Annotated in this window: 238 protein-coding genes, 1 other RNA gene, 2 pseudogenes, 3 riboswitches and 2 other annotated features (2 of these 246 running past the window's edge); of the genes and pseudogenes, 182 read left to right on the top strand and 59 right to left on the bottom strand. The window is 50.3% G+C overall.

The window, feature by feature from the left end:
* The 5 genes from NDK47_RS16580 to NDK47_RS16560 form a co-directional block, all read left to right on the top strand.
* On the top strand, window positions 1-263 hold the 3' portion of the coding sequence (locus NDK47_RS16580) for a carboxymuconolactone decarboxylase family protein (RefSeq protein WP_251870862.1). 82 nt of this gene lie to the left of the window's left edge; the window shows 263 of its 345 coding nt (coding positions 83-345); the start codon falls outside the window, past its left edge; it ends in the stop codon at window positions 261-263.
* A 263-nt stretch (window positions 264-526) separates the two neighbouring features.
* Window positions 527-1,414, top strand: a complete 888-nt coding sequence (locus NDK47_RS16575; protein ID WP_251870861.1) for a diguanylate cyclase domain-containing protein — start codon at window positions 527-529, stop codon at window positions 1,412-1,414.
* A gap of 45 nt (window positions 1,415-1,459) precedes the next feature.
* A complete protein-coding gene (locus NDK47_RS16570; protein WP_251870860.1) occupies window positions 1,460-4,012 on the top strand; it encodes a bifunctional diguanylate cyclase/phosphodiesterase in 2,553 nt (850 codons plus the stop codon).
* A gap of 113 nt (window positions 4,013-4,125) precedes the next feature.
* Entirely contained in the window at window positions 4,126-4,929 is an 804-nt protein-coding gene (locus NDK47_RS16565) for an ABC transporter ATP-binding protein (RefSeq protein ID WP_251870859.1), read from the top strand.
* A gap of 84 nt (window positions 4,930-5,013) precedes the next feature.
* Window positions 5,014-5,706, top strand: a complete 693-nt coding sequence (locus tag NDK47_RS16560; protein ID WP_251870858.1) for an MBL fold metallo-hydrolase — start codon at window positions 5,014-5,016, stop codon at window positions 5,704-5,706.
* 8 nt (window positions 5,707-5,714) lie between these two features.
* Here the strand turns inward: NDK47_RS16560 and NDK47_RS16555 are convergent, their stop codons facing one another.
* Both NDK47_RS16555 and NDK47_RS16550 read right to left on the bottom strand, forming a co-directional pair.
* A complete protein-coding gene (locus NDK47_RS16555; RefSeq protein WP_251870857.1) occupies window positions 5,715-6,401 on the bottom strand; it encodes a hypothetical protein in 687 nt (228 codons plus the stop codon).
* A 76-nt stretch (window positions 6,402-6,477) separates the two neighbouring features.
* Window positions 6,478-8,499 carry a beta-propeller domain-containing protein gene (locus tag NDK47_RS16550; RefSeq protein ID WP_251870856.1) on the bottom strand — a complete coding sequence of 674 codons (2,022 nt, stop codon included), beginning with the start codon at window positions 8,497-8,499 and terminating at the stop codon, window positions 6,478-6,480.
* A 158-nt stretch (window positions 8,500-8,657) separates the two neighbouring features.
* Here NDK47_RS16550 and NDK47_RS16545 point away from each other — a divergent pair, with 158 nt between their 5' ends.
* The 6 genes from NDK47_RS16545 to NDK47_RS16520 all read left to right on the top strand — a co-directional run bounded on the left by NDK47_RS16545 (window position 8,658) and on the right by NDK47_RS16520 (window position 14,027).
* A complete protein-coding gene (locus NDK47_RS16545; protein WP_251870855.1) occupies window positions 8,658-10,187 on the top strand; it encodes a fumarate hydratase in 1,530 nt (509 codons plus the stop codon).
* A 113-nt stretch (window positions 10,188-10,300) separates the two neighbouring features.
* Entirely contained in the window at window positions 10,301-10,840 is a 540-nt protein-coding gene (locus tag NDK47_RS16540) for an RNA polymerase sigma factor (protein ID WP_251870854.1), read from the top strand.
* 100 nt (window positions 10,841-10,940) lie between these two features.
* Window positions 10,941-12,290 (top strand): DUF4179 domain-containing protein, encoded by a 1,350-nt coding sequence (locus tag NDK47_RS16535; protein WP_251870853.1) that lies wholly within the window; start codon window positions 10,941-10,943, stop codon window positions 12,288-12,290.
* Between the two features lie 214 nt (window positions 12,291-12,504).
* Window positions 12,505-12,816: a LysM peptidoglycan-binding domain-containing protein gene (locus NDK47_RS16530; RefSeq protein WP_251870852.1), complete on the top strand. Its 312-nt coding sequence runs from the start codon at window positions 12,505-12,507 to the stop codon at window positions 12,814-12,816.
* Between the two features lie 121 nt (window positions 12,817-12,937).
* A complete protein-coding gene (locus NDK47_RS16525; RefSeq protein WP_251870851.1) occupies window positions 12,938-13,732 on the top strand; it encodes a carbon-nitrogen family hydrolase in 795 nt (264 codons plus the stop codon).
* Between the two features lie 106 nt (window positions 13,733-13,838).
* The gene (locus NDK47_RS16520) at window positions 13,839-14,027 is read left to right on the top strand and encodes a hypothetical protein (protein WP_251870850.1); all 189 of its coding nucleotides are present in this window, start codon (window positions 13,839-13,841) and stop codon (window positions 14,025-14,027) included.
* Window positions 14,028-14,121: 94 nt separating this feature from the next.
* On the opposite strand, the gene NDK47_RS16515 is transcribed toward NDK47_RS16520, so the two are convergent.
* A complete protein-coding gene (locus NDK47_RS16515; RefSeq protein WP_251870849.1) occupies window positions 14,122-14,373 on the bottom strand; it encodes an alpha/beta-type small acid-soluble spore protein in 252 nt (83 codons plus the stop codon).
* 28 nt (window positions 14,374-14,401) lie between these two features.
* On the bottom strand, window positions 14,402-15,517 hold the full coding sequence (yfkAB, locus tag NDK47_RS16510; RefSeq protein WP_251870848.1) for a radical SAM/CxCxxxxC motif protein YfkAB: 1,116 nt from the start codon (window positions 15,515-15,517) through the stop codon (window positions 14,402-14,404).
* A 71-nt stretch (window positions 15,518-15,588) separates the two neighbouring features.
* On the opposite strand from yfkAB, the gene NDK47_RS16505 reads away from it, so the two are divergent.
* Entirely contained in the window at window positions 15,589-16,275 is a 687-nt protein-coding gene (locus NDK47_RS16505; RefSeq protein WP_251870847.1) for a DUF1385 domain-containing protein, read from the top strand.
* Between the two features lie 32 nt (window positions 16,276-16,307).
* On the opposite strand, the gene NDK47_RS16500 is transcribed toward NDK47_RS16505, so the two are convergent.
* Complete coding sequence (locus NDK47_RS16500; protein ID WP_251870846.1) at window positions 16,308-16,841, bottom strand: gamma carbonic anhydrase; 534 nt, start codon at window positions 16,839-16,841, stop codon at window positions 16,308-16,310.
* A gap of 163 nt (window positions 16,842-17,004) precedes the next feature.
* Between NDK47_RS16500 and rnpB the strand changes: the two genes are divergently transcribed.
* An RNA gene (rnpB, locus tag NDK47_RS16495) (RNase P RNA component class B) lies at window positions 17,005-17,392 on the top strand.
* 74 nt (window positions 17,393-17,466) lie between these two features.
* Here the strand turns inward: rnpB and asnB are convergent.
* A complete protein-coding gene (gene asnB, locus NDK47_RS16490; RefSeq protein ID WP_251870845.1) occupies window positions 17,467-19,320 on the bottom strand; it encodes an asparagine synthase (glutamine-hydrolyzing) in 1,854 nt (617 codons plus the stop codon).
* Window positions 19,321-19,505: 185 nt separating this feature from the next.
* On the opposite strand from asnB, the gene NDK47_RS16485 reads away from it, so the two are divergent.
* On the top strand, window positions 19,506-20,570 hold the full coding sequence (locus NDK47_RS16485) for an HD-GYP domain-containing protein (protein WP_251870844.1): 1,065 nt from the start codon (window positions 19,506-19,508) through the stop codon (window positions 20,568-20,570).
* A gap of 136 nt (window positions 20,571-20,706) precedes the next feature.
* Window positions 20,707-21,564, top strand: a complete 858-nt coding sequence (locus NDK47_RS16480; protein WP_251870843.1) for a universal stress protein — start codon at window positions 20,707-20,709, stop codon at window positions 21,562-21,564.
* A 69-nt stretch (window positions 21,565-21,633) separates the two neighbouring features.
* Here NDK47_RS16480 and NDK47_RS16475 read toward each other — a convergent pair whose 3' ends face one another.
* Both NDK47_RS16475 and NDK47_RS16470 read right to left on the bottom strand, forming a co-directional pair.
* Window positions 21,634-22,878: an MFS transporter gene (locus tag NDK47_RS16475; RefSeq protein WP_251870842.1), complete on the bottom strand. Its 1,245-nt coding sequence runs from the start codon at window positions 22,876-22,878 to the stop codon at window positions 21,634-21,636.
* Window positions 22,879-22,953: 75 nt separating this feature from the next.
* A complete protein-coding gene (locus tag NDK47_RS16470; RefSeq protein WP_251870841.1) occupies window positions 22,954-23,547 on the bottom strand; it encodes a TetR/AcrR family transcriptional regulator in 594 nt (197 codons plus the stop codon).
* A gap of 146 nt (window positions 23,548-23,693) precedes the next feature.
* On the opposite strand from NDK47_RS16470, the gene NDK47_RS16465 reads away from it, so the two are divergent.
* Entirely contained in the window at window positions 23,694-24,551 is an 858-nt protein-coding gene (locus NDK47_RS16465) for a deoxyribonuclease IV (RefSeq protein WP_251870840.1), read from the top strand.
* Between the two features lie 66 nt (window positions 24,552-24,617).
* Complete coding sequence (locus NDK47_RS16460) at window positions 24,618-25,013, top strand: hypothetical protein (RefSeq protein WP_251870839.1); 396 nt, start codon at window positions 24,618-24,620, stop codon at window positions 25,011-25,013.
* 147 nt (window positions 25,014-25,160) lie between these two features.
* On the opposite strand, the gene argS is transcribed toward NDK47_RS16460, so the two are convergent.
* Window positions 25,161-26,876, bottom strand: a complete 1,716-nt coding sequence (gene argS, locus NDK47_RS16455) for an arginine--tRNA ligase (protein ID WP_251870838.1) — start codon at window positions 26,874-26,876, stop codon at window positions 25,161-25,163.
* Between the two features lie 55 nt (window positions 26,877-26,931).
* Window positions 26,932-27,174, bottom strand: a binding site (T-box leader).
* A 41-nt stretch (window positions 27,175-27,215) separates the two neighbouring features.
* On the bottom strand, window positions 27,216-27,698 hold the full coding sequence (locus NDK47_RS16450; protein ID WP_251870837.1) for a hypothetical protein: 483 nt from the start codon (window positions 27,696-27,698) through the stop codon (window positions 27,216-27,218).
* Window positions 27,699-27,879: 181 nt separating this feature from the next.
* Between NDK47_RS16450 and NDK47_RS16445 the strand changes: the two genes are divergently transcribed.
* The 3 genes from NDK47_RS16445 to NDK47_RS16440 all read left to right on the top strand — a co-directional run bounded on the left by NDK47_RS16445 (window position 27,880) and on the right by NDK47_RS16440 (window position 29,838).
* The gene (locus NDK47_RS16445) at window positions 27,880-29,253 is read left to right on the top strand and encodes a helix-turn-helix domain-containing protein (protein WP_407653310.1); all 1,374 of its coding nucleotides are present in this window, start codon (window positions 27,880-27,882) and stop codon (window positions 29,251-29,253) included.
* Entirely contained in the window at window positions 29,246-29,371 is a 126-nt protein-coding gene (locus tag NDK47_RS27660) for a hypothetical protein (protein WP_256481309.1), read from the top strand. Before NDK47_RS16445 ends, NDK47_RS27660 begins: the two co-directional genes overlap by 8 nt.
* Before the next feature lie 296 nt (window positions 29,372-29,667).
* Window positions 29,668-29,838 carry an aspartyl-phosphate phosphatase Spo0E family protein gene (locus tag NDK47_RS16440; protein WP_322112063.1) on the top strand — a complete coding sequence of 57 codons (171 nt, stop codon included), beginning with the start codon at window positions 29,668-29,670 and terminating at the stop codon, window positions 29,836-29,838.
* A 46-nt stretch (window positions 29,839-29,884) separates the two neighbouring features.
* Here the strand turns inward: NDK47_RS16440 and NDK47_RS16435 are convergent, their stop codons facing one another.
* Window positions 29,885-29,989 (bottom strand): YjcZ family sporulation protein, encoded by a 105-nt coding sequence (locus NDK47_RS16435; RefSeq protein ID WP_251870835.1) that lies wholly within the window; start codon window positions 29,987-29,989, stop codon window positions 29,885-29,887.
* A gap of 201 nt (window positions 29,990-30,190) precedes the next feature.
* A riboswitch (SAM riboswitch) is annotated at window positions 30,191-30,291 on the top strand.
* Between the two features lie 101 nt (window positions 30,292-30,392).
* On the opposite strand from NDK47_RS16435, the gene metH reads away from it, so the two are divergent.
* The 5 genes from metH to NDK47_RS16410 all read left to right on the top strand — a co-directional run bounded on the left by metH (window position 30,393) and on the right by NDK47_RS16410 (window position 37,786).
* A complete protein-coding gene (gene metH, locus NDK47_RS16430; RefSeq protein WP_251870834.1) occupies window positions 30,393-33,839 on the top strand; it encodes a methionine synthase in 3,447 nt (1,148 codons plus the stop codon).
* Between the two features lie 24 nt (window positions 33,840-33,863).
* Window positions 33,864-35,738: a bifunctional homocysteine S-methyltransferase/methylenetetrahydrofolate reductase gene (locus NDK47_RS16425; RefSeq protein ID WP_251870833.1), complete on the top strand. Its 1,875-nt coding sequence runs from the start codon at window positions 33,864-33,866 to the stop codon at window positions 35,736-35,738.
* A 187-nt stretch (window positions 35,739-35,925) separates the two neighbouring features.
* Window positions 35,926-36,366 (top strand): Rrf2 family transcriptional regulator, encoded by a 441-nt coding sequence (locus NDK47_RS16420; protein WP_251870832.1) that lies wholly within the window; start codon window positions 35,926-35,928, stop codon window positions 36,364-36,366.
* A 164-nt stretch (window positions 36,367-36,530) separates the two neighbouring features.
* Window positions 36,531-37,172: an NAD(P)-dependent oxidoreductase gene (locus tag NDK47_RS16415; protein ID WP_251870831.1), complete on the top strand. Its 642-nt coding sequence runs from the start codon at window positions 36,531-36,533 to the stop codon at window positions 37,170-37,172.
* A 65-nt stretch (window positions 37,173-37,237) separates the two neighbouring features.
* Window positions 37,238-37,786, top strand: coding sequence for an NADPH-dependent FMN reductase (locus tag NDK47_RS16410; protein WP_251870830.1), 549 nt, complete (start codon window positions 37,238-37,240; stop codon window positions 37,784-37,786).
* Between the two features lie 164 nt (window positions 37,787-37,950).
* Here the strand turns inward: NDK47_RS16410 and NDK47_RS16405 are convergent, their stop codons facing one another.
* The 3 genes from NDK47_RS16405 to NDK47_RS16395 all read right to left on the bottom strand — a co-directional run bounded on the left by NDK47_RS16405 (window position 37,951) and on the right by NDK47_RS16395 (window position 40,534).
* The gene (locus NDK47_RS16405; RefSeq protein ID WP_251870829.1) at window positions 37,951-38,661 is read right to left on the bottom strand and encodes a mismatch-specific DNA-glycosylase; all 711 of its coding nucleotides are present in this window, start codon (window positions 38,659-38,661) and stop codon (window positions 37,951-37,953) included.
* 54 nt (window positions 38,662-38,715) lie between these two features.
* Entirely contained in the window at window positions 38,716-38,862 is a 147-nt protein-coding gene (locus NDK47_RS16400; RefSeq protein ID WP_251870828.1) for a hypothetical protein, read from the bottom strand.
* Between the two features lie 154 nt (window positions 38,863-39,016).
* Complete coding sequence (locus tag NDK47_RS16395) at window positions 39,017-40,534, bottom strand: carboxypeptidase M32 (protein WP_251870827.1); 1,518 nt, start codon at window positions 40,532-40,534, stop codon at window positions 39,017-39,019.
* 161 nt (window positions 40,535-40,695) lie between these two features.
* Between NDK47_RS16395 and NDK47_RS16390 the strand changes: the two genes are divergently transcribed.
* The 3 genes from NDK47_RS16390 (at window position 40,696) to NDK47_RS16380 (ending at window position 44,535) form a co-directional block, all read left to right on the top strand.
* Window positions 40,696-42,291: a peptide chain release factor 3 gene (locus NDK47_RS16390; RefSeq protein ID WP_251870826.1), complete on the top strand. Its 1,596-nt coding sequence runs from the start codon at window positions 40,696-40,698 to the stop codon at window positions 42,289-42,291.
* Window positions 42,292-42,481: 190 nt separating this feature from the next.
* The gene (locus NDK47_RS16385; protein ID WP_251870825.1) at window positions 42,482-43,123 is read left to right on the top strand and encodes a hypothetical protein; all 642 of its coding nucleotides are present in this window, start codon (window positions 42,482-42,484) and stop codon (window positions 43,121-43,123) included.
* A 140-nt stretch (window positions 43,124-43,263) separates the two neighbouring features.
* A complete protein-coding gene (locus NDK47_RS16380) occupies window positions 43,264-44,535 on the top strand; it encodes an MFS transporter (RefSeq protein WP_251870824.1) in 1,272 nt (423 codons plus the stop codon).
* Here NDK47_RS16380 and NDK47_RS16375 read toward each other — a convergent pair.
* The gene (locus NDK47_RS16375; protein WP_251870823.1) at window positions 44,485-45,294 is read right to left on the bottom strand and encodes a DUF817 domain-containing protein; all 810 of its coding nucleotides are present in this window, start codon (window positions 45,292-45,294) and stop codon (window positions 44,485-44,487) included. The two genes, NDK47_RS16380 and NDK47_RS16375, sit on opposite strands and share 51 nt — an antisense overlap.
* Window positions 45,295-45,518: 224 nt before the next feature.
* Between NDK47_RS16375 and NDK47_RS16370 the strand changes: the two genes are divergently transcribed.
* The 3 genes and pseudogenes from NDK47_RS16370 to tnpA form a co-directional block, all read left to right on the top strand.
* Window positions 45,519-46,307, top strand: coding sequence for an exodeoxyribonuclease III (locus NDK47_RS16370; protein WP_251870822.1), 789 nt, complete (start codon window positions 45,519-45,521; stop codon window positions 46,305-46,307).
* 445 nt (window positions 46,308-46,752) lie between these two features.
* Window positions 46,753-47,691 carry an alpha/beta fold hydrolase gene (locus NDK47_RS16365; protein WP_251870821.1) on the top strand — a complete coding sequence of 313 codons (939 nt, stop codon included), beginning with the start codon at window positions 46,753-46,755 and terminating at the stop codon, window positions 47,689-47,691.
* 199 nt (window positions 47,692-47,890) lie between these two features.
* Window positions 47,891-48,201: pseudogene (gene tnpA / locus NDK47_RS16360) on the top strand (IS200/IS605 family transposase); the annotation flags it as partial.
* Here the strand turns inward: tnpA and NDK47_RS27930 are convergent.
* From NDK47_RS27930 to NDK47_RS16345, 3 genes are all read right to left on the bottom strand, one after another.
* Window positions 48,116-48,361 carry a cysteine-rich KTR domain-containing protein gene (locus tag NDK47_RS27930; RefSeq protein WP_456151382.1) on the bottom strand — a complete coding sequence of 82 codons (246 nt, stop codon included), beginning with the start codon at window positions 48,359-48,361 and terminating at the stop codon, window positions 48,116-48,118. The pseudogene tnpA and the gene NDK47_RS27930 overlap by 86 nt on opposite strands.
* Window positions 48,362-48,676: 315 nt before the next feature.
* The gene (locus NDK47_RS16350; RefSeq protein ID WP_251870820.1) at window positions 48,677-49,858 is read right to left on the bottom strand and encodes a YhgE/Pip domain-containing protein; all 1,182 of its coding nucleotides are present in this window, start codon (window positions 49,856-49,858) and stop codon (window positions 48,677-48,679) included.
* Window positions 49,859-50,037: 179 nt separating this feature from the next.
* Entirely contained in the window at window positions 50,038-50,817 is a 780-nt protein-coding gene (locus tag NDK47_RS16345; RefSeq protein ID WP_251870819.1) for a nuclear transport factor 2 family protein, read from the bottom strand.
* 193 nt (window positions 50,818-51,010) lie between these two features.
* Between NDK47_RS16345 and NDK47_RS16340 the strand changes: the two genes are divergently transcribed.
* The 4 genes from NDK47_RS16340 to NDK47_RS16325 all read left to right on the top strand — a co-directional run bounded on the left by NDK47_RS16340 (window position 51,011) and on the right by NDK47_RS16325 (window position 53,515).
* Complete coding sequence (locus tag NDK47_RS16340; RefSeq protein ID WP_251870818.1) at window positions 51,011-51,622, top strand: TetR/AcrR family transcriptional regulator; 612 nt, start codon at window positions 51,011-51,013, stop codon at window positions 51,620-51,622.
* A gap of 127 nt (window positions 51,623-51,749) precedes the next feature.
* Window positions 51,750-52,277, top strand: a complete 528-nt coding sequence (locus NDK47_RS16335) for an ATP-binding cassette domain-containing protein (protein ID WP_407653309.1) — start codon at window positions 51,750-51,752, stop codon at window positions 52,275-52,277.
* Between the two features lie 20 nt (window positions 52,278-52,297).
* Window positions 52,298-52,648, top strand: a complete 351-nt coding sequence (locus NDK47_RS16330) for an acyl-CoA dehydrogenase family protein (protein ID WP_251870817.1) — start codon at window positions 52,298-52,300, stop codon at window positions 52,646-52,648.
* 150 nt (window positions 52,649-52,798) lie between these two features.
* The gene (locus tag NDK47_RS16325) at window positions 52,799-53,515 is read left to right on the top strand and encodes an acyl-CoA dehydrogenase family protein (RefSeq protein ID WP_407653308.1); all 717 of its coding nucleotides are present in this window, start codon (window positions 52,799-52,801) and stop codon (window positions 53,513-53,515) included.
* Window positions 53,516-53,533: 18 nt separating this feature from the next.
* Here the strand turns inward: NDK47_RS16325 and NDK47_RS16320 are convergent, their stop codons facing one another.
* A complete protein-coding gene (locus NDK47_RS16320) occupies window positions 53,534-53,962 on the bottom strand; it encodes a DUF6157 family protein (protein ID WP_251870816.1) in 429 nt (142 codons plus the stop codon).
* 172 nt (window positions 53,963-54,134) lie between these two features.
* Window positions 54,135-55,358 (bottom strand): DUF418 domain-containing protein, encoded by a 1,224-nt coding sequence (locus tag NDK47_RS16315; RefSeq protein WP_251870815.1) that lies wholly within the window; start codon window positions 55,356-55,358, stop codon window positions 54,135-54,137.
* Window positions 55,359-55,498: 140 nt separating this feature from the next.
* Here NDK47_RS16315 and NDK47_RS16310 point away from each other — a divergent pair, with 140 nt between their 5' ends.
* Both NDK47_RS16310 and NDK47_RS16305 read left to right on the top strand, forming a co-directional pair.
* Entirely contained in the window at window positions 55,499-56,215 is a 717-nt protein-coding gene (locus NDK47_RS16310; protein WP_251870814.1) for a response regulator transcription factor, read from the top strand.
* A complete protein-coding gene (locus NDK47_RS16305) occupies window positions 56,212-58,002 on the top strand; it encodes a sensor histidine kinase (RefSeq protein ID WP_251870813.1) in 1,791 nt (596 codons plus the stop codon). Before NDK47_RS16310 ends, NDK47_RS16305 begins: the two co-directional genes overlap by 4 nt.
* Window positions 58,003-58,417: 415 nt before the next feature.
* On the opposite strand, the gene NDK47_RS16300 is transcribed toward NDK47_RS16305, so the two are convergent.
* Window positions 58,418-59,458, bottom strand: coding sequence for a hypothetical protein (locus tag NDK47_RS16300; RefSeq protein WP_251870812.1), 1,041 nt, complete (start codon window positions 59,456-59,458; stop codon window positions 58,418-58,420).
* Between the two features lie 122 nt (window positions 59,459-59,580).
* On the opposite strand from NDK47_RS16300, the gene NDK47_RS16295 reads away from it, so the two are divergent.
* Window positions 59,581-59,994 (top strand): Lrp/AsnC family transcriptional regulator, encoded by a 414-nt coding sequence (locus tag NDK47_RS16295; RefSeq protein ID WP_251870811.1) that lies wholly within the window; start codon window positions 59,581-59,583, stop codon window positions 59,992-59,994.
* 165 nt (window positions 59,995-60,159) lie between these two features.
* Here the strand turns inward: NDK47_RS16295 and NDK47_RS16290 are convergent, their stop codons facing one another.
* Window positions 60,160-60,987, bottom strand: a complete 828-nt coding sequence (locus tag NDK47_RS16290; protein ID WP_251870810.1) for a sulfurtransferase — start codon at window positions 60,985-60,987, stop codon at window positions 60,160-60,162.
* Between the two features lie 109 nt (window positions 60,988-61,096).
* Between NDK47_RS16290 and NDK47_RS16285 the strand changes: the two genes are divergently transcribed.
* Complete coding sequence (locus NDK47_RS16285; RefSeq protein WP_251870809.1) at window positions 61,097-61,708, top strand: DUF502 domain-containing protein; 612 nt, start codon at window positions 61,097-61,099, stop codon at window positions 61,706-61,708.
* 41 nt (window positions 61,709-61,749) lie between these two features.
* Window positions 61,750-62,040 carry a hypothetical protein gene (locus tag NDK47_RS16280; RefSeq protein ID WP_251870808.1) on the top strand — a complete coding sequence of 97 codons (291 nt, stop codon included), beginning with the start codon at window positions 61,750-61,752 and terminating at the stop codon, window positions 62,038-62,040.
* Between the two features lie 64 nt (window positions 62,041-62,104).
* Here the strand turns inward: NDK47_RS16280 and NDK47_RS16275 are convergent, their stop codons facing one another.
* Complete coding sequence (locus NDK47_RS16275) at window positions 62,105-62,560, bottom strand: S-ribosylhomocysteine lyase (protein ID WP_251870807.1); 456 nt, start codon at window positions 62,558-62,560, stop codon at window positions 62,105-62,107.
* Between the two features lie 214 nt (window positions 62,561-62,774).
* Between NDK47_RS16275 and NDK47_RS16270 the strand changes: the two genes are divergently transcribed.
* The gene (locus NDK47_RS16270) at window positions 62,775-63,509 is read left to right on the top strand and encodes a gamma-glutamyl-gamma-aminobutyrate hydrolase family protein (RefSeq protein WP_251870806.1); all 735 of its coding nucleotides are present in this window, start codon (window positions 62,775-62,777) and stop codon (window positions 63,507-63,509) included.
* 152 nt (window positions 63,510-63,661) lie between these two features.
* On the opposite strand, the gene NDK47_RS16265 is transcribed toward NDK47_RS16270, so the two are convergent.
* A complete protein-coding gene (locus tag NDK47_RS16265) occupies window positions 63,662-64,105 on the bottom strand; it encodes a DUF2621 family protein (protein WP_251870805.1) in 444 nt (147 codons plus the stop codon).
* Between the two features lie 189 nt (window positions 64,106-64,294).
* Here NDK47_RS16265 and NDK47_RS16260 point away from each other — a divergent pair, with 189 nt between their 5' ends.
* Together NDK47_RS16260 and NDK47_RS16255 are read left to right on the top strand one after the other, a co-directional pair.
* Window positions 64,295-64,669 carry an ATPase gene (locus tag NDK47_RS16260; protein ID WP_251870804.1) on the top strand — a complete coding sequence of 125 codons (375 nt, stop codon included), beginning with the start codon at window positions 64,295-64,297 and terminating at the stop codon, window positions 64,667-64,669.
* A gap of 114 nt (window positions 64,670-64,783) precedes the next feature.
* Window positions 64,784-65,740 carry a tetratricopeptide repeat protein gene (locus NDK47_RS16255; RefSeq protein ID WP_251870803.1) on the top strand — a complete coding sequence of 319 codons (957 nt, stop codon included), beginning with the start codon at window positions 64,784-64,786 and terminating at the stop codon, window positions 65,738-65,740.
* 71 nt (window positions 65,741-65,811) lie between these two features.
* Here the strand turns inward: NDK47_RS16255 and NDK47_RS16250 are convergent, their stop codons facing one another.
* The 4 genes from NDK47_RS16250 to NDK47_RS16235 all read right to left on the bottom strand — a co-directional run bounded on the left by NDK47_RS16250 (window position 65,812) and on the right by NDK47_RS16235 (window position 69,500).
* The gene (locus tag NDK47_RS16250) at window positions 65,812-66,735 is read right to left on the bottom strand and encodes an AEC family transporter (protein ID WP_251870802.1); all 924 of its coding nucleotides are present in this window, start codon (window positions 66,733-66,735) and stop codon (window positions 65,812-65,814) included.
* Window positions 66,736-66,910: 175 nt separating this feature from the next.
* The gene (locus tag NDK47_RS16245) at window positions 66,911-67,717 is read right to left on the bottom strand and encodes an ABC transporter permease (RefSeq protein WP_251870801.1); all 807 of its coding nucleotides are present in this window, start codon (window positions 67,715-67,717) and stop codon (window positions 66,911-66,913) included.
* Entirely contained in the window at window positions 67,698-68,501 is an 804-nt protein-coding gene (locus tag NDK47_RS16240) for an ABC transporter ATP-binding protein (protein ID WP_251870800.1), read from the bottom strand. The genes NDK47_RS16245 and NDK47_RS16240 overlap by 20 nt, the downstream gene beginning before the upstream one ends.
* Before the next feature lie 6 nt (window positions 68,502-68,507).
* Window positions 68,508-69,500, bottom strand: a complete 993-nt coding sequence (locus NDK47_RS16235; protein ID WP_251870799.1) for an ABC transporter substrate-binding protein — start codon at window positions 69,498-69,500, stop codon at window positions 68,508-68,510.
* Between the two features lie 133 nt (window positions 69,501-69,633).
* On the opposite strand from NDK47_RS16235, the gene rnz reads away from it, so the two are divergent.
* The 3 genes from rnz to NDK47_RS16220 all read left to right on the top strand — a co-directional run bounded on the left by rnz (window position 69,634) and on the right by NDK47_RS16220 (window position 71,462).
* Window positions 69,634-70,593: a ribonuclease Z gene (gene rnz, locus NDK47_RS16230; protein ID WP_251876201.1), complete on the top strand. Its 960-nt coding sequence runs from the start codon at window positions 69,634-69,636 to the stop codon at window positions 70,591-70,593.
* 21 nt (window positions 70,594-70,614) lie between these two features.
* Entirely contained in the window at window positions 70,615-71,256 is a 642-nt protein-coding gene (locus NDK47_RS16225) for a YczE/YyaS/YitT family protein (RefSeq protein WP_251876199.1), read from the top strand.
* 113 nt (window positions 71,257-71,369) lie between these two features.
* Entirely contained in the window at window positions 71,370-71,462 is a 93-nt protein-coding gene (locus NDK47_RS16220) for a sporulation protein YjcZ (RefSeq protein ID WP_251870798.1), read from the top strand.
* Window positions 71,463-71,567: 105 nt separating this feature from the next.
* Here the strand turns inward: NDK47_RS16220 and NDK47_RS16215 are convergent, their stop codons facing one another.
* A complete protein-coding gene (locus NDK47_RS16215; RefSeq protein WP_251870797.1) occupies window positions 71,568-71,792 on the bottom strand; it encodes a stage VI sporulation protein F in 225 nt (74 codons plus the stop codon).
* A gap of 200 nt (window positions 71,793-71,992) precedes the next feature.
* On the opposite strand from NDK47_RS16215, the gene NDK47_RS16210 reads away from it, so the two are divergent.
* A complete protein-coding gene (locus NDK47_RS16210; RefSeq protein ID WP_251870796.1) occupies window positions 71,993-72,925 on the top strand; it encodes a S8 family peptidase in 933 nt (310 codons plus the stop codon).
* A 68-nt stretch (window positions 72,926-72,993) separates the two neighbouring features.
* Here NDK47_RS16210 and NDK47_RS16205 read toward each other — a convergent pair whose 3' ends face one another.
* The gene (locus NDK47_RS16205) at window positions 72,994-73,335 is read right to left on the bottom strand and encodes a hypothetical protein (RefSeq protein WP_251870795.1); all 342 of its coding nucleotides are present in this window, start codon (window positions 73,333-73,335) and stop codon (window positions 72,994-72,996) included.
* A 47-nt stretch (window positions 73,336-73,382) separates the two neighbouring features.
* On the opposite strand from NDK47_RS16205, the gene NDK47_RS16200 reads away from it, so the two are divergent.
* Complete coding sequence (locus tag NDK47_RS16200) at window positions 73,383-73,832, top strand: DUF188 domain-containing protein (RefSeq protein WP_251870794.1); 450 nt, start codon at window positions 73,383-73,385, stop codon at window positions 73,830-73,832.
* Between the two features lies 1 nt (window position 73,833).
* Complete coding sequence (locus NDK47_RS16195) at window positions 73,834-74,514, top strand: phosphatase PAP2 family protein (RefSeq protein WP_251870793.1); 681 nt, start codon at window positions 73,834-73,836, stop codon at window positions 74,512-74,514.
* 13 nt (window positions 74,515-74,527) lie between these two features.
* Here the strand turns inward: NDK47_RS16195 and NDK47_RS16190 are convergent, their stop codons facing one another.
* Window positions 74,528-75,409, bottom strand: coding sequence for a LysR family transcriptional regulator (locus NDK47_RS16190; protein WP_251870792.1), 882 nt, complete (start codon window positions 75,407-75,409; stop codon window positions 74,528-74,530).
* 131 nt (window positions 75,410-75,540) lie between these two features.
* On the opposite strand from NDK47_RS16190, the gene NDK47_RS16185 reads away from it, so the two are divergent.
* Window positions 75,541-76,764, top strand: a complete 1,224-nt coding sequence (locus NDK47_RS16185; RefSeq protein ID WP_251870791.1) for an MDR family MFS transporter — start codon at window positions 75,541-75,543, stop codon at window positions 76,762-76,764.
* A gap of 269 nt (window positions 76,765-77,033) precedes the next feature.
* Here the strand turns inward: NDK47_RS16185 and NDK47_RS16180 are convergent, their stop codons facing one another.
* On the bottom strand, window positions 77,034-78,443 hold the full coding sequence (locus tag NDK47_RS16180) for an amino acid permease (RefSeq protein WP_251870790.1): 1,410 nt from the start codon (window positions 78,441-78,443) through the stop codon (window positions 77,034-77,036).
* Between the two features lie 192 nt (window positions 78,444-78,635).
* Window positions 78,636-80,033 (bottom strand): sigma-54 interaction domain-containing protein, encoded by a 1,398-nt coding sequence (locus NDK47_RS16175; protein WP_305883339.1) that lies wholly within the window; start codon window positions 80,031-80,033, stop codon window positions 78,636-78,638.
* Window positions 80,034-80,262: 229 nt separating this feature from the next.
* On the opposite strand from NDK47_RS16175, the gene NDK47_RS16170 reads away from it, so the two are divergent.
* Together NDK47_RS16170 and sda are read left to right on the top strand one after the other, a co-directional pair.
* A complete protein-coding gene (locus NDK47_RS16170) occupies window positions 80,263-81,474 on the top strand; it encodes an ornithine--oxo-acid transaminase (RefSeq protein WP_251870789.1) in 1,212 nt (403 codons plus the stop codon).
* A 292-nt stretch (window positions 81,475-81,766) separates the two neighbouring features.
* Window positions 81,767-81,907, top strand: coding sequence for a sporulation histidine kinase inhibitor Sda (gene sda, locus NDK47_RS16165; protein WP_251870788.1), 141 nt, complete (start codon window positions 81,767-81,769; stop codon window positions 81,905-81,907).
* 176 nt (window positions 81,908-82,083) lie between these two features.
* Here sda and NDK47_RS16160 read toward each other — a convergent pair whose 3' ends face one another.
* Window positions 82,084-82,590 carry a molybdopterin-binding protein gene (locus tag NDK47_RS16160; protein WP_251870787.1) on the bottom strand — a complete coding sequence of 169 codons (507 nt, stop codon included), beginning with the start codon at window positions 82,588-82,590 and terminating at the stop codon, window positions 82,084-82,086.
* 230 nt (window positions 82,591-82,820) lie between these two features.
* Here NDK47_RS16160 and glsA point away from each other — a divergent pair, with 230 nt between their 5' ends.
* The 3 genes from glsA to NDK47_RS16145 all read left to right on the top strand — a co-directional run bounded on the left by glsA (window position 82,821) and on the right by NDK47_RS16145 (window position 85,938).
* Window positions 82,821-83,717 (top strand): glutaminase A, encoded by an 897-nt coding sequence (glsA, locus tag NDK47_RS16155; protein WP_407653449.1) that lies wholly within the window; start codon window positions 82,821-82,823, stop codon window positions 83,715-83,717.
* 107 nt (window positions 83,718-83,824) lie between these two features.
* Window positions 83,825-84,109 carry an Fpa/YlaN family protein gene (locus NDK47_RS16150; RefSeq protein WP_251870785.1) on the top strand — a complete coding sequence of 95 codons (285 nt, stop codon included), beginning with the start codon at window positions 83,825-83,827 and terminating at the stop codon, window positions 84,107-84,109.
* Window positions 84,110-84,206: 97 nt separating this feature from the next.
* Window positions 84,207-84,444: a binding site (T-box leader), on the top strand.
* A gap of 159 nt (window positions 84,445-84,603) precedes the next feature.
* The gene (locus tag NDK47_RS16145; protein ID WP_251870784.1) at window positions 84,604-85,938 is read left to right on the top strand and encodes a sodium-dependent transporter; all 1,335 of its coding nucleotides are present in this window, start codon (window positions 84,604-84,606) and stop codon (window positions 85,936-85,938) included.
* Window positions 85,939-86,013: 75 nt separating this feature from the next.
* Here NDK47_RS16145 and cax read toward each other — a convergent pair whose 3' ends face one another.
* Window positions 86,014-87,057, bottom strand: a complete 1,044-nt coding sequence (gene cax, locus NDK47_RS16140; protein ID WP_251870783.1) for a calcium/proton exchanger — start codon at window positions 87,055-87,057, stop codon at window positions 86,014-86,016.
* Window positions 87,058-87,156: 99 nt separating this feature from the next.
* On the opposite strand from cax, the gene NDK47_RS16135 reads away from it, so the two are divergent.
* On the top strand, window positions 87,157-87,414 hold the full coding sequence (locus NDK47_RS16135; protein ID WP_251870782.1) for a hypothetical protein: 258 nt from the start codon (window positions 87,157-87,159) through the stop codon (window positions 87,412-87,414).
* A 79-nt stretch (window positions 87,415-87,493) separates the two neighbouring features.
* Here NDK47_RS16135 and sleB read toward each other — a convergent pair.
* Window positions 87,494-88,150, bottom strand: a pseudogene (sleB, locus tag NDK47_RS16130) (spore cortex-lytic enzyme); the annotation flags it as partial.
* Between the two features lie 231 nt (window positions 88,151-88,381).
* On the opposite strand from sleB, the gene NDK47_RS16125 reads away from it, so the two are divergent.
* Both NDK47_RS16125 and NDK47_RS16120 read left to right on the top strand, forming a co-directional pair.
* On the top strand, window positions 88,382-90,037 hold the full coding sequence (locus tag NDK47_RS16125; RefSeq protein WP_251870780.1) for a thiamine pyrophosphate-binding protein: 1,656 nt from the start codon (window positions 88,382-88,384) through the stop codon (window positions 90,035-90,037).
* A gap of 76 nt (window positions 90,038-90,113) precedes the next feature.
* The gene (locus tag NDK47_RS16120; RefSeq protein ID WP_251870779.1) at window positions 90,114-90,443 is read left to right on the top strand and encodes an Asp23/Gls24 family envelope stress response protein; all 330 of its coding nucleotides are present in this window, start codon (window positions 90,114-90,116) and stop codon (window positions 90,441-90,443) included.
* A 38-nt stretch (window positions 90,444-90,481) separates the two neighbouring features.
* Here the strand turns inward: NDK47_RS16120 and ftsW (NDK47_RS16115) are convergent, their stop codons facing one another.
* The 3 genes from ftsW (NDK47_RS16115) to NDK47_RS16105 all read right to left on the bottom strand — a co-directional run bounded on the left by ftsW (NDK47_RS16115) (window position 90,482) and on the right by NDK47_RS16105 (window position 93,636).
* The gene (ftsW, locus tag NDK47_RS16115; protein WP_251870778.1) at window positions 90,482-91,657 is read right to left on the bottom strand and encodes a putative lipid II flippase FtsW; all 1,176 of its coding nucleotides are present in this window, start codon (window positions 91,655-91,657) and stop codon (window positions 90,482-90,484) included.
* A gap of 374 nt (window positions 91,658-92,031) precedes the next feature.
* Window positions 92,032-93,207: a putative lipid II flippase FtsW gene (gene ftsW, locus NDK47_RS16110; protein WP_251870777.1), complete on the bottom strand. Its 1,176-nt coding sequence runs from the start codon at window positions 93,205-93,207 to the stop codon at window positions 92,032-92,034.
* Between the two features lie 84 nt (window positions 93,208-93,291).
* The gene (locus NDK47_RS16105) at window positions 93,292-93,636 is read right to left on the bottom strand and encodes a YugN family protein (protein WP_251870776.1); all 345 of its coding nucleotides are present in this window, start codon (window positions 93,634-93,636) and stop codon (window positions 93,292-93,294) included.
* A gap of 190 nt (window positions 93,637-93,826) precedes the next feature.
* On the opposite strand from NDK47_RS16105, the gene NDK47_RS27845 reads away from it, so the two are divergent.
* From NDK47_RS27845 to NDK47_RS16085, 5 genes are all read left to right on the top strand, one after another.
* Entirely contained in the window at window positions 93,827-93,907 is an 81-nt protein-coding gene (locus NDK47_RS27845) for a putative holin-like toxin (RefSeq protein ID WP_407653448.1), read from the top strand.
* A 300-nt stretch (window positions 93,908-94,207) separates the two neighbouring features.
* Window positions 94,208-94,651, top strand: coding sequence for a CBS domain-containing protein (locus NDK47_RS16100; RefSeq protein WP_251870775.1), 444 nt, complete (start codon window positions 94,208-94,210; stop codon window positions 94,649-94,651).
* 142 nt (window positions 94,652-94,793) lie between these two features.
* Window positions 94,794-95,843 (top strand): MerR family transcriptional regulator, encoded by a 1,050-nt coding sequence (locus NDK47_RS16095; RefSeq protein WP_251870774.1) that lies wholly within the window; start codon window positions 94,794-94,796, stop codon window positions 95,841-95,843.
* 354 nt (window positions 95,844-96,197) lie between these two features.
* Window positions 96,198-96,914, top strand: coding sequence for a thermonuclease family protein (locus NDK47_RS16090; RefSeq protein WP_251870773.1), 717 nt, complete (start codon window positions 96,198-96,200; stop codon window positions 96,912-96,914).
* Window positions 96,915-96,980: 66 nt separating this feature from the next.
* On the top strand, window positions 96,981-97,409 hold the full coding sequence (locus NDK47_RS16085; RefSeq protein WP_251870772.1) for a hypothetical protein: 429 nt from the start codon (window positions 96,981-96,983) through the stop codon (window positions 97,407-97,409).
* Between the two features lie 71 nt (window positions 97,410-97,480).
* Here the strand turns inward: NDK47_RS16085 and NDK47_RS16080 are convergent, their stop codons facing one another.
* A complete protein-coding gene (locus NDK47_RS16080) occupies window positions 97,481-97,906 on the bottom strand; it encodes a protease complex subunit PrcB family protein (RefSeq protein WP_251870771.1) in 426 nt (141 codons plus the stop codon).
* A 56-nt stretch (window positions 97,907-97,962) separates the two neighbouring features.
* On the opposite strand from NDK47_RS16080, the gene NDK47_RS16075 reads away from it, so the two are divergent.
* Window positions 97,963-99,858: a helicase-associated domain-containing protein gene (locus tag NDK47_RS16075; RefSeq protein WP_251870770.1), complete on the top strand. Its 1,896-nt coding sequence runs from the start codon at window positions 97,963-97,965 to the stop codon at window positions 99,856-99,858.
* A gap of 59 nt (window positions 99,859-99,917) precedes the next feature.
* Entirely contained in the window at window positions 99,918-100,373 is a 456-nt protein-coding gene (locus NDK47_RS16070) for a YlbF/YmcA family competence regulator (RefSeq protein ID WP_251870769.1), read from the top strand.
* Here NDK47_RS16070 and NDK47_RS16065 read toward each other — a convergent pair.
* Entirely contained in the window at window positions 100,368-100,694 is a 327-nt protein-coding gene (locus tag NDK47_RS16065) for a hypothetical protein (protein ID WP_251870768.1), read from the bottom strand. The two genes, NDK47_RS16070 and NDK47_RS16065, sit on opposite strands and share 6 nt — an antisense overlap.
* Window positions 100,695-100,772: 78 nt before the next feature.
* Between NDK47_RS16065 and NDK47_RS16060 the strand changes: the two genes are divergently transcribed.
* Together NDK47_RS16060 and NDK47_RS16055 are read left to right on the top strand one after the other, a co-directional pair.
* The gene (locus NDK47_RS16060) at window positions 100,773-101,117 is read left to right on the top strand and encodes a YlbG family protein (RefSeq protein ID WP_251870767.1); all 345 of its coding nucleotides are present in this window, start codon (window positions 100,773-100,775) and stop codon (window positions 101,115-101,117) included.
* A gap of 158 nt (window positions 101,118-101,275) precedes the next feature.
* Window positions 101,276-102,040, top strand: a complete 765-nt coding sequence (locus NDK47_RS16055; protein ID WP_251870766.1) for a 5-oxoprolinase subunit PxpA — start codon at window positions 101,276-101,278, stop codon at window positions 102,038-102,040.
* A 76-nt stretch (window positions 102,041-102,116) separates the two neighbouring features.
* Here the strand turns inward: NDK47_RS16055 and NDK47_RS16050 are convergent, their stop codons facing one another.
* Genes NDK47_RS16050 through modA form a run of 3 tightly spaced genes read right to left on the bottom strand, consistent with a single transcriptional unit; the run spans window position 102,117 to window position 104,338 of the window.
* Window positions 102,117-102,776, bottom strand: coding sequence for an ATP-binding cassette domain-containing protein (locus tag NDK47_RS16050; protein WP_251870765.1), 660 nt, complete (start codon window positions 102,774-102,776; stop codon window positions 102,117-102,119).
* 15 nt (window positions 102,777-102,791) lie between these two features.
* On the bottom strand, window positions 102,792-103,475 hold the full coding sequence (gene modB, locus NDK47_RS16045) for a molybdate ABC transporter permease subunit (RefSeq protein WP_251870764.1): 684 nt from the start codon (window positions 103,473-103,475) through the stop codon (window positions 102,792-102,794).
* 32 nt (window positions 103,476-103,507) lie between these two features.
* A complete protein-coding gene (modA, locus tag NDK47_RS16040; protein ID WP_251870763.1) occupies window positions 103,508-104,338 on the bottom strand; it encodes a molybdate ABC transporter substrate-binding protein in 831 nt (276 codons plus the stop codon).
* 176 nt (window positions 104,339-104,514) lie between these two features.
* On the opposite strand from modA, the gene NDK47_RS16035 reads away from it, so the two are divergent.
* The 6 genes from NDK47_RS16035 (at window position 104,515) to NDK47_RS16010 (ending at window position 109,981) form a co-directional block, all read left to right on the top strand.
* A complete protein-coding gene (locus NDK47_RS16035) occupies window positions 104,515-105,474 on the top strand; it encodes a substrate-binding domain-containing protein (RefSeq protein ID WP_251870762.1) in 960 nt (319 codons plus the stop codon).
* A gap of 127 nt (window positions 105,475-105,601) precedes the next feature.
* Window positions 105,602-107,449 (top strand): stalk domain-containing protein, encoded by a 1,848-nt coding sequence (locus NDK47_RS16030; RefSeq protein WP_251870761.1) that lies wholly within the window; start codon window positions 105,602-105,604, stop codon window positions 107,447-107,449.
* A gap of 28 nt (window positions 107,450-107,477) precedes the next feature.
* Entirely contained in the window at window positions 107,478-108,002 is a 525-nt protein-coding gene (locus NDK47_RS16025; protein WP_251870760.1) for a shikimate kinase, read from the top strand.
* Window positions 108,003-108,067: 65 nt separating this feature from the next.
* A complete protein-coding gene (locus tag NDK47_RS16020; RefSeq protein WP_251870759.1) occupies window positions 108,068-108,229 on the top strand; it encodes a YqzE family protein in 162 nt (53 codons plus the stop codon).
* A 25-nt stretch (window positions 108,230-108,254) separates the two neighbouring features.
* Window positions 108,255-108,512 carry a YkuS family protein gene (locus tag NDK47_RS16015; protein ID WP_251870758.1) on the top strand — a complete coding sequence of 86 codons (258 nt, stop codon included), beginning with the start codon at window positions 108,255-108,257 and terminating at the stop codon, window positions 108,510-108,512.
* 120 nt (window positions 108,513-108,632) lie between these two features.
* Window positions 108,633-109,981, top strand: a protein-coding gene (locus NDK47_RS16010; RefSeq protein ID WP_251870757.1) for an IS3 family transposase whose coding sequence is annotated in 2 segments (ribosomal slippage) — window positions 108,633-109,077 and window positions 109,077-109,981 — 1,350 coding nt in all. Because the reading frame shifts where the segments join, the coding sequence is not laid out codon by codon here.
* 56 nt (window positions 109,982-110,037) lie between these two features.
* Here the strand turns inward: NDK47_RS16010 and NDK47_RS16005 are convergent.
* From NDK47_RS16005 to NDK47_RS15995, 3 genes are all read right to left on the bottom strand, one after another.
* Complete coding sequence (locus NDK47_RS16005) at window positions 110,038-110,901, bottom strand: hypothetical protein (protein WP_251870756.1); 864 nt, start codon at window positions 110,899-110,901, stop codon at window positions 110,038-110,040.
* A gap of 114 nt (window positions 110,902-111,015) precedes the next feature.
* The gene (locus NDK47_RS16000; RefSeq protein ID WP_251870755.1) at window positions 111,016-112,161 is read right to left on the bottom strand and encodes a YqhG family protein; all 1,146 of its coding nucleotides are present in this window, start codon (window positions 112,159-112,161) and stop codon (window positions 111,016-111,018) included.
* Window positions 112,162-112,191: 30 nt separating this feature from the next.
* Window positions 112,192-113,895, bottom strand: a complete 1,704-nt coding sequence (locus NDK47_RS15995) for a DEAD/DEAH box helicase (protein ID WP_251870754.1) — start codon at window positions 113,893-113,895, stop codon at window positions 112,192-112,194.
* A gap of 223 nt (window positions 113,896-114,118) precedes the next feature.
* A riboswitch (glycine riboswitch) is annotated at window positions 114,119-114,212 on the top strand.
* Window positions 114,213-114,323: riboswitch (glycine riboswitch) on the top strand.
* Window positions 114,324-114,404: 81 nt separating this feature from the next.
* Between NDK47_RS15995 and gcvT the strand changes: the two genes are divergently transcribed.
* From gcvT to NDK47_RS15970, 5 genes are all read left to right on the top strand, one after another.
* Window positions 114,405-115,511, top strand: coding sequence for a glycine cleavage system aminomethyltransferase GcvT (gcvT, locus tag NDK47_RS15990; RefSeq protein ID WP_251870753.1), 1,107 nt, complete (start codon window positions 114,405-114,407; stop codon window positions 115,509-115,511).
* A gap of 42 nt (window positions 115,512-115,553) precedes the next feature.
* Complete coding sequence (gcvPA, locus tag NDK47_RS15985) at window positions 115,554-116,903, top strand: aminomethyl-transferring glycine dehydrogenase subunit GcvPA (RefSeq protein WP_251870752.1); 1,350 nt, start codon at window positions 115,554-115,556, stop codon at window positions 116,901-116,903.
* Complete coding sequence (gene gcvPB, locus NDK47_RS15980) at window positions 116,896-118,362, top strand: aminomethyl-transferring glycine dehydrogenase subunit GcvPB (protein ID WP_251870751.1); 1,467 nt, start codon at window positions 116,896-116,898, stop codon at window positions 118,360-118,362. The genes gcvPA and gcvPB overlap by 8 nt, the downstream gene beginning before the upstream one ends.
* Window positions 118,363-119,020: 658 nt before the next feature.
* Window positions 119,021-119,203: a hypothetical protein gene (locus tag NDK47_RS15975; protein ID WP_251870750.1), complete on the top strand. Its 183-nt coding sequence runs from the start codon at window positions 119,021-119,023 to the stop codon at window positions 119,201-119,203.
* 233 nt (window positions 119,204-119,436) lie between these two features.
* A complete protein-coding gene (locus tag NDK47_RS15970) occupies window positions 119,437-120,234 on the top strand; it encodes a lipoate--protein ligase family protein (RefSeq protein ID WP_251876195.1) in 798 nt (265 codons plus the stop codon).
* 133 nt (window positions 120,235-120,367) lie between these two features.
* Here the strand turns inward: NDK47_RS15970 and dat are convergent, their stop codons facing one another.
* A complete protein-coding gene (gene dat, locus NDK47_RS15965; protein WP_251870749.1) occupies window positions 120,368-121,219 on the bottom strand; it encodes a D-amino-acid transaminase in 852 nt (283 codons plus the stop codon).
* Between the two features lie 294 nt (window positions 121,220-121,513).
* Here dat and NDK47_RS15960 point away from each other — a divergent pair, with 294 nt between their 5' ends.
* On the top strand, window positions 121,514-122,761 hold the full coding sequence (locus NDK47_RS15960) for a M28 family peptidase (protein ID WP_251870748.1): 1,248 nt from the start codon (window positions 121,514-121,516) through the stop codon (window positions 122,759-122,761).
* 70 nt (window positions 122,762-122,831) lie between these two features.
* On the opposite strand, the gene NDK47_RS15955 is transcribed toward NDK47_RS15960, so the two are convergent.
* Window positions 122,832-123,860 (bottom strand): hypothetical protein, encoded by a 1,029-nt coding sequence (locus NDK47_RS15955; RefSeq protein ID WP_251870747.1) that lies wholly within the window; start codon window positions 123,858-123,860, stop codon window positions 122,832-122,834.
* A gap of 157 nt (window positions 123,861-124,017) precedes the next feature.
* Between NDK47_RS15955 and NDK47_RS15950 the strand changes: the two genes are divergently transcribed.
* The 3 genes from NDK47_RS15950 to NDK47_RS15940 all read left to right on the top strand — a co-directional run bounded on the left by NDK47_RS15950 (window position 124,018) and on the right by NDK47_RS15940 (window position 126,162).
* Entirely contained in the window at window positions 124,018-124,575 is a 558-nt protein-coding gene (locus NDK47_RS15950) for an NADPH-dependent FMN reductase (protein ID WP_251870746.1), read from the top strand.
* Between the two features lie 99 nt (window positions 124,576-124,674).
* Window positions 124,675-125,106, top strand: coding sequence for a transcriptional regulator MntR (mntR, locus tag NDK47_RS15945; RefSeq protein ID WP_251870745.1), 432 nt, complete (start codon window positions 124,675-124,677; stop codon window positions 125,104-125,106).
* Window positions 125,107-125,217: 111 nt separating this feature from the next.
* Window positions 125,218-126,162: a patatin-like phospholipase family protein gene (locus NDK47_RS15940; protein WP_251870744.1), complete on the top strand. Its 945-nt coding sequence runs from the start codon at window positions 125,218-125,220 to the stop codon at window positions 126,160-126,162.
* Window positions 126,163-126,186: 24 nt separating this feature from the next.
* On the opposite strand, the gene NDK47_RS15935 is transcribed toward NDK47_RS15940, so the two are convergent.
* Window positions 126,187-126,528: a hypothetical protein gene (locus NDK47_RS15935; protein WP_251870743.1), complete on the bottom strand. Its 342-nt coding sequence runs from the start codon at window positions 126,526-126,528 to the stop codon at window positions 126,187-126,189.
* Between the two features lie 30 nt (window positions 126,529-126,558).
* Window positions 126,559-127,506, bottom strand: a complete 948-nt coding sequence (locus NDK47_RS15930; protein ID WP_407653307.1) for a DUF1385 domain-containing protein — start codon at window positions 127,504-127,506, stop codon at window positions 126,559-126,561.
* A 123-nt stretch (window positions 127,507-127,629) separates the two neighbouring features.
* Between NDK47_RS15930 and NDK47_RS15925 the strand changes: the two genes are divergently transcribed.
* From NDK47_RS15925 to efp, 4 genes are all read left to right on the top strand, one after another.
* Window positions 127,630-128,133 (top strand): YqhR family membrane protein, encoded by a 504-nt coding sequence (locus NDK47_RS15925; RefSeq protein WP_251870741.1) that lies wholly within the window; start codon window positions 127,630-127,632, stop codon window positions 128,131-128,133.
* Window positions 128,134-128,231: 98 nt separating this feature from the next.
* Window positions 128,232-128,669 carry a type II 3-dehydroquinate dehydratase gene (gene aroQ / locus NDK47_RS15920; protein ID WP_251870740.1) on the top strand — a complete coding sequence of 146 codons (438 nt, stop codon included), beginning with the start codon at window positions 128,232-128,234 and terminating at the stop codon, window positions 128,667-128,669.
* Window positions 128,670-128,717: 48 nt separating this feature from the next.
* Window positions 128,718-129,785 (top strand): M24 family metallopeptidase, encoded by a 1,068-nt coding sequence (locus tag NDK47_RS15915; RefSeq protein WP_251870739.1) that lies wholly within the window; start codon window positions 128,718-128,720, stop codon window positions 129,783-129,785.
* 41 nt (window positions 129,786-129,826) lie between these two features.
* Complete coding sequence (gene efp, locus NDK47_RS15910; protein ID WP_251870738.1) at window positions 129,827-130,384, top strand: elongation factor P; 558 nt, start codon at window positions 129,827-129,829, stop codon at window positions 130,382-130,384.
* 87 nt (window positions 130,385-130,471) lie between these two features.
* On the opposite strand, the gene NDK47_RS15905 is transcribed toward efp, so the two are convergent.
* The 3 genes from NDK47_RS15905 to comA are packed head-to-tail and all read right to left on the bottom strand — an operon-like array spanning window position 130,472 to window position 132,502.
* A complete protein-coding gene (locus NDK47_RS15905) occupies window positions 130,472-130,933 on the bottom strand; it encodes a DUF441 domain-containing protein (RefSeq protein WP_003387283.1) in 462 nt (153 codons plus the stop codon).
* A gap of 40 nt (window positions 130,934-130,973) precedes the next feature.
* Window positions 130,974-131,690, bottom strand: a complete 717-nt coding sequence (locus NDK47_RS15900) for a 2-phosphosulfolactate phosphatase (RefSeq protein ID WP_251870737.1) — start codon at window positions 131,688-131,690, stop codon at window positions 130,974-130,976.
* The gene (comA, locus tag NDK47_RS15895) at window positions 131,681-132,502 is read right to left on the bottom strand and encodes a phosphosulfolactate synthase (RefSeq protein ID WP_251870736.1); all 822 of its coding nucleotides are present in this window, start codon (window positions 132,500-132,502) and stop codon (window positions 131,681-131,683) included. Before comA ends, NDK47_RS15900 begins: the two co-directional genes overlap by 10 nt.
* Window positions 132,503-132,653: 151 nt before the next feature.
* Here comA and NDK47_RS15890 point away from each other — a divergent pair, with 151 nt between their 5' ends.
* From NDK47_RS15890 to NDK47_RS15745, 30 genes are all read left to right on the top strand, one after another.
* The gene (locus NDK47_RS15890) at window positions 132,654-132,917 is read left to right on the top strand and encodes a YqhV family protein (RefSeq protein ID WP_251870735.1); all 264 of its coding nucleotides are present in this window, start codon (window positions 132,654-132,656) and stop codon (window positions 132,915-132,917) included.
* Between the two features lie 78 nt (window positions 132,918-132,995).
* The gene (locus NDK47_RS15885) at window positions 132,996-133,463 is read left to right on the top strand and encodes a CD1247 N-terminal domain-containing protein (protein WP_251870734.1); all 468 of its coding nucleotides are present in this window, start codon (window positions 132,996-132,998) and stop codon (window positions 133,461-133,463) included.
* 270 nt (window positions 133,464-133,733) lie between these two features.
* Window positions 133,734-134,696 carry a stage III sporulation protein AA gene (gene spoIIIAA, locus NDK47_RS15880; RefSeq protein ID WP_251870733.1) on the top strand — a complete coding sequence of 321 codons (963 nt, stop codon included), beginning with the start codon at window positions 133,734-133,736 and terminating at the stop codon, window positions 134,694-134,696.
* Window positions 134,684-135,202, top strand: a complete 519-nt coding sequence (gene spoIIIAB, locus NDK47_RS15875) for a stage III sporulation protein SpoIIIAB (protein WP_251870732.1) — start codon at window positions 134,684-134,686, stop codon at window positions 135,200-135,202. Before spoIIIAA ends, spoIIIAB begins: the two co-directional genes overlap by 13 nt.
* A gap of 16 nt (window positions 135,203-135,218) precedes the next feature.
* On the top strand, window positions 135,219-135,422 hold the full coding sequence (gene spoIIIAC, locus NDK47_RS15870) for a stage III sporulation protein AC (protein ID WP_198826534.1): 204 nt from the start codon (window positions 135,219-135,221) through the stop codon (window positions 135,420-135,422).
* Window positions 135,423-135,435: 13 nt separating this feature from the next.
* On the top strand, window positions 135,436-135,825 hold the full coding sequence (gene spoIIIAD / locus NDK47_RS15865; RefSeq protein WP_251870731.1) for a stage III sporulation protein AD: 390 nt from the start codon (window positions 135,436-135,438) through the stop codon (window positions 135,823-135,825).
* A 17-nt stretch (window positions 135,826-135,842) separates the two neighbouring features.
* Window positions 135,843-137,027, top strand: a complete 1,185-nt coding sequence (gene spoIIIAE, locus NDK47_RS15860; protein WP_251870730.1) for a stage III sporulation protein AE — start codon at window positions 135,843-135,845, stop codon at window positions 137,025-137,027.
* Window positions 137,028-137,035: 8 nt separating this feature from the next.
* The gene (spoIIIAF, locus tag NDK47_RS15855; protein ID WP_251870729.1) at window positions 137,036-137,692 is read left to right on the top strand and encodes a stage III sporulation protein AF; all 657 of its coding nucleotides are present in this window, start codon (window positions 137,036-137,038) and stop codon (window positions 137,690-137,692) included.
* Window positions 137,693-137,727: 35 nt separating this feature from the next.
* Window positions 137,728-138,366, top strand: coding sequence for a stage III sporulation protein AG (gene spoIIIAG, locus NDK47_RS15850; protein ID WP_251870728.1), 639 nt, complete (start codon window positions 137,728-137,730; stop codon window positions 138,364-138,366).
* A gap of 13 nt (window positions 138,367-138,379) precedes the next feature.
* Window positions 138,380-139,012 (top strand): SpoIIIAH-like family protein, encoded by a 633-nt coding sequence (locus tag NDK47_RS15845; protein WP_251870727.1) that lies wholly within the window; start codon window positions 138,380-138,382, stop codon window positions 139,010-139,012.
* 181 nt (window positions 139,013-139,193) lie between these two features.
* A complete protein-coding gene (gene accB / locus NDK47_RS15840) occupies window positions 139,194-139,706 on the top strand; it encodes an acetyl-CoA carboxylase biotin carboxyl carrier protein (RefSeq protein ID WP_251870726.1) in 513 nt (170 codons plus the stop codon).
* Window positions 139,707-139,722: 16 nt separating this feature from the next.
* Complete coding sequence (gene accC, locus NDK47_RS15835; RefSeq protein WP_251870725.1) at window positions 139,723-141,084, top strand: acetyl-CoA carboxylase biotin carboxylase subunit; 1,362 nt, start codon at window positions 139,723-139,725, stop codon at window positions 141,082-141,084.
* A gap of 66 nt (window positions 141,085-141,150) precedes the next feature.
* Complete coding sequence (locus NDK47_RS15830) at window positions 141,151-141,561, top strand: Asp23/Gls24 family envelope stress response protein (RefSeq protein WP_251870724.1); 411 nt, start codon at window positions 141,151-141,153, stop codon at window positions 141,559-141,561.
* Window positions 141,562-141,715: 154 nt separating this feature from the next.
* Complete coding sequence (amaP, locus tag NDK47_RS15825) at window positions 141,716-142,276, top strand: alkaline shock response membrane anchor protein AmaP (RefSeq protein WP_251870723.1); 561 nt, start codon at window positions 141,716-141,718, stop codon at window positions 142,274-142,276.
* A 12-nt stretch (window positions 142,277-142,288) separates the two neighbouring features.
* The gene (locus NDK47_RS15820) at window positions 142,289-142,501 is read left to right on the top strand and encodes a DUF2273 domain-containing protein (RefSeq protein ID WP_251870722.1); all 213 of its coding nucleotides are present in this window, start codon (window positions 142,289-142,291) and stop codon (window positions 142,499-142,501) included.
* A 37-nt stretch (window positions 142,502-142,538) separates the two neighbouring features.
* Window positions 142,539-142,943: a transcription antitermination factor NusB gene (nusB, locus tag NDK47_RS15815; protein WP_251870721.1), complete on the top strand. Its 405-nt coding sequence runs from the start codon at window positions 142,539-142,541 to the stop codon at window positions 142,941-142,943.
* 16 nt (window positions 142,944-142,959) lie between these two features.
* Window positions 142,960-143,922, top strand: coding sequence for a Kae1-like domain-containing protein (locus NDK47_RS15810; protein WP_251870720.1), 963 nt, complete (start codon window positions 142,960-142,962; stop codon window positions 143,920-143,922).
* Window positions 143,923-144,009: 87 nt separating this feature from the next.
* A complete protein-coding gene (folD, locus tag NDK47_RS15805) occupies window positions 144,010-144,864 on the top strand; it encodes a bifunctional methylenetetrahydrofolate dehydrogenase/methenyltetrahydrofolate cyclohydrolase FolD (protein ID WP_251870719.1) in 855 nt (284 codons plus the stop codon).
* A 61-nt stretch (window positions 144,865-144,925) separates the two neighbouring features.
* Window positions 144,926-146,311 carry an exodeoxyribonuclease VII large subunit gene (gene xseA / locus NDK47_RS15800; protein ID WP_251870718.1) on the top strand — a complete coding sequence of 462 codons (1,386 nt, stop codon included), beginning with the start codon at window positions 144,926-144,928 and terminating at the stop codon, window positions 146,309-146,311.
* Window positions 146,277-146,537 (top strand): exodeoxyribonuclease VII small subunit, encoded by a 261-nt coding sequence (locus NDK47_RS15795; RefSeq protein WP_251870717.1) that lies wholly within the window; start codon window positions 146,277-146,279, stop codon window positions 146,535-146,537. The genes xseA and NDK47_RS15795 overlap by 35 nt, the downstream gene beginning before the upstream one ends.
* Window positions 146,534-147,430 carry a polyprenyl synthetase family protein gene (locus NDK47_RS15790; RefSeq protein ID WP_251870716.1) on the top strand — a complete coding sequence of 299 codons (897 nt, stop codon included), beginning with the start codon at window positions 146,534-146,536 and terminating at the stop codon, window positions 147,428-147,430. The genes NDK47_RS15795 and NDK47_RS15790 overlap by 4 nt, the downstream gene beginning before the upstream one ends.
* Before the next feature lie 306 nt (window positions 147,431-147,736).
* Complete coding sequence (dxs, locus tag NDK47_RS15785; protein ID WP_251870715.1) at window positions 147,737-149,620, top strand: 1-deoxy-D-xylulose-5-phosphate synthase; 1,884 nt, start codon at window positions 147,737-147,739, stop codon at window positions 149,618-149,620.
* Window positions 149,617-150,429, top strand: coding sequence for a TlyA family RNA methyltransferase (locus tag NDK47_RS15780; protein WP_251870714.1), 813 nt, complete (start codon window positions 149,617-149,619; stop codon window positions 150,427-150,429). The genes dxs and NDK47_RS15780 overlap by 4 nt, the downstream gene beginning before the upstream one ends.
* 124 nt (window positions 150,430-150,553) lie before the next feature.
* Complete coding sequence (locus tag NDK47_RS15775; RefSeq protein ID WP_251876193.1) at window positions 150,554-151,411, top strand: NAD(+)/NADH kinase; 858 nt, start codon at window positions 150,554-150,556, stop codon at window positions 151,409-151,411.
* A 4-nt stretch (window positions 151,412-151,415) separates the two neighbouring features.
* Window positions 151,416-151,865, top strand: coding sequence for a transcriptional regulator AhrC/ArgR (gene ahrC, locus NDK47_RS15770; protein ID WP_251870713.1), 450 nt, complete (start codon window positions 151,416-151,418; stop codon window positions 151,863-151,865).
* A gap of 17 nt (window positions 151,866-151,882) precedes the next feature.
* Window positions 151,883-153,607 (top strand): DNA repair protein RecN, encoded by a 1,725-nt coding sequence (gene recN / locus NDK47_RS15765; protein ID WP_251870712.1) that lies wholly within the window; start codon window positions 151,883-151,885, stop codon window positions 153,605-153,607.
* 149 nt (window positions 153,608-153,756) lie between these two features.
* A complete protein-coding gene (gene spoIVB / locus NDK47_RS15760; protein WP_251870711.1) occupies window positions 153,757-155,091 on the top strand; it encodes a SpoIVB peptidase in 1,335 nt (444 codons plus the stop codon).
* Window positions 155,092-155,337: 246 nt separating this feature from the next.
* The gene (gene spo0A / locus NDK47_RS15755) at window positions 155,338-156,126 is read left to right on the top strand and encodes a sporulation transcription factor Spo0A (RefSeq protein WP_251870710.1); all 789 of its coding nucleotides are present in this window, start codon (window positions 155,338-155,340) and stop codon (window positions 156,124-156,126) included.
* Window positions 156,127-156,302: 176 nt separating this feature from the next.
* On the top strand, window positions 156,303-156,881 hold the full coding sequence (locus NDK47_RS15750) for a beta-class carbonic anhydrase (RefSeq protein ID WP_251870709.1): 579 nt from the start codon (window positions 156,303-156,305) through the stop codon (window positions 156,879-156,881).
* A 58-nt stretch (window positions 156,882-156,939) separates the two neighbouring features.
* Window positions 156,940-157,737, top strand: coding sequence for a metallophosphoesterase (locus tag NDK47_RS15745; protein WP_322112062.1), 798 nt, complete (start codon window positions 156,940-156,942; stop codon window positions 157,735-157,737).
* Window positions 157,738-157,753: 16 nt separating this feature from the next.
* Here NDK47_RS15745 and NDK47_RS15740 read toward each other — a convergent pair whose 3' ends face one another.
* Window positions 157,754-158,620, bottom strand: a complete 867-nt coding sequence (locus NDK47_RS15740; RefSeq protein ID WP_251870708.1) for a LysR family transcriptional regulator — start codon at window positions 158,618-158,620, stop codon at window positions 157,754-157,756.
* A 121-nt stretch (window positions 158,621-158,741) separates the two neighbouring features.
* Here NDK47_RS15740 and NDK47_RS15735 point away from each other — a divergent pair, with 121 nt between their 5' ends.
* From NDK47_RS15735 to NDK47_RS15700, 8 genes are all read left to right on the top strand, one after another.
* Window positions 158,742-159,536: a class I SAM-dependent methyltransferase gene (locus tag NDK47_RS15735; RefSeq protein ID WP_251870707.1), complete on the top strand. Its 795-nt coding sequence runs from the start codon at window positions 158,742-158,744 to the stop codon at window positions 159,534-159,536.
* Window positions 159,537-159,567: 31 nt separating this feature from the next.
* A complete protein-coding gene (locus NDK47_RS15730) occupies window positions 159,568-159,945 on the top strand; it encodes a VOC family protein (RefSeq protein ID WP_251870706.1) in 378 nt (125 codons plus the stop codon).
* The gene (locus tag NDK47_RS15725; RefSeq protein WP_251870705.1) at window positions 159,935-160,711 is read left to right on the top strand and encodes a methyltransferase domain-containing protein; all 777 of its coding nucleotides are present in this window, start codon (window positions 159,935-159,937) and stop codon (window positions 160,709-160,711) included. The genes NDK47_RS15730 and NDK47_RS15725 overlap by 11 nt, the downstream gene beginning before the upstream one ends.
* Window positions 160,712-160,836: 125 nt before the next feature.
* Window positions 160,837-161,013 (top strand): DUF2759 family protein, encoded by a 177-nt coding sequence (locus tag NDK47_RS15720; protein ID WP_251870704.1) that lies wholly within the window; start codon window positions 160,837-160,839, stop codon window positions 161,011-161,013.
* Between the two features lie 119 nt (window positions 161,014-161,132).
* Window positions 161,133-162,293, top strand: coding sequence for a putative cytokinetic ring protein SteA (gene steA / locus NDK47_RS15715; RefSeq protein ID WP_251870703.1), 1,161 nt, complete (start codon window positions 161,133-161,135; stop codon window positions 162,291-162,293).
* Between the two features lie 10 nt (window positions 162,294-162,303).
* Window positions 162,304-162,861 carry a copper transporter gene (locus NDK47_RS15710; protein ID WP_251870702.1) on the top strand — a complete coding sequence of 186 codons (558 nt, stop codon included), beginning with the start codon at window positions 162,304-162,306 and terminating at the stop codon, window positions 162,859-162,861.
* Window positions 162,848-163,537, top strand: a complete 690-nt coding sequence (locus NDK47_RS15705) for a glycosyltransferase family 2 protein (RefSeq protein WP_251870701.1) — start codon at window positions 162,848-162,850, stop codon at window positions 163,535-163,537. The genes NDK47_RS15710 and NDK47_RS15705 overlap by 14 nt, the downstream gene beginning before the upstream one ends.
* Complete coding sequence (locus tag NDK47_RS15700) at window positions 163,522-164,397, top strand: UDP-N-acetylmuramyl pentapeptide phosphotransferase (RefSeq protein WP_251870700.1); 876 nt, start codon at window positions 163,522-163,524, stop codon at window positions 164,395-164,397. Before NDK47_RS15705 ends, NDK47_RS15700 begins: the two co-directional genes overlap by 16 nt.
* Before the next feature lie 58 nt (window positions 164,398-164,455).
* On the opposite strand, the gene NDK47_RS15695 is transcribed toward NDK47_RS15700, so the two are convergent.
* Complete coding sequence (locus NDK47_RS15695) at window positions 164,456-164,734, bottom strand: DUF2627 domain-containing protein (RefSeq protein ID WP_407653447.1); 279 nt, start codon at window positions 164,732-164,734, stop codon at window positions 164,456-164,458.
* A gap of 122 nt (window positions 164,735-164,856) precedes the next feature.
* Between NDK47_RS15695 and NDK47_RS15690 the strand changes: the two genes are divergently transcribed.
* The 12 genes from NDK47_RS15690 (at window position 164,857) to NDK47_RS15635 (ending at window position 183,172) form a co-directional block, all read left to right on the top strand.
* Window positions 164,857-166,920: a sigma 54-interacting transcriptional regulator gene (locus tag NDK47_RS15690; protein WP_251870698.1), complete on the top strand. Its 2,064-nt coding sequence runs from the start codon at window positions 164,857-164,859 to the stop codon at window positions 166,918-166,920.
* A 256-nt stretch (window positions 166,921-167,176) separates the two neighbouring features.
* Complete coding sequence (locus NDK47_RS15685; protein WP_251870697.1) at window positions 167,177-168,268, top strand: Glu/Leu/Phe/Val dehydrogenase dimerization domain-containing protein; 1,092 nt, start codon at window positions 167,177-167,179, stop codon at window positions 168,266-168,268.
* A gap of 222 nt (window positions 168,269-168,490) precedes the next feature.
* Window positions 168,491-169,912 carry a dihydrolipoyl dehydrogenase gene (lpdA, locus tag NDK47_RS15680; RefSeq protein WP_251870696.1) on the top strand — a complete coding sequence of 474 codons (1,422 nt, stop codon included), beginning with the start codon at window positions 168,491-168,493 and terminating at the stop codon, window positions 169,910-169,912.
* A gap of 26 nt (window positions 169,913-169,938) precedes the next feature.
* On the top strand, window positions 169,939-170,931 hold the full coding sequence (locus NDK47_RS15675) for a thiamine pyrophosphate-dependent dehydrogenase E1 component subunit alpha (protein ID WP_251870695.1): 993 nt from the start codon (window positions 169,939-169,941) through the stop codon (window positions 170,929-170,931).
* A gap of 12 nt (window positions 170,932-170,943) precedes the next feature.
* The gene (locus tag NDK47_RS15670; protein WP_251870694.1) at window positions 170,944-171,927 is read left to right on the top strand and encodes an alpha-ketoacid dehydrogenase subunit beta; all 984 of its coding nucleotides are present in this window, start codon (window positions 170,944-170,946) and stop codon (window positions 171,925-171,927) included.
* Between the two features lie 21 nt (window positions 171,928-171,948).
* Complete coding sequence (locus NDK47_RS15665; protein ID WP_251870693.1) at window positions 171,949-173,328, top strand: dihydrolipoamide acetyltransferase family protein; 1,380 nt, start codon at window positions 171,949-171,951, stop codon at window positions 173,326-173,328.
* Between the two features lie 293 nt (window positions 173,329-173,621).
* Window positions 173,622-175,781, top strand: coding sequence for a copper amine oxidase N-terminal domain-containing protein (locus tag NDK47_RS15660; RefSeq protein WP_251870692.1), 2,160 nt, complete (start codon window positions 173,622-173,624; stop codon window positions 175,779-175,781).
* Window positions 175,782-176,163: 382 nt separating this feature from the next.
* Window positions 176,164-177,816 (top strand): acyl-CoA mutase large subunit family protein, encoded by a 1,653-nt coding sequence (locus NDK47_RS15655; protein ID WP_251870691.1) that lies wholly within the window; start codon window positions 176,164-176,166, stop codon window positions 177,814-177,816.
* Between the two features lie 41 nt (window positions 177,817-177,857).
* Entirely contained in the window at window positions 177,858-178,709 is an 852-nt protein-coding gene (gene mce, locus NDK47_RS15650; RefSeq protein WP_251870690.1) for a methylmalonyl-CoA epimerase, read from the top strand.
* Window positions 178,702-180,258 carry an acyl-CoA carboxylase subunit beta gene (locus NDK47_RS15645; protein ID WP_251870689.1) on the top strand — a complete coding sequence of 519 codons (1,557 nt, stop codon included), beginning with the start codon at window positions 178,702-178,704 and terminating at the stop codon, window positions 180,256-180,258. The genes mce and NDK47_RS15645 overlap by 8 nt, the downstream gene beginning before the upstream one ends.
* Before the next feature lie 237 nt (window positions 180,259-180,495).
* Window positions 180,496-181,611 carry a M20/M25/M40 family metallo-hydrolase gene (locus NDK47_RS15640; protein ID WP_251870688.1) on the top strand — a complete coding sequence of 372 codons (1,116 nt, stop codon included), beginning with the start codon at window positions 180,496-180,498 and terminating at the stop codon, window positions 181,609-181,611.
* A 373-nt stretch (window positions 181,612-181,984) separates the two neighbouring features.
* Complete coding sequence (locus tag NDK47_RS15635) at window positions 181,985-183,172, top strand: DUF3866 family protein (protein ID WP_251870687.1); 1,188 nt, start codon at window positions 181,985-181,987, stop codon at window positions 183,170-183,172.
* Here the strand turns inward: NDK47_RS15635 and mciZ are convergent.
* Window positions 183,093-183,317 (bottom strand): Z-ring formation inhibitor MciZ, encoded by a 225-nt coding sequence (gene mciZ / locus NDK47_RS27720; protein ID WP_322112061.1) that lies wholly within the window; start codon window positions 183,315-183,317, stop codon window positions 183,093-183,095. The two genes, NDK47_RS15635 and mciZ, sit on opposite strands and share 80 nt — an antisense overlap.
* Window positions 183,318-183,340: 23 nt before the next feature.
* Between mciZ and NDK47_RS15630 the strand changes: the two genes are divergently transcribed.
* The 40 genes from NDK47_RS15630 (at window position 183,341) to NDK47_RS15435 (ending at window position 220,290) form a co-directional block, all read left to right on the top strand.
* Window positions 183,341-183,898, top strand: a complete 558-nt coding sequence (locus tag NDK47_RS15630; RefSeq protein WP_251870686.1) for an NUDIX domain-containing protein — start codon at window positions 183,341-183,343, stop codon at window positions 183,896-183,898.
* Entirely contained in the window at window positions 183,885-185,087 is a 1,203-nt protein-coding gene (locus NDK47_RS15625) for an endonuclease Q family protein (protein ID WP_251870685.1), read from the top strand. Before NDK47_RS15630 ends, NDK47_RS15625 begins: the two co-directional genes overlap by 14 nt.
* 57 nt (window positions 185,088-185,144) lie before the next feature.
* Window positions 185,145-185,774, top strand: coding sequence for a stage II sporulation protein M (gene spoIIM / locus NDK47_RS15620; RefSeq protein WP_251870684.1), 630 nt, complete (start codon window positions 185,145-185,147; stop codon window positions 185,772-185,774).
* Window positions 185,775-185,864: 90 nt separating this feature from the next.
* Window positions 185,865-186,329, top strand: coding sequence for a ferric iron uptake transcriptional regulator (gene fur, locus NDK47_RS15615; RefSeq protein ID WP_305883338.1), 465 nt, complete (start codon window positions 185,865-185,867; stop codon window positions 186,327-186,329).
* 182 nt (window positions 186,330-186,511) lie between these two features.
* Complete coding sequence (locus NDK47_RS15610; protein WP_251870683.1) at window positions 186,512-186,751, top strand: DUF4227 family protein; 240 nt, start codon at window positions 186,512-186,514, stop codon at window positions 186,749-186,751.
* Window positions 186,752-186,839: 88 nt separating this feature from the next.
* The gene (gene xerD, locus NDK47_RS15605) at window positions 186,840-187,727 is read left to right on the top strand and encodes a site-specific tyrosine recombinase XerD (protein WP_251870682.1); all 888 of its coding nucleotides are present in this window, start codon (window positions 186,840-186,842) and stop codon (window positions 187,725-187,727) included.
* A gap of 80 nt (window positions 187,728-187,807) precedes the next feature.
* Complete coding sequence (gene deoB, locus NDK47_RS15600; RefSeq protein ID WP_251870681.1) at window positions 187,808-188,983, top strand: phosphopentomutase; 1,176 nt, start codon at window positions 187,808-187,810, stop codon at window positions 188,981-188,983.
* A 57-nt stretch (window positions 188,984-189,040) separates the two neighbouring features.
* Window positions 189,041-189,850, top strand: coding sequence for a purine-nucleoside phosphorylase (locus tag NDK47_RS15595; RefSeq protein ID WP_251870680.1), 810 nt, complete (start codon window positions 189,041-189,043; stop codon window positions 189,848-189,850).
* An 86-nt stretch (window positions 189,851-189,936) separates the two neighbouring features.
* Window positions 189,937-191,244: a pyrimidine-nucleoside phosphorylase gene (locus tag NDK47_RS15590; RefSeq protein WP_251870679.1), complete on the top strand. Its 1,308-nt coding sequence runs from the start codon at window positions 189,937-189,939 to the stop codon at window positions 191,242-191,244.
* A 430-nt stretch (window positions 191,245-191,674) separates the two neighbouring features.
* Window positions 191,675-192,142 (top strand): Lrp/AsnC family transcriptional regulator, encoded by a 468-nt coding sequence (locus NDK47_RS15585; protein ID WP_251870678.1) that lies wholly within the window; start codon window positions 191,675-191,677, stop codon window positions 192,140-192,142.
* Window positions 192,143-192,257: 115 nt separating this feature from the next.
* Window positions 192,258-193,913, top strand: a complete 1,656-nt coding sequence (locus NDK47_RS15580) for a peptide ABC transporter substrate-binding protein (protein WP_251870677.1) — start codon at window positions 192,258-192,260, stop codon at window positions 193,911-193,913.
* Window positions 193,914-194,176: 263 nt separating this feature from the next.
* Window positions 194,177-195,109, top strand: coding sequence for an ABC transporter permease (locus NDK47_RS15575; protein ID WP_251870676.1), 933 nt, complete (start codon window positions 194,177-194,179; stop codon window positions 195,107-195,109).
* 6 nt (window positions 195,110-195,115) lie between these two features.
* Window positions 195,116-196,030, top strand: coding sequence for an ABC transporter permease (locus NDK47_RS15570; protein WP_251870675.1), 915 nt, complete (start codon window positions 195,116-195,118; stop codon window positions 196,028-196,030).
* Window positions 196,031-196,044: 14 nt separating this feature from the next.
* Window positions 196,045-197,043, top strand: a complete 999-nt coding sequence (locus NDK47_RS15565; protein WP_251870674.1) for an ABC transporter ATP-binding protein — start codon at window positions 196,045-196,047, stop codon at window positions 197,041-197,043.
* Between the two features lie 15 nt (window positions 197,044-197,058).
* Window positions 197,059-198,018, top strand: coding sequence for an ABC transporter ATP-binding protein (locus NDK47_RS15560; RefSeq protein WP_251870673.1), 960 nt, complete (start codon window positions 197,059-197,061; stop codon window positions 198,016-198,018).
* A gap of 162 nt (window positions 198,019-198,180) precedes the next feature.
* A complete protein-coding gene (locus NDK47_RS15555) occupies window positions 198,181-200,247 on the top strand; it encodes a methyl-accepting chemotaxis protein (RefSeq protein WP_251870672.1) in 2,067 nt (688 codons plus the stop codon).
* Window positions 200,248-200,369: 122 nt separating this feature from the next.
* Window positions 200,370-201,557, top strand: a complete 1,188-nt coding sequence (locus NDK47_RS15550; RefSeq protein WP_251870671.1) for a D-alanyl-D-alanine carboxypeptidase family protein — start codon at window positions 200,370-200,372, stop codon at window positions 201,555-201,557.
* A 147-nt stretch (window positions 201,558-201,704) separates the two neighbouring features.
* Window positions 201,705-202,055 (top strand): anti-sigma F factor antagonist, encoded by a 351-nt coding sequence (spoIIAA, locus tag NDK47_RS15545; protein WP_251870670.1) that lies wholly within the window; start codon window positions 201,705-201,707, stop codon window positions 202,053-202,055.
* A gap of 2 nt (window positions 202,056-202,057) precedes the next feature.
* On the top strand, window positions 202,058-202,504 hold the full coding sequence (spoIIAB, locus tag NDK47_RS15540) for an anti-sigma F factor (protein WP_251870669.1): 447 nt from the start codon (window positions 202,058-202,060) through the stop codon (window positions 202,502-202,504).
* An 11-nt stretch (window positions 202,505-202,515) separates the two neighbouring features.
* A complete protein-coding gene (gene sigF, locus NDK47_RS15535; RefSeq protein WP_251870668.1) occupies window positions 202,516-203,271 on the top strand; it encodes an RNA polymerase sporulation sigma factor SigF in 756 nt (251 codons plus the stop codon).
* A gap of 88 nt (window positions 203,272-203,359) precedes the next feature.
* Window positions 203,360-203,974 carry a stage V sporulation protein AA gene (locus NDK47_RS15530; RefSeq protein WP_251870667.1) on the top strand — a complete coding sequence of 205 codons (615 nt, stop codon included), beginning with the start codon at window positions 203,360-203,362 and terminating at the stop codon, window positions 203,972-203,974.
* The gene (locus tag NDK47_RS15525; RefSeq protein ID WP_251870666.1) at window positions 203,971-204,390 is read left to right on the top strand and encodes a stage V sporulation protein AB; all 420 of its coding nucleotides are present in this window, start codon (window positions 203,971-203,973) and stop codon (window positions 204,388-204,390) included. The genes NDK47_RS15530 and NDK47_RS15525 overlap by 4 nt, the downstream gene beginning before the upstream one ends.
* A gap of 99 nt (window positions 204,391-204,489) precedes the next feature.
* Entirely contained in the window at window positions 204,490-204,969 is a 480-nt protein-coding gene (gene spoVAC, locus NDK47_RS15520) for a stage V sporulation protein AC (RefSeq protein WP_251870665.1), read from the top strand.
* A gap of 13 nt (window positions 204,970-204,982) precedes the next feature.
* A complete protein-coding gene (gene spoVAD, locus NDK47_RS15515; RefSeq protein ID WP_251870664.1) occupies window positions 204,983-206,011 on the top strand; it encodes a stage V sporulation protein AD in 1,029 nt (342 codons plus the stop codon).
* Window positions 206,011-206,361 (top strand): stage V sporulation protein AE, encoded by a 351-nt coding sequence (gene spoVAE / locus NDK47_RS15510; protein ID WP_251870663.1) that lies wholly within the window; start codon window positions 206,011-206,013, stop codon window positions 206,359-206,361. The genes spoVAD and spoVAE overlap by 1 nt, the downstream gene beginning before the upstream one ends.
* Before the next feature lie 27 nt (window positions 206,362-206,388).
* A complete protein-coding gene (locus NDK47_RS15505) occupies window positions 206,389-207,009 on the top strand; it encodes a stage V sporulation protein SpoVABEA (protein ID WP_251870662.1) in 621 nt (206 codons plus the stop codon).
* On the top strand, window positions 206,957-208,429 hold the full coding sequence (locus NDK47_RS15500) for a spore germination protein (protein WP_251870661.1): 1,473 nt from the start codon (window positions 206,957-206,959) through the stop codon (window positions 208,427-208,429). Before NDK47_RS15505 ends, NDK47_RS15500 begins: the two co-directional genes overlap by 53 nt.
* Before the next feature lie 177 nt (window positions 208,430-208,606).
* Window positions 208,607-209,929 (top strand): diaminopimelate decarboxylase, encoded by a 1,323-nt coding sequence (lysA, locus tag NDK47_RS15495; protein ID WP_251870660.1) that lies wholly within the window; start codon window positions 208,607-208,609, stop codon window positions 209,927-209,929.
* A gap of 125 nt (window positions 209,930-210,054) precedes the next feature.
* Window positions 210,055-212,322 (top strand): GGDEF domain-containing protein, encoded by a 2,268-nt coding sequence (locus tag NDK47_RS15490; RefSeq protein WP_251870659.1) that lies wholly within the window; start codon window positions 210,055-210,057, stop codon window positions 212,320-212,322.
* Between the two features lie 134 nt (window positions 212,323-212,456).
* Window positions 212,457-212,891: a peptidylprolyl isomerase gene (locus NDK47_RS15485; protein ID WP_251870658.1), complete on the top strand. Its 435-nt coding sequence runs from the start codon at window positions 212,457-212,459 to the stop codon at window positions 212,889-212,891.
* A 235-nt stretch (window positions 212,892-213,126) separates the two neighbouring features.
* Window positions 213,127-213,939, top strand: a complete 813-nt coding sequence (locus NDK47_RS15480) for a TrmB family transcriptional regulator (RefSeq protein ID WP_251870657.1) — start codon at window positions 213,127-213,129, stop codon at window positions 213,937-213,939.
* A 62-nt stretch (window positions 213,940-214,001) separates the two neighbouring features.
* Complete coding sequence (locus NDK47_RS15475; protein ID WP_251870656.1) at window positions 214,002-214,736, top strand: alanyl-tRNA editing protein; 735 nt, start codon at window positions 214,002-214,004, stop codon at window positions 214,734-214,736.
* On the top strand, window positions 214,733-215,458 hold the full coding sequence (locus tag NDK47_RS15470) for an AzlC family ABC transporter permease (protein WP_251870655.1): 726 nt from the start codon (window positions 214,733-214,735) through the stop codon (window positions 215,456-215,458). Before NDK47_RS15475 ends, NDK47_RS15470 begins: the two co-directional genes overlap by 4 nt.
* Window positions 215,455-215,778 carry an AzlD domain-containing protein gene (locus NDK47_RS15465; RefSeq protein WP_251870654.1) on the top strand — a complete coding sequence of 108 codons (324 nt, stop codon included), beginning with the start codon at window positions 215,455-215,457 and terminating at the stop codon, window positions 215,776-215,778. The genes NDK47_RS15470 and NDK47_RS15465 overlap by 4 nt, the downstream gene beginning before the upstream one ends.
* A gap of 90 nt (window positions 215,779-215,868) precedes the next feature.
* The gene (locus NDK47_RS15460) at window positions 215,869-216,543 is read left to right on the top strand and encodes a site-2 protease family protein (protein WP_251870653.1); all 675 of its coding nucleotides are present in this window, start codon (window positions 215,869-215,871) and stop codon (window positions 216,541-216,543) included.
* 21 nt (window positions 216,544-216,564) lie between these two features.
* On the top strand, window positions 216,565-217,332 hold the full coding sequence (locus NDK47_RS15455) for a segregation/condensation protein A (protein ID WP_251870652.1): 768 nt from the start codon (window positions 216,565-216,567) through the stop codon (window positions 217,330-217,332).
* On the top strand, window positions 217,322-217,906 hold the full coding sequence (gene scpB / locus NDK47_RS15450; RefSeq protein ID WP_251870651.1) for an SMC-Scp complex subunit ScpB: 585 nt from the start codon (window positions 217,322-217,324) through the stop codon (window positions 217,904-217,906). Before NDK47_RS15455 ends, scpB begins: the two co-directional genes overlap by 11 nt.
* A gap of 87 nt (window positions 217,907-217,993) precedes the next feature.
* On the top strand, window positions 217,994-219,160 hold the full coding sequence (locus tag NDK47_RS15445; RefSeq protein ID WP_251870650.1) for a D-alanyl-D-alanine carboxypeptidase family protein: 1,167 nt from the start codon (window positions 217,994-217,996) through the stop codon (window positions 219,158-219,160).
* The gene (locus tag NDK47_RS15440) at window positions 219,153-219,743 is read left to right on the top strand and encodes a nucleoside recognition domain-containing protein (protein ID WP_251870649.1); all 591 of its coding nucleotides are present in this window, start codon (window positions 219,153-219,155) and stop codon (window positions 219,741-219,743) included. Before NDK47_RS15445 ends, NDK47_RS15440 begins: the two co-directional genes overlap by 8 nt.
* A gap of 13 nt (window positions 219,744-219,756) precedes the next feature.
* Window positions 219,757-220,290, top strand: coding sequence for a spore maturation protein (locus tag NDK47_RS15435; protein WP_251870648.1), 534 nt, complete (start codon window positions 219,757-219,759; stop codon window positions 220,288-220,290).
* Window positions 220,291-220,369: 79 nt separating this feature from the next.
* Here NDK47_RS15435 and NDK47_RS15430 read toward each other — a convergent pair whose 3' ends face one another.
* Both NDK47_RS15430 and NDK47_RS15425 read right to left on the bottom strand, forming a co-directional pair.
* Window positions 220,370-220,819: a MarR family winged helix-turn-helix transcriptional regulator gene (locus NDK47_RS15430; protein ID WP_251870647.1), complete on the bottom strand. Its 450-nt coding sequence runs from the start codon at window positions 220,817-220,819 to the stop codon at window positions 220,370-220,372.
* Between the two features lie 133 nt (window positions 220,820-220,952).
* On the bottom strand, window positions 220,953-222,314 hold the full coding sequence (locus NDK47_RS15425) for an MATE family efflux transporter (protein ID WP_251876187.1): 1,362 nt from the start codon (window positions 222,312-222,314) through the stop codon (window positions 220,953-220,955).
* A 170-nt stretch (window positions 222,315-222,484) separates the two neighbouring features.
* Here NDK47_RS15425 and NDK47_RS15420 point away from each other — a divergent pair, with 170 nt between their 5' ends.
* The 6 genes from NDK47_RS15420 to NDK47_RS15395 all read left to right on the top strand — a co-directional run.
* A complete protein-coding gene (locus NDK47_RS15420) occupies window positions 222,485-223,219 on the top strand; it encodes a pseudouridine synthase (RefSeq protein ID WP_251870646.1) in 735 nt (244 codons plus the stop codon).
* A 138-nt stretch (window positions 223,220-223,357) separates the two neighbouring features.
* A complete protein-coding gene (gene resA / locus NDK47_RS15415) occupies window positions 223,358-223,885 on the top strand; it encodes a thiol-disulfide oxidoreductase ResA (protein WP_251876185.1) in 528 nt (175 codons plus the stop codon).
* Between the two features lie 8 nt (window positions 223,886-223,893).
* Window positions 223,894-225,522, top strand: a complete 1,629-nt coding sequence (gene resB / locus NDK47_RS15410) for a cytochrome c biogenesis protein ResB (protein WP_251870645.1) — start codon at window positions 223,894-223,896, stop codon at window positions 225,520-225,522.
* Between the two features lie 23 nt (window positions 225,523-225,545).
* Window positions 225,546-226,775 carry a cytochrome c biogenesis protein CcsA gene (ccsA, locus tag NDK47_RS15405; RefSeq protein ID WP_251870644.1) on the top strand — a complete coding sequence of 410 codons (1,230 nt, stop codon included), beginning with the start codon at window positions 225,546-225,548 and terminating at the stop codon, window positions 226,773-226,775.
* A gap of 105 nt (window positions 226,776-226,880) precedes the next feature.
* A complete protein-coding gene (locus NDK47_RS15400) occupies window positions 226,881-227,597 on the top strand; it encodes a response regulator transcription factor (protein WP_251870643.1) in 717 nt (238 codons plus the stop codon).
* Window positions 227,598-227,634: 37 nt separating this feature from the next.
* A protein-coding gene (locus tag NDK47_RS15395; protein ID WP_407653446.1) for an ATP-binding protein crosses the window boundary here: on the top strand, window positions 227,635-228,116 show its 5' portion. 1,267 nt of this gene lie beyond the right edge of the window; the window shows 482 of its 1,749 coding nt (coding positions 1-482); the start codon lies at window positions 227,635-227,637; its stop codon lies beyond the right edge, outside the window.

Genomic DNA, 228,116 nt, shown 5'->3' with positions numbered 1-228,116 from the left:
ATGATTTTACGAGCAAATGTTTTTCGGCTGGAACCTTGTCCGCCAAGCAAAAGCATTTGTCTGCATTGGCGATCGCCTTGTATGCCGGAAATGAGCACTGCATCGTGTTTCATTTGGAGGCATTATTGGCAGAAGGAGTCAGTGAGCAGGAGATCGCGGAGACGGTCGCCGTTGCGGGAGCCTTTGGCGGAGGTACGACACTCTCTCATGGTGTAATCCTGATTCAGGAAGTTATGGAGGATCAGAAACAAGAGGTTCAATAGGTCATGCCGTGACAAGATAAATGTATTTCCAAAAAGAGTGTCGTAAAGGACGGGTCTTAGGGCCTGTTTTTTTGTGGAGTCCAGAGAGAATATTCATAAAAAAGTACGAAATATTCACATATCCGTGGACAAAATCATGTCATTCCCTGTCGATATTTGGTATTTTTGTGAGGATAGGTTTTTCTCTCAGAAAAAAGGGAATAGAACAGAAAAGAGATCTAGGTCATTTGGCATTCTCTGATAAAAGAGATCAGAATGGGAGGGTGAATGAGACGGATTACCAACAGTTGGCAGCCATTGCCTTTGAGACGACACCGAATGCGCTCCTATTGACAGATGCAAAAGGAAATATCCTGCTCGTCAATCAAGCCTTCTGCGAATTGACAGGTTACGCGAAAGAAGAAATTGTTGGGAAAAATCCGCGTATCCTGAGTTCTGGTCGACATGACCCCAAGTTCTACAAGAAAATGTGGGCGGAATTGACCCAAAAAGGCAATTGGCAAGGTGAAATCTGGAATCGACGGAAAACAGGAGAGTTGTTTCTTGAGTACATTACGATTCGCAGTGTGATCGATGAAAACGGTGAGGTGCTTTTTTATTCCGCGGCTTTTATTGACTATACGGAACAGAAAAAATATCAAGAGAAGATCACCTATCACGCCTATCATGACTATCTCACAGGGTTGCCAAACCGTCTGCTGTTCCAGAAAAGAGTAGAAGAACAAATTGAACGAGCGAAAGCGGAAAATACACGGCTGGCCATCCTCTTTCTAGATCTCGACGGGTTTAAATATGTAAACGATACGTATGGACATGAAATGGGTGACCGGTTAATTCAGGCAGTTGCCAAACGACTCCATCGGCATTTTTTTGAGCATGTCACTGTTTCCCGCATGTCTGGTGATGAATTTAACATCCTGTTGCCCAATCTTATTTCCAGCGCAGAGGCAGAAGAAGCGGCTGCTGATATCGTTCGCTTGCTTCAGAAGCCCTTTTCCATAGAAGGAGTGAAGATCCAGGTATCAACCAGCATCGGTATCAGCGTTTTCCCCGAAGACGGTGAAGAATTGAAGGATTTGCTTGCCCGAGCTGATTACTCGATGTATCAAGCAAAAGGAAGAGGGCTGGAGCGGTATGGAAAATCATTATGAAAATAAGGACGCGAAGTGAGTATAGGTGGTTATCGGGGTGAAGAGATGCTGCAATTAATAAAGAAAGCGGGAGAGGTTTGGCTGGTTAATATTCAAAAAAAGACAATCTTTACCGCTTTTTTGGCGATCGCTTTGTTTCTTCTTGTGTCATTTGTTCAGATTCCCATACTTCAACGGCTGATGCCGCAAGAATTTTTTGCTTTGCATCTACTGTTGGAGTTTTTCAGCATCATGGTAGCCATATCAATTGCTTTTCAGGGGTGGCTGCTGTATTCCCTAACCATGTCCCGTCATCGCCTCCTGATCGGTGCTCTGTTTTTTGTCGTAGGTGTCCTCGATTTTTTTCATACCATGTGCTACAAGGGAATGCCTGACTTTCTCGGGGAAAGCTCGATTGAAAAGGCTACCTGGTTTTGGATTGTGTCTCGCCTGATCGGTTCCGTTTTCATTCTTTTCATTCTTTCGACCAAAGATAAGGAGATGAGTGTAAACAGAAGAAGGCAGGTTTACGGCATTTCGTTACTGTTCATCGTACTCATTTCAGTTCTGATCGGATCGAAAGCGGAGCAACTCCCGCTGCTTGTGCAGGAAGGCTCAGGACCTACCGCTCTGAAGAATGGGCTGGAATATACTGCATCGTTGTTCAACATGGCTGGAATCATTCTCTTCGGGCTGCAATACCACAGAGGCAGGAATCCGGCCATGCTCAGGCTGGCTATCGCATCCTTATACCTCATGCTGGGCGGATTCATTTTTACCATGTATCAAAGTATTTATGATGGTTACAATGCGCTGGGCCATATCTACAAATTTTTAGGATACTACAGTCTCATGAAAGGAATCTTTTTTGCCACGATTGAAGAACCCTTCCGGCGTCACCAGGAGGCTAGGCTTGCTTTGAGCAAGAGCGAAAAGCAGTTAAAAACCATCACAAATACACTGGGAGAAGGCGTTATCGTCATTGATCGAAGTGGGCGAATAACCTTTGTCAACCCGGAAGCGGAGCGACTTCTCATTTGGAAGAAGAAGGAGATTATCGGAAAGCAGATGGATGGGGTCGTCCTGTGCAAACCTCCTGATCCTTCCCACGATGACGAAGAATGCCCGATAGCCCGAGTACTTCGCACCGGCGAAAAATGTCAGGTAGAGGATGCTCTCTTTTTCCAGAAGGATGGTTCCACAATCCCGGTTGCCTATATCACCTCTCCAATCGTGGAAGAAGACAGGGTGATTGGAGCTGTCACTGCTTTTCGGGATATTACGGAAGGGAAGAGAAACAAGGAAACCATCGAAAAATTGGCATTCTACGATTATGTGACTGATTTGCCGAATCGGCTTTTGCTGCAGAAGCAGCTGGCAATCGCGATTCAGGAAGCGACCTTCCAACAGCAGTTGGGGGCTGTTCTGTTTGTAGACCTGGACCGCTTTAAAATCATCAACGATTCACTGGGTCACACGATTGGGGATAAGCTGCTAAAAAATGCGGCAGAACGGATTCGTAAATGTCTAGGCAAAGAGCACTCCGTCGCGAGATTCGGCGGGGATGAATTTGTGGTGATTCTCAAGGATTTGGATAATGTTGATACGGCCGCGAGCATCGCTTCTTCGATCATCAAGGAGCTGTATCAACCGTTTTACATCAAGGGCCACGAGTTGTTTACAACGGCCAGTGTGGGCGTTAGTTTTTTCCCCGCAGATGGAATGGACCCGTCCATGCTGATCAAAAATGCCGATGTAGCCATGTACAGTGCGAAAAAGCTGGGAGGAAACCGGTATCAATTGTACGAAGAAGAAATGAATCGGTTGACCCCGGAACGACTGGCTCTGGAAAATGCCCTGCATCACGCATTGGAGCGAAACGAACTGGAGCTGTACTACCAGCCTCAGATCGAGACCGCATCGGGCAAAATTGTCGGTATGGAGGCATTGATTCGTTGGAATCACCCAGAAAAAGGAATTGTTTCTCCGGGCGTTTTCATTCCATTGGCGGAGGAGACAGGCTTGATTATCCCCATTGGGGAGTGGGTTTTGAAAACGGCCTGCATGCAGAACAAAAAGTGGCAGGAGAATGGCGCTCCTGCCGTCCGTGTAGCGGTCAATTTGTCAGCGGCCCAGTTTTTCCAAAATGAGATCGTAGTCAAAGTAAAGGAAGTCTTAGGCAGCTCCGGCCTGTCAGCAGAATGGCTGGAGCTGGAGATTACAGAGACGATTGCCATGTACAGCGTAGAGCGGGTGACCGAGATTTTTAGGCAGTTTCATGATTTAGGGGTCCAAGTATCGATGGATGATTTCGGAACGGGCTACTCGTCACTCAGTTATCTCAAGCATTTTCCAATCAAGCGCTTAAAAATCGATCAATCCTTTATCCGGGGAATTCCTCATCGCGCAGATGACGCAGCCATTGCGACCTCTATCATTGTCATGGCACACAGCCTTGGGCTAAAGGTCCTGGGAGAAGGCGTCGAGACAGAGGAGCAGCGTCGGTTCCTCGCAGAACGCGGTTGTGATGAAATTCAGGGATATTTGTTCAGCAAGCCTTTGCCAGCGTTTGAGGCGGAAAAACTTTTGAAGGCTCAGACTATATCAGAGGGTTCGTAACACGATGCTACTGGGAGCGGGAAAAGCGTATCTTTGCTCGTGCCTTTTCATTGGTCAACGTGTATACTCGTACTAATATCATTTTTAGACCAGAGATGAGGAGTGAGGAGAGAATGGGAGAGACGTTCATCATCGACATCCGCGGTGTCTCCTGGCAGAGAGAAGAAAAGGAGATTCTTCAGCAAGTTGATTGGCAGGTAAAGCCTGGTGAGCATTGGTGCCTGGTAGGCCAAAACGGATCAGGAAAGACGAGTCTTCTCAATATGATTTGCGGGTATACCTGGCCGACCAAAGGGAGTGTTTCCGTGCTGGGTCATCGCTATGGTGAAGTCGACCTGCGTGATATGCGCAAGTCAATCGGCTGGGTAAGCTCCTCCCTGATGTCGCAGCTTCATGATAATGATACGGCCGAACAAGTTGTTCTCAGCGGCACCGAAGCGACCATCGGCCTGTATACCAGACCGACAGCCGAGCATCGGGAGAGAGCCGCCGAGCTGCTGGAGCAATTTGGCTGTGGATCACTGCGTCACTCCGCCTATCGGACACTCTCCCAGGGAGAGCGCCAAAAGGTATTGATCGCCAGAGCCTTGATGGCATCTCCTAAACTGCTGATTCTGGATGAACCTTGCACCGGGCTGGATATTTTGGCTCGCGAGCAGCTTCTGTCCATGATTACCCGGATCGCTGAACAACCGGACGGACCTACGCTGATTTACGTGACCCATCATATCGAAGAAATTCTTCCTTGTTTTTCTCACACCTTGCTCTTGAAGCGGGGACGAGTAGAGCGCGCTGGATGGACAAAGGACGTTTTGACGAAAGAAGAGCTCAGCCGCTTTTTTGAAGTACCCCTGGACATCCGGGAGGGGAGCGGGAGGTTCTGGATCAGCTTGCCGGAGAGGCAACCTGCAACGTAACACTCTTTTCTGCCACACGCTCCGCCACATTTGTGTATAATAAAGAAAGGAATATACTTTTGGAAGGAGAGGAGAGATGGGCGCTTGACGAACGTGACCGAACTCATCGCCGATTCCACGTGGGCGATCCTCACCTATGAAGAAGCGTGGCAAACCTATATCAACAGCTATGTCATTGCAAAAAACGGTGCGTATATATTGATTGACTCCCATCTTCGCAAGCACCGCCCCTACTTCCAGCAGGCGCTTGTGGAGATAGGAGTCAAATCAGAAGAAATTGCGTATGTGTATTTTACGCATCGTCATGCTGACCATATCGGCAACTCTGATTTGTTTCCTTCCAGGCATAACTGGATTCACCTCGAAGATTTCTACGAATTAGATGATTTTTCTCAAACCTTCTTCGGCCACACCTTTACCGGCTCGGGTGGAGTTCTGCCCATGCTGCAGTTCCGCCACCTTCCATTCCATACCGAGGGGTCCGTCGCTTTTTTTGATCCGGATACCAAGGTATGCTTTGTCGGTGATCACCTCCATTTTGCCAAGACACCCTGGGAAAAGCTGGTGGATTATGGAAGTCTTCAGCGGGAGGCTTGCCGGCAATTCGTAAAGCGCTGTGTCAAGGAAGAACCAAAAGTGGCTGAGGGTCTGGCCGAAGGATTGGAAATTCTCTTGGGATGGCCGATTGAGTATCTGGCGACCGGGCATGGTCCCATTCTCCAAGGGGAGATTGCTCCTTTTTTTGAGGAACTCATTTCTCTCGTTCGTAAAGCATAAAAAAAGCCTCACCCAGCTTGGGTTGAGGCTTTTGTCCATTCTTCGAGGCGCTTTTCCAGCTCTGTTCGGTTCAGACAGAGGGAAAGGCCTGATTTGGTCATCAGTTGTTGCAGATGTCCAACGGCGTGTTCATAGTTGCCCTTGGCGGCTTCAATTTCTGCGAGGCAGAAGATTTTCCACTCTCGGGTAGATCGCTTTCCGGGGATGAGGCGAAAGGCTTCAAGAGCGCTATCTATTTCCCCCAGCCTTGCGTGGGAACAGGCGATCAAACCCAGCGAGTCCGTCATTCCGTGATCGCGCTGATAGACGCGAAATGCGATATCCAGAGCTTCGGTATATTTGCCACAGGTAAAGTAGACGAATGCTAAATTGTAAAAAAGATAGTGAGCCATTGCCTGATTAAACAGGGAAGGGCGCTCTTTGCAGACGTGCAATCCCTGAACAATATACTTTTCTGCAAGCTCGTAATTGCCTGAAAGGATTTCCGATGATGATTTATCCAGCATCGCGACAATTCGTGAACGATTGCGACGATACGAAGCTTCCAGCCAACGCTTTCTTTTTTCCGGGGATTGTTTAAACAGGTTTCCCATGTACTGAAAGCGAAACGGCCAGTGCAGCCGGGAAAAAGCGACCAACAGCACAACGGCCACGCCGGAAAGCGTCGAGGTCAGATTTAGGTCAAAATAATCCAAACGGATGACACCCTCTCTTTGCTGTGTCTCCCTTTCATAGTAGCACAGAATACAGGTGGATGACAGATAGTTGCATTTATTTGGATAACCGCAGTGTTCCGCGTTCTGCCAATGTTCCCAGATCATTTGCCTTAACTTTTTCTCGTGAGAGCGTGTAAAGGGTATCTCCGATATAGACGATTCTCTCCACGTTTTTCCGGCTGTCATACCAATCATGTCCCGCTTTTTTCAGGTCATCGGGATCGAGATGGGTAATGCTGCCGCGCAAGACAAAGCCCTCCTGCTGATTCAGTTTGTATACATAGGCTCCCTGAAAAGCAAATTCGCCGTATGCATGGATGTCACGCGCTGCTTTTTGTTTAGGGGTGAGCTCATGAACGCGTACGGGAAATGCCAGCAGCTCTTTTTCTTTAGAAAAGAGAAGAGCCTTGTGGTTGCCAAGCAGCTCCGAATCCGTTCCGCGATCCCCAATGATGGTTTGAAATTTCTCTACTGGATTGCTCACATCGGATACGTCGAACAAAGCCAGCTTCATGCCTTGGTAGAAAGCCATATCCTTATCAGCGACTGCGTCTTTTCCGAAGCCGATGACATGGTTTTCATCGTAGGGGTGCAAGTAATCGCTGTAGCCTGGTATTTTGAGGGCACCCAGTATTTTAGGCGATGACGGGTCCTTGACGTCGATGACGAACAGAGGATCGACCTGCTTGAAGGTAACCATGTAGGCCCGATCACCCATAAAGCGCACAGAGTAGATCTTCTCTCCGGGGGCGATCCCTTCCAGCTTGCCGCTCAGCTTCAACTCGGAGTCAAGCACATAGAGATTGTTTTTCGAAGTGCCTTCGTCCGTGCGCCACATCTCTCCCGTGGTTGTGGCGATACGCAAGAACTTGTTGTGTTCATCGATGGAAAACTGGTTCAGCATCCGGCCTGGAACCGCTCCTTTGCCAGCATAGGCAAGCGTCCCGTTTTTCAACGCAAAGCGGAAAAGCTGTGTCTCGTATTCAGCCACTGGCAGTGATTCAGGCTTGCGGGGCAAGTGTGACGAGCTGGCTGGCTTCGCCTCTATAGCGGTATCCTGGGTAACGGCGACGTACAGGTGATCCTGGGAGGCGTAGATATTTTCGCCTGCCCCCAGATAGGTATGGACGGAAATCGCCTGTTTGGGATCATCGAGGTTGGCTCCGGCGACGATCAGATACTGGGGCTGAATCGCTTCGGGAAAATAACGGATCGTGGAATAAGGGACAGACCGATAGTCCGCGCTTTGTGCCGTGTCACGGTAGAGCGGCCCCGGAACCTCTTCTGCCTGGTTGTTGATGGCATACCAGTCCAGCCCTTTGTTGGTCACCAGATAGAGACTGGACCCGATCTTCCGGGAGGACACGTAGTAGCCGGCCGCCTCCAGTGTTCTTGTCAGGCGTGGCGTGCTTTTCTCCGAGATGTCGTAAATCAGTGCCTGAACCATCATGGGGGAGGGGATTGGTGCGAATCGTTTGCTCTTAACAGCGCTGTCGCGAACCATTTCAGGCTGGGAGTGCCCAATCACGACCAAACGCTTTTCATCTACGTAAATTTCTTGGGGAGAGAATCGCTGCTCGTCATACGTGATGCGGCTGACCAATTCCATCCGGTCGGCGGGATAAGCCCGAATAATTCGAATCTCTTCTTGCGTGGCTTGGTAGAGATAAGTGCCATCTGTCTTGACGACATCGGCCTCATCGACGCCTTGCACCTGTACATTGGTCGAAGAAAAGGAAGCTTGATCTGCGACTGTTTTCGCAGTGGTTCCGGCCTCCATCTGAGGACTGCTTGCAGCCGGGGCCATTACGGGTGCGCTCGCTTTTTCTGCGACGGCATAGCCATCCCGGATGACCTGCTTCTTTTCATACTCTTTCATCAGTTTTTTCAATTGTTGATAGGAACCGAGAACCGGTATGGGCTCCTCGCTGCTCGAAGCATCCGCCTGCTTCAGATAGACAGATGGCATCTCTTCGGCTACGACGACCGACTCTTTTTTGCCGAAAATACCTTCCGCGGCCAGGGCAGCAGCCAGAATAAGGACTCCTGACAAGAGAAAGCCGATTGCTTTTTTCATCTGTTTCCCCCTCCTTTTTCTTCCTATAAGACGGTGAGCGCATGGAAATGTTTCATGCGGGAGGGGCACATTCTGCGGACATAAATGAAGCGGGTATGATATAATGAGAGGCGGTTTAGGATCAAAGAATATACCTGGGTAAAAGGAGCGGACTTACGATGGATACATGGAAGCAAAGTATTCTGGAGCTGATTACGGAAACCTCGACAAACCTGCCTCCAGATGTGCGCCGCGCCATCAATGACGCGAAAGCAAAAGAAGATAGTGGCACGCGTGCAGCCTTGTCACTCTCTACCATTGCTCAAAATATTACAATGGCGGAAGATAAGGTTTCGCCAATCTGCCAGGATACCGGGATGCCGACCTTTGAGATCAAAACGCCAGTTGGTGTCAACCAGCTCGTGATCAAAAAAGCGATCCATGAGGCGATCGTGGAGGCAACTAAGACAGGCAAACTGCGCCCCAACTCTGTCGATTCACTGACAGGCGCCAACAGCGGTGATAATCTGGGACCAGGTACGCCGGTCATCCACTTCGAACAGTGGGAAGAAGATGAAGTTGAAATCAAGCTGATCCTCAAAGGGGGCGGCTGCGAGAATAAAAATATTCAGTACTCTCTCCCCTGTGAGCTGGAAGGCCTGGGGAAAGCGGGTCGTGACCTGGATGGAATCCGCAAGTGCATCTTGCACTCTGTGTACCAGGCTCAAGGTCAAGGCTGCTCAGCCGGATTTATCGGTGTGGGCATCGGCGGAGACCGCACTTCCGGCTATTCATTGGCCAAGCATCAACTGTTCCGTCGTGTAGATGATACTAATCCGATTTCAGAGTTGGCTGAGCTGGAAGCGTACATCATGGAGAAAGCAAACGATCTGGGGATTGGAACAATGGGCTTCGGCGGTGCTTCTACACTGCTCGGCTGCAAAATCGGTGTCGAAAACAGACTGCCAGCAAGCTTCTTCGTCTCTGTAGCGTACAACTGCTGGGCATTCCGCCGTCAAGGTGTTCGACTCAATCCAGAGACAGGCGAGATTACCCGCTACCTTTACAAAGATGAGCCGGTCGCAATGAACCTGGATGCGGCCTCCGAACAGCCTGCAGCAGAACGCCGCGAAGTCGTTTTGCAAGCTCCGATCACCGAGGAGCAAATCCGCAGCCTCAAAGTAGGCGATGTGGTGATCATTAACGGCATGATGCACACCGGACGCGATGCGTTGCACAAATACCTGATGGATCACGATTGCCCGGTTGACCTTCAGGGTGGGGTTATCTACCACTGCGGACCGGTCATGCTGAAAGACGAGCAGGGCGAGTGGCATGTGAAAGCGGCTGGACCAACCACCTCCATTCGCGAGGAGCCATACCAAGGCGATATTATCAAGAAATTTGGCATTCGCGCGGTGATTGGCAAGGGCGGAATGGGTGCGAAAACCCTCAAAGCGCTGGGTGAGCATGGTGCAGTCTACCTCAATGCCATCGGCGGTGCAGCGCAGTACTATGCAGATTGTATCGAAAAGGTGGAAGGTGTCGACTTTATGGAATTCGGTATTCCGGAAGCCATGTGGCATCTTCGCGTCAACGGCTTTGCTGCAATCGTAACCATGGATGCTCACGGCAACAGCTTGCACGCTGATGTGGAAAAGAGCTCGATGGAAAAACTGGCGCAATTTGCTGAGCCTGTTTTTAAATAAATTCCGAACGTTTCAGAGAAAAAAAGTCATCAGTGATTTTTAGCTGATGGCTTTTTTGGTGTTCTCGGGAACCGATTGGCAGTCAATGGCATCATACAGACAAATGCAAGGAGGTGGGGGTTCTGTATGGTCAACAATTAGACGAGTGGGTAGAACAATACACAAACCGACTCGTACGACTTGCCTATACGTATGAGCGATGCTGGCAAACAGCAGAGGATCGCGTACAGGATGCATTTGTAAAAGCGTATAAACAGCAGCATCAGCTTCGAAACCAGGTTGACGCCTTCCCCTGGTTGGCCAGAATCGTGATCAATGAATGCAAAATGTCTTGGAGGAGATCGTGGCGGGAGGTCGTGATGGAATGGCTTCCGGATAACCGGCAGCTAGTCAGTGCGGAGGATGAACTCATGGGCAAGCTGGAATCAGCAGAGATTTATCAGCACGTCCTTGAGCTGCCTGAACCTTTTCGCACCGCGATCATCCTCTTCTACTTTGAAGATCTGTCAGTCGATGAGATCAGTAGCATCCTGGATGTCAGCCAAGGCACGGTAAAATCAAGGCTGGCCCGAGGGCGGGACCGCCTGTACCGGGTGATGAGAGAGGAGGGTGTCCATGGAAGACAAGTTGAAAAATGCAAAACGACAGTATGAGATGCACCAGGTAGACATGGAGGCCTTCAAGAAAAATTTGTTCCAGAAAATAGATGAGAGTGAAAGGGAGGGACTGTCCCGCAAGAGGGATGGGTGGTCTTTGAAAAAAATAGCACTCGTAACAGCGGCTGTTTTGGGTATTGGTTTTTCGGTAAGCGTCGCCGTTTCACCAACTTTGGCCAATTACGTATCGTCGTTCTTTAACAAAGATTTAGACAAGGGTGTCCAAGATGCGGTAGACATGGGGTATGCCAAAGAGGCCGAAGCAAGTGCGACTGATCAGGGTATTATCATCAAAGTGGCGGATGTAATGGCTGATCCGGCTCGCATAATCGTGTCCTTTCAGCTTGAAGATACAAATGGTAAAAAATGGTCACAGCATATACTCAATCACAAGGAAAATAAAATATATGTCACCGATGAAGATGGGAATGTCGTTGCTGATCGCATCAGCTACTTTTTGCGCAATGATGACTACGGGTACTACCAGCTTATGCTCGCCGAAGATACACCGAAGCAGCTGAAACTTCACTTGGAAGTAAAGAAGCTGGAAACGAGAGTAGAAGAGGCAGCAAACGAGTTTATGGACGGTAACTGGAATATAACTGTACCAATCGATATGGAAAAAAGCATGGCCGCTTCCAAAACAGTCCCGCTCAGCAAAACAATCACAACCACTCCAGGCTTGACAATAATAGCCAAATCAATTGCGTACACACCAAGTGCGGCTCGATTGACTTTGGAAACAACATGGTCAGAGGAAGCCCAAAAACGCATTGACGGTTTTGCCAAACAGCTTAACGCGACCGAACAGGACTTGAAAACGCTGAAAGCATATGAATTGAATTACCGGATCATGGATAACGCAGGAAATGAAATCGTCTCTACCTCACGCAGATCAACACAGGAACAGAGCCCTCTCTATGAATCTATCAGAAAAGTAACGGAAAATGGCATAGAGAAGGACGTATATGACATCGTATTTATTCCATCCAAGCAGCAGGGAGAAATGACGTTCGAGCTTGATGGTATTACTTTGCAGGAGCCATCTCAATTAGCCATTCCAATCGAGGCAAATGCACTGGCAAAGGCTCCAGTCGTAGAGGAGCGGGAAGGGCTGCGTGTAACGATTAAGAGTATGTCTATGGAGCAGGAGCCGGAATCTGAAAAAATGATGCCTGCTTTACGCGTGCAGGAGGAATATAAAGATTATCCCCTTCGTGAATGGTATCTGACGGATGATCAGAATCGGTCGTACCCACTGAAAAGTGTTCCTGTGCCATGCAAGGTCACATCAGATTCAACTGGTGATACGCTGACCGTCTGCGAAAGAACTTTGTTTGCCAAAGGCATGGATCAGCTACCGAAAAAGGCTAAACTTCAGTTGAGGTTGGAAGCGAAAAGCTACGAAACTTTAGATTGGCAACTGGCATTGCCCCTTGAAAAGTAGAACGAGTAACATCGCTTGTAAGCCCATCTTCACCCGAGCCTCTATCGCTCGGGTGTTTTTGCTTGGGGAGGGCTTACTTATACCCAGTGAGCTGGTCACGGCAAATGACATGGGTGATTGACTATTCTTTTCAAAATAGGTATTGGTTTATTTCGCGTCAAGGCGGGCGGGCATAGGTTAATAACGAATCCAAAACAATAAAGGAGTGGTTTACGTGAATTACGTAGTCCAACCCGGGGATACATTAAACGCGATTGCCGCCCGTTTTGGCGTGCCAGTACAGGAACTGATCCGTGTCAACAATATTCCGGCCCCTTACTACATCTACATTGGCCAAACGATCTTTGTCCCTACAAGACCTCCAGGTCAGCCGCTGCCCCCAAGCACCGATGTAGACCGACGGCTTCGCCGGCTTGAGGATCGGATGAATCGGGCTGAACAAAGCATTCGCGACCTGGACCGCCGTGCAGATCGTTTGGAACAGCGGGTGACCAGACTGGAGTCCCGTCCGCGTCCACGCACGTAATAAGGACGGCGTATGCCCGGGGAGTCCTCGGGCTTTTCTTTTCAATTTCTGTGGACAATAATGCTTGAACTCCCAAAGGGAGGAAGCTACGATAAAGAGAATGATGACAGGGGGGAAACAAATGAAGTGGAATGTTGCCTTGCTGCAGATGGACGTCGCATTTGGACAACCGGGGAAAAATGTAGAAACCGTGCAAAGAATGGTCCGTCAATTGTCGGAATCGGGTGAAAAAACCGACGTCATTCTCTTGCCGGAACTATGGGATACAGGGTATGATTTGGACCGCCTCAGCGAAATTGCCGATCAAAACGGGGAGCGAGCAACAGCCTTGTTTAAAGAGATGGCAAGTCAACTGAATGCTCACGTGATCGGAGGCTCTGTGGCAGACCAGAGGGAGGGGTGTTCATTTAATACGACGTATGTGGTTGATCGCCAGGGAACGGTGGCAGGTACATATTCAAAAGCTCATTTGTTTCGCCTGATGCAGGAAGAAAAACACTTTGCAGCGGGCGACAGCCCGGGCTTGTACTTACTGGAAAATCAGATAGTTGCAAGCGTGATCTGCTATGATATCCGGTTCCCGGAGTGGGTCAGGCTGCATGCACTGGAGGGAGCCCGTGTCTTGTTTGTCAGTGCCCAGTGGCCCCATCCCCGCCTTAACCATTGGCGACAGCTTTTGATTTCCCGTGCGATTGAAAATCAGATGTATGTCGTCGCTTGCAACTGTGTAGGAGAGGGAGGAGGCAGTACGTTTTGCGGGCATTCCATGGTGGTCAATCCGTGGGGCGAAATCCTGGCGGAAGGAATGCAGCAGGAAGAGATCATTCGTGCAGAAATCGACCTTTCCCTGGTAGATGAAGTACGCAAACGCATACCTGTTACGGTTGACCGTCGTCCTGACCTATACCGGCTGTAAGTGTGAGCGGCTACCTCAAAATTGGGCGTAAAGACTGGAATTTCTGATGTCCCTCTGCCGCCCGCGGCGCATACCGTGGTAGGAGAGAAACAGAGGAGGTGCGCTCATGCCACGGCTGAATGGAAAAAACATTCGCCATCACTTTGACGGCGTCTACGGCAAGGTCGTACAAGTGCGGGAACTGGTCGAGGTCCTGGATACGATGTTTGATTCGTTTCATAAAGTGAACAACATCAGCCGCTCGATGGTTGCGCCATTCAAGGCGACCATCAAGAAACTGGAGAGACTCCGGTAAGCAGGGAAAATCTGCTAAAGAAGAGGGGAAAAGTGAAGGAACCGCAACTGGCTGCAGAAGCGGTTCTTCTTTGCGTACATAAATACGACTCTATTTACGTTTTCGGCAGCTTCTCCATGGCCATGCGAACAAGCTCCTTTACCATATGACCCCCCAGCTTGCCGCCAATACGGCCTGCATCATGGGAAGTGAGCTGTCCATTATACCCTTTTTGCAGGGGCACCAATAACTCGCTGGCTACTTCGTATTTTGCCTGCTCAGGCTGCTGCACGCCGGCCACCTTTGCTTTTAACTGATCGAGGCCTGCTTGTGCCTGCGGCACGAGAGGCCGCCTGCGTCTGCTCATGCGCATCACCTCACAGCTAGTGTGCCCATTAGACCAGCGCTTTTCTCTTCGTAAAATCCTCAGCAGGGTAGTAGGTGTTGGCAACAAGCAGATTGGGCCCTGCACATGATGCAGCCGGACAATAGCAATTGATTCTTTGATTAATCGGATGTTCCTGCCACCGTGCAAACATCTGGTCCAGTCGAGCTGTCCGAATATTGCCCAGGGGTTCGACATCACCGAAGTCGGTCACGATCACGTCACCTGTAAAGATATTGACATTGAGTCGGTTTCTTCCGTCCGGGTCATTGCGAACCGTGACATTTTTGGCTGAACGCAATCGCCCAATCAGCTCACGGTCTGCTGAAAGCGGACTGCATGCAAAAAACGGCAGGGTGCCAAAGAGCATCCACAGCTCTTCGTTTCGCACCTGCAACAAGCGATCTACAGACTGACGTAATTCTTCTAAAGAAAGCACCTCAAGGTCGCGTGCAAAATCGCTGGCATACATCGGATGGACTTCATGACGGCGACAACCCATTTGCTGAATTTGCTCATGAAGAACTTCCAATTTTTGTGACGTGCGTTTGTTTAGCATCGTTTCCGCAGACACAAAAACACCCGCTTGTGCAAGCTGACGAGCATTGTCCCACATGGTTTGGAATTGCTGCTCAGCCTGTTTTAAAGAAACCGTTTGCCTGCTATTTGCGTATACAATGGTACGGAACTCATCGGGCGATGACCAGTTCCAAGACATGTGCATCACATCCATGTAAGGAAGAACGTGTTCGTACCTGGAAAAGGGCATGGTCAGGTTGGAGTTGATCTGGGTTCGCAGTCCTCTTTCGGCAGCGTAGCGGAGCAGCGGCAGGATCATTTCCTTTACAGTTCGTTCACTGTACATTGGTTCGCCGCCTGTTATACTGATGGTAGCCAGCTCGGGAGCTTCGTCCAGTCGACGCAAAATCATCTCGACGGGCAGCGCCGGGTCATCTTTAAACCGAAGGGTGTCACCAACCGCACAGTGCTCACAGCGGAGGTTGCACAGGTTGGTAACGGTAAATTCGACACTAGTCAGCTTGTATGCAGGCGGAGTCGCATGAAACAGCGGCTCCCACGGGTCGTGGTTTGGTGTCAGTGGCGTAGTTGGTACCATACGGATCATGAATGACCCCTCCTTCATTCTGCGTACATCCTATTCATTATACTGATGATGCACCGGAAGGAGAATAGAGAATGATCATGGGCATGTCTTTTTCGCGCGGGGTCTTGTTTCACGACCGCAATGTTTTGGCTTGCGCCGAAGTAAAGAACGGCGTCATCGAAGTCTGGTCGGAGAAGATTACCCTTCGGACCATCGGAAAGCTCTGGGTGCGGGTATTTTTTTCATTTCCCTGGTATTATCAATTGCTGCATCTGCTCATGCTGCTCTATGTGATCGCATCCGCCATATTCCCGGAGATCGAGGTGCTTGACCCTTGGTGGATTGCGGTATATGCAGCCGGGTTTCACTTTGTTTTTCCCCGGGAATTGAAAAAGTTTCACGGAGCCGAGCATAAGGTGTTTAGCCATATGGGAGAAAAGAAGCTGGAAGCGTGGGAGGAGATCGCACGAGCCGATATCGTAAATGAGGGCTGCTCAACCAATCTGGTCGTCTGGTTTTTCACTGGATTTCTGCTTGTCCTTCCCTTTGCGCCCCTGGTATACAGCGTTGGTGCCGGTTTTGCAGGGATTTTGATCGCGATGGCGGGGGATAAGTGGCTCAGAAAATACTGTCGGTTGCTTTATCGGGTTTCCCGATTTTTACAGCGCTATTCGACGACACGAGAGCCCAATCGCATCCATTTGGAAACGGCGATCCGCTCGTACCGTCAATTTGAATACCTGCGAAAAAAGGAAGCGGCGGCAAGTCATGCTGCTTAAATGTGTGAAAAATAAAGACCGCTCTCCGGCAGTCAAGATCTGGAGAGCGGTTCTTCTTCCAATTTACGGTAAATCTTGCCCTTGTCTACATAAGACTGGCGAATACGGCGAAACTCTTTGAAATCGTCTTCGGTCAGCTCCCGTTTTACTTTGGCGGGAGAACCTATGACCAGCGTACGAGGCGGAACCTTCATTCCGGGCGGGACCAGTGCTCCGGCGCCAACCATAGCTTCTTCGCCAATCTCAGCTCCGTCCAGGATAATCGATCCCATCCCGATCAAAGCACCACGTCTGATCACGCAACTGTGCAAAACGACATTGTGCCCGATGGTGACTTCGTCTTCCAGAATCAGCGGTTTCCCCGGGCTTTGATGCAGGGTGCTGTTGTCCTGGACACTTACGCGGCGGCCAATCACGGTAGGGGCGATATCTCCACGAATCACGGTATTGTACCAGATAGATGTATCCTCTCCAATCGTCACATCGCCGGAAATGACAGACCCTTTGGCCAGAAAAACCGATTCATGTATGCGGGGGACATGATTTTCAAATGGCAATAGCAGCATATAGATCCCTCCAAGCAGTAGATGTACAATGTAAAAGAACACCTCATATTGTACTACAGCTTAGGTATATAAACAATTTACCAGCGTTGCCAGTGACTTCAGGTTGACGGTAGATGCCTGGGTATGATAAATTATTCTTTGCTGATTCATTCAGATAGGCAAGGAATGCGGGTAGTCGCTGCCGCGGCCTTTACGGTCGGCGGTAGAGGAAAGTCCAGGCTCGCCCAGACTGAGATGTCTGGAGTGTTCGTACCTGGTGCAAACCAGGGCAGTGAGGCTTCGGCTTTGCTGACGGCGTGGAAAGGGTTCTCCTTTGGAGACCCGAGTACGCTGAAAGTGCCACAGAAACGTAGCTTTCCTGGTGACAGGGAAGATGGAACGAGGTAAACCCTGCGAGCGAGAAACCCAAATTTGGTAGGGGAACCGATCCCGAAGGAATTCAACGGAGGGATGGATGGCATCTGCTGATGCCATAGATAGATGACTACCGCTCTTGGTGCGAGGAGAAGATCCGTTCGCAGCACGGGAGAGACAGAACCTGGCTTACAGCATTCCTTGCTTATACGAGATAACAAAACCGTCTGGGATTTCTCAGACGGTTTTTTTCATATGCCAACATTTAGAGTCAGGAGGTAAGAGTGACCTGGTAGGTTCTCATCCATAAATCGATGGACGCCAGATAAGCGAACATCTGCGGTCTGCCCATCAATTGCCCGAAATAGGGTGTGCCGGAAGCCTCAGCGGATTCATGGGCGAAGCTTCGCACCTTTTGGGTGTCAATCATCTGATGCAGCGGCGAAGAGGGATCGTCCAGCACTTGCAATAGCCAGGAGCGGGTTGCTTTTGCGTATGCAGGGTTATGTGTTTTTGGGTAGGGGCTTTTCTTGCGGTACAGGACTTGCTCCGGCAGGATTCCTTCCAAAGCAAGTCTGAGAATTCCCTTTTCGCGATTGCCCCAATTTTTCATCTCCCACGGAATGTTCCACACGTATTGGATCAAGCGGTGATCGCAGTACGGAACTCTTGCCTCTAAACCAGCGGCCATGCTCATTCTGTCTTTTCTGTCCAGCAACGTGCTCATAAACCAGGTCAGGTTCAGATAAAACATTTCCCGCCGTTTGGCTGACATCGGGTTGTCTGCCGGCATTCGAGGAACCTCGTCCAAGGCTTCTTCATAGCGCCTCGTCATATACTCTTTCGGTTTCACCCAGTCCTGCAGCTCGGGAGAAAGCCAGGAAGCACGCTCGTCAGTTGCCTGAGCCCAGGGAAAGGAGCGGGTGTGAAGCAGTTCATCGCGATGAAACCATGGGTATCCTCCAAACATTTCGTCCGCGCATTCGCCAGACAGCACGACGGTCGTCTGTTTTTTGATTTCCCTGCAAAACAGAAACAGCGAAGCGTCGACATCGGCCATTCCCGGCAAATCGCGAGCATAAAGGGCAGTCTCCAGAGCCTCTGTCAAAGCAGAGGTATCCAGTTCGATGATCTGATGGGAGGTTCTGCAGCGATCTGCCATTAAATGAACGAAGGGGGCATCATCGTTGGGCTGGTACGCATTTGTCCGGAAGTGTAGGGCATTGTTTACATAATCGACAGAGTAGGTATACAGCGTGCCGCGTCCTTCCTCCTGAAAAACCTGGGCCGCTATGGCTGTGATGGCGCTTGAATCAAGACCTCCCGACAACAGCGTGGCGATGGGGACATCCGAAATCAGTTGCCGTTTGATCGAGTCCGCGAGCAGGTGGCGAATGTGCTGGGCCGTCTGTTGCACATCCTCTTCATGTGGATAACTCTCCAATCCCCAGTACTTCCGCTGAACGAGGCCGCTGTGATTAAAGGTGAGATAGTGGCCGGGCTTCAATTCATGTACATCCGCAAAAACGCCATGTCCGGGGGTGCGAGAGGGACCCAGGACAAACAGCTCTGCCAGACCCTCTCTGCCAATGACCGGTTTTACCAAGGGGTGTGCCAGCAAGGCTTTCAGCTCAGAACCAAACAGAAGCGCATTTTCACGCTGGGCGAAAAAAAGCGGCTTGACGCCCAGGCGGTCACGGGCTAAAAAAAGCTGTTGCGTATGCTCTTCCCACACCGCAAAGGCGTAAATACCGTTTAGCTTGTGCAAGCAATCTGCTCCCCATTCCATGTAGGAGGCAAGCAGGACCTCCGTATCGGAATGGGAGCGAAAGGCATAGCCGCGTCCGAGAAGCTCTCGGCGAACGTCCTCCGTATTGTACAACTCGCCGTTGTACACGAGAGTAAACTCTTGCCCGTCGCGCTGTCTTGTCATGGGCTGACGGCCTCCAGCAGGGTCGACGACAATCAGTCGGCGATGACCAAAAGCAGCTTGGCTGGACCTTGCGTACCAATAGCCTTCTTCATCGGGCCCCCGATTCGTTAATGCCCTCGTCATGGCTTCGACGATATCATGCCTGACGCTGACGTCTCTTTCCCAGTCAATCCAGCCGGTTATCCCGCACATGGCCCTCACCCTTTCACTGCATACAATTTTTGCAAAAGCTATCATATGCAAAGCGCCCAGACTATTTGTTTGTCCGGTCGAAAAAACGATGGGGACAGTCCCGTTTTTCATTCTATTGTTTTTGGTTTTTCATGGTAAGATAGGGGAAAGTACAACAGGGGAGTAGAATTCAGGAGGAAGACCCCATGAAATATGTCAGCTTGGAACAGGTTGAGCCGGGTGATATCCTGGGCCGCAGCATTTATACCAGTGATGGACTTACGCTGTTGCAGACAGATGTCCAGCTCACCGTCGGAATGATTAATAAATTGCGCCGGTTTGGCGTGACCATGGTTAGCATCAAGGACCCGAATTTGCAGGATGTAAAAACGGAAGATGTATTGACGGAAACGACGAGAAAGGATGCCATCCGCAATTTATCCGCTGCCATCCAGTGTGCCCAGACCGGGAAAGAAATGGATGTCCGGGGACTGCAAAAGTCCGTGAATACTATTGTCGATGAAACACTGCGAAATCGCCGTGTGCTTTTAAATCTCGGGGAAATTCGGACGAATGACAACGCCCTCTACATTCACTCTCTAAATGTGTGCATGATGGCGACGGTCATGGGTGTGGGACTCGGGTATTCCCAAAACCAATTAAAGGAACTGGCGATCGGCGCATTGCTTCACGATATTGGAAAAGTGGCGACAGAAGAGGGCGAAATCTCCGTTTACAAACAGAATAGTCTGGAGAATCACCATACATGGACAGGCTTTAATCTGCTCCGAAAAAAGCATGAGATGAGCATCGTATCCGCCCATATCGCCTTGCAGCACCATGAGTGGGTGGATGGAACAGGGGTTCCCCGCGGATTATCCGGGGGAGAAATTCATGATTTTGGCAAAATCGTGGCCATTTGCAATGCTTATGACAACCTGATTTCTCCGTTTTCCGAAGAGGAAGAGACACTGCAGCCATTTGAGGCCTGTGAGCGAATCATGGGTCTGGCTGAGAAGCGCTTTGACCATGCCATGGTCGTCCATTTTTTGCGGACGATTGCTATGTATCCTACGGGAACATCGTTGAAGCTCAGCACAGGTGAAGTGGGGATCGTGATCGATCAAAACAGGGGACTCCCTTCCCGTCCGGTCGTACGGATTATCCGCAGAGACAGAGCGGGGGGACAAGTGACGAGTGAGGATCACGACATTCGGGACATCGATTTGGGAGAGGAAGCCACGATCTTCATTAGCGGAATGTTGGAATAAACCGGATACAAATCAGGGAATTGGCAGCTCGATATCAGGGAGTTTCCCTACTTACATCATCGGGTGCATCACCTACAATGAAGATATCAGGGGGCAGTCAGCCGCTGACCCCATTACGAAAAAAGGATGATGCCCGATGTCTAGCATTTTGGTACCGGTAGATAAATCACCTCACTCTATACAAGCAGTCAAATTCGCCATCGCCTTTGCACAAGGGAAGCATTCGCTCACGTTGCTGCATGTGATCCAACCGTTTTCAGCCCGTTTTGTCGTCCATCAGTTGGGCGATCAAACCGTCGAAGAGTTTCAACGGGAAGAGGCCAGGGAGGACTTGAAGCCGCTTGAGGAGCTGCTGCAAGAGGCGGAGGTTTCCTATGAATTGGATATTCGTTTTGGGGAGCCGCAAGAGGTTATTGCCAATCTTGCAAAAAATGGGTATGCCGCTGTCGTCATGGGGACGCATGGATATGGCCGGATGACCGGTTTTCTGATGCAAAGCGTCAGCTACCCGACGATACATGATGTGCAAATTCCCGTGTTTCTCGTACCTGAAGAAGCCAAGATCGAGAACAAGTGGAAAACCGTATTGATTGCAGTGGATGGCTCTGAACATGCCAAACTGGCTGCGGAGCAAGCAATACAGATGGGGAAAGACGAGGGGGCTCGGTTCATCCTGCTGACCGCCGTGATTCCTCCTGTCAACTATGCCGGCATGTATGGCATAGGCTGGGAGGATGCGGCTACGTTGGAGTCCTGGGGGGAACAGACGATACGCCCTTACCAGGAGATCCTGGAGGCTGCGGAGGTGCCATTTGAAAGCAAGATCCTGATTGGCGACCCCGCAACCCTGATCAAGGATGTCGCGCAGGAAAATGAGGCAGACCTGATCGTACTTGGTCATCATGGCTTGGGCGGTATCGCCGGCACCCTGATGGGAAGTGTCACGTTCAAGGTGATTCACCGCACGAAAACGCCGCTCTTGATCGTAAAATAGGCTCGTACAATTTATCAGGCTGTTCGCTGACCGCGGACAGCTTCGTTGTTTATGGGTTTCATATTCGTTTCATTGTTTTGCCAGCAGGTTCTCCTCTCGTTCTGCTTCTTTGGTAGAGGGGACTGTCACGGCATCCATGATCGACCCCACCCAAAGACTGCCGAGTAAGATCAGAAGTCCCGCCACGGAGAAGACAGCAATCAGTGACGTGGCCTGCATCAGCGGACCGGCTGCGAAGGAACTGATCATCATCGTTCCTACAAAAAACGGGGCGATGGTACCATTCACACGTCCGATGTACTCTTCTGTGACCAGGTTAATCATTTTCATCCCCAGCAGAATTTCCAGAAAAGCCAGCCCGACCCCAGTGAATAGGCGCATAGCCGCAGTCAGCAGGACAGACGTCGAGAGGGCTTCGATGACGACAGAGGCTGCAAAAAAGAAGAAGGCGCTATGGATGACACGCTTTCCGTTGAGCTGACCGTGCAAGGCTGAGGCCAAAATTCCACCCAGTAACATGCCTACACCCTCCAGTGCAGTAAACCACTGGATGGCTTCCTTTGACAACTGGAGACGATCCGTAACGATAAACACCTCCAGCGGATTGATCAGTCCGGAGCCCAAACCGAGCATGACGAACATCCATAAAATGCCACGGAGATGGTCGTATTTTCGGATATAGGAAAAACCGTCCTTGATCTGTGCCATGAGGGTGCCGCGCGCTTGTGTGAGGGCTTCCGCGATCTGGCGGGAAGGCAGACCCAGCAGCATCAGTGCTGAGATCAGAAAGAGAGCAGCCATAGCAAATAAGGAGAGATACACGCCAAAGGACTGATAGAAAACGGTTCCGACGATGGGACCAAAGAGGATAAAGAGTGAATTGACGCTTTGCGAAAGAGAGATGGCAGCTCCTACCTGATCCGGCGGGACGTGCTGTTTGAACATCTTCGCAGAAGCAGGCTGGGAAAACTGCGAGACAATTGCAGATATGAAGGTGGCAAAAAACACAGCCTTCCAGCTGCCGCCCCATATAATGGTGGCGATGACAATAACCGAAACGGCGCTCAGCAGGTTTGCCGATATCATTGTCCGCTTGGGATTCCAGCGGTCAGCCAGAGCACCGCCGATGATGGAAAAAAAGAGAATCGGGACAAGCTCGATGGCGGTCAGCAAGGAAACAGCGATAGGGTTGTTTCCACTTACCTCCATGACAAAAAAGAGCAGGGCCATGTTCCGTATCCAGATTCCGATATTCTCAAGGACATCAGAAGAAAATACAATCAAAAACACGCGATTACGCCAAAGCTCCTTCACTAGGATTCCTCCTCAAAATTACTTCACTTTTTAAACCGGACGGTCGGTCTAGTAATGCCCGAAAAAAAGATAGGGTCATTTTTTCCCTATCCCTTTGATAAATACATCGACGGACTTGCGCATGACGCTGTGCAACTGATCTGGTTTATCGTAGTAAGCAGTGCTGCAAACCCCGCTGAGAAAGCCTTCCAAAAGATAGGACAATACGTCCGGATCATCGGCTTCCAGTTCGCCGTTGCGTATCCCCAGCTCAAAAATCGGGATGTATACCCGGTGAAAGTCCTGCGCGAGTGTGATCACCTGCTGCAAGATTTCCGGATCAGCCAGCTTGCTGCCGCTAAATTCCTCCACCGCTTTTTTCAGGGGATGGCTTAAAAAGTCATCCACGAAGAAATCGGCCAAGGCGTACAGCTTCTCTACGGCTGTAGGATGAGGAGCGGAATACCGTTCCCACTTTTCTATCCAATCCTGATGGTTTTTCTCCAGCAGGTAAAGAAACAGTTGTTCTTTATTGGTAAAGTGATAATAGAGGCTACCTTTGCTTGCATCAGCTGCTTTGCAGATATCCTCGATCGAGGTGGCCGCATACCCTTTCAGGGCAAAGAGCTCGGTTGCCTTTTCCGCGATATGCTGCTTCGTCTTTTCGCCTTCAAGGCGGCGGCGTGTCATCGGGTTATCGATCCTTTCTAGACTGAACGTTCGGTTTACTAATAAGGTATGACAAATCTGCAGGAAATGCAAGGGCAACTTTCCGGAGTGAAAACAAAAGAGAAGGGGGAGACTGGGTGTAATGAATGCTTCAGGGGGACATAAACGTGTATATGGGCTGTCATGTGAGCATCAAGCACGGGTATTTGGGAGCGGCAAAGACGGCAGTAATGATTGGTGCGAATGCTTTCCAGTACTTTCCCAAAAATCCGCGAAGCATGGGCGTCAAAGATTTTGACAAGAAGGATGCGGCCGCATGCCGTCAATTTTCTCGGGAGCACGAGCTGATCTCGATCGCACATACAGCGTATCCCATCAATCTGGCTGTCGAGGAAAGTATGTACCTGCTGACGCTCGATCATTTGCGCAATGACCTGGAGATCGCGGAGGCATGCGGATCGCGAGGGGTTGTTGTCCATTTTGGACAGAGTAAGGGAGGGGACCCCTTGGAAGGCTATAAGCGTATGATCTTTCTGTTGAATGAGCTGCTTTCAGAATGGCAGGGCGAGGCCAAGATCCTGATCGAAAATAATGCGGGACAGGGCAATCGGATGGGTACCACGATCGAAGAGTTGATCCAGGTACGTTCGCTTTTGACGTCCCCTGAGCGTGTCGGATTTTGCCTGGATACCTGCCATGCCTTTGCCAGCGGGCTGTGGCGGGGAGGCGATTGGGAAGAGGTTGCAGACAAAATGAGAACTGGTGGATTTTTTTCAGCGCTCGCCGCTGTCCACCTCAATGATTCGGTCTATCCCTGTTGCTCCTTTCGGGATCGCCATGCATCGATCGGGAGGGGGGAAATCGGTCTGGAGCCCATTCGTCAGCTTCTTCAGACACCGGAGCTGTCTGAACTTCCGATTATTTTGGAAACACCGGCCCCTGCTGATGGCGGCCATCGGCAGGAAATCGCGCTGATCCGTCAGTTAGCCGAGAAGGAGACGGCTGTCATGGGTGTAGAAAAATGATTCACAGATATGGTAGAGTGGGGTTTGAGTATTGTTTTTTCGTGTTGAACCGAGGAGGAACCGAACGTGAAGCGACGTGTCAAAGTAACCATCGAAGATTTTGCTCTTTTGCAAGAGAATCTGAATGATCCCGCAGAGCTTGCGCTTTATCAGGAAGCGAACGGCCGTACATACGATGCAGAAATTGAGCATGATAGGTATGCCATCATTGATGTCACAGAGGAGGATTATATCGAGCTTGCTCCTAGCGAATACCAGGTCATGATCGAAGAGTGGGCCTCTGCCGGAGCGTACGGAGAGTACCAGGTAGAGACCAAGTCAGATCCGGCAGACGACAAAGCCATGTTGTATCGCCTGGTGGATGCGTCCGGTCAGGTGCAAAAAGAGCTGTCCCTGCCGAAGCAAGTGGTCGAGCTTTTGGGCAAAGTATGGTTTTCCAAACAGGCGAAAAAAACGGAGTAACCTTCCCATTCTCCCCAATCGGGTACCTGGGAAAAAACGATGGAAAGCCGTACAAAAGGCATGCGAATGACATGCGACAATAAACCAAAAACCGCCGAAGCGTGAATCAGAGAGCTTCGACGGTTTTTCTATTTGTGTGAGGCTCGCTTACATCTCTTCCGGTGCGGACAGTCCAAGGATGCGAAGTCCTTCTTTCAGGACCACGACAACCGCTGCCACTAACTGCAAGCGTGCTTTTTTCACGTCTTGTTCTTCCGCCAGGATACGCACATTGGCGTAGAATTTGTTGAAAGCCTGCGCCAGGTCGATCACGTATTTTCCAATTTGCGACGGGTCAAAGTTGTGCGCAGCACGGTCGATTACTTCCGGGAAGGCATTCAGCAGAGTGATAACCGCCCACGCTTCCTTGCTGTCCAAGGCGTCCTGGGTCAGGGCTACTTCCGCTGTCGCTTCATAGCCGCCCTTTCTCAGAAGAGAGCATGCCCGGGCATGGGTGTATTGGACATAAGGACCGGTCTCTCCTTCAAAGGTGAGCATCTCTTCCCAGGAGAAATTGATGTCGTTCAGACGGAAGTTCTTCAGGTCGTGGAAGATCACAGCCCCTACACCCACCTGACGAGCAACCGCTTCTTTGTTTGCGAGCGAAGGATTCTTTTCTTCGATGACTTTTTTGACATCCTCGATCGCTTGGTTCAGCACTTCCTCCAGGAGGACGACCTTTCCTTTACGCGTGGACATTTTCTTGCCGTCCTTGAGCATCATGCCGAAGGGAACGTGGTACATTTCCTTCGCCCACTCATAGCCCATTTTTTCGAGCACCTTGTAAAGCTGTTGGAAATGGAGGCGCTGTTCGTTGCCCACTACGTAAAGAGCCTTGGCAAAATCGTAGCTGTCGTGGCGATAGAGTGCGGCAGCCAGATCCCGTGTCGCATAGAGGGTAGCGCCGTCCGATTTTTTAATCAGGCAAGGCGGCATGTCGTACTCATCCAAAGTGACCACCAAAGCGCCGTCTGATTCTGTCAGCAGCCCTTTTTCTTCCAGAAGCGTAACTACTCGCTCCATCTTGTCGTTATAAAAAGCTTCGCCATGCGTGGAGTCAAAGGTGACGTTCATCAGCTCGTAGATTTTCATGAATTCCTTCATCGATTCATCGCGGAACCATTGCCACAGATGAAGCGCTTCGGCGTCTCCATCCTCCAGCTTTTTAAACCATTCACGTCCCTGATCTTCGAGCGACGGGTTGTTTTCGGCTTCTTCGTGGAAGCGGACGTAGAGGCTGAGCAGTTCCTTGATCGGCTCGGCTTTTACCTTTGCTTCGTCTCCCCACATACGGTAGGCGACGATCAGCTTGCCGAATTGCGTTCCCCAGTCGCCCAGGTGGTTGATGCGGACTGGACGGTATCCGTGCTTTTCCATGATGTTGGCAATGGCATTGCCGATTACTGTGGAACGCAGATGTCCCATGGAAAAGGGCTTGGCGATGTTAGGAGAAGAAAGGTCGATCGGAACATGGCGTCCTTGCCCGCGTTCACGACTGCCGTACGTTCCGCCTTGGGACAGGATGGTGCCGATGACTTGCCCGGCGACACTTTGCTGATCGAGAAAAATATTGACGTACGGTCCCGCTGCTTGCACCTCGCGTACTGGAGTACCGGTGATCTGGGCAGCCAGCTCGCTGGCGATCATTGGCGGAGCCTTGCGCAGTGCTTTGGCCAGTTGGAAACAAGGGAAGGCGATATCGCCCATAGCCGGATTTGGCGGAGTTTCCAGCATGTGAAGAACTTGCTCTTGGTTCAGGGTGTCTACGCCCATCTGGGTAAGGGCTGCCGAAATCATCTCGGCTACTTGCTGCTTGTAACTCATAAAGTACATGAACTCCTTTCAAGATAAAAAATAAAAAAACCCCTCGTCTCTAAATCGAAGAGACGAGAGGATTGCTCCCGCGGTGCCACTCTTTTTGCCGCGCTCCCAAAGCCTCGGGAGAACAGCCGCTTTCTTCTGCGATAACGGGCAGGCCCGGCTTGCCTTACTCATCCGGAAAACCGGACAATCAGGCTGCATCTCAGAGGTGCGATTCCTGCCGCCGTCCTGCACCGGGCTCTCACCATCCCCGGCTCGCTATGGCACTTCAGCGGAGTACTTTCCTCATCATCGATTCTTTATGATTCCCTTAGTATAGCGAATCAAACACAGTCTGTGCAACTAGTCATCTGCTTTTTTAATAATCTGATCCAGCTCGCGAAACAAGTCCCGCGTCAAAGATTCTTTATCCTTCGCGTGATCCCATTGCTGTTTGAACTGCTGCAGCTTGGCAAAGAGCGCCAGCTCCGCTTCGGCGTCCTTTTCCAGATGATGATTCTCACTGGGATCAAAGGGCATCAGCCGCTCATCTGTCCCCGTGCGCAGATACGCAGAGTGCCAATGCTCCGGGAAATGGTAGGGCTGCTCGCCGAACATGAAGGCAAGCACGTCATCGGATTCAAGCGGAAGGAAGTGGTCAAAATCGTCGCGTCTGCCGCCCTCGGATAGATTGATATGGGAAAAGGAATACCGTAGATAATGCTGCCCCGTTTCACGATTCTTGACGATTGAATACGTCTCGAAATCGGTTTGTTCCAATTCTTTTACCGTCTCCAAATCGGAGAGGAATTGACGCTTGTCCAGAGGATGTAAAGAATGATCCAAAGCGTTTCGCTCCTTTGTTTGACTTCGCCCCCATCATAGCAAAAGGGGCTCAGGTTGACAATGCGGGCTCCTTGCAGAATAATAGCAAAATTTTTAGTCATTTCGCTAAAAAAATACAAAATCCACTACCTAAAAAATGTAAAGTTAGGTAAAATGATGGTAAATTAAGAGAGAAAGGAGAATGCGAGTGGGGATACAAGATACGATACATCGAACGCTGCGATCGGAAATCGAACAGCAAATCAAGGCGCGCGGCTATACGCTGAGCAAGCTCGGTGAATTGACTGGTATCAATCCTGGAAATCTCAGCGATATGCTGAACCGTTATCCACACCGTGCAATCACGATCGGTCAGCTTGATGCCATGGCCGCCGTATTTAATAAAAGTCCGGGATGGCTCTATGAATTGTACGAGGAAGAGTGTTTTACACAGGGAAAAGTGTCACGGCCACGTGTGGTGCCATACCTGGTCAGATGTGCCGAGGTCGGACGTCAGGACTGTATCGAGTCGGTTGTCCCAAAAATACTGGAAAATCACAAAAATGTGACCATTCTTCTCGCTGTGGCGGAGCATTTGTTTGAGAACGGAATGCGAAAGGAATCTGCTCCCTTCTTTCAATATGTGATTGATACGGAAAAGGACAGTCATTCTGAGCGTTACGTGATGGCTCTGTATCGTCTGTTCCTGGCCTTAATCGGAACCAATTCGGAGGAAAACTGGAAGGCAGTGATCCGGTTTGACCCATATCGCAAGCGATTGCCCGAACAACATCAATTGGATGCATTGCTCCAGTTAGCCAATATATGCTTTACCCTCCATAAATGGGAGGAGGTTGAGAAATATTCAGATGAATTGAGGGAGTTATCGACCGCCATCTATCAGGATTTGCTGCGAAAAAAGAGAAGTAACAAAGGAGGTGATGGATTACAGACAGAAAGGCATCTCGTCGTGTATTTCGGTCAAGGGTTTCTTTTGAAAGCAAGTGCACTGCAGAAACAGGGGCACTACGAACAGGCGAAGACATACGTAAATGGTTACGCGGATCTTGGGTGGTTTGAAGGTTTGGATGAAATCGGACAAGCTGAGGTTCAAAAGTTTAAAGAATACGCAGTGGCGAACTCTTTTGCCTTAGACATCCTGATGGGACGTGTCGAGGTTTTGGCTGAATATGTCACCTTCCTTCAGGAACATCCGGACGAACTATTGTCGGGGTTGGTCACCATCCTGACTTCGGCCAACAAGCACGGCTTTTCCGTAGAGACGCTATTGGAACAGTTTGCTTCCGAGATCCACCAGTTTGACGAGTACCGGAATCCGCTTGACATGGACCGTCATCTGCGGTTTCGGTATGAACTGGCCATCTACCTCATCCACAAAGGAGAGTATCCGAGCGGGGTCGACAATATCCTCAGAAGCTTGGGTTTGGCCAGAGTTACAAACAATCACCAGGAGATTATCTCATGTGTCACTCTCTTTGAAACGCACAGACATTACGCCTCAGATAAGCAGAAAAAACAATATAAAAACATGATGGAGGTTTTGAGAAATGTTTAAAAAATTTGCCATGTCCATGTTTCTCCTTCTTGTATTGTTTAGCGGCGTTTCGAACGGTCAGGTAGGAACAGATAAAAACACCGGAATCGTGCCTTTTGAACACGGGGTCGGAAAATAGGAGCGCGCTTAAAAAAGCACCTGATCAGGTGCTTTTTTTATTTTGGTTTACAAAACTTTATTATTCTGAAATCCGCAAAGTTTAAAATTCAGAATAGAGAGTTATAGTTAAATATGTAAAGTTATGTAAAAACAAAAAGGGGGGGAAGGTCGATTACACCATACAAGTCTCTTCAAGGTGTTCCTTCGTCCCATTCAAGAAAAGGAATACCCCGACACACGAAAGAAAAAATCTCTGAGGCCAGTCATCCGACGAGAAAGGGAAAGACGGAGCAGAGAATCAGAAAGGGTACGGGCATGGATGAGTTGGTAGAGATTACAGAGAAAATGAGAAGGGAATTGGCAAACAGGGTTCGGGAAACAGGAAGCCTGACCAATGAGGCTGTGGTAGATTTAAGCCAAACCCTGGACGAGTACATACTCACCCTCCAGAATATGCTAAATGAACACAAGAATAAATGCAATTGAAAAAAGAAGCCCGGCGTAAGCCAGGCTTCTTTCGTAGGTAGGCTCCTTAATTATCGCAGCTGCACCCGACGATGACCAGCAGGATAAACAGGACGAGCACCAAGGCAAAGCTCTCGCCGAAAAAGCCGCTTCCGCAAAAAGATGTACTCATGTTTGTTTTCCTCCTTTCCGATATGCTTTAGTCTATACACAAGAGCGGAGAAGAGTGTGGGCGAATGACTAGATGAAACAAATATGGGCGCTGCTGTCAAGAGTTTCAGACAAATTTCAGCATTGACGAAAGGGAAGGGGGGTGTTAAGATAACTTTCAAACCTTGCAATAACTGGAATGAATCGAATAGCAAAGCGACATCTCTTATCCAGAGAGGCAGAGGGACTGGCCCTATGAAGCCTCGGCAACCGAATTTTTCAGGTGCCAATTCCAGCAAAGCCGTGTGCTTTGAAAGATAAGAGGATGCGTCATGGTGTCATTTTTCGCCGACAAATCCTCTTCTGCACACAGGAGAGGTTTTTTGTTGTTCTGAGATCCGTTGCTTGCAGAAAAGGAGTTTGCCATGAAACCCAATTTTCGTGAACAACTTTACCGGAAAATTCTGATACTGGACGGCGCCATGGGGACCATGCTGCAGCAAGCTGAGCTGACCCCGGAGGATTTTGGAGGCGACGAGTACGATGGCTGTAATGAACTGTTGAACCTGACGCGTCCCGATGTCATCCGCTCCATCCATGAAAAGTATCTTGAGGCGGGAGCCGATATCGTCGAGACAAATACATTTGGCGCCACATCCGTAGTCTTGGCCGAGTACGATGTAGCGGACAAAGATCTGGAAATCAACATAGCTGCAGCCAGGCTTGCGCGCGAGGCAGTGGATGCTTTTTCCACGCCGGAGTGGCCACGTTTTGTAGCAGGTGCGATGGGGCCAACGACCAAGACACTTTCCTTGACAGGCGGCGTCACCTTCGATGAGCTGGTGGAATCGTACTATCGTCAGGCAAAGGGACTGCTGCTCGGGGAAGTAGATGTGCTGCTTCTGGAAACCTCCCAGGATACCTTGAATGTAAAAGCAGGCGGGATCGGGATTCGCAAAGCGTTTGACGAGCTCGGCACGGAGGTGCCTGTGATGCTCTCCGGTACCATTGAGCCGATGGGAACGACGCTGGCTGGCCAAAACATCGAGGCGTTTTACGTCTCTCTGGAGCATCTGAAGCCGGTCACAATCGGTCTTAACTGCGCGACTGGCCCGGAGTTCATGCGCGATCATATCCGAACGCTTTCTGGCATGGCTGAGTGCGGCGTGAGCTGTTACCCAAATGCAGGGCTTCCGGATGAAAACGGCCACTATCATGAGACCCCGCAAGGATTGGCAGCGAAGATCAAGGCTTTTGCCGAGCAAGGCTGGCTAAATGTCGCCGGAGGCTGTTGCGGGACGACTCCTGATCATATCAGGGCCATGGCGGAGGCGCTTAGCGGCGTAAAGCCGCGTCAAAAGCACGAGCAGGCTTTCAGCGCCGTATCGGGTATCGATGTCGTCTATGTGGAACAGGACAATCGTCCGCTGCTCGTCGGGGAGCGTACCAATGTCATTGGTTCGCGAAAATTCCGTGAGATGATCGCCGGCGGCCATTACGAAGAAGCTTCGGACATTGCACGCGCCCAGGTAAAGCGGGGAGCGCATGTAATCGATATCTGTCTGGCTGACCCGGATCGCGATGAGTACGCCGACATGGAAAAGTTTCTTCAATATATTGTGAAAAAAGTGAAAGCTCCGTTGATGATCGACTCCACGGATGCCCGTGTCATGGAGCTGGGACTGAAATATTCACAGGGAAAAGCGATTCTCAACTCGATCAACCTGGAGGATGGGCTGGAGCGCTTTGAGCAAGTCGTGCCCCTGATCCATCAATACGGTGCGGCTGTTGTTGTGGGTACCATTGATGAGACAGGCATGGCCGTGACGGCGGAACGGAAGCTGGAAGTGGCTGAGCGCTCCTATGATTTGCTGGTCAACCAGTTTGGCGTCAATCCGCGGGATATCATTTTTGACCCGCTTGTCTTCCCGGTCGGGACAGGCGATGAGCAGTACATTGGCTCAGCCAAGGCTACAGTCGAAGGGATTCGCTTGATCAAAGAAGCGATGCCGGAGTGCAAGATCATTCTCGGGGTCAGCAACGTTTCCTTTGGACTTCCGGCAGCGGGACGTGAAGTGCTCAACGCGGTCTTCATCTATCACACCACGCTGGCGGGTCTGGACTACGCCATCGTGAACACAGAAAAGCTGGAACGCTACGCTTCGATTCCCGACGAAGAGAAAAAGCTGGCCGAGGCACTGCTGTTTGATACCACTGACGAAACGCTGGCGGCCTTTACCGAATTTTACCGCCAGAAGAAAAAGGAAACGGGCGTGGAGGTAGCGTCTCTGCCGCTGGAAGAGAGACTGGCACGGTATGTGGTGGAAGGCTCCAAAGACGGACTGGTCGACGACCTCAAGCTGGCCTTGGATAAATACGCTCCGCTGGAGATCATCAACGGCCCGCTGATGACAGGAATGGAAGAAGTAGGCCGCCTGTTTAACACCAACCAGCTGATCGTAGCGGAAGTGCTGCAGAGTGCGGAAGTCATGAAAGCGTCCGTTTCGTTCCTGGAGCCGTTCATGGAAAAATCGGAATCGGCGGCAAAAGGGAAAATCCTGCTTGCCACGGTAAAAGGCGATGTTCATGATATCGGGAAAAACCTGGTGGAGATCATTCTCTCAAACAATGGCTACGAAGTCGTCAATTTGGGGATCAAGGTACCGCCCGAGCAGTTGATTGCGGCTTGCAGGGAAGAGAAGCCGGATGCAATCGGACTCTCTGGCTTGTTGGTCAAATCCGCCCAGCAGATGGTGATTACAGCACAGGACTTGCGCGAGGCGGGGATTGATGTACCGCTGATGGTGGGGGGCGCAGCGCTGACGCGTAAATTTACCTCGAACCGGATCGCTCCTGAGTACAAAGGGATCGTCCTGTATGCCAAGGATGCAATGGACGGCCTGGACCTGTTTAACCGCCTGCAAAATCCTGAAGAGCGAGAGCAACTGATCGCTGAGCAGCAGCAGGCAGTGGATGTAGCTGCTACTGCCCAGCCCGTTCAGGAAGCGGAGAAGTCTACAAAACCCAAGCGTTCGGCGGTAAGCCGTACGGTACCGATTCATCTGCCGCCTGATTGCGAGCGTCACGTCTTGCGCAATTACCCGCTCAGCCATCTACAGCCCTATCTGAACCTGCGGATGCTGCTCGGAAAGCATCTGGGTGTGCGCGGCAATGTCGAAAAGCTGTTGGAAAATGGAGACGAAAAAGTAACGGAGCTGCACGATCTGGTGCAGGAGCTGCTGGCAGCAGCCGTTCAGCAAGGTTCGATCACGGCAAATGGGATCTATCAATTCTTCCCGGCACAAGCGAGCGGAGACGAGATTCTGATCTACGATCCGCGTGATCATGCGCGCGTCCTGGAGCGATTTCAATTTCCGCGCCAGCCGGAAGAGCCGCATCTCTGCTTGTCTGACTTTCTTCGCCCTGTCGATAGCGGTGAAATGGATTACGTCGGCTTTCTGGCCGTCACCGCAGGCAGCGGAATTCGCGAACAGTCCGAGCGTTTGAAGCTTCAGGGTGATTATCTCCGCTCTCACGTCTTGCAGGCGCTGGCCCTGGAGCTGGCAGAGGCGTTTGCCGAGCGTGTCCACCACGTAATGCGGGATAGCTGGGGCTTCCCGGACCCAGCCGAAATGACCATGCTGGAAAGGTTTGGAGCCAGATATCAAGGCATTCGTGTTTCCTTTGGCTACCCGGCATGCCCGAGTTTGGAGGATCAGGGACAGTTATTCCGGTTGTTGAAGCCGGAAGACATCGGCATTCATTTGACGGAAGGCTTCATGATGGAACCGGAAGCGTCCGTAACGGCCATGGTTTTCGCCCATCCGGAGGCACGTTATTTCAACGCCGGACCTTCCGTTTTTGATATGTAGGCAATAGCGATGAAGAGAGAAGGGATGGATTTGTCAGTCAAAACGAAAGAGTTGCGCGCTTTTTTGCAGGATCATCTGCTGGTTGGGGACGGGGCGATGGCCACCCAGCTTTACCGGATGGGTGTGCCGGTGGGCGTCAGCTTTGAGGAGCTCTGTCTCTCCAGCCCCCGTCTGGTCCATGACGTGCATCAGGCGTATTACGACGCCGGAGCGCGCTTGCTGGAAACCAATACGTTCGGCGCAAATCGCGATGCGCTTTCCCGCTACGGGCTGGAGCATAAAGTAACGCGGATCAACCGGGCGGCCGTCGCGATCGCTCGTGAGGCAGCAAAGGATGACGCGTTTGTCGTCGGAAGCATCGGGTCAATCCTGGCAGGACGAGTCAGGCAAAAAGTGCTGGACGAATTTCGAGACCAGTTTGAAGAACAGGCGATCGCTCTGCTCCATGCCGGCGTCGACGGGCTGATTCTGGAAACCTTTTTGGACGTAGAGGAGCTTCTGCTTGCCATCGAGATCATCCGGCCTTTGACCGATTTGCCGTTGATCTGCCAATTGGCGACCTTGGAAGTAGGCCGCACGCGAGACGGCTTTACCTTGACAGAGGCATTTTCCCAGCTCCAAGAAGCAGGGGCAGATATTATCGGGTTAAACTGTCGTTTGGGACCGGCCGAAATCCTGCGCTCCTATGAACAATCCCAAGTGCCAGAGGGTGCCATTTTGTCGGCGTTTCCCAATGCAGGGCGGCTTGGACTGGCTGACGGGGAGTACGCGTACAAATCCTCGCCAGAGTATTTTGCAAAAAGCGCCCTCCGCTTGCGTGAGCAGGGCATCCGGCTGATCGGCGGTTGCTGTGGAACGACACCTGAGCATGTGCGGGAGATCGCCCAGGCGCTGCAAGGACTGGAGCCGCTCCCAAGGGTAAATCCGACAGGTTCGGCTCAAGAGAGGCACACCCAGTCTTCCTATCATGTGCATGAGCGACAGAAGCCGAGCATTGTCGAGAGGGTCAAGACAGGGACGACGATTATCGTCGAGTTTGATCCACCCAAAGACCTGGACACAGAAGGATTCATCCATGGCTGTTGTGAACTGCATCATGCCGGAGCTGATGCCATTACACTGGCAGACAACTCCCTGGCCAATGTACGAATGAGCAATATGGCGCTGGGAGCGATCATGAAAGGGCAGTACGGTATGGACCCGCTGATTCATATTGCCTGTCGGGATCGCAACCTGATTGGCCAGCAGTCCCATTTGATGGGCTTGCATGCGTTGGGGATCGATCAGGTGCTGGTAGTCACGGGGGACCCTTCGCGATTTGGGGACTTGCCTGGGGCCAGTTCTGTCTTTGATGTCACTTCATTTGACCTGATCCGCATGGTGAAGCAACTGAATGAAGGCATTTCATTCTCGGGACGCCCATTGAAGCAAAAGGCGCAGTTTATTGTTGGAGCTGCCTTTAATCCGAATGTTCGCCAGATCGATGCGGCGATCAAGCGATTGGAGAAAAAGGTGGAGGCTGGCGCTGATTTTATCATGACGCAGCCTGTCTATGACGCCGAATCGATTCGGCTTGTGTACGAATCGACGAAGCACATCAATATCCCTGTCTTTATCGGCATCATGCCGTTGACAAGCCAGCGGAATGCCGAGTTCCTGCACAACGAAGTGCCGGGAATCAAGCTTTCGGAGGAAGCGCTGGAGCGTATGCGCAAGGTGCAAGGAGAGGCGGCCAGACAGGAAGGGATCAAGATGGCAAAAGAGCTGCTAGACGTGGCTATCCCCGTCTTTAACGGCATCTATCTGATCACACCGTTCAACTATTACGCGATGAGTGTAGAGCTGATCCACTACGCAAGACAAAAGAGCAGCTTGCTGCAAGCATCCGTCCAGGCCTGACGGGCAGCGGATTATGCAAGAAGGAACCCTTGTTTGGCGCTCGAACATATCGGCATGTGCCAGGCAAGGGTTCTCTTATTTTTTTGATAGGGAAGTCCATGGCTTGTGTCAGTAAAAGTGTATCTTATGCAGTTGACATGGAAGTGCCGTTGTAGCTATACTGATTACAACGGAAGGATGAATCAAAATGAAAATTAGCAGTCGATTTAGCATTGCTGTCCACATCTTGTCTCTGCTGGCAATCGCCAAGGACGCTCACGGAACTTCTGAATGGATTGCAGGGAGTGTAAATACAAATCCTGTCACGATTCGCAGGATTTTGGGACAGTTGAAAAAAGCGGGATTAGTCAATGTCCGCGCCGGAACAGGCGGAGCTTACTTGTTGAAAGGTTTGGATGAAATCAGTTTGCTGGAAGTCTTCCGTGCGGTTGACGTAGTGGAGGAAGATCAGCTTTTCCACATGCATGAGGAACCAAACCCCGATTGTCCGGTTGGGGCAAACATACAAGCGGTTCTGCAGCTTATTTTTAGCCGCGCCCAAAACGTAATGGAGCAGTTCCTGGCAGCTATCACGGTAGACGAGGTAGTGAATCAGCTCACACAAAAAATAAAAAGCGGTGCGAATTGATTTTTTTTTAAGACAGTTGTAGTGTTGTTAGTTACAACGCTACAACGCTTTGTCCAATATTCTTCCTTTCGTTCCGTGCAGACGGTCATGCCAATGGCAAAGTCCTATCCGCAACAATCATCTTTTAATGGTTACGCTAATTAAAAAGGCAGGAGGATATCATAATGAAAATCGGAGTAATCGGAGCTACAGGGAAAGCAGGGAGTCTCATTGCGAAAGAAGCAATTGAAAGAGGTCATGAGGTTACCGCTATCGTGAGAAATGCTTCCAAGCTGACAGAGTCGAGGGTGGCTGTATTGGAGAAAGATGTTTTTCAATTGACTTCAGATGATCTGAAAGCTTTTGACGTGGTGGTAAATGCATTCGGTGCAGCACCAGGCAGCGAGCAACTCCATGTCGAAGCAGGCAGAGTTTTGATCGAGGCACTGAAAGGCGCACCATCTACAAGACTGGTCGTCGTTGGCGGGGCGGGAAGTCTGTTCGTCGACGAAGCGAAAACAATTCGTGTCATGGAAACGCCGGATTTTCCGAAAGAGTATCTGGCGACAGCCCAAAACCAGGGAAAAAACCTGGAGGACTTGCAGCAATCTACGGGCATCCACTGGACATTTGTCAGCCCATCTGCCTTTTTCGATCCGCAAGGGAAGAGAACCGGGTCTTACCAAAAAGGAAAAGATCACCTTTTAGTGAATACAAAAGGGCAAAGTTATGTAAGCTATGCTGACTTTGCTATTGCCGTATTGGATGAAATCGAGAAGCCGCAGCATAAAAACGAACGTTTTACAGTTTCTTCCGAATCAGAGTGATTTTGAACGGCGAAACCTGTCTACTCGCCATATTAAACGATTAAGACCACTTGGAGGTATCGTTCATGAAAGTAGTTGCACTTGTAGGAAGCATTCGCAAGGAATCATTTAACCTGAAGCTCGCCAAATTTATGCAAAAACGCTACCACGGCCGTTTGGAGATCGAAATTTTGCCGATCAGGGAACTGCCGCATTACGACCAGGACATTGAGAATGATCCGCCTGAAGCCGTGAGGGATTTCAAAAGCAAAGTTGCCGCTGCCGATGCTGTTCTGTGGGTAACGCCGGAATACAATTACTCAATCCCGGGTGTCCTTAAAAATGCGATTGACTGGCTGTCGCGCGTGGATAAAGTCATGATCGGGAAACCTTCCATGGTTACAGGCTCCTCCATGGGCATGCTGGGTTCGGTTCGCGCTCAGCAGCATTTACGCGATATTTTGTTTTCTCCAGGCGTCTCGTCTCCGATCATTCTGGGGAATGAAGTCTATATCGGCGCTGTTCACGAAAAATTTGATGAAGCTGGTCATTTGAACCACGAGCCGACGATTGCCTTTTTGGATCAGGTCGTTGACAATTTTATTGCGTGGTATAAGCAGCTCCCAGCGAAATAATGCTGGCCACGCGGTAACATACGCTGGATCATGAGGCAACAAAAACAAAAACCGCCCGTTTCACTGAACTGCACTACCCATCCAACCAATTGGGGGACCGTTCAAGAGAGGGCGGTTTTTTATACGCAAAAAGAAGCCGGATGAGGCAGATGCTGTATTCCGGTTTATCGAAACGGGTGCCAGCCTTTTTCCTGCAAAAAGGAGCTCAACTCGGAAAACATGGCCAGACGCTCCTCGCGTGTGAACGACGCATTAGCGCCGCTGGTAGAGGGAATGACGAACACATAGCTCCCAGCCCAGTCCGACGTTCCAAAATATCGGTCCGGTTGAAGGCCGAGAGGAATCGGCTCCTTTTTTCTGCCTGTCGCGTGACGGAAGGCCGTGATCCCATTGAAACAGATCACGCGAGGGCGATAGACGCTGATCATCTGGACGAATTGCTCCGCTCCCGTCGTGAAGTCCTCGTTCGTGAGATCACCGGAGGAGCGGGTGGGACGAGCGACCAGGTCCGTAATTCCGTAGCCAAAATCGAGCAGACGTGACGTTTCCTCCGGTTTGAGCTGGAAAGGGGTCAACCCGCCCGCGAAGAGTCCGCGCCAAAATAAATTGGCCGGATTGGCATAGTGATAGCCAGCGGTTGCGGAGACTCTCCCTGGATTAATGCCGCAAAAAAGCACGATCAGATTGCGGCGAATATAGGTAGGAAGCCATTTGTCGGTGAAAGGCTGCATCGAAGGCCACTCCTTGGTCAAATTGATCGTTGCATATGGATCGCTGTAAGAGGTGACTGTCTGCTTCTTACTATACGTGATGGAATCGGAAATGAAAAATGCCGCGCCAGCTTCGGGCATCCCAGGAAAGAAAAAAGCTGCCAAATTGGCAGCTCGTTTGACTCGGTTTCCTTAGGGCTGGATTATCTCTAGGTTTCCTTACAGTTGCGGGTAGGGAAACAGTTCCTCGTGATGGACAGGTACGAATTGTTCCATTTCATTTTTTACATATTGTTTCCGTTCAAACGGTGCGGCTTCTTCTTCGTGTACCAAACCCCACAGCCATTGTGTAAAGGTCGTTGTCATTTTTCATCCCTCTTTTGAATGATTGGCTTACACTCTCATCATAGATCAGTTTTGTATGGAATTTGTTGGGGATTTGTGAAGAACCGTTGAAGAATCGATGGCGCAATTGTGAACGAAAAAAGCATCTCTCCGTGTGGAAAGATGCTTTGGTTTTTTAGAGGTTGTAGATCTCTGAAAACTTTTTCTCCAGATAATTCATCAGGTACTCTGCGTTGGTACCCTCGCCGGTGATCGCTTTTACAATCTCGCCGGGACTCTTCATTTTGCCGTATTGATGGATATTCTCCTTCAGCCAATGACGGATCGGCTCGAATTGACCGGAAGCGATCAAATCTTCATAGCCGCTGATTTGCTGCTGCATGACATGGGTAAACTGGGCAGCATAGACATTGCCAAGCGAGTAGGTAGGGAAGTAGCCGAAGCTGCCGCCCGCCCAGTGAATATCCTGCAGCACGCCGATCTTGTCGTTCTCTGGTACAATACCGAGGTACTCTTTCATTTTTGTATTCCAGATTGCTGGCAGATCGCCGACCTCGATGGTTTGATTGATCAGGCCTTTTTCGATTTCATAGCGAATCATCACGTGCAGATTGTAGGTAAGCTCATCTGCTTCCGTGCGGATAAAGGAAGGAGCCGAATGGTTGATCGCCCGGTAGAATTGCTCGACGCTGACACCGGCAAACTGGGCAGGGAATGCCTTTTGCAGTTCAGGGTAAAAATGAGTCCAGAACGGCAAACTGCGTCCAATCATATTTTCCCAGTATCGAGACTGGGATTCGTGAATGCCCATGGAGGTACCGTCGCATAGGGTGGTGCCCAGCAGGCGCTGATCAATGTTTTGCTCATACATGGCATGGCCCGCTTCGTGAATGCAGCTGAACAAGGCCGAGTTGAAGTCATTCGGGTCAAAGCGGGTGGTAATGCGAACATCACCCGGGTTGAACGATGTGCAGAACGGGTGAACACTCCGATCCATCCGGCCTGCCTGGAAGTCATAGCCGATTTTCTCCAGGATCACGCGGCTGAATGCTTCCTGCTCAGCTTCCGGAAAATGCTTATGTAAAAACGAGGTATCCGGCTTGTTCGGTGAATCCGCGATCGCTGCGACCAGCTTCACTGTTTTCTCGCGCAGGGTGGCAAAGATCGGGTCAAGCTGATCGACGGTCATCCCGGGCTCATACAGGTCCAGCAGGGTGTTGTACTTGTTTTTGCCGTCGTCGCCCCAATAGCCGATGAACTCCAGTTGAAAATTGACGATTCGCTCCAGATAAGGGCGGAACAAAGCAAAGTCGTTTTTGGCCCGTGCTTCTTCCCAGACCGTTTCCGCTTGCGAGGTGAGAACGACAAACTCCTGGTAGCGATCTGCCGGGATCTTTTTATTCCGTTCAAAGTCCTTCTTGCAGTCGAGCACAGTGGCGCGGGTCACTTCATCCAGCGAATCCAGTACGCTCGCTTCGCTTAAGGCTTCCAGATGCTCTTCCATTTCCGGGGACGTTGCCAGCTTGAACTGTTCTCCAGCGAGCACACCGATGATTTCCGAACGAGCATCCATCCCTTTTTTCGGCGCCTGTGTGTTTTTGTCCCAGTGAAGGACGGCGAGAGCCTGGTTGTAGCTCACCATTTTTTTCACGTACTGGCGAAAAGAAGCCGCGCGATTTTCATTTGCAGACATAGCGTACCTCCTTAACGAATCGATAGTTACAGTCAAAAAATTTTTACAACTAACATTATACCCGTTTGGCAAAAAAAAACTAGCTAGATGACGCACGGATTTGCCGTTATAATCGTAAAGAATGAATGATGAAAGAGACGCACGCGACAGGAGTAATGAAGATGAGTCAAATCAATCCTCAGTGGCAGCAAGAGATCGCCAAAAGACGTACCTTTGCCATTATCTCCCACCCGGACGCCGGAAAAACAACCATGACGGAGAAACTGCTGTACTTTGGCGGCGCCATCCGTGAAGCAGGAGTGGTCAAAGGGAGAAAAAATTCGAAGCACGCTACATCTGACTGGATGGAGATAGAGAAAAAACGGGGTATCTCCGTAACCTCCAGTGCGATGGACTTTGAATACAAGGGGCATCATATCAATATTTTGGATACCCCCGGTCACCAGGACTTTAGTGAAGACACGTACCGTACGCTGACAGCCGCAGACGCTGCCGTGATGATTATTGACGTCGCCAAAGGGGTCGAGGCCCAGACGATCAAGCTATTCAAGGTTTGCCGGATGCGGGGGATTCCGATCTTTACCTTTATCAACAAGCTGGACCGTCACGGGAAGGACCCGTTTGAACTGCTCGAAGAGATTGAGCGGGTACTCGGGATTCGCACCTACCCGATGAATTGGCCGATTGGGATGGGCAGCTCCTTTTCCGGAGTTTTCGACCGTGTCAAATCGCGCGTCGAGCTGTATCAAAATGACTCCGATCACGAAGATATCCGCTTTTTCGAGGTGAGCGGAGCCGATGATCCGATCATTGGCGAGCGAGTCGGTCAAGATTTGTGGCAGCAACTGCAGGATGAAATCTCCTTGCTCGATGTTGCCGGCGACCAGTTTGACCGTGGCCTGATCGACAAGGGTGAGCTGAGCCCTGTTTTCTTTGGCAGTGCCATCAACAACTTCGGGGTGCAGACCTTCCTCGACAACTTCCTCCAGCTCGCACCGCCGCCATCGCCGAAGAAGAGCAATGTCGGATTGATCGAACCTGGTGAACATCCGTTTTCCGGCTTTATCTTCAAAATCCAGGCCAACATGAATCCGGCCCACCGGGATCGCATCGCTTTTATGCGCATTTGTTCCGGCCGTTTCGAGCGCGGGATGAGCGTAAAGCATGTGCGGCTCGGCAAGGATATCAAACTGGCACAGCCGGTACAGTTCATGGCTCAGGACCGGGAAATCATCGAAGAGTCCTTTGCGGGGGACGTCATCGGTTTGTTTGACCCGGGCATTTTTCAGATTGGCGATACGCTGTGTGTCGGGCAGTCCTTTGAATATGAAGAGATGCCGCACTTCTCACCGGAGTTTTTCTCCAAGGTGATGGTAAAGGATGCGATGAAGCACAAGCAGTTCCAGAAAGGTATCCTGCAGTTGACAGAAGAAGGAACCGTACAGCTTTTCCGGACCTACCCGATGGAGGAGCTGATCCTCGGCGTCGTCGGAGTGCTGCAGTTTGAGGTTTTGGAATATCGACTGAAGGCAGAGTATGGGGTTGACATCGTTCTGACGCGTATGCCGTTCCAGATTGCCCGCTGGCTGGAAGGAGATAAAGCCGCGCTGGATGCAATCAAGTCCAAAACGGTGACAGACCGGTACGGCCGTCCGGTCATGCTGTTTGAAAGCGAATACCAGCTTCGCGTCGCTACTGAGAAATACGCCAATATCAAGTTCCACGAAAGCTCTCTGGGTTTGAAAGCGCACGTTTGATGACTTGATTGGTTTGTCGTCACGCAATTTCCCGGTCAGACCCGGCCAAATACAGGGAAAGGGCCCCACAGACGTATGGGAGGCCCTTTTTCCTGTTTTTCGTGTATCCTTCGTACGTGATCATTCGTCTATCTTTGTAGAAGAAAGAGCGTTTTCCAGCTTGGGGAAGAGAGAAAAGGGGAGTTTGAACATGTTTCGCAGAAAATGGGGACTGGCACTCATCGGCATCGGCTTGTTTCTCATCGCCTGGGTATTGAATATTCGCTTTCCACATGAGATGCATCTGATCGATACCCTCGTGGAAAGCATGGGGTTTCCTGCCTGGTCGAGAGGGACGACGGGCATGCATTACGCTGCGATTGTGCCGCTGAGCCTGATGATCATCGCGTATTGCCTGCTTTACTATGTAACCAAGCGGCCGATTCTCACGTTTCTTTTGCTGATGCTTTTCCCGGCTCTGTTGCCTGATCAGCAGGAGGTGGTTCGCTGGTACCAGCGGACGATGGCCAAAGGCGTCTACATGATCGAATACAAAGAAGATCAGTCACGCTGCACAGCCAAAACCTCGGCTGACGGATTGCGAAACGGTTCGTGTGTGATCGTTCTGAAGAATCACGGGGCAAAATCGGTCAAACTGGAGCTTACCGTGTTCGGCCAGGATGGAAGGAAAAAACAGCCTGTCCTCTCGGATTATCCGATCGAGATCGAAGCGGGCGGGATCGAGCAGCTTGAGGTGCCGGTCGACCCATCCGGCCGGGATACTGGCATCTACGAAGAGTGGTTCAATCCGAGGATTACCATTTCTTACGCTGGCGCTCAGCGGGATTTGTAAGGGACTGCCATTTGGCGGGGAAAACATATAATTTTACCGCAAACGACCTGCTTGGACTCTCCTTTTTGGAGAGTCTTTTCTATTGGGACGACTCCTGACATATACATGGGACAAAAGAGGTCGGAGGGAGTGGGCAGTCGTTGCGTTTCCTTTTGTTTGTGATTTTGTTTCTCGTCTCTTTTGACATGCATGCGCAGACTCCGCTATTGGCTCCATACATGCATGTTCTGGGGGCTTCCACTGCGATGATTGGCTTTGTCCTGGGGGCTTACGGGATTAGCAACATGACAGGAAATCTGGTCGCCGGTCCTTTTTTGGATCGCTTTCCCAAAAAGTGGTTTATTGCCTATTCGTTGATCCTCTCCGGGTTTATTTTGGCCGGCCAAGGAATCGTTCAGCAGACGGAAGCCTTTTTTGTCCTCAGGCTGCTGTTGGGCTTCCTCATGGCGTTTGTCTCCCCTGCTTGTTTTGCCATGCTGGGCGAAACAGGACGCACGAAGGCGGAGCAGGGCGAGTTAATGGCGAAGAACGGGATGGTTTTGACCGCAGCAGCCGTACTGTCACCGGCTGTAGGCAGCTTTCTGGGGGTGCAGTTCGGTTACGGCCCTTCTTTTGTCATTTTGGGCGGAATTATGTGGGTCGCGGGGGCGTTTGCGCTCATCGTTTTACCGGGACGGGTGGTAAAAGAGCGGGAGCCAGAGGTGTTTCATCAGTCGATTCGGACAGCGACACCCGCTCGTTTTACCCCGAATCTTTCCACAGCAGAGGGCAGAGCGGCGAGCGTTGTCAAGCAGCCAAGATCATCCTCTGTGAGCTTGGCCAAAACGGCTGAAACAGGCTCTTTCACACCGACGCTGATTGATATTATGGTCAACCGCAAGCTGTATCTTGCCTATCTTGGCGGTTTTGCCGTCATGTACGCGCAGGGGACAATTATTTATGAAATCCCGCTGTACGTCCAGAAGGAGAGCCTCTCCATATCGGTGACGGGTATTTTATTCAGTCTGAAGGGATTGGGCTCGATGGCGATCCTGAGTCAATTTTGGCTGGCGCGGATTGAACCGGAGCAAAGGACACTCATCGGACTTGGTTTGCTGACGATCCTCATGTATACCTTGGCAATGGGGTATCCTCTCTCTTTGTATGTCATCATGTTTTTGCTCGGCTGCTGCACAGGCTTGCTGTTTCCCGCCTTGTCGACGATTCTGACGATTCAGGCGCCGAAGGAGTTGTACGGCAGCGCCTTTAGCATATTTTCTGCCGTACTCTCCGCGGGAGCGATCCTGGCCCCTGTCATGTCCGGACTGATCAGCGACTGGAACCACTCGTTTTTCATCGTCTTTTTTGTCACCGGCGGGTCGCTAATTTTTGGCGGTTTCCATCGTCTCATGATGAGAGGAGCGCCCGGCTAAATGTTCCTTCACATGCTTCAGCTCCGCTACGATGATAAAGCTGACGATCACGAGCAAAAACCACGAGCTGAACTTGCTCACATGAACCAACTGCCAGCCTTCTGCCTGATTTGGATATCGCCAAGCTCCGAAAAAAGTAGCGATGTTCTCGGCGATCCAGATGAAAAAGCCGATCAGAAAATAGGAGACGGGGACAGGCATCCAAAACTGCTCCTTGTCCACGCGGAAATAGACGCGGCTTTTCCAAAACACCAGAAAGATAGCGGCTGTTAATATCCAGCGCAGGTCCCAGATGTAATGATGTGTAAAAAAGTTCAGATAGATGGCAGCCTCGAGCGGCACGACAAAGCGGTGACGCGGCCAATTCTCAAGTGAGATCTCCAGTCTGCGCCAGGACTGGCAGAGGTAGCTGGCGACACTGGCGTACATAAAGCCGCTGTAAAGCGGGACGCCGAAGACTTTGGAGTAGGCGAACTCCGGGTAAGACCAGGAGCCCATATGTATTTTGTAGATTTCCAAAGCAAGCCCGATCAGGTGAAAGACGGTGATGACCTTCAGCTCGTCTTTTGTTTCCAGACCACTTTTCACCATGAAAATCTGGAACAGCAGACAGAGGATAAGCAGCAGGTCATAGCGCGGCAGTCCCGGCAGGCTGATCAGCTTGGACAAAGCAAGCGACCCGAAGATAAAGACGGGAAACAGGCAGGACATCGCCTCTTGATAGGTAAAGTGAGATAGCAGACGGATGAAGCGCTTCACGCAGGGTAAGCCTCCTTCGTACAAATGGGAAAGCGAATTAACCTAATTATTAGATGGTACGAACGGGATGACAATACGTTACCCTTTTTAGAAGGATACTTCAGCGGAGGGAAGAATTTCGGGACATCTTTAACTCACGATGCTATCGGAAACAAGAAATAGAAAATTTTATGTTACACTAAAAGCAGCAAGAAAAGTATCTTTTTGCAAGGAGATCGCCACCTATGAAGCTAGTGTCCTGGAATGTCAACGGGCTGAGAGCCTGTCTCAACAAAGGATTTCAACAATACTTCCAAGAAGCAGATGCGGATATATTCTGTCTTCAGGAGACAAAGCTGCAGGAAGGACAGGTATGCCTGGAGCTTGGGGAGGAGTACAGGCAGTATTGGAATTACGCGGAGAAGAAAGGGTATTCCGGTACGGCTGTTATTACCAAAATCCAGCCGCTGTCGGTGCGCTACGGCATGGAGGAGGATCGGGAGCCGGAGGGTCGTTTGCTCACACTGGAATTTGACGCCTTTTATCTGGTGAATGTGTACACCCCAAATGCCCGGCGCGATTTGTCCCGGCTGGATTACCGGCTGGAATGGGAAGACCGCTTTCGGACGTACCTGAAGCAGCTGGATAGTGTGAAGCCTGTCATTATCTGCGGGGATATGAATGTTGCCCATCAGGAAATCGATTTGAAAAATGCGAAATCCAACCAAAACAACTCCGGATTTACACCTGAAGAGCGGGAAAAAATGACCCGGTTGCTGGAAGCGGGTTTTGTGGATACCTTCCGCCACTTTTACCCTGATCGGACCGATGCCTATACCTGGTGGTCGTACATGCCAAAGGTGAGAGAGCGGAACATCGGCTGGCGGATTGACTATTTTCTGACATCCTCCAGGCTCGCTCCCTTTCTGGTCGATGCTTGTATTGATTCAGAGGTGATGGGAAGCGATCACTGTCCGGTTCTTTTGATGATGCAAGATGTAGCTGTGGTTACTTCGCCCGCTGGCTCCGCATAGCAGCCAGTACCTTCAGATTTCCGTCCCCGCCTTGGGCAAAGTGAAGGTATTCAGGGGAGTCGACGGGGATCAGGGCCATCTTTTCCTCTTCGTTAAAATGGATGCCCCATCAAACGGTCAGCCAAAAATAACTTTTAAGCTGGCTTTGTAGTACGAAAGCCATCGTGCCTGCCCAACATGGGAAGATTGAAGTTGAATCCGAGTTAGGGGAGAGGAACGCTCATCGTTTTGCGATTGCCAAGGGAAGAACGGCAGATGAAGATAGAAAGAGTGATGTCGCAACATGGTTCGGTTAAAGCGAAGGCAAACCCGTTTTATTTTGGGGTCGCTCGGTTTCCTACTCCTCTTGCTGTGTTTTCCCTCATGGACACCCGCCATCAGGGACGAAAGTGGGAAACTGGTACCAAACAGTATCGCAGTCCTAGAGCAAGTCGAACTGGGAGGCGTGAAGCAGTCGATCTTGATTCGCGGCATGGATGTCCAAAATCCGATTTTGCTCTTTCTTCATGGGGGGCCGGGATATCCCCAGATCGCATATGCCCGGAAGTTTCAGACGGAACTCGAAAAGGATTTTATCGTCGTTAACTGGGATCAACGGGGATCAGGAAAGTCCTATCAGATAAGTCTGACTGAGAAGGACATGCAAATTGATCACCTGATTCAGGATACCGTTGAACTGACAATCTATCTGAAACAGAAGTTTCATCAAGCAAAGATCATTCTTGCAGGGCATTCGTGGGGAAGCTTACTCGCCACATGGACGGTCCAAAAATATCCGGAACACTATCATGCTTATATCGGGATTGGACAGGTGGCAAACTCCATGCGCGGAGAACAGGTCTCCTATCAATTTGCGTTGGAAGAGGCGCGAAAACAAAAGAATGTACAGGCCATAAGGGAGCTTGAAGACATCGGAGCGCCTCCGTATAAAAATCCCCGAAAGGATACGACATTGGAACGGAAGTGGGTAACAACATTTGGTGGCTCTGAGCGGAGAAGCAATACGTATCGAGAGCTGGTTCAAGGGATTTTACTTGCGCCTGAGTATACCTGGATTGATGGAGTTCGCTTAGTACTGGGCGATTCCTTTTCCCGGAACACGATTATGCCGCAAACCGAAAAGACGCAATTATGCGAAAGCGTTCCGGAGTTACGTGTTCCTGTCTATCTTTGCATGGGCCAATATGATTTTATGACCCCTTCTGAAGTGGCGTACCAGTACTACGAAAAGCTGGTTGCACCGGAGAAACAGTTTATCTGGTTCGAGGAATCGGCCCACTTTCCTCATTTTGAGGAAAAAGAAAAATTCCATGCGCTGCTGGTAGCGATAAAAGAAAAAATTAGTAACAGAGGAGTCCCTGGACGATCGAGGCAAGTTTCCTGACGCCTGGACTGACGGGAATCGGAAACAGGCTGCAACACCTGTCGTTTGCAGCCTGTTAGTGGTTGTTGTATAAAGAAAACCCCCCAGTTCAACTGGGGGTTCCGGAAAGCTTATAGCTGTAAGTAGTGATCCTTTGAACTCGATGATATCATGAGAGCTGGTCTGCCAACCGCTCACATATAATCAAGGAGGACAAAGGATGGACAACAGCAGTTTAGCACACACAAAATGGAGCTGCAAATACCATATTGTATTTGCTCCGAAATACCGTAGACAAGTAATTTACGGCAAACGAAAAAAGAAATAGGAAAAATCCTTCGGGAGCCCTGTGAGAGAAAAGGAGTAGAAATTGTTGAAGCGGAAGCCTACGTGGATCATTTCCACATGCTGGTAAGCATCCCTCCTAAACTAAGTGTGTCGGAATTCATGGGCTATTTAAAGGGAAAAAGCTCACTGATGATTTTTGATAAGTTTGCAAACATGAAGTATCGATACGGAAGCCGACAATTTTAGTGCAGAGGATACTATTTAGTTGTTGTACATTGATTAGGGTTTCCTGTTTGCATTTTGGACAGAACAACGGGAAGTTTTCAAGTATTGTATCCTCGCGAACTTTCAACCGTGTTTTGTTTTTGCAAATAGGGCATAATATCCAACTTATTTCTGCCATAGTATCGCCCCTGTCATATTATGAGAATTCATACTTCTAAAAAATGAACAATCCAACTGCAACAACTGCGATGTCCCCTAATTTCATTCCTGTTTGTTCTAGTCCATCAATGAACTGGATAAATGGGGTACCGTCAGCATTTCGGAAATTTTGTACGCTAAGCGAATTTCAACCTAAAAGAGTCGAATCCCTGCCGCTCCCTCCAAGGAAACGACCGGGCTAATCTCGTGCGCATGATTTAGTCCAACAAACCTATCGAACCACACTATCCAAACCAAACACCGACAACGCAACGTTGATTGTTCTTACTTTATTTTAATCGCCCGTAACAGAAGTAGGGGTCGCATCTGTCGCTCGACCGGCCTTAAATCCGGAAGCGAGCAGCAAGACCAAAAATCCCCCGGCGACGCCCCACAAAACGAAGGCGTTTGAGCCGACCGCGTCCAGTCCGCCGAAGTACATCACTTCCCGTAGCCCTCCTGCCGCGAACCGCAGTGGCGTCCACGAATAGATCCAATCTCGCGTCGTCTGTGACAAGAACTCCGGAGCCATGTTCAGCAGCGGCACGGAGAAGAACATCAGCAGTACGAGCAGCGGCATAGCCGGGAATCCGATCCAATTCAGCAAGGAAGATTGCAACAAGAAGAACGCCGATCCGGCCAACCATAAGAACAACCAAGTCTCCCCCGCGTTCGCCAGTTCCATGCCGTACCACGACGAAGCCATCCATATGGTGAAGCCCGACGCTATGCCGACGATCGCAAATCCCCCAATAGCTTGCAGCGCGCTAACTGTCCATCTCCTTGAACCCGCGGCGACCGCCTTCTGGCTAGCCAGGAACAAGACTACTCCGGTCACCAGGCTGCCGATCCACATGATCTGGGTCAACAAACCCGGCGCATTCCCCGATGCATTATTCACCCCCGGCGGATGCACGACTTCCTCCTGAACGTTCACCGGTGTCATTAAAGCTTTAGCCGTTTCAACCGGAATTTGCTCCGTTTGCTGCCCGATCTGCCCAAGCAGCAGCTGCAACAGTTCCCCGCTGATCATTTTCATCGCTTGCCTCATTGCCTGTCTTACGACCATCGAGGCTTGGGTGTTCATACCCTCGTTGGCGATGATCTTCACATTAGGGTGAATCGGCGAGGGAGCTGCTAACGAGAGTAAACCGCTGCTCAGATCCGCCGGAATCACCATCGCTCCGTAATATTCGCGTTTATCCAGTCCTTCCCGAGCCTTTTCCTCGGAATCCACGATATGCCAGACGAACGGCATTGCCGGGTTCGACACCAACTTTTCCCGGATCATTTCCCCTACCGCAAACGTTCCTCCAGTCGGCAGCTGCGCTGGCTGGTCAAGGATAACGAGGGCCACCGGGAGCTCCTTTGGCTTCGTTCCAAGCACCGATCCCATCATCGCTACCCCGAATACGGTCAACACGATCAGGACGAGCGCTATTCCCAGCCACATCATTTTTTGTGTCAGCAATTTCATGATCCTCTCCCCCTCGTCATACGGTCACTTCATTGCAATGAACAAAAATAGCGTTGCTGAAGCAACGCTTCTGTATCCATTGGACTATAAAATTTACCATTCAAGTACATTCGTGAAGCGAAAGACATCACCGTAATTAAATTCGGCGATGTCTTTCTTGCGATTCAGCTACACAAACTTCAAAATCTACTGTTCGAATTTTTTCGTTTTTCTGCCGGCAAGATGGCCTCGATTATATCCCAATGCTCAGCGATCTTTCCATCCTCTACGCGGAACAAATCGTAGAAAGCGGTAGGCTGACCATCAAATAGACCTTCACTCACTGTAAGAACAAAATCGCCTTGTCCGATGACTTGATGGACATGAGTATATTGAAACTCAATATTTTTCTCCTCCAGAGCCTGCAAAGCAGCGTGAAGGCCGGAAAGACCGTCCGCAATATGCGGGCTATGCTGAATGTAGTTATCTCCATCAAAGTAAGAGGCAAGCAGGTCGGGGTTCTTCCCAAGCAAGATGTTTTCAACATAGCTTTTGACAAACGCTTTGTTGGCATCCGTCTTGTCGATATCCTTAATCGTAACCGGTCCGTCAATCATCGTATGATTGCTTGGTGTCTTTTCCTCCATCTCTTGCAAATTGTCCCAATGCTCGACGATTAGTCCATTCTCAAAACGGAAGATATCAAAGGCGATTTTAGGGCCGTGAAAATCATATACAGAATGAAGAGCCACATAATCTCCGTCGACTAAAGTACGCTTAATGCTTACCTTTGTACCAATCTCCTTTAAATGATCAAGTGCACCAAGCATGGCTTCACGACCATCGGGTAAGGCCTGGTTGTGCTGAATATATTGATCTGGATGAACGTAAGCCGTAAACGCTTCAGGGTTGCCGCTCTCAAAACTTTCCAGCACGGCGACTGCCTTACGAACAAGCTCGTTTTGATGGCTGAATGTCATTGGAAAATCCTCCTCTTATTTTTTAGTCATTAGATAAATAATGAACAATACGTTGTTTATTTATCTGCTGCTCATTATAATAGAGGTTAATATAACGCTCAATATTCAATATTTTTAGTTTTGAAGTATAACAGACAACTCATAAAACTTTGTCGCTTAACGACTCTAAATAAATTTAGGGGGAAGGAAAACAATGAACAAGAAAACCGATCTAAGAATACTACGCACGAAACAATCGATTCGAAAGGCGTTTTATGAGCTTATTCAGGAAAAAGGATATGAAGCGATAACGATCCAGGATATTGCCGATCGTTCTATGATCAATCGAAACACTTTTTATCTTCACTACCAAAATAAGCCTGATTTATTAGATACATGTATGAATGAACTGTTGAGCGAATTAAAGGATGCAGTCGTTCTTTGTCCCATCAGCATGAATCCTTTCAGTATTTCTCTACTCGAGACAGTCATGCAAACTGTACTGGAACATATTTCTCTAAATATGACCTTTTACCATTCCATGTTAATTGAAGAGAATAGAATCTATCAGTTTCAAGCGAAAATGGAGAATATCATTAAAGATAAATTAATTGAGGGGTGGAAACCTGCTCAGGGAAACTCCTCATTAGCGATATCCAAGGAGTTGCTGATCGAATACCTCGGATCGTCTTTCATGGGGATTGTAATTTGGTGGATTAAAAACGGTAAACCCCTTCCTGCAGATGAAGTTTCATCTCAGTTTAGTAGAATCGTTGCCTACGGGCATTTAAGAGCTGCCGGCATCGCCGTCGAGGAAAAAAATTAGCGAGGGTAGAAGGAGCACAGGTACTAAGCAGGTATATTTTTACTGCATAGAAACATTGAAAAGGGGGAGATAGCAAAGTTACTTTAACTAACCATGTTTAGCTTAAAATTCCCTCGACGGCAGAGAGGTGACCGGGCTGAATGAAGCGACAACCGTCATGTTCCAGGACAGTCGCCTGATTCCTTGGAAGACAGTGCTGGACAATGTCGGCCTGGGGTTGTCTGGAGACTGGAAGCCTCTGGCAAAAGCAGCACTCAGGCAGGTGGGGCTGGAAGAACGAAGAGACGACTGGCCAAGTACCTTGTCGGGAGGCCAGAAGCAACGCGTGGCACTGGCGCGTGCCTTGGTACGCAAGCCGAATCTGCTCTTACTGGATGAACCGATGAGCGCCCTTGATGCCTTGACAAAGCTGGAGATGCAAGAGCTGGTCTCTTCGCTTTGGGAGGAGACTCGCTTTACAACCCTGTTGGTTACACATGATGTCAGCGAAGCGGTGCGTCTGGCCGATCGCATTCTATTGATTGATCGCGGCCAGATCGAACTGGATTTGGAGCAAAACATGCCAAGGCCCCGCGACAGGGCGGATGCAGCTTTCGGTTCTTTGGAAAAACAGGTGCTGAGCCGTATTTTCTCGCATTCGCCGCTATCCATCTGAGACAGAAAGGAGAGGAGTGTATGTCACAGGATCGATACTTTGTAATGGAGGCGGTCGATACAGAACGCATTCCCGAGAAGCGTTGCAAGGTAAAGGAAGGACTGCGGCAACTCGATCCGATTATCGAGGAGATGAGGCGGGACGCACAACTGATGGATGAACGGGGCACAGTCCCGCACCAGCATGTAGAGGCGCTGCGCAGGATTGGTTACCCGGCGTGGAACGTACCGGAAGAGTACGGAGGGAAAGGAATGCCGCTCTCTGCGTGGCTGCAAGGTCAAGAGCGTTTGGCGCAGGCAAATCCCTCGGTTGCGCTTGGAATTGGCTGGCATATGGGGACACTTCATGATCTGGCCTGGAATCGTCCCTAGCCGGAAGAGGTGTTCGTCCGTGTCTGCACACAAATCGTGGACCAAGGAGCGCTCCTGAACCGGGCAGCCATGGAAGTGGGAGGCGGGAGTCCGTCGAGAGGAGGCAGACCCCGTACCACAGCCGTTCCTCTGGCGCAGGGAGGGTATGTGGTGAATGGCCGAAAAACATTTACGACATTTGCGCCCCTTTTGCAATGGTTTCTTGTCACGGCTTCGTTGGAAGGGACAGATGAAGTGGTCGAGCTTTTGATCCCGCAGGACACAGAAGGGGTCACCGTTGAGGAGACGTGGAGCATGGTCGGCATGCGCGGAACGGCGAGCCACGACCTGGTATTGGCCGAGGCAGTAGTCCCCGAGGAGGCCCTGGTCAGTAAAGTAGACAAGACTGTCTATAGCAAGCCGAATCCGTATTTGCTCCACATCCCCGCATGCTATCTGGGGATTGCAGTGGCAGCGCGTGATGAGGCAATCTCCTTTGCGACTTTATACATTCCGGCTTCCCTAAGCCGTCCAGTTATCGAGACACCGCATGTCGAGAGACTGCTGGGTGAAATCGAGCTGGAGCTGACCGTCGCACGGCAACTTTTGTACAGTGTGGCGCGCGAGTGGGAGGGAAAGTATGAAGCATCGCCACCTGGTTTTCAAAATGCTGATCTGGCAGCGGTCAAAACATTTGTTGTAAAAACGGCGCTCACCGTCGTGGATAAAGCCATGCGGATTGTCGGAGCGCATAGTCTGAGCCTCTCTCACCCGCTGCAGCGGATGTATCGCGATGTGCGGTTTGGCCTGCATAATCCGCCAATGGAAGACGTGGCGATTCGTCAGTTGGCCGGACGGGCGCTGCAAAGATGGGAAGCATCCCGGTAAGAATCAGTAGTCTTTGGCTCAGCTGCTCTTTTTGCTTCTCATCGCCGGCACAAGCTTAACCGGCCCGCAAGCACCATCGATAAAACGCTGATACTCAGGGGAGTCGACGGGGATCAACGCCATCTTTCCCTCTTCGTTAAAATGGATTCCCCATCCAAATTTCTTGGGAAGCGCAGAGGCTCTCATACACGCCTTGGGCTTACTGAAAAAATCCGCGCGAATTTCGTCGCCTCTTTCAGCCAATTCCTCTTGGGAGATGTTTTTGTGGCGGATGTACACCTCGTAGAGGAGCTCTTCCTGGGTATAGTGGTAGGGAGCTTGGGAAACCAGCTCGTATTCGATGCTATGCTTCGTTTTGCCTGTTTTCTTATCTGGCGGAATAATGCCCATGATCGTGGGACAATCAGGAGCAATCGTGATAAAGGTATTGTAATAATTCCATTCCATGTACAACTCCTCCTTTTGGAAACGGTATTCATTCTCTCTCCATTATACTTGTCTTCACTGACAAAAGTGGTCAGTCAAGCAAAAGCAGTGTTAGTGGAAAAGACGTGGCCAGATGTAAAAACCTCCAAGTCCCGAAAGAGGACGTTTGGAGGTTTTTTTACATGCGGGTAATTCATAGCGGGCGCGATTGCAGCGTTTCCCTCTGGAGCTGTGGTGCGCGAGTTTTCACCTTTCCGTGGAAGGATAGATAAGTCCAGATCCGCAGAAGCTTTTCGGCTGGTCCCGCGGAAAAGTGGCGCAAATACCACTTGCTTGCAAAGAGCTGCAGCGCATACAGAAGGAGAGCGAGACCGCAGCCTGCCGCGACTCCCAGCTTTCCAAACCAACCGAGGCCATAGCCGTAAAAAATGGTTGTACAGACCAGGGTTTGCATCAGGTAATTCGTCAGAGACAATTTTCCCACAGCTTCAAACCGTTTCATCCAGGGAGAGGAGATCCGTGCGCTGTAGAGCCAGGCAAATGAAAAGAGATAGCCAAGTGCGGCCAAATTGGCACCTGCCAGTTCACCAGTAGAGGCCCAGGCTTGGTCGGAAAAGAGATGGGGAAGCACCTTCAGACAGAACCCTGCCGCCAAAAAAATCAACGCTCTTCTCCCATAGGCTCCCTGCTCATCCTGTGGCTTTTGGAACCAGCTTTTTTTCGCAGCATACATACCGAACAAAAACATGGGTGCCGTGAGCAAAGGCGTCAGAAGCAATAAGATGAGAATGGCAATGGGTTCTTCCTCCATAATGGGTGCAGGTTGCTGCCTGTGTTGCTTGATCTCACTATAGGTACCGGTTCCGTAGACAATGATCGTTTCTTTGATATAGTCTTGTTGGGCAAAGTCGATCTTGACGCTGTGAGAGGAGGGAGCCTTTTCTTTTTCCGGCACCAGTCCCAACAGACTGAATAGAAGCAGCAAAGAAGTCCCCCAGATCAGCAGCGTCCGGGGCTTTCGGTTTAGAAACAGGAGCAAAAAGAATCCGATAAACCCGTAAAACGATAAAATATCAGACTCTGTAAGAAAATGGCTGTGCAGCAGCCCAATGACAAATAAAAACAGAAATCGTCTGGCCAAAGCCCAGAAGGGTTTCCTGCCGGCTGCTTGCAGGCCCTCTTTCATTTTGATCATCCCATACCCAAACAGGAAAGTAAAAATAGGCAGAAAGCTGTGTTCTACGGTAATTTCCAGTATGGTCCGAACCGTGGTATCCAAAGCGGACAGCGAATAGAACTGCATCTGGTCTTTTCCCCAGATCCCGTATTGAAAGATAAGCATATTGGCCAGTAATATGCCGAGCAAGGAAAATCCGCGAGCTGCGTCGATAAGGCCAGTTCTTTTTCTTTGTTCCATTTTCGTTCACCTCGCTGGTAATTGTAACCGGGTGAATGAAAGTCTCCCTAAAGCGCGTCTTATCTTTTGCTTAAGCAATGAGCTTTTGTTTAGCTAGAATTAAGCTTGCTTTGTTACAATCTTCCATGGAGGGATTTTTCATGGAAAGTGCAAAGGTTCTTATCATCGACGACGAAAAATCGATTGTTCAGATGATCGAAATGGTTCTGAGAAAAGAAGGATTTCGCCATATTTTTTCAGCCCATACGGCACAGGAGGCCCTACAGCTTTTGACGAGGCAGAAAATCGATGTCATCCTGCTGGATGTCATGCTGCCTGATCAGTCGGGGTTTGAGCTATGTCCCAAAATTCGGGAGGTGTCCCGCGCACATATCATCTTTTTGACAGCCCGCACCTCAGATTTGGATGTCCTGACCGGCTTTGCAACGGGCGGTGATGACTATGTCACCAAGCCGTTTAATCCGCTGGAAATCGCCGCGAGAATCAAGGCCAGAGTACGACGGGACATGACGCAGCCGCCTTCGTTGGGCAAAGAAGAGGGGCGCAAGCGCTACGACTTCGGCCGCTTCGTACTGGATGAATCTGCAGGCGAGTTAATAGTGGAAGGAAAAGCAGTTTCTTGTCCCGCTCAAGTCTATCAATTGCTGCTTTTTTTATGCAAGAATCCAAATATCGTGTACTCCAAGGCACAGCTATACGAAGCGGTTTGGGGGATTGACGGGTTTGGTGATGACAATACGGTTATGGTTCACATCCGCAAGATCAGAGAGCGAATCGAGGCAGACCCGAGCAATCCGCAGTTTCTGCTGACGATTCGCGGGCTGGGGTATAAGCTGGTCAAGGAGAAGTCGCGATGAGTCGGTTACGCCGAAGACTAGCCGCTCATTTCACGATCCAGTTCTTTTTTCTGTGGCTGTTTGTAACGGTCATTATGACGGTTCTGCTTCTGGTGCTGCTTCAATATCTGGTCAATCAGGACTTAAAGAAGACATTCCCCCGCGGGGCTTTGGACAATATTGTGGCGGAAACGAAGATTCAAAACGGGGACCTCTCCATTCCGGTTTGGTGGAGAGAGCAGCTTTCGGCGTCCGGGTATTGGCTGCAGATTGTAAATGAAGAAGGAAAGGTAATCTTTGCGACGAGCGGCGCGCCTGAGAAATCATCGTATCATGCTGCCGAATTGCTGGGCATGGCAGAAACCGGACGCCATGATTCGTTTCGCGTCACCACGAAACTGGATAAAGAGAAGACGACATATCCTCAGCCTTTGATGTATATTCTGGGCACAGAGGGTCGGGATCTGGATCGTCTGAAGACCTGGTTTCAAAGCTACGCAGAGAAAGGGATGATCCGCTCGGATGCGATCCCTGAATTGGAGCATGAACTGGAAAAGGGTTACGAGTATGTGCAAGTTATTGATGCTCGCGGGAACATCTTGCAATCGGTTGGAGACTCAGACAGAAAAGAACCGTATCGTCCGCTCGAATTGATTGAGATCTACTCAGAGCCAGGCACTTTTTCTACCAACATGTATACCTATCTCGACCAAGAAACCGGTCATGTGTGGTTGTTGCATACACAAAAAAAGGGGGAGGGTTATTCCGATCAACCCATCATGTCTGATGCCATCCTGGTACTGAGCGTAACGGGATGTATTTTGCTGATCCTGGCCTTTCTTCTGGCGTCCTGGCATGGCATCCGGTACAGCCAGCCGCTGCTTTTGTTTGCTGACTGGTTTGAACGCATGGGGCAAGGGCGTTATCATGAAGCGCTAACCGAAAAAGAGAAGAAAAAGGTGTTTCGCAAAAACGGCTCCATTCGTCTTCGCTACAGACTGTACAAGGAAGTGATCGCCGGATTTTATGAGATGGCGTCCAGGCTGGCAGCCACAGAATCAGAACGGGCCAGGCTGGAGAAGACACGTGAGGAATGGATGACCGGCATCTCCCATGACCTCAGAACCCCTTTGTCCACCGTTCAGGGCTATGGACATCTCTTGGAGAGCGGGCAGTATTCCTGGTCAAAAGAGGAGCTGCAAGGCATGGGCAAAATGATCCGGGAAAAAGGGGACTACATGCTTGCGTTGTTGCAGGATTTTTCATTGGTCTTCCAGTTAAAGAATCAAGCACTCAGCTTTCCGCTGGAAAAGCTTGAGATCAATGAATTCGTAAGGCGGACCGTACTTCGGTACGTGAATGATGTGACGCTGTCGGACGTATCGTTTGCCTTCGAGAGCGACCCGCGGCAGACCTTTATTCGCTCAAATGCAAAATGGCTGCAGCGCGTTCTGGACAATCTCATTGGGAACGGAGTCAAGCACAACCCGGCAGGGACGCGGATCACGATCAAGACAGGACGGGATGAGCGGGAAGCTGTCATCCTAGTAGAAGATAACGGGATCGGGATGGATGAGGAAACCAAACGCAATTTGTTTGATCGATACTATCGGGGGACTGCGACTGAAGAAGGTACGGACGGTGCCGGTCTTGGCATGAGCATCGCCAAAGCCATCGTGCTTGCCCATCAGGGAAAGATTGAAGTGGAATCAAAGGCAGGAGAAGGGACGCGCATCCGGCTGCGTTTTCCGCTGATGGAGGAGGAAAACGATAGGGATGTATCCACATCACAATCTGAAACCGCATGATTCAGGTTTTCACGGTCATTACCGCGTACCCTGCCTCATCATCACATCGGTGTTGTGTTTCGCCTAAAAACGGATCGGAAAGATAGCAATAAAGGCACCTGCGGAGGTGCCTTTTGCTTGCGAATCCATGAGCGTATCCTCATGTTTTAGATCTGGTCGATACTGTCAACTTAGACTAGTTTTGTGGGAGAGTGGCTGTCATTTCGGACGAGTCCAACCACATTCCAATTCGAGGGGTTGCATTCCGTAACAGGCTGTCCAAAGAGGGCCGTAACAGTCCGCATCCCGGCAATCTGTTACAGCCCCTAAACCCGCGTCCGATATGGCCTCGCAGCACTTATTCTTCTCCCGTCGCTACCGGATTTTCCTCCGTTTCAAAGCGCATCGTCCACGGGCTTATCGCTCATGAATTTTGCTACCAAGCGTTGTCATCATTATCGTTAATAAAAGTCATTTTTGACAATCCGGTTTTGACGGCCAATCCCCATCCGAACGATTCCCTCTGCGATAATTCGGCGCGAATCGAATTTGCGCCTTTCCTCCACTTGATCGGCACGCTTGCAAAATCTGGACGAATGCGCCCGTCATGATATGGCGGACTCCAGCACCAATCGCCTTGATACACTTCCTTACCGTTTACCCACAGTCGAATCGAGTCGCTGTAACCAAGCGATAATACGGTCTCTTCCTCTTCCTCGATTGCAAAATCGCTTTTGACTTCAACCGTGGCGCCGGGTTTCGCTCGATGAATTCTGTTGATGTTGAGGGTACCGTTCTCCTCGACGAATGCTTTCGTCCATGTCTGATCCTTGGCTCCATCCTGAATCAATGAACTCGACACGCGCCATTCCGTTATGAACGATTCCGACTTCAGCTTGCGCAAATCCGTTGCTTCGGGTTCGATGGGCGCCTGGGGAATTTCTTCGATCACCAGGTTACGGATATAGCTCGGCAAGAAGCTCCACACGCCGACTCTGCCCAATCGTTGTCCGCCATGTTGCAGTCGAGTGAGAACAAGCGCGGGCTCCTTGTTTTCCCCCAAGAAGACCCTCGCTCCTCCCGGTTGAACCTCCAGACTGAACTTGTGCCATGCTCCTGTCATGTCGGGAAGCGGTTTCTGATAAGACGGTCCATGATAAATCTGCCAAGTCATCGATCCATTTACCACGGGATCATATTGAATTTCAACCGGGGCGAGATACACGAGTTCGTAATTACCAGGGTCTTTGGCCCCGAATACCAAACCGATGAAACCTACTTCACCAGGAATCGCCACTTCGGCTTGCAGCCGAAAATAATTGTACTTCACTTCGTCACGCAGAAATACGGCCGAATTCATCTTCTCTAAATATAAAGCCTTTTTATCGTTCCACTCTGACGGGATTGCCTCGGAGTCACCCAAATCAAATCGTTCCAAATCGTCCCATAACGAATACATTTGCTTATCAGCCGTCATCAGGCTCTCATCTCCCTTTTCATAACTTCCATTTTAAGTTAACATTTACGGTAAGCACATAGACATATTCAAAATAACGAATATAGCCGGAAATACTTGATTATTGAAAGAGGTTCTGATTCATGCTTGATTATACGGACAAACGAATTCTGGAGGAACTGGCCAAGGACGGCCGGATTTCAATGAAGAAGCTGGGCGAGAAGGTTCATCTAAGCGGCCAAGCGGCAGCTAACCGGTTAGCGAAACTCGAGGATGACCAAGTGATCGAAGGCTATACGGTTCGCCTGAACTATAAAAAGACGGGCTACACCGTACATTCGTTTATTACCATTTTAACGCGAAGCTTCGATCATCAGCCGTTATTCTCGTTTCTGGGTACAAAGTGCTCATTCATACTCAATCGATTCAAAATCAGTGGAGAGGGCTGCTATCTCTTGGAATGTCGATTTCCGTCGAACGAAGAGCTTGACATTTTTTTAGGCGAGTTAAGCCGCTACGCCAATTATAGATTGAATATAGTCGTTAGCGAGTTTTAGGATATTCGATCTTGCCAAACCGGGGGAGGGGCACCGGGAACGCCAACCAAACTCAAGCGAGTTGCGCTCAAAAGGCGAGCATGCACCAAAAGAGGGCTGCAACAGGTTACTTGCTCATAACCTGTCGCAGCCCCCAAACCCGTGTCCGACGCGGCTTCTCGGCTCTTACTCTTCCCCTGTCGCCACGGGGTTCTCCTCATAGGACACCCAATCACTCCAGCTGCCGGCATACAGCTTGGCATCGGCTCGGCCAGCCGCGTGAAGCGCGAGCAGGTTGGTGCAAGCAGTCACCCCGGAGCCGCAGTATACAATAATCTCATTTCCCTCCAATGTCTCAAATCGTTTTTTCAATTGATCAAGAGGGAGCATCTGTCCCTCTTCAGAAAGGTTGTCCTTATAAAAGAAATGGCGTGCGCCCGGGATGTGTCCGGCCTTGGGGTCCAGTGGCTCCACTTCGCCTCGGTAGCGTTCCCCTGCACGGGAATCAAGCAGCGCTGTCGACACTTCGCGATTCGCAACCGCTTGCTGGTCGACCAGCATGTTTTCCTGAATCCGGGGGATAAACGTCCGTGGCGACGGAACCGGTATGTCAGCCGAGACCGCATAGCCCGCACGCTGCCAGGCGGAAAAGCCCCCATCCAGTACGGCTGCCTTGTCATGTCCGGCGTAACGAAGGAGCCACCAAAGGCGTCCAGCATAAGACATTTCCTGATCGTCATAGGCGATCACTGTTACGTCCTGGTCAATGCCGGCACGAGAAAACAGGGCAGTCAGCTCCGCGCTGTCCGGGATGGGATGACGGCCACCATGCTCGCTCTTTGGACCAGATAGATCGCGGTTGAGACTAAAGTAGAGGGCGCCGGGAATATGATTTTCACGATACTGTTCTTCCCCCAGTGTAGGATTGTTCAAAGCGAAGCGACAATCGACAATCAGAATATTCGGATCTTCCAGATGATCAAAAAGCCATTGCGGGGTTACCAGTGTCTGCATGCGTCTCCCTCTTTCTTTTTTCTTCATCATAGCAGATGACCACGTTGTCGGGTACAATGATTCGTAGAAGAAAAGGGGCAGCCGTCTCGAATGAAAGGAAGACGCATCAATGAAAAGGTTCCTTACCTATTTTCTGAACGGGTTGTTGGTCATCACGCCCATCGTCGTATCCGTATATGTCGTTACGTACCTCTTCCGTCTGGTAGACGAGTGGGGGAAAAAGGTGTTTGGCATGCTTTTGCCTGTGATTCCGTTTGGTGTCGGCTTGATTTTGACCATCGGGGTGATCGTCCTGATCGGGTTTATCAGCCAGCACTGGCTCATTCAGAAACTGATCGGCCGGATCGATGCCTTGTTTAACCGTTTTCCAGGCCTCAAAATCCTGTACAATTCGGTCAAGGATACCCTGAATGCATTTGTCGGAGAAAAGCGCAGCTTCTCCCAGGTCGTCATGATTCACGAAGCCCATGGCGTCAGGCGGATTGGCTTTATCACCACGGAGGACCTGGCCTTTCTCGGCTGTCCCCCGGACATGATCGCCGTTTACATACCTCATGGAATGCAGGTCAGTGGAGAACTGAAGCTGTTTCCACGCAAAAGCGAACAGATCGAATATCTCGATGTCTCGGTTGAGGATGCGATGCGCTTCTGCCTGACGGCGGGGATTGCATCCAAAAAGGAAGGCAAATTGGATAAGCGGTCAGAACAAAAGTTGAATTAGCAGATCGGATAGGTGGACTATCCACCTTTGATTTTTCCGATTTGCTGGATTTGACCCAACATCATGGGGAGAACTTCGAACAAGCGATCCGGGAAGGGTACGCGAATAAATTCAGCACGAAAAACGGCACCAAGTTTTTGGTGAAGCAAAAATTTGGGTTGATTGATGGTGCTGACCACGAAACCAGGAAAGAGTCCTTGGAAGGTCTGAATCTCAAAGACGACGAGGTCGACTGGCTGCGCTCGGCTCTATCCCGTAACTGGGAAGGGGTCGTAGAGGAGCAGCAAGATTCAGGTAAGAAAACAATCGCGATTAGGCTGGCTCGTCTGTAATAGAAAATCGAAAGCCCCGCAGCATGGGAAATGTCTGCGGGGCTTTCTGCTGCCTGTGGACGGACTACTGGCGAAATGGATCAGCGCTGATGCCCTGTGCCAGGACAATTCGTGCGTATTCCTGTGCGCTGAAGAGGGAGTGATCCTTGTAATTGCCGCATTCCAGCGGAGATACGGCGGGAATTTGCTGCGTTTCCAGAACCTTTTGCAAGACTGTCGTCAGAGCGGCGGCAATCTCAGCCGGATCGCGCTCATCCCAAAGGATTAAATAAAAACCGGTGCGGCAACCCATTGGCGAAACATCAATGACATCTTTCAGTTCATCCCGCAGATACGTAGCGAGCAGATGTTCAAGGGTATGGACCGCGGCCGTTGGCAAAGCATCCTGGTTCGGTTGAAGCAGCCGCAAATCATATTTTTGAATCGTACTGCCTTTCTCGTTTTTTTCCGTTCCGGCGATACGGACATAAGGTGCTTTTACTTTGGTGTGATCCAACTCAAAACTCTCGACTCTTGCCATCCTATACGCTTCCTTTCAAAGAAATTGGTTAAATTCAAAGTAACACAATCGGAATACTTTGTACATTGATGAAGGAGAAAATGTTTTCTTATGGAGGAATGGGTTGACAAAGGCAGTTCGCAGAACGCAAAAAAAACTTGCTTGTTGGAATCGGAGGGTGGATGATACAAAGAGAAGGAAGAGACAAAAAACTCGGAAAAAAGAGGCGAAACGCATGAGTACCCAAAAACCTGTTATCGGAATCACAGGAGCTCACGTCAAGCATAACTCCTTTATGGAAGGAGTCTATGTCCATCAGGACTATCCCAAATCGGTTGCAGCAGCAGGCGGACTGCCGATCGTCCTCCCCTATCTTTATCCCGAAATCACTTTGGAGACCTTGCCACTGGTTGACGGCATTATCCTGAGCGGCGGTGAGGATGTTGACCCATTCAACTACGGCGAAGAGCCTCATTTGCATCTGGGGTACACCACGCCGGAGCGCGATGATGTAGAAATCGAGCTGGTGCAATATGCGCTGGATCACAACATTCCGCTGCTCGCCATATGCAGAGGTGTGCAGATATTAAATGTAGCCCTGGGCGGGACGCTGATTCAGGACATCCCCAGCCAGGTAAAACAACCGCTTCAGCATTCACAAAAGGCGGAGCGGGGCAGAGATACCCACTGGGTTACGATCGAGGAAGGAAGTTGGCTTGCTCATATATTTGAGGCTGAACAGATTCGCGTGAACAGTTTACACCACCAGGCATTAAAAGATGTGGCGTCCGAGCTGAAGATCGTAGCCAAAGCGTCCGATGGCATTGTCGAAGCGGTAGAGTATACCGGCTCTTCTTTTGCCATCGGTGTACAATGGCATCCTGAATCCCAGGCAGCCGCTGCGAATCCGTTGATGTCCAAACTGTTTGAGGCGTTTGTCGAACGCTGCAAAGAAAAGCGGGAGCTGTAGTCAGGCTCCTTATTTCTTGTCCTGCCAAAGCGGCAAGTAACCATTGGGCCCCTTCACCAATTCACAGGAGAACGACGATGTTTTCCGTGTGCGGTGAAGGGGTGCAGTTTAATGGTAGAGCAGCGAAGAAAACTTGCTCCCACGCGTTTGGGTTAAGCCTCAGAGCTGAGGTATTTTTCGTAAGGGGAGTAGTCGATTTGCTTTTTCTGCAGATGGGAAATCAAGAATTTGTGGTCGCGCTTCGGTGTCGCGATAATATAGCCTTTGATGATCAGATCAATGCTGATCTCAGTAGCTTTCTCTTCGAGCGCCAGCTTGCCGATTTTGGCGGCGATGCTGCGGCGGGCCACATCCCGAAACAACTGTGGAACCGGATCAACCAGTTCATTCAAAAGCTCCAGTCCTTCCTCTGTCCACATGGAGCGAGTTTGGTCAATATAATAGTCCTGCCAGTCGAGGTCGGATTTGCCGTCCTGCTTCGGCATCGATTTCAGGAATTTGCGAAACATGAAAAAGCCGCCAATCCCCACCAGGCCAACCAGGACGATGGACCAGCCGATGATAAAAACGGAGAAGCCCGTCGACATTTCTGACATGATAGCACACCTCGTTCCGTTACATTCCATAGAAAATGATATCAACGTAAAGTGTATCGCATTTTCGCCGTTCCAACAAATCTTTTCGAACATCCTCCCCGAATAAAAATGCAAAGGCGCTGTTTGCTCTTCCCAAGCATGCATACAATTTAGTATGATTAGAATGAAACGCAAAAGGGGTTGACGCTCATGTTCAAGCTTGGACAACGTGTCGTCATCGTTGCTGACTCCTTTGAACAAGGGATGCCGATAGGTGAGTACGGGTATCTGATAGGCAGAGATCGCAATCCGGACAGCGCTTTTTCCTGGATTGTGCGTATTCCCAAAATAGATAAGCAGTACGCCTTGGTAGAGGATGATATCGCGCTGGAGGAGACTTTGCTTGAACAGGAAGCAGAGAGAGTCCAGAAAGAGGCTCTGCTGGACTATGCATTGGCTACACGCAACGAAGCTCTGTTCCGTCAGCTGATGGGCATTCAGGACGTGACAGAGGAAAATGGCGAACCTGTCAAGGAATCAATGGAAGAGTTTATTCGTAAAGTGAATATAAAAGCCTGGATATAGAGGATCAGGAGACATCAGATACGGGCGGTTTCCGCATGAGGGAATCGTTCGTTCTCTTTTTGCCGCTGATTGCTCCCATCTCTCCCAGGGAACCAAAGAAAGAGAGGCTGTTTCATGTCAGAATTTGTGACCTTTACCAATGAGCATGGCCAAAGTGTTCAGTTGTCGCGAGAGGATTTTCAGAAAAAGATCATTCCGCAAAATTTGGACAAGTTTTGGGACGATAAGGAAAAGCTGCGCGACTTCGCGATGGAGCTGGTGCGGGAGAAATTCTCCGAGCAAGCGGCTGTCGCGGCTGATCGGCTATTGGAGCTGTATGGTCCGATTGAATCTGCGCTGATTTTCCGTTCTGTGGTGCACATGCAGGCAGGGGAGTACGAGCAGGCGAAAAAAATGCTGCTCGATTGCCTGGAGCGTTTTCCGTCCTCCGGTACGGCGTGCACCAATCTGGCCAAGCTCTACGCGCTGGAAGGTCAAGAGGCCAAAGCCTTTGAGACACTGGAAGCGGGACTGTTCAAAGACCCTAACCAGGAAAACGGCCTGAATATGTATGTGGAAAGCTTTTTGCAATTTAACAAACGTGAGGAACTGAAGCGGAAATTGGAAGCGTTTATGTCCAAGGAGGGCTCATGGCGTCCGCAACTGCACTCGGCTCGTTTGGCAATGACAGAGGAAAATCTGTTAAAGGCCATGCAGTGGTATAAAGAAGCAATCGAGCGGGCGCCGGAAAAAGAAGAAGTGATCATGACGGTGACCGGAGAGCTTGGCCAAGCCGGGTATGTGTACCAGCTTATTCAGATTTGTGAGCAGTATTGGTCTTTGGATTCGATCACGTATCCGTTTACCGGATTCAACTATGCCAATGCCCTTTTGACCACCGACCAAAAAGAAAAAGCTATCACCATTCTGCGTCAGATGCAAGAACACTTGTCCGACCAGTACAAGCCGATGGTAGACCATTTCCTCGCCCGGATACCGGGTGCAGTGGACACAGAAGCGGCGATGAAGCAGACAGCGGAAAAGGCAGAGACGGAAGTGGCCGAGAAAAAAAGCAAGTGGAAGTTCTGGTAAGAAAAGTGGTGACGGGCGCCTGTGCGATTGCCAGGCGCTTTTCGTATGCATGTGTACCGATCTCTTTATTCCTAGAAGAGGCGAGTGGACAAATCGATGACAAACGTGAGCGTCAGGCTGCTAAGCAGCGTGGAAGCCAGTACGGCCTGTGCGGCGAATTCCGGCTCGTTCCCATACTCCAGTGCGAGGGCAGCACTGTTTCTGGAAGTAGGAAGCGCGCTGCATATCAGAAGAGCTTGCGCGATGACGCCATTCATGTTCAGCAATCGAAGCAGAACATAGGCACAGAGCGGAGCGGCGACCAGACGGAGGAGGCTGCTGGACAAAACCATACGGGAATATCGAGAAATCCCCAGCCGTGCTACCTGGGCCCCAATCGAAACCAGCGCGACAGCCAGCATGCTGTTAGCGACGGTATGCAGCGGGATCAGCACAAAAGAAGGCAAGGGCACCTGAAACATGTGAAGCAGCATGCCCGATACGAGGGCGTAGACAATAGGCAACTTTACAAAGGTAATCAGCGACGTTTTCAGCCCGATACTGGCTGTGCTAGCGTTAAACAGGCCGTAGGTGAAAGCGAGGACGACCTCAAACAGCACGACGACCATTTGCACGGACATGGCCAAGGGATCATGACGAAAGGCCAGATCGTTTACCGGGATGCCGATATTGCCGTTGTTGCTCAGGATGATACTGTTGTTGAAGCTGGCTGCAGATTTTTCCCCCAGACCCAGCAGCTTGCTTACAGCTTTCCCCAGGAAGTGAAGAACGGCCAGCTGAAGCAGCAAAAAAATAACAACCTCCTTTAAGAGGGACAGGGAGATGGAGGCTTCGTATATGGCAATGAAGGTCATGGCTGGCAAAAAGAAGTACATGATCAATTTGGACAACGTGTTCATATCGAGCTGAAACCTGCGATGCAGGATGACCCCGACACCAATCAGCAGGATTATCGGGAAAATGACTTGTGTAAGGATGGACAGGTAGGACGACATGCCGGTCACCTTCGTTTCTATCGTTTGAAGATGATTATAGCCGGGACATATAAATAGGTAAAATCTATAAAAATTATAAACGTAATAGATTTATCCTATAACGGAAAAAGTGGTTCTTCCTGCTTGGAGAGAAAAAGCGACGCTGCCCGCATCGTTGCAAGCAGCGTCCGCGCTTTTATTTAAATTGGCTGGTGAGTCTCCTTTCCAGAAAAGCAACCCCTTGATACATCAGAGTTGCTACGACAGCAATGATCGCCAGCGAAACCATGACCAGCGTAAAATTAAACACTTGGAAGCCGTAGATAATCAGGTATCCCAGCCCCATCTTCGAGACGAGAAACTCGCCGACGATCACACCAACCCAAGAGAGACCCACATTTACCTTCAGTGTAGACAAAATAGTGGGGATGGTGGAGGGCAAGATCACCAAGCGAAAGATTTGCTGTTTGTTCCCACCCAGGGTCTGCACAACCCTGATGTAATTCTGGTTGACTTCCTTGAAGCTGGTATAGATGACGATGGTGGTGATGATGACAGAGATGGCGCAGCCCATCGCGATAATCGAGAGCAAACCGGGACCGAGAAAGACGATAAAGACGGGTCCGAGCGCTACTTTGGGCATGCTGTTCAGGACGACGAGATAGGGGTCGAGCACGCGGGAGAGAAACGGTGACCACCAGATCAGTGTAGCCAGCAAGGTGCCAAGAATCGTTCCGAGCAGAAAGCCGACAACCGTTTCCCAGACCGTCATGCCGATATGCGGCAGGAGCCGGCCATCCATTAGCTGTGTCCAGAAAAGCTCCCACATCTTGGACGGATAACTGAAAATCAGCACGTTGATGGCGTCCATTCGGGCCATCCATTCCCAAATTCCGATAAAAACCAAAAAGATTGTCACCTGAGTGACGAAAATCAAATTTCGTTCTTTGCCTTTTTGCTTGATATGATTTTGATGGATCGCTTCAATTTCCTTTTGCAGCATCCGATACCACCTCCATCTCTTTCCAGACTTGGTGGAAGAGGTCCTGAAAGCCAGGGATATTTCGGGCATCAAAAGGGATTGCGTCGCGTATTTCGGAAGGAACGGCTACTTCACTGCTGATCCGTCCGGGATTGCGGGCCAGGATATAGATGCGGTCGCCCATCGCAATCGACTCGGACAGATCATGTGTGACCAGGATCGCCGTCTTTTTATGGCGGCGCAGCGCGGAAAAAATCAAATCCTCCAGCTTCAGCTTGGTCTGATAATCGAGTGCGGAGAACGGTTCATCCAGGAGCAGAACATCGGGCTGGCAGGCGAGCGTTCGCACCAGTGCCACCCGTTGACGCATGCCACCGGAGAGCTGGGCGGGATAAGCACGGCGCACGTCTGCCAGCTCCATCTCGTCAAGGAGATGCAGCGCGAAATCTTCAGTCTCTCTGTTGCGGATTCCCTGGATGTCCAGCCCGAGAAAAACGTTCTCCTCGATTGTCCGCCAGTTGAACAGATAATCCTGCTGAAGCATATAGCCGACCTGGCGGGAGCTTCCCAACACGGGCTTGCCTTCGATCAGCACCTTACCTGCGGTGGGCTTCTCCAGTCCGGCAATCAGTGAAAGCAGTGTCGTTTTCCCACAACCACTGGGGCCGACTAGACAGATGAACTCGCCTTCCTCCACGCGCAGGTTGATGTCCCTGACCGCCATGAACGCTCTGGACGTTGAAACATAGAGATGCGTGACGTGGCGTAGCTCAATCTTGGCCGGCGTAGAAAGAAGCTGGTTCATTTTTGATTACTTCCTTTCCTTTGCAGTTTTGGCGAAAGTGGTGTTGACTAGCTTGTTGTAGTCAACCCGCTCTTTCAGTTCACCCGCTGCGTCCATGATCTCCTGCAGTTGATTCCATTCGGCTTCATCCAGAATCGGGTCCGTTGCGAACGAGCCCTGCTCCTGGTAGCGTTTGATGGAGCTTTCCAGTATTTCCAGCGGGATATCCTGGAAGTAGGGGGCAATAACCTCCGCTATTTCTTTCGCCGAGTGGGAGGCGACCCATTGTTGCCCTTTGTAGATGGCATTGGTAAACTTTTGAATAGCGGTTTGCTGCTTGTCAAGATAGCTTTGCTTCGTCATAAACACGGTGTAGGGGACGGTACCGCTTTCTTTGCCGAAAGAGGCGACCACATGGCCGATCCCGTTCATTTCAAACTGGGACGCCTCAGGCTCAAACAGTTGGACGTATTCTCCTGTACCGGATGCAAAGGCAGAGGCGATGTTTTTAAATTCGATATTCTGTATTAACTCCAGATCCTTATGGGGATCAATGTTGTTCTTTTTGAGCACAAACTCGCCGACCATCTGCGGCATGCCGCCTTTTCGCTGTCCGAGAAAAACGTTGCCTTTCAGTTGGTCAAAGGAAAAATGATCTTGCTTTTTGCGTGAGACCAGGAAGGTGCCATCAGTCTGTGTGAGCTGCGCAAAATTAATCACGGGATCGGCAGCACCCTGCTGTGCGACGTAAATACTGGTCTCTGAACCGACCAAAGCGATATCAATGCCGCCGGAAAGCAGCGCGGTCATCGTTTTATCTCCACCCCAAGTGGTGGTCAGCTCGACTTCCAGCCCCTCTTCTTTAAAGAAGCCCTTTTCAACGGCGACGTATTGCGGGGCGTAAAAAAGGGAACGGGTCACCTCGCCGATCCGGATTTTTTCGGTGCTTCCGGCACACCCGCTCAAGATGGCCGTAAGCGCCAGACCGGCTGCCAGACCCACCCGTAATAAACGTTTCATCCTCTTCCCTCCTGTCAATGACCTGGGCTATTCATTTTCTGATGTAGGGTATGCGCCTAGAGAAAAAAGGGTGATTCTTCTCGTGGAGGGACAGGCACCGATAGAAAAAGAGACAAAGGAGTTCGTGAACAGCATGCATGTTACCTTTTTAGGAACCGGTTCCGGTGCCCCGTCAACACGAAGAAATGTAAGCGGGATCGCACTCGGATTTGACCAAAAATCAAAATGGTGGCTGTTTGATTGCGGAGAAGGAACGCAGCATCAGATTCTCCGTTCCGCTCTAAAAATCAGCCAACTGGAAAAAATCTTTATTACCCATCTGCATGGTGATCACCTGTATGGCTTGATTGGACTTTTGGCGAGCCGTTCGTTGCGCAATGACCACGCGACTCCCGTCGAGCTGTATGGACCCCCGGGCGTAGACCGTTATCTGAAAGCCGTGATGGACGTCAGTCCTGTACATTTGCACTATCCGCTTCAAGTGAAAATCATTCAAGAAGGCATCATTTATGAGGATGAAGAATGTACCGTGATCTGCAGAAAAGTGCAGCATCGGATTCCCGCCTACGCCTACGCTGTGCGGGAAAAAGAAAAGCCGGGTACTTTTCTCGTGGAACGGGCGAAAAGCGCTGGTATTCCGCCAGGACCGCTGTATGCTGCCTTGAAACGGGGAGAGCAGATAACGCTACCCGACGGTCGTGTCGTAAGCGGTGCGGATTATGTCGGTCCGCCCCAGCCGGGACGAACGGTTGTCTTTAGTGGAGATACGGAGCCTTGCGAAGCGGTTGCCGAGCTGGCGGAGGGGGCCGATTTGCTGATCCATGAGGCTACATACGCATTTCCTGACAAAGAGCTGGCGGTGCGAAGCGGACATTCAACTGCGAGGGAAGCCGCGCAAATGGCCAAGAGGGCAGGGGTGAAAGCGTTGGTTTTGACTCATTTTAGTCCCCGCTATGAAAACGAAGACGGCGAACTGACCATGGAGGATTTGCTGAAAGAGGCACAGGAAGTCTTTCCTGACACAACACTGGCTGCTGATTTTGCTTCATTTACCGTCAGGAGGGAGCGAAAGACAGCGGGAGAGGAAAGGTGAGCAGAAGTGTCCGGTCATTGGATGGGTACGCCCATCGTTATTCGGTATGTCATGTTTGTGTTAGGATTGTTTGTCGGCGCGTTTGGATGTGTCTTGATGATCAAGGCCAATTTGGGAGTGTCGCCTTGGGACGTCTTCCATATTGGGCTGCAAAAGACATTTGGACTGACTATTGGGTTGTGGTCGCAGATCGTCGGGATCATCGTCATTTTTCTTTCGTTTGCCCTCGCGAAAATCAAACCCACATTTGGGATGTTTTTAAATATGCTGTGCTTTGGACTTTTTCTGGATCTGTTTTTGTGGATGAATATCATCCCTGAGGCGGAAGGCATGTTCCAACGGATTACCATGCTGTTGATTGGACTTTTGGTATTGGCGGTGGGGGTCGGCATGTATCTCTCCCCACGGCTGGGGGCAGGGCCTCGGGATAGCTTCATGCTGGCCATGCATGAACGCATGGGCTGGAGTATTCAAAAAGTTCGGTTGATCATTGAACTGGCGGTCCTGATAGCCGGTGCAGCATTGGGAGGTCCGGTATCGGTCGGAACCGTTCTAGTCGCGCTGCTAACGGGGCCCCTGATTCAACGAACCATACCGTTTTGGCAGCAGTTGATGCAAAAACCATACGGCATGGCAGAGCCGTTACAGCGCAAGGCAAGCTGAATCATATCGATCGCAAAGAAGACTAGGTTATGCGTGAATGGGCGTCAGTCCAATCACGTTTTTTGTTTTTTACATACAGTATGAGTAGTTTGTCGGCAAAGGAGGGTAAAAGAATGACTGAATTCAAAAGCGGTTTCTTTGAAGACTTCTCTCTGGTTCTCGTTCTCTTCGTTTTGCTTACGATCGTCGCTTGCTCTTGTAACTAAGTTTGACATCAATCTACCTGGATTTCATGACAAAAGGAGAGCAATCGGCTCTCCTTTTGTTGTGTTTCCCGACTACTTGATGGGGGGAGATCATCCATTCTGATCTTAGCGAATTTTATTTTTTACTTCCTTGCGAACCTTGGAAATTTGATCATCGGACAATGGAATCCCGACCGCTTTTCCGACTTTTTTGATGAGCTCCTTCAACTTTTGGTCATCCTGAAAATCCTTCTTTTTATAGCCTCTTGCCAGTGATTTGATGTCATCCATGCTTAAATTCTTTTTGCTTTTCTCGTTGATCTTTTTTAACAAATCGTTTGGGTTTGGCATTTTTTCGCTCCTTTCCTTTCGAGTCCCTCAGACGACGATGTCCCCCACTTGCAGTCATATGGCTGCAACTCGGATTCTGAGTGGACAGAAGCTGACGATTGCACGCCTATTTTTGGTGTCCTGTGCATCTACCCAACCCACCTAATCCGCTCATACATAAGATGAGACAGACATTTATCACGATAGGAGGAATCGGCGAGTTGAAAATCCTTTCTTTTCACAAAAGGCACTCGTTTCCCAGTATTTTGTCTGAATTGCAGAAGAGAATGTCCAGCCATATGGTGAACCAGCCATGGAGCTGTTACGAAGATCTGTCATGTCTATGCGTGAAGAAAGACACCTTTGAACGCTTTCGTGATGAATTTTTACGCTACAATCCCACAATCGAAGAGAATGTAACCGTCCGTGTGCATGGTACAGATGAAGTGCCATGGGGAGTTCAGTACGTCGGGGCCGAACGTATGTGGAAAAGAGGAATGGGGAATGGAGTGAGGATCGCCGTCATCGATACAGGTATCTCCCGTGACCATTTCGAGTTAAGGGAACGGGTCAAGGGTGGGGTGGACTTGGTGGGAGGAAGGCGAAATGGGCATGGTACGCACGTGGCAGGGATCATTGTGGCGGAAATAAACAATGCGGGGATTGTCGGTGTCTCACCCGAGGCTCATCTCTATGATGTAAGAGCGTTTCGAGAGGATGGTACGGCGTCGTTGTCCGATATCATCCAAGCGCTGAACTGGTCGATTCAAAATGATATGGATATTATCAATATGAGCTTTGGTATGGAGATGCACAGCGAAGCACTGGAACGAATGATCAAAAAAGTATCGAACAAAGGGATCGTCATGGTTGCTTCGGCAGGAAATAACGGCAGGGAAGTGGAATACCCGGCTCGCTATTCCGGAGTAATCGGGGTAGGGGCGATTGACCAAAACGGGAAGCTGGCAGATTTCAGCTCCCGAGGAAAGGGAATGAATATGAGGGCACCAGGTGTGGATATCAAATCAACCTGGCCGGGTAACGGTTTCCGTACCTTGAACGGAACCTCCATGGCAGCTCCTCATGTAACAGGGCTGATGGCACTGCGCATGGCCCGTAAGAAAAGAATTGCCAATAGAGTATTGCAAAAATAGCAAAGAAACCGGACAGCTCGATTGTGAGGGGGCTGTTCGGTTTCTTTTTGTATCGGCAGCGTTTAGGCTTATTGATGTGTTTTGGTTTCATAGTCTTGCTGGACGCGGAACCATATATTAAGATCATTGATGATGCTGGCTAATTCATGTATCTCTGAATTCAACTCACAGCAGCGGGGAAAATTCTCCTCTTCGGACAACTGTGATTGCTTTTCATTGATGGTGGCCTCCAGTTTGATGATTCGATCTGGGATGGTGGAACGGATCTCTTCCCACTCGAGCAAAATGTCAGCTCGTTCTGTGGGGGTATATTCTTCCCAAGCCAGTGGAAGGTCAGGAAGCTGGATTCCCATCCGCTCATTGTAAACAAATTGGTAACGCAAAGGCTCACTCACTCCTTTCCTCCCCATCGTATCAAAAAAGCAGGAGAGGGGGAAGTACGAAGAGAGGTGTTCACATGCAAGAGAAGCGCGTATTGATTGATGCCGACGCCTGTCCACGCCAGGTTTTGGCTATTGCCAAAAGAACATGTGCGGAAAAAGGCTGGTCTTGCATCACGTTCGCCAGTTTCAATCATCAATTCACAGGCGAGAATCATGTTTCCGTTGACGCAGGACCGCAGGCGGTCGATATGAAGCTGGCCAATGCGGCAACCGCAGGTAATATCGTAGTGACGCAGGATATCGGACTGGCTGCACTGATTTTAGCCAAAAGAGCGAAGGCAGTCTCCCCGCATGGGACGATCTTTGAGTCGGAGAGAATATCGTTTTTTTTGGAGGAGAGAAATGAAAAAGCCCGCTTTCGCAGGGGCGGCGGGAGAACCAGGGGGCCGGCAGCTCGAAGTACAGCGGATGATGTGCGCTTCAGCCGAGCCCTGCAAAAATTGATGGAAGAATCGGAGGACTAGTATGTATCGGATGACGCGAACACAAGGGAATCGTAAATTTTTATGGATCGCGGCCATTTTCTTTCTGCTCGCTTTTGGCATGGTAGCTGTTTACAAATGGGTTGGGTTTTCTGGATTGGATGAGGCGGGATTTGCATTTGCAAGCAGTCTCCGCTTTGATCTGCTCACGACGGGGTTAACGGTTCTCACCCATCTGGGAGATACCAAATCGGTGATTACGTTGGTCGCGATCTTGCTTTTGTGGCTATTTTTGAAAGGATACCGCAAAGAGATCGTCATCGTAGCCGTGATCATTCTGGCCGACACCATGATGAACGAGTTGATGAAAAATCTGTTTGCCCGGGAGCGTCCGATTGGCTTGAACCTGATCACCAAACCGGACTCTTACTCGTTTCCCAGTGGACATGCTATGATCAGCTCCGTTTACTTTTTAATCGTGGCGTACTTGTTCCGGACGCTCGGAGAGCATACCTGGTGGCGGTTTCTCACGCCGTTGTTCTATGTGCTGATTTTGCTGATCGTAAGCAGCCGTGTCTATCTCGGAGTTCATTTTGCCAGTGACGTGCTGACCGGTCTTTTCTTTGCGTTTGGCTGGTATTTTCTGTTCCGATATGCCGATGATAAATGGGTGAGAAGGCGTCAGACATCTTATCCGCGGTGGACGCCCTCTACCCGTTATTAATGATTCGCCAAAGTTAAGTGAAATAGCCGAATTCATTCATCAAGCTTAGCCATTTTTCTACGCTAGGCTTGTTTTTTTTGTCCTTCGGCAAAACGATATACGCAGATCGTTTCGGGGGCTTGTTGCCGACGATCTGCACTTCCTTCAGTGTTCCTGCCGCCAGGTCCGCTTTTACCGCAGATCGTGTCAGCAGACTGACGCCAAGCCCGTCTTTTACGAGATCAATGGCCAGCTCTGCTTTGTCAAGATGCAAATTGGGGACGTAGTTGCGTGGGAGTGTCTGACGAATCCACTCATCAAAGGGAGGGCCCCAGTTGACGTACAGAAGAGGCAGTTTCCTCAACTCCCTGGCATCCACCTGCGAAGCGGAGGCGATGGGGTCCTGTGGACTGCATACAAGGACGATTTCATCATCCCAGGTGGGGATGACGTCAAAGGTCGGCAGGGAAGGCGGCACATATACAATCCCGATTTGAATGACATTATCCAGCAAGTATTGAATCACATCGGAAGAGTGTCCGGTTTTTGTGCTGATCGCGATCTGCGGATAGCGGACATGGTACTCTCGCAGAATCGGCTCCAGTGTAGAAGCCCAGATGGAGTTTAGACTCCCGATAGAAAGATAGTCTTCATAGGGTTGGAGCGAGGCGATTTCATTTACCGCCTCATGAGCGAGCTTGAGAATCCGCTCAGCGTACGGTAGCAGGGTAAGGCCTGCCTGGGTAATTTCGACGCTGCGTTTATCACGGATAAAGAGAGGCTTGCCAACCTTATCTTCCAATTGTTTGATCCGCATCGTTACGGTAGACTGCACGAGGTGAAGCATCTCGGCCGCCTTGGTAAAGTTTTTCGTCTGGGCTAATGTGTAGAAGGCCCGAAGCTGTTCGAAGTCCATTCAGATGTTCCCTCTTATCTAGAGAATTGATAACTCTATACAAAAAGAATCGTTTCTCAAATTATACCTTGTTCCTTATGCTGAAGGTACCTTTATTTCAGTAAGGGAATACCGGAGAGCGAGTGATTGAAATGAAACGGGAAATATGGGGAGAGACCCCGGTTTCCGTAAAGCTGTTGTTGGGCACCTCTTTTATGATGAATCTGGGCTTTTATGCGCTGATTCCCTATTTAACTCTGCATTTGACTGGCAGCATCGGTTGGACTGTCGCCATGGCTGGACTTGTGCTCAGCGTCCGTCAGTTCTCTCAGCAAGGTTTTGCGTTCTTGGGCGGTGTTGTTGCGGATAAATTCGGATACAAGGGAACGATGGTCCTGGGACTGTGGATCAGGGCGATCGGGTTTGCCATGTTTGCGTTTTGTACGGAAACCTGGCATTTTTTTATCGCAGCTATTCTTTCTGGATTGGGCGGCTCTCTGTTTGACCCAGCGGGGTCTGCTGCATTTGCGGTCCTGACTCCGGAGCCGATTCGCAAAGAAGTCTTTTCCTTTCGCAATGTACTGACAAATATTGGGATTGTAGGCTCGCAAGTCGTCGGAACGGCGCTCGCTTCTGTAGATTTCACCTATTTGTCTCTCTTTGCTGGTACCATGTTTGCGGTAAATGGACTGCTCGTGCTCTTTTTCCTGCAACCCATTGCAGCCAAAAATACACGACAAGGGATTTGGAGCAGCATGTCGGTGGTCATCCAGGATCGGCGCTTTGTCCGCTACACCATGATCCTGATGGGCTACTACTATTTGAACATGCAACTTTTTTTGACGATCCCGCAGCTAGTTGAGGACGTCACAGCCCGAAAAGCGGATGTCGGGATTGTCCTTTCGGCGATATCTGTCTCGGTTATTTTGTTGCAAATGAAGGTAAGTCAGTGGCTGGAGGGGTATAACCAGCGCTTTACGTTAATTGGGATCGGCGCACTGGTAATGGGTGTGGGGCTGTTCTTGCTCGCATTTGCTGATAACCTATGGATGTTAATCGTCAATGCCTTTCTGTATGCGCTGGGAACCATGATTGCCGTGCCTAACGTGGTGGAGGTCGTACCGCGGCTGGCACCAAAGGAACAGGTCGGGGCCTATTACGGATTTAACGGATATTCCCTTGCGATTGGCGGCTCTTTCGGACAATTCGCTGGTGGATGGGTGTATGATACGGCTCGTCACTTGGGTGCATCCTGGCTTCCGTGGACGATTTGTCTTGTCATCGGGATCTGGGTGGCTTGGCAGATGCATCGGATGGAGCAAAGCATCCAGGCAGAGAATCGTGGAAAAAACTGTACAAAAATGGCCCGTTCATGAAAATGTGCTAGGCATTGAAACATTTTCTATATGTTCTTCGTATATAACGGTAGAGGGTTGGCAAGAGAGAAATGGAGGGAATCGCGAATGGAAGATATGAAAAAGCTGAAACGTATGCTGCTAGTAACCAGTTCCCTTGGGTTTGCCGTCTTTGCCATGGTGGTTATTACGGAGATCGTTCGTTTATCATTGTAGCTGCAGAAATAATGACGAAAAGCTTGCGGAAATCAGCCGCAAGCTTTTCTTTATGAAAGGAAGTCAGTTGGGAATCAGACGGCGTTTTCCCCCGATTCGGTGGAATCGCCGCGCTTGTTTTTAAAGTAGAACTGGTAAATCAGAATGGAAATGATAACGAAGGGGACTCCGCCATACAGGGCGATGCGCTGGCTTGGATCAAAGGCCAGGCTGACCAAGACGACGATGTTCAGCACCAAAGCGAGACCGGGCAAAAACGGGTAGAGTGGCGTTTTAAATTTCAGGTCCTCCAGCTTTCCGCCCTTTTTCAGGTATTGACGACGGAAAGCGAGTTGCGAAGCGGATATCGAAATCCAGCCAACCTGCGCACCCAGACCTGCCACCGAAAGCAGCACCATGAAAACCGTTTCCTCAGCGATAAACCCGGAAAGAAGAGAAAGCAACGAGATCGCAAAGGTAATCAAAAGTGCGTTCATGGGAATTCCCTTGCGATTGGTGAGGCCTAATTTATGACTCGCCATTCCTGTACGGGAAAGGGAGTAGAGCATCCGCGTCGCGGCATAGAGACCGGAGTTGGCTACAGAAAGCAGGGCGGTCAGAACGACGAAGTTCATGATATCCGCCGCATAAGGGATTCCGATGCTGTCAAAGACCGCCACAAACGGACTTTCGACGACTCCAGCCTTCGTGTAGGGAATCAAACCGGCCAAAATAAAGATGGCGAGCACAAAAAATACCAAGGTTCTCCACACCGTTGTGCGAATAGAGCGGGGGATTGTTTTTTCAGGCTCTTTGCTCTCACCGGCAGCGATCCCGATCAGTTCGGTTCCCTGGAAGGAAAAATTAACCGTAATCATCGTTAAAAGGAGTCCGGTAATCCCGTTTGGGAGCAGCGGGCTGTTGATATATTGAGACAACATTGGTGCAGGCTGCCCACCTTTCATGCTGATCAGGCCAAACATGGCTGCACCGCCCAGGATGATAAACAGGATGATAGCGCTTACTTTAATGCTGGAAAACCAGAACTCAGTTTCTCCGAAAGCACGTGCTGAAAGCGCATTCAGAAGAAAGAGAAGGGCTCCGAAGATCGCACACCACATCCATACAGGCGAACCAGGGAACCAGCGCTGCATCATCAGGCCGGAAGACAATAGTTCCAGGGCCACCGTCACCGCCCAGCCAAACCAGTAAAGCCAACCGACGGCAAAACCGAGCGAAGGGCTGACAAATTTCGTCATATAGGCTTGAAACGATCCGGCTACAGGCATGGCGACCGACAGTTCTCCCAGACAGAGCATGGTGAGATACATAATGAATCCGCCGACCAGGTAGGAAATAATGGTTCCGATTGGACCGGCCTGACTGATGGTATAGCCCGAGCCCACAAATAATCCCGTTCCGATAACCCCTCCGAGAGAGATCATGAAGAGATGCCGACTGTTCATAGAGCGCTTTAAATCGTGGTGTTCATTCATTGTGGACATGCAACTCTCTCCTTCGTTAAGAATACACAAGGCAAAATCATAAAGTGCGTGTATATTCTCTAAGCACATATTGTGCCAAGTCGGAATTGTGGAACGGTTGTCTATTATGGGACGATTACACTTTTGCCCATGCAAAAAAATTACGCAGTACGCGCAAAAAAATCATTTGTGGAAAAAATATTTTGCGGGTTACTATCGTTTGACCCCCAGCTTCCGAACTCGGTATTGAAGGCTTTGTCGGCTGATTTGCAATTCTTGGGCAGCTCGAGAAATGTTGCCGTTGTGTTTTTCTACGACTTTTTGTATGTAATAGGTTTCGAACTCTTGCAGCTTTTGCTTTAAGGGCACGATTTCGTCCGATACGGGCATCACTGTTATCTTTTCCTTTAGAGACCCAGATGTGCGGCGTAAAAAATGGTAAGGAAGATGCTCGGAGGTAATCAATCGTTCATCGGCCATCAGATTCATGGATCCTTCGATGATATGCTGCAGCTCACGAACATTGCCCGGCCAGTCATGGCTCATGAAAAATTGCATTACATGGTCGGATACGCCCTCGACCTTCATTTGAAACAGCTCATTGTATTTTTCAATGAAATGCCGAATCAGGAGCGGAATATCGTCTTTGCGGTCACGCAGGGATGGAATAAATAGTGTAACCACACCAAGCCGATAGTATAAATCCTTGCGCAATCGCTGATGAGAGATGGCTTCTACAGGATCTTCGTTCATCGCGGCGATGATTCGCACATCAATCGCTCTGTCCTTCGTATCCCCGATGCGGCGAATCGACTTTTCCTGCAGGGCCCGCAACAGTTTAGCCTGAAGGGACATACTAAGCGAGTTGATCTCGTCCAAAAAGAGGGTGCCGCCCTGTGCCTGTTCAAATAAGCCGGGCCGCTCCACCGCGCCCGTAAATGCACCGCGTGCGGTACCGAAGAGGAGTCCTTCGATCAGGCTGTCGGGCAACGCGGCGCAGTTTTGGGAAATAAAAGGTCCTGCTGCGCGCATGCTGGCGTTGTGTATGCTTTGAACGAACAGTTCTTTGCCAGCCCCAGTTTCACCAACGACCAGGACAGAAGAAGAGGTACGGGCAGCGCGCTTGGCATTTTCGACGACATCCTTGATGACTGAGCTGTCTCCGATAATTTTGTCAAAGGTATAACGTGCGCCGTTCTCCCAGAGATTTTTCTCGCGCAGCAGCCGTTCCACCTTGGTCACGTCATTAGCCAGCTCCATGGCGCCGAGGAGTTCACCATCGACGATGATCGGGTAGGTATTGTTGATGGTGTTGATCTCTTGTCCTTTGTCGTTGAAATAGGTTTGGCGCACATTGCGTACGCTGTTTCTGGTCCGCAGACAAGTGAGCAAGGTACTCTCCTGCCCTTGGGGAAATTGGAAAACCTCTGCGAGGGGCTTGTTCAGCACATCCCGTTTACTCATGGATTCCATCTCGGTCATTTTGCGGTTATAGACGATTGTAGTTCCGGCAGCATCGATGACATGGACGCCTTCATTCACACTGTCCAAAATACTGTCCAGGACGTGAAGATATTTGTCGGGCGTAATCATGTGTTTCCCGGTTGACATTTGTCAAAGCACCTGCCTTAGAAAGAGTATGACTACCATCATAACATAGGATGAAGCAGGTGCAAAAATATTATGCTGGTTGTCATAAAAAAACGGAAATAGATGCAAATTAATTTGGCACAAAACGTCTCTTTTTTGCATGAAAATCAGCAATGGCAACGGAAAGTATCTGTTGGCATCATTCTTGAATAAGAGAAAGGGCAATGCAGATACAAGGAGGCAGTGACACATGAATAAAACCAATCAAGTGATTGATCAAACGGAAAAATTCGGGGCGCACAACTATCATCCGCTACCGATTGTGATTGCCAAAGCAGAAGGTGTTTGGGTAGAAGATCCTGAAGGAAATAAATATCTCGACATGCTCAGCGCATACTCGGCCCTGAACCAGGGGCACCGTCATCCGCGCATCATTCAAGCACTGAAGGATCAGGCGGACAAAGTAACCCTCACGTCTCGTGCTTTTTACAACGATCAGTTGGGGACTTTTTATGAAAAGCTGGCGGAACTGACGGGAAAAGATATGATTTTGCCGATGAACACCGGTGCAGAAGCGGTGGAAACGGCGTTGAAAGCAGTAAGACGCTGGGCGTATGATGTCAAAAAAGTGCCGGAAAATCAAGCGGAAATCATTGTGTGCGCCGGCAACTTCCACGGACGTACCGTCACAATCACTTCCTTTTCTTCCGATCCTGGCTATCAACGCGGGTTTGGTCCGTTCACCCCGGGCTTTACGATCATTCCTTACGGCGATCTGGATGCATTGAAGCAGGCGATCACACCCAATACAGCAGCCTTTATGCTTGAACCAATCCAGGGGGAAGCGGGGATCATTATCCCGCCAGAAGGCTTCCTGAAACAGGCCTATGAGGTTTGCAGGGAAAACAATGTCTTGTTTGTCTGTGATGAAATCCAGACCGGATTTGGCCGCACTGGAAAATTGTTTGCTGCGGATTGGGAAGATGTGAAACCGGATATGTACATCATGGGGAAAGCGCTGGGCGGAGGAGTATTCCCGATCTCAGCCGTAGCGGCAGACAAGGAAGTACTCGGGGTGTTTGAACCAGGTTCGCATGGTTCTACATTTGGAGGCAACCCGCTCGGCTGTGCTGTTGCCATTGCAGCCATGGATGTATTGAAGGATGAACAGCTTGTCGAACGTTCCCGGGAACTGGGAGAGTATTTTATCAGCAAGCTCAGAGAGATCCAAAATCCGTTGATTAAAGATATTCGCGGAAGAGGACTCTTTATCGGACTGGAGCTGAATGGCGCGGCTCGACCTTACTGCGAGAAATTGAAGGAACTGGGTCTGCTGTGCAAAGAAACACATGAAACGACCATTCGATTTGCACCGCCATTGATGATCAGCAAAGAGGACCTGGATTGGGCAATCGAGCGGATCAAGCAGGTGCTGCACGTTTCTGAAACAGCAAACGCATAAGCCATCCCGTCAACGCAAAAGCGGACCCTCTGCGGAGTCCGTTTTTTTACTGAGCGTGCAAAACAGCGGTATACGAACGATGTATACAGTCAATCGTTCGACAAATTACGACAGTATGTGGATAATTACGATCGGAGAATCCACATAGACAAGCCTGAGTTTTTATTACTTGCGCACATTTTGCCCACAACTTACTCACATGATATCCCCATGCCCTGTGGATATCAGAACGATTGTTCGTGCCCAATTCTTTTGATACAATGGGTTCAGGTTAAAGGATGGAGGTGACAACGTGAAATACTTAACTGACCAAATGTTGATCGAAGTATATCATCGTGCAGTCGACCTTCAACTGGACCCAGATTTTATTGAATTGCTTAACACAGAGATAAAGAGAAGAAACATCGGACACACGCAGGTAGTCAGCGCGTGAACGGGCTAACAAAGAAATGATTCCTGCAAAAAGCCATCCTTTTACCCGGATGGCTTTTTTGTACTTTCGGAAATTTTAACTTTGCTAACGCGTTAATGACGAAAGTATAAAAAAATAAGACTCTCGCTACTGGACTTGGCGATAAGCCAAGTTTTTCTAATATGAAAGCAAACGATTTAGTTCTCAGATACGATTTCAAAGGCAGTGATCCCAGTAATGGGAGGTTCCTGTGCCAGAAACGCTTCAGGCAGGTAAAAGTAAACAGGTCCATCGGTGCGAATTGGTTTCCCCTCCTTGGAAAACTGCAGGATCGCTCGCTTCGCTTCGCTAAGGGGGAGCAGGAGAGATTCTCCGTTCTCCCGGTGAATTCGCAAGTGAGTCGCTTCTGGCAGCGGACGGGCATTCTCAATAAATGGCGCCAGTTTTATCGCATAATCGCCTTGGAGAGCTTTTCTCTCTTGAATCAGGCTTTTTCTCTCAGATGGCGGGACAGCCCCTTCTCTCAGCTCTTTGTCCCACTGCGCGCCGGTTCCCTCCAGATATTTTAGTTGATAGCTGGTTTCATCCTCTGTTTCTCCTTGGTAGGAACCAAGGTCAAATTTTCGCTCATCAAAAATCCACACACTCGGGTCCAGGGTAATGGGAAAGGAAACCGCTCCCTTGAACACGATCACATCCGACATGGAACATTCCTCCGTCTCTATTCGATCATCAATCATTGTACCGCAAGCAAAAAGGATGTGGCAAACGAGCAAGTGAGGCTGGCTTTCCCGAATCTTTCCGGGGAATTTTTTGACAGAAACTCTACGGTTTCCTACAATGGAGAAAATAGTTCGTAGATGGCAGAAGCAAATAAAAGGAGGCACAAATGGACCTGACAGATCACAGCGGGCTTCAGCAGCTACTGGAGGATATGATCCGCGACACGGCCGGGGAAGCAGAGAAGGGAGAGGTCGCATCCTACATACCTGAGTTGGCCAGGCAGGAGAAGCACATGCTTGGCATCAGCGTCTGTCTTGTAGACGGCACACTTTTGTCTGCAGGGGATGCGAACCACAGTTTTACCCTGCAAAGCATCTCGAAAATCTTTTCGTTGATGGTAGCCCTGTGCGAACACGGACCTGATTACGTTTTTCAGCGAGTAGGGAAAGAACCGACCGGCGATCCTTTCAACTCGATTATCAAGCTGGAAACAATCAAACCGCATAAACCCCTGAATCCTATGATTAATGCCGGGGCGATAGCCGTAGCCGGTATGATTCCAGGTGCTAGTGTTGAGGAGCGGTTGGACAAGATCCTCCAGCTTCTGCGAAAAATGAGCGGTAATCCTGATTTGCGCGTAAATGAAAAAGTGTATCAGTCGGAAAAGCAGACGGCTGATCGAAATCGGGCACTTGCCTACTTCCTCAAAGACAGCGGGATTCTTCAGGGAGACGTCGAAGAAACGCTCGATTTATATTTTCGGCATTGTTCCATCGACATGACCACTGTTGAAGTGGCCCGACTTGCCGCCGTTCTTGCTGCGGACGGATACGACGCAAGAAGTCGAGAACAATTATTTCCGAGAGAAGTGGCACGGATTTGCAAAACATTTATGATTACCTGCGGGATGTACAATGCTTCCGGTGAATTTGCTATCGATGTCGGCATTCCTGCGAAGAGCGGGGTTGCCGGGGGAATTATGGCTGCCGTTCCTCAGCGCATGGGAATCGGTGTCTTTGGTCCGGCTCTCGACGATAAAGGAAACTCTGTCGCCGGCGTCAAAGTATTGGAAAAGCTGTCTGACCGGTTGGATTTGAGTGTTTTTTAGTCAGGTCGTATTTATATACTTACAGTTGCCAAATCCTCTCCCCTTTTCAAATGGGTCAGAATAACGTACTATGTAAGATAAGGTTGTGGCAAACGGAGGGATAGGTTTTGGCAGAGATTAAGATTCCCGATCTGGAGCAAAAGGCACTGGAATTGCTGCGAGCAGATGCGGACAAGATATTCAAATTGATCGACGTACAGATGGAAAACCTGACGATGCCGCAGTGTCCTCTGTACGAAGAAGTGCTGGACACTCAGATGTTCGGGTTATCGCGTGAAGTAGAGTTCGCCGTCCGTTTGGGATTGATTGAAGAAGAGATCGGACGAGAAATCATGGGTTCCCTGGAAAGAAAGCTGGCGGATCTGCACGAGCTCTACAACCAGAATAACTAAGGGCGAGAGAATGGAAACGTTCCTCGCTTTTCTATTATACAAGAAAACAATCCTTGATTTTTCAATGAGGATATACTAAAGTGAAGAATATTATTTTTGAAAAGCGATGATGGAGATAAGTAGACGACAAGCAGCTTGTCAGGGAGAAATTGTCACAGACTGCAAGCAATTTCGAAGCGTGCCCCGTTGAATTCCCTCCGGAGCCGTCCTTTGAACGCAACTATGGTGCCAGTAGGAGGAGAACCGGGTCATACCCGTTACCAATGTGAAAGTGAGACAAGCGAGTAACAGCGCTTGTCTAATCAGGGTGGTACCGCGAGCAACTCGTCCCTTTGGAGGACGGGTTTTTTCATGTTTTCAAAAAGCATGATTCGGCGAAATGGCAAACGTCAATGGGAGCCAATCTTTACGAAACAATGACCTTGCCCAAATCTGGCACGATTTGTTTCTCGTGGAGCCACCAAGATGGAATGACAGCTATGAGGTGAATGAAAGTGAAACAAACAGATCAATGGACGACCAGACTTGGTTTTATTCTGGCCGCAGCAGGTTCGGCAATCGGCCTGGGAGCCATCTGGAAATTCCCGTATGTTGTGGGGACGAGCGGTGGAGGGGCTTTTTTTCTTTTGTTCCTGCTTTTTACAGTGGTGATCGGCCTGCCGCTTCTTCTTGGAGAATTCGTCATCGGGAGAAGCACGCAGAAGGAAGCCGTCTCCGCCTATAAACAAATTGCACCTGGAACAGCTTGGCATTGGATCGGCAAGCTGGGCGTGGCGACCTGCTTTATCCTGCTTTCTTTTTACAGCGTCGTAGGAGGATGGATACTCAGCTATCTGTATCTCGGGATTGCCGGTCAAATGAAGGGATTACCCTATGACGAACTGTTTCACCGTGTGATCGCGAGCCCTTACGGATCAGTAGGAGCACAGTTCCTCTTTATGCTGATGACAATTTGGGTCGTCGCACGTGGTGTACAGTCCGGTATCGAAGCGGCCAACAAGTATCTCATGCCGGCCTTGTTTCTCTTGTTTCTGGTCTTGATGGTTCGCTCTTTGACGCTTGATGGGGCATTTGCAGGCGTTTCCTTTTTCCTGACGCCCGATTTTTCTAAGATGACGTCGGAATCCATTTTATATGCGATGGGTCAATCCTTCTTTTCGCTGAGTGTCGGCGTTTCCGTCATGGTGACGTACAGTTCTTATTTAGGTAAGCAGGAGAATCTGGTGCGCTCTGCGGGTTCGATCGTGGGATTGAATCTCCTGGTATCCTTGTTTGCGGGCTTGGCCATTTTTCCTGCGGTCTTTTCACTTGATATGGAACCGACAGCAGGCCCGGGGCTTTTGTTTATCATGCTGCCTTCCGTATTTGAACATATCCCGTTTGGAACCCTGTTTCTGCTGATTTTTTTGGCACTGTTTCTGTTTGCTACTCTTACTTCTGCCTTCTCGATGCTGGAGATTATTGTAGCCTCCGTCGCCAAGGGGAATGTCGAAAAGCGGAAACGCTATGCCTGGATTGTAGGAGCACTCATATTTTTAGTGGGGATTCCTTCAGCTCTGTCCTTTGGAGTGTGGGAGGATGTCAGCATCGGCGGGAAATCGATTTTTGACGCCGCTGATTACCTGGTCAGCAATATTCTCATGCCGCTTGGAGCGTTCCTAATTGCCATTTTTGTACCCCTCAGGTTAAAGCGCGAGGTCCTCATCCATGAGCTGCAAGTATCCACAGATTGGGGAAGACGGGCGTTTGCTGCCTGGTTGCTCTTGCTCCGGTATGTGGCTCCTGTCGCGATCATCCTTGTATTTTTAAGCTCACTCAATCTTTTTTAATAAAATGTGCATGAAGAAAAAGGCGCAGGTGTACGAAACGAGTACATGACTGCGCTTTTTCCATGATGGGAGATGTCAGATGAAAAAGAAGGCTGTTCCCAATATAAGATAGACCGCCAGCAGCAAAACACCTTCAAACCAGTTGGTGGCTCCGTCCCGGGTGATCGAGATGGTGATAACCGTAGCCACGCCAATCGCTGCAAGTTCAAATGTGGTGAAAACAATATCCATCGGGCGGCCCATCAACAGACTAATTAAGACTAGTGTCGGGGCGACAAACAGGGCGATCTGCAGGCTGGAACCCACGGCAATCTCGACGGCAGCCCCGATGCGGCCTTTCAATGCCAAGAGCAGGGCTGCACTATGTTCGGCGGCGTTGCCAATGATGGCGATGACAAAGGCCCCGACAAAAAGCTCCGACCAGCCCAGCGACGTGGATACCTGGTGGACACTGTGTACCAGCCACTCCGAAACCACCGCGACGAAAAAAGTGGAAATCCCGAGCATGATCATGGAAACGCTCTTGGACCAGAGGGCCTCGCTTTCATGGGTTTCGATGTCGGACAAAAAATCCCGGTGTGTGATCATGGAAAAGACCAGCCAAAGCACATAGGCGATGATTAAGAGCACGGCGATGACAATACTGAGCGTCTCGATTTTTATGGGCGGAAGTTCCTTCATAAACACTGCAGGGATAAACAGGGCAACGATGGCCAGCATCATCAGGGAGGCATTATGACTGGCGAGCTTGCTGTTAAAGGTTTGTTCCTTGTACTTTAATCCCCCGAGCAACACACTTAAACCCAGGACCAACAGCAGATTGCCGATAATGGCACCCGTGATGGAAGCTTTGACCATCTCGAACAGCCCTTCTTTTACCAGGAAAAAGGCGATGATCAGCTCAGCCGCATTGCCGAAGGTAGCATTCAGAAAGCCTCCGATCCGATCCCCTGCGTAATGCGCTACGCTTTCTGTCGATTTTCCCAGCCAGGCTGCGAGAAATACGATTGCAATAGAAGAGGTGATAAACTGAAAAAGTTCGTTTTCCGTGAAGTAATGGGCGTACCCGGCAAGCAGAAGAATACACCCGACGATGATAAAAAACAGGCGCAGCTTCATCGTTTCACCTCTTTGAGGAAAGAGTTATCATTTTTTCTATTTACATAATCAGCTTATGCACATACTAATCGGTGAGATATCCAAGGAGGTGCAATTCTTATGGCAAAGCCCTATCTTTGTCCCACCTGTAAATCTAACCGAATGAGATTTACTGTTATTGAACAGACACCCCGATACGTGCGGCTTGACCCGCAGTCAGGCGATCTTGTGGCAGAACTGTCTCAGGAACAACTGGACACGTTTCACCAGCCGTTCAAGGGTGAGCCCTATTTGATCCAATGTGGAATCTGTGGTACGACAGAACAGGAAGAGCGTTTTATCAAAATGGCCGAGCATATGCAAGGGCAGCGCCTGTAACCATTGGATGTTGGCGTCAAAAACAAGCGGATAAGAAAGAAAAGAGGCACGGTACAGACCGTGCCTGTTTCCTTTTTGCTTAGCGGCAGAAGATATGTTTGCCGATTTTCTTGATTTGAGGGCGACTCCATATCCAGGCAGAGGTTGCGGTATCCGGGTTAAAGTAGTAGATCGCACCGCCTGTCGGGTCCCAGCCGTTCAGGGCATCCTGCACCGCCTTTTTCGCGGTTTCATTGGGTGTCAGCCATATCTGTCCGTCGGCAACGGCTGTAAAGGCAAGCGGCTCAAAAATGACACCGGCCGGCGTGTTGGGAAAGGCTGCATTGCGGGTTCTGTTCAGGATAACAGCAGCTACAGCGACTTGGCCTACGTAGGGTTCGCCCCGGGCCTCGCCGTGAACGGCATTCGCCATCAAGCGGAGGTCATTTTCAGAGATTCCTTTACTGTGGTAGGTCGTATTGTTGGGAGCCGAAGGTGCAGGAGATGGTGCTGGTGCTGCTTGTTCCACTCCCAGCTCCTCGGCTGTCGGGCGGTATCCCGTCGTGGCATTATACAGCATAAGCTTTGTTTTGGGACCCAAAATACCGTCAATATCCATTCCAAATTCGTACTGGAAGTTGCGCAGGGCCCAATACGTTCTCCAGGAGAAAACCCCGTCTACTTTCCCAGTGTAGAAACCGAGATATTTCAAGCGTCCCTGCATCTCCCTAACATCCTTGCCAGTTGCTCCTACCTGAATGATTTCGTTGCTGAAGGCATCTGTACGGACAGGGTAAAACATGATCGAGGATGTCAAGATCACGGCAGTAGCTAAAAAGGCTAGCAGCCATTTCCCAGGCTGATTCATACCAAGTTCCTCCTTCATATCTCCTACTACAACATAGGTTTCCCGGAAAGACTGGAAACTTTTTAGTAAAATACTGGATAATTCGCCACACTAGAAAAGAGAACGGACAGGAGGTGCGGTATGCAGGTAGCTGACTATGTAACAGAGCAGTTGCGGCTTTGGGGTGTAAAGCACATTTATGGAGTAGCAGGTGACGCTATTCTCCCTTGGCTGGATGTGCTGGGCAAACAAAAGGAGATCCGGTATATTGCGTGCAGGCATGAATCAGCAGCTGCCATGATGGCGACTGCAGAGGCAAAGCTGACGGGCAGGCCAGCCGTTTGCACAGCGACAGGTGGACCTGGGACGTTGAATCTGATCAACGGCTTGGCGGATGCCTACGCGGATCAGGTGCCTGTACTGGCGATCACCGGGCAGGTAGAGACGCACAAACTGGGAAGCAATAGCAAGCAGTTCGTACCGCAGGAGGATGTACTGCGGCCGATTAGCCTGTTCACCACGACGGTGGCCCATCCTGAGGCGATAGGTCACGTCCTGCACAAGGCGTTTGTCACTGCCGGCAGTCAGAGAGGAGTAGCGCATTTGGCTGTTTGCAAAGATATTTTTTCGCGGTCAACTTCGTGGCCGCTTGTGGAGCTGCTCCCCCGCTTGCATACACCTGTGATGATGGATCGGGTGGAAATGAATCATACGGCGGAGCTGCTTCATCGTACCAAAAGACCTGTTGTGCTGTTGGGAAGCGGTTGCCGGCAACAAGCAGCCCTATGCAAGCGATTAGCCGAAGAGTTAGGAGCAGCCATTCTTTTAACGCTAGGTGCAAAAGGGGTTATAGATGAGGCCCATCCACAGGTAGTAGGTGGCCTGGGAGAGGGGGGAAGTATAGCCGGTCTTTCCGTGTTGGCTGAAGCAGATTTGCTGTTCATACTCGGAGCAAGCTGGTTTCCCCGAAGCTTTATACCGGCAGGTCTGCAGGTTGTCCAGGTCGATCATCGCCCTGTCTCTATTCATGCCCATCCCCTTCTTTTTTCTGTAACGGCTGAGTTGGGAGAAGTGCTTCCTCTGTGGATACAACGACTGGAGCGAAAAGAATCCTTCTTCCCATGGCGGGCGCAGGTAGAGGCCTGGCATACTTCTTTTTGGCAGGAAACGGAGAGAATCGTCGCGCAAGGGCAAGATGAGCTGATCAAACCGGAAACCTTGCTGCATGCACTCTCCGAGGTGGTGGATGAAAAAGCAGTCGTCGCTCTTGATACGGGAGAGCATACTTTGTGGTTTAACCGTGCCTTCCGAGCAAAGTCGCAGTTTCCGCTTTTTTCCGGAAAGTGGAGGACGATGGGATACGGCCTGCCTGCAGCAATAGCGGCCAAGCTGAATGGACCTGATAAACAGGTGGTTGCCGTCGTGGGTGATGGAGGTCTTCAGATGAATTTGGCAGAGCTGATGACCGCTGTAGAGAACGATCTCCGTTTTCCCATTATCGTGGTTCACAACAACACATTGGGACTGGAAGAATGGAAGATGGTTCAGGCGGGGCTCACTCCATTTGGAACACGTATCCGGAACCCTGATTTTGTCAAATGGGCAGAAGCTTGCGGAGTCAAAGGGAACCGCGTGGAAACGGTAAAAGAGCTGCTGCCAGCATTGACAGAAGCGGTACATGCCGATGAACTACGTCTTCTCGACATTCAGTGCACCCTTCCGACATTAACCGAGCGAAAACGAGAAATTCCCTTTCAAGCCCAAGCTCCACATGTTTATAATGAAAGAAAAGTCTGAAAGTCACGAGCTGAAAATGCCGATGATAAAAATCAGTGGGCAGCAGGTTAGTGGTAAAGAGAGAGGAGGATGGTCCATGGATACTATGCGCGGTGAGATCCGGGTGGCTGATCAGGTAGTGGCAGTTATTGCAGGAGCAGCAGTGGCGGATATCACCGGTGTCTCGGTGCGCACCGGAGGATTTTATCAAGATTTGGCCAAAAAGCTGGGTGCCAGTGGAAAGGGGATCTTTGTTGCAATAGCAGATGGTGCGGTGTCGATCGAACTGCGCGTGTCCATCAAGTATGGAATACGGATTCACGAGCTCTGCCAGGAGCTTCAGGAAAAGGTGAAGGATCAGGTGGAAACCTTGACCGGATTGGATGTAGAGGCCGTGCATGTGCATGTGGATGGGATCGACATGTAGAAGAAAGACCTGCTCTGAGCGGCAGGTCTTTTCTAAATTTACCGAGCTTCCGTGTACAGATGTTTTTGTCCCTGTTCGACTATCTTTTGCCTGCTCACTTCGCGAGAGATACTGAGCAGGATCCCGCAAGAAAGAAGGATGACCAATAACGAGGAGCCACCGTAACTGATGAAGGGCAGAGTAACACCGGATAGAGGGATCGTGGCGGTAACCCCGCCAATATTGATGAAAGCCTGAATCCCGATCATGCTGATAATACCAATCCCCGCCAAGCTGGCGAAGGTATCCTGCACTTTCAGACAGATCTGAATGCCGCGCAAAAGAAACAGGAGGTAAATAAGCAGGAACAGGGTTGTCCCAATAAAGCCGAGTTCTTCCGACATGACCGCGAAAATAAAGTCGGTGTGCGCTTCGGGAAGGTACAAGTATTTTTGGATGCTCTTGCCAAATCCGGTTCCTGTCCAACCTCCGTGAGCGATGGCGATGAGTGATTGTTTGATGTGGTAACCGGTATTTAGTGGGTCGCTCCATGGGTCCATGAAGGAAGTTAGGCGGTTCCAGGCATGGTTCTTCGTGGTGACGTAAACGATGAAAGCGAGCGTGGATGTCGGAAACCCAAGCCAAAACAGATGTCCGATCCGAGCTCCTCCGCAAATCATGACAATGACGGCTGTTCCAAGAAGAATAGCGGCCGTTCCCATATCAGGCTGAACCACGATTAGTCCACAAAAGAGGCCGGTGACCACCAACGCTGGGAGAAGACCTTTCTTTAAATCTCGGAATCCTACTTCTTTTTTGGAAATGATCGCAGCCAGATAAAGAATTAACCCCAGCTTCGCGAACTCTGCCGGTTGGAGGTTGACTGGACCTAAGCTAAACCAGCGTCTTGCTCCCTGAATATTTTGGCCGATGCCGGGTATCAGTACCAAAAATAAGGCGAGAACACTGACAAAGGCAATCAAGAGAAAATGGCGTTTGTAAAAGGAAAAGGGGATATTCATGGTAATAAGCATTCCGACAGTACCGACGAGTAAGAACACGGCCTGCCTTTTGACGAAGTAGAGCTCATCACCGCCGCATACTTTACAACCATTCACCGTAAAGCTTGTCAGGGCAAAGATCGAGCTTGAACTCAGGACCATGGTGATGCCAAACCCTACCAAGAGGGCCGTCAAAAACAACAATAGAAAGTCGGGGACTCCCCGTGTCTTCATCAGAGAACCCTCCCCCTTGACGTAAAACAGAGAGGTCTTGCTCTCTGTCAGTGGAATGCAATTTATGATGGAGATCCCGATCTGTTTACAGGGATGTAAACTTCTCCAGATCGGCAAGCATTACTTTTTTGTTGCCGATACCCGTACCTTTTCTAACGATTGATTATCCTCCTGCAATGGGTAAGTTAATCATTTCCTTATGATAGTCTGTTTTTGTATGGAGAGCAATGGATAAGTCGTGTCTCTATTCCGATATCCTATTTTTATGAATTTTGAAGAGGGATTAGGCGGGGCTTATAGGGGTTGTAACATGCTCAAGTAGGTGAGAATGACATGAAAAAAGGACCTGCTCACGGCAGGTCATTCTTTGGTTACTACCTATCTAATGCATGTAATTGTTTTTGCCCTTGCTCGATTATCTTCTGCCTGCTCACTTCTCGAGAGACACTAAGCAAGATGCCAGTTGACAGGAGAATAGCCAGCAAAGAGGAGCCGCCGTAGCTGATAAAGGGCAGGGGGACCCCCGTCAATGGGATCGTGGCGGTAACGCCGCCAATATTGATGAAAGCCTGAATCCCGATCATGCTGATAATGCCGATTCCCGCCAAGCTGGCGAAGGTGTCCTGCACCTTCAGGCAGATCTGAATGCCGCGCAAAAGAAACAGGAGGTAAATAAGCAGGAACAGGGTTGTCCCAATAAAGCCAAGCTCTTCCGCCATGACCGCGAAAATAAAGTCGGTGTGCGCTTCGGGAAGGTACAAATATTTTTGGATGCTCTTTCCAAATCCGGTCCCCGTCCAACCTCCGTGAGCGATGGCGATGAGCGATTGTTTGATGTGGTAACCCGTATCCAGCGGGTCGCTCCATGGGTCCATGAAAGAAGTTAGGCGGTCCCAGGCATGGTTTTTCGTCGTGACGTACGCAATAAATGCGAGGGTCGACGTCGGAAACCCGAGCAAAAACAGATGACTAAGCCGCGCGCCGCCGCAAATCATGACGATGACGGCTGTTCCCAGAAGTATAGCGGCCGTTCCCATATCAGGCTGGATCACAATCAGTCCACAAAAGATACCAGTGACCACTAATGGTGGGAGAAGACCTTTCTTTAAATCGCGGAATCCGTCTCCTTTTTTGGAAATGATCGCAGCCAGGTAGAGAATTAACCCCAATTTGGCGAACTCAGCCGGTTGGAGATTGACAGGTCCTAAACTAAACCATGATCTTGCCCCCTGAATCTTTTGACCGATGCCGGGTATCAGTACCAAAATCAAGGCGAGAACACTGACAAAGGCAATCAAGAGAAAATTACGCTTGTAAAAAGAGAAGGGGATATTCATGGTAATGAGCATTCCGACAGTACCGACGAGTAAGAATACGGCCTGTCTTTTGACGAAGTAGAGCTCATCACCGCCGCATACTTTACAACCGTTCACCGTAAAGCTTGTCAGGGCGAAGATCGAGCTGGAACTCAGAACCATGGTGATGCCAAACCCTACCAAGAGGGCCGTCAAAAACAACAACAGAAAGTCAGGGACTCCCCGTGTCTTCATCAAAGAACCCTCCCCTTTGACGTAAAACAGAGAGGGGGTTCCTCTCTGTCGGTGGTGTGCGATTTATGATGGAGTTCTTACAGATTACAGGGCGGTAAGCTTCTCGTTCAATACTTGCAGCTTCCGTTTTGCTGTTTGTACAACCGAATCCGGAATCGGGGAATCGTAATCCAGACCGTGTGGGAACAGATGCTTGCCCATGTATGGTTCGCCCAATTTGAGCAGTGCGTGGCTGTCTTCCAGTTTTCCTTCGATCACATCCGCTTCGATGCGCAGGTAGTAAACGGTACCTTTATCTTTCAGTTCATAGTCGTATGTAGCGTGTTTGTAATCCCAAGCTCCTCGTACAAAACCCAGGTCATTCATGTAGTGATCCAGATCGGCAAGCATGACTTCTTTGTTGCCGACGCCCGTGTCCTTGATAACCATTGATTTTCCTCCTACAAATGGTAAGTTATTCACTTCCTTATGATAGTCTGTTTTTGCATGGAGTGCAATGGATAAGTCGTGTCTCTAGCCGGATGCCCACTTTACCATTTTATGGTATACTCTATAGCTACAGTAGGTGCGCTCCTCAAGGGTGGCGGTTCATCCCCGTTTTTGGAAAGGGGGTGATAGCATGACAGTATATGAAGCACTAAGTCTGATGCTAGCGTTCGGGACCTTAGTCTTGATGCTGTCAACCAGTAAAAAGAAATGACCTCCCCTTCATAAGAAGTCGGGAGGTATGCCAAGAAAGTTGAGAGCCGCCCCCCGCCATCGGGGAACAACTATTGTACGCTTCGACCGTATGGGTGTTGCCGCACCCTACGGTCTTATTTTTGTAAAGATAATTCCTTATGTTTCTCTGCGTGGTCTGCTTTTGGAAACACCACTTTACCATCTTACCACAATGCCCGGAAGCATTCCTAGTCGGAAAATGGAACGCTTGACCAATGCGCATGAAACCTTTTTCCTGAGGACAAACTACAGTTGTTATCAGGAAAAGGAGGAGAGAAATATGGCAAAAGTTGAAAATCGGACACTGCGTGAAATTATGACCAAAGATGTTGAAACCGTTACCCTTAAAGATAATGTATATGAGGTTTCTTGCAAGATGCGCGATTGGAACGTGGGGGTTATCCCCGTAGTTGACGAGAAAAATGATGTCATCGGGATGATTACGGACCGGGATATCGTTATCCGTGGACTGGCAGAAAAACGCGAAGGTTCGGCAGCAGTAGAAACGGTGATGACGCGCGATATTATTCTCGGCCGTCCCGAAATGACTGTGGACGAAGCTGCCAAAATTATGGCCCAGCACCAAATCCGCCGATTGCCTGTTGTGGAAAACGGAAAAATGGTCGGGATCGTCGCGTTGGGTGACATGGCTGTCCGTGAGGTTCACCACGACGAGGCTACGGAAGCTCTCTCGCAGATTTCAGAGCCGCTCGGCAATCAGTAATCGGTAGAAGATCGCCCACGGGAATCGGTGTATTCATGAAGAGGCTGCTGCTTTGGCACAGCTTCTTTTTTTCTGAGCACTTTACCTTTCCCTAACGGTAAGGTTTACAATGAAGGCAGAACCTTGGGAAAGGAAGAAGCACGTGCAAATCAAAGAAATGGCAGAACGGCTGCAAATTACGCCGCGGGCGATACGTTTCTATGAGGAAAAGGGCTTGATCGCTCCCAAAAAAGCTGATCATTCGGGCTATCGAATCTTTTCCCAGGAGGATGTCTGGCGGCTGCAAACCATTATCACGCTGCGAGAAGTCGGGATGCCGATTGAAGATATCCGAGAAATCCTGCAGCGGATTGACCAAGAGGAAGACAGCCTGCTTCATTACCTGGAAATTCAACGCTCCTGCATGTACGATCGATGGGTTGAGCTTTCAAGAGTCATCCAGACAACCGAGCAAATGATTGGACGTGTAAAGAAGCACCAGGGGATCGATCCCGCCTCCCTGTTTGAATTGGCAGAGGGAAACAAGCGCCTCCGGCAAATGAGAGACAATTGGGTCGATCGCTGGAATTTTAACCAGATTGCAAACCAGTATGATGCGATGGTTACCAAGAAAACACGCGGGTTTTATCCGTACGAAGAATACGAGCGTATCCTGGAAGAGACTTTCCAAGAGACAGCGCCGTTACCGGAGGAGCTTGGATTGGATGCGGGAACAGGTACCGGAAATCTGGCTAAACGCTTCAGCGATGCGGGGATCAAAATGTGTGCTTTTGATCAGTCGCCGCAAATGCTGAAGGTCTGCCAACAGAAAAATCCTGCAATTGAGACCAAGCTGGGCTCATTTTTTGCTTTTCCGTATTTAGAGAGCCAATTTGATTTCGTCGTGACGAGTCTTGCCCTGCATCACCTTACTGACGAGCAGAAAACGCTCGCTTTGGCCGAGTGCAAACGGGTCTTAAAATCAAGCGGGCGCCTGATCATTGCGGATTCCATGTTTGTGGATAATGAGCAGCGCGCCTCCCATCTCCACGAGTTGCGGCTGTCAGGAAATTTGGAGGCCGTGGCTGAGATTGAGGACGAATACTACGCGAACCGCTCCAAACTGATGACAGATTTGCGGGAGCTGGGTTTTTCCGTCCAGGCTCGGCAATTGACTACCTATGTCCATCTCCTTACCGCCAAGCTGGGTTAAACGGGCTTCTCAACTTTTGGGCTCATCCAGACTGACACCCAGATTGCCTGATGCATAGGCTGTAACGAGAAGGAAAGGGGGACTCCACCATGGGGTTGTTCGATGGTTTTTTTGACCGGGAAAACGATGATCTACTGTGGATCATTATCGTTGTGGTCGTGCTACTGTTCTTCTTTAACAGTGATCGGGATTAAATAAGTGAAGCAGGTAGCCCGGGTTACATGAAAGAAAAACGACCTAAAATGAGCGGGTCGTTTTTTTGTATTCCTGATTCTCGCCGGAAATTTATTGACCAGGATGTCCGCATTGGATACGCTGGTATACAGCATCAGGATAAAGGAGAGAGAGTAAAAAATGAAACGCCTTCTTGGCTGGCTCGCTGTTCTTGCCTGTTTTCTGTACGCGTGCGGTGCCCCGGAGCAACCGAAAGCGAACGGCGAGATTTCAGCAACGGTTTCCCGTGTTGTGGACGGGGATACGTTTGAAATATCCACCGGTGAAAAGGTGCGCCTGATTGGGGTAGACACACCGGAAACCGTCAAGCCCAACCATCCGGTAGAACCATATGGCAAGGAAGCAAGCGATTTTTCCAAAAAACTTTTGACAGGCCAAGAGGTACGGCTTGTTTTTGATGTAGAGCCCTACGATCGTTATAAACGGCTGCTGGCCTATGTCTATTTATCTGACGGCACCTTCGTTAACGAAAAGCTGGTAAGGGATGGGTACGCCCGGATCATGACGGTTCCACCGAATGTTGCCAAAGCAGATCTATTTTTGGAAGCAGAGCGGGAAGCTCGGGAGAATAACAGAGGGCTCTGGGGACTCGAGGACCAGGAAGACACTGCGTCACAGAAGAAATCTGCCAAATCGGGGACTCCCAGCGAAAAGTCCGTCACTCCGGCGGAGGAAGCACCATCTCCAGATCAGCTCATTAAAGGCAATATCAACTCCAAGGGGGAAAAAATCTATCACGTCCCCGGTTCGCGGAATTATGACCAGACAAAAGCGGAGGTTTGGTTTGCAACGGAGGAGGAAGCACAAGCGGCAGGTTTTCGCGCGCCAAAACGATAGAAAACAAGAATGAAGCCGAGCAGGTTGGGGAAAAATGGGGATGACGTCTGAGAAAGGAGTGTCCCCATGAAACAGAGCAAGACGAAGCGTCTCGTCTATCGCTTGATCCTGCTGATCGGTGTAATCGCTTGTATCGAATTGGCCTATAACACAGCGCGCGACTTTACCACAGGAGGAATGCCCCAAGCACCAGGAGAAAATCAACAGGCTCCGACACTTGAAGTCAGTCATAAGCTGGAAAAAAATGATCTCCATTTGACGCTGCAGGTGAAGGGTTTTTCTTTTTCCGTCGAGAACATGGGCAAGGAAAATCGCTACGGTGAAGGACATGTCCATATTTATGTAGATGGGAAAAAAGTGGCCAAAGCCTTTGACAAAACCTATGTGGTGAAGGATCTCTCAAGCGGTTCGCACGAGATTGTCGTGGAGCTGGCTCATAACAATCACGACTCCTATGGCGTCAAGCGAGAGTTTCGCGTCAACGTCAAGCCGTAATGCTGTTTGCAGCTCCTGGAACAACGAAAAAGCCGACTTCCGGCAATGGTGCTGGAACGTCGGCTTTTTCTTTATGAGAAGATAACCTTGACTTGAGCTTGGTTGTCAGGGACAGCCACGACCAGAGTTGGGTAGCTGATTACCTGTGTTTTCATCGCACCGGCAGCAGGCTTTTGCTCGCGGACATGAATGATATATCCGTGTGTGCCTGTCTTTTCCACACGTTCTGCGACGAGGCGATACCCGCCGGTTGGGCGTTGTCCGGCGCCAATGACGACGTATGTTTTTTGGTCGGCTCGTACGACGGAATGTCCGCCACTTTTACGAACAGAGCGCAAAGCATCTTGGACAGCAGGCGGATATGGAGCATGAACGCTCTGCAAACCGTCAGCGCTTTCCACCATAGGTGTGGTTGGGGTAGGATGATCTATAGAGAACGGCTGACCAGTCAGAGTCAAGGATGCAGCCAAAAGTAAACCGTACCATGCATGTAACACAAACATCCCTCCAAAATGGTAAGAATCGATCAAGTCAGTGAAATGAGGTGACAGGTGTGCACATCCAACAGGGTATTGAATTTCTGTCTCAAACCACTCGGCAATTGATCCTGGACGAGCACGCCAAGAGGCTGAGCATCAATGACAACCGTGAGTTGGCAGATCGTTTAACCGATCCGCAGCTTATTGAGCAATATTGGACCCAGACTGATGCAGGTGAAAAAGAGGTTATTACGCTGTTTGTCACCTCGGCAACAAGAGGGTTCTTTCGCAAAAAAGAGTGGGAAAAATGGGTGCAAAACAGAGGGCATGTCCTGTCTGCCGGACTGAATAAACTTCGCCGCATGGGCATGATCCTGACCGTCCGCAAAATGTGGGGCGAAGTCGGGTTCATCATGCCTCGTGAAGTGAAGGAAACATTTACCCTCTGTCTTATCCAAGGCAGGCAATCCAAAGAATCCCCTCCGGAAACGCTCCCTTATTATATATCAGCAGGCAGGGGGATACATCTGGATCTTTTTGGGGTCCTTGCCTATCTCCGGGATTCTACAGTTCCGCTGACGCAAAAAGGCCAGATTCACCGTAGAATTCTCCTGAAACTGGCGCCGCTGCTATCCATTTCCGATCAGCATGTGAGCGGTTGGGCAGAAGCGATGCTGCCTGAAGTCAAACAAGAAGGTATGGCACTTACCATCGTACTGGATGTCGCAATCCGATTGGGCCTTGTCCGATCACAGGGACGGATGATGATTCTGGACCAGACGGTTCTTGGCGAATGGCTGGCTGCTTCCCCAAAAAAGAGATGGGATGATCTGTACAGTCTGTTGGTAGAGGAATACCTGCCACATGAAAGCTGGTGGGACGGTCTGGTCGCAGTGATGAAACACGCCGAGCCCGATCATTGGCACAGTATTCAGGAACAAATCAGAACACTGGAGAGCGCGGGCTTTGAGGTCTCTACAAGTGCTGCCGAGCTTGCGACAAAGGAATGGCTTCATTTGTTACTTGGTTTTGGCTGGATACAAATGGGCGAATCTGCGTCCGGTGAGGTGTACTGGCGCTGGAATCGTCTGCCTCTTCTCCCCCCCACAGAAAGATGGTTTATCGACCCTTCCGGCATGGTGACTATTCCCCCCTTGGTGCCCCTTCTGGCACTTTGGGAGCTCAGCTTTTTTTGTCCGCTCTCTTTTGCAGGCGATCTCATTTCGGGTGAATTGCAGGCAAAACCGTTGCAGGCCTATTTGTCGGCAGGAGGAAAAGAGGAGGACGTCATTGCGGTTTTACAGCGGCATTGTGTCCACCCGCTCCCGGAGTCGCTTGAGCAGTTGATCTACCTGTGGGGAAGACAGACCCGTCAGATTCAGCTTGAACCGTTCATCCGCGTCCGTACTGCACATCCGGGCTTGCTGGAGGAGATCAAGGGACTGAAGCCGTTTCAGCGATTTTTGGGTATGGTGATTTCTCCGACCGAGTTCTTGGTAACACCTGAGCAGGAAAAAGAGGTAATGGCACTCTTCCGAAAATACGGGTATGAGCCGTTTCAGGCGAGAAAAGGTAGAACAGAAGCTCTGGCAGGCGAAGAAACACGGCAGGGAAGACAAGAGGGGCTTTTCTCGATTCCGCTTCCTTGGGATGGATTTGCGGTCGAAAATACATTTCCTGATCAGTTGGAGGGGATGCACCACTACACCACGTTGCCCAAAATGTGGACGCAGCATTTTCAGTCGTATCATCCCCAGACGATGCGAACGCTGTTGCAACGAGCGTCAGAGCTGGGATTGGACATCCAGGCGGAACTGGGGAACAAAGAGGTAAAAGAAGGAATTCCGCGCCAACTCTCTGTGGAGATGGGGTATTGGTATGTATCCCTGGAGAGTGGCAAGAAGAAGCTGCGCTGCAAACTGGATGATATCCAGCGTGTGCGCATTGTGCTGCCTGAATATCTGTACTAGCCTGTTTGCTTCGTGGTACAATATAAGTCGATCCCAAAATGAATAAGGAGGTCTCGCTGATGGAAGCATTGAAAACAGTGGATATGGCTGAACTGATTCTGCAATCGCACGAGCTGTCGACGATGATCAACCAGTCCTGCGAGGTCTCAGCCTATATAGATGCCAAGCAGGAGATGGAAGCGGACGAGGAGGCACAGCACCTGCTCTCCCTGTTTGAACGCAAAAAAATGCAGTACGAGGACGTACAGCGCTTCGGGAAGTACCATCCCGACTATGACAACATTTCAAAAGAGATTCGTCAGTTGAAACGCTCCATTGAAATGCTGGATTCAGTCCAGGCGTTCAAACGGGCAGAAGATGCGCTCGACCAGCTTTTGTATGAGGTAAGCAGAACCATAGCCGATTCGGTATCCAGCAGTATTAAGGTGCCGAGCAACAACCCGTTTCTGGAAGCCAAAAGCAGCGGTTGCGGGGGCGGCGGAAGCTGCGGCTGCAGCATAAAAAAACACTCATGACAACTGAGAGCGAAACAGGAAGCAATCTTCACACAGGTTTCCGCAGCAAAATTTTTTGTCTTCCGGGATGACAAAACGAAAGCGAAAAACCTGGTCCTCACCGGTAGTCCGGACATAGATACACTCCGGTTGAATGACGGTTCCCGCGGTAATCCGCTCACCTGCGGCAGTCAGGCATGTACTGAGCTGCGCAGAGGTGAGCGGGCTTCTTACATAGAGAAAGCGCCGGCCTGCGTATTCCCGCCAGCTCGCTGCCGCAACGAAACCGTCTGCAAACAGTTCTTCCATGAGCCGTTGATACAGTTGATCGAGCAGAATCATGCGAGATCATCTCCAATAAGTGAGCCATTACTGATCATTCTACCACGTACAGAACAGAAAGGAGCAGGATGACCGGTTATGAGAGAACGTCGTCTGGGTCTTGCTGTTTGGGTGAAAAACCCCAGTGCCGCGAAAAATTTACGCAAATTTGGCACCATTCATTACATCTCCAAACGCTTAAACTACGTCTCCATGTATGTAGACGCCGAACAGTTTGATGAAACCATCAAGATTATGGAGCGTCTGCACTTTGTGACCAAAATTGAGCGTTCGCATCGCCATGAAATTCCGATTGAGTACAATAATGCCAAGCCGGATAAGGCGAAGGAATACGACTACAAACAGGAAAAGCATCAGCTCATGGCTATAACGGACTCCCTTCTGGGAGATAATGAATTACAACCAGCGGGAATTACGAATTAATCGTGTCTGTTTGACGACAGCTGCCCTTTTGGCAGCTTTTTTCCTTTTGCTCTAACTCACTACATGGTATGCTAAAGAGGTAAGAACTTCCTGTAGTTATGCTGATGAGTGCGCTTTCATAGATTGAGCATAGTGGGAAATAGAAAGGCGGGTGCTTCATGATACATTTGGATATTAACTGTGATTTGGCAGAGGGCTATGGCCGTGGACGGCAGGCAGAGGACTTGGGCATCATGAAATGGATTACTTCCGTAAACATTGCCTGTGGTCTTCATGCTGGAGATCCCCATATTATTTGCCGGACCATCGAGGCAGCCCTGCGACATGGCGTCAAAATCGGCGCTCATCCCGGTTACCCGGATATTCACGGCTTCGGACGTCGTTCCATGAATCTTTCGGTGCGCGAAGTATATGAATTGGTATTGTATCAGGTGTCTGCTTTGGCCGGAATGACACGTGCACTCGGAGGAGAACTGCACCATGTAAAGCTTCACGGTGCGCTGTACAATGAGGCGGCAGAGAGGCCGGAGCTGGCGGAAGCCGTAGCCCGTGCAATTTCAGATATTGACGAAGAACTGATCGTCTATGCTTTGTCGGGCAGCGCCCTGGTCGAAGCTGGTTTGGAGCATGGTCTGCAGGTGGCAGAAGAAGTATTTGCAGACCGCGCCTATCTGCCCACTGGCCGGCTGGCGCCGCGCGAGCTAGAAGGCAGTGTGCTGATCAGCAAAGAAGAGCAGATGGAGCAGACCCGCCAACTGGTACTGAAGCAAAAGGTGCAAACGGTCGACGGGTCCAGCATTGCGCTGGCCGCAGATACGCTCTGTGTGCATTGTGAAAGCCCCGACGTTCTTCAATTTTTGGTGGAGCTCCATCGTTGGTCAAAACAGAACGATATCAAGCTGGAAGCGATCACGCCGCGTTAAAGATGAAAAGCTGGCTGGCCAGCTTTTGGCGAAGCTTTGGTGGGGATAAAAAGGACCGCGCCCGCTCGATCCTGTCTTAGGACGGATATGAGCAGGCGCGGTTTTTTGTTTCATGAAAAAAACAACCGTCTTTATTTGTAAGCATGATATCACCCAGGCGCTCTGCCTCTTCGCGATCATGCGTGACCAGCAGTATGGGAATGCGCCATTTTTCGTGAATGCGCAGAAGCTCATCCTGGCACTGCCGCCGGGTATCCGCATCAAGTGCCGAGAGCGGCTCATCCAGCAGCAGGATCTGAGGCTCTGTTGCCAAGGCGCGGACAAGAGCAACACGCTGTTTCTGTCCGCCGGACAATTGATGCGGGTATTTAGACAGGAGCTGGTCGATGCCCACGGTTTGCAGCAGCTCCTGAAGCACGGCGGGAGGCATTTGTTTTAAGCCGTAGCGGATATTTTGCTCAACAGTCATATGCGGGAAAAGGGCATAATCCTGGAAGACATATCCGATGTTCCGGTTTTTTGTAGGCAGCTTGATGTTGTGAGCATGATCATAAAAAACCTGATCTGACAGGTGTATAGAGCCAGAGTCTGGGTGAATGAGCCCAGCCACACAGTTGAGAATCGTCGTCTTTCCAGAGCCCGACGGTCCGAACAGAACGAGGATCTCGTCATGAACGGAAAACTGGGCATTCAGTGTAAACTCGGGCAGGGTTTTCACGATATTGACATGCAGCATAATGAACCCCTCTCATTACTTCGTGTTGGCAAAGCGGCGCAGACTACGACGACTCCACCAGTTGAGCCAAACGGTGGTTCCCATGCCGAGGGCAACGATCACCACTACCCAAAACATGGCTTTTTCCATTTGTCCCGCTTCGACAGCGAAGTAGATCGCAATGGGAATGGTGTCCGTTTTCCCAGGGATGTATCCGGCGAGCATCAGCGTCGCTCCAAACTCGCCCAATCCTCTCGCAAAGGAGAGGACGAGGCCGGCCAACAGTCCGGGCCAAGCAAGGGGAAAGGAGACAGTCCAGAAGACGCGCCACTCCGATGAACCCATCGTACGGGCAGCATCTTCCAAACGCCGGTCGACCCCTGTAAATGCAGCCTGGGCACTCTGATACATCAGGGGAAAGGAGACGACGATGGAGGCAATAACAGCCCCCGTCAGGGTAAAGACGATCTGCAGACCAAATATGTCCTGCAGCCACTTCCCGAGGAAGCCGTTTTTCCCAAATGCCAGTAAAAGCCCAAAGCCTACCACAGTAGGTGGCAGGACAATGGGCAGCAAGATGAGTGATTCCAAAAAGTTTTTACCGAAAAAATCTTTCTGGGTAAAGAATCTGGCGATCAACAACCCGCTAATAAATACGACAACCGTCGAGATAGCGGCCACTTTGAGGGAGAGAAGCAAGGGAGTCAGATTAGATTCCACGCAGCGTCCATCTCCTTTCTTCTCTATCCGGCTTAGCGAAAACCGTATTTTTGCAGGATTTCTTTTCCTTGATCACTGAGCAAAAAGGACAGGAATGCTTGAGCCACATCCTGATGCTGCGACGAGGCAATCACCGCGCCCGGATAGACAATCGGTTTGTGCCAGTCAGCATTGGCTGTAGCTACAACTTTTACTTTTTCGGAGGTGGCAGCGTCGCTTCCGTAGACGATCCCCGCCTCAGCATTGCCTGATTCAACGAAGGTAAGCACTTGTCTGACATCACTGCCAAATACCAGTTTCGCGCTTACAGGTTCCCACAGCTTCAAATGCTCCAGCGCTTCCTTCGCATAGCGTCCGGCAGGTACACTGTCCGGTTGACCCACAGCCAGATGTTTGATGCTGTCGCTGCCAAGCTCTTCGAACGAGGATACGGATAACGGGCTATCTTTGCCAACGACGAGAACCAGTTCGTTTTTGGTAAAATCGGAGCGCGACTCTTTCAGAATCAATTGTTTCTCTTCCAGTGTGTCCATGTCCTTCTTGCTGGCGGACAAAAAGAGATCAGAGGGGGCACCCTGCTCGATCTGGGTAGCGAGCTTGCCGGAGCTGCCCAAAATATATGTAAGCTTGACACCTTGATGCTGTTGTTCAAACAGTGGTTTGATCTCGTTTAAGGCATCCGTCAGGCTTGCTGCTGCCGATACCATCAGTTCAATCTCGGAAGCGGGAGTTTGTGCTTGTTGTGGTGCAGGCTCCGCGGCTGGCGGCTGGGCTGCTTGCGGTGAACAACCAACGACGGCCATCAGCAGAGAAGCCAGCAGCAGAGTGAAAAAACCAGTACGCTTGTACAGTGACAAAAACATGAAAATGGTCCTCCAATCTTCTGTTTACATATAACTAAATATAATTAGTTATAATTAGATTATATGGAATTGTACGAGATAATCAATTGCGAAATGGAAAAGGATGACGGAAAATAGGGAGATAGCTGAAAAAATCGTTGTTTTGATAGGATCAGGATAAAAAACGGGAGGCAGACATGACTCACGATAACTCATATACAACTGAGGAAATTGCCAAGCTGCTGAAAATCTCTAAATTAACGGTTTACGATTTGATTAAAAAAGGAGAGCTGCCTGCTTACAGGGTTGGCAGACAGATGAGAGTCGATGCATCTGATTTGGAGGCCTACAAAGCACGGGCCAAAGGGGAATACCAACCCGCTCACCTGGCAGCCACTGGCGTGCATTCGGTTACGACCGCCGCATCGCTTACTCGCCATCCGGGACAGCAGCAATCCATCATTATCAGCGGCCAGGATGTCAGTCTGGATTTGCTGGCAAACCATTTGGAGAAGCGGGGGAAAACGCTTCGTCCGCTTCGATCGTATGTCGGCAGTATCAACAGCCTGTGGGCGATGTACAAGGGTGAAGCGGACATCGTCAGCACCCATCTTTTTGATGGCGATACGCAGACATACAATCTTCCTTATATTCGGCGAATGTTGGTGGGGCACCGTTTTTTGGTGATACGCCTGCTTTCGCGCTGGGCGGGATTTTTTGTACAGCCGGGCAATCCCAAAAAGCTGGTCGGTTGGGAGGATTTTCGTAAACCGGGTATTCGCATGGTCAATCGTGAAAAAGGATCGGGAGCAAGGACACTGATCGAAGAACAATTCCGTCTGCATGGACTTACCGGCAAGGCGATTTCAGGATACGAACGGGAAGAGGGAAATCACCTGGCGGTGGCTGGTACGGTGGCCCGAGGGGAGGCAGATATCGGCGTCGGTATTGAAAAGGCAGCCCGCATGGTAGGTGTCGAATTTTTGCCTATGGTCGAAGAAAAGTACGATCTGGTTCTCCTCAAAACGGAACAAAACGTGGAACTGATTCGATTGATAACAGAGCTTGTGCGCTCTGAAGCATTCCAAAACGAGCTGTCCTCCATCGGCGGGTACAACCTCGAAGAGAGTGGAAAAGTGATCTATGAAACCTGGTAATGCCCCAGACGGCAGGAATTTGCAGATTTCAACAGATTTCTGCAAATTTCTACTAAGTTGAAATTATCTTTGATACAATGGGTGGTAAAACAGTGAACACTTGTCGCTCAAAAGCTTGGGGGCTGGCATGAATCAATTAAAGAAAACTAGCGTACTGATTTGTTTGGCGATTCTCGTACCCTTTTTGTCAGTTGGTGTGATCTTGAACTGGTCTGCCATCTCTTCCTGGATTTCTGCCTGGGAGGAGCCGGCGTTCAAGTCCGATGCGGGTGTCGATCCCTTTTCCTACGATCCGCCCATCCCTTCTCTCGTCAAGGATCTGAAGCCTGTGTACGATATACAGGCGGAGCTCTATACATCGGAAGCGAAAATTAAAGGGACGGTTGCCATTGAGTTCGACAATCCGGGGACAGAGGATCTCCGCTTTTTCGTGTACGACTATTTATGGAATCCAATGACGATTACGTCGATTCGGTATCAAGACAAATCGCTGCCGTTTCAACGGCGTTTGGCTGTCATCCAGTTGACCAATCCACTGGGGCAGGAAAAGCGGGGAAAGGTGACGATCCAGTTTGAAAACCCTGTTCCGCGTCGTGGAACCCGGTTCGGTGTGAAAGACGATATCTGGACATTAACGACCTGGTATCCGATGCTGGGCGCACAAAATCAGCGAGGGCAGTGGTATGAGCCGCCGAAGCGCATCGATTTTGGCGACCCGTTTGTCTACCATTACGGCGATTATCATCTTTCATTTATCTCTCCGCAGGGCTATAAATGGGTGAGCACGGCAGGGGTTGGCGAGACCAAGCCGTTGGAAGGAAACCGTCAGGAGGTGCAGTACAACGGGAAACGCTTGTTGAACTTTGCCCTTGTTGGCAGCCCGCTCTACCAAATCGAGACGGTGACATTTGCACCAAACCTGACAGTGGATATCGCTTCGATTGACAAGCGGAACATCGCCCGCATCAAATCGATCGCAGAAACGGTATTTCCTGTCTATACGGAATGGTATGGGCCGCTGCCGTATCAACGGGTCGCGATAGCAGAGACGAGTACGGGGACTACATACGCCATGGAGTACGCAAACATGGCAATCTTCAAAAGAGATATGCAGGCAAGCACGATGCTGGATCACTGGTTGCCACACGAGATTGCCCATCTTTGGTGGTACAACAGTGTCGCTACATTAGAGGCAAGATACGGCTGGTTGGACGAGGGCATGGTGGAACGAAGTGTCGCCCATTACAAGCAAGCTCGTTACGGCACTCAGCAGAATGACTCTCTGATTGCCGAATATAAACGGGACGTCGATCGTCTCGCTCAAAGATATCCGTATGGCAAGCTGGGAAAAGAGCTCCATCAGTTTTCCACCCAGGAGGAATTCCGCTGGACCTGGTATTCCAAAGGAGCACTTTTGTTCGAGAACCTGCGTCAAACGCTGGGAGACGAGACATACAAACGATTTTTGCAGAGAGTGCAGCGTACGTATCACGGCAGTATTATCGGGCCGGAGCACCTGGATCAGGCATTGGGACAGGTGTTGCAAGGCGAAGCGCGCTATTTTGTTCCTAACAACGATAAACCGAACGGAGAGGGTTTTGCTCCAATCAGCTTGACACCCTATGTAACAACAATAATCAACAGCGTCAGCTATTACCCGCAGATACCGTCGCGCGTCATCGACCAGACAGTGTACCTGCCGCTCCGCGATCTCGCGGAAAAGCTGGGGTATCGTGTGACATGGTCAACGGAAAAGGCGGCCATTGAGCTTTCCGGCTATGGACAGACTATCCTGGTAAAGGAAAAGAGCAGTTTTGCCGAAAAGGATGGCACTCAGATTGATTTTGGGAAAAAGCTGCTTGAGGTAAAAGGGCGTACGCTGGCACCGATCAGCTTTTTTGAACAGGTTCTGGGCAGCGGAGTAGACTGGGACGAGCAGGACCGCATCATAAAGCTTCGTTATCCAGCGCAGTAAGGGAAACGGATAGAGGGGTAGACAGGTCATGAAAAAGAATCTGATTCTCATTGGCTTTATGGGGACAGGCAAGACGACGGTCGGAGCAGCATTAGCCGAAGAATTGGGGTTGGTGCATCGGGATCTCGACGATGCCATTATTGCCAAAGCGGGGTGCACGATTCCGGAGATTTTTGCGCAGAAAGGCGAAGTGTATTTTCGGGATTTGGAGACAGAGGTGCTTTCCGAATTGCTGCAGGAGCAGCCGCAGGTCCTCACGACGGGAGGCGGAGCAGTTCTACGCAAGGAAAATGTACAGTGCATGCTGGAGGGTGGACTGGTGATCGCGCTGTCTGCCACGGAGCAGGAGCTGATCCGGCGGCTGGAAGCAGACGAAGGGCGCCCTCTCTTGGCTGGCGGGGTAGCGCAGCGGGTGAGAACACTTCTCCAGGAGCGCAAGGATGCGTACTCCTTTGCACCAATCCAGGTGGATACGACCGAAAAGAGCGTTGCAGAGATCGTCGGAGAAATCCTTAGCGCGATGACTGAGTTCGGCGATTTTCGGCAAGACTAGAGGTGGAAACGCTCTTCACCTCAACCTGATGGAGCGATCCGCGCGTACGTAAGGAGGGACGTGCGATGTCGTTTCAAGAATATCTGAAGTACCTGACCCGGTTGTTCATACAGTACGTGGAAACTCCGAAAGCGGAAAGGCGACTGAACAAGGCTCCTCGCGAGTCCTGGTCTTCCCGTTGGTTCGGAGCCATTCCGATGTCGATCAAGCTTCTTAGACGGAAATAACATTGCATCGAACGGAGGAAATCAAATGCCAAGAGTAGCTGTAGAAGACGGTCTTTCACAAGTATCCCAGATGCTTCGTGACAATGGATATCAGGTAGTCGAGCTGGGGAACTGGCAGAACCAGATCGATGCGGTTGTGATCACGGGTCTGGATGAGAACCTGATGAGTGATCAGAGCAAAACGATAGTGACGGGTGCCCCTGTCATTAACGCCTCGGGGATGACAGCGCAGGAAGTGTTTCATGCGGTCAACGTGAGGCTGAGCCCGACCGAGCATCACTAAGGCAGGAAAGCAAAGCCGGGTGTCAGGCATGGTTTCAAGGCAAAGGAAAAGCTCTCTGTGGGAGATTGAACTGCACCCCAATTGTTGGACACAATCAACAGTTGGAGGTGCAGTTTTTCTATGGCGAAGTTTACTACAGAGGAGAAATTGTCTGCTGTTTTACGATATTTAGAAGGTGATGAGAGTTATGCATCGATTGGAGCGTCCATCGGGGTATCTGACTATATGGTGAGGAACTGGGTATTACAGTATGAGCATCAAGGGAAAGACGCTTTTGTAAAGTCCTATACAAGCTATTCGGCACAGTTTAAACTAGACGTACTCAATTATATGAATACGAATGGGACGTCTCCGAATGAAACAGCTGCCATTTTCCGAATCACATCTCCTGGATTGATTCGAAAATGGAGAATGCAATTCCAATCACACGGAATGGACGCCCTACAATCTAAGAAAAAGGGGCGTCCAACCATGAAAAAGGATACTAATAAAGGAACACTTGCTGAGGGATCCATCAAGGCACTGCAGGAAGAATTAGAGCGTTTGCGCATGGAGAATGCTTATTTAAAAAAGTTGAATGCCTTCGTTCAAAGCAAGGAAAAATCACCAAACCAGACAAAGCGCAAGTAGTATTTGAACTAAGGACTGAATTTCCAATAAAGGCGCTGCTTACACTCGCGGGTATTCCACGAAGTACGTATTATTTCTATGTAAAATCATTGAGCCGTCCTGATAAACATGCTGAATTAAAAACCTTAATTCAGTCGATTTATCATGAGCATAAGGGACGCTATGGATACCGCCGAATTCAGGATGAACTCAAGAATCTGGGGCATCTTGTGAATCATAAAAAAGTCCATCGATTGATGAAAGAGTTAGGCTTAAAATGCGTGGTTCGTATGAAGAAATATCGCTCCTATAAAGGAACAGTTGGCAAGACAGCACCGAATATTTTAGATCGTAACTTCCGAGCAGAAAAGCCAAACGAAAAGTGGGTAACGGATATAACTGAGTTTCAATTGCTTGGTGAAAAGCTTTATCTATCCCCCATGCTCGATTTATTTAACGGGGAAATTGTCGCGTATACCATGGATTCCAGACCGAGGTATTCCCTTGTCTCCAAGATGCTGGAACAAGCCATGAAACACCTATCGAATGAGGACAAGCTCCTTATTCACTCGGATCAAGGCTGGCATTACCAAATGCACAAGTACCGACAAGCATTGAAAGAAAAGAACATCACGCAGAGCATGTCGCGAAAAGGAAACTGTTATGATAACGCAGTAATGGAGAACTTCTTCGGAATCCTTAAATCGGAATTTTTATATACACAAGAGTTTGATAGTATTGAACAATTTAAACAAGAGTTGGCAAAATACATTGACTACTATAACAACAAACGTATTAAGACAAAATTAAAAGGCTTAAGTCCGGTACAATACCGGACTCAAACCTTGCTTGCTGCTTAGATAAAATACTGTCTAACTTTTTGGGGTCACTTCAAGATCCGACAGAGAGCTTTTTGTTATTGGATGTGGATTTTCCCCACTTTATTTGCGTACGCGTACGGCAAAAAGCGAAGGCCATCATCCCAGACACCAATGTAGGACTTTTGATCATTCCACAAATGCAAAGAAGCGATGGAATAAGGAGACAACACCTCCGCGTGGTAAAGGCGAACAGCCAGCGTCATTTGATCCGATTTTCGCTGCCAAAGCTCATCCCAGGTCAACTGAGAAGGGGGGACTTCTGTCTCTGAGAGTACGAGCGGGGTAAACCAACTGATGTTGTCAAAGGGATCTGTCTCATCCGGACGAATGATACGGGAAGCGAGCAGCTTCTGACCGGCGGTAGCCAAATCCTGTTCCTGCAAGGTACACATGATCGAGTCATCCGGACGGGTGCTGCTCAAGTACCGTTCACCGGTTTTGGCATCCACCACTTGTTTTGCCTGAGGCAGTGTCACCAGCCAATGAGAGGCGAAGCCATCGTATACAGGTTCGGCGGCGACTTCTCGGGGGGCGAAGGCATCATCAAACAGGATATACTCGCCCAAGCCGTATTCAAGCAGAACGAACTTTTTTTGCTTCTCAACTGAGGCCACCTCGCCCACAACCATGTAGCCCACTTGTTTATTTCCGAGGGACAAGCTGATTAACCACTGGTGCTGATTGGCTCCTAGGGTTTGCACTTCCATTTCGGCATTTTTCCATTCACCAAACTGGGGGTCCTGTGCGACAATGGTATTTTTCCACTCTCCGATTTGTGTACGGAATAGCTGATCCCAGGAAAGCTCTTCAGTCTGAGCGAAAGCATGGGCGGGAAAAAGAAGCGCCAGAGCACAGAGGAGAGTGCAAAGCAAGCGTGTTATCACAACTCTTTTCGTCACAATGATGCACCACCTTTTGAAGGAAAGGCTTTCTATGGTACCTATTGTAACCAGAGTAGACAAAAAGATTTGTTGGTTATTGTCTGTTGCCGTTCGTAATTTCTCGCTGTCTGTTTACATTTTTCGCCAGTTTGGCAAATCTCCAGACATTGGCGGACTAGACTGCAGGTAAAAAAGTCCCCCATTAATAAATTGGACACGGATCCGCGGCTCGTATTGCCAGCGCATTTCATCCATCCGCCGCAGCTTTTCTTCCTGTGGTGTACTGGCTTTCCATTCGGTCTGGTCGATTTTTTCCCGTGGTGTCTGCTGAAAGCTGTTGGCCCGTAAAAAGTCAAGTATCCGCCCACCGGCGGTGAGGTGGTCATCCAGAGAGGCAATGGGCTCATCCTGTGCCTGTGTCACATCAGATGGAAGGACCTTTCCAGCAAGATCTTCTTCGGACAAGCTTTGCTCCCGTTTGACTGCGGGATTCTCTTTGGCTTTCAGGTCTGCCATCCCGTCGGTTTTCTCGTCCTCTTCACTGGGCTCAGGCGATTCGTCCGCAGCTGTTGGTGCCGTTTGACGCTCCTCCAGTTCCCGGTAATACACCTCGAGAATCTCCAGCTCCTCATCGAGTCGCTGTTTTGCTTCTGCCGCCCATGTTTGATCCAGATCGGCCAGCATTTGATTGATCTTCTCCTGCATCATGCCAAAGGCCTGTTCAATGGAAATGCGCCGATCCAGCGTGTAGTGATAATCAGGAATTGAGGGGGACAGAGAGCGCTCCAACAAAAAGGGATAGAAGCCATCCACGATTTGAGGATCGTGTAAATTCACCCCGAAATGAAGAAGGAGGTCACGCTTTTTGTCGCAGATAAAGGATACTTTCCAGTTTATTCCCAGCCAGGGTACCAGCGGAGAGGAACGGCGCGACGGAGAAATGGTCCCTCGCTCCGCCGTTTCGTACATGCACACAAAGCTGCCATGCTTCCGGACGGATTGAAAGATTTGCTGCAGACGAGCTGCTCCCAGATGGAGATGCTCAGCACGACGGTCGCTGGGTATCCGCTCCGGATGGAAGCAAAAGGTCATGACGAGCGGCTGGTAGGGGAGGTTCATCTTTTCCACCCAGCTCCAGTAAAAAGGGCGGTTGCCAATATCCTTATCAACCTCAACGGGCAGCTTTACCGTCAGATAGTCGGGATGCGTTTCCATAATATGTGAAGAGAAAGCGGCCAGATACTGCTCTACATATTCCCGAACTTGTTGCTGCTTCATCGCTCGAGCCCTCCTTGCCCGCGGGGGTTACTACTTTTCGGCTGCTTCCTGAAGAGATCCCTGTGATTGTCGGACGGTACGCATGGCTCGGATCGCTTGCCCCATATTATCCAGCTTGAGCGCCATTTCCCGTTCTGAAGCCGAATCCATGATGATGCGAACCAGATTCTCCTCCAGAGATTGAGACAGATTCAATCGTTCCACGATATCATCCAGCTCCCCGATTACCATCTCAAACAGATCGATCTTTTCATACAGAAGCTGCAGGATATGTTCTTCAATCGTACCGATGGTAGACAGATTGTATATGTGCACATCGCGCTGCTGACCCAAGCGGTGGACCCGTCCAATGCGCTGCTCCACCCGCATCGGATTCCAAGGCATGTCGTAATTGATGACGCGATTGCAAAATTGCAGGTTGATTCCTTCGCCGCCCGCTTCTGTTGCAATGAGCACCTGGGCGCGGTTCTGGAAAAGATCGGTCATCCAATCCTTTTTGCTCCGTTTGAAGCCGCCGCGAAAAGGCACGGATGTGATCCCGTGATCATGCAGATATTTTTGCAAATAGTTTTGGGTCGCCCGGTATTCCGTAAAGATGATCACCTTGTCATCGATTTCTTTAATCAACTCGATGGCTTTGGCCGCTTTGGAGTGTGCTTCGATGCGTTTGATCATCTCTACGAGCTCCAGGATTTCCGAGCGGACAGGAGAATCCTCGGCTGCCCGCTGGTGCATGTTGTACAGGGTGAGGAAGGCCGCTTCACGGCTGGAACAAACCTCGCGCTGGAGCGTAATCAGCGCCAGTGAGTTATACCCGCCTGAACCGGTGAGATACTGTTCCTTCACAAAACGAGTGACCCCTTCGTAGAGAGCAGCTTCCTCCGGAGACAGTTGGATCGGGATCGATTGGACGTGTCTTTGGGTAAAATGAACACCTCCATCGCTTCGGCGGTTGCGAATCATGACCTTGTCCAGCTCTGTCTTTAGCTGTTCATTGTTTTTGGCCTGCCGCTTTCCTTCGACATAGCTGGTCGTGAAGCTGGAGGTGTGTCCGAGGTGACCAGGCTTCAGCAGATTGATCAAGTTATACAGCTCGTCCATCTCGTTCTGAATAGGGGTGGCAGTTAACAGCAGACAGTATTTTTTACGAATTTCCTTGACGAATTGATAGTTGCGGGTTCTTTTGTTTTTGAGCTTATGAGCCTCATCGATAATCAGCATGTCGTAGTCGATGTCAAGCACGTGGCGCCTGTGCGGGTCCCGCTTTGCCGTATCTATCGAGGCGACAACGACATCATATTGACGCCACATGTACTCTTTTTTTTGAGCCATCGCGGGGATGCCAAACTTTTGGTTCAACTCTTTGGTCCACTGGATGACCAGGGAGGCAGGAACCAGTATCAGGATTTTTTTGGCCAAACCGCGAATCATGTACTCTTTCAGGATCAAGCCGGCTTCGATGGTTTTTCCAAGACCGACCTCGTCAGCCAAAATCGCGCGGCCGCGCATTTCATTTAAAACACGCTCGGCTGTCTGCAGTTGATGAGGATACGGCTGGAGGGTGGGGAGGTACTGCAAGCATTGGAGCTGGTCAAATTCACGGATCGCCAACGCTTCCTCGGCCCGCAGGGTAAGCTGGAACAGCTCCCATTTGTCCCAGGGGCCGTCCTCCTTCATTCGCTTCTGTAGCAAATCCATCCAATCCCTCTCGAAGGAAACGGGAATGTTCGTCATCGTATCGCCTCCTCATTCTTTGTGCTGAGGAATTTGTTTTAGTTACTCAGTTAAATACGAACAATATTCTTTTTAAATAAAAATTTTGTTAGTGAATTTGTAAGTTGATTGGCAATTTGCATATTTTCAAGAATCGACTCTCGTGGTAGGATAAAGAAGGAGTTCATTCCAGTAGTATGGAATGTTACTGAAAAGTTTATGTATGACCCAGTATCCATCGCGAATGAAAGTAGCAGGGAGAGACTGCCTGTATGGCAGCGCCGAAGGAGCAAGCCGGCAACGGTGAATCTCTCAGGCAAAAGTACCTCTACTGGACGCATCTCTGGAGAGAGCTCGAGCGAGAGCCACCAAAGGGGAAACTTGCACATGGAGCAACTGCGCTCCTTTCAGCAAGGCAACTCTCAGGTACCAAGGACAGAGGAGGAGGAATGGGCGCCGTCGTTCTTTGGCGTTCTTATTTCTCTTGTTTTGTCCTTTTTTGTTGCAGAAAAACTCAGGAGGTGCCAGACATGGCGACATTGAAACGCACGCCGCTATTTCCTGCCTACGAAAAGTACGGGGCGAAAACGATTGACTTTGGCGGCTGGGATTTGCCCGTGCAGTTTTCCGGTATTACGCAAGAGCACGAAGCAGTCCGGACAAGGGCAGGTTTGTTTGACGTTTCGCACATGGGCGAGGTAGCGGTAAAAGGTGAAGGAGCGTTTCTCTATCTTCAGAAGCTGACCACGAATGACCTCTCCAAGCTGGAAGTAGGTCAAGCCCAATACAGCGTCTTTTGTTATCCGGACGGGGGCACGGTAGATGATCTGCTGGTTTACAAATATGCAGATGACGATTACCTGCTCGTTATTAACGCTGGCAATACCGACAAGGATTTTGCCTGGATGCAGGAGCATCTCAGTAAAGGCGTGCAGATTGAAAACATCTCCGCGCAGACGGCGCAGCTCGCGATTCAGGGGCCAGTGGCTGAGTCCATTTTGCAAAAGCTGACGGATACAGATCTTTCGCAAATTGGCTTCTTCCGTTTCCAGCGTGATGTACTGATTGACGGTGTTCCATGCCTCGTTTCCCGTACGGGTTATACCGGCGAAGACGGCTTTGAGATCTATCTTGCCCAAGACAAGGCGATCCAGCTTTGGGATCGGCTGCTGGAGGTCGGAAAAGAAGATGGGCTGGTTCCATGCGGTCTGGGTGCACGCGATACGCTGCGTTTCGAATCCAAGCTGCCGCTTTACGGACAGGAGCTGAGCAAGGACATCTCGCCAATCGAGGCGGGTATCGGCTTTGCTGTAAAGGTGGACAAAGAAGTGTCTTTTATCGGCCAGGAAGCATTGAAGGCACAAAAGGAAAAAGGCGCGCCGCGCAAGCTGGTGGGCATCGAAATGATTGATCGCGGTATTCCGCGCAGCCATTATCCCGTGTTTATCGGGGACGAACAAATCGGCGAAGTGACGACAGGTACTCAGTCCCCTACATTGAAAAAGAACGTGGGGCTCGTGCTGATCAAATCCGAGCACGCTGCTGTCGGTACGGAGCTGGAAGTGGAAATTCGCGGCAAGCGCCTCAAAGCAGTCGTGGTGTCCACGCCATTCTATAAGCGTCCCAAGCAATCATAAATTACGGTTTCCAAGACCCCATTTATAAGGAGGACAACGTTCGTGAAATACCGTTACCTGCCTCAAACTGATCAGGACAAACGCGAGATGTTGGACACTCTCGGAATTTCCCGGGTGGAAGAGTTATTCGCAGATATTCCCGAAGAAGTCCGTTTCAAAGGCGCCTTGCAAATTCCAGAGGCCCTTTCCGAGCCGGAATTGGTGAAATATTTTTCATCCCTTGCCGGTAAAAATGCTAACTTCAGCACCCATGCCAGCTTTTTGGGGGCAGGTGTCTACCAGCACCACATCCCGAGTGTCGTCAACCATATGCTGCTTCGCGGTGAATTCTTCACAGCCTACACACCATACCAGCCCGAGATTAGCCAAGGCGAGCTGCAGGCGATTTTCGAATTCCAAACTATGGTGTGTGAGATGACTGGCATGGAGGTGGCTAACTCTTCCATGTACGACGGCGCAACTTCTCTGGCTGAGGCCGCCATGATGGCTGCCGGCCATACCGGAAAAAGAAAAGTGGTCGTCTCCCGCTCTGTTCATCCGGAAGCACGCAATGTTCTTCGCACCTATGCTTACGGACAAGGCGTCGAGGTAGTGGAAGCCGACCTGAAAGACAGCGTAACGGATACAGCGGCGTTGGAAGCTCTTGTCGACGAGCAGACAGCGGCTGTCATCGTGCAATATCCCAACTTCCTGGGACAAATAGAAGATTTGACTGCGATTGAGCCGATTGTACACGGGAAGGGGGCACTTTTGGTCGTCTCCTCCAACCCGCTCTCTCTCGGTGTTCTCGAAGCACCGGGTAAAATGGGCGCTGACATTGTCGTAGGAGACATGCAGCCGTTCGGGATCTTCGCATCCTTTGGCGGACCGCACTGTGGATACTTTGCGACTACGTCAAAACTGATGCGCAAAATGCCGGGCCGGATCGTCGGACAGACCAAGGATGAGGACGGAAAACGTGGCTTCGTGTTGACGCTTCAAGCGCGGGAACAGCACATTCGCCGTGAAAAGGCGACATCCAACATTTGCTCCAACCAGGCTTTGCTGGCTCTGGCCGCTTCCATCGCGATGTCATCCTATGGAAAGCAGGGCGTTCAGGAAATCGCCATGCTCAACCTGCAGAAAGCGCATTATGCCAAGCAGGTGTTGGCAGCAAAAGGCTTTGAAATCGTGGGCAGCGCACCATCCTTTAACGAGTTTATCGTCAAGCTGAACAAACCGGTGGCGGAAGTGAACCAAGCGCTGCTCGGCAAAGGCATCATCGGCGGCTACGACCTCGGTCTGGACTACCCGGAGCTGTCGAATCACATGCTCGTGGCAGTAACCGAGCTGAGAACAAAAGAAGAAATCGAAACACTGGCGCAGGAACTGGAGGCGATCAACCGTGCATAACGACAAGGAAAAAGCACTGATCTTTGAATTGAGCAAGCCCGGTCGCGTAGGCTACAATCTCCCGGCGCTTGATGTGCCTGAGGTAGAAGTTACGGAGCTGCTGCCAAAGCATCTGATTCGTGAGACGCCAGCAGAGCTGCCGGAGGTGTCCGAACTGCAGCTGGTTCGTCATTACACCGAGCTGTCCCGCCGAAATCACGGGATCGACAACGGTTTCTATCCGCTCGGTTCCTGCACGATGAAATACAATCCAAAAATCAACGAAGATGTAGCCCGTTATGCAGGCTTTGCCCAAACCCACCCGTATCAGGCGGAGGAATCTGTTCAAGGTGCGCTGGAGCTGTTGTACAACCTGCAGAATGAATTGGCCGAAATTACGGGAATGGACGCTGTTACGCTGCAGCCTGCTGCCGGTGCTGCGGGTGAGTGGACAGGTCTTCTGATGATCCGTGCCTATCATGAAAGCCGCGGTGATCATGCGCGTACTAAAGTAATCGTGCCCAACTCCGCACACGGCACCAATCCAGCCTCTGCCGCTGTTGCCGGTCTGGAAACCGTTACGATTCCATCCGACGATCGCGGACTGGTAGACATTGAGGCTTTGCGCCAAGCTGTCGGTTCCGATACGGCTGCGTTGATGCTTACCAACCCGAATACCCTCGGCTTGTTCGAAGAGGATATTGTCGAGATGGCCAAGATCGTCCATGATGCCGGCGGACTGCTCTACTATGACGGAGCCAACGCCAACGCGATCCTGGGCATCGCTCGTCCAGGGGACATGGGCTTTGACGTGGTTCACCTCAATCTGCATAAAACCTTTACCGGCCCTCATGGCGGCGGTGGACCCGGTGCAGGACCTGTCGGCGTGAAAAAGATCCTGGAACCGTTCATGCCCGCTCCAATCGTCGGCAAGAAAGCAGACGGCACGTTCTTCTGGGACAACGACCGCCCACAATCGATCGGCCGCGTAAAAGGATATCATGGAAACTTTGGAATCCTCGTCCGTGCTTATGCGTATATTCGTTCGATGGGACCAGAAGGATTGCTGCAGGTATCACAAAACGCTGTCCTCAGCGCCAACTACATGATGCGCAAGCTGGCTAGTGCATACGAGCTGCCCTATGATCGCGTCTGCAAGCACGAATTCGTTCTCTCCGGCGTACGTCAGAAAAAGCTGGGTGTTCGGACGCTTGATATTGCCAAACGTCTGCTCGACTTCGGCTATCATCCGCCGACCATCTACTTCCCGTTGATTGTTGACGAATGCTTGATGATTGAGCCGACTGAGACAGAATCCAAAGAAACGCTTGACGAGTTTATTGACATCATGCTGCAAATTGCGCGTGAATGTGAAGAGACTCCGGAGATCGTCCAGGAAGCACCGCATACGACTGTGGTTCGCAGATTGGATGAGGCGACGGCTGCTCGTAAACCGATTCTTCGTTATCAGCCTGAATAACTTGCGAAAGCTGCCGAATATGGTTCGGCAGCTTTTTTTACAACAGAACAGTTCTTTCAGTCCTTGGTGGCAAAAACCTTTGGAAATGGGGCTGCGGCGAGAAGAAGCATGTTTCCCTGCTTAGCTCCGTATTACGCCCTGCGGGGAGGATTCACTGTCCGCTCCAGGGCGATTCGCGGGGGAGCGCAAAAGCAGAAATTGCTACGAGGTCATCCCAAGGTTACGCTCCTTTTTCCCGCGAATCGCCCTTTCGCTGGGTAGGGCTCCACAGTCGCACCGCAGGGAAACATGCTTCTTCATGTAACCGATGCTTACCAAAAAAATGAACGGATATTCATTGATGTTAAGAATTAAAGAGCAATATATAAAGTACAGATGAGAGCAAAGATACAAGTAAAAACACAAGAAAAGGTACAAACAAAGCGTTCATAGTTAACATAGCCAACAAACATAAATACAAGCGCTCGAATCGTAAACATCGGGGCAACTAACCTTTCGTTTATCCCATGGTGAAAATTGCATCCTATTTTAGCGAAATAATGTGATGTTTGGAGCACCTTTGTATCGTCTTACAGAAATTTTTTTTGTTTTACATCATAAACACCCTTTCTTTCATCCTTTCAAAATTTGGATGGAGCAGTATGTCTGGAGAAGAATCATGTTTCCCTGCGGTGCGACTGTGAAGCCCAGCTTAGCGGAGCAGCGATTGGCGGGAAACAGGGGCGCAACCTTGATTTACTTCGGAGCGACGCGGCTTTTGCGCACCCCCGCCAATCGCTGTGGAGCGGACAGTAAAATCATCCCTGCAGGGCGTAATACGGAGCCAAGCAGGGAAACATGATTCTTCTCACCACAGCCCCGTTGCGAGTAAGTAAAGCTAGGGTTCACTCCTTTGCTGGAGTTTTTCAGGATAAGTGCAAGTATAGAGCTACAGATGTTTACCGGATTTACAATTTCAACATTTCGTGTCCTGTTGATCTGTTGCCCAGCGAACGTGATGAGAAGTACAATGGAAAGTGGAGAGGAGGGTTTAGCGCAGTGACAGAACAATGGCGATTTATCGTGACCGAGGGCATGTCCCCGGCAATGAATATGGCAGTGGATGAGGCAATTCTTCAACTTCACAGCGAAGGAAAGACTCCCCCAACCGTACGTTTTTATACATGGAACCCGGCTACCCTGTCGATTGGGTACTTTCAGAAAGCAAGCAAAGAAATTGATTTAGAGCTCGTGCAGGAGAAAGGGATTGGCTTCGTCCGGCGTGCGACTGGTGGACGAGCGGTCCTGCATGATCAGGAATTAACATACAGTGTCGTTGTTTCCGAAAGCCATCCGAAGATGCCTTCCAGTGTAACAGAAGCCTATAAAGTAATCAGTCTGGGACTGCTGCATGGGTTTCAAAACCTTGGACTGCAAGCAGAAATGGTCTCGCTTGCCTCTGAAGAAGAAAAAGAAAAATACAGTTCTCCCGGCTCCTCAGCCTGCTTTGACTCACCATCCTGGTACGAGTTGGTCGTTGAGGGAAAAAAGGTTGCGGGCAGTGCACAAACCAGGCAAAAAGGAGTAATCCTCCAGCACGGTTCCATCCTGCTTGATATGGATGTCGAACTGCTCTTTTCCCTGCTGACGTTCTCGTCGGACCGACTGAAAGAAAGAATGATGGACAGCTTTCGCAAAAAAGCCGTGACCATCAACGAAGTAAGCAACCGACCCATTCGGCTTCCAGAAGCGATGACAGCTTTCCGCCAGGGTTTTCAGGAAGGTTTGGGCATCGAGCTGCTCGACAGCGAGCTGACTGCGGAAGAGCTAGCACTGGCCCAGGAGTTGGCCGCCACACGCTACTCCACAGATGAGTGGAATCTTCGCCGCTAGGCTTGGATCACCCAACCTCGTTTCGGGGTACAAAGCATCGGGCGAAGTAACAAGAGACATAAAATGAAAGAAGGAAGCTCTCCAGGATTATCTCCCAGAGAGCTTCTCTTATTTCCAAGGTATATAAACAAAACTAGACAAGCACGGTTTTGATGATGTTCTCTTCGAACAATTCCTGCAGTTTTTTCACAACAGGTCCAATCTGACCCGTACCCACGGCTTGCCCATCCACCGAAATAATCGGCATCACTTCAACTGTCGTACCCGTACTGAAGACCTCATCCGCTTGTTTGAGGAAATCTACGGTAAAGGGTTCTTCATGTACAGTGAAGCCGTTGGACTTCGCCAATGCAATGACATCCAGACGGGTGATACCGTTGAGGATCAGGTGATTGGCAGGATGCGTATAGAGCTCGTTGTCTTTCACGACGAAAAGATTGGCAGCGCTGCATTCCGTAACGATACCGTTTCGGTGCAAAATGGAGTCCTGGGCACCGGCGTCTTTGGCATACTGCTTCACCAGTACCGCACCCAGCAGGTTGAGGGTTTTGATATCGCAACGAAGCCAGCGGATATCTTCGATGATTTGCGCAGTAATTCCCTTTTTCATATCGGCGAGAGGGCGTTCCTTGCGACGCACAAAGCCCATGATGACTGGACGGATATTGCTCGGGATATCATGCACGCGTGGAGCGATACCGCGAGTAACCTGTATGTACAAGGTAGCATCGTCATCGGAGGTAATGTTGTTTTTAGCCAGCAATTCATGAGCAATTGTTGATAATTCCTCAGCGGTCCAAGGCAGTTCCAGTTGGATTTCCCGAGCACTGCGGATCAGTCTCGTCAAATGTCCTTCCCACTGGTATATGTTTCCTTTGTAAATACGGACTACTTCGTAAATTCCGTCTCCAAAATTGTAGCCGCGATCTTCCGGATGAACAGAAAGCTCGTCAGCTTCCACCCATTTGCCATCCACGTAAAGCATGTAAATCCTCCTCCGATTACACATATAGAATGTCTTTCACGATGAAACCTCTTGACTGAAAAAGGGAGTATTTACTGGTTCCAGTGAAAGAGTAATGGTATGCATCCACATTAACAAATACGGAGTCAAGGGTCAATTTGAAAATGAAAGGACGGGAAACGTGTCAGCTCAGCGAAAGATGCTGTCGTCAACTGACGTGGCATAGCTCTATTTGACGCACTATTCTGACTAGACGTAATCTTGTTTTCCCTCTCATAATAAAAAGAAGCTGGCGAGAGGAGAGAACGTGATGTGATGAAAACAAGGAAGAGAGTTTTTAGCAGCCTTGCGATTGCATGGAGCTTGCTCTTGCTTTTGTCAAACAATCCGGGACTCGCTGCTGGAGAAGCGGCAGACCGTGAGCGCTTACAGGAGCATATGGAAAAGCTGAGCGCAAATCCCCGCCCCCCGGCAACAGAGTCAGAATTTCGCGCAGTGGTGTACATAGAGGAGTGGCTGCGAATTTACGGATATCACACGACCCTCCACCCCTTTTCTTATTACGTCTATCATGATCCCACCCAGCTTTCTTTGCAAATAGGGCCGGAAGCAGGGAAATGGTCTCCGAAAAAAGTTGAGTTCGGCCCGAATGGAGAAGCCGAAGGGGAAATCCTCGATGCCGGGACCGACACGGTCCAGGACTTTGCAACCAAAGCGGTAGAAGGAAAGCTCCTCTTAATCAGCGAGGGAGGCATGCCAGCAGGAGAAAAAATCAGGTACGCTGCCGCGACAAATGCCAAAGGCGTCATTCTGATCCAATCAGCAAATTCAGCTCGGCTCTCACTCGGAGGTCCGCTGGATATGGCAGTGCCTGTCTTGGCTATCTCCCAGCAGGAGGGAATGCAGCTTAAAGAGCGGCTGAAACAGGGGGGAAAGCTGACAGCGAAGCTCAAAGTATCCGGGGGGTCAATCATCAAAAAAACATCATATAACCTCAGCGCTGTACGAGAGTCCAATCAAGGAAATGCAGCGAAGATCGCGCTGATCGTCGCGCATCATGACGCGCAGCCGGGAACACCGCAAGCAAAGGATGCATCGGGGGTAGCTGCCTTACTGGAGACAGCGCGACTACTGGCTTCCCTCCCAGGCAGTCTCGAGGTGCGTTTTGTCAGTCTGGGGGCAGGGGCAGAGGGCGAGCGAGGATTGCGAGATTATCTGGGCAACCTGACCAAAGCGGAAAAAGAAAAGATGTCTGCCGTGATCTATCTGGATAAGCTTGACCAGCAAAGCAACTCGCTTGCCGTCTATACATACGCAGGAGACCGCAATCAAACAGCAGACATGCTGGCAAAGGAGGGAGTGGCCCTGGCAGCTACGGTGCCGGCAGAAGAAGAAAGACGACTGGAGTTGTTCAAGCAGAACAGCTTGCCAAATGCGGTTCTGATCGAAGGGCAAAAGACCAATGCCAAAGAATCGGCGGGAGCTTTAACAGACGGGAAAGAACCGGTTGTACAGGCAGTCCGCATCGTGTTGAACATGGTTCAAACCATGGAGAAGCAGTAGAGCGATTCGTTCACATGAATGGACGCGGAAGCAGCGCATCCCTCCTATAAAGAAAGAAGCCCTGGATGATTTACCGCCCAGGGCTTTGAGGTTTTTGTAGCTTCCAGACAAAAGAGATAACCAAAAACAGAGCACAATAGGTGAGGGCAATCGCGACGATGTATCCGGTGACGGGGAGAAGGGCAGTTAGTACGGAGAAAAGGGCTGTCGTTATCATCATGACCACGAAGAGAGCTGATAAGCGGATATCGTAACGAACAGCAACTGGGGTGGCCAACGCGTATATCCACACAGCGAGTATCAGGCCCCCATGTCCGAGTACAGCCAGACTGTGAATCCATTTGCCAAAGGGTAGGGCGGAGATGAGTACTATTTGCAGGGGAATGTCAGTAGAGTGAATCTCATGCCAGTATCCGAGCAGTACACCTTGTGTCCATACACCGATAAGGAAGAAAAGTAAACAGCCCACGATGACGCCGAAATGAATGGATTGCACACGGGATGCCCGCGAAGCGAGCGGCAGACAAGTGATCAGGATGAGTAAAAAGTGCAACGCGAAATAAAATGCAGCATGAAGCATCCATTGCAAGTTCAACTGGTACCCGAGAGAGGGTATGGTGATGTGCGGCTGTTCAAAAAAAGCTGTGGCAATAAGCAGAAGGCCAATCACCAAAAATGCGGAAAGTCCGCGAAGCATAGCGGGCCACCCATGCCGCAGGAAAACACAAGCGATCAGGAAAGGGACGAGAGCGAGCAGTAATTTGAAGCTGCCGTCCAGAAGTAACGAGGTGGCACCGCCTATTGAAGTGCCGATGTATGCGAGCAATAACAGTTGAAGAAGAACAGAAAGGCCAGGTGCAATTTTTTCACCGAACCAGTAACACAATAAATCATGCAGCGATCGAAATCCGTGCTCGTGGCTGAGAGTAAAGAGCCGGATTCCCAACCAACCAAGTCCAGCACTGACCAACAGAATCCCCAGTATTCCCCAAAAGCCGAAATAGGCAAAAAAGCGCAGCACTTCAGATCCTACCAGATACGTTCCACCCAACGCTGCTGCTGCAAACAGAACCGCAATTCGCCAGGAGCCTCTGTCCATCAATCATCATCCTTTATCCAACCTTGGTACAAGTGTATGAGGGGGAGGGGCTTGTTCAGAACAGGATCAGGGTAAATAAACATTTTTGTTTACTATATATAGAGAAGGAGGTATACTATTACCAAGCAGCAATGTATGCAGAAGAGGTGAACATTTTATGAAAATCATCGGAATTGCGGGAAGCATGAACCCCGACTCTACCACAAAAAAAGCAGTGAAAATCGCGCTGGATTCCGCTCGAAAAGCAGGTGCCCAGGTCGAACTGATCCATTTGGCTGAATGGCCTATGCCTATTTATGATGTACGAGATGATGAAACCACCTATCCTTCCATCGTGCACCAATTTGTGAACAAAATTTCCGAGGCAGATGGTTTGATCATTGCTTCCCCTGAATACCACGGAACGATCAGTGGGGCTTTGAAAAATGCACTTGATTTTCTTTCCGCAAGACAATTGAAAGACAAACCTGTCGCAGTTCTGGGTGTAGCCGCAGGCAGCTTGGGAGCGACCAACACAGTAAACACTCTGCATCTGATCATGCGAAATCTGCATGCCTGGGCGCTGCCATCAAGCCCGAGTGTCCCAACTGCCTACAGCGCTTTTGACAGCGATGGAAAGCTGAAGGATGCCCGCCTCCAGGAGCGTGTCGAAATGCTGGGAATGCAACTGGTGCACACCATTGACATAATGAAAGGAGCCAAACCGGTAAACTAGACATGTTTCCCTTGCAACCCTGCCTCGATCCACGGTATGATAGTGCTACATGCTTTTTTTGGAGCTTGTCGAAATACCGTTTTGAAACGAGGGATACATATGCCAACTCCCAGCATGGAAGACTATTTGGAACGTATTTACAGCTTAATTGAGGAAAAAGGTTACGCTCGTGTCTCCGATATTGCGGAAGCGTTGGAGGTACATCCCTCATCGGTTACGAAAATGGTTCAAAAGCTGGATAAAGACAAGTATCTCGTCTACGAGAAATATCGGGGCCTCGTTCTCACCCCGAAAGGCAAAAAAATAGGCAAAAGACTCGTCGATCGCCATAGTCTCCTTGAGGAGTTCATGCGCTTGATTGGGGTAGACGAGGAGCATATTTACCAGGATGTTGAGGGGATCGAGCATCATCTGAGCTGGGAATCCATCTCCTGCTTTGAGTATCTGGTCCGCTATTTTCAGGAAGATCCACAGCGTGTGGCAGACTTGCGCCGAATCCAAATGGAAGAGGAGCAAAAAGAAGAAGAGTAGCAGCATGACAAAAACGCAGGCCTTCGGGCTTGCGTTTTTTTGTCGTAATGCACAAGCTCTTCAGCTATATATGGATACTGAGAATCATCAGCAGCAGGAGGGGGTGGGGATATGAAGGCTGATGCTGTGTTTGAGGGAGGCGGAGTAAAGGGAATCGCCTTTGTCGGGGCACTGGAGGTCATGGAGAAGCATGGATTTGAGTGGCAAAGAGTAGCCGGGACTTCGGCGGGAGCGATCGTGGCAGCACTGGTCAGCGCGGGATATAAGAGCAAGGAGCTGCGCCCTATTTTTGAAAAGCTGGATTACCTGCTGTTTTTGGAACGAAGAGGCATGGGACGCCTCCCCGTGGTCGGTCCTCTGTATGAGCTGTTTTTTCGGGAAGGAATCTACCGGACTGACCGCTTGGAATGCTTCATCGAAGAACTGCTGCGAAAAAAAGGAATTCGCACCTTTGGCGATTTGCCCCAGGATAAACTGCGAATCATCGCATCGGATATCACTTCGGGAAAAATGCTGATACTGCCGGATGACCTCGTTCATTTTGATTACATTCCGGAACGTTTTTCGGTTGCTCGCGCTGTTCGGATGTCTTCTTCGATCCCCTACTTTTTTCAGCCTGCGAAGATCATGAGAGAAGGAGTTTGGCATTATATCGTGGATGGGGCGCTTTTGAGCAATTATCCCGTGTGGCTATTTGACGTCCCCGGCATTCCCCGTTGGCCGACGATTGGCTTTCGTCTGCATGACAACAAAGTTGAGCGGGAAGCGTATCGGATCAGAGGGCTTTATTCATTTACCAGACAGCTTATTGTGACCATGCTGGATGCGCATGATCGTCTGTACGTGGATCGGGCCCATGCTGTCCGCACTATTTTTCTAAATACGCTGGGCGTCAGGACGACTCAGTTTCAGCTTTCCCCTGACCTGCGCAATCGTCTGTTTGAATCAGGGGTTCAGTCGGCTACGCGTTTTATGGAGCAATGGAACTTTGATCAGTATATCGAAGTTTTTCGCAAGAACCCGCCATCCACAGAAAAAACAGGCAACCTTGTGTAGGCAGCCTGTTTTTTTGTTTGTGCATTATTGAGAAATATGGTTGTGAGGGTCATGGTCGCCGTTATTTTCCTTCGTTTTTCCCTTGCTTCCTTCAATGACCCGGAAGGGGTGATTTTTTCGGGCTTGCTGGGGCTGCTTTTTCAACGGAGCACGTTGGGGCGATGCTTTTGGCTTCGTTGTTTTTTGCTTTCCAGCGCCAGAAAAAAACGTTCCCTTTCTCAGATAGTTCCGAACCAGAACGAAAACCAGGACAGACAGCCCGATGATCACCAGCATGTTTAGCGGATTGTTGTAAAGTCGAAACAAAAAGCCGAAAACAGCAAGCAACAAGATGATCTGGACGACTGGGGGTATACGGGGAAACATAAGCGCCTCACCTCATCATTTTCAAAATGCTCATCCGGTAGTAACCAGTCCTTGCTTATTCATCTCGGTATCGCGTGTACGCATCTTTTCGAAAGCCGCAATCGCTACTTCCACTTGACTGTCATCCGGTTCCCGTGTGGTAATTTTTTGCAGCCACAAGCCCGGATACCCCAAGTACCGAAGTACAGGCGTGTCCCGCAATTTATTTGTCCATTGCAGGAACTCATACGAGACCCCGATGACAACCGGCAGCAGTACAATTCGTTGGACCACCCGATCCCAAAGGGTATCATAGGTAAACAACGAATAAATCACAACGCCAATAATCACTGTAAAGATCAAGAAGCTGCTTCCGCAACGGTAATGCAGGGTGGAAAATTTTTGCACATTCTCTACCGTTAAGTCTACCCCGGATTCATAGGCGTTAATCACCTTATGCTCTGCTCCGTGGTACTGAAACAACCTCTTGATGATAGGGGCCTGGGCAATTGCCATGATATACCCCAAAAGAAGGATCAGCTTGATGACACCTTCAGCAAGGTTTTGGGCAATTCCATCGGGCACCCAGTTCCCCAATAAAAACTTGGCGAGGAAAACAGGGACGAGTGTGAAGACAAACTTGCCGAATAGGAACGACAAGATGCCCACGACGGCCACGCCAAAAATCATTTGCATTCGTGATGGACCCGCAGATACTTCCTCGTCGGATTCTAGGCTGTATCGATCAGAGGCAAAATTCAGGTGCTTGGCTCCATTGGCGCTCGCTTCAATCAAGCCCACGAGACCCCGGATAAAAGGGATCTTTTTTAAAGCCCTCACCCATGGAAATTCTGTCCGCGGCGCTTCGAAGTATTCGATCTCCTGACTTTTTCTGCGAATGGCCGTCACGGTAACTTGCTTACCGCCGAACATTACGCCTTCTATGACGGCTTGACCGCCGTAACTGGGTACGTTTTGTTGCGCCAATCCTATCACCATCCTTACCTCATATTCTAACGGAAACGAAGCTTGCAGGCTACTGGCAGTTCCGTTAACCGGTTATTCGGGCCCCATTAGTGAAAGCAGCAGGTTTTGCGCATACTACGAACGGGGTGATATCGGATGAGCATGACAAAGACAAGAGGGTATAGGGACAGAAACGAAACAGAGGAAAGAGAGCAGGTTGGGGTCGATTCAGCCGGAAAGGCGAAGGCGTTCCCTTTTGTCAAGATGGTAGAGGTTGCTTTCTGGGGGACAGTCTTCTGGGGAGTCATTGCCCGTTCGCTCGCGCATCTCTTGAATTTTACACCATACGGCTTGGGGGCATATGCCCGGCCTATGCTTGGAGCGGTACACGAGGATTCCTGGCCAGCCATCTGGCTGGGAGCTTTGATGCTTTTTTTTGAAAGCTTGCTAGCTGTCTTCCTCTACTCTGTGCTTTTCAAGCGAAGTCGAATCTGGTGGAGCGGATTACTTTACGGGCTGATGCTGCTGGTCGTGGCCGGCTTCTTTTTTCGCATGGGGAACTGGGATCAGTCTACGCTGAGCACAGAAATCGGCTGGTATCTTTCCTACGGGCTGTTCGTGGGTATGACCGTCACATTGGAGCAGCACGATCAAGCATGATGCTGTTCAATTCCTTTGCCCATATGGTAAAATTACTCTTTAGTAAAATCTTTTTTACAAAGAGGCAAAACGTGTTTGCCATAAGGGAGGAATAATCCATGATATCCGTCCTGTTGTTAAATGGACCAAACCTGAATTTGTTGGGGAAACGAGAACCAGAGGTGTACGGTCATGAAACACTGCAAGATGTTGTCAAACGCCTGGAAAAAGTCATGGAAGAATGGGACGGGGATCTGGAGCATTGTCAATCCAATCATGAGGGTGATCTGATTGATGCCATTCATCGGGCCAAAGGGGTACATCAAGGCATCATCATCAATCCCGGGGCGTTTACACATTACAGTTATGCACTGCGAGATGCGATTGCTGCCGTAGAGCTGCCGACGATTGAGGTTCATATTTCCAATGTCCATGCGCGTGAATCATTCCGCCACCATTCTGTCATCGCCCCTGTAGTAATCGGACAGATTGTCGGCTTGGGAATCGACGGCTATGAATGGGCGCTGCGCTCACTCGTGAATAAAATCAAGAAGTGACAGAGAAACCAGAAAATAGGAGATTGACGAAGAAAGGGAGAGGTCTCGATGAATCGTTTGGACAAATTGCGTGATGCCTTGGATCAGATTGGTGCGGATGCACTGATTACGGAATCGGAAGTAAATCGTCGTTATTTGAGCGGATTTACCGGTTCAACCGGTTGGGTCATTGTAACGCAAAAAGATGCCTACCTGGTCACGGATTTCCGTTATATCGACCAGGCAAAAGAACAGTGCCCGCTTTTCACAGTGGTGAACAATGAGCGAAAAGCAGTGGAAGCGATTGCCAATGTATTGAAAGAGGCAGGTGTGAAGCGCCTGGCGTTTGAGGGCAGCTTGTCATTCAGTACATATTCCACATGGAAAGAGGCATTCGAAGGAGTCGAACTGATGCCAACCAGCGGGTTCATGGAAAAACTGCGCATGTACAAGGACGCATCCGAGGTCGAGATCATCAAGCAGGCTGTGAAAATAGCTGATGATGCTTTTCAGCATATTCTCGGTTACATCAAGCCAGGGGTAAGTGAAGCGGATGTGGCGCTAGAACTGGAATTCTTTATGAGAAAGCAGGGGGCTACCGGTGTAGGCTTTGACATCATTGCTGCCTCAGGTCCACGAGGGGCACTGCCACATGGACGAGCCAGTGATAAAATTATCAAAGCAGGCGAGATGATTACTCTCGATTTTGGCGCTCAATTCCAAGGATACAACTCCGATATCACACGCACCGTCTCCGTCGGAGAGCCCAGTGCCAAGATGAAGGAAATCTACGAGATTGTGCTGAAAGCGCAAATCGCCGGTGTGGAGGTCCTGCGCCCGGGGATTTCCGGCAAAGAGGCGGATGCTGTTACGCGTGATATCATCTCGGCAGCGGGTTATGGCGAAGCGTATGGACATAGTGCAGGCCATGGGCTCGGCATGGATGTGCACGAACTGCCGAATCTTTCGACGGTCAGTCCGTTTATCTTGGAGCCAGGTATGGTCGTGACGATGGAACCCGGTATCTATTTAAGCGGAATCGGCGGGGTGCGGATAGAAGACGACGTTCTGATTACGGCGGACGGTCACGAGGTGTTGACCCAGTCGACGAAAGAGTTGCTCATTTTGCCCGTCTAATTTATACTATTTGTGTTATTTGTTGATTTGGGAGGACTAACATGATCTCTGTTAACGATTTTCGTACCGGCTTAACCATCGAAGTAGATGGCGATATTTTTCAGGTGCTCGAATTCCAGCACGTAAAGCCAGGGAAGGGTGCAGCTTTTGTTCGTTCCAAACTGCGCAACCTTCGCAGTGGCAACACGACTGAGATGACATTCCGCGGCGGTGAAAAAGTAAACCCTGCCCGTATTGAGACATCTACCATGCAGTACCTGTATGCAAGCGGGGATGAGCACACCTTCATGAACACGGAAACGTATGAGCAGCTCACGTTTACCAGCAAACAGATCGAGCGCGAGCTGAACTTCCTGAAGGAAAACATGAACGTGCAAATCATGCAGTACAATGGCGAAACACTTGGAGTTCAATTGCCAAACACCGTTGAACTGACGGTAACCGAATGCGAGCCGGGTGTAAAAGGAGATACAGCCTCCAACGTAACGAAAAAAGCAACCCTGGAAACAGGTTTCGTGGTGAACGTACCGCTTTTCGTAGAACAAGGAGACAAGCTGATCATCGATACCCGTTCCGAGGCATACGTTTCCCGCGCGTAGTTGGGGAAAATACGGTAGGTCGCACAAAAAAGAAAGCTGTACCTGAAGAGGGTACAGCTTTTTTGTTCATGGCGCGATGCGCGGACCTCAACGGCCGCCGAACCATTCCCAGAGCTTCAGGACAAAAGCGGTAATGCCGGCAGCCATCAACGGGCCGACAGGAATCCCGCGCAAAAAGACAATGCCAATGATGGACCCGATCACAAGTCCGACGATGATGGAAGGCTCTGTGCGCAGCAGATCAAGTCCCTTGCCATTCATCCAGGTCGCGATCGCGCCACCAGCAAGCGCCATCATACCGATCACGGTTGTAAATAAAGGAGTAATGTCACGCCAGGAGATCTTTTCGCTGGCGAACGGTACAAGCACTGATATTGTCAGGAAGAGCAGTCCCAGCTCAAGACCGCGCCGCTCCACTACCGGAAACAGTCGCTCCAGTGCAGTCAACTTTAAGACAAGCAGGATGCTGGCAGCCGTTGCGATAATGGGCGATCGACCGATAAGCCCTATGACGATCAAGATGACAAGCATGATTTCCCCAGATACCATCGGCATCAAAACCCCTGTCCACATCCAGTCTTGTTCCACTTTATGAGACAAGGTGGGGGAGTATGCGTCTCTCCTTTACAATCGGAACCAAGGGATACTGATCAATTTGGGCACAGAAAGCTAGATCGTCGTGAAATTGATGCTGAACCAATCTTTTTCCTGTCGTGGTGTTCGAAAGAAGCTCCGGCAAGCGGTTGGATAAATACAGATAGCTTGCATGCATAGATTTGCCCAGATCGCAAAGCTGGATTTCAGGTTGCTCTGCCGTGGCGATATCGATCATCAAACCAGCGGCAAGACCATCCTCCAGGGCAAACTCGGAACGGGTTCCGGCACAGTACAAGGTGACATCGAGATGCTGGGCCAAGGCGTGCTGGACGCAGGCACGGGCATTGAGAAAACAACCAATGAAAAGCGAGGATGCCCGCTCGGCTTTTTGGATCGCACGAGTACCATTGGTCGTCGTGAGAATCAGTTTCCCTCCTTTTTGTTGGTGAGATGCAAGCTGAGTGGGCGAGTTATTGTAATCAAAATCAGCGATCTTCCGGCAGTGTCTTTCACCAGCGAGAAAATTCCCGCTCATTCGCAGGGCAAGCGCTTGGCCGATCGTCTCGACGGGTATCACGGCATCAAAACCTGACGCAAGAGCGGTGACAATGGAGCTGGATGCCCGCAAAACATCAATGACGATGACGACGCGATTACTAATATGCTCATGCCGAATTTCCTCAACGGTAGGCACGACCTCTATTCGCACGCTGCTGTCCCCCTTTCTGCAAACATGGCAGCAGTATCCCCTCTCAACCCCCTTCGCAAGGTTTCCACAGCGAGTACATCTGTGCTGGCGATGTTCCCCAGATTCACATCAACACCCAGTATTCGAATCAGGGCGACCTGCTGTTCCTTTTGAGGTGCCTCCCAAATCAGTCGATTCGCCTGGGAGCCAGCGGCCACGTGAATGTCCTTCAAAAATTCAAGCTCCACTTTTCCGGTTCTATCGAAGACGCCGACGGTACCACTCTCTCTCGCTTCCACGATGACATAGCTTGCGCCTGACTCCAGATCAGATTCCAGCGTGTTCAAAAGCTCCTCACGTTCCGCGCGAAAATCCGTAGCTTTTTTGCCGAATTCCGAATACACGATGAGACCGGCAGCCGCTGCGGTATAGATTGCCCGTCTTCTGAAGTCGGGAGACATGGGAAAGGTGCCGTCAGAGATTTCTACGGCGTTGAAACCAATTGTCTTTATCTCCTTCAAATAGGATTCTACCGTGGATTGACAATGGGCAATTTCAAAGAATGTCCCGCCTGGCATAACATGAAGATTCCATTCTTTTGCTTCCTCCACTTTTTGCTGCAGAAATTTTCGTGGATAGAGAGCCGAAGTGCCGAAGCCCAGCTTGTAGATGTCCATGTAGGGGGCTGCCAGCTCCATCAAGTCACAGAAAGCGGAGCGGCCGATGCCTTTATCGATCACCATGGTAAGGCCGGTGGTACGCGGCTTCTCCTGCCTGCTGCGGGACGGGTCAGTCCATTCCTTGGGCCAGAGGGGAAGATCGCTGTTAATCATGGCAGTTTCCTCATTTCTTCTAGGCGTTTGCTTACAGTCTATGTGCGGCTCCGTCTGGGAGTGAGCCAACTGCCTGTAGGCGATTGCCCAGCGGCAGTGCTGAATTCCATACGGACGAGCATAGAGTAGAGAGAGAGGAGGACGAGGAGCGATGTTGGAAAAAGCGATTGTGGGGATGGCGGCACTGAGGATCATGTCGGGGAGCCTCGAAGTGCTGGCAGCTCTGTTTATTTTGAAGGTCAACGAAATTGAAAAAGCGCTGTTGATCAATTCCGGTCTGGCAATGGTCGGTCCACTGGTACTGCTTTCTACGACGACAATCGGCCTCATCGGCATGTCTGATCGGATCAGCTTTGCCAAAATCATGTGGATTTTTCTCGGTATCGTCTGTATTTTCGTCGGAGTTCGAAAATGACGGCTACAAGATAGTGCAAGTAACCTCTCCCACTATCGGGAACAATAGCAGAAGTATACGACAAGAGGAGGGGTTCTCGTGCTGGAATCTTTGGCGAATCGAATTTCTTATTTGCGTGGATTGGTTGATGGTATGGATGTGTCAGAAGGCAGCAAGGAAGGAAAAATCCTGTCGGAGGTGATCGAGGTTCTGGACGAGATGTACGGGCAGTTCCGTGAAATCCATGCCCGTATCGAAGAAACCGAAGATTACGTAGAGGCGATCGATGACGACCTGGATGATGTAGAGCTCTATCTATTCGGTGATGAAGACGACCTGTATGAAATCGCCGACGACTGCAATGACGAGTATGTGGAGCAGGATGATGAGGAAGGAACGATTTATGAACTGGATCCCCATGATCAGATCATTGCTTCCTACGAAATTGAATGCCCGTCCTGCCATGAGATCCTCTACTTCCAGGAGGGGGAGGACGACGAAGGGTATCACCATTACGTCATCGAGCCTATGCCTCAGGATACACGCGAGCCAATCAATCCGACCTGACTTTGGTCTCACAACCGATATTTTGCCTGAACCTGATCCGACAGCTTGTGGAGGCATGATTTGCCCGACAGGTGCGCGGAAAGGGGTTCAGGCTTTTATTTGTCTGAAACTCCTTTGTTTTTGGCGATTTCCCGTTGCCATCTGGGATATTACGAACACGCTGGTCGCGACTTCGTTTTCTTGGCATAATACTCGTCCAGCCCTGCATAGGATGGAGGTAAGTCGACGTGGACAAAGGCTCAAAGCGCGGACCACGAGGGGGGATATGCCGTGAAGGAAATTTTGGCGATTTTGCCGGGGACCGTCCGCAGCATTCTGACTGCATTACCCTCCGCCGTCAGAGAGCAATTGGAGGAAATACGCCTACGGCAAAATCAGCCGCTGGAAATAAGGTACGGACAGCAATCCAGCTACGTTTCTGCGACGGGACAGCTTACTGCCAATGCGCGGCAAGGATGGCCTTTTCCTGAGGAGCAAGCGGTCAAACTGTTGAACCTGATCAGCCAGCACTCGCTGTACACGCTGGAGGAAGAATTGAAACGTGGCTACATTACCGTTACGGGAGGGCATCGGATCGGTATCGCAGGAAAGGTCGTGCTGGACAAGGGGACGGTCAAAGGGATACGGGATGTAACCAGCTTCAACATCCGGATCGCTCGCGAGAAAAAGGGAGTAGCACAAAAGGTGTTGCCCTACCTGTTCGACAAAGGGCGCGTCCACAACACCTTGCTCATCTCCCCACCCCAAGGCGGGAAAACCACTCTATTGCGGGATATCGCCCGCTATGTCAGCTATGGCAATGAGTGGTGCTCCAGCCGCAAAGTAGGGATTGTGGACGAGCGTTCGGAGCTTGCCGGTTGCTTGAATGGCGTCCCGCAGCGGGATGTCGGCCCCCGTACGGATGTACTTGACGCGTGCCCCAAGGCGGAAGGAATGATGATGATGATCCGGTCCATGTCACCGGATGTCCTGATTGTGGATGAAGTGGGCAGGCCGGAGGACGGCGAGGCGGTATGGGAAGCGATCCATGCCGGGGTTTCTGTTATCTGCTCTGCCCACGGTTCCCAGATCGAGGAGGCAGCACGGCGTCCGGCGTTGGGAAAGCTGATGCAAAGCGGTGTGTTTTCCCGCTATATCTTGCTCGATCGAAGCAGAGGTGTCGGTACGATTCACGGGATTTACGATCAGAATCTAAAGCTCGTCCGAAGGGAGGAAGCCGCATGGTCAAGCTGATTGGGGCTGTGCTGATCCTCTTTTCCGCCTCTATGGTCGGTTGGCAGATCGGGCGGTTCTATGCATTTCGACCTGTTCAGTTAAGGGCGCTGCTGGTTGGACTACAAATGCTGGAGACCGAAATCGTTTACGGCTTGACCCCTTTGTATCGCGCATTGATGAAAGTAGGCGATCGCATTCCAGCGGAAGTGGGCCAGATTTTTCACACGGCAGCGGGCAGTCTTCAAGAGGAAAAAGCACAAAACGTAGAAGAAGCGCTGGGTATCGGCATCCAAACGCATTGGTCTTCCACGGCACTCAAGAAGCAGGAGCGCGATGTTTTAAAAAGCCTGGGGCAAGTGCTCGGCTCGTCAGACAGAGAGGACCAGCAAAAGCATTTGCGTCTGGCTGTAACTCACCTGCGCGGGCTGGAAGAGGAGGCCCGGGCGGAACAGAACCGGTACGAAAAGATGTACAAAAGCCTCGGCTTTCTGTGCGGGCTGTTGGTCGTCATCCTGATGTTCTAAAGGCGAGGTGTTCACTGTGGATTTTGATTTGACACCTGTTTTTCAGATCGGAGCGGTGGGGTTCATAACAGCCATTCTGCACACGGTTCTGAAGCAGGCTGGCAAGGAGGACATTGCACACTGGGCGACGCTGGTGGGTTTTATCATCGTCCTGTACATGGTATCCCATTTTGTTGCCGACCTGTTTTCTGAAGTAAAACGCGTCTTCCTGTTCAATTAAGGAGGGAGGACGATTGGAAATCATTCAAATCGTCGGTCTGGGTCTGGTGGCTACGATTCTCGCGCTGGTCATCAAAGAACAAAAACCGATGTTTGCCTATCTGCTGGCCGTCGCGAGCGGCGTTGTCATTTTTTACTTCCTGATCGGAAAGATAGCGGAAGTCATCCGCATTTTGGAAAAACTGGCTGTTCATGCCGATCTCAATCTGGTCTTTCTGGAGACGATATTGAAAATCATCGGAATTGCATATATTGCCGAATTTGGGGCACAAATGACCAGGGATGCCGGACAAGGGGCGATCGCCTCCAAGATCGAACTGGCCGGAAAAGTGCTGATCCTGGTCATGGCAGTCCCGATCATCCAGATCATTATTGAAACGGTCATTGACCTGTTGCCTGCGTAGGGGAAGGAGGGGTGAAAATGACTCGTGCGGGCTGGTTTCTTTTCTTCTTCCTATTTCTTGTATTCGTACCAACTGAATCACTCAAAGCTGCCGAGACACCGGCTCCCCCCTTGGTCGAAAACCTGATCAAGCAGCAGGTAGAGGATTTACATGTAGACAGGGTAGAAAAATTTTGGGTTGAACTGCAGCGTGATTACAAAGGATATCTGCCTGATGTGAAATCCCCGGGCTTTTTACAGCTCGTCTTTCAGCAGGGAGAGTTCAGTTTGACTGGTTTTTTAAAGGGGCTCGGAAAATTTGTTTTCCACGAAATCCTGATGAATGGCAAGCTGCTCAGCTCCATCATCATTATCACGGTATTTGCCATGATTTTGGAGACCATGCAAAATGCCTTCGAGCGAAACACCGTCACGACTGTCGCCTACTCCATCGCCTATCTGGTGCTGATGGTTCTGGCGATTAACAGCTTTCACGTGGCGATCTCCTACGCCAAAGACGCGATCGCAAGTATGTCAGATTTCATGCTCGCGATGATCCCTTTGGTGATTGCTCTGCTTGCATCAGTGGGCAATCTGGCCTCAGCTACTATGTTCCATCCGTTGATCATCTTTCTGATCAATACCAGCGGAATCCTGATCTCCTATGTCATCTTCCCTCTGCTGTTTCTGTCGGCAATGCTGTCGATTGCCAGTCTCTTTTCCGAACGGTATCAGGTGACACAGCTTGCTTCTCTGCTGCGCAATATCGCGATGGGCGCACTCGGTTCCTTTCTGACGATATTTTTGGCCATCATTTCGATTCAGGGAGCGACTTCAGCTGTTACAGATGGCGTTACCCTGCGGACAGCCAAATACATTACCGGAAATTTCGTACCGATCGTAGGCAGGATGTTTTCAGACGCGGCAGACACGGTGCTCAATGCTTCCCTTCTGGTCAAAAATGCAGTGGGATTGGCAGGTGTTCTGATTCTGCTGCTGCTGTGCGCTTTCCCGGCGATGAAAATTCTCGTACTAGCGTTGATCTACAATCTTTCCTCGGCGGCACTACAGCCTCTCGGCAACAGTCCGATTATCGCCGCCCTCGGGGCGATTGGGAAGAATCTCCTGTTTGTGTTCGCTGCTTTGGCTACGGTCGGCCTGATGTTCTTCTTGGCCATCACGATCATCATAGCCGCAGGGAATATCTCGATGATGGTCCGGTAGGTGAAGAGATGACTTGGCTAACGCTTTGGCTAAAAAAGATTATTTTACTCGTGCTTTTGGCCGCGTTTCTGGACCTGGTATTGCCGAATACGAGTCTGCAGCGATACGTCAAGATGGTGATGGGATTGATTATCCTGATGACGATTATCTCTCCGGTTTTCGCTCTGTTTCAGCTGTCCCAGGATGATTTGGCGCTGAAATTGGACCAGTATCAGCAAGAGATGAACCGGCCGTCTGACGCCGAGTGGAAGCGAATTGCCGAAAAGCTGGCCGGCCAGCAAGACAGACAAATCAGTGCGTACGTTCACAGTCAGGTGGAAGCTTCGATTCGGACCAGGCTCAAAGAACATTACGGTGTAGAGGCAGCCGCGATCAAGGTAATCTTCACCGAGGGAGAGTCAGCCGAGACAAAGCTGGAGCGCATCGAGATCAGCTTAGGCACTGAGAGGAGAAGTGAAGCGGACACGGCTGTGATCAAGCCGATCGAACCCGTACGCATCGAAATCGACAGCCGGAGTGCTGAGACTGCGAGCGACAGGCCCGTGACCGCACAGACAAAAGATCCTCTCTCCAGACGAATCGCCAGTGATGTAGCCGAACAGTGGGGGATTGAGGCGGACCGGGTACTAGTGTCGCGAGAAGAAAACGGAGGGGAGAAGCAATAAAATGAGCAGGAGTTGTCCAAGCGAGGTGAACAAGGGTGTTGGGGAAGCTGAAGCAATGGTTGGGTAGCCATTCCGATAACAAAAAAATGAAGCCGATTCACTATTTTATCGTCATATTGGGAATCGGTATGGCGATCATGATTTTGACCGATTTTTTTCGGGTCGAGCGTGATCAGCCTCTAGGCTTCGGAGTGGGCAGCGGCAACGAGACGGGACCGCCGGGTGAAAAACAGACCGTGCCGGTGATGGGGGGAGCAAGCCCCCCCGATATCATCCGGGAGTACGAAAATATGTATGAAACACAGCTGAAAGAGATATTGGCCAGCGTGGTGGGAGTGGGCGGCGTCGAAGTGATGGTGAACCTGGATTCAACACCCGAGCTCGTCGTAGAAAAGAATCGCAATATCCGCTCCTCCACAAATCAGGAGACGGACGAAAAGCGGGCTACGCGCAACCAGAATGACCAATCCCGGGACGAACAGGTAGTAGTGGTACAGGGCGGAAAACAGGACCAGCCCGTTGTTTTGAAAACGTTGAAGCCAAAAGTACGGGGGGTTCTCGTCGTCGCCAAAGGTGCCGACAATATCCAGGTCAAGGCGTGGATTACGGAAGCCGTACAGAAAGTTTTGGATGTGCCTGCCTACAAAATTTCGATATTACCCAAAAAAGGTTAGGAGGTCATGAAAAATGATGCTTCGCAAGCAAACAGTATGGTTATTGACAATGCTGGCTGTCATGGTGGTTCTCTCAGGCTATTACCTGATCAAGGGGCCAGAGAACCAGGTTCCGGCGTTGGGACAGGAGCAGCTGCAGCAGCCTGACCCGCTTGCGGGAGTCGTGGTTGAGAGCAAAGAGACAGATAAACCAGCACCTGATGCAGCCGCCGTCGAAGGCAAGGGATCTCAGACCGATTCTGCTGTATTGCCGGAGAGCACAGCCAAGGAGACATTGACGCTCACAGATACCCCGAGCGAAATTTTTACCGGTTACAAGATGAAGCGTGAGGCGCAGACACAGCAGCAAAAGGATGAGCAGCTCACTATTATGGGCAGTCCTGATGCCACTCCGCAAGCAGTCGCGGAGGCGAAGTCGAAATACGAAGAGCTCTCCAATCTCGAGAGTGCTACGATGGCCGCAGAAGAAATGCTGAAAGCCAGCGGTTACAAGGATGCGGTGGTCTTTGCGCAAAACGACAAAGTGACAGTCATCGTCCAAAAAGAGAAACTGAGCGCAGAAGAAGCCGTAGATATCATCTCCAATGTCAAACAGCATCTCAATGTTCCTGCAAATCATGTGACGGTACAATTTAAAGCGTCCTGATCAGGTACTAAAGAGCACGTAAAAAGGGCATGCTGGTAAGGGTTTCCCCTCCATTAACACGAGAAATGAGGGGAAATCCTTTCTTGACGTTGTGAAGGTGACAAGCTACGATGAGTCTATGGCCTCGATACATACCGGTTATACTCCCTGGTAATCTTTCGAAATGAAGGAGTGCTTACGTGTGTTCAAAATTCATGAAATCCGCGAAATGATTAAGTTGATTGATCAGTCTTCCATTGATGAATTCAAGCTGGAAATTGACGGAGCAAAGCTGACGATGAAAAAGTCCGTTGCCGAAACGGTAGCGGTTTCCCAGCCAGTTGCGCAAGCTCCTGTGGCAGCTTCCGCTCCGGCAGCAGCTCCTGTAGTTGTACAAGCTCCGGTGGTTGAAGCGCCTGCTGTACAGATTGAAGCGCCGAAGCCGGCAGCAGCAGCCGTGCAAGAAGATGAAAATCTGCACAAAATCGTTTCCCCGATGGTGGGAACATTCTATCGCTCCCCTGAACCTGGCAAACCTGCATATGTACAACCAGGCGACAAGGTAACGGCGAGCAAGGTTGTTTGTATCGTTGAAGCGATGAAGCTGTTCAACGAAATCGAGGCAGAAGTGACCGGGGAAATTGTGAAAGTGCTTGTAGAGGATGGTCAGTTGGTGGAATACGGCCAGCCGCTATTTTTGGTGAAGCCAGAATAAGGTGGGGGAGAGCGTAATGTTTCAAAAAGTATTGATTGCCAATCGGGGCGAGATTGCAGTGCGGGTCATTCGCGCTTGCCGCGAGCTGGGCATTCGTACGGTAGCTGTCTACTCCGAGGCTGACCGCGAAGCGCTTCATGTCAAATTGGCCGATGAAGCGTACTGCATCGGACCGACAGCATCCAAAGAGAGCTATCTGAACATCGCCAACATCATGAGTATCGCAACCAAGGTTGGAGCAGACGCGATCCATCCCGGCTACGGTTTTCTCGCGGAAAACGCAGATTTCGCTGAGATCTGTGCTGCCTGCAACATCACGTTTATCGGCCCTGATCCGGAAGCGATCATCAAAATGGGCGACAAGTCGACTGCCAAGGATACGATGAAATCAGCAGGAGTGCCAACCGTTCCCGGAACAGAGGGACTGGTGGAAGACATTGCTGATGCTGTTCAAACGGCAAACGAAATCGGCTATCCGGTGATGGTTAAGGCAACGGCAGGCGGCGGTGGTAGAGGCATGCGTGTCGCCGTCAACGACGAAGATCTGGAAAAGGCGATTCGCCAAGCGCAGAGCGAAGCGAAAACCGCTTTTGGCAACCCCGGTGTCTACCTGGAGAAATTTGTGGAAGGCCCTCGCCATGTGGAAATCCAAATCATGGCTGATAAGCATGGCAACGTTGTCTATCTGGGGGAGCGCGACTGTTCCATTCAGCGCCGTCACCAAAAGCTGATCGAGGAAGCCCCCTCGCCAGCATTGAGTGAAGAGCTTCGCCGGGAGATGGGGGAAGCAGCGGTTGCTGCTGCCAAAGCGGTGAACTACCACGGCGCAGGAACAGTGGAGTTTTTGCTCGACAAGCACGGAAAGTTCTACTTCATGGAGATGAATACGCGCATCCAGGTAGAGCATCCCGTAACGGAGCTGGTAACAGGTTTTGACTTGATCAAAGAACAATTGACAGTAGCAGCGGGTCTGCCGCTTTCCTTTACACAGGATGAGATCAAGCTGAACGGCTGGTCGATTGAATGCCGGATTAACGCAGAAAACGCGGCCAAGAACTTCATGCCTTCCCCTGGAAAAATCACGACCTATCTGCCCCCTGGCGGATTTGGCGTAAGGGTGGACAGCGCAGCTTACACGGGCTATGTGATTCCTCCCTATTACGACTCGATGATTGCCAAACTGATCGTTTGGGGCAAGGACCGGGAAGAAGCGATCGAGCGGATGAAACGCGCCCTCGGTGAATTCGTCGTGGAAGGTGTGCATACGACGATCCCGTTCCATCTGAAAGTACTGGATCACGAAGTGTTCGCAAGCGGCCACTTTGACACCAAGTTTTTGGAAATCCACGACCTTGATTTAGACGAATCCGAGGCATAAGCCTGATTTGTAAAAGTGGGAAGTGCTTGTTATAATGGGATACAAATCCATAGGGAGGTGCGAAATGTGGAAGAATTTACACCGGATTTAGAGAGAACCGAGCTTGGAAAGGTGCAAATCGCTCCCGAGGTCCTGGAAGTCATTGCTGGTATGGCAGCCTCTGAAGTAGAAGGCGTAGCCAGCATGAGCGGCGGTTTTGTAGGTGATATTGCGGAACGGCTTGGCCGTAAAAATATTGCTCGCGGCGTTCGTGTAGAAGTAGGTTCCCGCGAAGCGGCAGTTGATGTTTCCATTATCGTAAAATACGGACACCGAATTCCGGATGTCGCTCGAAATATTCAAGATAGTGTGCGCAATGCCATCGAAAGCATGACAGGATTGTCGGTGGTTGAAGTAAACGTACATATCGTGGATGTAGAGTTGAAGCCAGAAGAAAAAGCACCGGCTGTCGTGGAAGATTTTCAACGCGTGCGCTAGTCCGTGTGAACGACTGATGCCCCCTATGTCGCAGGGGGCATTTTTCCTCATCATAGAGGGTTACACCGCATGCGGATAGGCTGCCTGCCCGAGGTGTTCGAGCAGGAGGGTGCGCGCGGACAGTCTGATCATTCTCTTCAAAGGAGAGATGCTTGTGAATTTGTTTGACCGTTTTATCCTCACACTATACAGCTTTGCCTTGATCGTACTCTCGATCGCCGTCATCGGGGCGTCGAGCGGACTGATCCCCCCTGAATACATAAGCCCGTACGTAGAGCAGCTACTCGGCCCCTTCAATCTTGCATACGTCATCACGGCAGTGATCTTCCTGATCGTCAGCCTGCGATTTTTCTTCAGTTCCTTCCGTGGCTCCAAAAAAACCAAAACGGAAAAAGGGATTCGTCAGCGAAGTGATCTGGGTGAGGTAAACATCACGCTCCAAACGATTCAGACCATCGCTGAGCGGGCGGCCAGAAGAGTGAAAGGTGTCCGTGATTTGAAAACAGTAATTCGGGCTCTGGAAAGTGGCAACACCATTACCATTCGGGTCTCGGTAGATGGAGAAACGCCGATCCCGGAATTGACGCAAAGCCTGCAGGCAAATATCAAAGAGCAGGTGGAGAGTATCGCAGGTGTCGTGATCTCTGAGGTGGCAGTTGTCGTGACCGAAGTGGCCCAGCAAGAGAATTACGCGGCTCGTAAACGAGTGGAATAGTAGGTGAGTGTCATGATATGGGAGTTGTTGTGGGAACACAAGGGGAAACTACTTGGTATAGCTGCCGGACTTTTTTTCGGCATCATCTACCTTCTCGTCGGTTTTTGGGATACACTTGTGTTTGTCGTCTTTGTCGGAACTGGCTACTACATCGGACGCAAGCTGGATCACAAAGAGGATTTACGGGAAATTCTGGACCGAATCTTGCCAGGAAAGTTTCGTTAGGCTGAGCAGGACCCTAATTTTATGAGTAGGTGAACGTATGAAACGTAGAACAGCACGAGAAAAAGCAGTCCAATGCTTGTTTCAGATCGATATGGCGGAAGTGGATATGGAAACGGCTCTGACGCTGGTCATGGAAGACAGCGACGAGGACCCGGCGTATCTTCGTTATTTGGTGGAAGGTGCTCTGGAACGCATGCCGAGGATTGACGCCGAGATCCAAAAATATCTTCGGGGCTGGCAGTTGGATCGTATCGCCAATGTAGATCGTGCCATCCTTCGTTTGGCATTCTTTGAAATTATGTTTGGCGAGGAGATTCCGGATAAGGTCGTTTTGAATGAAGCAATCGAAATCGCCAAGCTGTTTAGTGATGATCAATCTTATCGGTACATAAATGGTGTATTGTCCAGCTATTTGAAAGATCGCCAGACGGCAAACGCGTAAAGATGGGTGAAGCAGCATGACCAGGGTAATGTTGGGAATCGATACGAGCAATTACCGGACATCGTTGTGCCTTGCAACGGAAGACGGCCAGATTGTCGCAGAAGCAAAACGACTCCTTCGTGTAAAAGAAGGCAAGCGCGGTCTGCAGCAATCCGAAGCCGTCTTTCAGCATGTGATGAACCTTCCGGAGCTCAGTGATGAAATGAATTGGACGGCGTACGACATCGCGGGGGTCTGTGCCAGTGAAAAGCCACGTCCTGTCGATGGTTCTTACATGCCAGTTTTTAAAGTAGGAGAAGGGTTGGCCAAGTCGCTTTCCGCCTACATGAAAATTCCCTGCTTCCTGACCACCCATCAGGAGGGCCATATCGCTGCGGGAGAGCATACAGCTACTGTGCGGCCCAATGTTGATCGTTTTCTCGCTGTACATCTGTCGGGAGGAACAAGCGAGCTTTTGGTATGCGAGAGAGTGAGCGAAGGATACCGGATTGAGAAAATTGGCGGCACAAAGGATCTTCACGCGGGACAACTGGTGGATCGGATCGGGGTGGCGCTGGGAATGTCTTTTCCGGCTGGTCCGCAGCTGGAAGAGCTGGCGAGACAGGCGAGCGGGGAGTTTCGAGTCTCTTCATCTGTACAGCAGTTCACCTTCAGCTTTTCCGGACCGGAAGCAGCATTGCTCCGAGCCGTTGAAAGTAAGTCCGCGTCCCCGTCCGAGATCGCCAGAGCTGCGGAACAATGCATTGCCAGTACTCTGGAAAAAGTGCTTCGTCATGCGGTGGAAGCAAAGCTTCCGAGAGAAATCCTCATCGTAGGAGGAGTAGCTGCCAATCAGTACATCCGGAACCGCTTGATCAAGCGCCTGGAGCACCCGGCGGTAAAAGCAAAGCTGTATTTCTGTGACCCCGTTTACTCAGGAGACAATGCCTTTGGAGTGGCAATGCTCGGTTGGAATCAGCTAAAGACGAACATTAAATAAATTAAACCTATTAAAAATTCGCCTTTACACAGTCTCCTTGAATCGGTACACTTATGATAGTGATCCAAATGAAGGAGGTTCTCCGCCATGGCAGCAACGATATTGTATGGCAAAGAAATTGCAAAAGACATTCGGGAACAATTGGCCGGCGAAGTGGAAGAACTGAAAAGCAAGGGCATCGTCCCAGGTTTGACCGTCGTTCTCGTGGGAGATGATCCCGCTTCTCATTCCTATGTAAGAGGAAAGGCGCGCGGCTGTGAAGAAGTCGGCATCCGCTCGGAAATCATTTTGAAAGAGGCATCGATTTCCGAAGAGGAGCTGGTTGCCATTGTAGAAGAATTGAATGAAAATCCGAACGTTCACGGCATTTTGGTGCAATTGCCGCTTCCCGCCCATATCTCCGAGAAAGCAGTGATTGGGGCGATTCGTTCGGAAAAAGACGTAGATGGTTTCCATCCGATCAACGTGGGGAACATGATGATCGGCTATGACTCGCTTCTTCCTTGCACGGCTCATGGCGTCATCGAGATGATCAAGCGAACTGGGATGCCTATGGAAGGAAAGCACGCAGTCGTGATCGGACGCAGCAACATCGTGGGAAAACCGGTTTCCTATCTTTTGCAAAAGGAAAATGCTACGGTGACGATGTGTCACTCCCGGACCGTCGATTTGCGGCACTATACGCGTCAAGCAGATATTCTGATTGTAGCTGCGGGCAAAGCGCATCTGATCGGCAGCGAGGATATTAAACCGGGAGCGGTTGTCATTGATGTCGGTGTCAATCGCATCGATTCCGGAAAGCTGGTCGGCGATGTCCGTTTTGATGAGGCAAAGGAAGTAGCGGGTTATCTCACCCCAGTGCCTGGCGGAGTTGGGCCGATGACGATCACCATGCTGCTGAAAAATACGATTGAAGCGGCCAAAAACCTTTCAGCGATCTAATTTCTTGTGAAAGAGCTGATCCGGTTTTCGTCGCTATTTTAAAACCACACGGGAGGTACGCATGACGAATCGGCAGATTTTTTCAGTCAGCGACCTGAACCGCTGCATCAAGCAGGTCATGGAACAAGAACCGAGGTTGCAGGATATTTGGGTACGCGGCGAAATTTCAAACTTTACGCACCATTCCAGCGGTCACATGTATCTCACCTTGAAGGACAGCCAGTCCCGTATCAAGGTGGTCATGTTCGCCAGCTACAACCGTTTTCTTCGCTTTCTCCCCAAGGATGGAACCAAGGTGATCGTGCGCGGTTCCATTTCTGCCTATGAGCGGGATGGTGCGTATCAGCTCTATGCACGAGAGATGCAGCCTGATGGAATTGGCTCTCTTTATCTGGCCTTCGAACAGCTAAAAGCGAAGCTGGCGGCAGAAGGTCTTTTTGCAGCAGAAAGAAAACGACCGTTGCCAAAGTTTCCGCGACGGGTCGGCGTGGTGACATCGCCCACAGGTGCAGCGATCCGTGATATCTGTACCACCATCCGCCGCAGGTATCCCCAGGCAGAGATCATTCTCTCTCCCGCGATCGTTCAGGGGACTGAAGCCCCAGCATCGATTGTTTCCGCCATTCATGTGATAAACAGCCAGCCTGATGTCGATGTATTGATTGTCGGAAGGGGCGGCGGATCGATTGAGGAGCTGTGGGCGTTTAACGAGGAGCAAGTCGCCCGTGCAATTGCGGCATCCGTCATACCGGTCATCTCGGCTGTCGGCCACGAAACCGATGTTACGATTGCTGATTTCGTGGCAGATGTGCGTGCCGCCACACCGACGGCGGCGGCTGAATTGGCTGTGCCTCACTATCTGGAGTGGGTCGAGCGGGTGAAGCAGCTGGAGACGCGCATGAGCAGAGCGCTAACCGGCCGCTTGCAAACCGAGCGAAAGCGGTTGGAGGGATTGGTTCAATCCTATGCCATGCGCAGGCCGAAGCGGAGAGTCGAGGAAACCGAGCAGCAGCTGGACGAGCTGACATTGCGGATGAGACAAGCGATCATGCAGCTCATGAAACGAAGAGCTGAGCAGTACCAGTATCTCGCTGACAGGGTGAAGCGATATCGTCTGAGCGAGCAGTTGGAGAACCGCCGGCAAACCATTCAAGTCAATCGCCGGCGTCTGGATGAACGCATGCGAGAGCAGCTCATGAAAAAACGTATGGCCTTTTCTTCATCAGTCGCTCAACTGGATGCATTGAGTCCGTTGAAAGTGATGCAGCGCGGTTATTCTCTCGTCTATGACGCGGCTGGACAGCTGGCAAAATCAATTCAGCAGTTTGCTCCGGGAGAAGAACTCGTGATACGATTGACAGATGGCAGCGCACATGCGCGTGTGGAACAGATTTACCGGAAGGAGAATCCAAATGGCGCGGAAAAAGACGGAACAAGAGAATCATGACATCCAGTTTGAAGAGGCGATGAAACGCTTGGAAGAAGTGGTTCACAAGCTGGAAGAAGGAGAGATTTCTTTGGAGGAATCGATCCAGCTGTATCAGGAAGGCGTCACTCTTTCTCGAATCTGCGGTCAAAAGCTTGATGCCATTGAAGCCAAGATTACTCAGTTGATTGACGAAGACGGTCAGTTCAAACAAAAACCGTTTCGTGTGGAGGGAGAAGCACAATGACGGTGTCCCTTCATACCTATTTGGAAGAAAAGACAATTTTTATCGAAAATCATCTGCTCTCTCTTTTGGAGCAAGAAGATGTGCCAGCATCTTTATACGAATCCATGAAGTATTCTCTGATGGCCGGGGGAAAACGGCTTCGACCCATGCTGGTCTTGGCTGTTCTCGAGGCGCTGGACAAGCCGTTGGAGCGTGGAATCGCTTATGCTGCTGCATTGGAAATGATCCATACCTATTCGCTCATTCATGATGATTTGCCCGCGATGGACGATGACGACCTTCGCCGCGGAAAGCCTACGAACCATAAAGTATTTGGCGAAGCGACTGCGATCCTCGCCGGAGATGCGCTGTTGACTCGTGCCTTTGGATTGGTGGCGGAGCACTATTTGACCCGTTCCGATGTAAAAGCGGAGACAGTGGTTCGCTTGCTCGCTGAGCTTGGAAAACGTGCCGGTGCGAGGGGAATGGTCGGCGGACAGATGGCTGATATTGAAGGGGAAGGGAAGAGCCTCACACTGGCTGAGCTGGAGTATATTCACAAGCATAAGACCGGCGACCTCTTGATTGCGGCCCTGGTCGGAGGCGGACTCCTGGGGGAAGCGTCGGCGACACAGATGGAGGCTTTGGCCGGGTACGGCAGAATGATCGGGTTGGCCTTCCAAATCCAGGATGATATTCTCAATGTAGAGGGTGACTCTGCCCAGCTTGGCAAAGCCGTAGGCAGTGATGCAGACCGGAAAAAAGCGACCTATCCCGCGCTGCTCGGAATGGAAGAGTCTAAGACCCGCCTGCAGCAGTTGATCGCAGAAGCCAAGCAAGTGCTGGGAAAAGCCGGACTGGAGCACTCCGCACTAGTACCGCTCGCGGATTACGTCATTGAGCGAAAAAAATAACGAAGAGCTGGTCCCCTGAGGGAAGCCAGCTCTTTTTTGACTGTATCGGAGATGATAAACTTCTCGGGCTTCATCCTGATCCGGAAAGAATAACCGCGAAATCGGGGCGCTCCCCCTGAATTAGTCCTCGATAGAGGGGAATGATCTTTACCGAATAATGGGTGAGGATTTCTCTCCTTGAGATGAAAGTGGAGTTTTTACCAAGAAACCGTTATAATGAAGCAAGCTACTAGAAGCAGGTATCCATCTGGTATGGATTGCAGCATATTCAACAGATGGAGTACGAGTGGAAAGTGAGGAATTTCAATGCTGCTTACGAGCATCAACAATCCTCAAGACTTGAAGAAATGCTCTCTGCCTGAGCTGTATGAATTGGCAGAGGAGATCCGACAGTTCCTTGTGGAAAACTTGTCCAAAACGGGCGGTCATCTCGCACCCAACCTGGGTGTGGTTGAACTGACGCTCGCTCTACATTATGTGTTTAACAGCCCGGTAGATAAGTTGATTTGGGACGTAGGACACCAGGCCTATGTACATAAAATTCTGACGGGACGCCGCGAAATGTTTCCGACACTTCGTCAGTACAAAGGCCTCTGTGGTTTTCCGAAAATGTCTGAAAGCCCTCATGATGTATGGGAAACCGGTCATAGCAGCACCTCTCTGTCTGCAGCGATGGGGATGGTAGCTGCCCGCGACTTGAAAAAGGAGAAAAATCACGTTGTGGCCATAATCGGAGACGGCGCTTTGACGGGTGGCATGGCTCTGGAAGCCTTGAACCACATCGGTCATGAAGATAAAGACGTCATCGTGGTCCTCAATGACAATGAAATGTCTATTGCTCCAAACGTAGGTGCTTTGCACAACTACTTGGGCAAACTGCGGACGACGACCAACTATCGGCGGGCGAAAGAAGAGCTGGAGCATTTGCTCAAATCAATTCCGGCCGTAGGCGGAAGACTGGCCCATTTCGCAGAACGCTTCAAAGACAGCATGAAGTATTTGCTTGTATCGGGCATTTTGTTTGAGGAGCTGGGCTTTACCTATATCGGCCCGATCGATGGTCACAATTTAGAACTGGTACTCGACACGCTGAAGACGGCGAAACAGACAAAAGGACCGGTTTTGATCCACGCCATTACCAAAAAGGGAAAAGGCTACGCGCCCGCAGAAGCGGATTCAGTCAAATGGCATGGAATCGGCACGTATAAAATCGAGTCGGGGGACACACCCAAATCGTCGCCCACGTACACGTCGGTCTTTGCAGATACCATGATGAAGCTGGCTGAAGAAGATGAGCGTATCGTCGCGATTACGCCAGCCATGCCAGCCGGTTCGGGACTGCTGAAATTTGGAGAGCGCTTTCCGGATCGACTCTTTGACGTGGGGATTGCTGAACAGCACGCCTGTACCTTTGCGGCGGGCCTCGCAACGCAGGGATTAAAGCCCGTTTTTGCGGTATACTCGACGTTTTTGCAGCGCGCCTACGATCAATTGATCCATGACGTCGCCCGGCAAAAGCTGAACGTCGTCTTCGCTGTCGACCGGGCAGGTCTCGTTGGCGCGGATGGGGAGACGCATCAGGGCGTATACGACGTGGCCTACATGAGAGCCATTCCGAATATGGTCATCATGGCTCCAAAGGACGAAAACGAACTGCGGCATATGATGAAAACCGCGGTGGAATACGATGGTCCCATCTCCTATCGCTATCCCAGGCTCGCTGTGCGCGGCGTGAAGCTGGATGAAGAACTGAAAACCCTGCCGATCGGCAAGGCAGAGGTAGTGCGTGAAGGCAGGGGCGTGGCGATTCTGTCATTTGGCCATGTCTTCGAGCTTGCAGAGCAAGCGGCTGACTTGCTGGCACGAGAGGGAATCAGCCCGATGCTGGTCAACGCCCGATTCTGCAAGCCGCTCGATGTCGAGCTTCTCTCGCGTCTGGCCCAGGAAGGGTACGACTTGGTAACGGTTGAAGAAGGCTCGGCCAGCGGCGGTTTTGGCAGCGCCGTCCTGGAATTTTTGGCGGAAGCCGGCTATTATCACATACGGGTACAAAATATCGGGATTCCCGACTACTTCGTCGAGCATGGCAGTGTGAAAGAACAACGGCAGGAAGTAGGGCTGACGGCCGAGCAGATTGCTGTGCGCGTTCGTTCCCTTATGCCTGTGACGAAGGGCGTTGTCGAGGCATGAGAAAAGAACGGCTTGACGTACTGCTGGTAGAACGCGGCTTGTACGAGACAAGAGAGAAGGCAAAAGCGGCAGTCATGGCAGGTCTTGTGCAGGTAGGGGGAGACCGCTGTGACAAGCCGGGCACCAAGTTTAGCGAAGACGTGGCGATTACGGTAAAAGGCGAGGTTCATCCCTACGTCAGCCGTGGCGGACTCAAGCTGGACAAGGCGCTTCGAGTGTTTGAACTCGACCTGCAAGACAAAGTAATGATGGATATCGGTTCCTCCACTGGCGGTTTTACGGATTGTGCCCTGCAAAACGGTGCCAGAAAAGTATACGCCATCGACGTGGGCTACAACCAATTGGCATGGTCACTGCGCAAGGATGAGCGCGTCGTCGTCATGGAGCGGACGAATTTCCGGCATATGGACCCCGACAGCTTCGCAGATGAGCGTCCCGATGCCGCTTCGATTGACGTTTCCTTCATTTCGCTAAAACTGATCCTCCCTGTTCTGTATCGTTTATTACAGGAAGATGGTGACGTGGTAGCGTTGGTCAAGCCTCAGTTCGAGGCGGGCAAGGAAAATGTGGGGAAAAACGGGATCGTCCGCGATCCGCGGATTCATGAGACGGTTCTGATCGAGATTGGTTTATTTGCCAAAGAGATCGGGTTTGCGTTAAAAGGACTCTCCTTCTCACCCATCACCGGAGGAGAAGGAAACATCGAATTCCTGCTGCATGCCAAAAAAGCAGAGGGGGGCTTCACTTCTGTGGAATGGCCGGAAAAAGTAAGGGAGATCGTAAGCCTTGCTCATGAGGAATTGAAGTGAATCCTGGGAAAAGCCTCGAATCAGCAAGACGAGGCTTTTTTCCATGGTAACAGGCTTTTTTTATGCATGAAAAGTTGTATACTTGTATAAGGATTTCCAACCAACAAGTTTGGGGTGGGCCATGTTGAAAACCATTGGGATCGTAGGTAATAAAGGAAAACCAGAAGCCCGGATTGTGGCCAGAGAATTGGTTTATCTTCTGGAAGCGCGGGGAGCCAAAGTGCTTCTCGATGAACAAATGGCTTCCTATGTGGACCGGGTTGATATCGGCACGAGTTTGGAAGTAATCGGTGCGGAGGCACAGCTGCTTTGTGTGTTGGGGGGAGATGGCACTCTGCTCGGTATTGCCCGCCGTTTGGCTGGAGCATCCCTGCCGATCTTGGGAATCAATTTGGGGACACTCGGATTTCTCTCCGAAGCGGACCCGGAAGATTTACCCCAAGCGGTAGACAAATTGCTTTCTGGTCAATACTACTTGGAAGAGCGCACCATGCTGGATGCGGAGCTCGTTCGCAATCAAACCAAGCTCGCCCGGTATACGGCCATGAACGATATCGGAATTGCCAAAGGATCATTTTGCCGTATCATTCAATGTACCGTTTATCTTGATGATGTATATGTGGGTACCTTCAGCGGAGATGGAGTTATTGTGTCAAGTCCTACAGGCTCCACCGCTTATTCGCTGTCAGCCGGCGGACCGATCGTAGCACCTAATGTGGATATGCTGCTGCTAACCCCAGTTGCCCCACATTCACTAACGGCAAGACCGATGGTACTCTCTCCCAATCAGGTCATTCGCATCGAGGTGGATGCCGTTCATCACGAGATGGGCTTGTCGATAGACGGTCAATTCGGGTGCAAGCTGGAGGGAGGAGACCAGATTTTTATTTGGAAATCTTCCTATGTCACGCCGCTGATCAGATGGAAAAAAGGAAGCTTTTTTGAGACGATACGAACCAAATTACAAGGGGAATGGGAGTAATTCTATGAGCAAAGGACAAAGGCATATCCGGATTCGCGAATTGATCGGAAGTCATGAGATCGAGACGCAGGATGAATTGGTGGAGCGTTTGCGCGCTGCCGGATTTAACGTGACCCAGGCAACGGTTTCACGGGATATCAAGGAGCTCCATCTTGTCAAAGTACCGCTGCCTGATGGCCGCTATAAATATTCGGTTCCGGTAGAACAAAAGTTTAACCCGCTTCAAAAACTTCGGCGAATGCTCGTAGATTCCTACGTCAGCATGGATCACGCCGACCATTTTATCCTGTTAAAGACACTTTCGGGTCATGCAAACGCGGTGGCGGAACTGATCGACAACCTTCCCTGGGAAGAAATCATGGGAACGATCAGTGGAGACAACACAATCCTGATTATCTGCCGCTCCAAGGAAAACTCCGAAGAGGTATCCAAGCGTCTGAGAGACATGCTGTAGGAGAGTGGAGGGAACGTATGCTGCTGGAGCTTTCCATACGCAACTTTGCGATTATCAAATCAGTCACCATCTCCTTTCAAAAAGGATTGAACATCTTGACTGGGGAAACAGGTGCGGGAAAATCCATCATCATAGACGCGCTGGGACTTCTTTTGGGAGGACGAGCCTCGACCGACTTTGTCCGGTACGGAGAAACGCGGGCAGAAGTCGAGGGGCTCTTTGAGCTGCCTCCCGGACATCCGGCATTTTCCGTTTGTGAAAACTTTGGCGTCCAGGTGGAGCCGGACGGGACGCTGCTCGTTCGGCGGGATATCTCTGCCCAAGGCAAAAGCATTATCCGCATCAACGGCCAGCTTGTCACACTGGCCATTCTCCGGGAACTGGGGCCGTGGCTGGTCACTGTGCACGGACAGCATGACACGCATATGCTGATGCAGGCAGACAAGCATATCCATTGGCTGGACTCTTACGGTGAAGCGGAGATGGGTTCAGCCAAGAAAGAGTATTCGCACTTGTATGTCAGCTACGCGAAAACCAAACAAGACCTCGAGCGGATGTCCCGCAATGAACGGGAGCTGGTTCAGCGGATTGATCTGCTCCAATATCAACTGAATGAAATCGAGGCCGCCTCCCTGACGCCGGGCGAGGACGAAAAGCTGAGCATGCAGCGGAAGAAATGGATGAATATCGAGAAGCTGTTCGACGGGATTCAGGATGCCTACCGCTCGCTGCACGGTGACCAGCGCGGCATGGAGTGGCTGGGACATGCCATGAGTGAGCTGGAGAGAATCTCCGCTTATGATGAGCAGTTGCTGCCGATTCTGGAAAATGTGCAGAGTGCTTATTACCAGGTGGAGGATGCTGTTCTGAATCTGAGACAGCTTGCCGATCGCCTCGATTTTGAGCCTGTGCAGCTGCAGGAAGTAGAGCGTCGACTGGATCTGATTCAAACGCTGAAGCGCAAATATGGGAAAAACGTGGATGAAATTCTGGAGTACGCGGCCACGATCCAGGATGAGCTGGATGAGATGCATCATTACGATGAGCGGCTGCAGCAATTGGAAAAGCGACTGGTAGAGCTGGCGGCAGACCTTGCTGTAGAGGCCTCCGAGCTGTCCATGATCCGTCAGGGATGTGCGGTCAAGCTGGCAGAGGATATCGAACAGCAGCTCAGGGAGCTACATATGGAGCGTGCGCGTTTTGCCATTGACGTTCGTCATGTACCGGACGAGGACGGCGTGGAGATCGAAGGCAGCAAATGGCGGGTGGACGCAAACGGGATGGATACCGTGGAGTTCCTGATTTCCCCCAATCCTGGGGAACCGCTTAGACCATTGGCCAAGATTGCCTCAGGCGGGGAGCTTTCCCGTGTCATGCTGGCGATCAAAACCATTCTGGCCGGGACGGATCAGGTGCAAACGCTGATTTTTGATGAAGTGGATACCGGGGTAAGCGGACGAGCGGCGCAAGCGATCGCCGAGAAGCTGGTACGGGTCGCACAAAAACGGCAGGTACTCTGCATCACGCACCTGCCACAGGTTGCATCCCTGGCAGATGCTCACTTCCTGATCCAAAAAAACATGAGCGAACACGAAACCACCACGCTGGTCAGAGGATTGTCCGAGGAGGAGCGGGTAATCGAGCTGGCACGCATGCTGGGTGGAGCCGAGGTCACGACAAAAACGGAAGAACACGCCCGGGAGATGATTCTCTTGGGGCAGAAGCGAAAAGCTGTCACGTAAAAGGGGCAGCTTTTTTGCTGTCCCGGGTTAACATCCATCACTCATACATTTTCCTGACATAATCCGAAACCCCGCAGGCAATAGTATAACTACACAAGGTGGAGGTGTTTCCTGTAGGTGTAGGTAGGGAACGGTAGGAGTGATTGCTGGTGAACCGTCACAACAAAAGAAAATGGATGGGAAGTCTCCTTCTCCTGATCACGGCTCTCGTCGTGAGTTCCACCCCGTTCCACGACTTGTCTTCTTTTCCCCACGAATTGCGCCTGATGGAGGGCTCATGGAAACAGCTTCGTGTGTCGATGCCTTTGATGGGTACCTTGGTCAACAGCAACCCGGATATCCTGAATGTAAACGGCATGGAGGCACGAGAGGTATCTGTTGATTTGAGTCAGCCTGTATCAGTAGAACCGAAGAAGGCCGGCGAGGCCAACCTGCAGGTAAAATGGCGTAATATCCCGTTAAAAGCTGTAAAAGTAAACGTGTTGCCTGACTTGCGTGTCATCCCGGGTGGTCAATCCATCGGGGTAAAATTGCAAACGGCTGGCGTCCTTGTCGTTGGTCATCATCTTGTAGACACTGGAAGTGGGAAGCTCTCCCCGGGAGAACAGGCGGGGATACATGTCGGGGATAGTATTATCAAAATGAATGACATGTATATCAATGACATGAATGACGTCAAAAAGATGGTGCGCGAAGCAGGAGAAAAAAAGTCAGCTTTGCATCTGCTGGTCGTCCGAGGCAAAGAGAAGTTAAACCTGACCTTGCGACCTGCCAAAGACAAAAAGGACGAGGAGTATCGGATGGGTTTGTACATTCGTGATTCGGCAGCAGGTGTAGGCACGCTTACCTTTTATGAACCGAATACGAAGGCATACGGAGCTCTGGGACATGTCATCTCTGATGTGGATACAGGACAAGCCATCGTTGTCGGCGACGGGCAAATCGTACGGGCGAGTGTAACCTCGATTGAAAAAGGACAAAGCGGGAATCCGGGAGAGAAATTTGCCCGTTTTTACAATGAAAGCGAAGTGCTGGGCAATATCTCCAAAAACTCACCGTTTGGCATCTTTGGAAAAATGAAAGAAGAACCAAAACGGGGCTTGTATCCGGACCCCATCCCCATTGCGCTGGCCGAACAGGTGAAAGAAGGACCAGCCAAGATCCTTACCGTGGTAGAAGGACAAAAGGTAGAAGAGTATTCCATCGAGATTGTGAATGTCGTGAAACAGCATTTCCCGGCTACAAAGGGTATGATCATCAAGGTTACGGATAAGCGGTTGCTCGAAAAAACCGGAGGGATTGTCCAGGGAATGAGTGGTAGTCCGATTATCCAGGATGGAAAAGTGGTTGGGGCGGTTACCCACGTGTTTGTAAATGATCCAACCTCTGGCTACGGCTGTTATATCGAATGGATGCTCCAGGACGCAGGGCTTCAAGTTCGTCCGAACCCGCCATCGAACCAGTCGACCGGAACCGCAGCATAAACCAAGCAATGGGATCCGTCTCGCCATCAGGTGGGGCGGTCTTTCCATTCCTTTGCAGAAGTTTGGGAATGCTTGTCGAAATATCGGAAAAATCATTCAATCTTTCGTCATTGGCAGGAATGGTCTGGGTATTGTCGAATAATCTTTGGAGTGAAGAGTGGTATGACAGAGGTTAGGGATTCTTTTACTTCCAAGTATACTTCCACCTTTTTTCCAAACAGACCGTGATTGTAAGGAGGAACGACTTTGAGCAAGATTGAAGTGTTGTTGGCGGATGACAATCGAGAGTTTGTAAGCCTGCTTGAGGAGTACATTAGCAGCCAGTACGATATGAATGTAATCGGTGTGGCGTATAACGGGAACGATGTCATTCGCTTGCTCCAGGAACGAATTCCCGATGTACTGATTCTGGATATTATCATGCCTCATTTAGACGGTCTTGCCGTTTTGGAACAAATTCAATCGATGAGACTTTCTCCCCAACCGAAAATCATTATGCTGACTGCATTTGGTCAGGAAGAAATCACGAAAAAAGCGGTTGAACTGGGAGCTGCTTATTACATTTTGAAACCGTTTGACATGGAGATCTTGGCGCAGCGCATCCGCCAGATGACCAACAGCAAGCCAGCGAGTTCTTTTGTGTCAGCGGTCAAACCGCAAAACACCATGCAAATCCGCGGGCGCAATCTGGATGCCAGCATTACCAGCATCATTCACGAAATCGGGGTTCCGGCTCATATCAAGGGATATTTGTATCTGCGCGAGGCCATCACGATGGTATACAACGATGTGGAACTGCTCGGTTCCATTACCAAGGTTTTGTATCCTGATATTGCCAAAAAGTTCAACACCACGGCAAGTCGAGTCGAGAGAGCGATCCGCCACGCCATCGAGGTAGCGTGGTCCCGAGGAAATCTTGACTCCATCTCCAGCTTGTTTGGCTACACCATCTCCAACACCAAAGCGAAGCCGACCAACTCTGAGTTTATCGCGATGGTGGCAGACAAGCTGCGGATTGAGGCAAAGATTAGTTGAAATGATCGGCATTCGTAAATGAACGACATGACTTGCGAGGAAAACGTCTGCAGGCTGACTATGGGTACATGCTACCATAGTCAGCCTTTTTCCTGAGTCGCATACAGACATATTGAATAGAAGAACAATCCGTGCAAAAATAAAGGAGAATGAGTAGAGGAGGCAGGTGTTGACCATTGAACACGATTGCAGAAATTTTAAAGCATAATCAGGCCTTTGTTGCGGAGAAGGAGTACGAAAAGTATCAAACGACGAAGTTTCCGGACAAACGTCTGGTCGTCCTGTCGTGCATGGACACCCGCTTGGAAGAACTGCTTCCGAAGGCGATGAATTTGCGCAATGGGGACTTTAAACATGTAAAAAGTGCAGGGGCTGTTGTCTCTCACCCGTTTGGGAGTATTATGCGGAGTATTTTGGTCGCAATCTATGAGCTGAATGCCGAGGAAGTGATCGTGGTGGGCCACTATGACTGCGGCATGAGTGCAATCAACGCGGATAAAATGATGGCAAAAATGAAAGAGCGAGGGATCGCGGAGGAAACATTCCATATCATCAAAAACTCTGGTATCAGACTGAACTCATGGCTGCGCGGCTTTGACTGCGTGGAGGAGAGCGTCAAAAATAGTGTGGACGTGATTAAAAATCATCCTCTGCTGCCGGTTCATGTCCCTGTTCACGGTCTATTGATTGATCCCGTTACGGGAAAACTGGACCAGGTAGTAAACGGATATGAGCGGGCAGATGCGGGTGAATAGTCCCCTCTCCTCCTCGGTTTCGAGAAGGTCTTTTCTCCGCAGGGGAGTTCGGCTCGCTTTGGGAGCGATTGGATTGGGAGCGGCATCGACGGTGTATGGCTATTCACTGGAAAGGCATTGGCTCCAGGTCGTTGAGCAACCCATCGCGATTCCCGAATTGCCCGAACCGTGGAAAGGGGTGCGTCTTCTCCACTTTAGCGATCTGCATTTGGGGTATTACCTGGGGATTACCGAGCTGGAAAAGATTGTAGACAGGATCAACCAGGAGCGCCCGGACTTGATTTGTTTTACCGGGGATCTGGTCGACGAAGGGACGGGTCTTCTGCCTTTGGCTGTTCCTGTTCTGCAAAAACTTCAGCCTCCGCTTGGTAAATATGCCGTCTTGGGCAACCATGATTGGCGCTATGGGAAAAGCCGGATCATCCATGAAGCGTTGCAAAGTGCCGGGTTCTCTGTATTGATGAACCAGCACGCTGCGATTCAGAAGCAGGAGAGTACGCTCTATGTTGCTGGTTTGGACGACGTGCTGCACGGTGTGCCTGACCCGGCGCTTGCACTTGATGGCATTCCTGCTTCTGGCAAAGTCATTTTGCTGGTTCACGAGCCTGATTATGCAGATCAGGCTCTCCAGTTTCCATTTGTTTTGCAATTGTCTGGACATAGTCATGGAGGGCAGGTCCGTTTGCCGATCCTGGGACCTCTGATCACGCCGCCGATGGGGCAAAAATACGTCAGCGGCTTACGGTACGCGGGAGACGGAAAGCTGCCGGTGTATACGAATCGAGGAGTGGGAACCACCATTTTGCCGATTCGTTTCTACTGCCGACCCGAATTGACAATGCTGACCCTGACATAACAATCTTACATAAAAGCTAATAATATTGTTTCATCCAGTGGACGAATGGCATGAAAGCCTCGTCCTCTTTTTTTCCATGCAAATAGGCGATCAGGGTCGGACGAGTAAATTCTCCCTGGGCGATATCCAGGGCAGCTAATCTGCCCGTCAGAACTTCTTCACGCACCGTTCTCTCCGGAAGCATGGTAACGCCCAGCCGCTGCTCGACCATTTTGATGACAGCACTAAAGCTGTCCAACTCCATGATGACATTCGGAAAAACACCCCGCTGGGCGAGAAAGTGATCGACGCGCTGACGATAGGGAGCGGTGTGATTGCCAAAAGCGATAACCGGCTCGCTTCCCCACTTGCGAAAACCGGGAAAGGCCGCAGTCCAGGGATGATCAGGTGACGTCACGAGCATAATTCGGTCGCTCGGTAAAAATTCCTGATGGATATGGGGATGGTATACTTCATGCCCGAGAAACGCGATGTCCGCCGTTCCTGTCAAAAGGGAAGAGATCGATTCTTCGTAGAGCGTAGAGCGTACATAACAGGTAAAATACGGATGCTGTTTGCGGTATTCGCCAAGCAGACGGGGCAGTTCGTACGCGATGAAGGCTTTTCCCGCGACGATCGTCAGGGCTTGGCGCTCATCCCGCTGCGATGAAAAGGAGCGAAGCTGCTCGACGATGGATGCCGCGACAGGGAGAAGCCTCCTTCCCTCAGCAGTCAGACTAACACCCGTTGAAGTACGAATAAAGAGCGAGGTGCCAACCTGACGCTCCAGCTGCTTGAGTCGGTGGGTTACCGTTGACTGAGCCAGAAACAAAGCGGTTGCGGCTCGATTCAAGGAACCATGCCGGGCAATCGTCAAAAAAATTTCCATGCTTTGCAGGTCCATCTTGGTATTCTCCTCTCCTGAAGTGGAACAGTGGTTATCGAATTCATGAATAGGTAGTTATCAATATACTATAACAAAAAAGGGAAAAAAGGGATATGATGGAGACAGGAGGTGGTTTTCCATGAATCGGGAGGAAGAAATCAAAAAACAGGTGCAGGAACAGTTTGGCAAGCATGCAAAAGCTTATGTGACCAGTGTAACCCATGCGAAGGGAGAAGATTTGCCGCTGCTGGTTGAATGGCTGAAGCCGCAGGCAGATTGGCGCGTCTTGGATGTCGCCACAGGCGGGGGGCATGTTGCCAAAACACTTGCACCGCACTGCCGACAAGTCGTCGCGACGGATCTGACCGTATTGATGCTGGAAGCGGCCAGAGAAGCGCATCTGGAAGAAAAGCTGGAGAATATCCTGCACGTCCAGGCCGATGCCGAAAAGCTGCCTTTTCTGAGCGAGACGTTTGATGTCGTCTGCTGCCGGATCGCCGCCCACCACTTTCCCAACCCCGCAGCCTTCATCCGTGAGATATCACGGGTGCTGCGCCCGAATGGCCAGTTCGTACTGATTGACAATGTCGTTCCTGACGAGTCAGGGGAATTTGCGTCCATTGGAGATTTCATCAATCAGTTTGAAGCCCTGCGGGACCCAAGTCACGTACGCTGTCTCTCCCCCGGTGAGTGGAAAGTGCTGATGGAGCGGGAAGCTCTGGAGGTTCAGCAGGAAAGACTGCGCAAGAAACGTTTCCAATTTTTGCCGTGGGTGAAACGAACAGCCCAGTCGCAGGAACAGCAAGAAGCTGTCGAACAAATGCTGCTACAAGCAGATGATCATATTCGTTCCTATATGGGTGTCAGTATCGCAGATGGACGTGTGCAAGAACATGAAATTGATGAGTGGATGGTTCTCTGTAAAAAAAGATAGCAAACGAAGCAAACGTAAGGAGAGTTGAAAGATGCATACATGGATTGGATTGGATCACGTACAGTTGGCAGCACCGGTTGGTTGTGAAGAGGAGGCCCGTCAATTCTTCAGCGGACTTTTGGGTATGACCGAAGTCCCTAAGCCGGAAGCATTGAGAAAACGAGGGGGAGTCTGGTTTCAATGCGGCTCGCAAACGGTTCACATCGGAGTGGAGGAGCCCTTTGCCCCTGCGAAAAAGGCCCATCCTGCTTTCCTGGTAAAACAGATCGAAGCATTGCGTGCACGATTGCTACAAGCAGGTGTAACCGTAAAAGGGGGGGAGGAGATCCCGGGCGTGATCCGCTTCTTTGCAGATGACCCTTTTGGCAACCGCCTGGAGTTTATGGAGGTGCCAGGTGATGAGCATTGATTTTCATGCCCCGAAGAATCGTGATACCTACAGTTCCCGCAGGGCGGACAGCGGATGGCGGGAAGCGATGGGACGCTGGGTTGATCCTGCTGGCTTGCGCGTGATCGATCTGGGGTGCGGAGGAGGGATTTACACAGAAGGATGGGCGGAGCTGGGAGCAGGCCACGTCGTCGGAGTCGATTTTTCTGAAACTATCCTGGAAGCGGCGAGAGAGAAAACAAAGGAATTCCCAGAAATCAGCTATCACTGCAGTGATGCTTGTCAAACCGCTTTGCCAGATGAGAGTGCCGATATCGTCTTTTCACGGGCATTGCTTCACCATGTAAAAAACAGTCAGGATTTTTTTCATGAGGCCTATCGGCTGCTGGCTCCCGGAGGCGTCTGCATCATTCAAAACCGGACATTGGCCGATGTCACAGTTCCAGGCTCCGCAGATCATCTGCGCGGATTTTTCTTTGAAGCATTCCCGAAGCTGCTAGCGTTTGAGCAAAACAGACGTCCGGCGGATGAGCAGGTGCGAAAAGAGATGCGTCAGTCGGGATTTACCCAAGTCACCTCGCACCAACTGTGGGAAGTACGCAGGACCTATCAGAGATGGGTCGAGCTGGAACGCGATCTTGGCAATCGTACGGGCCGCTCTCTACTTCATGAGTTAACCGATCAAGAGCTACGGCAGCTAATCAACTACATCCATCAAAAGATAGAAGGTCGTGAGCCGATACACGAACAGGATCGGTGGACCGTGTGGGTGGGTGTGAAGGGATAATGGCAGATTTGTGAAATCGTCTGTCACAAATCCTGATTCGACTTGTATCCCTTTGGGGTATTCTATATAATGAAGGTGCTATCTTGTGTTCGCTTCATTTTTTTCCAAAGGAGTTGTGTACTTCAATGAAAGTTAATCTGTTCGATTTTTTGATGTTCGTATTCACATTCTTTATCGCGATGGGCCTGCTTCGCTCTTACCGTGCGAAAAACAAATTCGCGATTGGCTTTGGTCTGGTGTCTCTGGCCGTGTTTCTCTTCGCAGACGGCTTGATCATCTACTACGCAACCAAAGGTATTTAATATTGTCGGTACATAGGCAAAGAGACTGTGCGTGAGCGTACGGTCTCTTTTTCGTTTTCCCGCCACCTCTTGCATGTCATCCGGTAATTTTTAGCATACTAGAAATGGAGGTGGACCAGGTGGGAAAAAAGGTTTGGCTAGGCAGTGTTTCACACATGGCAAAAATTGCAGCAGACCGAAAAACAAAACATCTCTGTTCGCGCATTCAGCCATTTGAAGTGGCGGTCGTCGATCATGCCGATCTGGATGAGATGGCGGCGCTGTCACTCTTGCAGGCCAATGTAAGAGCTGTGTGTAACCTTTCCCCTTTTTTGACTGGAACCTACCCCGCAGAAGGCGCCAAACGTCTTTTGGAAGCGGGTATTCCCCTCTATGAAGTACAGGATCAGACACCACAGATGATTGACGAAGTGGATGGAGCACTAGGCATGGTCAGAAAAAACGAGCTGTGGATTCAGACGGAAGATGGTTGGAAGCGGAAGGCCAGGCTGAGCAAAGTGAGTGAACAAGAGCTGGAGCGGCGCTGGCAGGAAGCAAGTGAACGTCTGGATGAAGTTCTATCCACATTTATTGACAATACACTCAGCTATGCCCGCGCTGAGAAAGAGTGGTTCCTGCGTCCGATGAAACGGCCCAAGCTGCGCACTCAGATGGAGGATCGCCATGTCGTGGTGGTCGTCCGGGGGAGACATTATCGCGAGGATTTACGCATGCTTGCTACTTACATACGTGATTATAATCCTGTCCTGGTCGCCGTGGATGGAGGAGCAGATGCACTGCTGGAGAATGGATATTGCCCCGACTTGATCATCGGCGATATGGACAGTATCTCCGATGAGGGTCTCCGATCGGGTGCCGAAATCGTAGTTCATGCCTATTCAGACGGAAGTGCGCCAGGAGAAGAGCGTGTGGAACAGCTGGGTCTCAGCTATCATCTGCTGCCCGCGCCCGGTACGAGTGAGGATATCGCCATGCTGCTCGCATACGAGGAAAACGCCAAGCTGATCGTAACCATCGGCACCCATTCCACGATGATCGATTTTCTGGAAAAGGGCAGAAAAGGAATGGCCAGCACCCTTCTCGTGCGCACCAAGATCGGCTCTCGGTTAATTGATGCAAAGGGGGCGAGCCTGTTGTATCAACCACGCTGGACATGGAATGGGACAGGCTTGCTCGTCGCAGCTACGCTCGTCCCGGTCATGGCTGCTTTGACGATTCATCCTGTTGCGCGCCACACCATGCAGCTATGGTGGATGCAGTGGAGCAGCTGGGCATTTTAGGAGGGGTGTCATGATTCCTTTTCGTCATCATCTCATCTCGCTGGCTGCGGTTTTCCTCAGCCTCGGGATTGGCATACTGCTCGGAGGAATGGCCGGACAGCCCTGGTTTTCTGTGAGCGAAAAAGAAGTCCTGAGCAAAATGGAAAGCAGATATCAGCAGGCATTAAAGAGCAACAGCGAGCTGAAACAACAAATGAACCGCCTGCAAAGCGAAATCGAAAAAAACAAAGCGGAGGCTGCACATCTGATGGCCGCCCGTTATACTGGTTCGATGGAAGGCAACAAGCTTTATCTCTGGCATTCTGCTGATGTTTCCATCGCCCCTCTGAAGCGTTTGCTAAAGCAGACAGGAGCCGTAGTCGTACCGTATGGAAGCGGTATCACTCCGTTGGACGGACCGCTTCTCGTATTGGCGGTGACACAGCCGGAGTGGTTACATAATCTGCCGGAGAATAGTCGTTGGCTCTTCGTGGATCAAATACCTGAAACGATCGCTCAGCAATGGGCGCTGCTGGAACAACTGCAAAATCTGATGACGGAGTTGAAAGCGGAGCGTGAAAAAAGTTAGTGTCATCATCCCGGCCTATAATGAGGCGGAGTGGATCGTCCCGACGCTCACAGCAATCCGTGAGCAGCTCGCGGTCGAGGAAATTATAGTAGTGGACGATGGAAGTCAGGATGCGACTGGCAGTCTTGCTGCCCGGCTCGCGGATCGCGTGATGCGGCACCCGGTGAATCAGGGAAAGGGCAGGGCGCTGCAAACAGGCTGGCAAGCCTCCAGTGGGGATGTTCTCTTATTTTTGGATGGCGACCTGCGGGAAAGTGCAGCACAAGCAGGTGAGCTGCTTGCCCCTGTACTCGCTGATGAGTGTGACATGGCCGTTGCTGTGCTGCCTCCCCTTCAGCGAAAAGTGGGCCTTGGTTTGGCAAAAGGTTTGGCCAGACAGGGTATAAGGGCGCTAACCGGCTATTCCCCAAAGGCTCCTTTGTCCGGACAAAGAGCGCTGAAGCGGCAGGTTTTGGAAGGAATCGGCCAGCTGGAGCCGGGATTTGGCATCGAGGTTGGGCTGACGATTACGGCCCTGCGTGCAGGTTACCGAATGATGGAGGTTCCCGTTTCCTTTACCCATCGCCAAACGGGAAATGATTTTGCCGGTTTTCGGCATCGGGGCAAAGAGATGGTCGCGATTGGCAAAGCGTTGGGAAGAAAATGGTGGGAGGGATCGCCATGGAGACGAGCCTAACCGGTGCATGGGTCCTGAGCGTAGCAGGGCCTTTTCTGTTTCATCGGTTCTATTTTCAACCATTATGGGAAAAACTGCATAATGCCTCCATTGTCAGGACCAATTACAGGGGAGAGAAGGTAGTCACTGCGGGCGGCGTATTTCTCATCAGCTATGCGGCTGCGGTCCAGCTTCTTTTATTATGCGTTGGATCTTTTCAATCCGTAGATGGAACGACGCTGAAGCAGGGCTTGTTGCTTTTGGCAGGTTCCCTGGCGATGGCCTGCTGCGGCTGGCTGGATGATCGATCAACAGATAAAATCCCAAAAGGGTTTCGCGGACATTTTGGTGTTCTCTTGCGGGAGGGGCGTTTGACCAGCGGAGTGTGGAAAGCGGCGGGAGGTGCAGGGACGGCACTCGTCGTCAGCAGCCAGTTGCATACGGGTATCATGGATGTATGGGTGGGTGCTGGTGTTTTGGCTCTATCCTCCAATCTGTTAAACCTGTTTGACGTCAGGCCGGCACGGGCCATCAAAGTATTTTGGCTGGTCATGGCAGGGGCAGCCTGCAGCCTGCTTCTGTATGCGGAATCAACACAATTGTGGATCTGGGTCTTGCCTGTTTTGACGTCCACCTTGCTTTTGTTTCCGCATGATGCCCATGCCCGTCTGATGCTGGGAGACACAGGAGCCAACTACCTTGGATTTATCGCCGGGTTTGTGCTTACCGTCACCCTTCCGTTTTTCGCTCAACTAGCGGTGCTGGCTTTATGGCTCGGTCTTCATCTGCTGTCCGAATATGTTTCCTTCACCCGGTTGATCGCCCAAGTCGGTTGGTTGAATCGGCTGGACGAATGGGGAAGGCCGATGGAGACAAAATAAAAAACCGGGAATGCCTCCCGATTTTCTGACAATGCCGTCTTTTTTCACGATGCGATTTCTATTCCTCTTCAGGCTCCTGTTTCATAAAGCGGGGCTGGACACGGTTTCTTTTGCGGTCGTGATGCAGGATAAAACCGGCGATAAATAGAACCGGTATGACAAACAGCAACACGCCCGAGATAAGCTTTCCCCAGAGAAATGGAGCGTCAGGCCCGATGGAATAGAAAAAGGCGTCACGAATCAATTTAATTCCGAACATGGCAACCAACGCCGGTATGACCATGATCATCAGCGCAACCAGTTTCTGCCCGATCAAGGGTGTTTCTCCCCTTTCCATCATGCTACCTACCCATCATAATAGATGGATTGCTCCTTGTCCAATGGAACATCTGCCTGTGCATGAGGGCCGGCTTGGGGTACAATGGTAACAGTTTGATCTGAGGAAAGAGGGAAGTCGGCATGCACAAGCTGCTCATCGTCGGAGCGGGCCAGGGAGGAACTACGCTTCTGAAAATGCTAAGCCATATGGAGCGTATGAAAATCGTTGCAGTCGTGGACGAGCGTGCAGATGCACCTGGCCTAAAGTTGGCGCGTTCCCTGGGAATTGAAGTGGGAACGGATTTTCGCCCATATCTGTCAAGCGATATTGACGTGATACTGGAGGCCACCGGAGATTCGGCAGCTTACGAGGAAATACTGTGCCTCAAACAGGAAAAAACAGTTTTGATTCCAGGAACGTTCACGGCAATCATCATGAAGCTGATTGGCGAGCGCGATGATTTAATCGCCGCTTTGACACAGAATCAGCGTGAACGTGAGACAATGCTTAATTCCACTCACGATGCCATTATCGCTGTCAACCGGCAGGGAACTATCACCCTTTTCAACAAGGCTGCGGAACGGTTGATGGGCATCCAGGCAGACGAAGTGCTGGGGACGGCAGTCGCGGAGCGAATACCCAATACACGCTTACATATTGTATTAGAGACAGGACAACCTGAGCTGAATCAGGAGCAAGTGCTGCCCAACCAAACGCGAATCATTACGAACCGTGTCCCGGTTCGAGACGAGCGGGGAGAAGTGGCGGGGGCCGTGGCCATTTTTCGGGATATCACCGATATTATGGCGCTGGCAGAAGAAGTAACCGATTTGAAGGAACTGAAAAGTATGCTGCAGGCGATTATCGACTCTTCGGATGAAGCCATCTCGGTGGTGGACGCCAAAGGAAATGGTCTGCTGATCAACCCTGCCTATACGCGCATCACCGGTCTGACCAGGCATGATGTGATCGGCAAACCGGCTACAGTCGACATATCCGAAGGGGAAAGCATGCATATGCAGGTCCTGAAGACCAAAAAGCCGGTTCGCGGCGTACATATGAAGCTCGGCTCGAAACGAAAGGACGTCGTTGTGAATGTGGCACCTGTCATGGTGGATGGCGAGTTGAAGGGCAGTGTCGGTGTCATCCACGACGTTTCGGAGATCAAACATTTGACAGAAGAGCTGGAAAAGGCTCATCGTATTATCCGCACACTGGAAGCCAAGTATACTTTTGAGGATATCATCGGGTTCAGCGATCCGATGCGTGCGGCCCTTGAACAAGCCCAAAAAGCAGCGCTGACACCTGCTACAGTGCTGCTGCGGGGAGAGTCGGGAACCGGGAAAGAGCTGTTTGCCCACGCCATCCACAATGCCAGCAGCCGCAAATACAAACAATTCGTACGTGTAAACTGCGCAGCCATTTCCGAAAATCTGCTGGAGAGCGAGCTGTTCGGCTACGAGGAAGGCGCCTTTACAGGGGCGAAGCGAGGCGGCAAACGGGGGTTGTTTGAAGAAGCGAGCGGCGGCACTATTTTTCTCGATGAGATCGGCGAGCTCTCCATGAGCATGCAGGTGAAGCTTTTGCGTGTACTGCAGGAGCGTGAAGTGGTCCGTGTCGGCGGGACGAAAGCGATTGAGATTGATGTACGCGTAATCGCCGCTACCCATGTCAATCTGGAGTCCGCGATCCAGGCGGGCCGTTTTCGTGAAGACTTGTACTACCGGCTCCATGTCGTCCCCATCTACATCCCGCCGCTGCGTCAGCGGCTGGAGGATATTCACCCGTTGGCCATGCATCTGGTGCGCAAATACAATCAGGAATACGGTAGAAATGTAGAGGATATTGCCGAGGGAACGCTGCAGCTTCTCTATGCCTATCAATGGCCCGGAAATGTGCGAGAGCTGGAGAATGTATTGGGACGGGCAATGATCCTGAAAAAACTGTCGGAACGCGTGATACAGCCGGAGGATTTGCCGCCGCTGGAAAGAAGGAGCAGACAAACCGACCATCAGGTAGCATCTCCTCGGGCAGAAAGTGCAGGGAAAACACTGAAAGAAGCGATGGATGAAGCAGAGCGCGCACATATCCTGCGGGAGTTGGCTTCTGTTAAAGGAAATCGCACAGTGGCGGCCAAACGTTTGGGAATCTCGATCCGCAATTTATACTACAAACTGGACAAATACGGGATTGCCGAAGAATAACCGGATGATAAAAATGATCCCTCCAGCAGATAAGTGCAATTTTTTGCATGCAAATGATTGCTCATATATGCAAAAGAATGCAGAATAAAGTGAGAGGAAAAGATGGAGAGTGCAGAAAAATGAAGCGCTTACATTCTTCAGGCGGTTTGGCATGCGAATTGCATGTATGAATGACTGCTGGGAAAATCTCCATTTGGGGAGCCTCAGACCAAACAACATTGATAAACGCAAATGAACTTATTAGGGAGGTTTCTTCATGAACATCTTTGACTACATGCAAAAATACGACTACGAACAGCTTGTTTTTTGCCAGGATGAGAATTCTGGACTGAAAGCGATTATCTGCATACATGACACGACCTTGGGTCCTGCCCTCGGCGGAACGCGCATGTGGCCTTACAAAACAGAGGAAGAAGCAATCGTGGACGTGCTCCGTCTTGCCCGCGGAATGACCTATAAAAACGCCGGTGCCGGTTTGAACATCGGTGGCGGGAAAGCCGTGATTATCGGAGACCCGCGCAAAGACAAGAGCGAAGAGCTGTTCCGCGCATTTGGCCGTTATATCCAAGGCCTCAATGGCCGTTACATCACTGCAGAGGATGTAGGGACGACCGTTGCGGACATGGACATGATTCATCTGGAGACCGACTATGTGACTGGCGTATCTCCGGCGTTTGGTTCCAGCGGCAATCCTTCTCCAGTGACTGCTTACGGTGTTTATCGGGGGATGAAAGCGGCTGCGAAACAAGCTTTCGGCAGTGATGACCTCTCCGGCCGCGTGGTAGCGGTTCAAGGTGTTGGCAATGTGGCCTACAACCTCTGCCGCCATCTCCATGAAGAAGGCGCCCATTTGATCGTGACAGATATTAATGAAGAAAATGTAAATCGGGCAGTCAATGATTTCGGAGCAAAAGCAGTGGGTGTCGATGAAATCTTTGGTGTGGATTGCGATATCTTTTCTCCGTGCGCACTCGGTGCCATTGTCAACGACGACACGATTCCGCTGTTCAAAGCGAAAGTAATTGCAGGGGCAGCCAATAATCAGTTGAAAGAAGAAAGACATGGCGACAAGATTCACGAGATGGGCATCGTTTACGCCCCTGATTACATCATCAACGCTGGCGGCGTCATCAATGTGGCGGATGAACTACAAGGCTACAACCGCGAGCGCGCGTTAAAAAAGGTAGAGACCATCTACGACAGCATCCTGAAAGTATTTGAAATCGCTGAGCGCGATGGCATGCCGTCCTACAAGGCTGCTGACCGTATGGCAGAAGAGCGGATTGCCAGCCTGGCCAAATCGAGAAGCTCCTTTTTGCAAAACGGCAAATCGATTTTGCAACGGTAATGTAATCACGTAATAGAAGCATCTGTTGCGGGGGCAAACGGCCCAGTCAGATCGGTTTGTCCCCTGAAACAGACCAATTGGTACATACATAGAAAAATGTAAGGGTACAGCATTGCAGCAACTGTCAGCCGGATTTAAGAAGAATCGTCGGGCGGGGCGCTGCATGCCAACACGACGTTCGAATGTGGAGTTTGCCACCAGGCCAGCAGAGGGGGAAAAACAATGTCGCAGGAATATGATCTCGTCATCTTGGGTGGGGGAACCGGTGGCTACGTAGCTGCCATCCGAGCCTCACAACTGGGCATGAAGGTAGCAGTCGTTGAAAAGGGAAAAATGGGCGGTACTTGTTTGCACCGAGGTTGTATCCCTTCCAAGGCGCTGCTGCGCAGTGCAGAGGTATTTGCCACGCTGAAAGAGGGCGACAAATACGGCGTTATGGCCGAGAACATCGGACTGGATTTCTCCAAAGTGCAGTCGCGCAAAGAAGGGATCGTCGATCAACTGCATAAAGGCATCCAGTATTTGATGAAAAAAGGAAACATTACGATAATCGAAGGCTTTGGCCGCGTGATGGGTCCCTCCATTTTTTCACCCCAGGCAGGAGCCGTGCGGGTCGAGAAACCCGACGGAGAACAGGAAATGCTGGTGCCTCGTTTTCTGATGCTGGCGACAGGCTCCAGGCCACGGACGCTTCCGGGTCTCACCATCGACGGAAAATACGTGGTGTCTAGTGACGAGGCTCTGCAGTGGGAACAGCTTCCCGCTTCAGTTGTGATTGTCGGCGGCGGTGTCATTGGCATCGAGTGGGCGTCCATGCTGAGCGATTTTGGAGTGGAAGTCACAGTCGTCGAGTACGCTGACAGAATATTGACGACAGAGGATGAGGACATCAGCAAAGAGATGACCCGTTTGCTGAAAAAGCGGAAGATCACGATTGTGACGGGAGCAAAGGTATTGTCCGAAACACTGCAAACGGCTGAGGATCGAGTCACCATCCAGGCTGAAACGGCAAACGGAGTCCAGACCTTCGAGGCGGAAAAATTGCTCGTCTCTGTAGGCAGACAGGCCAACGTGGAGAATATCGGTCTGGAAGCTACGGAAATTCAGGTGGAAAAGGGCTTTATTCGCGTCAATGAACATTTCCAAACGGCTGAATCCCATATTTACGCCATCGGCGACGTAATTGGCGGACTCCAACTGGCTCATGTCGCTTCTCATGAAGGTATTCTTGCGGTAGAGCATATGGCAGGACTGCCAGTTGAACCGCTTGACTACACCAAGGTGCCCACCTGCATATATGGCCGACCGGAAATCGCCAGTGTCGGGTGGACAGAAGCCGAAGCCAGAAGCCAGGGCTATGAAGTGAAAGTAGGCAAATTCAGCTTCAAGCCGCTGGGGAAAGCGCTGGTTCATGGTGAGAATGACGGCTTTGTGAAAATAGTGGCAGATGCGAAAACCAATGATCTGCTTGGCGTACACATGATTGGTCCACATGTGACCGACATGATCTCTGAAGCTGGCTTGGCACGAGTGCTGGACGCTACCCCGTGGGAAATCGGCCATACGATTCATCCTCATCCGACGTTGTCGGAGGCTTTCATGGAGGCAGCTCTGGCCGTAGACGGCAAAGCGATTCACAGCTAGGAAGATGACAAGGAGGGTATCCGAAAATGACTAGCAAACGGCATGAAGAGGTTGGCTTGACTGACAAACAGGTGCTCAAGATGTATTATTACATGCTCCTGGCTCGGAAAATCGACGAGCGCCAATGGCTTTTAAACCGAGCGGGTAAAGTGCCGTTCGTCATTTCCTGCCAAGGACAGGAGGCTGCACAGGTAGGCGCTGCCTACGCCTTGCAGGTAGGGAAGGATTATCTATGTCCCTATTATCGCGATCTTGGACTGGTGCTGGTTTTTGGCCAGACTGCCCGCGATTGCATGCTCTCTGCTTTTGCCAAAGCAGAAGATCCGAACAGCGGCGGACGACAAATGCCAGGTCATTTCGGTGGTAAAAAGTGGAATATCCTGACGGGCTCCAGCCCTGTTACGACTCAGGTGCCCCATGCAGTCGGGATTGCACTTGCGGGAAAAATGCAGAACAAAGATCACGTCGTCTACGCTTCCTTCGGCGAAGGCTCCAGCAATCAAGGAGATTTTCACGAAGGAGCCAACTTTGCCGGTGTGCATAAATTGCCAGTAATCTTTTTCTGTGAAAATAACAAATATGCGATTTCCGTGCCCCTGAAGAAGCAGCTCGGCTGTGAAAGTGTGGCAGATCGAGCAATCGGCTACGGCTTTCCTGGCGTCAGCGTGGATGGCAACGATCCGATCGAGGTTTACCGCGTGATGAAGGAAGCAGTCGAACGGGCCCGTACCGGTCAGGGACCTACGCTGATCGAGGCTGTAATGTACCGACTGGTTCCCCATTCCAGTGATGACGACGACCGGACCTATCGGACTCGCGAAGAAGTGGAAGAAGCGAAGAAGAAGGACCCAATTCTGTTATTTAGCAACTATCTAAAAGAAGTGGGGCTCCTGGATGACGCCAAGGAACAGGAACTGTTGTCCCGCGTCCAGAGCGAAGTTGATGAGGCGACTGACTATGCAGAACAAGCGCCTTATCCGACACCTGAATCTACGCTGACCCACGTATACGGGGAATAAGGGGGAATCCACATGGCAGTCATTTCGTATATTGATGCAATCACCATGGCGATGCGTGAGGAAATGCGCCGCGATCCCAATGTGTTCGTATTGGGGGAGGACGTCGGTGTGCGAGGCGGTGTCTTCCGGGCAACGCTCGGCTTGATTGAAGAGTTCGGCGAAGAGCGGGTCATCGACACGCCGCTTGCTGAATCTGCAATTGTCGGTGTCGGCATCGGTGCGGCCGCTTACGGGATGCGTCCCATCGCGGAAATACAGTTTGCTGACTTTATCATGCCGGCTGTAAACCAGATCGTCAGTGAAGCTGCAAAAATGCGTTATCGTTCCAACGGAGACTGGACATGTCCGCTGACTATCCGTGCCCCATTTGGCGGCGGCGTCCATGGAGCCCTGTACCATTCTCAATCAGTCGAGGCGATGTTTACCAATGTGCCCGGACTGAAGGTGGTTGCTCCTTCCACTCCGTATGATGCCAAAGGACTGCTGAAGGCAGCAATCCGGGATAATGACCCCGTGCTCTTTTTTGAGCACAAACGCTGCTACCGCCTGATTAAAGGCGAGGTGCCTGAGGATGATTACGTACTTCCGATCGGCAAAGCTGACGTAAAGCGTGAAGGAACGGACATCACCGTGATCTCCTACGGACTTACCCTTCACTTTGCGCTGCAGGCGGCTGAAAAGCTGGCACAGGAAGGGATCAGTGCGCACGTACTGGATCTTCGCACCCTGTATCCGCTTGACAAGGATGCGATTGTCGAAGCTGCCTCCAAAACGGGCAAAGTGCTGATTGTACATGAGGACAATAAAGAGGGCGGCGTCGGAGGCGAAGTGGCCGCAATAATTGCCGAGCATTGCCTGTTTGATCTGGATGCGCCAATCAGACGTCTTTGCGGTCCTGATGTTCCCGCGATGCCATACAGCCCGCCGATGGAAAAATTCTTTATGCTCAATCCGGACAAAGTGCTGGAAGCAATGCGGGATCTGGCCCACTTTTAATACCAAGGAGGACCATCGAACATGGCGACAAAAGTCCTAATGCCCCAACTCGGAGAAAGTGTGACAGAAGGCACCATCACCAGATGGCTGGTGAATGTGGGAGACATGGTCAGCAAATACGATCCGCTTGCCGAGGTCTCGACGGATAAAGTAAATGCGGAAGTCCCGTCCACAGTAGCCGGACGCGTAACAGAGATTGTGGTTCCTGAGGGTGAGACAGTTGCTGTCGGAGCCTTGATCTTATACATCGAAGAACAGGGTGGCAGTGCGGTTGCTGAGTCTGAGCCGAGCACTCCTGCTGAAGCTCCAGCCGCTGCCGAGCAGTCTGCGGCCCCCATCACAGCTCCGACACCATCCGCTGCAGCGACAGCCGGAGCGGTAACCGAAGCGCAGCAAAAGCCAGCGGGCCAAAAACAGCGGTATTCGCCAGCGGTTATGAGACTTGCACAAGAGCATGGCATCGACCTTTCGCGCGTCCAAGGGACAGGGATGGAAGGCCGTGTGACGCGCAAGGATGTTCAGGCGATCATCGATGCGGGCGGACAGCAGCCAGTTGCATCCGTACCGGAAGCTTCGATTACAGCCGCTGCGGTTACCCCTGCAGAAGCGGTTCAATCAGCAGCCAGTGCGCGTGCCGATCATCTGAGCCAAGCAGAGCCAACCGCAATCAAGGCCCAACCGACATATGATATTCCGATGGCGACAGGCGATCAGGTAATTCCGGTGACGCCGATTCGCCGAACCATTGCCAGCCGTTTGGTGCAGAGCAAGCAGGAAGCCCCTCATGCCTGGACCATGGTAGAGGTAGATGTAACCAAGCTGGTTGCTTTCCGCAATCAGGTGAAAGACGAGTTCAAGCGAAAAGAAGGTGTCAGCCTCACGTTCCTGCCCTTCTTTATCAAAGCTGTCGTCGAAGCGTTGAAGGAATACCCGATCATCAACTCCACCTGGGCCGGTGACAAGATCATTGTCAAAAAAGATATCAATATCTCCATCGCGGTTGCTACAGAGGATGCCCTTTTTGTTCCTGTGATCAAACAGGCCGATCAAAAATCCATCCTCGGCATCGCGAAATCCATCGAAGAGCTGGCGTCCAAGACACGGGCAGGAAAGCTCACGATGGATGACATGACCGGCGGAACGTTTACGGTCAACAATACGGGATCATTTGGTTCCGTCTTGTCGATGCCGATCATCAATTCTCCGCAAGCTGCGATTCTAAGCGTCGAGTCCATCGTCAAGCGCCCAGTCGTGATTGATGACATGATCGCCATCCGTTCCATGGTAAATCTCTGCCTTTCACTGGATCATCGCATCCTCGATGGGCTTGTCTGCGGCCGTTTCCTGCATAGCGTGAAACAAAAGCTGGAAGCGATCGGACCGGACACGAAATTGTATTAAGCAGACTGGACAATACAAGACAAAACAAGACAAAATGAGACAAAATGAGACAAAACGAAATACAACAAGTCAAAAAACAAGACGGGCTAGTATTCAGCTCGTCTTGATTTTTTTAAAAAAATTCTTTGCTAAACCTTTGTAACCTTTTCCCATCATTTGTCGTCATACTTATTGAATGCCGCGAGTTCTACCAATTTATTTCGGAAAGATTCCCTCATTTTCGTAGATATGGTAAACTTATAGCGTTTCCAAAAAAATTTGAACGATTACGAGAGAAATACGGGAGGAAGAACATGGAGAAGAGCAAAAAAGTACTTCCAATTATGCTGGCGACTGCTCTGGCAGCAACGCCGTTTGTCGTAGCTCCACATCCGGCTAGTGCAATCAGCAAAATCAAAATTAAAGCAGATGATGACGAAACAGAAGCAGACAGTGAATATACGATCGAATTCACCCTGGACAAAGACCTGGATTCCGGAGACGAAATTACTGTAACCTTTCCCAAAGATTTCACTGTTGATCGCAATATCGATAAAAGCGATATCGATGCAGACTTTAAAGTAAAAAGCGTCAGTGTGAGCGGCAAAAAGATTACGATTAAAGTTGGCGAATCCATTGACGAGGACGATAATGTGTCCTTTGACATCCGAAGAGGAATTACCAACCCGCGCTCCAAGGGTACATATGACATTGACATCGAAACGACTTCCGAAAAATCCAAGTCAGGTTCCGTCAAAATCACCGATGGCGGAAGCAGCAAAAGCGGAAGCAACAAAAAAAGCAGCTACGATGATTACGATGTAGAGATCGACGACAATACCGAAAAGAAAGAAACCCAATACGTAATTGGACCGATCAAACTCAAAGAAAAGCTGACAGAAGGGGATTGGATCACTGTTACCTTCCCAAGCTCTGACATGCTGCCTTCGAAGATCTCCAAAAACGATATCGACATCAACAAATACAGCCCTGATTCTGTGTCGGTTTCGGGTAAAAAAGTTGAAATCAAAGTGCCTTCCAAGGCAAAGAGCGACAAGGAACTGACGCTGAAATTCTACAAGAGCGCAGGGATTACGAACCCGTCCGCAGGCAATTCCTACACAATTAAAGTTGAATGGGATCGTGACACCTACGAATCTGAATCGTTCAGCATCAAAAAATCAGGTTCTTCCAGCTCCACAACCTCGACAGGCACTGATTTTACGGTTACGCTTTCCGACAACGCCCCTGGAGCACGCTCCAGCTACAGCTTTGAAGCTGACTTTGGTAAAACAGAACTGAAGGATGACAGCACAGTGTTGATTGAATTGCCATCCTCCGACATGATCCCGGGCTTTTTGGATCCGCAAGACTTCACGATTAACGGCAAAGCTGCGCGGAAGGTAGGCTTCTCCGGAAACAAGCTGTCCCTGACGACACCGTACAACTTCTCGCCAAGCAAACAGGTTCGCATCAATATTGCGCAGAGTGCCTGGATTACCAATCCAAAGGCCGCTGGTGATTACACAATCAAAGTTACGGTGGATGGAAAGACAGCAACATCCAAATCATTCAGAATCGATGGTGCGGGCTCTTCGATCACTACACCGACAACTCCGACCGCGCCAAATACAGGAACAACTGTGCCAGCCAACAACAACACGGCTACCGTTGGTCTGACAAACACGGCAGTTGGACAACAGACAGGTGTGAACATCTCTGTTAAGGCATTTGGAGCAGCGCTTGCGAAACAGCGCGACTTCGTCGAGGTTGTTTTCCCAGTTGGCTACAAAGTGCCGGCATACATCGCACCAGGTACCGTTTCTGTTAACGGTGTGGCTTCCAGCTTCGTAGCCGTTCGCGGCCAAAATGTGCTGGTCTACCCTGCACAAGACATTCCTGCCGGATCTGGCGCCAACATCGCAATCAGTGCGGCAGCTAACATCGTCAACCCGGCTGCAAAAAATACGTACAGCATCAGCGTGTTCAGCTCGGAGGAAAAAGGCTTGCTGTTTAACCGCGTCGTAGGGGTGGGCGTACCACAGCCAGCGCAACCGCAGCCAACAACTCCAACACCACAGCCGCAGCCATCCGTAAACGTTCCAGCGAACGCGGCTTTGTTCAAAATTAATACGAACACATTCCAGCTGAATGGCAAATCGTATCCATTGCAGGAAGCACCTTATCTGGCAAATGGCAATACCACCATGGTACCGGCTCAATTCTTCAAAGAAGCCATGGCGCTGACTACGTTCTGGAACAACAATGCCGTAACCATTTCCAGTGGTAGCAAAGTGATTCGCCTCACTGTCGGGTCGAACAAAGCAACAGCTGGAAATCAAGAATTTACGCTGCCAGCACCTGTTGCACTGAAAAATGGAATGCCGATGATTCCGGTGCGCTTCGTTACCGACAATTTGGGCTACAAAGTGGGCTGGGATGCAGCCACTTCCAGCGTATACGTTTACAACTAAAGAGGTTCTCGGGCAACCGAAGCTTGCTCACAAGAAAAAACCCTTCCTGCCGGGAAGGGTTTTTTGCCGTCTCCTTGCTTGGCTCATGAGAATGAAAGCAAGAGTAGCGAATGTGTGCCATGTCGTAAGATTTGATGCGGAAATTATGATTGGAAATAGAAGAACATCGGAAGGATTAGTGAGACAATCAAAATTCCGATTAAAATTTTGGCAAAGGTAGATTGTTTACGCATGGATAACCTCCCAAATTCGCGCAATTAAAAATTTCCCGCTCGAAAAGTGGAAATTGTCGCGTTTTTATGTAACTCGCTGTGCTAGAATTATGAAAAGGGAGAGTAGGCTCTCCTCTTCGTTACTACCATCGAAAACGAGGTGTCCGCAGTTGACTACTAATGATTGTACCGAACTGTATCGAAAGTGGCAACAGGAGCTGAACGAACGACTGGCCAAGTCGCCCGAAAGAAAACAGCAGTTTGCCACCTCGTCTGATATCCCGATTGATCCGCTGTATACGCCTGAACAGATCGATGAAGCGTATGTGCAAAATGTCGGGTTTCCGGGGCAATATCCGTATACGCGGGGAGTACAGCCCAATATGTATCGCGGAAGACTGTGGACGATGAGGCAATACGCCGGTTTTGGCTCAGCCGAAGAGACGAATAAACGCTTTCGTTATCTGCTCGAACAGGGACAAACTGGACTGAGTGTTGCATTTGATCTGCCTACCCAAATCGGATATGATTCAGACGATCCGATGGCTTCGGGAGAAGTGGGCAAAGTAGGGGTAGCCATTGATTCACTGGAGGATATGGAAGTCCTGCTCGAGGGCATCCCGCTTGACAAGGTAAGTACCTCGATGACCATCAATGCCCCGGCTTCAGTGCTGCTTGCCATGTATATCGCCGTTGGTGAGAAACAAGGCGTTACGGCCGAGAAGCTGTCTGGTACCATACAAAACGATATTTTGAAAGAATATATTGCGCGGGGGACGTATATTTTTCCACCTAAGCCATCCATGCGCCTGATTACGGACATCTTTGCTTACTGTGCAGAAAATGTGCCAAAGTGGAACACGATTTCCATCAGCGGTTACCATATCCGTGAAGCGGGCTCGACTGCTGTGCAAGAGGTGGCTTTTACCATCGCGGATGGAATCGCTTATGTGGAAGCAGCTCTCAAGGCAGGTCTGGACATCGACCAGTTTGCACCGCAATTGTCCTTCTTCTTTAACGGTCATAATCACTTTTTTGAAGAGATTGCGAAGTTCCGTGCCGCTCGCCGGATGTGGGCGCGTTTGATGAAAGAAAAATACGGTGCGAAAAATCCGAAGTCTTGGCAGTTCCGTGTGCATACCCAGACAGGCGGCTCCACCCTGACGGCTCAGCAGCCTGACAACAATATCGTCCGGGTAACCTTGCAGGCATTGGCAGCAGTGCTGGGAGGCACGCAAAGTCTGCATACCAACTCACGCGATGAGGCACTGGCACTGCCCACAGAAGAATCGGCTCGCATCGCTCTTCGAACTCAGCAGATCATCGCTTTTGAAAGCGGTGTTACGGATACTGTGGACCCGCTGGCAGGTTCGTATTTCGTCGAATATCTGACCGACCAGGTAGAGGCAAAAGCGCTGGAATACCTGCAAAAAATCGAACAAATGGGCGGAGCGGTAGCAGCGGTGGAAGCAGGCTACATGCAGCGTGAAATCCACAAGCAAGCCTACGATACGCAAAGGAATATTGAATCCGGTGAGGAAAAAGTGGTTGGCATGAACTGCTTCCAGCTGGAGCATGAGCCTCAGCCCGAGCTATTGCGCGTAGACCCTTCACTGGGGCGAAAACAGAAAGAACGTCTGGATGCCTTGCGGGCGAAGCGGGATAATGAGCTAGTCGACCAAACGCTCGCTCAGTTGCGAACTGCTGCAGAAGGAGCAGAAAATCTGATGCCGTACATTTTGGACTGTGTACGCAGTTATGCGACCATCGGAGAAATCTGCGGGGTTCTGCGTGACATCTTCGGTGAATACCGGGCTGTTTAATCCAAATCGTTGAAGGTTCAAGTGACAAGGAGGAGCGAAGGATGGAACAAAGGATACGTGTGCTGGTTGCGAAACCCGGACTCGACGGACATGATCGGGGAGCGCTGGTTATTGCGCAAGCGCTGCGTGACGAAGGAATGGAGGTCGTTTACACAGGTCTTCGTCAAACGCCGGCACAGATTGCAGCGGCAGCCATTCAGGAGGACGTTGACTGTATTGGTCTTTCTTGTCTGTCAGGTGCCCATAACGAACTTTTTCCAGAAGTAGTTCGTCTGCTCCGGGAACAAGGGGCAGAGGACATTTTAGTCGTTGGCGGCGGTGTGATCCCGCAGGAGGATATTCCGTTTTTGAAGGAGCAAGGAGTAGCGGAAGTATTTACACCCGGGACGCCCACACATGTGACGGCTGACTTTATCCGGTCTCGCGTAAAGAAAAAGCGGATGACGCTGCAATCGCCGCCAAAGAAAATTGCGCATATCGGCATTGCGGTTCGCAGTCTGGATGCGGCGCTGCCTTTTTATACACAGAAGCTTGGTCTGCCGTTGGTGGGCAGGGAAGAAGTGGCCAGCGAGCAGGTGCGGATTGCTTTTTTGCAGATTGGCGAGAGCCGCATCGAACTGCTGGAACCCCTACAGGCGGAAAGTCCGATTGCCAAGTTCATTGAAAAACGGGGCGAAGGCATTCATCATATCGCTTTTGATGTGGAGAATGTGGGAGAACGCCTGCAACAACTGAGGGAAAACGGGATTCCCTTGATCAACGAGGAACCAAAACCAGGTGCACACGGCGCGCAAATCGCGTTCATTCATCCAAAGGCAGCGGGCGGCGTTCTGTTTGAATTATGCCAGTATCCCCATACCGTAAATGGAAAGGAGGGAGAAGCTGATGAGTGACGCGATGTTTGAGAAAATCGACGAATTGTACGAGCGAAAGAGGAAAGTAGAGATGGGCGGCGGCGATGAACGGATTGCTGCCCAGCATAATCGGGGAAAGCTGACAGCTCGCGAGCGGATCGCTTTGCTGCTGGATGAGGATTCATTTGTCGAGCTGCAACCCTTCGTCAAACACCGGGCCACTCACTTTGGCATGGACAAATTGGAGGCGCCAGGGGAGGGCGTTGTCACCGGCTACGGGAAAATAAACGGTCGGCAGGTCTATATCTTCGCGCAGGATTTCACGGTATTTGGCGGAGCGCTTGGCGAAATGCATGCCAAAAAAATCGCCAACATCATGGACCTTGCTGCAAAAAACGGTGCTCCGGTGATCGGGCTGAATGACTCTGGCGGTGCGCGCATTCAGGAAGGCGTCGTCTCTTTGGATGGATACGGCCATATTTTCTACCGCAACTCCATTTATTCCGGGGTGATCCCGCAAATCTCTGTCATTTTGGGCCCATGCGCGGGCGGAGCCGTATATTCACCGGCCATTACCGACTTTGTCTTCATGGTAGAGAAAACCTCACAAATGTTTATTACCGGTCCAAAAGTGATTGAAACCGTGACAGGTGAAAAAATCTCCAGTGAGGATCTGGGCGGAGCCTCTGTCCACTCGGCGATCAGCGGCAATGCTCATTTCACTGCGGAGACAGAAGAAGAGGTCTTGCAAGAGGTGCGGCATCTCCTCAGCTTCCTGCCGCAAAATAATCGGGAGGAGCCTCCGCATAAAGAGTACCAGGGCGAGGACGGGGACTGGCTGGAAGAATTGATTGAGCTGGTGCCGGTAGCGGGGACCAAGGTTTACGATGTCAAAAAGGTATTGGAGAAAATCGTAGACGACGGCGAGTTTCTGGAAATCCAACCGGATTTTGCCCGCAACATCGTTATCGGATACGGCCGCATCTTTGGACAGACGGTTGGTCTTATCGCCAATCAGCCCAAAGTTATGGCAGGGGGGCTGGATATTGATTCCTCTGACAAGCTGGCTCGCTTTATCCGAACCTGCGATTGCTACAATATTCCACTGATTACCTTTGTCGATGTAACCGGTTTTTTCCCTGGCATTAATCAGGAGCATGGCGGCATTATCCGGCATGGAGCAAAAATCCTGTATGCCTACTCAGAGGCAACGGTACCCAAAATCAGCGTGATTACGCGAAAAGCATACGGCGGGGCATATGTGGCTCTCAACTCCAAAGCAATTGGGGCAGATGTCGTATACGCTTGGCCCAATGCGGAAATCGCTGTGATGGGACCGGAGGGGGCTGCCAATGTCATCTTCGCCCGCGACATCGAGCAGAGTGATGAACCTTCGCTAACTCGCCAAGCCAAAATTGCCGAGTACCGGGAGCGATTTGCCAACCCTTATGTGGCTGCGGAAAACGGGATGGTCGACGACGTGATTGATCCGCGGGAAACTCGCAAATATTTAAAGCTTTCTCTGGAGATGCTGAAAAAGAAATCAGAACAAAGACCCTACAAAAAACACGGAAATATTCCGCTCTAACACCAAAAAAACTGGCATGACATGGTAGAAAAAAATATTTTGCTGTATACTGGTACCATGTAGTCCACGAAATCAGAGAGGCCCCGCAGTCACTTTTCAGGACTTCGGGGCTTTATGTGGCCTTTTGCGGATTAACGCTTGTTTTTGTGATACATACCTTTCGCCTTGGCATATTGTCAAAAAAGGCCACATCAGTATGCCAGACTGAAGAATTACGTTTTCCAAGGAGGAGTCAGCGTGATCAACGAGGAGCGTTTGCTTAGCGAGTTTTTGGAGCTCGTCCAAATCGACAGCGAAACCAAAAACGAAGCGCAAATCAACAAGGTGTTGAAAGAAAAACTGACGGAAATGGGCTTTACGGTGGAGGAAGACGACGCGGCCGCCAAAACAGGACATGGCGGTAATAACCTGATCGCTACGCTGGAAGGAAATGCGAAAGGACCGACGATTCTCTTCAGCAGTCATATGGACACAGTCGTTCCCGGCAATGGCATCAAGCCGCAGGTGCGCGACGGCTACGTCTATTCAGATGGAACCACGATTCTCGGTGCAGATGATAAAGCAGGCATTGCCGCCATTTTTGAAGGGATTCGCACTCTGAAAGAGCAAAATCTGCCGCATCCAACCATTCAGGTCGTGCTGACAGTTGGAGAAGAATCAGGACTGGTAGGCTCGCGTGCGATGGATGCCAGTCTGCTGAAAGCAGAAATGGGCTTCATCCTTGACTCCGACGGTCCAGTAGGCATCATTACTTCAGCAGGGGCAGGACAGTATCGGATCGTTACCAAAATTCACGGAAAAGCCGCGCATGCTGGAGTTAATCCGGAAGATGGCGTGAGTGCCATCACCATTGCCAGCAAAGCAATTGCCCGCATGCCGCTGGGACGTATCGATTCTGATACGACGGCCAATATCGGGAAATTTGAGGGCGGCAAGGCTTACAATATCGTAACCGATTACGTCGAGGTTTGGTCTGAGGCACGCAGCCTCGTGATGGACAAACTGGAAGCGCAGGTAAAAACCATGACGACAGCATTTGAAGAAGCGGCTGCCGAAATGGGAGGAAGCTGCGAAAATGAAGTGATCTTTATGTACCACGGTTATAAATATAACGAAGAGACGCCTGTCGTGAAAAAGGCGATTGGAGCAGTAAAGCGTATCGGCCGCAACCCTGAGCTGGTGTCCAGCGGCGGGGGCAGCGACGGGAATGTCTTTAATGGCTATGGGGTTCCAAGCGTGAACTTTGCCATCGGCTATGAAGAGATTCATACCAAAAATGAACGCATGCCGATTGCCGAGCTGAACAAGGCAGCAGAATTGGTGCTGGCTGTGATTGCAGAGGTACTGGAATAACAGGCGTTTTTGAGAACCGCATGTCTTTGCAAATGCGCGTGCAGTTTTTACAAAAAAACAGAAGATCGTTGGGACCGGGCGCCTTTGGGTGTCCGGTTCTTTTTTTGACTTGTTTCCCATAGGCTACAATGTTCAAGCTTTCCCAGAGGAAAAGGGAGAACTGGATACCCATAGGCTTGGAAAAGCGGGTGCTGGTCCAAAATGGTAAGACAAAGCAAAATGGCGAGACGAAAAGATACCGAAAGCGAGAAGAGTCGAAAGCGACAAAAGATCGAAAATGAATATAGAACCGAAACGAGGATAATGCAGAATACGATAGAGCCGAAAACGAAGATAACTCAGCGATCTGCTGGCGATCGAGGGGGGATGTGGATTGCTACGCCTGGAGTTCGGAGTTGTAAAAAAAATAGTCAAACAGAACCAGAGTATGCAAGTAGTGGAGGTGCTGATCCCTGGCAGCGGTCTGATTGAACAGGCAATCTCCTATGCGAGGGAGCAGTATCAGGAGGGGGATGTACTGTTGCTGAATACGACCGCTGTTCGCCTTCAGCTTGGCACAGGCGGGTATCATATCGTCGTCGGAAAATGCGGCGGGACGAGCGGGGCAGATGTGTATCCCAGCGTTTGGGGACATGCGGTCAAAATGCGCTACTCCCCGTGGCAGATCGCCGTAGATGCAGTGGAAGAACAGCAAAGTCCGTACCATGCTCTCTTTCTCGACGAAGAGGCCTCTTTATCAGGTACGCCAGTCGTAATTGGAGAGCTTCACAGCATGCTGCCGGCTGTCGCGGCTGCTATTAAGCACGCGGCACCCCACCTGCAGGTCGTATATGTGATGCCCGACGCCGCTTCGCTTCCACTCGGTCTCAGCCATCAGGTAGATCATCTACAAAAAAAGGGAATCGTAAACAACACGATCACCACGGGACATGCGTGGGGGGGAGAGTGGGAAAGCATCACGATTCACACCGGATTGCTCGCGGCTCGTCTGGTGGCAAAAGCAGACATCATTCTGTGCATATTGGGACCGGGTGTGGCTGGTACAGGTACACCGTTCGGATTTTCCGGCATGGAGCTGGCCGAAGTGATCCATGCGACGAGCTTGCTGGGAGGCACTCCCTTTTTTATCCCGCGCATCAGCTTTTCGGACCCGCGGGAGCGTCATCTGGGCGTGAGCCATCATACGGTCACGCTGTTGAAAAGATTTACGCTTCGTCCCGTTTTACTGCCTCTCCCGATTTGGAACGATGAACGGGACATTCATATTTCTGCGCAACTGAAGGGAATCGATCAGCAGACCGCACATCTCCTCTTGCCTCAACCGGCTCCCATTGAGACAGAGCTGGAAGTCCTCGAAAGGAAGTACAGTCTGCATTTTTCCACGATGGGCAGAAACTGGCGCCAAGATCCCTCTCCTTTTCAGGCTGCCGTGTTGGCAGGACGACTTGCTGCCCAATGCATCGCGTTTCTAAAAGAAAAGTCTAATGACGGCCAGGCTTGCTTCTCCGCGCCAGATATTCTTGCAGCGTTAGGTCTTTTTTTGACCAGGAGCGGAGCGTAGCCCGAATTTCCCAGGCTTTTCCGACCATGCGCAACTGCTTTTCACCTACATAGGTTTTCATCTGCCATCTCCTCCGATACAATGATGGTGGACAAGTCTCTTGCTCCCAGCATATGGAGGGCGCGGCTTGTTTAGAACCAGCCATAAAATCGAAAAAGGATGATCCTCGTGAACGATAGCAAGCATCTATATGAAAAAACACTGTCCACCCAGCAGATTTTTGAAGGAAAAGTAATCAAGCTTCGTGTCGATGAAGTCCTGCTTCCCAACGGAAAAACGGCGAAGCGGGAAATTGTCAATCATCAGGGGGCGGTTGCTGTCATGGCTTTGACCGATGAAGGAAAGCTGGTCGCAGTGCGCCAATTTCGCAAGCCGTTGGAGCGGGCCATCGTCGAATTGCCAGCTGGCAAGCTGGAGCCGGGAGAAGAACCGCTTGCCTGTGCCATACGTGAGCTAAAGGAAGAGACCGGATACGAGGCCGAAACCTTCACCCATCTCAGCTTGTTTTACACATCTCCCGGTTTTGCGGACGAGCTTCTGCACCTCTTCGTAGCAACCGGTTTGAAAAAAGGGGAGAGCCAACCGGATGAGGATGAGTTCGTGGATGTCGTTGAGCTGACTTTGGAAGAAGCGCGTGAGCTGCATCGCAGCGGGGAGATTGGAGATGCAAAAACCGTCGTAGCCTTGTTCGCCTGGGAGAGTCGTGAGTTCTATGGAACTAAGTAATCAGAAGCTGTCCGACTTTTTCTGTGATCTTCATATTCACGTCGGTGGCACGATGACCGGCAAACCCGTAAAAATCACGGCTTCACGATCCATGACCTTGACTTGCATCCTGGAAGAAGCTTCGGAGCGAAAAGGGATGGATATGATCGGTATCATCGACGCGCATTCGCCCGAGGTACAGGAAGAGCTTCAGCTTTTGATGCAAAAAGGGGAAGTCACCCCGCACACTGACGGGGGAGTTTTGTACAAACAGACGATGCTGATACTCGGCTGCGAGGTAGAGATCAAAGAGGAAAACAGAGGAGAAGCCCATTTTCTCTGCTATCTGCCGGATTTGGCAAGGATGCGGGAGTTTACCCACTGGCTCTCTCAGCGCTGTAAAAACGTCCAGCTCAGTTCCCAGCGAATCCGCACCACGCTGCGAGAACTGCAAGAGGCAGTAGCTGCCTGGGACGGGGTTATCATTCCCGCACATATTTTTACACCGCACAAGGGGTTGTACGGAAGCTGTACGGATTCACTCGCAGAGGTGGCTGATCCCGCAATGATCCATGCCGTGGAGCTGGGGCTCAGTGCCAATACGGAGATGGCTGACCGTTTGTCAGAGCTTCATGACAAAACGTTTTTAACCAACTCGGATGCGCACTCCCTGGCCAAAATCGGTCGAGAGTATCAAATGATTACCATGCGGGAGAGATCATTCCAGGAGTGGGTGATGGCCTTGAAAAGGGAGGCGGGGCGAGGGGTGAAGGTCAACTACGGCCTCCATCCTCAGCTTGGAAAATACCACCAAACAGCCTGCCAATCCTGTCAGTCGCTCCTGCCTGCAGACCCGGAAGGCCGCTGCCCACAGTGCGGTTTCAAACGTGTTGTTCGCGGTGTTTCCGCGCGGATTGAACAACTGGCTGATTTGCCGCCCGGCGATCATCCCGCCTATCGACCGCCCTATGTAGAGCAGGTGCCGCTGGAGTTTATTCCGGGGGTTGGACCCAAACTAAAAGAGAAGCTGTATCAGAAGTTTGGCACCGAGATGTCTGTTTTGCACCGGACAAGTCAAAACGAGCTGGCTGCGATAGCCGGAGAGCGCATTGCCGGGATGATTGTGCTCGCCAGGGAGGGCAAGCTCGAGGTGAAAGCAGGTGGAGCCGGCACGTATGGCAAGGTGCTCGAACCAAAGGACAAGGCATAGTTGTCCAAGTCCCCGCATAAGCTGTAGAGTAATCGGGGATGCGGGAGGCGAGCTGCTTTGCGAAGCCGTATTGGACAAACAATCCAGGTGTATGCCAAAGAACACCAATCACTATACTGGTTTACCATCGTCCTGTTCACCATGGGGATTATATTTGGTGCTGTCATAGTCAACTCGTTGCCACTCTCGCAAAGACAGGATTTGTTCGGATTCCTGCAGTTTTTTTTCAGCAGTTTGGGAGAAAAAGGGATTCCTGAGCCGTCGCTGCACTTTCAACAGTCGCTGGGTTACTATGCAAAAACGGTAGCAATCATGTGGGTGTTGGGCCTGTCAATTATCGGGCTGCCGATGATCCTGCTGATGCTTTTTCTCAAAGGGGTTGTCATCGGCTTTACCGTCGGGTTTCTGGTGAACCAACTGCAATGGCAAGGGGTAAACTTTGCGCTGATGGGGGTGCTGCCGCAAAATCTGCTGGTGGTTCCCGCGCTCATCATCGTAGGTGTCAGCGGAATTTCCTTCTCACTCCGCTTGATTAAAACAAGGCTGCTTAGCAAACGCGACGGCATCATGTCCCATTTTATCGGCTATTCGGTGCTCGTAATCGCGATGCTGCTGGTGCTTACGGCGGCTGCGACGTTTGAGTCCTATGTCTCGCCCAAGCTGATGCAGATTGTACTTAATCAATAATGATTCTCACATAAGAACTTATGTATTTGACTTCTTGGATGCCCCTCTACTATAATAGGAGCAGGTTTCATGTGAGCGGGAGGGGCAATCATGTTGGATGAAAAGTTAGAGAAGATCAAGCAGCAACTTCATTCCCAAAACTACAAACTGACGCCACAGCGTGAAGCCACTGTTCGCGTTTTGCTGGAGCATGAAGAGGATCATCTGAGCGCAGAGGATGTTTACCTCCTGGTAAAAGACAAAGCACCCGAGATCGGACTGGCAACCGTCTACCGGACACTCGAATTGCTCAGCGAGTTGAAGATCATACACAAGATGAACTTCGGGGATGGCGTAGCGCGCTACGACCTTCGTGACGATAATTCGGAATACCACCACCATCACCTGATTTGCAATAATTGCGGTACGGTGGATGAGATTTTCGAAGATTTGCTGGTATCTGCTGAGGAAAAGGTAAAGAATGTTTATAACTTTTATATTACCGATCACCGGCTCGTTTTTTACGGGATTTGCAGTCGCTGTATCGACAAAGTCAACGTAGATGACTTCAAGTAAAAAACTTCTCTTTTAACAGGAGAAGTTTTTCTTGTTTTCCAGCACTTTGTGTAAATCCAGGTTTTCGTGGCATGCTAAGAGAAGTGCGCGAAGTCCCTTTAGGTCATTGCTCTTCGCTGCTGAATGGAGTGCCTGACAGGCGCATATAATGGAAGGAAAGAATGCAGGAAGGATGTAGGCCTATGCGTATACCGGTTCGGCGCCTTATGGAGGTACTGCGCTTTTTCCTTCTGTTTGTAACCTGTACGTTAATCTCATACGGAATTATCAGCCTGCTCACCGACAAAATCTGGTCTGGTAATCAGTATAAAGAGCCCAATGGCAACGCGGTTAAAGTGGTTAAACTGATTAATTCTCCTCCGCCAAACGACCTGGATGGATACATCGCCCGTCTGCAGCTTTTTTATGTAACCGGAGAATAATGGTTTTTACGTTCATGAAAAAAAGAGGACTTTTCTTTTTGGTGTGGAAAGCAATACGAGATACTTTTCACCTGAAGGGGACAACTTCATGGACATGTTGATTGACCAGTTTATCCATTTTCTTTCTGTCGAAAAAGGACTATCACCCAACACCTTGGAATCCTACCAGCGGGACATGGTTGCCTACACCTCTTTCTTGCGCGAGCAGGGAGTGACGCGGATTGAGGACTCTACCCGGACCCAGATCATCGGTTATCTGATGAGCCTGCAGGAAAAAGGCAGGGCCACCGCTACACTTTCTCGAAATATGGCCTCCATCCGTGCCTTTTATCAATTTCTCGTGCGTGACAAATACATAGAAAAAGATCCCTCCATTCATTTGGAAACCCCAAAAATTGAGAAAAGGCTGCCCCAGGTATTATCGGTGGAAGAAGTGGAGCGTCTGCTTGACAGCCCGCCCGTGAATCATCCCGCAGGCCTGCGTGACAAAGCAATGCTGGAATTGTTGTACGCAACTGGCATCCGCGTATCAGAACTGGTGAATCTCAATGTCACGGATGTCAATCTGGATATGGGCTTCGTCAAATGCATGGGAAAAGGGTCAAAGGAGAGAATCATTCCACTCGGATCTGTCGCCATCCAGATGGTGCGCACCTATTTGCAAGCCGGCCGGCCGCGTTTGGTCAAAGACCCAGGCGAAACTGCGTTGTTTCTGAACCATTTGGGCAAACAGATCACACGGCAGGGCTTTTGGAAAATTATTAAACGCTATGCACTGAAAGCCAATGTCCGGACAGAGATTACGCCGCACACACTGCGCCACTCCTTTGCAACCCACCTGCTGGAGAACGGAGCTGACCTTCGTTCTGTACAAGAAATGCTCGGTCATGCCGACATTTCCACGACTCAGATTTACACGCATGTGACCCGAACTCGCATTAAGGATATTTATGCGAAAACACACCCGAGAGCGTAGTCTCTCTTTTTTTCCTCGTCAGACGTCTGACGACTTGGTATGATAGATGTACGGACTTTACTTTTTAGGAGGCGGTTTTTTTGCCACGTTTCTCAAGAGTTTTCTTGATTGTTTTGGATAGTGTCGGAATTGGAGAACTGCCGGATGCAGCCCGCTTCCAGGATGAAGGGGCCCACACGCTGGGGCATATTGCCGAACGGGTAGCCGGTTTTCGTGTTCCACATATGGAAGCTCTGGGCCTCGGCAATATCGCTCCGCTGGCCAATGTTCCACCAGCTCAGCATCCGCAGGCTCATTTTGGAAAAATGAAGGAAATTTCCATAGGCAAGGACACCACGACTGGACACTGGGAAATCATGGGCTTGCATGTATCGACGCCATTTCGCACCTATCCGGATGGCTTCCCAGCCGAATTAATCCACGAATTTGAAGAGCGGATTGGTCGTAAAGTGTTGGGTAACAAGGTTGCGTCTGGCACCGGGATCATCGAAGAACTTGGCGAGGAACATATGCGCACAGGCGGCGTGATCGTCTATACGTCTGCGGATAGCGTGTTCCAGGTTGCGGCTCATGAGGACGTGGTACCGCTGGAAGAGCTGTACCGGATTTGCCAGGTCGCTCGTGAATTGACGCTGCGTGATGAGTTTGCGGTGACCCGGGTGATTGCCCGTCCGTTTACGGGAGAGCCAGGCTCTTTCACTCGGACATCCAATCGACATGATTATTCCGTAAAGCCGTTTTCTCCGACGGTCATGAACCGTCTGCAGGATGCGGGTTTCACCTCCATCGCGATTGGAAAAATCAGCGACATCTATGCGGATGAGGGCGTGACGAAAGCAATCCGTACCACGGACAATATGGACGGGGTTGATAAACTGCTGGATACAATGAGGGAATCGTTTACCGGCCTCAGCTTTGTCAATCTGGTTGACTTCGATGCAAAATTTGGCCATCGTCGTGATCCGGAAGGGTACGGCCATGCTTTGATGGAGTTTGACGCCCGCGTTCCCGAATTGCTGGCGGCGCTGACTGAAGACGACCTGTTGGTGATCACCGCCGACCACGGAAATGACCCGGTTCACCATGGGACGGACCATACCCGTGAGTATGTGCCGCTGTTGGTGTACCACAAAGGGATTGCGAACGCAAACAATTTGGGGGTTCGCGGTACGTTTGCCGATTTGGGTGCTACGATCGCGGATAATTTTGGGGTACAGCCGCCGACGATCGGAGAAAGCTTTTTGTCCAAGCTGTAACAGGGATAAGAATAAATAGGATCAGACAAATACAAGAATTTGAGAGGAGCAAATAAAATGACTACTTTTCAAGAAGCCGTTCGTGCGATTGAACCCAAATTGACGGAAAAACCAACGATTGGACTTGTACTTGGCTCCGGTTTGGGAGTACTCGCGGATGAGATCGAAAATCCGGTTGTCATTCCTTATCATGAAATTCCCGGCTTTACCGTGTCCACAGTGGTTGGCCACAAAGGTCAATTGGTCATTGGCAAACTGCAAGGCAAGCAAGTCGTCGCCATGCAAGGACGCTTCCATTATTATGAAGGGCATGGTCTGGATGCAGTGGTGTTCCCGATCCGCGTGATGAAAATGCTGGGCGTTGAAACCATCATCGTCACCAATGCGGCAGGGGGGATCAACGAAAGCTATGAGCCTGGCAATCTGATGCTGATCGCCGATCACATCAATATGACGTTCCGCAACCCGTTGATCGGGCCAAACGATGATGAGCTGGGTGCGCGCTTCCCTGATATGTCGGAGGCTTACTCAAAAGCACTCCGCGGTGTAGCCAAGGAAGTGGCAGCCGAGCAGGGAATCAAGCTGCAAGAGGGGATTTATGTAGGTCTCTTGGGTCCTTCCTACGAAACGCCTGCTGAAATCCGGATGCTTCGCATGCTCGGCGGTGATGCCGTGGGTATGTCCACTGTGCCGGAAGTCATTGTGGCCCGCCATATGAGAATGAACGTTCTCGGTATCTCTTGCATCAGCAACATGGCTGCGGGCATTTTGGAGCAGCCTTTGTCTCACGAAGAGGTAATGGAGACAACAGAGCGAGTGAAGACCCAGTTCCTTGCATTGGTCAACGGGATTATCGCCAAGCTCTGATAAAGGAAACAGAGGGTATGTGAATTATGCATACCCTTCTTTCTGCTTGGTTTATGATTAAAGATTGCCAACGAGGTGAACAAATAATGCGCATGGTAGATATCATCGCAAAAAAACGAGACGGACATGAATTGAGTACGGATGAAATTCAATTTCTGGTTCGTGGATATACCGATGGAAGCATTCCTGATTATCAAATGGCAGCTTGGGCGATGGCCGTCCTGCTGCGCGGCATGACTCCGCGGGAAACAGGCGACCTGACGCTTGCAATGGCCGGCTCAGGTGAACAACTCGACTTGTCTTCGCTGCCCGGTATCAAGGTGGATAAGCACAGCACGGGCGGTGTAGGCGACAAGACGACACTTGTCGTGGCTCCGTTGGTAGCTGCTGCCGGGATTCCTGTAGCCAAAATGTCTGGGCGCGGTCTTGGCTATTCTGGGGGTACCATTGACAAGCTGGAGTCATTTTCCGGGTTTCAGGTAGAACGGACACGGGAGCAGTTTTTAGACCAGGTGAAAGAGATAGGCGTATCTGTCATCGGACAATCAGGAAATCTCACTCCCGCGGATAAGAAGCTGTATGCTTTGCGCGATGTAACAGCCACTGTAGAGGCTGTTCCCCTGATCGCAAGCTCGATCATGTCCAAAAAGATCGCTGCAGGGGCAGATGCGATCTTGCTTGACGTGAAAGTAGGCAGCGGGGCTTTCATGAAGACTTTGGAACAAGCCGAGACCCTGGCATCTGCCATGGTCAAGATCGGCACACAGGTGGGCCGAAAAACCATTGCGGTGATCAGCGACATGGATCAGCCGCTTGGCTTTGCTGTGGGCAATGCTTTGGAAGTGCAAGAAGCAATCGATACCTTGGCTGGCAGAGGGCCTCGTGACCTGACAGAGCTGGCACTATCCATCGGTGCCCACATGCTCGTTCTCGGTGAGCTGGTGAAGGATGTGGAGGAAGGAAGAAAACGCCTGGAAGAGATTATTCAGCGTGGCGAAGCTGTGGAGAAGCTGGCGCAGATGATCGAAGCGCAGGGTGGGGACAAACAGGATGTATATGATCCATCCCGCCTTCCGAGGGCATCCCTGACCGCGCAGGTAACAGCCACTCAGGATGGGTACATTACGGCGATTGACGCTGAGAAAGTGGGGCACGCGTCTGTCGTCCTGGGGGCAGGCCGTTTGACGAAAGAGATGCCAATCGACCTGGCAGTGGGAATTGTATTGGCGAAGAAACGCGGCGAACAGGTGCGAAAAGGGGATGTTCTCGCTACGATTTACGCAAATGATGCTGCACTGCTTCAACAGGCTGAAGTAGAGCTCGCGGGTGCTTATGGATACAGCACGGAGCCTGCCTGGAGTCAACCATTAATTTACAAAACGATATTAGAATAGGGAAAATGGCAATTCCTAACGTCGGGCGAATGTCCGGCGTTTGTTTTCTATCCAAGCATCCAAACTAATAAACATTGAATATTATGAATATAAACAAATATCGAACGATGGTTTTTCTGCGAAAACTTGGATGGAGTACGGTAAAATGCGGTCATAAATATACTGTAGTCCGGTAAAAAATACGTCTTTCTCGATAAATTTTTATTGATTAATCAAGTGATTTCATGTTCAATAGAGTGAAAGAAAACAAACGAGCTCCGTTAAAAAAATATTTATTGTTCGGATTCGCTTTATAATTTTTTATTATTCTATAAGTCAAATTTCGTTGACACCGCTATCATTTCAGATTATGTTTATTGTGACAGGCAATATGTAAAAGAATTATGCGAAATTCGTAAAAATCAGATGGAGGTTCTTAAAAAATCGTAGTATGAAAAAGCTGGACCATGTTGATATGCAGATATTGCAAATCCTCCAGGAGGATGGCAGACGAGCTTATACAGAAATAGCTCATCAACTTGGCTTGAGCGAAGGGACCATCCGTTCACGCATTACACGCCTGTTACAAGATGGAGTGTTTCAGTTTGTTATCCACCCTGACCCAGAAAAGCTGGGCTTACATGTACAGGCGATCATCGGATTGACCACCAAGCTCGGGCTGCAAAACAGTGTGGCTGAGGAACTGAGCAAGTTTCCTGAGGTTCGCTTTGTGGGTGCATTTAGCGGTAAGCACGACTTGATCATTCAAGCGTGTTTCCATAATAACGACGAGTTGATCACATTTGTAAACGAACGACTCTCACAATGTGAAGGTATTTTGGCGGCAGATGTCTCGCTGGAGCTTAAACAATACAAAGATTCCTTCTCATTCGTTCGTGATGATGATGTGGCCATCTGATGAAAGGGGTTGGTAATGGAGGAAACGGCAGCATCGTGATTTTTTATCTTTTTTAATTTTCAGAAAACATACAAAAGAGAGACAGAAAAAGACAATGACATTGGGGGTTATTGCGTTGAAAAAAAACGTGTTTGCTCTTGTCAGTTCCGTAGCTGTTTTGGGTGTAGCTCTCGCTGGTTGCGGCGGTGGCCAACAGGCGACAACCGAACCAAAGCCTGCCGAAAACACAGGTCAAACCCAACAGCCGGCCGCAGCGCCAACTGAGAAGAAACCGCAAGTACTGAAGTTGAATCTCCATTCCGAGCCGCCTACGGCAGACCCGGGTATTTCGGAGGATACGACTTCCGCTGCTATTATCCGTGCTACTTTTGACGGTCTCACCCGTATCAGTGCGGATCAAAAACCGGAAATGTCCGTAGCAGAAAGCTACCAACTTTCCGATGATTTGCTTACTTACACGTTTAAACTTCGCGACACGAAATGGGCAAATGGCGAGCCGGTTACGGCCAAAGACTTTGAATACGCATGGAAACGGGCACTAGACCCGAATACCGCATCTAACTACGCTTATCAGCTTTACTACGTAAAAAATGGTGAAGCCTTCAACAAAGGCAAAGTCAGTCGTGACGACGTTGGCGTCAAGGCACTTGATGACAAAACCTTAGAAGTAAAACTGGAAAACCCAACTCCATTCTTCCTGGAGCTGACCGCATTCCCGACCTATTTCCCAGTGAATCAAAAGCTGATTGAATCTGATCCGAAGTGGGCGACGGAAGCAAAAACGCATATGGGTAACGGTCCGTTCAAGATGGAGACTTGGGAACATAAGAGCAAGCTCGTACTTGTAAAAAATGAAAATTACTGGGACAAAGATACAGTAAAGCTTGATCGAATCGAGTTTGCTATGGTGGAAGACGAGAATACTGAGTTGTCCATGTTTGATAATGGCGAGATTGACTGGGCTGGATCTCCGACGAGCTCTTTGCCGACGGATGCGATTCCAGCTTTGAAGGACCAGAACAAGATTACAACCCAGCCGATCGCGGGTACGTACTGGTACAAATTCAATGTAGAAAAACCGCCGTTTAACAACGTGAAGATTCGCAAGGCTTTCACGTATTCCATCGATCGTAAGTCCCTGATTGACAATATCCTGCAAACTGGCCAAATTCCTGCCACCGGGGCAGTTCCCCCGTCGATGGCACTCAAAGCGGACGGCTACTTCAAGGACAATGACATCGAAACAGCGAAAAAGCTGTTGGAAGAAGGTATGAAGGAGCTGGGCATCACCAAGCTTCCCGCCATTACTCTGTCCTACAATACGTCTGAGGGCCACCAAAAGATCGCAGCGGCGATTCAAGATCAGTGGAAGAAAAACCTCGGCGTAGAAGTGAAGCTGGAAAACAAAGAATGGAAAGTCTACCTCGAAGACATGCACCAAGGAAATTATCAGGTCGGCCGTATGGGTTGGCTGGGTGACTTTAACGACCCGATCAACTTCCTCGAATTGTACAGGGATAAGGATGGCGGCAACAACGATACACGTTGGGAGCATCCAAAGTACAAGGAACTGTTGATCCAATCCAATTCCGAATCTGATCCCGAAAAACGGAAAAAAATCCTGTTGGATGCTGAAACGATCCTCATGGACGAAATGCCAATCGCGCCAATCTACTTCTACACCAACTCTTGGGTGCAGAAAGAGAATGTCAAAGGCGTGGTAATCGGCGGTCTCGGCGATGTCGATTGGAAATGGGCTTCGGTAGAGTAATTCTGTTATCCGCAAAGCACAAAGGAAATCGGTTTGCAGAGATAAGGTATATGGACGAACCATATACCTTATCTTATGCCGACCGTTCCGATATAACAATGAAATGGCGAAAAGCCAGCACACTAGAAAAAGAGAGAGAGCAAGACAAAGCCGCAAGAGATTCGAACATGGGGAATTTACACAGTCGATTTTTGCACTGATCTGCAGGGAGCAGTGTAAAGATGGGACGTGAAAGCAAAAAAAACTGCAAGGGGGTAAGTTAGTTGATCCGTTATCTAGGTAAGCGTATCGTTTTTATGATTATCTCGCTTTTCTTGATCGTAACGGCCACCTTCTTCATTATGAAAGCGGTGCCCGGCGGTCCATTTACTTCTGAAAAAAATGTGCCCGATGAAATTCGAGCTGCTTTGGAAGCCAAATACAAATTGAATCTTCCGTTGCATGAGCAGTATCTCGATTATTTGAAAGGTGTCATTACGTGGGATCTGGGACCTTCGTTCGCAGAAAAATCCTCTACTGTTAATGACATGATCAATCGCGGGTTCCCTGTATCCGCCCATTTGGGAGCGCAAGCCCTGTTGATTGCGGTCTTCGGCGGCATCATTCTGGGGGTCATCGCGGCACTCAAGCATAATAAATGGCAAGACTACACAGCGATGTTAGTCGCAGTCATAGGACTATCCGTCCCCGGTTTTATTTTGGCATCATTTTTACAATATTTCTTTGCGATCAAGTGGGGATTATTTCCCATTGCGAAGTGGGAAGGATTTCAATACACCGTACTGCCTTCCTTGGCCTTGGCTGCGATGCCGATCGCATTTATCGCACGTCTGACGCGCTCCAACATGCTGGAGGTTTTGGGTCAAGACTACATCAAAACAGCTAAAGCCAAAGGTTTAAATACATTTACCATTACCGTAAAACATGCAATCCGTAACGCTCTGCTGCCTGTTATTACTTATTTGGGACCACTTCTGGCCAATATTCTGACCGGTGCTTTCGTAATCGAAAGAATCTTCGGTATCCCTGGTCTGGGACGCGAGTTCGTTCTCTCTATTGGTAACCGCGACTACACCGTAATTATGGGGACCACGGTTTTCTACTCGATTATTCTGGTTGTGAGCATCCTTCTTGTGGATATTGCCTACACGCTGGTTGACCCGCGGATCAAGTTAAGTGATACAGGAAAGGAGTAAGATGACATGCAACTGACAAAAGAGCATTTTGAGCCGATTGCTGTAGACCTGAGACAGGCAGAGAGCATCAAGCGCCCAAGCCTTTCCTTTTGGGCGGATGTATGGCGCCGCCTGAAAATGAATAAGGTGGCCATGTTCTCCCTGGTGTTTATCCTGGTTTTAGTCGCTTGTGCGATTTTCATACCGATGCTTAGCTCCAATGATTATTTTACGACAGATCTTGCTGGAAAGAACAAGAAACCTTCTGCTGAACATTGGTTTGGTACGGATGACCTGGGACGCGATGTATTCGTCCGCGTTTGGTATGGTGCGCGTATTTCGTTGGAAGTTGGTTTTGCCGCAGCCTTTATCGACCTGATTATTGGTGTGATTTGGGGAGGCCTCGCCGGCTTCTACGGTGGTAAAATAGATGAGTTCATGATGCGCGTTGCCGATATTTTGTATGCGATTCCCTATTTGCTAGTCGTCATTTTGCTCATGGTTGTGCTAGAGCCTGGTGTCGGGACGATTATTATCGCCTTAACGATAACCGGATGGATCGGGATGGCGAGGATCGTACGCGGGCAGATTCTGCAACTAAAGTCACAGGAATTTGTACTGGCAGCTCGCTCTCTGGGTGCCGATAGCAGACGTCTGATTTTCAAACACCTGATTCCGAACACTCTGGGCCCGATTATCGTTACGCTGAGCTTGACAGTGCCGTCTGCAATCTTTGCGGAGTCCTTCCTTTCCTTTATCGGTTTGGGGGTATCTGCTCCGGTTGCATCGTGGGGGACGATGTCCAATGAAGGCTTGTCTGCGATGAAGTACTATCCATGGCGCTTGATGTTCCCGGCGTTGTTTATCTCCGTTACGATGTTGGCTTTTAACTTGCTCGGTGACGGTCTGCGTGACGCAGTAGACCCACGCTTGCGGAAATAGGAGGGATTACAGAGATGAATGAACGCATTCTTGATGTAAAAGACCTGCACGTCTCCTTCCACACCTATGCGGGAGAAGTCAAAGCGGTACGCGGTGTAAATTTTCACGTCAATCGCGGTGAAGCAGTTGCCATCGTAGGGGAGTCTGGCTGCGGGAAATCTGTAACCGCTCAAACATTGATGAAACTGATTCCGATGCCGCCAGGTGAAATTAAAAAAGGTGAGATTCTCTTCAATGGAGAAAATCTTGTTCATAAATCCAGCAAGGAAATGGAAGCCATTCGTGGAAAAGATATTGGAATGATCTTCCAAGACCCGATGACTTCTCTCAACCCTACCCTCACGATCGGAAACCAGATCATGGAGGGATTGATCAAACACCAAAAATTGTCTCGCGGCGATGCGCGCAAACGGGCAATTGATTTGCTCACGCTGGTAGGGATTCCCCAACCGGAGAAACGTGTGGATCAATATCCGCACGAATTCTCTGGAGGGATGCGTCAACGCGCGATGATCGCGATCGCCTTGGCATGCTCTCCGCAGCTTTTGATCGCTGACGAGCCAACGACTGCATTGGACGTGACGATTCAGGCGCAAATTCTGGATCTAATGAAGGACCTTCAGAAAAAGACAGGTACTTCGATTATTCTGATTACGCACGATCTGGGTGTTGTTGCCGAGATGTGCGATCGCGTCATCGTTATGTACGCCGGAAAAGTAATCGAAACAGGTACCGTTGACGATATCTTTTACAATCCGCAGCATCCGTACACAAAAGGCTTGCTGCGCTCTGTACCGCGTCTTGACTTGAACCGTGATGAACCGCTGACTCCGATCTTTGGTACGCCGCCGGATTTGCTTCGTCCACCAGTTGGCTGCGGGTTCACTGCACGTTGTGAATCGGCGATGCGTGTGTGCCAAGAGTTCGATCCCGAGTTGAATGATGTTAGCCAGTCTCAACGTGCAGCTTGCTGGCTCCAACATCCCCTGGCTCAGAATCGTGCAGGATCGTAAGGAGGAGGGAAACAAGTGGATAATCGTGAAACATTGTTAGAAGTCCGTAATCTAAAAAAATTCTTCAAAGTTGGCGATAATACGTTAAAAGCGGTTAATGATATCTCCTTCGAGATCAAGCGCGGGGAAACCCTTGGGGTCGTAGGTGAATCAGGGTGCGGAAAGTCTACGGCCGGCCGTACGCTGCTCCGTCTCTATGATGCGACAGGAGGAGACGTCCTGTTTGAAGGCAAAAGCATTATGAACCTGAACACACAGGAAATGAAGGCGATGCGCCGAAATATGCAGATGATTTTCCAAGACCCGTACGCATCGCTCAATCCACGGATGACGGTCGGGGATATTATCGGAGAAGCTCTTGATATCCATAATCTGGCGACTGGCCAAAAGCGCAAGGAGCGCATTCAGGAGCTTCTGTCCCTGGTCAGCCTGAACCCAGAGCATATGAACCGTTTCCCTCACGAATTCTCTGGCGGCCAACGTCAGCGGATCGGGATTGCCCGTGCGCTGGCTGTAGAGCCTAAATTCATCGTTTGCGACGAGCCGATCTCTGCACTTGACGTATCGGTACAAGCGCAAGTGGTAAACCTGCTGGAGCAGTTGCAGGAGAAAATGGGTCTGACCTATATGTTCATTGCCCACGATTTGTCGATGGTGAAATACATCTCTGACCGTGTGGCTGTCATGTATCTTGGAAAAATGGTTGAGCTCGCAGACAGCGATAAACTCTACGAAAAACCGCTTCATCCGTATACACAAGCGCTTCTGTCTGCGATTCCGATTCCGGACCCAGAAGTAGAGCGCAAGCGTGAGCGTATTGTTTTGCAAGGGGATGTTCCAAGCCCGATGAATCCACCAAGTGGATGCCACTTCCGCACGCGTTGCCCGAAAGCTATGCCGGAGTGTGCGGCCGCTGAGCCTGTTTGGAAAGAAATAGAGCCTGGCCACTTCGCTGCTTGCCATTTGTACAACTAAGAATAAAAGGACAGGATTTCCTGTACGTGGGGAATCCTGTCTTTCCCTCATCGAAATATGTTGGCCTCCGCGAATGGATGGGTTTCTGATCCCTGTAGTTTGTGGAGGCTTTTATTTATCTGGCTTATATCGGACCGAAAAAGAGAGAAGGGGGTAGTTCCCATGAAGAAAATCCGATTGCCTCAACTTCGCCAAAAAGAGAAAACGCTTTCGAATAAGCTGTCTGGCACCGTAGATTTCGTTCCGAGAAGTCTTCAAGGCTCGATGGCTAAAAAAATGATTACCTTTGGTATTATTCTCGTTATTGTCATTATTGGCGCTTTGCAATACATAGCTCTTTCCTTTTCAAAGAACACATTGATTACGATCACCTCCAACCAGGCCAGAATGTTGGCTGAACAATATGCTGACAGTATGGAGGACTGGATTGATAACCTGAAGAAATCATCATTGGAGACAGCTTCCAAACGAGTCATGACGACTGATCTCGAACCGTTGATCATGGAACAGTTCCGGCTCTTGCGTCAAGCTCACAAAGAGGTATCCAAGATCTATCTCGTCGATTCGACAACTGGCAAGTCTGTTTTTTCTTTGACCGGAAAAAATGAAATCGATTTTAAGCAAAAGCAGTACATGCAACAAGCACTAGCAACAGCGGGACCGGTTTTCTCCGATGAAGAAGTGGAGCTTGGAACAGAGAAGAGCTTTCTCTATCTGGCTTCGCCGATCGGAGAAAAGAATCAGGACACCTCTCGTCTGCTTGTAGTAGGATTCCAGCTTGATCCCATTATTAAAAAGGCGGAAGAAATTCCGTTCATGCAAAATGGGTATGCGTTCGTGGTCAGGAAGGATGGCTTGGTTACTGCCCATAAAGATCCGGCCAACAACAATAAGCTCTCCCTGGCGGGGAATCCGGACTACGCAGATTTGCTGGAAATGGTACAAAGCCAAGAGAGCAACAGTCTCCAGTACAAAGCAGATGGCGTAAATTCGTTTGCAGCCTTGGCCCCGATTTCCGCTTTGGGATGGAGCCTCGTGCTGACGACAGCCTCGTCTGAAGTTTACGGGGCCTTAAATGGCATGGGCATCTCTTTTGCGCTCATCAGTCTACCGATACTTGTTCTGGCAGCTCTTTCGATATGGTGGTTTGCTAAAAAGATTCGCCGCTCCCTTCTGGCTATTGCGCAGGATATGGAAAAAATCGGTTCCGGGCGCTTTGATGTACAAGTGCAAGTGAGAGGAAATGACGAGCTTGCCTTGGTGGGCCAGAAGATGAACGACATGGCTGGCGAACTGAGAAAGCTTGTGTCTCTGGTACAAAGCCAGGCCAACCGATTGAATTCGGCGGCAGAGGAATTGAATGTATCGGCCCAACAAAACACCGGATCGATCCATGCCATTACGGAAAATATCTCAATGATTTCTGAGCGAGTGTCCCAACAAACGAAAGAGGTTCTTTCTGCGGCTACGACCGTTTCAGAAATCTCCCAGGGTGTCGAGCAGGTTGCCATTGCTGCCGAATCGACCACACGTGCGACTTCTCGTACCTTTGAACGCGCGCAAGATGGTATGAAACTGGTTGAGAACGTCATTTCAACCGTACGCCAGGCAAGCGGGGAAGTGGGGCGTACAGCCGAACAGATGCATGGTTTGCGAGACCGTGCCAGACAGATTACCAGCATTGTGGAGATGATCAGCAGCATTGCGTCGCAAACCAATCTGCTTGCGTTGAATGCCGCGATTGAAGCAGCGCGAGCGGGGGATGCAGGCAGAGGCTTTTCCGTCGTCGCCAGCGAAGTCAGAAAGCTGGCCGAAGAAAGCAGCACCTTCTCTGAGCGCATCGCCGCTATAGCTCATTCAATCAATGATGAAGCGATGGACATGAGCAAACACATGGATGAGATCGTGACGATGGTCACCTCTGGTCTTCAGTCTGTGGAAACGGTAGGCACGGCTTTTCATCATATTGTCTCCGATATTCAGTCCGCCGCCGAGCAGAGCGAAGCGATGTCGGCTGCTTCGGAAGAAATGGCCGCCGGCAATCAAGTGGTCACCAGTTCCATGCAGCGTCTCTCTCTCGTCTCTGATGAGATTAACCAGTCCCTGGGCGGCGTCGTTTCGACGGTAGATGAACAGTTGCATTCTATCGCACGGATCAGTGAAAATGTAGAAGAATTGAAGCTGTTGGCCGATGAATTAGCTGAGAATGTCAGGAAATTTGTGATTTAATCCAAATTGGAAGACTCCCTTTTGATGTACAGAGGGGAGTCTTTTTGCGTGAAGAAATGATTGTGAATATTTTCCTGAGCGAATGGTGAGAATAGGAACATGAATGGAGGGAAGAGTTTGCTATGAAAAGAAGTCTGTATCTGAGCTTATGCTTCATCTTATGCGTTGCGTTCTTTTCTCCGTTATCGGTAGCGGCAAAGGAGAAAACGCCTGCCAAAGAAGGGCAGATGAACTTTGCACCGCGAGCAACCTCCGCGATACTGATGGAAGCGGATACGGGGACTGTCTTATTTGAAAAAAATGCGAACGAGAAGCTGCCTCCTGCCAGTATTACCAAAGTGATGACGATGTTGCTCATCATGGAAGCCCTGGACCGCGGAGAAATCAATTTAACAGATAAAGTCCGCACGAGCGAACGGGCTGCATCCATGGGCGGCTCCCAGATTTTTCTCCAGCCCGGTGAAGAAATGACGGTAGAGGAGATGATCAAAGGAATCGCGATCGCCTCGGGTAATGATGCGTCCGTCGCCATGGCAGAACATCTTGCAGGGACAGAAGAAGCGTTTGTGGCCAAGATGAACGAACGGGCCAAGGAGCTTGGGATGAAACATACTCATTTTGTCAACTCAAACGGCTTGCCTGCTCCGGGACATGTCGCTTCCGCCATGGATATTGCCATTATGTCCCGCGAACTTTTAAAGCATGAACAAATCACCAAATATACGGGTATCTACCAGGATTATTTGCGGAAAGAAAGCTCCAATCCCTTCTGGCTGGTCAACACCAATCGCCTTGTCCGCTTTTACGAAGGGGTAGACGGATTAAAGACAGGGTATACAAGTGAGGCCAAGTATTGTTTGACCGCAACCGCCAAACGAAACAACATGAGGGTGATTGCCGTTGTGATGGGTGAGCCCGATACGAAAACGAGAAATGCGGAAGTATCGACGCTCTTTAACTACGCATTTGCCCATTACCAGGTGGCTCCGCTCTACAAGAAAGGGGAGATCGTCCAAGAACTGACGGTAGACAAGGGAAAACTGCCTTCTGTCAAAGCGGTGACCCCTCACTCTGTCAGCCTGCTGATGAAGCGCGGAGAGTCAGCGGAACAATTTGAACGGGAAGTGGTTTTGCAGTCGAGGGTGGATGCCCCACTTAATAAAGAGCAGGTCGTCGGACATATCTTTATTCGGACAAAGGATGGCAAGGAAGTAAACCGGGTCAATCTTTACCCCGAGCAAACGATTGACAGGGCAGGCATGTGGGAGATTCTCAAGCGGACAACGAGAAACGTATTTATCCAGTATTGACACACAGCTAGAACGCGAAAAGAATCGGGTTGCCTCGAATTGTATCATGTGGCCGCTCGATTTTTTTGTTCTTTTGTCGACTGGCAGGAAATGGATTGAAGAGAGAAGAAGAGAGAGAAGACTACGGGATGAAGGAGTGTTTCAGCCATGAGTTTACGCATCAGTATGGAAACCAAACAGGATGTTTTGGTTGTCCGCCTGCAGGGTGAGCTTGACCATCACACTGCAGAGGAATTGAGGGGAAAAGTAGATGATTTGCTGCGCCAATCATCCATCCGTCATATTGTGCTCAGCCTGGCCGATCTGGCTTTTATGGACAGCTCCGGAATCGGAGTGATCCTCGGGCGCTACAAGCAGATTTCAGCACGCTCCGGAGAAATGGTCGTCTGTTCCATTAACCCGACGATCTACCGGATCTTCGAGATGTCTGGCTTGTTTAAAGTGATCAAGTTTCGTGAAAACGAAGCAGAAGCACTTCACATTTTGGGGGTGGCGTAGAGATGGCACAGCGCAATTTTATGAGTGTTTCGTTTGCTGCGCTTAGTCAAAATGAGGCGTTTGCCCGGGTGGCTGTCGCTTCCTTCATCTCTCAACTGGATGTCTCGGTTGATGAGCTGGAAGAGATTAAAACGGTTGTTTCCGAAGCCGTAACGAATTCGATTATTCACGGTTACGATGAAAATCCGGAAGGGATCGTACACATCACGGTCAAGATTGAAGAAAACATCGTGGAACTGGTAGTGGAGGACGAGGGAAAAGGAATCGAGGATGTCGATCAGGCGATGCAGCCGCTGTTCACCAGCAAGCCGGAGCTGGAACGCTCAGGGATGGGCTTTACGATCATGGAAAACTTCATGGACTCACTTGAAGTGGCAACGGGTGTCGGAAAAGGGACGAAAGTCCGACTGACAAAACGCCTTTCTTTTGCCAAAGCATTACAAAATTAGGAGCAGTGCCTATGGGTGCCGATATTAAAAACGCCAGTCAGCCGTTTCTTACCAATGAGCAAGTGAAAGAACTGATCGCAATGAGCCAGAGTGGAGATACACAAGCCCGAGAGTTGCTCGTCAATAGCAACATTCGGTTGGTCTGGTCAGTGGTTCAGCGTTTTATTAACCGCGGTTACGAGGCCGACGATCTGTTTCAGATCGGTTGCATCGGACTATTGAAAGCTGTGGACAAGTTTGACCTGAATTATGATGTGAAGTTCTCCACGTACGCCGTCCCGATGATCATCGGTGAGATCCAGCGCTTCCTGCGGGACGATGGCACTGTCAAGGTAAGCCGTTCGCTGAAGGAAACAGCGAATCGGGTAAGAAGAACGAAGGATGAGCTGTACAAACAGTTTGGACGGGCTCCGACGATTTCAGAAGTGGCAGAAGCGGTCGGAATCACTCCGGAGGAAGTCGTCTTTGCCCAGGAGGCCAGCAGAGCCCCTTCGTCGATTCATGAGACTGTCTTTGAAAATGACGGCGATCCGATCACACTCATCGACCAGATTGCAGACGAGAGTGTGGGGAAGTGGTTTGAAAAAATTGCCTTGAAGGATGCGATCAGCCGCTTGAGCGAAAGAGAACAGCTCATCGTCTATTTGCGCTATTACAAGGATCAGACACAATCAGAAGTGGCAGAGCGACTTGGCATTTCCCAGGTACAGGTATCGCGACTCGAAAAGAGAATCCTGCAAACGATCAAAGACCAGATTGAGCATTAGCTCTCTCTGGTCTTTTGCGTGAATGGCTTTTTCTGCAAGGCGCATACTAGCGAGTACACTGCAGATTGAACAAAGGAGGAGGGGGCCGATGAACGAACCGCTGTTTCTCAAGCTGCGCAAGCGTCTGGAGGTCAAGCCAGGGGCGCTCATCACCTTGGGAGATATTTGTCAGCTCTTTTGGGACGGTGATCGGGAGAAGGCGTTGGCACGAATGCCGGTTTATCAGGTAAAGCCAACAGACGGCAATCTGATCGTCGTGGATATCATGCAGGTGATCAAACAGATTCGCAGTGTATATCCTGAAGCTGCCTTGGAAGTGCAGGGAGCCTCTCACATCATCGTCGAGGTGTTGAATTCGCGCAAAAAGGCAAACACCATGCTGGTTGTTCTGGTGTGGATTCTGCTGTTTGTCGGGGCGGGGCTCGCCATCATGAACTTCCATACCGATGTCAGTATGGGGCAGGTACATCAGCGCATCTTTTATTTGATCACAGGACAAGAAAATAAACAGCCGCTCTGGCTTCAAATCCCTTATTCCATCGGCATCGGACTAGGGATGATTCTGTTTTTTAACCATATTTTCCAAAAGCGGATCAACGAGGAACCCAGTCCCCTGGAGGTTGAGTTGTTCTTGTACCAGCAAAACCTGGATCAGTATTATATCCAGCATGAAAACAAGGAGAATGAGCGGTCCAAGCCATGAATTTGTGGCAAATGGCGGTACTCATGATCCTCGGACTGGGGGGAGGACTCGCTGTGGGCAGCGGGTTCGTTGCATTTATTACGGTTCTGGACATTATTCCCCGGCTTGCACAATTGACCAATGCACATCGGCATATCAGAGCACTGGAGTGGGCCTTAATCAGCGGAACACTCTTTTTTACCATGGCTGACTTTTTTCATTGGGTTGCCAAACTGCCCCTCGTTTTCACTTCCGTTTACGGTCTTCTGGCGGGGGTTTTTGTCGGTACACTGGCGGCTGGCTTGACGGAAGCCCTGAATGTCTTTCCGATTCTGGCAAAACGGATGCATATGGATTCTCGACTCCTTTCACTTCTGATGGCGATGGTGCTCGGAAAGATCATCGGGTCGCTGGTGCAATGGTGCCTGAAGCTGTAGCTGAAAATGGAAAATTGACCCATTCATAGAAGAGGGTAGAGGCAGACAAGATATGGATATCACGAGTGCAGACAGAACGGATGCGAAGGGGGTATCACCATGGCAACAAAAGCAAAATCAAAGGGATCGAACCAGATGACCAAGCAGCTCTACCAACAGCATGCAGCCAAATTCCAGCCAAAACGGAATGTCTTGCTCAATTCATTTCGAGCCTTTTGGGTTGGTGGAACAATTTGCTTGCTGGGTCAGATTCTGCAGAACATGTACATTCATTTCTTTGGCTTCACTGAAAAAACGGCGGGCAATCCAACTGTTGCCACGTTAATTTTCATTGCGATTGTGCTGACCGGCCTCGGGATTTATGACAATATCGGCCAGTATGCCGGTGCCGGTTCGGCTGTACCGGTAACAGGGTTCGCCAACTCGATCGCCTCTTCTGCGATCGAACACCGCAGCGAGGGACTAGTATTGGGGGTCGGAGGGAATATGTTCAAGCTGGCCGGCTCCGTGATCGTCTTTGGTGTGGTGGCTGCCTTTATCGCGGGTTTGCTGAAGACGATATGGAAGATGATTGTGTGAGGAGAAAGAGACGATGACAAACCGTTCAGCAGAGTGCCGAATCGGTAGACAGACTTGGCACTTTCCACAAGATGTGCGGATTCTATCAACCGCCACTGCCGTTGGTCCAAAAGAAGGGGAAGGACCGCTCGGCAGCCTGTACGACCAAATCTATAACGATATGTACGCCGGTCAGGATTCCTGGGAGGCTGCTGAGAGGCGATTGCTCGAGGATGCGGTATCCATCGCCCTGGAGAAAGCAAAGCTTACAAGCACTGATATCGATGTGATATTTGCCGGCGATTTATTGAACCAAAATATCACCACCAGTTTTGCGGCCGAAAAGCTGGCGATTCCCTTGATGGGAATGTACGGAGCCTGCTCCACCTCGATGCTGACTTTGGCCAATGCAGCTTCGCTGGTGAACGCGGGATATGCCAACAAGGCAGTAGCAGCTTGCAGCAGCCACAATGCGACGGCTGAAAGACAGTTTCGATATCCGACGGAATACGGGGGGCAAAAACCGCCGTCAGCCCAGTGGACCGTTACGGGAGCCGGCGCAGCAGTCGTCGGGATTGGCGGGCAGGGCCCCAGAATCACGTACGCCACAATTGGGAAAGTCATCGATATGGGAATCAAAGATCCTTTTGATATGGGCTCGGCGATGGCTCCTGCCGCCTCCTCCACCCTGCAGGCGCATTTTATCGACACTGGCCGCAGTCCCCAGGATTACGATTTGATCGTGACGGGTGATTTGGCCGCGGTTGGATTTCCCATCTTGAAGGATCTGATGAAGCGGGATGGTTATGATATGGATCGAGTCTACAATGATTGCGGGCTGATGGTCTACTCACCTGATCAAGAGGTGTTTGCAGGCGGCAGCGGCTGTGCCAGCAGTGCCGTGGTTACCTACAGCCATATTGTCAGCCAGTTGAACAAAGGCTTGCTGAAAAAAGTACTGGTCTGTGCTACGGGGGCTTTGCTGAGTCCAATCAGTTACCAGCAAGGTCATTCGATTCCCTGCATCGCACACGCCGTCGCATTGGAAGGAGGAGTGGCTTGATGGAATATGTGATTGCCTTTGCCGTTGGCGGGCTGATTTGTGTAGTGGGACAGCTTTTGATGGACGTCGCCAAGCTAACACCGGCCCATGTCATGAGTACGCTGGTCGTCACCGGAGTTGTCCTCGATTTTCTGGGTCTCTACGACAAATTTATTGATTTTGCCGGTGCGGGTGCCACTGTTCCCATTACCAGCTTTGGCCACTCTCTGTATCACGGAGCGATCTCGGAGGCAGAGCAACACGGCCTGATCGGAATCGTCACGGGCATTTTTGAAGTAACGAGTGCGGGCATCTCCGCTGCGATCGCCTTTGGCTTTCTGGCCTCTTTGGTTTTTAAACCAAGGGGGTGATCCCGCCTCAAGGATGGTGAGGGCTGTATGGCAAATAGACGACGTCGCGTGATTCTCATTACAGATGGTGATCATATCGCCCAAAGAGCGGTTGAGACCGTAGCCAGACAGATCGGAGGACGCTCCATTTCGCTTTCTGCTGGCAATCCCACTCCGCTCAGCGGGCCTCAGATGGTGGAACTGATCAAAATGACTCCGCAAGATCCAGTCCTGTTGATGTTTGATGACAACGGGGATCGCGGACGCGGGAGAGGCGAGCAAGCATTGGAATACGTCGTCCATCATCCCGACATTGAGGTGCTGGGTGCCATTGCTGTTGCTTCTAATACAAAGTGGGTCAGCGGAGCCGTGGTGAAAGTCTCTGTAGATAATCGCGGCAGAATTGTCGAAGAGGCAGTGGACAAGGATGGCTTTGCGGAAACAGATCTGGAGAATCGCATCTATGGCGATACCGTCGATATTTTGGGCAAGCTTCAGGTCCCACACATCATCGGGATTGGCGACATCGGCAAAATGCAGGGAAGAGACAGCTTGCGCAATGGCTGCCCGATCACCTTGGCCGCAGTAAATTGGATACTGGAAAGGAGCGGGTTCCATGACAACACAACAGGTGGAGAAAAAGCGACTGATTGTCGAAAACCTGGATGAAAATAAAACGTACCTCAACCATGCACTCGGCATCGGAGAAAACTTTGATATCGGACTTCATGAGTTTACGGTGGGACGAACGCGTGTACTACTGTACTACATCAATGGATTTGCCAGCGACAACATCATCACGCAAGTCCTGCGAGATTTGAATGATCTGAGAGAAAGAGATCTGCCTGCTGACGTTTTCGAACATCTGTTCCATAAATACATTCCTTATTTTCAACTGGCCAAAATCGCGACTGCCAATGAGTTTATTGACAAATTGCTGGTAGGGCAGGTCGGTCTGGTCATCGAGGGGTCGGAAAAAGCAATTTTGATTGATGCCAAGATTTATCCGACCCGCACGCCAGAGGAACCTGACACGGAGCGGATTGTTCGGGGGGCGCATGACGGCTTTACGGAAACACTAGTCATCAATACCGTCCTGACCCGGAGACGTATACGGGATGAACGCTTGCGATTTGAGATCATGCAAATCGGCAAACGGACAAAAACCGATGTGGCGATCGCTTATTTGAAAGGCGTCGCAAACAAGGAACTAATTGCAACCTTAAAGGAACGTTTGCAAAATATCGATATCGATGGCATTCCCATGGCAGAGAAGACGGTCGAGGAATTTATTATCGGAAAGACTCTTCACCCTTTTCCCTTGGTTCGCTATACGGAACGACCTGATGTCGCTGCCGTCCACCTTTTGGAAGGTCATGTTCTGATCTATGTAGATACCTCTCCCAGTGTCATGATCACGCCCGCAACATACTTTCATCACGTCCAGCACGCAGAGGAATACAGACAGACTCCCGTAGTTGGCGCATATCTGCGTTGGGTGCGGTTTTTGGGAATCTTTGTGTCTGTGTTTTTGCTGCCGATATGGCTCTTGCTTGCCATGAATCCTTCCATGGTCCCTGATGTGCTGCATTTTATTGGAATAAAGAAAACGGGGAGTATTCCACTGCTGGCACAGTTTTTGGTGGCCGAGATCGGTTTGGACCTGATGCGGATGGCCGCGATTCATACGCCTTCGCCGCTGTCCATTGCGATTGGTTTGCTGGCGGCGATCCTGGTCGGAGATGTCGCAATCAAGGTGGGGCTTTTTGCTCCCGAAGTGATTTTGTACCTGGCGGTAGCCGCGATCGGGATGTACGCAACCCCCAGCTACGAGCTGAGTCTGGCCAATCGGCTGGTGCGTCTTTTCCTGCTCCTGATGGTCGGCTTTTTCTCCACGACCGGTCTAATGATCGGGTTGTTGGTTGTCCTGGTTGCATTGGCGTCTACACGTTCGCTGGATACCCCGTACCTTTGGCCGTTTATTCCCTTCAATTTCAAGGGATTCAAGGATATCCTGATCCGGATGGCAGTGCCTATGAAAAACAATCGGCCCAGTATCGTTCGTTCGCACGACTCGACGCGTCAATAAATATTCTGACAACAGCGGCTTCACCCATTGTCAAACGTCCCTCCTTGTAGTAAATTGATTCTTGAGAATTTATCTGGTAGATGCGGCAACTGTTCTCATTACAGTTGCCTTTCTCGTATAGATAGACAGGGCTGAACTCTATCACATATTCTGCAGCGTATTGGGGAGGATTTGGGGATGTATTTACACGGAACAAGTCGAGTCAACGAACACGGACATTTGGAAATCGGCGGCTGCGATACAACACAACTGGCCGCAGAGTACGGCACGCCTTTGTATGTCTATGATGAAGCGCTGATCCGCAGCAAATGCCGGGCATTTGTCAATGCTTTTCGGACATCCGGTTTTTCTTTTCAGGTGGCTTACGCAAGCAAAGCCTTCTGTACGATGGCGATGTGCAAGCTGGTAGAAGAAGAAGGCTTGTCGCTGGACGTCGTCTCAGGGGGAGAATTGTACACGGCGTTGCAAGCCGGCTTTCCGGCTGAACGCATCCATTTTCACGGAAACAACAAATCTGTAGAAGAAATCACGATGGCCCTTGACGCGAAGATTGGCTGCTTTGTCGTCGATAACTTCTATGAACTTTCTCTCCTTGCAGACATCGGAGAGCAAAGGATGGAAAAGGTAGCCGTGCTGTTACGGGTGACACCTGGTGTGGAAGCCCATACACATGAATATATCTCAACCGGCCAGCAAGACTCCAAATTCGGCTTTGACGTCATGAGCGGGCAGGCACTTGCAGCCATCCAACAGGCTTATGAAAGCAACTGGCTGCATCTGCTGGGGATTCACAGCCATATCGGCTCGCAAATTTTTGAAGCAGACGGTTTTCTGATTGCGATTGGCCGTTTGGCGGGATTGCTGGATGAGGCCAGGGAAAAAAGCGGATTTGTACCGCAGGTGTTGAATGTTGGCGGCGGTTTTGGAATCCGTTATGTCGAAGGGGACACCCCAATGCCTCCCGAGTATTATGTGGAAGCGATCACGAAAGCAGTTCGCGAGGAGTTCACCACCCGACAGCTTCCTTTGCCGGAGCTGTGGATTGAGCCGGGCCGCAGTATTGTTGGCGATGCCGGAACGACCCTTTATCAGATTGGCTCTCACAAGGAAATTCCGCAGCTGCGTAAATACGTAGCGGTCAATGGTGGGATGACGGATAATTTGCGACCTGCCTTGTATCAGGCACAGTACGAAGCGGCGATTGCCAATCGGATGAACGAGCAAAATGCTGAAACGGTCTCTATCGCAGGAAAATGTTGTGAAAGTGGGGACATGCTGATCCATGATATTGCTCTTCCTGTAGCAAAGGCGGGTGACATTCTGGCGGTTTCCAGTACTGGCGCGTACGGTTATGCGATGTCCAACAACTACAACCGGATTCCACGTCCAGCCGTTGTATTCGTTCACGAAGGCAATGCAGAGCTGGTAGTGAAACGTGAAACGTACGCGGATATCGTTAACCACGACTTGCTTCCCGCGGGCAGCAAAGTAACCAAATAATCTACAGAAGGCCTTCTCCAGCTTGGGGAAGGCCTTTTCCAATGCCTTTATCAATTGTTCATCATCTCTTCACAAGATCTTAAGAGTCTCTTGTCATAATGGGTGGCAAGGAGGCAAGATCCCTTATGTGGTCGAAATTGACGAAGAGGCTCCGACGATTTTCCATCTTTTCATTGGATCGGCGCAGTACTATCACGTCCCTGATCGGGCAAGAGGTTCGGGTGGGAAAGACGGTGGTCTTGTTCTACGTAGATATCGTGAAAATGACAGATATCGAAAATCGATATGGAGATCTGATCGCGAAGAGAGTGCTGCATATTTTCGAACGGATTTTGCCGGGTGTATGCAGAGATGTACTGGAAATCAAAGGCCAGGTACTGGCGATACAAAAAATGTGGGGCGATGATTTTGCCATCTACGTCTCGTTTCCGCAAGGTTCTCACGAGGAAGAGTGCCGTTTGCTTTCGATCAGTGTGCAACAGCAGGTGGAAGCGCAGCTTAACCGCCAAATCAGCTTTGTCAACCGAGGGGATCTGCACATTCATATCGGGTATGCGATTTTTCACGGTCAAGATGTCGTAAAAGAGATGTATACTTCCGTCAAGCACGCGGTTCATATGGCGAAATACGGGATTACCTCAGAAAAATATACCTTTGTCACACAGTATCACCGGCTGTTGCAGCAAGAAGAGATTCAGATGCGGTTTATGCCCATCGTCGATTTGCGTGACGGAATGCCGCTGGGATGGGAAGCCCTTGCCAGAGGACCGGAGAAAACGCCGTTCTATTCTCCCGCTTCGTTATTTGCCTATGCAGAAGAAACAGATACGGTATTTCGTCTGGAACAAATATGCAGGAAGCGGGCGCTGGAACACCTCCGCTATCTCAAGCCGCAGCAAAAACTGTTTATCAACCTGGACCCGAGAGCGATCGACGACCCGTATTTGCTGCGCGGAGATTTACTTAAGCTGCTCGAAAGTACAAAACTGAATCCCCATAATATCGTACTAGAGATTACCGAGCGGCATGCCATCACCAATTACAGCGTCTTTCGAAAAATAATTGAGGAATACCGGAAAAAGGGATACCTGTTGGCAGTCGATGATGCAGGCGCCGGTTATTCCAGTCTGGAGTCCATTACTGAGATTTACCCGGATTTTATCAAGATGGATATGTCACTGATCCGCAACATTGATGTCGATCCGATCAAACAGGCTCTGCTGGAGACGATTGTGCAATTTGCTGAAAAAGTGAAGTGTAAAATCATCGCCGAAGGCATCGAAACAGAGCGTGAGTTGGAAACCTTGATGGCACTGGGGGTAACCTATGGACAGGGGTACTACCTCGGGCCGCCGGCAAAGGGAATGGTCCATATTTCTGGAAAAGCGATGAATTTTCTTCGTGGTATTCGCGAGCAGAAAATGAAAAAGGACCGGGAGCCCCGCGTTTTTGCGCCTGTGATCACAGACGTGTTGACCAAGACGATTTGCGTGGAAAAGCAGGCCAAGGTGCGCCAGGTCCACCAGATTTTTGAACAAAATCAACGCATCGAAAGCGTCGTGGTTCTGGAGGCAGGAAAACCGATCGGGCTGATCATGCGATTTCAGCTCTATCAGGTATTGGGGGGACAATACGGGATTGCCCTCTACTATGAGCGGCCGATCTCGCAGATCATGAATACCAATCCGCTGACGGCCAAAAAAGATGACCAGATCGACGAAGTAGCGAAACGGGCGATGGCTCGTGATTCCTATCATCTCTATGATGTCGTGCTGATCACCGGAGACGAAGGTGAATATATCGGCATTATCACCGTTCAAAGCTTGCTGGATAAGATGGCTTCCATCAAGCTGGAGATGGCAGCTCTGGCCAATCCACTCACCGGACTGCCGGGAAATATTCAGATCGAACGAGAACTGCACGCCCGCCTCAAGCGGGAGGAACAGCAGGTCGTGATCTATTGTGACCTGGATCGGTTTAAATGGTTTAATGATCGCTATGGTTTTGAGGTAGGGGATCAAATCATCGTACGGACGGCCGCACTTTTAAAGGAAGCGGTGCAGCTTTATGGAGGAACTGCCGACTTTTTGGGCCATATTGGTGGCGACGATTTTATTGTCATCACGACCCCGCATTTTGCGGATACCATGACAACCTACATCATCCATGTTTTTTCTTCCTATTTCTACGATATCTATCACAAGCGCAACATCAAAGACGGCAACGACCTGTCCATGTCGATGGCTGGCGTGCTGCTTTCGCCGGGCCGCTTTGCCAGTGTGGAGGATCTAGCGGAACAGGCCGCTTCTCTTAAGCAAGTCGCAAAAAACATGCCCGGAACCGTGTTTGTCTCCGACAGAATGGATGAACGAATCCTAGCGGCGGACATGTAAAACAGACAGTCACCTTGCCCCGTTCTTTGGTTGCAAGGTGGCTTCATGGTTTCGCAACCGTTTTCCTTTTTGGGCAGTTTCGCGTATAATCGAATTCGTACATACTTTTCATGTCTGAAAGGGGTTCTTACATAATGAGCAAATACGCGACCATCGATTTGGAAAATGGCGGTTCGATCAAAATTGAACTGTTTGACAAGGAAGCACCGGGTACTGTAGCCAACTTTGAAAAACTGATTAACGAAGGCTTTTACAACGGATTGACCTTTCACCGCGTCATCCCCGGATTTGTAGCCCAAGGCGGCTGCCCGTACGGCAGTGGAACAGGCGGTCCTGGCTATACCATCAAATGTGAAACGGCTAACAACCCGCACAAGCACGTTCGCGGTGCCCTGTCGATGGCGCACGCAGGAAAAGATACCGGCGGCAGCCAGTTCTTTATTTGCTACGATGCATTCCCGCATCTGGACGGCGTTCACACTGTTTTTGGACAGGTCGTAGAAGGCATGGAAAATGTGGACAAAATCAAGCAAGGCGACAAAATGAAGGAAGTTGCCATTTCGGAGTAAACAGCTTTTAAAAGCACAGTGTACCGAACCCGAGAGCGTCATCTCGGGTTTTTTTATTTTCATGGCGGGAATATGTGCGAGGAAACGGGCAGAAATATGGCTGCTCTGTATGCAGCCTGTAGAGATTAAGTTTCCGCCGGGGCAGCAACAGGCAAAAGTAAAAAGTAAAAAGTTGACAGGGAATAGAGAGATATGATAAATAGTAGTTATCATACAAACGACTAAAGAGGTGACTATGGAGGACATATACAAAGAGCTGCAAAAACTGAATTTTTCCTTGTACGAATGCAAGGCCTACGTAGGCTTGCTGCAAGGCTCTCCGGTGACGGGCTATGAATTAAGCAAGCGCACGGGCGTTCCTCGCTCCATGATTTACGAAGTGCTCGGCAAACTGCTGGATAAAGGGGCGGTCCACACGGTTCCTTCCGACCCGGTGAGGTATGCACCGGTGCCGGCCAAGGAACTGATGGGGCGATTGCGCAAGGACATTGAGGAAACCTTTGATTTTCTCGAAGAAGCGCTCGGTTCTATGGGCCAGCCGGAAAACATGGATGTGATCTTGCATATTCGCGGATCGCGGCCTGTCTTGAACGAAATGCTGGGAGTCATGGAGCGAAGCGAACGGGAGTGCTGGCTCTCTGTATGGGAGCAGCAACATGAGGTTTTGCAGCCCTGCGTGCAGGCCCTGGCGGGGAGAGGTGTTTCTGTTTACTCGATTCTGTTTGGCAGTGAGGAGAAGCGCTTGGGCAACACCTTTCATCATAATTACATGTCGCCAAAGGTCGTTGAAGAGCGCATGGGGGGACGCCTGAGTATAGCAGCGCGGGACAGGGAAGAGGTAGTGATCGCCCACTTTTCCGAAGGCGGCATGGCTTGGGCAGTGAAAACCGCCGACCCGGCGCTTGTACAGGTGGCTGTGGAATACATACGGCATGACATCATGATCGAGGAACTGACACGTGAATTTGGCCCGGAAAAACTGGAAAAGCTCTGGCGCGGTAATCGAATTTTGTCCGAAGTCGTAACAGGAAAGCGGTTCAGCGAATAGGAACCGTTTTTTCTTGCCATCACGTTAGTAGTTATAAAACTAACTTCTTTAGGGGGATAAGAATGACAAAGCGTTTATTTTTGGAGGACAGCTACATCCGGGAATTGACTGTGAACGTTTGTGAAATCATGGGAGAGAAGATCGTGCTGGATCAAACGATTTTTTATCCGACGGGCGGGGGCCAGGAGTGCGATACTGGCATGCTGATTCAAGACGGACAAGCATTTGAGGTCTACCAGGTGAAAAAAGAAGGGGAGACCATCGTTCATTATGTAAAAGGAGCGGAAAATGTGCGGACAGGCTCCATACTGGCAAAAATCGATTGGTCGCGCCGATACGGTCTCATGCGGCACCATAGCCTGCTGCATGTCCTGGGGGCTGTCGTGTATGAAAAATACGGGGCGCTGTGTACCGGCAATCAGATTTATTCGGAGCGTGCCCGCATCGATTTTAACCAATTGCAGGACCTGACAGGAGCGGATGTCAGTGAGATTGTCGAGAAAGCCAATCAAATTATTGCAGAAGATCACCCGATTACTTACCGGACTGTCAGCAGAGAGGAGGCAGAAGCGATTCCCGGCATGATCAAAACGATGATCAGTCTGCTGCCTCCATCTGTCACGGAGTTACGGCTTGTGACCATTGACAAGGTTGACGAACAGGCATGCGGGGGAACACACGTGAATCGCACCAAGGAAATCGGCACATTAGAGATCGCAGATATCAAGAGCAAGGGAAAGAACAATAAACGGCTCGAAGTTCGGGCAATTCCTCCAAGTGCGGGTGAAAACCGATGAGCGAAAAAGCTTGTCGACCAGCCTGGCAGCAGGGAATTGTCGACTCTGTGCCGATCGGCGTAAGCTTTTTGGTGTTTGGTGGGATTTTTGGCATGCTGGGTTTGCAAGCTGGCTTGTCTACTGCGGAAAATGTGCTGATGTCCTTTTTCGTTCACGCCGGGTCAGCCCAATTTGCCGTTTTGCCCATGCTGGCCGAAGGAGCCGGCTTTTGGGCGATGGTCTTGGTAACGTTGCTGCTCAACTCGCGGTATTTTCTCATGGGTCTGTCGCTTGCACCGTATTACTCAAAACAGAGCAGAAGGTTCGCTAATCTGATTGCTTTCTTCATGTCCGATGAACAGTATGCGATTACCTATAACCGGATTCGCTTGTACGGCTTCGATTCCGCTTACATCTTGTCGGTCAGTCTTTTCCTTCATTTGTTTTGGGCGCTGGGTACTTGGCTGGGAAGCATAGCGGGTCATCTGTTGCCGGACCCGCACCGTTTTGGACTCGAGTACAGTTTTACGGCGATGTTTCTCGCCTTGTCAGTCGGCATGTTAAGCTCTAAAGTCCGGGTAGCTGTGTTTTTGGGGTGCGGTGCAGCCGCGTGCCTTCTCAGCGCATGGTCCGTCAATGGTTTGCATGTGCTGGCAGCAGGCGTCCTCGCTTTTGCAGCGGGATACTGGAGGATGCCTGCCGGGAGTAACCAAATGGTGGAAGGGGAGAAGCCTGCCGGATGAAAAGTGAACTGTACCTCATTTTCTTGATTGTCGCGATGGGAGGTGTTACCTACATCTCGCGCCGGGCGTTTTTGAGGGTGCCTGATTCATTTTTTAACTCGCGCCTGAAAAACGGGCTTGAAATGATCCCGATCGGCATCTTTGCCGGGCTGATTTTTCCTTCCCTGTTTGTAAAAGAGGGGGCATTTAGCGCGGACCCGCTGTTTGTCGGGGCGAGCTTGCTTTGTGTACTTATCATGCTTCTCTGGAAAAATGTCTTTCTGGGCTTTGGTTTAAGTCTCCTTGCCGTGATTTTGGCGAAAATCCTTGGATCGGATTGAGCCGATTCTCCTCCGTAGTGAGGCCCGGGCTTGTATCACCGGCGTTCTGCTGGTATTCTAGTAAATAGCCATTTTACGGAGGAGGACGGAATGGATTTTCCTAACTTGTTTCACTTTGACTGGGAGACGGTACCGTTTCGCTTGATCGCCTTTGTCATCGCTTTTTCCTTGCACGAGTGGGCGCATGCTTACGTCGCGTGGAAACTTGGTGACGATACAGCAAAAATGGAGGGACGGCTGACAGTCAATCCGATCCCGCATATCGATCCCTTTGGACTGATTTTGATCTTGTTTGGACCGTTTGGATGGGCCAAGCCGGTGCCTTTCAATCCGATCAATTTTCGCGGCAACAAGCGGATGGGGATTGTCTACGTCGCTGCGGCGGGCCCGCTGGTAAACCTGATCCTCGCGGTGTTCTTCATGACGATCTACGGCTGGGTCGGGAAGACTCAAATACTTTTGACGATGAACGAGATGGCGGCTATTGCCATCAGTGAAACGCTTTTTTATTGCGTCGTTATCAACTCGGCATTGTTTGTCTTTAACCTTTTGCCAATACACCCGTTGGATGGTTCAAAGATTTTGCGCTTTTTACTCCCGCGCAGATTTGATGGATTCTTCCATAAATGGGAAATTTACGGCCCTTGGCTGTTGCTTCTGCTGATTTTTCTGCCGGCATTGCGGGGATTGATTCTCAATCTGCCGCTCACGATGGTCATCACCTGGGTGAGCAGCGTGGCCAAATCGATCTTATCGTTGTTCTAATCAAGAAACGAGGGAAAAGTCGTGTCGTACAGCATCAAACTGGATTCTTTTGAAGGGCCGCTTGACCTCCTTTTGCATCTCATCGATAAGGCGGAAGTGGACATCTACGATATTCCCATCGCAGAGATCACGGAACAGTATTTGGCTACGATTGACACGATGCAGGAGCTGCAGCTTGATATAGCCAGTGAGTTTGTCGTGATGGCGGCTACCCTTTTGTCGATCAAAAGCAAGCTGCTGCTGCCCCGAAAGGAAGAGCATGTTTTTCAACCGCATATGGATATGGACTTCGAAGAGGTTGATCCGCGTGAAGAGCTGGTTCAGCGCCTTTTGGAGTACAAGCGCTACAAGATGCTTGCGGAAAACTTGCGTGAGATGGAAATTGGGCGGAACCAGGTGTTCACCCGTCCGGCAGAAAATCTTGCACCTTACGTTCGGGAAGAGGAGAATACGATCAAAGACGTTTCCTTGTACGATTTGCTGCATGCGCTGGAGAAGCTGGTCAAACGCGTATCCCAAACTGATCCTGTCGCCAAGGTATCGCGGGATGAGATTTCGATCAAGGAGCGAATGAAGGAAATCCGCCAATTAGTAAAAGTGGGCGGGGGAATGGTCCGATTTTTTCAGCTATTCTCTGAAAATCCGACCCGTACGGAAATTGTTACGACCTTTCTCGCCTTGCTTGAACTGATGAAGGCCAAGCACGTGACGTGTGTCCAAAACAAGCTTTTTCAAGACATCATGATCTGTGAGCAATCTGAAAAGGAGGCCCATGTGGATGGACTATGACAAGCTGAAAAGCGTCATTGAGGGCTTGCTTTTTATTTCAGGTGATGAGGGCATTGACGCCAAACAAATCAGTGAGATCATCGAAATACCGGAAGAAGAAGTCGTCGACCTGATTGAAGATATGAAGGCTGATTTTCGCAGGGCGGGAAGAGGCATACAAATCGTTGAAGTCGCCAAGGCGTACCAATTGACAACGCTGCCTGAGCACGTCCCTTTCTTTGAAAAGCTGGCGACATCGCCGAGCCAATCCACGCTTTCTCAAGCGGCTTTGGAAACATTGGCGATCGTCGCTTATCGTCAGCCGATAACGCGCTCGGAAATCGAAGAGATTCGCGGGGTAAAATGTGAGAAGGCCCTGAACACCCTGCTTTCCAAGCTCTTGATCAAAGAGGCGGGCAGAGCTGAAGGAGTAGGCCGACCGATCCTGTATGCGACGACCAAAGAATTTCTCGAACATTTTGGCCTGAGAGAACTGAGCGATTTACCAGAACCACCGGTACATGTAAACATCGAGGAAGCGAGAGCAGAGGCAGCGGCACTCTTTGGCTCTACGGAAGAACCTGGAAACGACTAGCTATGCTTGGACAGATTCGGTACTAACGAATGTCTCGTCCCCATATACTGGTACAAACTGCCGGTAACGCAAAATGGGGAGGACGTTATGAACGTACGGAAACATCTGTCCGGCGTACTCGTCGTTTTTCTTTTTTTCCTGCTAATGGCACCTATAGCAGGAAAGGTGGATGCCGCACCTTCAGTCCCGGGAATATCTGCAGAGGCAGCGGCATTGATCGACGTGGCGAGCGGACGAATCCTGTATTCCAAAAATGGCACGAAAAAGATGCGGATTGCCAGCTTGACCAAAACGATGACAGCAATCGTGGCCATTGAAAACGGACGAATGGATGATATTGTCAGCGTCCCGAAGGAAGCCGTCGGCGTGGAAGGTTCCTCGATTTATCTGAAAAATGGAGAGAAGCTGACCTTGGAAGAGCTTCTCTACGGACTCATGCTGCGGTCCGGAAATGACGCTGCGGTAACGGTCGCCAATCACGTGGGAGGCTCGGTCCCGGGTTTTGTCTACTTGATGAATGAAAAGGCCGCGATGCTTGGAATGAGCCAAACCAATTTTACCAATCCACACGGCCTCGATGACAGCAATATGCATTATTCTACGGCCGAAGATATGGCAAAGCTGTCCGCTTACGCCTTGAAGAATCCGCTATTTCGGCAGATCGTGTCTACCAAGGTGAAAAATATCTCCTGGGAGGGTGAAGAGTACGATCGGCGGTTGCAAAACAAAAACAAGCTGCTTCACCTGTATCAAGGAGCGGATGGAGTGAAAACGGGCTATACCAAGCTGGCCAAAAGATGTCTGGCATCTTCAGCAACGAGGGACGGTAGACAGTTGGCAACCATAACGTTAAACGCACCTGACGATTGGAATGACTCCATGATGCTGATGGATTGGGGTTTCAAGCAATTCTCTCCGACGATGATCGTAGAAAAGGGGGAGACGATTGAAACGAGTCTCGCGCCAAATGGTGAAACAATCCGGCTGTCCGCGCTGAACGAATGGGTGTACCCACTGCGGGCGGGTGAATCGGAACAGATAAAAAAGCAGGTGGTGCTGCTCAAGAAAAACATACACAAAGAGCCGGCAGGAAGCCATGTAGGCTTTTTGCACATACACCTGGGGGACCAATTGATCAGGAAAATTCCGCTTACGGTTCAGGACGATACTCCGACCATGGCTGTAAGCAGCAAGTACCTGTCCTTCTGGCGTCGTCTCTGGGAGATCATGGCGGGGGGGATGTGGAGTGCTTAATGTCATCTGGTTAGCCCTGATCGTTATCAGTATTGTCGTAGCTGCAGTGAATGGCAGGATTGAAGCCGTTAACCAGGCTGCTTTTGAAGGAGCGAAAACGGGTGTGACCGTTTGTTTTGGACTGCTTAGTGTGCTTGCTTTCTGGATGGGGATGATGCGGATTGCGGAAAAGGCTGGTCTGTTGGAAGGACTTGCGCGCCTGCTGTCTCCAATCATCAGCAGACTTTTTCCCGACGTACCGAAGGGGCATCCGGCGATGGGCTATATTTTGTCCAACATGAGTGCCAATCTGCTCGGGCTGGGGAATGCGGCCACGCCGATGGGGCTAAAAGCGATGGAAGAGCTGCAAAAGCTGAATCCTGACAAAAAAAACGCAACGCCGGCCATGTGTACCCTTCTTGCGATCAATACGGCCAGCATTACCTTGATTCCGACGACGATGATTGCCATCCGCATGCAATACGGCTCAGCCAATCCGGTAGAGATCGTCGGTACCACCCTGCTTGCTTCCTTTGGTGCCACCATCGTTGCCTTGGGACTGGATCGTTGGCATCGTTACCGGTACCACCGTAAATCAGGATAGGGAGGGCACCCGCATGTACCAATGGATATCGCTGATCTCTCTATGGGCGATTCCTGTCATGATCGCCTTCATCTTGGTGTATGGTTGGAGCAAAAGCGTCCCGGTTTATGAGACATTTGTCGAAGGGGCAAGAGGTGGTTTGACCACAACGATCCGCATCCTCCCACACTTGATCGCGATGATGGTGGCGGTAACGATGTTTCGCGAGTCTGGGGCGCTGGACTGGCTGCTCTCCTTTTTAGCACCGTTGCTAACTTTCCTGCATATCCCGAAGGAGATTGTTCCGCTTGCCCTCTTGCGTCCCATAACTGGTACGGGTTCGCTCGCGATAGCGACAGATATGATCGCGCAGTACGGGCCCGACTCTTTCTTGGGAAGATTGGCAGCCACGATGCAGGGGAGTACCGATACCACTCTTTATGTTCTGACAGTCTATTTCGGTGCAGTGGGAATCCGCAACTCCGCCTATGCCTTGCGTGTGGGGTTATGGTCTGATTTGGCCGGAGTCATCTTTTCCCTGGTGATCGTATCTTATGTGTTTTCGTAAGGAAAACAGCAAAAAGACAAACACTCCAGACCAAACCAGATTGTTTGTCTTTTTAGTTTCGGGGCTACAGCGATTTATTTTATCTGGATTGATTGACTTCCTTGGCAATATCGACGAGCTTTTTCATCGTCCTCACCATCTGACGCAGCTCCTCGATGTCCACTTTTGAATAGTAGCTCCTGATCAAACGCTCGTCGATGGTCGCCAATAATTGTTTATACTGCTCGCCTTCTGCGGTCAGCTTGATAAAAAACTCTCGCTTGTTGGCCGGGTTTGGTTGCCGATAGATCAATTGGCGGCTTTCCAGCTTGGAGATCACCTGACTGACAGCGCTTTTGGAGATGTTGAAATTACCCGCTAACTCATTGGAGGTAATGGAATCATTTTGGATGATCTGCAGCATGATGATTTCTTGCTGTGTCGTCAGTTTATATTGATCCAGTTCTTTCGTATCATGCAAAATCAATGCGCTAAAGTCATCCAGCAGTTTATGCAAGTCCGCTGTTACCTGTTGATATTGCTCGAACATCCGCAACACTCCTGGGAAAGTAGAATGACGGCAGGTATTTTGCAATACCATTGCCTATTGTAGCGGTCCGGTACCAAAACGTACAGGACTTTTGAACGCCCGATAAAAGATAACATAATGTTATTATTGTCAACTAATTGTTGTTCAGCTCTGCCGAAAGCACTGTCGTTGGCACAGGCTTTTGCAAGCGATTCATCACGAAAACGGAAAGTGCGGTAATCGCCTGCACAGCAGGAAGCACGAGCCATATGCCGTCTACCCCAAGCCATTTCGGCATGAACCACAGGAAGGGGGGAACGAGAAGGACTCCCTGGCTGACGATAATCAGCAACGACTTCCTGATCTGACCGATGGACTGAAAATACTCGGCATAAACCAGATTGTATCCGAGGAAGAGGTACGTCAGGAAAAACAGCCCCAAGCCCTTGACGGATAATTGATAAAGCTCATCCGAACGGACGTCAAATAAGGAGACGAGCGAGCCGGCGAAAAGCATGCCGCAGCAAATGGCCAAGACCCCTGCCAGCAACGCCGTCTGCACACTAAGACGCAAACTCTTTTGCAAGCGCTCCAGAAGACCGGCTCCATACAAGAAGCTGGAAATCGGCTGGAGAGCGGCACCGATTCCGAGGAAGAACAGAAGCATGACCGTGTGAATATAGTTGACGATGGCATACGCAGCCACGCCTGTTTCACCCAAGGCATGCATGAAAGCGACATTATAACCGAGGGTGACCACAGCAATAGATATCTCGGCGACAAAACTGGGAAAGCCAATCGTCAAAATGTCTTTGATCAAGCCCGGTTGGAAGCGAAAGCGCACAAAACGCAAGATGCTGTTTTTCCGTAGGAAGTGGGTGAGCAGCACGAGGAACCCGAGCCCGGCAGAAAGGACAGTGGCGGCAGCCGCTCCTTTCACACCCATGCCCCAGACGAAAATGAACAGGTAATTGAAAAAAACGTTCAGTACAGCTGTGACAATCAGGGAAGCCATGGAAAGCGCAGGATTTCCGTCATTTCGGACAAACACGCTCAGGATGTTTTCCAGTACATAGACAAAGCCGAAGGTAAGCAGAATCGACAAATAATCACGGACATAGGGTAGGATGACTTCATTGGCCCCAAACAGATAGGCGATCTCATCCATTTTCCACAGGCAAAGGATCGTGATCACGGCAACCAGAACGACCGCCAGGGTCACAGCGTGAGAAAAGACGGTTCGGGCATGCTCTCTGTTATTTTGACCCAGTGCGATGGAGTACATCGTGGCACCGCCCATACCGATCCACAGAGAAATCGACAAAAAAATGGAGAAGGCAGGAACGGCGACATTGACTCCGGCAAGTCCATGTGGTCCGACGCCATGTCCGACAAAAATGCCGTCTACGACGATATTGATCGACATCAAAAGCATGCCCAGAACGGACGGGACCAAATAGGAGAAGAACAATTTTCGCACAGGTGTTTCTCGAAGTTTGATTGTAGTGTCTGTCATCATGATAAAAACTCCTGACTACCAAATGGTTAAGTTAACTTAACTAAACTATACTAAGACTCATCCTTTTTGTCAAGGAAGTCAGATAAACTTCGCGGTGAGTGGAAGTTTTTCCGAGATTCTTGTCCACACTGATAAGAATGGGTATGATGTGGTAGAGGTGATTCGACATGGAACGGTTGCAAAAAGTACTGGCTAACGCAGGGGTTGCCTCTCGGCGTCATTGCGAGGAACTGATCGTTCAGGGAAGAGTACAGGTGAATGGTCAGGTGGTAAAAGAACTGGGAACAAGAGTCGATCCTGAACAAGACGCGATCAAGGTCGACGGCAAGCTGGTTCGCTTGGAACGAAAAATTTACGTTCTGCTACACAAACCTACCGGATATATCACCAGTGTCTCCGATCCGCAAGGGAGACGAGTCGTGGTCGATTTGCTCCGGGGGATCAAAGAACGGGTCTATCCGGTGGGACGGCTGGACTACGATACCTCCGGACTGTTGCTTTTGACCAACGACGGGGAAATGGCGCATATGCTGGCCCACCCGTCCTACGAGATGGACAAGGTATACCGCGCCTGGGTAAAAGGCGTGCCGAGCAAAGAAAAAGTGAATCTGTTGGCAAAGGGGATCAAGCTGGAGGACGGCATGACTTCCCCAGGTCAGGCAAAGCTCTTGAAAACAACAGCAGCAAATGATCGTTCGCTGCTGGAGTTGGTAATTCATGAGGGACGAAATCGGCAGGTGCGCCGCATGTGTGAAGCCATTGGCCACCCTGTGATCAAACTGGAGCGCATTCAGCTTGGCTTTTTGACGCTGGAGGGCTTGGAGCCTGGTCAATACAGGCCGCTGACCACTGCAGAGGTTGAGCGTTTGAAGCGGGGATTGACCAAAGACCGCAGGCGATAAGCGCAAACCCCAGAATGCTTGTTTTTCAGACGTTCAAAATCTGTTCATATCTTATGGGCCGTCGTAAAAACAAGGGAGGCTATAATAGAAGGGAAATATGGGGAAATCCCAAAAGAATTAGATGGGAGCTAGGGAATGATGGATAGAAGTAACCGTACATACATCAGGGTGGCGATCTTGGGCGTTTTACTGGTGGCGCTTGTTTTCGCCATTTATTCCAGCTTCGTCAAGGACCCTAATGCAGTCAAGGTGGGGAGAGAGGCTCCCAACTTCAGTCTGGAGCAGTTGAACGGCCCTGCCATGACCCTGTCCGAGTTGCGAGGAAAAGGCGTTGTTTTGAACTTTTGGGGAAGCTGGTGCGAGCCCTGCAAAAAAGAAATGCCGGATCTGCAACAACAGTATGAAGCGTACAAGGATAAAGGTCTGGTTGTCATCGGAATCAATATCGGAGAATCTCCGGTCGCCGTAGAGCCATTTGTGAAGCAATTTGGGATTACGTTTCCCATTCTCTTGGATAAACAATCTCAGATCACCAGGATGTATCGGATCGGTCCCATCCCCAGCACGTTTTTCATCGATGCAGATGGAAAGGTGAAGGAAATTTTTATCGGACCGCTCAACGAGAACATGATTTCAGAAAAAGTGGCAAATATCTTGCCTAAGTGAGGAGCAATATGGATCAGAGAAAATGCGATTGCGGTCATACCAATCCGGTAGGAACACTGCTCTGTGAATCATGTGGGAAACCGCTGGAGTGGGAAGTCAAAGATGAAGCTTCCTTCCCGGATATGCGCTATGAAGGCATGGCCCGTCGTTCCCAAACCTACACGAGAACTATCATTGACCGGACGTGGAATTACTTTTCTTCCGTCAAAGTAGCCATTGGCATTATTCTTGTCATTTTGATTGCTTCAGCAGTGGGAACGATCTTTCCGCAGCAGCAGTACATTCCTGTACCTGTTCCCACAGAGGCGGACGTCGCCAGGTTTTACACGAATACCTATGGAAAGCTGGGAACGATTTTTTACACGCTAGGCTTCCACAATATGTACGATTCCTGGTGGTTTGTGAGTTTACTCGTTGCGCTGGGCACTTCACTCGTGATCTGCAGCCTGGACAGGGTGGTTCCGCTGTATAAAGCGCTGAGCAAGCCGCGCGTGAACCAGCATCGTTCTTTTTTGAAAGGACAGAAGATGTTTGGAGAGGCCGAAATAGCCCAGACGGATGATCCGGAAGAATTGGTCACGGAAGCTTCAGCAGCCTTGAAGAAAAAAGGCTACCGGATTTTTACGAGCGGTCATGCCGTCATGGCGGAAAAAGGACGGTTCAGTCGTTGGGGACCCTATATCAACCATATCGGACTGATCATCTTCCTGCTCGGGGTGTTGATGCGCAACCTTCCCGGCTTTTACATGGACGAGTTCATCTGGGTGCGTGAAGGGCAGACTGTCGCCATTCCAGAAACGCCTTATTACGTGAAAAACGTGCAGTACAAAACAGAGTACTGGTCCGAAGAGGAAATGGCCCAGAAACTTGACTTGAAAGGCGGGGCGATCGCGAAGAATTATCAGACGGATGCGATTCTCTACCTCAATAAAAATGCCGATCTCCCAGGGTCTCAGCCTGATTTGGTTGAAATCAAGAGCGGTCCGATTGTGGTGAATCATCCGATGCAGTACGAAGGGCTGTCTTTGTATCAAACCGGTTTCCAGGAGATGCAGCTGGGTGCCCTCAACTTTATGCTGATCGATAAAAAGGCAGGGGACAAAGAAGTAGGCCCTATGAAACTGGATCTCTATAATATGAGCCCCGAGCAACAAGTTGCAGATGGGGTAAAAGTACGTGTCATTGACTATTTCCCTGACTTTGTCATGGGGAGTGACGGGAAACCGGCGACACAGACCAATCTTCCCAAAAACCCGATGGTTGTGCTTGAGGTAAAATCGGAGTCTGATCAAGTGACAGAGAAGCTGGTGTACGTCAGTGGAACGGTGATCACGGAAAAACAGGATTCCCGCTACACGCTTGAATTCAAAATGCCTGATCTGATCGACATCAGTGGACTGATGGTCAGGAAGGATAGAGCAGTTCCACTCATCTACTTTGGTTCTTTTATCTTCATGATCGGCGTAGCGATGGGCTTCTTCTGGCAGCACCGCCGCATTTGGCTCCAGCTTCATGGAGACAGGGTCCTGCTGGCTGCCCACACCAATAAAAACTGGTACGGCATGAAGCGGGAAGTGGAAGCGCTGGTTGACCATGTCAAGCTGCCAATCACAATCGAAGAGAAAGCAAAAGCGTAGTTGGCTTTGAGGAGGTTTTTAGCGTGCAGCTAATTCAATTAAGTGACGTATTGCTGGATATTGCCTTTGTGCTGTACGTGTTGGCTTCGATCGTTTTTGTCGTGGCCATGACGGGAAAGAATTGGGCCGGGCGGGATCCCAAACAGCATGAATTAAAGTACGGGCGCATCGCCTATCTTCTCGCCGTTGTCGGATTTGTGGCACAGACAGGCTATGTCGTCTTTCGCTGGATCGCCGGCGGACACAGCCCGACGAGCAACATGTTCGAATTTATGGCTTTCCTCGATTACTGTATCATTCTCGCTTATCTGATCATTTACCGGATTTACAGATTGACGGTGATCGGTGCTTTCGTCCTGCCGCTCGGGGTTGTCATGCTGGCCTATTCTTATGTATTTCCCAAAGAAGTAACCCCACTGATTCCTGCCCTGCAGAGCTACTGGCTGCATATCCATGTGACGACAGCAGCACTCGGTGAAGGGATTCTGGCGATTGGTTTTGCGGCGGGCCTGATGTATCTGGTGCGTACCGTGCCACAGGAAGTCGCAACGAAAAGCACTCGTTGGCTGGAGGTTGTTCTGGCCGTTGTATTGATGCTGGTTGGTTTTATCGGGATGGAATCTACGTTTTCTCGGCTTGATCAAAAAACAGTCTTTGAATTATCAACAGAACAATTGAATAATCCGGGACAAATGGAGAAAATGAAGGTAGAGTATACCATGCCGGCGATCGTCGCTCCCAATGATTCGACGATCATCAAAGCTGGCCCGATGAATCCTCTGTTTACCGCACCGACCTGGATGGAGGGCAAGGACGCTGCACGAAAGCTGAATACGATGATCTGGTCTGTCTTGACTGGTCTGGTACTGTATGGCGTGCTTCGCTTGGTCTTGCGGAAAAGACTGGCGGCAGCGATGCAGCCGGCATTGAAGGATATCGATCCGGAGATGATTGACGAGATCAGCTATCGCGCGATCAGCATCGGTTATCCGGTATTTACGCTTGGTGCCCTGATTTTTGCGATGATTTGGGCCGAAGAGGCATGGGGGCGTTTCTGGGGGTGGGATCCCAAGGAAGTGTGGGCTCTTATTGTATGGCTCTTCTACAGCGCTTATCTTCACCTGCGTCTCTCCCGTGGCTGGATTGGAGCAAAATCCGCGTGGATGTCTGTGATCGGTTTTGTGATTATCTTACTCACACTGGTCATGGTAAACCTGGTAATTGCAGGTCTGCACTCTTATGCAGGGGTGTAAACAAACGTACATGGTCGAAAAAAGCTGGTTTTGACGCCAGCTTTTTGGACTATCATGTACGAGATGAAAATGTAGCATGAATAACGAGAGCCAAGAGGTGATCTTATGGAGAAAAAAGCGAGTATCCTTGTAGTGGATGATGAGGAGCGCATTCGCCGACTGCTTCGCATGTATCTGGAGCGAGAATCCTTCCTGATTGACGAGGCGGATAACGGTGAACAGGCATTGGACATGGCCATGACGGCAGATTACGATATCATTTTACTGGACCTGATGCTGCCTGGTATGGATGGCATTGAGGTTTGTCAAAAGATTCGCGAGCGCAAAGCGACGCCTATTATCATGCTCACGGCAAAAGGGGAGGAGACGAATCGCGTACACGGCTTCGAAGCGGGAGTAGATGATTATGTGATCAAACCCTTTAGCCCGCGTGAGGTCGTGTATCGAGTCAAAGCGATCCTGCGTCGAGCTTCAGCGACAGCCTATCTGAAAACGGAGACGTTCAACAGCCATTCCGTGCTCGTGTTTCCTGAGCTGACGATCGACCATGATGCGCATAAAGTGATCGCCAGCGGACAGGAAGTCAGCCTGACACCCAAAGAGTATGAGCTTTTGCATTATCTTGCTTTGTCACCGGACAAAGTGTTTACGCGAGAGGAATTGCTGAAAGATGTCTGGCATTATGAGTTTTTTGGTGATCTGCGAACCGTGGATACCCATATCAAACGGCTGCGAGAAAAACTGAATCGTGTGTCGCCTGTTGCCGCACAGATGATCGCGACAGTTTGGGGTGTCGGTTACAAGCTTGAGGTGCCCAAATAACGTGGATATTCTTCGCAGTGTAGTTGGCAAACTGTGGATGACGATCATCGCGTTGTTCGCTTTGGTTTTAACCTTGTTCAGTCTGATGATTGTCGAGTCCTTCGACAGCTTCTATTTCCAGCGGCAAACGAAGAATCTGCAGAATGTGGCGGAGGGTCTCTCACAAACACTGTCCACCTATGCAGATAAAACAACAGCATTGTCTATGGCATCCAGCTTCAGCGCCGTTCATCGCACGGGACTAATTATGGTTGACGAAAATGGAAAGCAGATTGGTGCAAGTGAAGGGGCGGGCCTCGCGTTCATTCCGATTGAGCAATTATTGCAATCACCTGATTTGAAGCTTTCTGAGGCCTTAAAGGGAAAGCATCTGGCTCCCGAACGGATACATTTTTCACATAATCCAGGGGACCGTAACGGTACGATTCAGTTGCTGGCAATCGCCGTACCTATCGAGCTCACACCGGGAAAAAACGGCGCCATCGTGATGTACCAGGCGATTGAAGATTTCGACGATAC

The organism is Brevibacillus ruminantium (assembly GCF_023746555.1).
Lineage (GTDB): Bacteria > Bacillota > Bacilli > Brevibacillales > Brevibacillaceae > Brevibacillus > Brevibacillus ruminantium.
Note: the sequence above shows the minus strand (reverse complement) of the source record. Positions and strands in the feature narration are given on the sequence as shown.

Excerpts from the sequence above, each read along its gene's own strand:
- NDK47_RS16315 (WP_251870815.1), bottom strand. The coding sequence starts at position 55,358 with ATGGAACAAAGAAAAAGAACTGGCCTTATCGACGCAGCTCGCGGATTT.
- fur (WP_305883338.1), top strand. The coding sequence starts at position 185,865 with ATGTTGGATGAAAAGTTAGAGAAGATCAAGCAGCAACTTCATTCCCAA.
- NDK47_RS15845 (WP_251870727.1), top strand. The coding sequence starts at position 138,380 with ATGATGCTTCGCAAGCAAACAGTATGGTTATTGACAATGCTGGCTGTC.
- NDK47_RS16175 (WP_305883339.1), bottom strand. The coding sequence starts at position 80,033 with ATGTCAACCGGGAAACACATGATTACGCCCGACAAATATCTTCACGTC.
- NDK47_RS16525 (WP_251870851.1), top strand. The coding sequence starts at position 12,938 with ATGAAGTGGAATGTTGCCTTGCTGCAGATGGACGTCGCATTTGGACAA.
- NDK47_RS16105 (WP_251870776.1), bottom strand. The coding sequence starts at position 93,636 with ATGGTTATCAAGGACACGGGCGTCGGCAACAAAGAAGTCATGCTTGCC.
- NDK47_RS16265 (WP_251870805.1), bottom strand. The coding sequence starts at position 64,105 with ATGTCAGAAATGTCGACGGGCTTCTCCGTTTTTATCATCGGCTGGTCC.
- metH (WP_251870834.1), top strand. The coding sequence starts at position 30,393 with ATGAAACCCAATTTTCGTGAACAACTTTACCGGAAAATTCTGATACTG.
- NDK47_RS15710 (WP_251870702.1), top strand. The coding sequence starts at position 162,304 with ATGATTCCTTTTCGTCATCATCTCATCTCGCTGGCTGCGGTTTTCCTC.
- NDK47_RS16245 (WP_251870801.1), bottom strand. The coding sequence starts at position 67,717 with ATGCTGCAAAAGGAAATTGAAGCGATCCATCAAAATCATATCAAGCAA.
- NDK47_RS27845 (WP_407653448.1), top strand. The coding sequence starts at position 93,827 with ATGACAGTATATGAAGCACTAAGTCTGATGCTAGCGTTCGGGACCTTA.
- scpB (WP_251870651.1), top strand. The coding sequence starts at position 217,322 with ATGGACTATGACAAGCTGAAAAGCGTCATTGAGGGCTTGCTTTTTATT.
- xerD (WP_251870682.1), top strand. The coding sequence starts at position 186,840 with ATGGACATGTTGATTGACCAGTTTATCCATTTTCTTTCTGTCGAAAAA.
- resB (WP_251870645.1), top strand. The coding sequence starts at position 223,894 with ATGGATCAGAGAAAATGCGATTGCGGTCATACCAATCCGGTAGGAACA.
- NDK47_RS15720 (WP_251870704.1), top strand. The coding sequence starts at position 160,837 with ATGAAAGTTAATCTGTTCGATTTTTTGATGTTCGTATTCACATTCTTT.
- NDK47_RS16550 (WP_251870856.1), bottom strand. The coding sequence starts at position 8,499 with ATGAAAAAAGCAATCGGCTTTCTCTTGTCAGGAGTCCTTATTCTGGCT.
- NDK47_RS16545 (WP_251870855.1), top strand. The coding sequence starts at position 8,658 with ATGGATACATGGAAGCAAAGTATTCTGGAGCTGATTACGGAAACCTCG.
- NDK47_RS16470 (WP_251870841.1), bottom strand. The coding sequence starts at position 23,547 with ATGACACGCCGCCGCCTTGAAGGCGAAAAGACGAAGCAGCATATCGCG.
- NDK47_RS15570 (WP_251870675.1), top strand. The coding sequence starts at position 195,116 with ATGCAACTGACAAAAGAGCATTTTGAGCCGATTGCTGTAGACCTGAGA.
- dat (WP_251870749.1), bottom strand. The coding sequence starts at position 121,219 with ATGCTTTACGTGGATGGCAAATGGGTGGAAGCTGACGAGCTTTCTGTT.
- NDK47_RS16415 (WP_251870831.1), top strand. The coding sequence starts at position 36,531 with ATGAAAATCGGAGTAATCGGAGCTACAGGGAAAGCAGGGAGTCTCATT.
- NDK47_RS16170 (WP_251870789.1), top strand. The coding sequence starts at position 80,263 with ATGAATAAAACCAATCAAGTGATTGATCAAACGGAAAAATTCGGGGCG.
- NDK47_RS15995 (WP_251870754.1), bottom strand. The coding sequence starts at position 113,895 with ATGACGAACATTCCCGTTTCCTTCGAGAGGGATTGGATGGATTTGCTA.
- NDK47_RS15890 (WP_251870735.1), top strand. The coding sequence starts at position 132,654 with ATGTTGGAAAAAGCGATTGTGGGGATGGCGGCACTGAGGATCATGTCG.
- NDK47_RS15740 (WP_251870708.1), bottom strand. The coding sequence starts at position 158,620 with ATGGACCTGCAAAGCATGGAAATTTTTTTGACGATTGCCCGGCATGGT.
- NDK47_RS15925 (WP_251870741.1), top strand. The coding sequence starts at position 127,630 with ATGAGCATGACAAAGACAAGAGGGTATAGGGACAGAAACGAAACAGAG.
- NDK47_RS16350 (WP_251870820.1), bottom strand. The coding sequence starts at position 49,858 with ATGAAATTGCTGACACAAAAAATGATGTGGCTGGGAATAGCGCTCGTC.
- nusB (WP_251870721.1), top strand. The coding sequence starts at position 142,539 with ATGAAACGTAGAACAGCACGAGAAAAAGCAGTCCAATGCTTGTTTCAG.
- NDK47_RS15430 (WP_251870647.1), bottom strand. The coding sequence starts at position 220,819 with ATGTTCGAGCAATATCAACAGGTAACAGCGGACTTGCATAAACTGCTG.
- mciZ (WP_322112061.1), bottom strand. The coding sequence starts at position 183,317 with ATGGCTGGTTCTAAACAAGCCGCGCCCTCCATATGCTGGGAGCAAGAG.
- NDK47_RS15470 (WP_251870655.1), top strand. The coding sequence starts at position 214,733 with ATGAGCGAAAAAGCTTGTCGACCAGCCTGGCAGCAGGGAATTGTCGAC.
- ftsW (WP_251870777.1), bottom strand. The coding sequence starts at position 93,207 with ATGAAGACACGGGGAGTCCCTGACTTTCTGTTGTTGTTTTTGACGGCC.
- NDK47_RS15780 (WP_251870714.1), top strand. The coding sequence starts at position 149,617 with ATGAGAAAAGAACGGCTTGACGTACTGCTGGTAGAACGCGGCTTGTAC.
- NDK47_RS16195 (WP_251870793.1), top strand. The coding sequence starts at position 73,834 with ATGTATCGGATGACGCGAACACAAGGGAATCGTAAATTTTTATGGATC.
- NDK47_RS16185 (WP_251870791.1), top strand. The coding sequence starts at position 75,541 with ATGAAACGGGAAATATGGGGAGAGACCCCGGTTTCCGTAAAGCTGTTG.
- NDK47_RS15690 (WP_251870698.1), top strand. The coding sequence starts at position 164,857 with ATGCACAAGCTGCTCATCGTCGGAGCGGGCCAGGGAGGAACTACGCTT.
- NDK47_RS15460 (WP_251870653.1), top strand. The coding sequence starts at position 215,869 with ATGGATTTTCCTAACTTGTTTCACTTTGACTGGGAGACGGTACCGTTT.
- NDK47_RS15425 (WP_251876187.1), bottom strand. The coding sequence starts at position 222,314 with ATGACAGACACTACAATCAAACTTCGAGAAACACCTGTGCGAAAATTG.
- ahrC (WP_251870713.1), top strand. The coding sequence starts at position 151,416 with ATGAGCAAAGGACAAAGGCATATCCGGATTCGCGAATTGATCGGAAGT.
- NDK47_RS16220 (WP_251870798.1), top strand. The coding sequence starts at position 71,370 with ATGACTGAATTCAAAAGCGGTTTCTTTGAAGACTTCTCTCTGGTTCTC.
- NDK47_RS15590 (WP_251870679.1), top strand. The coding sequence starts at position 189,937 with ATGCGCATGGTAGATATCATCGCAAAAAAACGAGACGGACATGAATTG.
- NDK47_RS16520 (WP_251870850.1), top strand. The coding sequence starts at position 13,839 with ATGCCACGGCTGAATGGAAAAAACATTCGCCATCACTTTGACGGCGTC.
- NDK47_RS15975 (WP_251870750.1), top strand. The coding sequence starts at position 119,021 with ATGTTTCCCTGCGGTGCGACTGTGAAGCCCAGCTTAGCGGAGCAGCGA.
- NDK47_RS15505 (WP_251870662.1), top strand. The coding sequence starts at position 206,389 with ATGGCAAATAGACGACGTCGCGTGATTCTCATTACAGATGGTGATCAT.
- NDK47_RS15645 (WP_251870689.1), top strand. The coding sequence starts at position 178,702 with ATGAGTGACGCGATGTTTGAGAAAATCGACGAATTGTACGAGCGAAAG.
- NDK47_RS15555 (WP_251870672.1), top strand. The coding sequence starts at position 198,181 with ATGAAGAAAATCCGATTGCCTCAACTTCGCCAAAAAGAGAAAACGCTT.
- NDK47_RS15585 (WP_251870678.1), top strand. The coding sequence starts at position 191,675 with ATGAAAAAGCTGGACCATGTTGATATGCAGATATTGCAAATCCTCCAG.
- NDK47_RS15935 (WP_251870743.1), bottom strand. The coding sequence starts at position 126,528 with ATGTTTCCCCGTATACCCCCAGTCGTCCAGATCATCTTGTTGCTTGCT.
- NDK47_RS15565 (WP_251870674.1), top strand. The coding sequence starts at position 196,045 with ATGAATGAACGCATTCTTGATGTAAAAGACCTGCACGTCTCCTTCCAC.
- NDK47_RS15480 (WP_251870657.1), top strand. The coding sequence starts at position 213,127 with ATGGAGGACATATACAAAGAGCTGCAAAAACTGAATTTTTCCTTGTAC.
- NDK47_RS16485 (WP_251870844.1), top strand. The coding sequence starts at position 19,506 with ATGAAATATGTCAGCTTGGAACAGGTTGAGCCGGGTGATATCCTGGGC.
- sigF (WP_251870668.1), top strand. The coding sequence starts at position 202,516 with ATGGGTGCCGATATTAAAAACGCCAGTCAGCCGTTTCTTACCAATGAG.
- NDK47_RS15940 (WP_251870744.1), top strand. The coding sequence starts at position 125,218 with ATGAAGGCTGATGCTGTGTTTGAGGGAGGCGGAGTAAAGGGAATCGCC.
- ftsW (WP_251870778.1), bottom strand. The coding sequence starts at position 91,657 with ATGAAGACACGGGGAGTCCCCGACTTTCTATTGTTGTTTTTGACGGCC.
- NDK47_RS16480 (WP_251870843.1), top strand. The coding sequence starts at position 20,707 with ATGTCTAGCATTTTGGTACCGGTAGATAAATCACCTCACTCTATACAA.
- xseA (WP_251870718.1), top strand. The coding sequence starts at position 144,926 with ATGACGAATCGGCAGATTTTTTCAGTCAGCGACCTGAACCGCTGCATC.
- NDK47_RS16420 (WP_251870832.1), top strand. The coding sequence starts at position 35,926 with ATGAAAATTAGCAGTCGATTTAGCATTGCTGTCCACATCTTGTCTCTG.
- NDK47_RS15695 (WP_407653447.1), bottom strand. The coding sequence starts at position 164,734 with ATGGAAAGGGGAGAAACACCCTTGATCGGGCAGAAACTGGTTGCGCTG.
- NDK47_RS16370 (WP_251870822.1), top strand. The coding sequence starts at position 45,519 with ATGAAGCTAGTGTCCTGGAATGTCAACGGGCTGAGAGCCTGTCTCAAC.
- asnB (WP_251870845.1), bottom strand. The coding sequence starts at position 19,320 with ATGTGCGGGATAACCGGCTGGATTGACTGGGAAAGAGACGTCAGCGTC.
- NDK47_RS16070 (WP_251870769.1), top strand. The coding sequence starts at position 99,918 with ATGGAAGCATTGAAAACAGTGGATATGGCTGAACTGATTCTGCAATCG.
- NDK47_RS15735 (WP_251870707.1), top strand. The coding sequence starts at position 158,742 with ATGAATCGGGAGGAAGAAATCAAAAAACAGGTGCAGGAACAGTTTGGC.
- mce (WP_251870690.1), top strand. The coding sequence starts at position 177,858 with ATGGAACAAAGGATACGTGTGCTGGTTGCGAAACCCGGACTCGACGGA.
- NDK47_RS15970 (WP_251876195.1), top strand. The coding sequence starts at position 119,437 with ATGTCCCCGGCAATGAATATGGCAGTGGATGAGGCAATTCTTCAACTT.
- NDK47_RS16030 (WP_251870761.1), top strand. The coding sequence starts at position 105,602 with ATGAATCAATTAAAGAAAACTAGCGTACTGATTTGTTTGGCGATTCTC.
- NDK47_RS15525 (WP_251870666.1), top strand. The coding sequence starts at position 203,971 with ATGAATTTGTGGCAAATGGCGGTACTCATGATCCTCGGACTGGGGGGA.
- NDK47_RS16060 (WP_251870767.1), top strand. The coding sequence starts at position 100,773 with ATGAGAGAACGTCGTCTGGGTCTTGCTGTTTGGGTGAAAAACCCCAGT.
- NDK47_RS16445 (WP_407653310.1), top strand. The coding sequence starts at position 27,880 with ATGCGAGTGGGGATACAAGATACGATACATCGAACGCTGCGATCGGAA.
- NDK47_RS27930 (WP_456151382.1), bottom strand. The coding sequence starts at position 48,361 with ATGGCAGAAATAAGTTGGATATTATGCCCTATTTGCAAAAACAAAACA.
- NDK47_RS15930 (WP_407653307.1), bottom strand. The coding sequence starts at position 127,506 with ATGGTGATAGGATTGGCGCAACAAAACGTACCCAGTTACGGCGGTCAA.
- NDK47_RS16215 (WP_251870797.1), bottom strand. The coding sequence starts at position 71,792 with ATGCCAAACCCAAACGATTTGTTAAAAAAGATCAACGAGAAAAGCAAA.
- gcvT (WP_251870753.1), top strand. The coding sequence starts at position 114,405 with ATGGCGACATTGAAACGCACGCCGCTATTTCCTGCCTACGAAAAGTAC.
- NDK47_RS16385 (WP_251870825.1), top strand. The coding sequence starts at position 42,482 with ATGTTTCGCAGAAAATGGGGACTGGCACTCATCGGCATCGGCTTGTTT.
- NDK47_RS15795 (WP_251870717.1), top strand. The coding sequence starts at position 146,277 with ATGGCGCGGAAAAAGACGGAACAAGAGAATCATGACATCCAGTTTGAA.
- NDK47_RS16565 (WP_251870859.1), top strand. The coding sequence starts at position 4,126 with ATGGGAGAGACGTTCATCATCGACATCCGCGGTGTCTCCTGGCAGAGA.
- NDK47_RS16085 (WP_251870772.1), top strand. The coding sequence starts at position 96,981 with ATGAAACAGAGCAAGACGAAGCGTCTCGTCTATCGCTTGATCCTGCTG.
- NDK47_RS16400 (WP_251870828.1), bottom strand. The coding sequence starts at position 38,862 with ATGACAACGACCTTTACACAATGGCTGTGGGGTTTGGTACACGAAGAA.
- spoIIAB (WP_251870669.1), top strand. The coding sequence starts at position 202,058 with ATGGCACAGCGCAATTTTATGAGTGTTTCGTTTGCTGCGCTTAGTCAA.
- NDK47_RS16435 (WP_251870835.1), bottom strand. The coding sequence starts at position 29,989 with ATGAGTACATCTTTTTGCGGAAGCGGCTTTTTCGGCGAGAGCTTTGCC.
- NDK47_RS15725 (WP_251870705.1), top strand. The coding sequence starts at position 159,935 with ATGAGCATTGATTTTCATGCCCCGAAGAATCGTGATACCTACAGTTCC.
- NDK47_RS15500 (WP_251870661.1), top strand. The coding sequence starts at position 206,957 with ATGACAACACAACAGGTGGAGAAAAAGCGACTGATTGTCGAAAACCTG.
- NDK47_RS15790 (WP_251870716.1), top strand. The coding sequence starts at position 146,534 with ATGACGGTGTCCCTTCATACCTATTTGGAAGAAAAGACAATTTTTATC.
- NDK47_RS15465 (WP_251870654.1), top strand. The coding sequence starts at position 215,455 with ATGAAAAGTGAACTGTACCTCATTTTCTTGATTGTCGCGATGGGAGGT.
- NDK47_RS16100 (WP_251870775.1), top strand. The coding sequence starts at position 94,208 with ATGGCAAAAGTTGAAAATCGGACACTGCGTGAAATTATGACCAAAGAT.
- mntR (WP_251870745.1), top strand. The coding sequence starts at position 124,675 with ATGCCAACTCCCAGCATGGAAGACTATTTGGAACGTATTTACAGCTTA.
- NDK47_RS16200 (WP_251870794.1), top strand. The coding sequence starts at position 73,383 with ATGCAAGAGAAGCGCGTATTGATTGATGCCGACGCCTGTCCACGCCAG.
- NDK47_RS15550 (WP_251870671.1), top strand. The coding sequence starts at position 200,370 with ATGAAAAGAAGTCTGTATCTGAGCTTATGCTTCATCTTATGCGTTGCG.
- NDK47_RS15675 (WP_251870695.1), top strand. The coding sequence starts at position 169,939 with ATGACTAGCAAACGGCATGAAGAGGTTGGCTTGACTGACAAACAGGTG.
- resA (WP_251876185.1), top strand. The coding sequence starts at position 223,358 with ATGGATAGAAGTAACCGTACATACATCAGGGTGGCGATCTTGGGCGTT.
- NDK47_RS16015 (WP_251870758.1), top strand. The coding sequence starts at position 108,255 with ATGCCAAGAGTAGCTGTAGAAGACGGTCTTTCACAAGTATCCCAGATG.
- NDK47_RS15420 (WP_251870646.1), top strand. The coding sequence starts at position 222,485 with ATGGAACGGTTGCAAAAAGTACTGGCTAACGCAGGGGTTGCCTCTCGG.
- argS (WP_251870838.1), bottom strand. The coding sequence starts at position 26,876 with ATGAGTTACAAGCAGCAAGTAGCCGAGATGATTTCGGCAGCCCTTACC.
- comA (WP_251870736.1), bottom strand. The coding sequence starts at position 132,502 with ATGATTAACAGCGATCTTCCCCTCTGGCCCAAGGAATGGACTGACCCG.
- NDK47_RS16500 (WP_251870846.1), bottom strand. The coding sequence starts at position 16,841 with ATGCTGCTATTGCCATTTGAAAATCATGTCCCCCGCATACATGAATCG.
- NDK47_RS16390 (WP_251870826.1), top strand. The coding sequence starts at position 40,696 with ATGAGTCAAATCAATCCTCAGTGGCAGCAAGAGATCGCCAAAAGACGT.
- dxs (WP_251870715.1), top strand. The coding sequence starts at position 147,737 with ATGCTGCTTACGAGCATCAACAATCCTCAAGACTTGAAGAAATGCTCT.
- NDK47_RS15485 (WP_251870658.1), top strand. The coding sequence starts at position 212,457 with ATGAGCAAATACGCGACCATCGATTTGGAAAATGGCGGTTCGATCAAA.
- modA (WP_251870763.1), bottom strand. The coding sequence starts at position 104,338 with ATGTTTTTGTCACTGTACAAGCGTACTGGTTTTTTCACTCTGCTGCTG.
- NDK47_RS16300 (WP_251870812.1), bottom strand. The coding sequence starts at position 59,458 with ATGACGGCTGATAAGCAAATGTATTCGTTATGGGACGATTTGGAACGA.
- NDK47_RS16255 (WP_251870803.1), top strand. The coding sequence starts at position 64,784 with ATGTCAGAATTTGTGACCTTTACCAATGAGCATGGCCAAAGTGTTCAG.
- spoIIAA (WP_251870670.1), top strand. The coding sequence starts at position 201,705 with ATGAGTTTACGCATCAGTATGGAAACCAAACAGGATGTTTTGGTTGTC.
- NDK47_RS16270 (WP_251870806.1), top strand. The coding sequence starts at position 62,775 with ATGAGTACCCAAAAACCTGTTATCGGAATCACAGGAGCTCACGTCAAG.
- NDK47_RS15435 (WP_251870648.1), top strand. The coding sequence starts at position 219,757 with ATGTACCAATGGATATCGCTGATCTCTCTATGGGCGATTCCTGTCATG.
- NDK47_RS16515 (WP_251870849.1), bottom strand. The coding sequence starts at position 14,373 with ATGAGCAGACGCAGGCGGCCTCTCGTGCCGCAGGCACAAGCAGGCCTC.
- NDK47_RS16260 (WP_251870804.1), top strand. The coding sequence starts at position 64,295 with ATGTTCAAGCTTGGACAACGTGTCGTCATCGTTGCTGACTCCTTTGAA.
- yfkAB (WP_251870848.1), bottom strand. The coding sequence starts at position 15,517 with ATGATCCGTATGGTACCAACTACGCCACTGACACCAAACCACGACCCG.
- NDK47_RS16285 (WP_251870809.1), top strand. The coding sequence starts at position 61,097 with ATGAAAAGGTTCCTTACCTATTTTCTGAACGGGTTGTTGGTCATCACG.
- NDK47_RS16180 (WP_251870790.1), bottom strand. The coding sequence starts at position 78,443 with ATGTCCACAATGAATGAACACCACGATTTAAAGCGCTCTATGAACAGT.
- NDK47_RS15475 (WP_251870656.1), top strand. The coding sequence starts at position 214,002 with ATGACAAAGCGTTTATTTTTGGAGGACAGCTACATCCGGGAATTGACT.
- NDK47_RS16275 (WP_251870807.1), bottom strand. The coding sequence starts at position 62,560 with ATGGCAAGAGTCGAGAGTTTTGAGTTGGATCACACCAAAGTAAAAGCA.
- NDK47_RS15820 (WP_251870722.1), top strand. The coding sequence starts at position 142,289 with ATGATATGGGAGTTGTTGTGGGAACACAAGGGGAAACTACTTGGTATA.
- spoIIIAF (WP_251870729.1), top strand. The coding sequence starts at position 137,036 with ATGACTTGGCTAACGCTTTGGCTAAAAAAGATTATTTTACTCGTGCTT.
- NDK47_RS16125 (WP_251870780.1), top strand. The coding sequence starts at position 88,382 with ATGCAGGTAGCTGACTATGTAACAGAGCAGTTGCGGCTTTGGGGTGTA.
- NDK47_RS16505 (WP_251870847.1), top strand. The coding sequence starts at position 15,589 with ATGATCATGGGCATGTCTTTTTCGCGCGGGGTCTTGTTTCACGACCGC.
- accC (WP_251870725.1), top strand. The coding sequence starts at position 139,723 with ATGTTTCAAAAAGTATTGATTGCCAATCGGGGCGAGATTGCAGTGCGG.
- NDK47_RS16395 (WP_251870827.1), bottom strand. The coding sequence starts at position 40,534 with ATGTCTGCAAATGAAAATCGCGCGGCTTCTTTTCGCCAGTACGTGAAA.
- NDK47_RS16310 (WP_251870814.1), top strand. The coding sequence starts at position 55,499 with ATGGAAAGTGCAAAGGTTCTTATCATCGACGACGAAAAATCGATTGTT.
- NDK47_RS16020 (WP_251870759.1), top strand. The coding sequence starts at position 108,068 with ATGTCGTTTCAAGAATATCTGAAGTACCTGACCCGGTTGTTCATACAG.
- NDK47_RS16290 (WP_251870810.1), bottom strand. The coding sequence starts at position 60,987 with ATGCAGACACTGGTAACCCCGCAATGGCTTTTTGATCATCTGGAAGAT.
- NDK47_RS15700 (WP_251870700.1), top strand. The coding sequence starts at position 163,522 with ATGGAGACGAGCCTAACCGGTGCATGGGTCCTGAGCGTAGCAGGGCCT.
- NDK47_RS15665 (WP_251870693.1), top strand. The coding sequence starts at position 171,949 with ATGGCGACAAAAGTCCTAATGCCCCAACTCGGAGAAAGTGTGACAGAA.
- NDK47_RS16440 (WP_322112063.1), top strand. The coding sequence starts at position 29,668 with ATGGATGAGTTGGTAGAGATTACAGAGAAAATGAGAAGGGAATTGGCA.
- lpdA (WP_251870696.1), top strand. The coding sequence starts at position 168,491 with ATGTCGCAGGAATATGATCTCGTCATCTTGGGTGGGGGAACCGGTGGC.
- aroQ (WP_251870740.1), top strand. The coding sequence starts at position 128,232 with ATGATATCCGTCCTGTTGTTAAATGGACCAAACCTGAATTTGTTGGGG.
- NDK47_RS16425 (WP_251870833.1), top strand. The coding sequence starts at position 33,864 with ATGGATTTGTCAGTCAAAACGAAAGAGTTGCGCGCTTTTTTGCAGGAT.
- NDK47_RS16025 (WP_251870760.1), top strand. The coding sequence starts at position 107,478 with ATGAAAAAGAATCTGATTCTCATTGGCTTTATGGGGACAGGCAAGACG.
- NDK47_RS16345 (WP_251870819.1), bottom strand. The coding sequence starts at position 50,817 with ATGACATTCAGCCATCAAAACGAGCTTGTTCGTAAGGCAGTCGCCGTG.
- efp (WP_251870738.1), top strand. The coding sequence starts at position 129,827 with ATGATCTCTGTTAACGATTTTCGTACCGGCTTAACCATCGAAGTAGAT.
- NDK47_RS15950 (WP_251870746.1), top strand. The coding sequence starts at position 124,018 with ATGAAAATCATCGGAATTGCGGGAAGCATGAACCCCGACTCTACCACA.
- spoVAD (WP_251870664.1), top strand. The coding sequence starts at position 204,983 with ATGACAAACCGTTCAGCAGAGTGCCGAATCGGTAGACAGACTTGGCAC.
- NDK47_RS15595 (WP_251870680.1), top strand. The coding sequence starts at position 189,041 with ATGACTACTTTTCAAGAAGCCGTTCGTGCGATTGAACCCAAATTGACG.
- NDK47_RS15905 (WP_003387283.1), bottom strand. The coding sequence starts at position 130,933 with ATGGTATCTGGGGAAATCATGCTTGTCATCTTGATCGTCATAGGGCTT.
- folD (WP_251870719.1), top strand. The coding sequence starts at position 144,010 with ATGGCAGCAACGATATTGTATGGCAAAGAAATTGCAAAAGACATTCGG.
- spoVAC (WP_251870665.1), top strand. The coding sequence starts at position 204,490 with ATGGCAACAAAAGCAAAATCAAAGGGATCGAACCAGATGACCAAGCAG.
- NDK47_RS15445 (WP_251870650.1), top strand. The coding sequence starts at position 217,994 with ATGAACGTACGGAAACATCTGTCCGGCGTACTCGTCGTTTTTCTTTTT.
- NDK47_RS16000 (WP_251870755.1), bottom strand. The coding sequence starts at position 112,161 with ATGAAGCAGCAACAAGTTCGGGAATATGTAGAGCAGTATCTGGCCGCT.
- recN (WP_251870712.1), top strand. The coding sequence starts at position 151,883 with ATGCTGCTGGAGCTTTCCATACGCAACTTTGCGATTATCAAATCAGTC.
- NDK47_RS27660 (WP_256481309.1), top strand. The coding sequence starts at position 29,246 with ATGTTTAAAAAATTTGCCATGTCCATGTTTCTCCTTCTTGTATTGTTT.
- NDK47_RS15610 (WP_251870683.1), top strand. The coding sequence starts at position 186,512 with ATGCGTATACCGGTTCGGCGCCTTATGGAGGTACTGCGCTTTTTCCTT.
- NDK47_RS15490 (WP_251870659.1), top strand. The coding sequence starts at position 210,055 with ATGTGGTCGAAATTGACGAAGAGGCTCCGACGATTTTCCATCTTTTCA.
- NDK47_RS16135 (WP_251870782.1), top strand. The coding sequence starts at position 87,157 with ATGGCAAAGCCCTATCTTTGTCCCACCTGTAAATCTAACCGAATGAGA.
- NDK47_RS15400 (WP_251870643.1), top strand. The coding sequence starts at position 226,881 with ATGGAGAAAAAAGCGAGTATCCTTGTAGTGGATGATGAGGAGCGCATT.
- NDK47_RS16190 (WP_251870792.1), bottom strand. The coding sequence starts at position 75,409 with ATGGACTTCGAACAGCTTCGGGCCTTCTACACATTAGCCCAGACGAAA.
- NDK47_RS16320 (WP_251870816.1), bottom strand. The coding sequence starts at position 53,962 with ATGGAATGGAATTATTACAATACCTTTATCACGATTGCTCCTGATTGT.
- NDK47_RS15730 (WP_251870706.1), top strand. The coding sequence starts at position 159,568 with ATGCATACATGGATTGGATTGGATCACGTACAGTTGGCAGCACCGGTT.
- NDK47_RS15670 (WP_251870694.1), top strand. The coding sequence starts at position 170,944 with ATGGCAGTCATTTCGTATATTGATGCAATCACCATGGCGATGCGTGAG.
- NDK47_RS16570 (WP_251870860.1), top strand. The coding sequence starts at position 1,460 with ATGCTGCAATTAATAAAGAAAGCGGGAGAGGTTTGGCTGGTTAATATT.
- NDK47_RS16035 (WP_251870762.1), top strand. The coding sequence starts at position 104,515 with ATGACTCACGATAACTCATATACAACTGAGGAAATTGCCAAGCTGCTG.
- NDK47_RS16055 (WP_251870766.1), top strand. The coding sequence starts at position 101,276 with ATGATACATTTGGATATTAACTGTGATTTGGCAGAGGGCTATGGCCGT.
- cax (WP_251870783.1), bottom strand. The coding sequence starts at position 87,057 with ATGAAGCTGCGCCTGTTTTTTATCATCGTCGGGTGTATTCTTCTGCTT.
- NDK47_RS16330 (WP_251870817.1), top strand. The coding sequence starts at position 52,298 with ATGTCACAGGATCGATACTTTGTAATGGAGGCGGTCGATACAGAACGC.
- NDK47_RS15660 (WP_251870692.1), top strand. The coding sequence starts at position 173,622 with ATGGAGAAGAGCAAAAAAGTACTTCCAATTATGCTGGCGACTGCTCTG.
- NDK47_RS16050 (WP_251870765.1), bottom strand. The coding sequence starts at position 102,776 with ATGCTGCATGTCAATATCGTGAAAACCCTGCCCGAGTTTACACTGAAT.
- NDK47_RS16305 (WP_251870813.1), top strand. The coding sequence starts at position 56,212 with ATGAGTCGGTTACGCCGAAGACTAGCCGCTCATTTCACGATCCAGTTC.
- NDK47_RS16340 (WP_251870818.1), top strand. The coding sequence starts at position 51,011 with ATGAACAAGAAAACCGATCTAAGAATACTACGCACGAAACAATCGATT.
- NDK47_RS15955 (WP_251870747.1), bottom strand. The coding sequence starts at position 123,860 with ATGGACAGAGGCTCCTGGCGAATTGCGGTTCTGTTTGCAGCAGCAGCG.
- NDK47_RS16160 (WP_251870787.1), bottom strand. The coding sequence starts at position 82,590 with ATGTCGGATGTGATCGTGTTCAAGGGAGCGGTTTCCTTTCCCATTACC.
- spoVAE (WP_251870663.1), top strand. The coding sequence starts at position 206,011 with ATGGAATATGTGATTGCCTTTGCCGTTGGCGGGCTGATTTGTGTAGTG.
- glsA (WP_407653449.1), top strand. The coding sequence starts at position 82,821 with ATGATCCGCGACACGGCCGGGGAAGCAGAGAAGGGAGAGGTCGCATCC.
- lysA (WP_251870660.1), top strand. The coding sequence starts at position 208,607 with ATGTATTTACACGGAACAAGTCGAGTCAACGAACACGGACATTTGGAA.
- NDK47_RS16065 (WP_251870768.1), bottom strand. The coding sequence starts at position 100,694 with ATGATTCTGCTCGATCAACTGTATCAACGGCTCATGGAAGAACTGTTT.
- spoIIIAE (WP_251870730.1), top strand. The coding sequence starts at position 135,843 with ATGACTCGTGCGGGCTGGTTTCTTTTCTTCTTCCTATTTCTTGTATTC.
- NDK47_RS16090 (WP_251870773.1), top strand. The coding sequence starts at position 96,198 with ATGAAACGCCTTCTTGGCTGGCTCGCTGTTCTTGCCTGTTTTCTGTAC.
- NDK47_RS15915 (WP_251870739.1), top strand. The coding sequence starts at position 128,718 with ATGAATCGTTTGGACAAATTGCGTGATGCCTTGGATCAGATTGGTGCG.
- NDK47_RS15960 (WP_251870748.1), top strand. The coding sequence starts at position 121,514 with ATGAAAACAAGGAAGAGAGTTTTTAGCAGCCTTGCGATTGCATGGAGC.
- NDK47_RS16240 (WP_251870800.1), bottom strand. The coding sequence starts at position 68,501 with ATGAACCAGCTTCTTTCTACGCCGGCCAAGATTGAGCTACGCCACGTC.
- NDK47_RS15810 (WP_251870720.1), top strand. The coding sequence starts at position 142,960 with ATGACCAGGGTAATGTTGGGAATCGATACGAGCAATTACCGGACATCG.
- NDK47_RS16120 (WP_251870779.1), top strand. The coding sequence starts at position 90,114 with ATGGATACTATGCGCGGTGAGATCCGGGTGGCTGATCAGGTAGTGGCA.
- spoIIIAB (WP_251870732.1), top strand. The coding sequence starts at position 134,684 with ATGGTCAAGCTGATTGGGGCTGTGCTGATCCTCTTTTCCGCCTCTATG.
- NDK47_RS15625 (WP_251870685.1), top strand. The coding sequence starts at position 183,885 with ATGGAACTAAGTAATCAGAAGCTGTCCGACTTTTTCTGTGATCTTCAT.
- NDK47_RS15530 (WP_251870667.1), top strand. The coding sequence starts at position 203,360 with ATGAACGAACCGCTGTTTCTCAAGCTGCGCAAGCGTCTGGAGGTCAAG.
- rnz (WP_251876201.1), top strand. The coding sequence starts at position 69,634 with ATGCATGTTACCTTTTTAGGAACCGGTTCCGGTGCCCCGTCAACACGA.
- NDK47_RS16295 (WP_251870811.1), top strand. The coding sequence starts at position 59,581 with ATGCTTGATTATACGGACAAACGAATTCTGGAGGAACTGGCCAAGGAC.
- NDK47_RS16205 (WP_251870795.1), bottom strand. The coding sequence starts at position 73,335 with ATGGGGAGGAAAGGAGTGAGTGAGCCTTTGCGTTACCAATTTGTTTAC.
- NDK47_RS16235 (WP_251870799.1), bottom strand. The coding sequence starts at position 69,500 with ATGAAACGTTTATTACGGGTGGGTCTGGCAGCCGGTCTGGCGCTTACG.
- NDK47_RS16250 (WP_251870802.1), bottom strand. The coding sequence starts at position 66,735 with ATGTCGTCCTACCTGTCCATCCTTACACAAGTCATTTTCCCGATAATC.
- NDK47_RS15685 (WP_251870697.1), top strand. The coding sequence starts at position 167,177 with ATGAACATCTTTGACTACATGCAAAAATACGACTACGAACAGCTTGTT.
- NDK47_RS16225 (WP_251876199.1), top strand. The coding sequence starts at position 70,615 with ATGGGTACGCCCATCGTTATTCGGTATGTCATGTTTGTGTTAGGATTG.
- NDK47_RS16410 (WP_251870830.1), top strand. The coding sequence starts at position 37,238 with ATGAAAGTAGTTGCACTTGTAGGAAGCATTCGCAAGGAATCATTTAAC.